Origin of the sequence: Planktothrix tepida PCC 9214 (assembly GCF_900009145.1) — a bacterium.
GTDB classification, from domain to species: domain Bacteria; phylum Cyanobacteriota; class Cyanobacteriia; order Cyanobacteriales; family Microcoleaceae; genus Planktothrix; species Planktothrix tepida.
On sequence record NZ_LN889782.1, the window covers coordinates 187,783 to 418,468 of the forward strand.

The following is a 230,686-nucleotide window of genomic DNA, read 5'->3' on the forward strand; positions in this document are numbered from 1 at the left end:
CAAATTTCTGAACAAATTTTGGAAGCCTTTTTTAGTCAGAAACAACAACCCTCTAAAGTCAGTTAATTTTTTCAAAAATCCCAATTTTTGAGATAGAAACCCTAGAAACCTGGTTTCTTGAACAATACCTTCGCCAAAATGTAGAGAGGGCTTTCTGTAGTAGAGTTGTTGTCAAGCAAAACCTCAACTTTATTCTACTCCTTCCTAAAATTGGCGAAGGTATTGAATGAATCAAGACACAATATAATTAATACAGAACAGTTGCAGGTTGACGAGATGGCAATTCTACATGGAAGTTGGTGCATTACGCCGAGTCGGTCTTTCTTCCTTTGGGGAGAAACCTGGCGACGAGTTACGTCGGAGTCCCTTGCTTCAGCACCCATTCTTCCTTATCCCTTTGCGTTAAACGATACAGAACTCTTAACTCAACCTATTTTACAAAATATTGGGTTATCAACGACTCTCCCTAATCTTCTATCCCCGAAAATTCTAGCACTCCCAACAGATATTTCTGAAACAGTTGGAGAACTCACTCCAATTTATTCTACTGCAACGAATAGTCCTCAATCTCATCTCTATCCTTGGCAAATTAATGGGATTTCTCTTAATCCTAAACAAGCCTTTCAATTTTTACAATCTCTGCCTTTAAGTACCGTAACAACATCAGAATCTAACTTAGGGGAAGATTTACGATTTTGGTCACATCTTGCTCGTTGGAGTTTGGATTTATTGGCTAGATCTAAATTTTTACCCCAATTAATTCAACAATCTGATAAAACGATTATTGCACAATGGCAACCGCTTTTCGATAGTGCCATTGATCAAGCTCGATTATTAAGATTTTCTAAACAAATGCCAACGGTTTGCCGAATGTATCAAGAGTTAATAGAAAGTAATTTTATAGCTATTGATTTACCCTTATCTGCTCAAAATATTATCATTGATTTTCTAGGAACAATCATTGATGCACAAGTGAGAACTGTTGCTGAAGAAGTCGAAACAAAAGCTAGTGCTAATACAGTTTTATTACCCTCAACTCTGCAAGCTTGGTTACAAGGATTAGGGAAAGAAGAAAATACGATTCAGGGAGAATTAACAGAAATAGAATCCTTAGAAATAGCCTTAAAAAATTGGACTTCTCCGCTACAATATTCTTTATCGGAACAAAATCTATTTTCAACAGCTTTTCAGTTACATCCTCCCACAGAAGATGATCCTAATTGGCAGTTAGAATATTGTCTACAAGCTATTGATGATCCTGAATTTATTATCAATACTCATATTATTTGGAGTCATTCAGTTGAGTCCTTTCCCTATCGAGGGAGAACAATTAAACATCCCCAGGAAACGTTGTTAAAAGGCTTGGGTTTGGCTTCTAAATTATATCCTGTTATTGAATCCAGTTTACAACAAGCTCGTCCCCAAAGCTGTAGTTTAAATCCCTTACAAGCTTATGAATTTTTGAAAAGTTATGCTTGGCGTTTTACCGATAGTGGATTAGGAGTAATTTTACCGCCTAGTTTAGCAAATCGAGACGGGTGGGCGAGTCGATTGGGATTAAGTATTAAAGCAGAAACGCCTAAATTAAAAACAAATGAACGGTTAGGATTAAAAAGTTTATTAAGCTTTAAATGGCAATTATCCATTGGTGGACAAACGATGACGAAGGCGGAATTTGATCGCTTAGTTTCTAAAGAAAGTCCGTTAGTAGAAATTAATGGAGAATGGGTTGAGTTACGACCTTCGGATATTAAAGCAGCCAAAACATTTTTTAGTCAGCGTAAAGATGAAATGACTCTTTCTTTAGAAGATGCGTTACGGTTATCAACGGGAGATACTCAAATGATTGAGAAATTACCTGTTGTTAACTTTGAAGCAGGAGGAAAATTACAGGAATTATTAAATACTTTAACCAATAATCGGAGTTTAGAACCCATTCCAAACCCCCAGAATTTTAAAGGGGAATTACGACCTTATCAAGCCAGGGGTGCAGGTTGGTTATCCTTCCTTGAACAATGGGGGTTAGGTGCGTGTTTAGCGGATGATATGGGATTAGGAAAAACAATAGAATTTATTGCATTTTTACTGCATTTAAAAGAACAAAATAGTTTAGAAAATCCCGTATTATTAGTTTGTCCAACATCGGTTTTAGGCAATTGGGAACGGGAAATTAAACGGTTTAGTCCGAATTTAAAAGTGATGGTACATCATGGCGATAAACGTGCAAAAGGCAAAAATTTTGCTAAAATAATTCAAGATAAAAATTTAGTGATTACCAGCTATCCTCTAACCTTTAGAGATGAAAAGGAATTGCAGGGGGTAACTTGGCAAGGACTGGTATTAGATGAAGCCCAAAATATTAAAAATTCTGATGCAAAACAATCTAAAACTGTTAGAAATATTAACGCATCCTTTAAAATTGCTTTAACGGGAACTCCGGTGGAAAATCGCTTATCAGAATTGTGGTCAATTATGGATTTTTTAAATCCAGGGTACTTAGGACAACGAACATTTTTTCAACGACGGTTTGCGATTCCGATTGAAAAATATGGAGATACGGACTCTTTAAAAATATTGCGATCGCTAGTTCAACCTTTTATTTTACGTCGGTTAAAAACCGATAAAGATATTATTCAAGATTTACCCGAGAAACAAGAAAATACTGTCTTTTGTCCCTTAACCACTGAACAAGCAACCGTATATCAAAAAATTGTTGATGAATCTTTAGAAAAAATTGATGATGCGGAAGGAATTCAACGCCGAGGAATGATTCTAGCATTATTAGTGAGGCTGAAACAGGTTTGTAATCATCCCGTTTTAATTGAAGCTAAAGTTAAAAATAGTAAAAAATCAGACAAACAAGATTTAATTAAAACCCAATATTCAGGAAAATTACAACGGTTGACAGAAATGCTAGAAGAGGTTTTAGAAGAAGGTGATCGCGCTTTAATTTTTACTCAATTTGCAGAATGGGGAAAATTATTACAACCCTATTTAGAACATCATTTTCACCGAGAAATATTATTTTTGTATGGGAGTACGTCAAAAAATAAACGGGAAGAAATGATTGATCGGTTTCAAAACGATCCACAAGCTCCACCGATTATGATATTATCTTTAAAAGCCGGAGGAGTGGGTTTAAATTTAACCCGTGCTAATCATGTTTTTCATTTTGACCGATGGTGGAACCCAGCCGTCGAAAATCAAGCTACGGATCGAGTTTTTAGAATTGGTCAAACTCGGAATGTACAAGTGCATAAATTTGTTTGTACCGGAACATTAGAAGAAAAAATTCATGATTTAATTGAAAGTAAAAAAGCCTTAGCCGAACAAGTCGTGAGTGCAGGAGAAGATTGGTTAACGGCTTTAGATACCGATCAACTCAGAAATTTATTAATATTAGATCGAAACTCAATTATTGAGGAGGAAGAGGAATAGTTTGAAAGCTCAAAAAATTGTTAATAAAAGGAGTAATTTTATGGTAGACTATACAATAGACGCAAACAAAGAATGGTGGTCACAACAATGGTTAGATTTATTAGATAAATATCGGTTTAAAAAACGGCTTGAACGAGCGAGAAATTATGCCAGACAAGGGAATGTTTTAAACATTGACTTTAAAGATCAAAAGGTTTTAGCCCAAGTTCAAGGAACTCAACCCGAACCTTATACGGTTTCCTTGTGGTTAGATATATTTAGTGATGAAGAATGGGATTATATTATTGAAACTTTATCGCAACGAGCTATTTTTAGTGCTAAATTATTAGCGGGAGAAATGCCACAGGATATTGAGGATGTATTTGCTGCTAATGGGTTAAGATTATTTCCCTTTTCCTTGGATAATGTTCATTCTGAATGTAGTTGTCCTGACAAAGCCAATCCCTGTAAACATATTGGTGCAGTTTATTATATGTTGGGTGATCGCTTTAGTGAAGATCCGTTTGTTTTATTTCAACTTCGGGGAAGAACCCAAGAACAAATTATTACAACGTTACGTCAACTGCGGGTTCAAAGTGAAGAAGATATTAACGTTTCTACCACAGAAACAACAACCATAAAATCTAACCCCCATTCTCCTAAACTCAATCAATTTTGGAATTATTCTGAACAACTAGACCCAGCTTTAGTTGTGATTACACCTCCTCCAGGGAGTGAAACCGTGCTAGATGTTTTAGGTACAATTCCATTAGCACCTATTGCTGTAAATTCTAATAATCGTTCTGCTTCATCGGCTACCGATATTGTGATGCAATATTTACAAACAGTCTATAAAAATGTTAGTCAACAAGCGGTTTTAGTTGCACTTAATCGCGAAGAAACCTAAGAAAACTGTTCATCATCTCAATGAGTTATTAACGTGAGTTCGACGAAACCAAAAATAGGTAAGCCTTTTTTAGTCCGTCAAACTCGCATTTTATCACTATTTCCAGCCGGCGCGATCCATAATTTGAATCGCCTCTGCATTAAATTTGCCATAGGCTGCAACATTCATCGGATCACTTTTAAATGTACCATAACTGGCTAAAACTGGAGAGACAGGAACACCCGCAACGGCTGGATATTCAAAAGCACTTTGAGCAAAAATCTTTTGAGCTTCTGGACTTGCTAAAAACTCTAAAAATTTAATCGCTCCCGCTTTATTAGGAGCCGTTTTAATCACCCCTGCACCACTAATATTGGTGTGGGTTCCCTGAGCTCGTTGGTTGGGAAAAAATAACCCAACTTTACTTGCAATTGCTTTATCTTCAGGTTTTTGAGACCCTGCTAAACGGGCTAAATAATAGGTATTTGCTAAAGTTAACTGTCCCACACCCGAAGCCACAGCCTTAATTTGAGAAACATCATTTCCTTCCGGGGGTCTGCCAAAATTAGCCACAAATCCTTTCACCCATTTTTCTGCATTGGTAGTTCCACTTTCTCCAACCATTGAAGCCACTAAAGATTGGTTATAAATATTATTAGAAGAACGAGCCAGTATTTTTCCTTTCCATTTAGGATTTGCTAAATCTTCATAGGTAGACAATTGAGCCGGATTGACTTTAGCTTTATTATAAACAATGACTCTCGCCCGTTTAGAAAACCCAAACCAATTCCCATTAGGTTCTCTTAAATTAGCTGGAATGGCTTGATTTAAAATCGCAGAAGAAATAGGTTGAAAAATTCCCTGTTGTTGCGCTCTCCAAAGGTTCCCAGCATCAACAGTAATTAAAATATCTGCTGGACTATTGGCTCCTTCACTTTTGATTCGTTCGACTAATTCCTCGGCTTTCCCTTCAACAATATTGACTTTAATCCCCGTTTTGTTTGTAAAACTTTGATAAAGCTGATTGTCACTATCGTAATGACGAGCCGAGTAAACATTAACAACTTGGGGGTTAGCTTGACTACGTTGCATCGGGGTAAGTCCTCCAACTGCAACTACAGCCAAGGCTGTTCCAAGGGTGAGGAACCCACGTCTAGTGATATTTTTCATGGATCTGGAAAGGGTCTGTTTTAATGCAATAGTTTTTCAAGAAGACAGTATAGCGTTAATGCTAGTTATTCTCAATAATTGTTTTTTGAAAACAACTATGGTAATATAAGCGTTTTTTTATCCAAGAAGGGAGAAACCATGAATTGAATGGCAAATCACGGCTTGCTGAAGGGCAGCAGTTACTGAAATCTTTGGGTAAAGCTCGTTAAAATAAATGATGGAAGTTCCTAATATTGAGGTTTCAGGAATAGAAAAGTATTGCAAATTATCATCAAATATGACAAAGCAAAAAATATCCCCAGTGTCCGAGGACGACCAGGGAGATGAAACCGGAAACCCAGTTTTTTAAGGGATTTTAGCCCAATCGGGTTTAATCACAATCGAGTGTATCGCGGGTATTGCGTCCTGTGACCGGGTTGGTTCCTGTCGCTACCTTGCAGAGGGTAAGTTGATCATCCCGGCTTAACATCACATCGGTAAAATCAGCCCCTTCAATGATTGCCCCTTCAAATTCAGCGTTATAGGCATAAGAGCCTTCAAGGATAGCGTTTTTGAGGTTTGTCCGCCTCAAACGAGCCATATCCAAGGTGGAATTTCTCAGATCCGCACCTTCGAGATTCACATCTTGGAGTTTAGCTCCAAATAAACTGACGCCATGTAAATCTGCATGGCTAAAGTTACTTCCGCGTAAATTTGCAAAGTCAAATTCTGAGTCTGTTAACACTTGACCCGAAAAGTCTGCATTTAATAAAGTGCGCTTTTCATAATTTTCAGCGAGGGCGGATGGCGTTTTCAACAGGGCCAGAAGCATCCAAACACTCAGTACAACTAAAGCCCCAAGGGTTTTTAGGGGTGAGGAAATCCTCAAATTCATATTTTCTCCCGATGCAAAAATTTACTTCATATAACTTAATATTTTACGGAGAAAGGGGATAGAATATTCACGAATAACCAGCAACCGACATCTATGTCTAAAACGATTGGTTCTTTAGGGGAACAATGGGTCGGCTTTTGGTTAGAAAGCCAAGGTTGGCAAATTTTGCATCATCAATGGTATTGTCGATTTGGAGAAATTGATTTAATTGCTTTGTATCGGGGACAGGGGACTGTTCCAATTTTGAGTTTTGTTGAAGTTAAAACCCGTAGTCAACGGAATTGGGATGAGGGGGGACTTTTAGCTATTACTCCGGGTAAACAAGCAAAATTGATTCAAGCAGCGGAATTATTTTTAAGTGATCGCCCGGATTTAATCGAATATCCTTGTCGGTTTGATGTGGCTTTAGTGCGTTGTGATCGCTATCCAACCCCTACCCCAATCTCTGCGGACAGCCCCCCTTTTCCTGATAGCATAAAAGTCGGTCAACCTTTTTTCCTCAAGGGCTACCGACTTCTATTACAAGATTATATTGAATCTGCTTTTAGCTAAATCTCGTTAACTGTCAACTCTTAACATTAAGCTAATGCTTCAGGACAATAACCTAACCCTCTAACAAATTGGGTTTTAAAAGATTCAACATCTTCACGGTTAGGAATACCATGAGACACCACAGCAACTTGGTAACGGCGCATAACACTGAGAGGGGATTGACCCGTTTCTAAGCCCCAAAGGGCCATTAAAATCCGCATATCGGGTTCGTAGGGAACACCCAACTCGTGCATAAAAGCTCTAAAGTCCCCGTGTTCTTGTGGTGTCAGATATTGACGCATTTTAATTTTCACAATCCAGCCATCTATTTGGTGAATCACCGTAATAAACTGAACGGGGAGGGAGTGATTTGAGCATAAAAAGTCTATCACTCTCAGCGTAAGGCTTGTATTGGCAAGGTAGTAGAGGTATTCCATCGGTCATCTCCTGCATGATTGTCCCGCCTGTTTGTTGCTTAACTCCAGCCCGGAACCCTGCAACAAAGAGTAATAGGGGCGGTGTTTTTGATTCTGCTGTAAGGCTCGTTGATCCCAATCTGAGGTCAAAACAAAGCCAAAAACAATGCGACCTTTCCGTTGGTAGGCAGCATAACCCTATATTTATATACTGCCAAGATTAACGATGATAAGATAGGGGAAAAGCACCCGATTTGGGATGGGGGATTCTACCCAAATTTAACCCCAGCAATTCCAGGGGATCACACGGTAGCCTATTAAGATCGATAGGGGGATCTCTAAAGATTAGTCAGCCGCTCATCGGATGGCCGAGTAAAGTAATTCATTGGTGAAGGACATTTCAAGAGAATGGATCAGTTAGATTATTGGTTAGAAAGCTACAATTATCAACTCCCAGAAGAACGCATTGCACAAAATCCTGTTGTACCCAGAGATCATTCCCGTTTGTTAGTCGTAGATTCTCCAAACTCTCATCGTCATTGTCTATTTAAAGATTTACCTGAATTTCTGCGACCGGGAGATTTATTAGTTCTGAATAATACCCGTGTTCTTCCCGCCCGTCTTTATGGACGCAAAAGTAGTGGGGCGGTGGTAGAAGTGTTATTACTCGAAGAAAAATCCCATCAGACTTGGTTAGCATTAGTTAAACCGGGTAAACGATTTAAATCGGGTTCTGTGATTGAATTTGAGTCTATTTCTGATTCTACAACAAATTTCAATCCTAAACTATTACGCGCAATTGTTTTAGAAACGGATGAGGAAACGGGAGGACGATTATTAAAATTTGAAATTCCCGAAGAACAGTCTTTAATTCCGCTTTTAGAACAGTTTGGAAATATTCCGTTTCCGCCCTATGTTACGGAGACAGAAGCATTACCGGAACAATATCAAACGATTTATGCCAAACACTCCGGGGCTGTCGCTGCGCCTACAGCCGGGTTACATTTTACAGAAGAATTATTTCAACGTTTAGAACAACAAGGCATTGACAAAACGTTTTTAACCTTACACGTTGGAGTAGGAACTTTTCGACCTGTGGAAGTAAATCAAATTACTGAACATCAAATGCACGGAGAATGGATTGAAGTTCCGGCGGAAACTATTGAGAAAATTGAGAAAACGAAAGCTTCAGGAGGTAGAATTATTGCAGTGGGAACAACGGTGGTACGAGCTTTAGAAGGAGCCGCGATCGCCCATTCTTCCAACTCGGGAACCTCAACAGAAAACTCGAAAGAATCTGCTCTTAAAAGTTATTGCGGAAAAACGAATATTTTTATTTATCCCGGATATCAATGGCGCGTCATTGATGGATTAATTACGAATTTTCACTTACCTAAATCCAGTTTATTAATGTTGGTTTCAGCCTTAATTGGGCGAGAACGGTTACTGAGTTTATATCAAGCGGTATTAGAAGAACCCGCCAATGATTTCGGACGACAATATCGATTTTATTCCTTTGGGGATGCGATGTTTATTTTACCAGAAGCAACATTAAAAAGGGAATAGGGAACAGGGAACAGGGAACAGAGGGGACAAGAAAATAGGGAATAGGGGATAGGAAAAAGTGATGAGCAACTGGATCAATTATTGATAGCAAACATTAACAAACATTAAAAGATGGAATATAACAATCCTAAATTGGCTGGAGACTGAAAACTCAGGACTCCTGACGGTCGGTGGGTGCGAGTCGCCGCCTGAACTTTACTCCCTCGTTGCCTGCGTTATAAAAATTAATGGGTTAAAAGTGCGATCGCCAAGCATCAAGGCATTTTGACAATTCAAAGAATATGTTATCGTTTTTGCAGGTTTATTAAGAAGTTATGGGGCATAGGTGATGAAACATCACGTTTGTATTGCTGTTGGCATTAATCAATATCAATATCTGCAACCCTTAAATTATGCCCAAAAGGATGCAGAAGCTATCTATGAATTTTTGGTAAATGGTGCTGGATTTCCTCAAGATCAGAGTTTATTGCTCACCGATAACTCACCCCAGGTATCGGGGATGTCCACCTACCCGAACCAAGAAAATATTTTAGATTGGGTGGAGTCCGTCTGCAACGAGCAATTGGGCCATGAGGATGTTCTGTGGTTGTTCTGGAGTGGCTATGGGTTTAGTAAAGAGGGAAAAGATTACTTGCTCCCCATTGATGGTAACCCAGCCCAGCTAGAAAAAACGGGGATTCCCATTGAAAAGTTGTATGACGCTCTCAAGGCGGCTCCAACGGATAAAATTTTAGTATTGTTGGATATTAACCGAAGTCAAGGAGCTCACGCTGGGGAAAGTGTGGGAACTCAAACGGTGGAACTCGCCCGCCAAAAGGAAATTCCTACAATTTTATCTTGTCGTCGGGAACAGTTATCACGGGAAACTTCGGCTTTGCGACAAGGGTTTTTTACCGCCGCGTTATTAGAAGGATTAAAAACGGGAGAATGTTCGACATTAGACCAGTTAATCCATTTCTTAGGGGAACGTTTACCCGAACTGACCGAACAACATTTAAGACCGAGACAAAAACCTGTCTTTGCCGTTTATCCAGCAATTAAACTCCAACAGGTACTTTTGCCTGAAAGCCGTCAGGTAGCGAGTGTTAGCCTTTCTAATGGTATGAGGGAAATGAATATGGCGACTGTAGAACCCTACCAAAATGGTACTGTTCCTTTATCCGAAGATCCTCTGAAATTGTCTACATCCTCTGATCCAGGGACTGGAGATCTGGGTTCTCAGACGAATGAACCTGCTGAACACCCTAAAACTTCAGCAGAGGATTTGTCCTCCAAGGCTTCAACTTCTGTACAGCAGACCTTACCCCAACCTCCTGCAAATTCAACAGAGGATACTATGTCAGATAGTTCATTTTTACAACGGTTAATTCTTTGGAGTGGAGCAACGGCACTGGTATTGTTACTGGGTGTTTTTCTCACGAATAAACCGATCTTTTTAGGTGAAAAAACGGCTAAGTCTTCTTCTGGAACTTCAACGGTTGTTAACAATTCAAAACCAACATCAGCAACGGTTGGAACCGGAACCCCGACTACACCGGAAACGCCTCCCACTCCTCAAGAGTTGTTGCAGGAATCAAAACTACTGTTGAAAGATACTTCTGCTTCTGGTTTTAGCAAAGCGATCGCATTAGCTGCACAAATTCCCCTCGGTGATCCTCAGTTTCAGCAAGCACAAGCTAATATTGAACAATGGAGTCAAACCATTCTCGATATTGCAGAAGGACGCGCTGAAAGTCAAAATTTAACTGGTGCTGTTGATGCGGTGAAATTAATTCCCGATGCTAATCCTACGGTTTATAAACAGGGACAAGAAAAGCTCAAAGAGTGGCAAGCTCAATTGGCGATCGCAGAAAAAAATCAAGCCATTTTGACTCAAGCCAAGGGTTCAATTAAGCCCGGTCAAGCGTCATCTTACAGTGATGCGATCAGCAAAGTTGAACAAATTTCGGCGGATCAACCGGGATATTCAGAAGCTCAAAAATTGATTGATCAATGGGGAAATAAAATTTGGGAAATTGCTCAATCTCGTGCTAAGAAAAAACAATATAGTAATGCGGTTGAAGCGGCTCAGTTAGTTCCTGAAAAATCATCAGCTTATGCCGATGCTCAAAAAGCGATCGCTGAATGGGAAACGAAAGTTAAGCAGAAGAAATAATCTACAGAGTTGACGGTTAACGGTTAACAGTTAGCCGTCAACTGATACCTGCTAACAACTCACGCTTGAACCTGGAAGTTTGACTTTTGTTCCGCCTAAACCACAATAACCATTAGGATTTTTGGCTAAATATTGTTGATGGTAACTTTCAGCGTAATAAAATTCGGGTGCATCCAGAATTTCTGTTGTGATCGTTCCATAACCCGCTTGTTTTAGGGACGGTTGATAAGCATCGCGTACAGTTTCAGCAAGTTGGCGTTGTTGGTCGGAATAAGTATAAATTCCTGAACGGTATTGGGTTCCCACGTCGTTACCCTGACGCATTCCCTGGGTTGGGTCATGGCTTTCCCAAAAGACTTTTAGTAATTGTTCATAACTAATGATTTTGGGGTCATAGACGACTAGCACGACTTCGTTATGTCCTGTTAACCCGCTACAAACTTCTTCATAGGTGGGGTTGGGGGTAATTCCGGCTGCGTAACCCACGGCGGTACTAAACACTCCCTCCTGCTGCCAAAATCGACGTTCTGCACCCCAAAAACAACCCATCCCAAACATTGCCATTTCTAAGCCTGGGGGAAAGGGAGGTTTGAGGGGATTACCATTGACATAATGTTTATCGGGTACAGGCATCGCTTCTGTCCGTCCGGGTAAGGCATCGGAGGGGGAGGGCATTTTCAGTTTTTTACCAAGTCCAAAGATATACATGATTGAGTAGATTTGTGAAGGATAGCTTTACGTTCCTTAATATTAGCGTTTTTATCACGGTTATTGCTGACCGAGAAACCCATTTTTTCAGGTTTGATGATTAATTTTTTGATGAATAGCATTAATAATTTGTTCTTCATTCGGGGTGATAACGTCTTCTAAATTAGCAATTTTCTGATATTTAGCTAAAAGTGCAACGGCAAAATCTGGATTAATTTGTTCAATTAAAAGGTTTAAATCCGGTGGGGAATTAAGGGTTTTAGAAATGACTTCTAAAGAATTCAGACTCAAAGGAGCATTTTGGATTTTAGGGAGAATTTTTTCAAAGGTTTGATCAGGATTTCGAGTTAAAATAATATGAATTAAAATTTGATCTATAATCGCTTCTTGAGCGATCGCAGTTTCTAAATATTTTTTACTTTCAAACTGGACTGTTTCTAAAGTTGTACCCTTTTTATCTTGATATAAATTGGATTCATAAAAGCGACAAGCTGCATATCCCAAGGCATAAAGTATTGCAGCATTGGTACTGACACTAATGATAGTCCCGGCTAAAGGCACATCTTCTAATAAACCTAATCCTAATTTTATGGCTTGATTACTTCCTAAAGCTAAACTAAAAATTGCTAAAGCTTCATCTTTTCTAATTGGGTCATAAAGATCGAGATCATAAGCAGAAGCAATTTGATAAATCATTTCAAATTCTAAGGTTGTGTTGTTAGAAAAATCGGCTCCCATTAGAGTCGCTAATCTTTCAGATACAAGCTTTGACGCGATTTCAGAACTCCCCAAAGTCAGAACTTTTTCCACCATAATTCGATGGCTAATTTGGCTAGAAGATTCATGAGGATATTGAGTTTTTAGCTGTTTAACTTCTGTTTCTACTTTCTCTAAATCTAATTTTTCAATAATCTCTAATATTTTATCTACATTTATAGTTTTGATTAAGGATTTAAGCAAAAGATTATTACTCATAAAATCCAAAACACCCGATGTAGGGGTGGTTTTCGAGGTTGGATTTTTTACTTCTTCTTTAAAATTAAAAATATTCTTAACATTAAAAATATTTTTAACTGCAACTTTCCCTCCCTGCATAACGGTATTGCTAATATTTTCAACGCTATCCTTAATATTAACCGCAGTTTCAATTACAGATTGTCCGGCTTGAGTTGTGGTATTGCTAACGGTTTCCGTTACAGTATTTTTAACTTGCTCAGTAGCGTCTGAAATAGAATTAAATAATAGCCCAAAATTCATGAATTTTGAGGTAATAGGTTCGGTTAAATTCTGAGATTTTGAAGAATCAGGGTCGTTTTCTAATAACTTATGGATGGAATTTAGAGCAATTTCTTCTTGCCAATCTGGAAAATCATGACCGATTCTTTTATTATAAATAATCACCTGTGTAATAGAATCTGAAATAATGTGAGTTAGAAGAGAAGCACACAACCATTCTACTAAAATTTTTTGGGGGATAATCTTTTCTGCTTCAAACATTAATTTGAGGCAATTTTTATTTAATGTAGCTTTTACTGTAATTCCTTTCGAGTCTAAATGACGATTGAGTAAAATAGCGATCGCTTTTGGATTTCCCTGTTTAGCGAATTCTAGCAAATTGGGTTTGCTGGTTTCTGTTTCAGTCATGGTGAGGAATAGAAAAAACGATTTTAAGTTTAAGTTAACAGGTGATGATTTTAAAATCCACCGTATATTTACGGATTTTTTAAAAGTTTGATACAATAAGTTAGAAGCATAAAGAATTAGTTTAAATATGATGTGGGATCAAATTGCAGAGGACATTAGTAAAGCAACAGGAGAACGTTTTCAAATCAGCGATCACCGTTCTGTGGGTGGCGGATGTATTAATCAAGGATATCAAATTAGTAATGGTTTTCAGTATTATTTTATTAAACTTAATCAAGCCTCTGAAGTTGCTATGTTTGAAGCAGAAGCGTTAGGCGTTCAACAAATTGGAAAAACCCAGACTATTCGAGTCCCACAACCGATTTGTTGGGGAACAGTGGGAAATTCTGCTTATTTAGTTTTAGAATGGCTGAACTTGGGAGGAAAGACTAATGCTTCAGCTTGGGAAGAAATGGGACAAAAGTTAGCTTTATTGCATCAATGGACACCTCCACAAAATTATCCCGGTTCTCAAAATTTTGGATGGGATATTAATAATACCATTGGTTCAACACCTCAAATTAATACTTGGGAAAAGAATTGGGTAGAATTTTGGCAAAAACATCGCATTGGCTATCAATTCAAACTCGCTAAACGACGGGGAGGTTATTTTGAACAAGCCGAAAAGTTACTAGAAACAATTCCCCAGCTTTTAAGCGATCATGATCCGAAACCTTCTCTAGTACATGGAGATTTGTGGGGAGGAAATGCTGCTGTGACGGCTGAGGGAGAACCTGTTATTTTTGATCCAGCGACCTATTTTGGAGATCGAGAAGTTGATCTGGCGATGACTGAATTATTCGGTGGTTTTCCAGCTATTTTTTACCAGGCTTATCATCAAGTCTTTCCCTTAAATCCGGGTTATGAACATCGCAAAAAGCTTTACAATCTCTACCATATCTTAAATCATTTTAACCTATTTGGAGGAGGCTATGCAGCCCAAGCGAATCAAATGATTCGGGATATTTTACGCTAAACTGTGGGTATACTAACTCTATAGGTTCAATTCGTTGTATTGTTCAGTTGACTCTATTAACCAGAAGGAATACCTGAGATGATAAGAGATGAATAAAATTAATCATTAATTCATCTTTCCAAGTAAACCTTGTTAAAGATAGCATTTTTAGGTAAGGTGTAAAAGTATTTACTCCTTTTTGGAGTCAGTTTCTTGTTGTTATTAAAAAAAATTACAACTTCAATAAAAATACTATTTCAAGAAAATCAGGGTCGATTATTTGCTCCTATCATTGATCAGATTTTTTGATTAGGGTTAAGACTCTTAGAAGTTAAAGCATCATTTGTTGAATCTTTGTTTCTGAACTTATACGGCTTGAGCAAAAATTGGGAATTTATATTATCATTGTAAACTATGTTAAACACATCTATTTCTTACCAAATTGTAGAAAAGATTTATGAAAGTAATAATTCCTTAATTTATCGAGGTTATCGTGTTGTTGATTATCAACCTGTAATTCTCAAAATGTTAAAGGATGCCTATCCCTCCCCTAAACGGGTGGCTTGGTTTAAACGAGAATATGAAGTTACTTATCAATTAAATTTACCAGGTGTTATTAAGGTTTATAGCTTTGAAACCATTAATAATAACCTAACGATTATCTTAGAAGATTTTGGTGGGGATTCTCTAACCTTATTAGGATTAGCAGGACAATTAGAGTTAGAAGATTTTTTAAGATTAGCGATTTCAATTACTGAAATTTTAGGACAAATTCATGCTCATCATATTATTCATAAAGATATTAATCCCAGTAATATTGTTTTCAATCGTCTCCTCGGAAAGGTTAAAATTATTGATTTTGGGATTTCAACAGTTCTTTCTCAAGAAAATATAACCTTTCAAAATCCAGAAATTTTAGAGGGAACACTCTTTTATATTTCCCCAGAACAAACTGGACGAATGAACCGTTTAATCGATTATCGAACGGATTATTATTCCCTAGGTATCACCTTTTATAAATTATTAACAGGACAGTTACCCTTTGAGGGAAACGATGCTTTAGAATTAGTCCATTGTCATATTGCGAAAGAACCCGCTTCTCCTCAGTCAATTAAACCCACAATTCCCACTGCATTATCGAATATTATTTTGAAGTTAATGCAAAAAAATGCAGAGGAACGTTATCAATCTGCCTGGGGATTAAAAGCTGATTTAGAAGAATGTTTATCTCAACTACAAACCCAAGGAAGAATTGCCATTTTTCCCCTGGGACAACAAGATTTTTCTCAGCGATTAAGCTTACCTCAAAAATTATATGGTCGAGAACGGGAAGTTGAAACTTTATTAACAACCTTTCAGGGAGTTATTGGTAAAAATCAAAACTTTTCTTTAGATTTAAAGGCAGAAATAATTCTGGTAACAGGTTATGTGGGAACCGGAAAATCAGCTTTAGTTCGAGAAATTTACAAACCGATTACAACTCAACGGGGATATTTTATTTCAGGAAAATTTGATCAATATCAATGTCATCTTCCTTACTTTGCTTTTTCCCAAGCTTTTAACGAATTTTGTCATCAGTTATTGAGTGAATCTGAACTGAGTTTATCTCAATGGCGAGAAACAATTTTAACGGCGGTGGGAAGAAATGGCAAGGTTTTAATTGATTTAATTCCGAATTTAGAATTAGTCATCGGTCAACAACCTCCTGTTGCCCAAGTTGGTTTTCAGGAAGCTGAACATAGATTGAAAATTCTATTTAGAAAATTTGTAGAAACTATTTGTAAGCCTCAACATCCGTTAGTCTTATTTTTAGATGATTTACAATGGTCTGACCGAGCTTCATTAAACTTTTTACAATTGCTCGTTTGTGAAGCCCATATTCAATATTTATTCATTATTGCAGCCTATCGAGAAAATGAAGTGGACGAAACTCATCCTTTCAATCTTACCTTAAGGAAAATTCAAGCTGAACGGGGAGAAATTGCGAAAATTCATCTCACAAATTTAAGTCAAGTTGATATTAATCTCTTGATTTCAGAAACTTTAAACTGTTCTTTAGATAAAATTCAAAGTTTGGGTAAATTAGTCTATGATAAAACCTATGGGAATGCTTTTTTTGTGCGAGAGTTCTTCAAAAAAATTTATCAAGAAAACTTATTAAAATTTGATCCGGTTCATCATCAATGGACGTTTGAGCTCGAAAGCATTCAAAAACAAACTAAAACTGATAATGTAGTTGAATTGATGGTCGATAAAATTTGCCATTTATCACCCTCAACCCAAACTTTATTAAAACTGGCATCTTGTATCGGTCATTCTTTTGATTTATGGACATTATCACGCCTTGCTCAACGTTCTCCCCATCAAACATTAGCAAGTTTATGGAATGCGCTACAGGAAGATTTAGTTTTTCCCGTTAATTTTCATTATAAATTATTTTTAAATGAAGTTATTAATTTACAAGATACGTTAGATGTAGAATCGGATTTAACATTAGATTTAGCCTGCAATTTACAAGATCAATTTGCTCAAGACGTTCAACTTCAGTTTCAACATGACCGCATTCAACAAGCTGCTTATTCTCTTCTCGATGAGTTTCAACGACAAGAAACCCATTTAAAAATCGGGCGATTATTACGGTTAACTATTCCGGCTGAACATTTAGAAGAGCATCTTTTTAATATTGTTAATCACAATAATCAAGGTGTAAATTTAATTTTGGATTCTGAAGAAAGAATTCAGCTTGCTGAATTGAACTGCAAAGCTGGCCAAAAAGCTCAAGCTTCTGCGGCTTATCCTCTCGCTATCAGCTATTTTAATATCGGGTTAAATTTTTTACCTGAAAATAGTTGGGAAACTTATTATGATTTAACGTTTAATATTTACCAATCTTTAGCTCAAGTTACCTATCTGAATACGGATTTTGAGATAGCACAACAATATTTAAACAAACTTTTAGACCAACCCAAAACAAGTTTAGACACCGCGAAAATTCTCAAAATTCAGATTTTAATGAATATTGCTCAACATCACATGGATAAAGCCATTGAAACCGGATTACAAACCTTAAATTGTTTAGGAATTGAATGGTTAAATAGCCCTCCAGTGTTATACCCCATTGCCACTTTAGAACAATTGCCATTGATGACCGATGAAAAGCATAAAATGGCTTTGGAAATTTTAATTACTTTATTTGCTCCTTGTATTGTTTCCAAACCGCAATTATTGCCACAACTTGCCTTTACAATGGTGCATCTTTGCCAACAATCGGGTCATTCTGACCGGGCTGCTTTTGCTTATAGTTTTTATGGAATGTTATTGTGTGGGTTTTTATCGAATCTTGACTCCGGTTATCAATTGGGTCAATTTGCTTTACGGCTTTTAAAACAATTTGAAGTTTCCGATGTTAATTGTAAAGTTCATGATTTATTTAATGTTTTTATTCGTCATTGGAAAGAACCAGCCCGCAATACCCTAGAAGCTCTCGGACAAAATATTCAAAGGGCTTTAGAAACGGGCAATATTGAATATGCTTGTTATTCCTCTCTTAACTATTGTGCTAATCTTTTTTTAGTCGGAGAACCCTTAGAATCTGTTCAACAAAAACAAATCCCGTATATTCAGTTAATTCAAAGATTTAAACAAGATTTTCCCCTTGATTTTGTAAAAATTTGGGGACAACTGGTTCAAAATTTATTAAATTTAAGTCCAAATCCACTGGTATTAACCGGAAATTTATTCCAGGAAATAGAATTAATTGCCCTTCAGGAAAAAAATAACTTAACAGCCCTTTATTGTTTTCATTTAGGGAAAATGATTCTTTATTATTTATTTAAGCACTATTCAGCAGCCGTAGAAGCATCTCAACAAGCTAAACGTTATTTACCTGCGGTTACGGGTGCTTTACCCAGTGGACAGTTCCCCTTTTATGCCGCTTTAGCTTTATTAGGGCTTTATCCCACGGTGAATTCCCTAGAAAAAAATCAAATTTTATTAGAGGTGAAACAGTATCAACATCAATTAAAACAATGGGCTAATGATTCCCCTCTAAATTATCAGCATAAATATGATTTTATTTCAGCAGAGAAAGCTCGTGTTTTAGGAAAAAAATGGACAGCAATTCAAGACTATGAAAACGCTCTTAACGGAGCAAAATCTCAAGGTTTTTTACAGGAAGAAGGGTTGATTTATGAACGAGCTAGTGAATTTTATAGGCAGCAAGGCATGGAAGAAATTGCTCAATTATATTTAACAAAAGCCCATTATGCTTATGTTCGTTGGCAAGCCGTCGCTAAAGTTAAGGATTTAGAGATAACATATCCAAATTTAATTATACAACGCGATCGCGTTATTAATGAATCGAGTAGTAGCTTATCTCAAACCACAGGACAAACCAGTTCCTTAAATTTAGATTTAACCAGCATCTTGAAAGCATCCCAAGCGCTTTCTGAGGAAATTGTTTTAGAGAAATTATTAGATAAGTTAATGAAAATTGTTTTAGAAAATGCCGGAGCCGAACTAGGCTATCTAATTTTACCGGATAATTTCTTATCGGGTAAAAATTATGAACAAAGTTCTGAAATCAAATGGGTCATTGAAGCAACGGGCAGTTTAAAAAACAATCAAGTTAGTATTTTTCAATCTATTCCTATTGAATCTAGTTCTAATTCATTCAATACAGAAATTTTGCCTAAAACCTTAATTAATTATGTTATTCATAAACAAGAAAGCTTGGTTTTAGATAATGCAGTTGAAGCAGAAAATTTTAGGTATGATTCCTATATTATTCTTAATCAACCTAAATCAATTCTCATTACTCCCCTCCTTTACCAAGGGAAACTGAAAGGAATACTCTATTTAGAAAATAACTTAATTATGGGGGCGTTTACTGCTGAAAGATTGCAGCTTTTAAATGGGTTATCAGCCCAAATCGCTATTTCTTTAGAAAATGCCAGTTTATACAATCATTTAGAACACAAAGTTCAGGAACGAACCCAAGAATTAGAACAGGAAATTCGAGAACGAAAAAAAGCCGAGGAAGCCGCCCAATCAGCGAACCAAGCCAAAAGCTTATTTTTGGCAAATATGAGTCATGAACTGAGAACTCCTCTTAATAGTATTTTAGGATTTACTCAATTAATGAATCGGAGTCCCCATTTATCACCCACAGATCGAGAAAATTTAGGGATTGTGAGCCGAAGCGGTGAACATTTATTAAGCTTAATTAACAATATCTTAGATTTATCTAAAATAGAAGCGAATCGTCTAACAATCAATTTAAATAATATTGATCTTTATCGTTTATTAGGCGATTTAGAAGAAATGTTTCAACTCAAAGCTGATGATAAAAAGCTACAACTGATTTTTGAGCGTTCTGCGGATGTTCCTCAATATATTCAAACCGATGCACTCAAATTAAGGCAAGTCTTGATTAATTTACTCAATAATGCTTTAAAATTTACTCAAGAGGGGGGTGTTTCCGTTAGGGTTGGACGGGGACAAAAAGTAAACCCAGAAAATCAGTCTTGCTGTTTTCTCCGGTGGGAGGTTGAGGATACAGGCTGCGGGATTGCAAGGTCAGAATTACAACATTTATTCAAAGCCTTTGTACAAACTCAAAGCGGTCAACAATCTCAAGAAGGAACTGGTTTAGGATTATCCATTAGTCATCAGTTTATTCAATTAATGGGAGGAGAACTTACCGTTAGTAGTAAATTAGGACAAGGTACACGTTTTCAGTTTGAAATTCCAGTGAATATTGTCAATGCTAATGATATTCTAACATCCTCTCCTAGTCGCAAAATTATTGCCCTAGAACCGGATCAACATTGTTATCGAATTTTGGTTGTGGATGATAAATGGAGTAATCGTCAATTGTTAATTCAACTCCTAAGTCCTTTGGGATTTGAACTACGAGAAGCCATTCAAGGTCAAGAAGCGATTGAAATTTGGGAGACTTGGGAACCTCACTTAATTTGGATGGATATGCGAATGCCTGTGATGGATGGTTATGAAGCTACAAAACAGATTAAATTGACTACAAAAGGTCAGGCTACCATCATTATTGCCTTAACCGCCAGTACCTTAGAAGAGGAACGAGCCGTTGCTTTATCAGCAGGCTGTGATGATTTTGTGCGAAAACCCTTTCGAGATCAAATCATTTTAGAAAAGCTGGCTCAACATCTGGGAGTACGCTATGTGTATGAACAAGATGTAGTATCAGCCCCGGATTTTACAGAAACCCCCCTAATGGAACTGAAGCCAACAACTTTAGCTTCCCTATCGTTAGAATGGTTAACTCAACTTCATCAAGCTGCGAAAGCTGTCAATGCCAAGCAAATCTTGAAGTTAATTGACCAACTCCCCCCGAATCAAACCTTAATTATCAATGCTCTGCGAACTAAAATCAATCAATTTGCATTTGAAGAGATTGTAGAACTAACCGCAAAAGCATTAACTAATCACTGATAACTGATAACTGATAACTGATAACTGATCACTGATGAATGACCCTCAACCCGATAACCCACTGGCTAATATTTTGATTGTGGATGATACCCCTGATAATTTATATCTGTTGTCAGCAATGTTAACAGAACAGGGGTATGATGTGCGCTGCGTAATTAATGGTTCCGCAGCTTTAATGGGGGCAATTGCTGACCCACCAGATTTAATTTTATTAGATATCCGTATGCCTCAAATGAGTGGGTATGATGTTTGTAAGCAATTAAAAGCCTCAGAACGTACCCGTGATATTCCGGTCATTTTTTTAAGCGCTTTAAACGAAGTTTTTGATAAAATCCAAGCTTTTGAAGTCGGTGGGGTAGACTATATTACAAAACCCTTTGAAATTCGAGAAGTGTTAGTTAGAATTAAAAATCAACTCAATTTACAAGCAGCAAAATCCCAAATTCAACAGTTAAATACAGAACTAGAACAACGGGTTAAAGAACGCACAAGGGAACTAGAACGAGCGAATTTACGATTGCTACACATGGCATCCCATGATGCCCTCACGGGTTTACCCAATCGAGTCTTTTTTATGGAACGGTTGATGGGTGTTTTAGCTTATACTCACACCCATCCTGATTCTCAATTTGCAGTGTTATTTCTTGATTGTGATGACTTCAAAATGGTGAATGATTCTTTAGGTCATTTAGCTGGAGATCAATTGTTAAAAGCTGTAGCAAGGCGATTATTGGCTTGTATCCATCCGAATTATACCTTAGCTCGATTTGAAGGCGATGAATTTACGGTTTTGTTAGAACAAATTCAATCTGTTGATGAAGCCACCTTCTTAGCCCAAGCTATTCAACACGCTTTAAGCCAGCCTTTTTTACTGTATCAACACGAAGTTTTTATTAATACCAGTATTGGCATTGTTTTAGGAACAGTAGATTATCAACAACCGGAACATTTACTCCGAGATGCAGATACAGCCATGTATCAAGCTAAAGCATTAGGAAAAGCCCGTTATGAAGTCTTTAATCGGGATATGCACACCCGCGCCTTAACTCGTTTACAGTTAGAAAATGACCTGAGACGAGCCATCGAACGTCAAGAATTTATGGTTTTTTATCAACCCATTATCTGCTTATCCACAGGTCTAATTAGTAGTTTAGAAGCTTTAGTTCGTTGGAAACATCCTCAACGGGGATTAGTTCGACCTGATCATTTTATTCCGATTGCAGAAACAACAGGTTTAATTATTCCTTTGGGATTATGGGTTTTAGAACAATCTTGTCTTCAATTAAAGTCTTGGCAAGAACAAGCCCTACAACGCCAAGAAGTTTTTGATATCAGCATCAGTGTTAATTTATCTGTCAAACAATTTTCTCAACCCGGTTTAATCGAATACATTGATCAAATTCTTGCTCGTGTCGATTTAGATAGTAAAATTTTAAAATTAGAAATTACTGAAAGTGCAATTATGGATAATCCAAAATTAGCATCGGAGCTATTTGAACAACTGAAATTGCGTAAAATTCAATTAAGTTTAGACGACTTTGGAACCGGATATTCTTCCTTAAGTTATTTACATCAATTTCCTTTAGATATTCTTAAAATAGATCGCTCTTTTATTAGCAATTTGGATTCCCTAGAAAAAAACTTAGAAGTTGTTCAAGCTATTCTAAATCTTGCCCATCATTTAGGCATGAGTGTTGTGGCTGAAGGCATTGAAACCCAGGAACAATTATCGTTACTTCGGCTTTTGGGTTGTGAATTGGGCCAAGGTTACTTATTCGCTCAACCCCTAGATGCAGAATCGATGGAAACCCTGCTTTTATCCCATCCCCAGTGGTAGTAAAACAGGGAAAGCGGGGTTGTAGGAGGAAGAGTGCGGAGTGCGAGTCAGGAGTGTATGATTTCCTCACCCTCTCTTCTTCTCCCCAAACCCTACACTTCTCTTCTTGCTACGGTAAACATTGCCAAGCTTGAGTGACGACTTCGCTTAACCACAGCCGTTGTTCCCAGTTGAGCAAACTATCATCCGCTAGAACCTCAGCTTTGAGATCCTCTAAAGATTGTTGACGAGAACGAGCAATTTTAACGACACCTGCGATCGCTGTTGCTACTAACTCATCAGTAACCGGTTGCTGTCGCAGAGCCATCATTTCTTGAGGACTTGTCGGAATTGGATAGTTCATGGTATGAGGGGGCGTTAAACATTAAACACAGGACATAGAGCACAGTTGAGGTCAGAAGTAGATTCTTCGGGTTTGGCAGTGGTAATTAAAACAAAAATAACAAATTTCTAAAAATTATAAACTTTTCGACAAAATTCTTAGCACAAATCTCAGATTAAGTTCTAGGGAACTGCGATTTACTGGGAACAGGGAACCGTAAGGAGTGAATGAGTTTGCTAGATTTAGAAGTGTCCTAGCCTTAATTGTAGGTCAAGCAGCCCTGGTTATTCGTCAGGAAACCTTAGATTGATATCCCCAGTTAAATTCTGTGCTACAACAGTTAGAAGGTAAAATTTCCGCGAAAGAAATGCGACAATTAGATTATAAGGTTGATGGAAAAAAACGATAAGATTAAGAGGTCATTTAATGTTTTTTAATCGCTAATCCTTGTGAATCTACGCTTGATTAATAATATTCCACCCTTAAATGTTGGCTACAAATAATTGCTAGGGTGGCTAATGCCTTTTTCCTATCCCTTATTCCCTATTTTCCCCTCTGTTCCCTGTTCCCTTACCATAAGGATTTGACCCTATTACTCATTACCCATTCCCTCCTTTATTTATTGAATTTGGCTCAACGATATGCCAATCTTAATCGCCCTGAGAGTTATTTTATTAAGAATTATTCGCCTTTTAGCCTCGATTATGATTGAAGCTTGGATTTTTAAGAAAAGCTTTAATTTATCCCCCAAAGTGAGTGTACAATATGCGATGGTTCTTAACCTATTAGCAAATGCCTGTGAGTGGGTTGTGTTTTTAAATGCAGAAACTCTGTTACCCCCAGAAGCTCGAAAAGAATTAATTTATTATTTGCTGATTGAAAAAATACAAGAAACTTCCCCTTCTATTTTTTTATTAACAACTTTTAATTTTACCTTAATCCTGTTTATTAAATGGATAGGATTTGAATCTTTAAAAGTTGCCTTGAGTGGAGATATATCTAAGATTACTAAAGCCTTTCAAGAAAATTCTGAAGGAAATATTAAAATGAGTGAAGAATATCGTGATTTTAGAATTATATTAATTGCTCATGCTTTAAGTTATTCTTTGTTTTTGGGATTAGCCTTTACATTATTAATTTTAGAATAATTAAATTAACACTATTTTCTGCTTTAAAACAAATTAAACACTCACCAAATAAGGTTGTTATATATGAATAAATTCCTGAAAGCTTTAAATGTTCTTAAACCGGATAAACCCTTAGAATGGAGAACTTTTCTCCTCATCAGTCTGACAATTTGGATTGCTTCTATTTTAGGGACAACTGATGAAGAGATTAGAAATCAATTAGCTGTTTTAAGTTGGTTAGCCCTCACAATAGCCATTGGGTTCAGAACCAGTCAACCTCCCTTTATAATTGGCGGAATTCCCTTAAGTCCTTGGGTCATGGCACTATCACTGTGTTTAATGATTTATCAAAAAACAGAAGCAACCCGACCTTATTTCGCCTTAAAATTATGGCCCTTAATCGCAGCTTGTTTGGTTTTTATTCTGGAATTTATTAGAGATAATTTTAAAATCCAGTCCCCTCCTCCTTTAGTTCGCTTTGGGTTTATTATTATTTTCCTGATTCACATTAATATTTATTGCTGGATCGAATTTTCCATTCGATTTCAGGACTGGTTAGAAAATGTTCCCGAAATTATTCCGAGGCAGGAGATTTTTAAACCGGATTCTGCTAAAATAAATCAGGAGTTTCGATCCTCTTCTTTTCGGAGAATTGATCAAGGATAAAAATATCCCTACTCCTCCATAAACTGCTTTCTATATCCTATTGGGGAAATCACAAATGAATTTAAAACGCATTCTAACCATTTCTAGTAACGTTTTTTTAGAAGTTGTGCGCGATCGCATTCTTTATATTATTGGTGTTTTTGCTTTACTGTTAATGGCTTCTGTGCGTTTACTTCCTGAAGTATCCGCCGGGTTAGAAAATAAAATTATTCTCGATTTTGGCATTGCCATGATTAGTTTTCTCAGCTTACTGATTACGGTTTTTGTCAGTGCAAACCTCATCAATAAAGAAATTGAAAAACGAACCGTTTATCTCTTAGTTTCTAAACCCGTTAGTCGGGCAGAATTGATCATCGGGAAACATTTAGGGATCTCAGCATTTATTGCTATTTTAGTTCTGGCGATGACCCTGCTATATTTTGGAATTCTCAGCTTTAATAAAATTTCCTATCCCTTTACCAGTTTGACCATTACTGTTGTCTTTCTGTGGCTTAAATTATCTTTAATTGCAGCCGTCGGGATTTTATTAGGAGTATTTACCAGTTCCCTATTGGCGAGTTTATTAACCTTTGGGGTTTATATCATGGGAAGTTTAAGCCGCGATTTATTGGCATTAGGGAAATTAAGTCAAAACCCAGCTTTAGAACAAATTATGAGCGGACTTTATATCATTTTACCTGATTTAGCCCGACTCGATTTAAAAAATGAGGCTGTTTATGGTTACTTACCCGCCTCCTCAGTATTAATTAGCAATACCGTTTATGCTATTCTTTATATGACGCTTTTGTTATCTCTGTCCATTGTTATTTTCTGGCGAAGAGAATTTTAATTGTGTTGAAAACCCCAATAAAATATACACCATGACAGTAACAGAAAAATTACAACAAATTCAAGCTTTATTTCAAGAGATGGAACAAGCATTAATTGCCTATTCAGGAGGGGTAGATAGTACCTTAGTGGCTAAAATTGCTTATGATGTCTTAGGCGATCGCGCCTTAGCTGTCACCGCCGTTTCTCCCTCCTTATTACCGGAAGATTTAGAAGAAGCTCGCCTTCAAGCTGCCGAAATTGGGATTCAACATCAGGAAATTGAAACCCAAGAAATGCAGAATCCAAATTACACCTCAAACCCAATTAATCGTTGCTATTTTTGTAAAAGTGAACTGCACGATACCTTAAAACCTTTAGCTCAAAAATGGGGATATTCCTATATTGTCGATGGGGTAAATGCTGATGATTTAAAAGATTATCGTCCGGGAATTCAAGCCGCCAAAGAACGGGGGGTGAGATCGCCCTTAGCGGAAGTCGGTTTAACGAAACTGGAAGTTCGAGAAATTTCTAAATTCTTAGGGCTAATCACCTGGGATAAACCCGCCCAACCCTGCTTAAGTTCCCGCTTTCCCTATACAGAAGAAATTACTATTGCTAAATTACAACGGGTGGGAAAAGCCGAAATTTATTTAAGGAAATTAGGCTGGAAAAATTTGCGCGTTCGTTCAGAAGTTGATACCGCCCGCATCGAATTACCCCCCGAACAAATCCAAGAATTTGTATTGAAAACCAACCTACCCCAACTTGTTCAAGCGTTTCAAAGCTTTGGGTTTGTTTATGTTACTTTAGATTTAGAGGGGTATCGAAGCGGAAAACTCAATCAAGTTCTACCTTCAGAATTATTAGTTCCGTCCTCAACCTAAAACATTGCTATTATTTACCCTCAAAAAAAATATCCCCACCATTAATGGTAGGGGGCGAGGACAGTCAAACGCTATTAAATTTTATTGTGCCAGCACTTTAGCAAACTGAGGCTTGGGATTGTGACGATTTTGAGAGTGTCCATCCCCCTATTCAGGTAGAACTATCTGCGATCGCTTAAAATCAAGTTAAACTTTAACTAAACCGAACCCTGAATTTCTCCTCATTACGTTTCTTGGGAGTCACCCCAAAGGGTTGGAATGTCAATGCAACTGAAGCCAAGATTACCCGCCCCCCCCTAAAACCCCGACCCATTCCCCTCACCACCGAAACGAAAACCCTACGTTTGGACTTAGCCAAAACCGCTCTAATTATTATTGATATGCAGAATGATTTCTGTTATTCCGATGGTTGGTTGGGTTATATTGGCGTGGATATCACCCCGGCTAGACAACCTATTGTCCCTTTAAATACCTTAATTCCGGTGTTACGTTCGGTACAGGTTCCTATCATTGGGTTGAACTGGGAAAACCGTCCTAACTTACTCAATATTAGTACAGGTTTGCATCACGTTTACAACTCTACTGGAGAAGAGACCGGAACCCATATTATTAAAAATACAGGTTCTACTTGCTTATAAGCTTTATGTATTATGGTAAAGTAAATTATATTTAAGGGTTTATTATGGAATAATTCCTATAAATTGGTTAGGTTTGGGAGATTGAGGACATGATAGATACGATTGATAAAAACTCCAGTACCCAAAAATATAGATTGAATCAATTTAAGCTCAGAGGTCAAATGCTGTTGGGTTATGCTGTTCCCGTATTTGTGTTTGCGGGTTCTACCTATGTTGTTTATACAAATGCGAATAAAGTATTTGAGGCATTTAACCAGGTTGAAAACGTCCAAAAAACGATTATTGAAGTGGATAGAATGGCATTAGCGGGCAGCAATATGGTTGCTAATAATCGAGCTTTTCTTATCGTTGAAAACGAACAATTTTTACAACTCTATCAAAAAAATTGGCAGACGTTTCAACAAGCGAGCGAAAATTTGAATCAAATGATTAACCTTGCTGATCAAAAGCAACGATTTGATCAAATGCAAGAAATTGGGAGACAGTTTAATCAATATCAACAACAGATGGAAGCTTTAATTAAACAGGGGAAAAGAAAAGAAGCTATTATTGTTTTTAATACAGGTATAGGTCAAAAGTTACTTTCAAATTTTTTGAAGCTTAATTATGAATTTAATGATGCCGAAACTAAAAGACTAGCTCAAGAAAATAATCAAGCTAGAAATATCCTTCAAAATGCAGTTAATTTATTAATTATAGGTTCAATATTTTCTGCTTTTACTGCTTTAATTATTGCTTGGTTAATTTCTTCTTTAGTCAGTCGTAAAATAGGGCAAGCGATTAACGCGATTGATAAATCATCCTTAGAAATTAATATTGCTGTTGAACAACAGGAAAAAATTACCAGGAGTCAAGCCGTTTCTGTTAATCAGACCACCCGGACAATGGATGAATTAGGATTATCAGCTAAACAAGCAAGTGACCAAGCAGAAACTTCAACTCTAGGGGCTAAACAAGTTTTAAACTTAGCAGAAAATGGCAATGAATTAGTCGAACAGACTTTAGCTGAAATGAGCCAAACGAAGGATAAAGTCAGAGCCATTGCTGAACAAATATTACGTCTGAGTGAACAAACGAATCAAATCGGAAGTATTTCTCAAGTCGTCGGGGATTTAGCCAATCAAACCAATATGTTAGCCCTCAATGCTGCGGTAGAAGCTGTTCGAGCCGGAGAATATGGAAAAGGGTTTTCTGTCGTCGCCTCTGAAATTCGTAAGTTAGCAGATGAAAGTCAAAAATCTGCTCACCAAATCAATGCTTTAGTAGCTGAAATTAAACAAACTAATAGTTTAACCAGTCGGGTGACAGATGCGGGAATTAAAAGTGTAGAAATGACCGTTGATTTAGCTCAAAAAACGGCTAATTCTTTTAGTAATATGTCAGGAGAAATCAATACTATTGTTCAGGGTTCTCAGCAAATTTCACTCAACGCAAAACAACAAGCTATGGCTATTCAACAAGTTGTAGAAGCCATGAATAACCTTAATAATAATGCCCAGAGTAGCAGTAATGGCATGACTCAAATTAAGTTAGGCATTCAAAAGCTCAATGATGCAGCATTTGATTTAAAAGATATTGTCCAGGAAACATCAGAAGCCGCTAAAAAGGAACGAAAAATGAGAAGCTATATCAATTAAATTTTCTAATTTTTGGTTCTCTATTCTCTATTTTACCTATGAATATACTTCAAGAAACAGCCTCTCTCATCACCCGTGATAACATTCGACTCGATGCAGATATTTACCGACCCCAAACCGAAGAAAAATTACCCGTTTTATTAATGCGACAACCCTACGGAAAAGCGATCGCATCGACCGTTGTTTATGCCCATCCTAAATGGTATGCTCAACAAGGGTATATTGTGGTGATTCAAGATGTTAGAGGGCGGGGAACTTCAGAAGGAGAATTTAAACTTTTTACCCATGAAATAGAAGATGGATTTGATACCGTTAATTGGGTTGCTCATCTTCCCTATAGTAATGGTCAGGTGGGAATGTATGGCTTTTCCTATCAAGGAATGACCCAAATTTATGCCGCTTCAACTCGTCCCCAAGCTTTAAAAACCGTATGTCCGGCGATGATGAGTCATGATTTATATGCAGATTGGGCCTATGAAGGGGGTGCTTTTTGTTTATATGCTAACTTAGGATGGGCGATACAAATTTCAGCCGAAACAGCCCGATTAAAAGGGAACGAAACCGCTTATAATATACTTTATCAAGCGTCTCGAAATTTACTATTTTTTGATGCCATTCCTAGCAGTCCAGAGGTGTTAAAAATTCATGATCCAGATTCATTTTATCACGATTGGTTAGCTCATGATCAACCCGATGAATATTGGCAAAACCTATCTCCAAAATTAGAGAATTTAGATTTACCCATGCTGCATATTGGGGGTTGGTTTGATACCTATTTAAGAGGAACCATTCATTTCTATCAAGCAATGGTAAATCGCAGTCAACACCCCCAACACTTAATTATCGGCCCTTGGGCTCATCTTCCCTGGGGGCGAAAAGTCGGGGGACTCAATTATGGCTTAACAGCATCAACCTTTATTGATACGCTACAAATTCAATGGTTTGATACCTTTTTAAAAGGCAAAGAAAATCCTATTTTTAATCAAAATCGGGTTTGTTTATTTGAAATGGGGAGTCAAGACTGGCGAGAATTCAAACATTTGCCGTCCTCTTCTTCCCTGGTATATTATTTATCAACAAATGGACTCGCTAATTTACGAGAAGATGCTGGAATATTAACTCCTAATTGTCCTAAAAACCCTCAAGAAGATGTCTTTGTTCATGACCCTTGGCGTCCGGTTCCAGCACTCGGAGGTCATGTTATGTATCCAACGGGTTCCTTTGACCGTTCTAATTTAGATTGTCGCAGCGATATTGTGACTTATACCTCTGAACCGTTGAGCCAAGATTTACATTTAACGGGAGATTTAACAGCAGAAATTTATTGTAGTGCAGATAAACCCAGTTTTGATTTATGTGCAGTTTTATCGGAAGTTAAACTGGATGGCAGCGTTTATAATTTTAGTCAAGGTTATCAACGAATTAACCTCGATAACTCTACCGAAAATTCTGTATTAAACCGAGAACAAAATATTAATTTATATCAAATAAAACTGCAACCTACTTGTATTAAAATTCCGCAAGGTCATTGTTTACGTTTAAGTGTCAGTGCGGCTTGTTTTCCAGCTTATCCAGTTAACCCAGGAACAGGAAAACCGGTTAATCAAACTCGTCTAATCGATTATCAAATCATCACATTAACAATTTACTCTGGAGATAGTTTCCCTTCAAATATTAGAGTATCAACTTCTGCCTAGGGGAAGGAACGAAATCAAAGCCCCTCGTCAAGTAGGAGAGGGGTTTGGGGAGAGGTCACTTTTGCAGAAGATGCTGTAAGCAGTGGTTCATACAGTGTTAAAGGGACTCTCTACAGTTTAAGAACTTAATACAAAATCACTTTGATTAATATTAGAAATTCCGGTTAATATGGCTAGCGTTTTACCTTGATTTTGAATCTGTAAAGCTCCATTATTAATCGTGAAATTCAATTGTTCAAAGGTTAATCCAGCCGTGAGAACTAAAACATCTTGACCTTGTGTAAAATCAGTAATCAGTTGTTGACCCTGAACCTCAATTAAAAACAGATCTTTTCCTTGACCTCCCGTTAAGGTATTATTGCCATTTCCTCCCCATAAAATATCATCTCCATTCTCGCCAAAAATCCGATCATTTCCTTCCCCACCGATTAATGTATCTCCATCCAAACCACCATGCAGGGTATCATTTCCCCCCTCTCCATGAATAATATCCTGTCCTTCATTTCCACTCAGAAGATCATCCCCATTTCCGCCACACAATTCATCATTATCTTCGCCATTAGTAACGGTGGTTTTCGTTGTAGTCCCCCCATAAAGGGTGTCGTTTCCCTCTCCCCCACACAGCGTATCTTTCCCTAAATCTCCATAAAGCTCATCTGCATCCTCATCCCCAAAAACTTGATCATCTCCTTTCCCAGCATTGAGTTTATCGCTTCCCAAACCGCCACTGAGGGTGTCATTATTTCCATTTCCAAACATGATATCAACTCCCTCTCCTCCGAATAGTAAATCTTGTCCGGGGGGGTTCTCAAATTTAGGTTCGTTAGTATCACCAATGACGGTATCATCTCCTAAGTCTCCCAACAGGGTATCATTTCCTAAATCTCCATAAATTAGATCGTTATTTTTCCCCGCAAAAATAGCATCGTCATCTTTACCGCCATAGAGTTTATCTGCACCTTCACTGGCGTTAACATAGTCTAATCCTTGATTTCCAAATAGTACATCTGTTTCATTCGGTTTCCCGGTGCTACTCTTAATTCCTTGACCACCATAAACATTATCATCCCCATTTTTTCCATAGACTTCATCACTTCCGACCCCCCCAAATAAAACATTTTTTTTGTCATCTCCTTGTAATTGATCATTGTTATCACTGCCATTAATAGTATCTTCCCCAGCATTGGGAATAATATTATTAATCGTTGGAGGAGTTAAGCTATCACAACCACAGTCAGGATTGAGATTTAAGTTAATATTAGGAATGGGTTCGGGTGTTGGTGTTGGTTGTGGTGTTGGTTGTGGTGTTGGTTGTGGGCTGGGTTCTGGGGTCGGTTCTGGTGTTGGGGAGGGAGAGGAATTCGGATTATTAATGAGTTGGGAAACAACCTGCTGAACCCCGAAGGATGTTGCATTATTGAGACTGGATAAATCTATAATAATGCTTTCATTTTCTTCGCGTAAATCATCATTAATGGTGGTTAAGGTTATGCTTCCACTGGTTGACCCCGCCGGAATTACAATCACATCCGATGAGGCGGTATAATCAACATCTTTTTTGGCAGTTCCCAGAAATCCTAAATGAATACTAACATCCTGATTTGTAACTGAAGATAAGACTGCTGATACCGTTAAAGTTTCGTTTTCTGTCAAAGACTGTGGACTAATACCGAGATTAACAAAAGGTAAAATAGTATTAGGTTGAACAATATCTAAAACAGCCGTAGATTGAGAACCTAATGCTATACCATTACTAGGATTTGCTAAGGCTAAATTAACGGTTTCTGTGAGTTCAATACTATCATCTAAATTAATGGGAATTTTGATATTGGCGGTGGTTTGATTGGCAGCAAAATTAACAGAAATTGGAGTATTATTATAGTCAATTCCTGTCGTTAGGGTTGTCCCTCCGGTGGCAGTTCCATCACTTAAAATCACATCAACGCTGGCGGGTTGGGTTGCATCTCCACTGCGGTTAATCGTAATTTCTGAACTGATTAAACTTCCATCTTCATTAATTTGATAGGTGGGTTGAGAGAAACTAACAGATGATGTTGTATCAGTGGGTAAAACGGTTCCTAATGCACCACTTTTGAGAAAAACAGCCGAATCTAATGAGCCATCAGAGACATCTTGAATCTGAATTTTTAAGGTATTTTTGCTATTGGGAATAACATCCCCGGAAAAGGTTAAAACCTTTGTATAACCATCTAATTTAGTTAGGGTATTAGGGCTACTAGGATTATTGATATAATCAGGATGAAAACTGCTAGAATCCTCTCCATTGGGAACTAAATTATTAATCGTAACTGTTTGACCATCACTCAGTTTCGCGAGATTATTTCCGTTTAATAACAGTTCAAAGGAATCATTAAAAATGTCTCCTCCATATTCTACAAATTCTTCAGAACCAAAGACATATTGAAAGAATAATTGTTTGGCTGTGTCATTCGCATCAAAGGTAATAGTTAAGGTGACTGCATCTCCCGCTACACCCAAGTCTCCCAAATCGGTACTTAAATCGCTGCCCAAACTAGAGGTGGTATTAACACCCGGAATTTCTACCGTATTTCCGGTACTTAAAATAATTCCCGACGTTAAACCAAAAGGATCATCTTGAAACAAACCAATGGCATTGGGATCTCCTGTAATTTCTAAGAAAAAATTACTTAATCCGCTTGTATTTCCCAGGAGAGTATTGAGTAAATCCTGGGAATTATTATTGGTAGTAACTGAAAATGCTAATTGGTGATCATAGGTGCTTAAAATTTGAGGTTTAAAGGCAAGTTCAGCCTTAATGATTCCAGTTTTAACGGTAAAATCCCAATAGCCTTGACCCAGTTTTTCCGTTGTCGCAGCAATGTGAGTTTGGGTAATTTGACTGAAAGCTTTAACAAAGGCTTTTCCTTGCCAACCTTCGGCTACTTCACAAGCGTAAATGAGTAAGTTGGCTTGGGGATTTAAGGCCTTTGACCACTGTTGCAACGATTGAATATAATTCGATAAATTCGATAAATTTAAACTACTATTTCCGAGATAAAGTTCTCCCGGACTGCCATGACAAACTAAATGAATGGCTTCTAAATTTTTAAACTGGCTCAAATGTTCAGTAATTTGAAGAATGCCATCCATTTCATCCTTCAACAACACTGGGTAAATTCCCGGTTTTATTCCTAATAGTAAATGTTGATAATCCGTAACGCCCGAATCAATGAATAAAATTTCAGTAACGACTTCAGAACTTGGGGAAAAGTCCGAGGAATTACGGGTAGTGATGAAATCTAACCCAAAATGAAGCAAGGAAGTAAAAACAGTCATGGTAGATCGGATTATATGATGAAAGCGATTCAAGGGGTGAATCAAATCTGGCTTAATCCTATTAAGTTCCCTGGGGTTAGTAATGCGGTAGAATAACTTAGTATAGCGTTTTTTTCCCCAATGTAAACGCTTTCTTAACGCTTTCATCAAGGGTGTTCATCTCGTTCAACGATTCATGCCTCTGTCTTTTCTTCAATTTTCTTTAAAAATCTATACAATAATTGAGTTGGAGTTGATATTAACTAAAGGGATGGGAACCTACGGAATTGTGAGTTAATCTCAATTTCTGGAAGCGCTTATGGCACAATTGATAGAGTATTAGAGACGCTCAGGTAATTTTTATGACTAAGTTTGTTTTTATAACGGGTGGAGTGGTATCCAGTATTGGCAAAGGAATTGTTGCTGCGAGTTTAGGACGCCTCCTCAAGTCCCGGAACTATTCCGTCTCTATTCTTAAGCTTGATCCTTATATTAATGTTGACCCTGGAACCATGAGTCCCTTCCAGCATGGTGAAGTTTTCGTCACTGAGGATGGGGCGGAAACCGATTTAGACCTGGGACACTATGAACGCTTCACCGATACCTCTATGTCCCGTCTCAATAGTGTCACGGCTGGCGGAATTTATCAAGCTGTGATTAATAAAGAACGTCGAGGAGACTATCAAGGAGGAACTGTTCAAGTCATTCCTCATATTACTAATGAATGTAAAGAACGCATTCATCGAGTGGCAAAAAATACGAATCCAGATGTTGTGATTACCGAGGTGGGAGGAACCGTTGGTGATATTGAATCCTTACCTTTTTTAGAAGCGATTCGTCAATTTCGTAAAGATGTAGGACGCAAAAATGTTATTTATTTACACGTTACCTTAATTCCTTGGATTGGTGCTTCCGGGGAAATGAAAACAAAACCCACCCAACATTCGGTTAAAGAATTACGATCCATTGGCATTCAACCGGATATTTTAGTGTGTCGTTGCGATCGCCAAATTCCCCTGGGAATTAAAGAAAAAATTGCCGGATTTTGTGATGTAGAAGCTGATTGTGTGATTACCTCCCGTGATGCCAATAGTATCTATGAAGTGCCTTTACTTTTAGAACAAGAAGGACTTGCAGAACAAAGCTTAAAGCTGTTACAATTAGAGCAACGAGAACCCAATTTAACCGCATGGCAAACTTTAGTTGATCGGCTTTATCATCGAGATCTCAATACAAAATGTCCACTCCCCCATCCCAACATTAAAATTGCCATTGTGGGGAAATATATCCAGTTAACGGATGCCTATTTATCCGTTGTTGAAGCCCTACGTCATGCAGCCGTTCAAGTGGGTGCAGAATTAAGTTTAGAATGGATTAACTCAGAAGATATTGAAGGCAATAGCCCTGAAACTTACCTCAAAAATGTGCAAGGGATTGTCGTTCCTGGAGGATTTGGGCAACGCGGAACCGATGGTAAAATTGCAGCCATTGAATATGCACGGGAACAAAAAATCCCCTTCTTGGGATTATGTTTAGGAATGCAATGTTCAGTGATAGAATGGGCGCGTCATCAAGCTAGACTTGAACGAGCCCATAGCTCTGAATTTGACCCGGAAACCCCTAATCCTGTCATTCATTTATTACCCGAACAGCAAGACGTTGTAGACTTAGGGGGAACCATGCGTTTAGGGTTATATCCCTGCCGTTTACAACCGGATACTTTAGCGTTTAAACTGTATCAGAAGGAAGTTGTTTATGAGCGCCATCGTCATCGTTATGAATTTAATAATGCCTACCGAACATTATTCTTAGAATCTGGCTATACGATTAGTGGGACTTCCCCCGATGGTCGTTTAGTAGAAATTATTGAATTTCCCAATCATCCTTTCTTTGTTGCGACCCAATTTCACCCCGAATTTCAGTCTCGACCTAATAGCCCTCACCCCCTATTTCAAGGATTTGTGGAAGCAACAACCCACTTATTAAAAAAAACCCAAACCTTAACAACTCAACCTAGCAACGGGCAATTAAACCCAACCGAATTACAGTCTCCTTCCGTGCTTAATTCTCCGGCGGAAGTATCCTAAAATTATCAATGTAGTTGTGAAAAAAGACTAGGGGCATCCATTTCTAATCTGAAGGAAAATTTTGCACTCACCCGATCATCCTGATTTTATAACCGGGGAAAAGGGGTGAGTGATGATTTTCCTAGAAGTCTGTTATCGAATTTATTGAGTAGGAAACGAGTTGAGTCCCGGCAAGGATTCACAAGTCTGAGGAGGTCTTGTGGCTTACTGGATCAAAATGAATTATGAGCGAGAAACATATCTAATTGATCTGGATAGTATTAGTGCGTTTGCATCTGGATTTAACAAACGAATTACATTTTGGTTGCCAGATAATGGCAAACCTATTATTATTAACAATAACAATAATCCTAAAACCTATGAAGATATTTTAGCTTATATTCAAAGGATTACTATTCATCCCATCGGTAACTATTGGGTTAAAATTGTTTATGATCGGCATGAATATATTATTGATTTGAATCGTCTGAGTACCTTTGTATTTGATTCCAGTCAACGCATTATGTTTTGGCTTCCTGATGGCAAAGAATCTATTATTATTAATCCTCAAACTAATTCCGAAGCTTATTCTAAAGTCCTAGATTTTATTAATCAAAAAACGGGATATTCTGTGCCGTAGAGGAGGGAGAAGGGGAGAAGGGGAGAAGGGGAGAAGGGGAGAAGGGAATGAGTTTCATGATTTAGGCTGTCCTAACTGTAATGGGTAGTGCTATATTTTCTATTCCCTATTTCATGTTCCCTGCTATAAAATAAACCCAGGCGGAACTTAACGTTAAATATCGTCAATCATTATCTAGGAATATGCAGGGAACCACACTGGGCGGACGGTATCGGATTGTGCAATCATTAGGGGGTGGAGGATTTGCCCATACCTATATTGCTGAAGATCTGCAACTGCCAGATGGTCATCAATGTGTGGTCAAACAACTCAAACCCCAAGTAACGAACCCAGCAACTCTACAAATTGCCCGACGTTTATTTGAAACCGAAGCTCAAGTTTTATATCGTTTAGGACATCACGAACAGATTCCCCGATTATTTGCTTTTTTTGAAGAAGATCAAGAATTTTATCTCGTTCAAGAATTTATTGAAGGGCATGATTTAAGTCAAGAATTAACCCCAAATTTTCCACTGATTCAAACTCAACCGCCTCACGCTCCTTCAATTCATTCTAGTACAACTCAAGTTTTACCCAATCTTCCCAAAGGACGATTCAACGAAGCCGAAACTATTATTCTATTGCAAGATATTTTAACAATATTAGATTTTGTTCATCAACAAAATGTTATTCATAGAGATATTAGTCCTAAAAATATCATCCGCCGTAAAATTGATAATCAATTAGTATTAATTGATTTTGGGGCTGTTAAACAAATTACAACCCAAATGTTAAACTCTCCTGATCAAAGTTTGGTGAGTGTTGGCATTGGTACCCCCGGTTATATGCCGAGTGAACAAGCGAGGGGAAATCCTAAACCCAGTAGTGATATTTATGCAGTAGGAATGATTGGCATTCAAGCCTTAACTGGAATTGCCCCCCATCAATTACCAACTCATCCTGATACAGAAGAAATTATTTGGCAAAATCAAGTCACCGTCACCCCAGAATTTGCTGAAGTTTTAAATAAAATGGTGCGCTATGATTTTCGAGAACGATATACTTCCGCAACAGAAGCTTTAAATGCGATTAAAAGCTTAAATCAAGCTCCAGTGGCTACAATTCCTGCCTTTCAATTTTGGCTTAAACCTTTAAAAATTCAACCTTCAAAGCCTAAATTTTATGCTATAATTTTAGCAATCTTAGGGGTAATGGGATTCGCAACTGTAACAGGGATTTATTTATGGTATTCTCTCAAATCTTATAATGCAACAGATCTCTATAATCAAGGAAACACTTTATATCAATTAAATCGGTATCCAGAAGCCTTAAAACGGTATGATCAAGCCCTGAATTTAAAACCCGATTATCGAGAAGCTTGGAAAGAAAAAGGTAAAATCCTATATCAATTAGAACAATATCCCCAAGCCCAAGAAGCTTATGATAAGGCGATTCAAGTTGACCCCAATTATCCAGAAGCTTGGATTGGTCGGGGAAAAGTTCTCAATGCATTACAAAACTATTCTGATGCTTTAACCAGTTTTGAACAAGCCCTTAAACAAAATCCAGACGCGATAGAAGCTTGGCTCGGAAAAGGAGACGTTTTACTGAATTTTAAACGGTATGAAGAAGCCATTCAATCTTATCAAGAAGTGATAGATCGAGTTCCTTCTTCCTTTGAAGCCTTCTATAAAACGGGAAGGGCTTATCATTATTTAGAAGATTATGAACAAGCGGTTAAGGCTTATAATCAAGCTGTTAAAATTAAACTTAATGATCCGAATGCCTGGTATCATTTGGGCAATGTTTTAATGCAATTGAAACGTTATGGCGACGCAACGGAATCCTATGATAAAGCCATTCGTTTTAATCCTAATTTTTATCAAGCTTGGTATAGTCGAGGGAATGGCTTAGGAAAGGAAGGGAAAGAAAAAGAAGCCGTTGAATCCTTTCGACAGGCGGTTAAAATTCAACCCACTTATTATCAAGCTTGGTATAGTTTGGGATGGTCATTGCATCAACTTAAACGTTATGAAGAAGCTTTAATGGCTTATGATAAAGCCTTGGAAATTCAAAAAAAGGATTATTTAGTGTGGTATAATCGAGGAAACGCTTTATATAATTTAGGTCGTTATCAAGATGCGATCGCTTCCTATGATGAAGCCATTTATCAACAAATGAATCATGCAGAATCTTGGTACAGTCGGGGGAATGCTTTCGTCAATTTAAAGCAATATCCAGAAGCGATTTCATCTTATGACAAAGCGTTACAATATCATCCTGATTATAAAGCAGCAATACAGGCGAAAGAGCAAGCTGAAAAACAAATTCAAGATGTTAATATTAATCTGAATTCAACTTTTGAGTAGCTTATCATAGTCAGAATGGGAACCAATCCAAAACCAGATGATTGTATCCGAATTTTTCATAACTCCTACGGCACACCAACCGACTCCCGCCCTGACTGAATATACAGGCTCTGTTGTATTTAGCTTTTTGAATTCTAATCATTCTCAATATCCTCAATTAGCTGTGCAGCTAGTTCATCTTGTAAATAATCGGGTAGACTTTGGGACTTTTTGAAGCCTTCTGTGAGTAAGTCAGTCATAAAGCTCATGATCATCAGCGTGATTCTTTATCATTATATTATATTCTAGTTTATCATTACCTCAAATTGATCAAATATGTCTCTTTCCTTAGAACAACAAATTAACTACTGGACTCAATATCGACCTTCCCATCCTGATGATGTTAGAGGATATATCCAACGGGGAATGGTTTATTTTAAATTAGCAAAAATTGCTGAATCAATTCAAGACTTTGATCACGCTGAACAATTAAATCCGACCGTTAAACCTTATCTTTGGCAACGGGGGTTATCCTATTATTATTCTCAACAATATCAACTCGGTGCAGAACAATTTGAAATTGATTTAACCGTTAATTCCCAAGACGTTGAGGAAACGGTTTGGCGTTATTTATGTATTGCCCAATTTCAAGGAGTTGAAGCCGCTAAAAATACCCTGCTTCCGGTTAAAAATGATCCCCGTCCTGTCCTCAGAAGCGTTTATGATCTTTTTGCGGGAAATTGTACCCCGGAAGATTTATTAAAAATTGGGCAAAACCAAGGAAAACGCGGAAATTTTTATAGCCATCTTTATTTAGGATTATATCATGAAGCGGAACAAAATATAGAACAAGCTAAAACCTATATTAATCAAGCTGCAACTGAATATAAAATTGATGATTATATGTGGAATTTAGCCGTTGTTCATCAAAATATAAAATTTGGTGTTGAGCTTTAGCTCCACCCGTTGTTGTGCTTTAGCACATCTTCTCCATATTAATTCAACACCATCTATCATTCGACTTCAATAATAAATGAATTGCACTGAAGCGCAACAACGGGATTATTTGAAGCGTTGTAAAGGAACCGTTTTCGGATCAAGAATTTTAGGACTTAGACTTCCAAATTTAATCGCTAAAGACAATTTATCTTTATTAGAGAAAACGTGCGTTACTTCTCCAATTCCAAAGGTACGATGAAACACTTTATCCCCCACTTTCCATTGTTTTACATCGGATTCTAAGTTAACATTTTTTGCAGGTTGTTTAACCTCAGTGGGTGATTTGGCTTCTTTTTTAGTTCCCTTACTTTTAGCTGCTTTGGGTTGAGAGGGAGGAATATACCCATGAATTAATCCTTCGGGTAATTCCTTCAAAAACATTGAGGGGATACAGGGTTCTAAATATCCCCATAACCGCCGTTGACAAGCATGGGTTAAGAATAATTGTTCTTGAGCGCGAGTAATACCAACATAACATAAACGTCGCTCTTCTTCAATGGATAAGGGATCATTTAAACTGCGATAATTCGGGAAAAGTCCCTGTTCTAAACCGACTAAAAACACAATGGGAAATTCTAATCCTTTAGCCGCATGAAGGGTTAATAAAGAAACAGCTTTTTGTCCTTCTTGTAAATTATCTAAATCGGAAGATAAGGACGCACTGGCTAAAAATCCACTTAAGGTATTATCTTCATATTCTTCTTGAAATTGAGACACCGCATTACTCAATTCTTTAATATTTTCTAAACGGTTTTCTGCCTCATCAGTTCCTTCTTTTTTCAAGTCTTGAATATAACCTGCATCTTCTAATATTCCTTCTAAAATTTGCAATGCAGAATGGTCTTCTAGGCGTTCTTGCCAAGTTTTAATAATTTGGGCAAATTGATTGACGGATTTTGCTGAACGTCCGGCTATGGTATTGACTGAATCTTCATCAGTAATCACTTCCCAGAGGGGAATTCCTAACTGTTGAGACGCATTAACTAACCCATCAATGGTGGTTTTCCCAATTCCTCGACGGGGGACATTAATAATTCTGAGTAAACTCACACTATCGGCGGGGTTCGCAACGACTCTTAAATAGGATAAGGAATCTTTAATTTCTTTGCGGTCATAAAATCTTAATCCTCCGACAACGGTATAGGGAATATTATGTCTTAATAACACATCTTCTAAGGCGCGAGATTGAGCGTTGGTTCGATATAAAATGGCAAATGCCCCATAATCTAATTCGGGATTTTGTTGACTAATTCCTTGAATTTGTGATAAAATAAAATTAGCTTCATCGATTTCATCATCTGCCTTATAACAATAAATCGGCTGTCCTTCTCCTCGCGTTGGACGCAGAATTTTATCAATACGTTCTGTATTTTGTTGAATTAAATGGTTAGCGACTTGGAGAATATTTTCCCGTGAGCGATAATTTTCCTCTAATTTAATCATAGTACGGGTATCGTCATCGGGTAAGCGATCGCCAAAATCCTGTTGAAATTCTAACAAGATTTTATAGTCTGCCATGCGAAAGGAATAAATCGATTGATCCACATCTCCCACGACAAAAATCGAGCGATTTTGCCAATTTTTGAACGCTCTGGGGTTTTCGCCATTGGTAACTAATAATCGAATTAAATTATATTGGGTACGGTTGGTATCTTGATATTCATCGACTAAAATATGACTAAATTTTTGATGCCAATAGGCTAAAACCTGTTCATTTTGACTGAGTAAATCAACGGTCACTCGAATTAAATCATCAAAATCTAAGGCATTATTGGCAGCTAACTGAGATTGATAGGCACTATAAACCTCTGATACCACTCTTCCATAATAATCCGGGTTTTCCTTGGCATATTGTTGAGGGGATAACCCTAAGTTTTTGGCATTACTAATAGAATATCTAATTTTTTTAGGCTCAAATTTTTTATCGTCTAAATTCATTTCTTTGAGAACGATAAATTTAACCAGTTTTTGAGCATCATCTTCATCAAAGATTGAAAAGTTTTTATCCCACTTTCGCCCACTTTCATCTTGATATTTATTAATATCATATCTCAATATTCGAGCGCATAAACTATGGAACGTTCCCATCCATAGATGCTTAGTAATACTGCGATAAACCTTTGATTTAAGGCGAGTTTGCTCATCAGGGGCTAAAGCCGACAAGGGTTTTTCAAATTCGATTTCTGCTTGTTGTTGAGCAAAAATGGACTCAACTCGTTCTTTAATTTCCCTAGCGGCTTTATTAGTAAATGTCACCGCTAAAATATTTTCAGGATGAACCCGATAACTGCGAATTAAATTAGCAATGCGATAGGTTAACGCCCGTGTTTTACCCGAACCCGCCCCCGCCACCACCAGCATTGGGCCACAAAAATGCTCAACCGCTTGACGTTGGGACGCATTGAGATGACTAAGGAAATCAACAGTTTGAGTCATGGCTAGAAAAACACGGGAATTCAACACTTTCTATTCTATTGTAGGATGTCCATCGGGGCGAGGTCTTCTCGCCCAAACCTCAAAATAATTTAAGAATTATTCTAACTTCCTGAGTCAATTCCTACACCATTCTGATTAAATTCTATCACTGTTTTTTCTGATAATTCATGGGTCGTCATGGCGGTTAAAATTTCCAAAGGTAATGTTAAATGATAAGCCCCAGCTTGCAAAGTTGCAGAGGCTTCTTCAGGAGATTTAATACTGGCTGCTAATATTTTGGTCGGACTTCCATCTAATATATTCGCCATGTCTTTAACTAATGCAATTCCATCTCCTAATAATCGCGTTGCACGATTAACATAAGCGATCGCATATTTTGCCCCTGCTTCCATTGCAACGGCGGCTTGAGCAGCACTATAAATCGCAGTAACAGAACAAGGAATTTCTGGAGATAAATTAGCAACAACTTGAAACCCAATGGTTGTGGCAGGAATCTTCAAAACCGTTTGTTCTCCTAATAATTCAAAGGCTCTTATTCCTTCTCTAACCATTTCTTGAAAATCCGAAGCGGTTAATTGATAATAAATTTCTCCCGAAATTAAATTTTTTAACTGAGTTAAGGTTTCTTCTGGAGATAATTCACTCTTTGCTAATAAAGTCGGGTTTGTGGTAATTCCCTTCACCCATCCCCACTCTTTCACAATTTGTGCTTCCGAAATGATTGCAGAATCTAAATATAAAGCCATAAATTTAATCGTGTTGACTGTTAACTATTAACCCTTATTAGTTACCTGTAATCCCTTATCAGCGTCAGAGTCAATTTACTATCCACTTCTTAACTGATAACTGATAACTGATAACTGATAACTGATTAAGACATTCCTTCAAACGGCCCTAAAAAAGTCGGTTTAGGACGAATAATATGGATTTCGAGAATCGCTTTAATGACGGCTAAAACTTCCCGTTGGGTGTAAAATCTCATGGAATCATCCTTGAATTTCCCCCAGTCCGGTGTTCCTAGACCCACTGCTTCTATCCCCAATTGATTACAGGTGTAAACAGCACGGGGAAGATGATATTTTTGGGTAATTAAAACCGCTCTTTCTACCCCAAAAATAACTTTAGCACGATAACAACTTTCATAGGTACTAAATCCTGCATAATCTAATTTAATATCTTTACTGGGAACCCCTAAACGTTCTGCATATTGCTGCATAGCCACCACTTCATTATATTCAGGAGTGCCATTATCTCCCGTCATTAATATTTTATGAACTCGCCCTAAACGATATAATTCTACCGCCCCTTCTACCCGATCAGCTAACATTGGTGTGGGGGTTCCATCAGCCCAAACTCCCGCCCCAAATACAATTGCAACAGGTTCATCAGGGACTTGTTCAACTTTGAAATATCGGCGATTATTCGTAACTGTTTTAATATAAACTGTCAAAAGAAATGGGGTTAATATTGTTCCCAAAGCAATTAATAAACATAGAAAACGCCAGTGCAACACAAACCATTTAGGCATAAAATTGAAGCTGACCGTAGCAGGGACAAAGTTTGACTCAAAAATAGGGTATCAGGTTTTTGACGATTCTGAGTTTAAAGGCGAACCCAATTCGGTCAGGTTCAAAACATAACCGCCTGTCACCAGATAAACACGGTTGGCGATCGCCCCTAAATGACGAACTAACGCCCCTAAGCGATCGCGAAAGGTTCGACCAACGGGATAAGCGGGAACAATTCCCCATCCCGTTTCTTCTGCTACTAAAATGACATTTCCTGGGATTTCATGCAAGGTTTGTAATAATTGTTTTTGAGTATTTTCCCAGGTTGTTTCATCTTGATCAAGAAGATTGGCTAACCACGTTCCCAATGAATCTACAAGAATACAATTATTTTGACAGGATATTTTTTGTAATGTTGCGGTTAATTCGATTGGAATTTCTAATAGTTTCCAGTTTTTCGGACGACGTTTTTGATGTTTTTGAATCCGCATTTTCCATTCCTCATCTGTTGGATCATGCTGAGAAGTTGCAATATAAATGACTTGTTTTTGAGACTGTATTGCTAAGGTTTCCGCCCATTCACTTTTTCCTGAACGGGATGGGCCAGTTACAACAATTAAGTTAGAGGAGGTCGATCCAGAATTCAGCATAAAATTAGGTTTTCCAAAATAATTTTAATCGAGTACATAAACTGACAAATAATGCTATAATTAAAGTATAAGATAATCCTCTTAAAAATCCCAGAATAGGGGTATTTGTTAAGGCTTCAATTTTAGGAGTCCAGCCTTGTAATTCTAAAATAGGCCATAACAAGTTGGCAAAGGCTAAATAACCAATCATTGGATTTTTACCCGTATCGATGAATAACTGAAACCAGAGAGTTTGGTGAAAGCTATCGATGAAAATGGTTAATATCATTAACAGGAAAATAGTGATCGCCAGTGTTATAAAAAAATAACTCATTGTTGTAGGGTCTTTTTTAATTCCTCCTTGATAAGGTTCAAAAGCTAATCCTAAAATTAATCCATACAGTCCCCATTGATACATTTGATTTAGTAACTGTTCTAGGGGATGGCTAGGATTTTTGAGCAAGAAATAACTAATAATTAATAAAATTACACTAATTCCGGTGGTTTGGGGGAGCAAACGAGATTGTAAACCAATGACTAAATTGAAAATCATTAGTAACATTAAAATCACAATTCCCCCTAAGCGAAATCGGTTCCAAGTTTTCGGCATATATCCATCTTCAATTTGGGTATAAATGACGATTTTATCGCCAATTATAGTTCCGGGGATAGCAATAAATAAATATTTTAAATATTCAAATCGATATAACCAAGGAATAGGAGAAATAGATAACAGATTGCTCATCCATCCTCCGGCTGATTTTGATAAAATCAAGGCGAATAAAACCCCCATTAACCCGACTCTAAATTGGGGATGATTGCGGGTAAATAACCAAATAAAAGAGGTAAAAACAACAATATTTGTTAATACCCATAAAATAATATCACTTCGATAGAGAGAAAATTCAGGGAATTTGGCATTATAGGGATATTGAATTTGAGTTAAAATAGCGATCGCAGCCCCCCAACCCATTAAATTCACCGCTAAATTAATCCATTTAGGAATAACCCTAGGTAACTGAACAAACATTAAAAATAAGATTCCAAATCCCATTAACGCGAGTTGCCATTTTTCAGAACTCGGTTCAGGATTAATAACGGTTGGGCGAAAATGTTGTAAAACAATAGCAAAAGTTCCTAATAAAAAGCCCCGTTTTATAATTCCTAAACTGATTTCAAGATTTGTCCATCCTTGAGATAAACGCCGAGATAAGGCGATGGGAATAGCAGTTCCTAATGAAAAAATAAAGATGGGAAAGACTAAATCTACCCAAGTCAGTCCCGCTATTTTTGGATTAAATTGATGAGTTGGTGGCGGAAATTGAGCGTGATACATCCAAGCAGGTAAGGTTCCATTAAAGGGAATTACACCGGATAATACCATTGCTAAAACTGCAAGTCCTCGCAACGCATCTAACGCATCAACTCGTTTAGTCTTTGTAGAAGGAGAGTTGGCTAATTGCATGGGTTTAAATCTGACGTTTTGCTAAATCTAAAAGACCAGAGTTAGCTCAGTAATTCGTGAGGTCAGACAATATCATTGAAAGGGGGTACGGATGAAATTTAAAGTTAAAATCAGCTAATATTATTCATTAATTAAATTAGCCAATGCCTCCAGAAACAGCCAAAATAATTGCTGCAATAAAACCGATTACGATAAAAATTAAGGCAATCATAAACAGCCAATATTGCAGCGTATAAAGTTTACGCAGTTGACCCAAAGCACCTATCAAGTTTTCAATATCATTGCCTTGAGTTTCTACAATTAATTTGAAAGCTTTTGAAGCATTAATTGTCCAAATTCCCGTTACCAATAAAACGACTCCCTGAACTATCCCACCAAATCCTCCTTGCATAATTGCGATGATGCCACTAATAGCCCCCAATATTCCACTGGCTATTAGGAAGTAACTCACAAACAGCATTTTTTTAGACAAATCCAAAATCAGTTGATTCTGGGATTCATTAAACTCATAGGTTTCGGTGTCCATAATTTACCCTGAAAAAATACGTTAATTACAGCTTAATTTTACTCCTATTTTTTGAAATGGCAATCATTTAGCCGAAAAATACTTGCCCCTCCTGGGGTTTGTGATAAAATTTGGGCAAATGCTTAACCCATTCCCAAGCCCTAGGCTTTGAACAGGTTGAGCAATAATACTAAAAAAATGGAGTGAGGATGATGAACCTTAAAGTCTTAGCATTGTCTGTTATTCTATCTACACTAGGATTTGCCCCCGTTGCTCAAGCAGAAAATGAATCCGATTTACAACGATTAAGAACGACAAATCGTTGTCCTGAATGTGATTTAAGAGGAGCTAATTTGCAACAGTTTGATTTGCGAGGGGCAGATTTATTTAAAGCGCAATTACAAGGTGCTAATTTAAGAGGAGTTGATTTACGCAGTGCGAATTTGAATCAAGCTAATTTATATAAAGCTGATTTAACTCAAGCTAATTTAGCAGCGGCTAATTTATTTGATGCGAATTTAAGGAATACTATCTTAGAACGGGCTGATTTAAGAGAAGCGGATTTATCCCAAGCGGATTTAGCTCAAGTCAATTTGATTAAAGCTAATTTAAGAGATGCCAGTTTAGTTAGTACAAATCTGAGTGAATCCTATCTTAACCAAGCCAATTTAGAAAATGCTGATTTGCGTCAAGCCTTTTTATTTAATAGTGATTTAGAAGCAGCAAATCTCACCCGTGCTAATCTTTTAGGAGCAGATTTACGCAGAGCAAATCTGGATCGGGCTGCTTTAGAAAGTGCTAACTTAACGGCTACAATTCTAGCAGATACTAACATTGATCGGGCAGAATTATCTCAAACTATATTAAAAGGAACGGTTTTACAAGGAACGGATTTAGCCCCTGTTGTTTGTGTGGTTAGTAATGTTGTTAATTGTGTGATTTCTCCCGCTTCAAAACAAGCTGAAGATTTATTCTTTCAACCGGAAATAGAAAACCCCCGTTAGGCATTTAAGATGAGCTACGCCCATCACTTACCTCTATTTAACTTACATGGGGTTATGATGGGCAGAACTCCTCCGACGGAGTTTTAAAGTTTTGTAAAAAGATGTAGTAATTATGGAAATTAATCCTGACAAATGATTAAATAAACATTCAGGATTTCAGGAAGGGTTAAAATTAAGAATGGATGATTTATCAATAGGATTGCAACAGATTATTGTAGAGACTTGCGCTCATTATCAAGGGTATTTTTATCCTTAATTTTGTAGTTTTCCAGAGTTTTAAATTATGGGATATGCCACTGGAGGAGATTCTATTATCTTACCAATTCCCCAAAGAAACCGACGCCTAGCTCAACGCTTTTCTCAACATCAACCTACCCTCGAAAAAGCCGAACAAGTCTTTAACAATACCCTTGCAGTTTTAGTGGTTTATGATTTTTTACAACTGTTAGGAATCGAAACAGATTTACTTAAGAGTGATAGTTGGAATTCCGTTGTGAGATTAGTGGCAAATAGTGCCGATTTATTGATTCCTCATTTAGGAAAATTAGAATGCCGTGCGGTTAAAATGGGATCTCAAACTTGTCCTATTCCGATGGAAGTTGGGTCAGATCGAATTGGCTATGTTGTTGTCGAATTAGATGAACAGTTTAAAGCAGGAAAACTCTTAGGATTTATTGAACAAGTTAAGGGAACAGAAATCCCCCTGTGTCAATTACAACCCCTGGATGCTTTACTCGATTTGATTAATTTAAGCCTGAGAAGATTCTAACTTGCTTTGAATTGCAACTTCAATTATAATCAAGCATTAACTCAATCCATTAGGAAACAATTTCTGATTAAAACCGCTATATGAAAAAAAATCTGTTTCGTGCAAAACTGGTGCAAACGATGATTGTGGGAATTATTCTTTTATTCCCAACCTTTGCCCGATCTCAAAATGAATTACCGACTGCTGAGGAGCTTCGAGGTAAACCCAATGAAGCAGAACAGCAACGTTTAGATAAAAAGCAAAGCCGACAAGCTGCACTTCGCCAAGGAATTCAACTTTATAAAACTGGAAATTATGCAGCTTCTGAAACTATTTTTCGTCAATTAGTAGAAGCTCAACCTGAAGAAGCCAAATATCATTTTTATTTCGGAAATGCTTTGTTTTATCAACGCAAAATTGAGGAAGCCACTCAAGCTTATCAAGAAGCGATTCGCCTTAATCCTAAATATGCTTTAGCTTATAATGCTTTAGGCTTTTTACAAGCCACTCAAGGTCAATGGGATGAAGCGATCATACAGTATCAAAAAGCCTTAGAAATTAATGCTGACTATGCAGAAGCCTTAAAAAATTTAGGGGAAGCGTTCTGGAAAAAAGGGAACATCGCCGAAGCTAAAAATGCTTGGAATAAAGCCTTAACTTTATATACACAACAGGGAAATAATAAAGCCGCACAACAAATTCAAGAAGTCTTAAATCGGACGGCTCAATAATTTTTAAATTCAAGAACCAACTCGATTAAAGGGAGAAAAATCTTAACATGACAACCCAGCAACCCACCCGCAAAGAATGCGATAGTATGGGAGAAATTGAAGTAGTGAGCGATCGCTATTGGGGAGCCCAAACCCAACGCTCTATTTATTATTTTAGCATTGGCAATGATTTAATGCCCCAGGAAGTAATCACTGCCTTTGGTATCCTTAAAAAAGCCGCTGCAATTACGAATCAAGAGTTAGGAAAACTCCCCGCAGACAAAGCAAAATTAATTATTCAAGCCGCCGATGAAGTCATTGCGGGTCAACTCAATGATCACTTTCCCTTGCGAGTTTGGATGACCGGAAGTGGAACCCAATCGAACATGAATATTAATGAAGTCATTGCGAATCGAGCTATTGAAATAGCCGGAGGAATTTTAGGCAGTAAAAATCCGATTCATCCCAATGATCATGTTAATATGTCTCAATCTTCTAACGATACATTTCCCACGGCAATGCACATTGCAGCAGCCATTGCTGTTACACAACGGTTAATTCCCAGTGTCAAAAAAATGCGGGATGAATTACACAAAAAAGCCGAAGAATTTGCCGATATTGTTAAAATTGGTAGAACCCATTTACAAGATGCAGTTCCCTTAACGTTAGGTCAAGAATTCTCCGGTTATGTGGCGCAATTGGATGGAAATTTAAAGCGGCTGGAGATGATTTTACCGGATTTATATGAATTAGCCATCGGGGGAACAGCCGTTGGAACTGGCTTAAATACGCCTCAAGGATTTGCTGAAAAGGTATCCGATCGCATTAGTCAATTAACCGGATTACCCTTTATTTCTGCCCCGAATAAATTTGCAGCTATGGCGGCTCATGATGGCTTAGTGATGGCAAGTGGAGCCTTAAAAACCTTAGCTTGTTCTTTAATGAAAATTGCTAATGATATTCGATTTTTAGGCAGTGGCCCCCGTTGTGGTTTAGGAGAATTAATATTACCTGAAAATGAACCCGGTTCGTCTATTATGCCGGGGAAAGTCAACCCCACCCAATGTGAAGCCATGACAATGGTAGCCGCACAAGTGATGGGTTATGATACCGCGATTAGTGTTGCGGGTTCCCAAGGACATTTTGAGTTAAATGTATTCAAACCCATGATTATATTTAACTTCTTGCAATCCGTGGCTATTTTATCAGATAGTTGCCATAACTTTACAGATTTCTTGTTAATGGGATTACAAGTTAATCGTAAAAAAATTAATAGTTATGTTGAACAATCTTTAATGTTAGTGACGGCTTTGGCTCCTAAAATTGGCTATGATAATGCAGCCCAAGTTGCCCATATTGCTTTAGAAAAAGATCTGACGTTAAAAGAAGTTTGTCTGGAATTAGGATATATTTCTAGTGAAGAATTTGATGCCATTGTAGATCCTTATAAAATGGCATATCCTAACCTTTAAAAAGCGGGAGTAGGGATGGGTCGTTCATCAATAATAGCCTTTACCCTATTTCCTTTTATCATCCTGTTATTTTTTTATTTCAGAGAAGATTAGCTTTAATTTATTTAAAGATGAGTCTGCTTTTTTCTATTCACCCCTTTTAAAAAAAGGTATTGAATTTACGAAAATAAGGATCTATAGTAAATGTAGACTATACTAAAATTTACTCGCTAATCACAATCACGTCGCCTAAATCAAACAAAAACCCTGAAAACCTAGGATGTGAGTCGAGTTTTGACACGTTATCAAGCCCAAAGGATAAAAATTTTAACTTTAAGACTTAAGCTCGCCATTAGAGTAAACCGATCAACCCAAACGATATTGTTGATCACCTCAGAACAATCTAAACTAGCGAGGAATCAAACTTGAATTTAAAACTCATCTATTTTTCAACTCATTATCAACAAAATTTCTTTTATTAATAATGTATTTATTATGTCTTTAAACCCAACTTTTGTCCCTAGAGATACAATTGAATTTCCTGATCGTCCACTTCCTTTAGATTCTAAATTTTATATTCAACGCCTTCCTTGCGAAAATTTAGGCTATGCAGAGATTCAAAAATCGGGGAGCTTACTCCGACTAAAAGCTGCTAGAAAAATGGGGAAGAGTTCTTTTATTTTGAGACTCCTAAACTATGCTGAAAGTTTGGGATATAAGACGGTTTCAATTGATTTTCTCCAAGCGGATAGTGCCATTTTTGAGAATCCTAATAAATTTTTGAAGTGGCTGTGTATTAATATCGCTCGACAATTGAAAATTGAACCTCAATTAAGCGATTATTGGGATGATGATATTGGGAGTAAAGTCAGTTCTACAGTTTATTTAGAAAGTCATATTTTTCCCCAAATCAATTCCTCTATCGTTTTGGCTTTTAATGAATTAAATCGAGTTTTTGAGTATCAAAATATTAGTCAAGATTTCCTCCCTCTGATTCGATTTTGGTATGAGCAAGGAAAACAAACTCAACTTTGGCAAAAGGTTCACTTTATTTTAGTTCAGTCCACAGAAGTTTATGTATCTTTAAATATTCATCAATCTCCCTTTAATATTGGTTTAGCGATTGAATTACCTGTATTTACCCTTGAACAAGTTAAGGACTTAGCACAACGTTATCAACTGAATTTAACAGATAATCATATTAAAAAACTATCCAATTTAGTCGGAGGACATCCCTATTTAGTCCATCTTGCGCTTTATCACTTAAGCTATGATCTCATTAGCATAGATGACTTATTAAATACCTCTCCAACCTTAACAGGAATTTATCGAGAGCATTTGCAATCTCTCTCGTTGAGCCTTCAACAAAAACCTGAACTTGCTATTGCCATGAAACGAGTAGCAACAACAACAGAAAGTATTCAAATTGAACCGCTCATTGCCTATCAATTGTATAGTTTAGGTTTAGTCAATTTACAAGGAAATTATTGCCTATGTTCTTGTGAACTTTATCGTCTTTATTTTCAGTGGCAATTGTTAAATGAAAAGCCAGAAAATACCAATAAATTACGAAAACTTCAACAAGAAAATAAATTTTTAAAAGCTTTAGTTTATGTTGATCCTTTAACAGAAGTCGCTAACCGTAGGCAATTTGATCACTGTATAGATATTGAATGGAAACGAATGATGCGGGAAATTGCTCCCTTATCTTTAATCTTATGTGATATTGATCATTTTAAAATTTATAATGATACTTATGGTCATCAAATGGGAGATGAATGTTTAAAAAAAGTAGCTCAATCTATTCGTAATGTTGTTCAACGTCCGGGGGATTTAGTGGCTCGTTATGGGGGTGAAGAATTTGTGATTATCCTTCCGAGAACAGACGCAACAGGAGCGCTATATATTGCGGAAGCAGTTCGTGAGAATCTCAAAACTTTAGCGCTTCCCTTTGACACAGAACAATTGCCCAATCGTCCAGCACCGATTGTTACAATTAGTATCGGCGTAGCCAGTACAATTCCCGGTGTTGATACTAATGATATTGGCTCGTTATTTTTAGCCTCCGATGAAGCCTTATATGAATCTAAAAGAAACGGCAGAGATCAAGTGCAATTGAGTTCATTTTTGCAATTTAGATATTGATTAAAAGAATGACAATCTATCGATATCGTGTCGGCGGTAGTCTCAGTAATGATGATTTATTTTATGTGGTTCGCCAAGCGGATACAGAATTATATGAAGCCTTAAAAGCGGGAGAATTTTGTTATGTTCTCAATGCTCGACAAATGGGAAAATCTTCTTTATTAGTCCGAACCTTTTATCGGATGAAACAGGAAGGTTATGTTTGTGCAACGTTGGATATGACCCAAATTGGGAGTGAATCTGTAACGCCGCTTCAATGGTATAAAGGAGCGATCACTAGCTTATTATTAGGATTTAATTTATTCAACACATTTAATTTTAAAGCCTGGTGGACAACTCAGGAAAACGTTTCATTTTCCCAACGATTTAGCAACTTTTTAGAGCGTTTATTATTTGAATTTTTTCCTCAAAAAAGAATTATTATTTTTATTGATGAAATTGATAATATTTTGAGTTTACCATTTTCCGTTGATGATTTTTTTGCTTTGATTCGATTTTGTTATAACAACCGAGCCATTTATTCTGAATATAATCGTCTAACCTTTGCAATTTTTGGAGTCGCCACTCCACCGGATTTAATTACCGATAAAACTCGGACTCCCTTTAATATTGGCAAATCAATTTTTTTACAAGGTTTTCAATTCCATGAAGCTCAACCTTTAGCCCAGGGATTAACGCCCTATTCTGAACGACCTCAAGCGGTCTTAAGCGAAATTTTAAATTGGACAAATGGACAACCCTTTTTAACTCAAAAATTCTGCCAATTAATCCAAACGATTAATCAAAGTAGTAGCTCTCAAAAAATCATTATTCCCGCCGGACTAGAATCCTTTTGGATTGAGTCTCTAGCCCGAACTAAAATTATTGAAAGTTGGGAATTTCAAGATGAACCCGAACACTTAAGAACCATTCGAGATCGCCTATTTTTCTATCAAAATCGCATCGGTAAATTACTGGGAATGTATCAAAAAATTCTACAAGGAGTTGCTATTCCCTGCGATGGAAGTCAAGAACAAATTGAACTACTTTTATCTGGTTTAGTCATTCCTGAAAATGGATTTTTAAAGGTTAAAAATTGCCTTTATAAACTGATCTTTAATTTAGAGTGGGTTAATCAACAATTAAGCAGCCTACGCCCCTATTCTCAATCCCTAGAAGCCTGGGTTGCCCAGCAAAAACAAGATAATTCTCGTTTGTTACGGGGACAAGCTTTGATTGAGGCTCAAAATTGGGCAAAAGATAAAAGTTTAAGTGATTTAGATTATCAATTTCTCAATCAAAGTGAAGCTTTAGATCGACAAGAAACACAAAAAAGTTTAGAAGCACAACGGGCAAAAGCTGTGGAAGCTAAAATAGCTGAGGAACGTAAAACTGCTCAACTACAACGGGTTTTACTCGGTGTGGTTACTGTAGGGTTAATAACCGTTCTCCTCTTAGGTTTTGAAGTGTTAAATAACTTTTATACTGCCAGAAGTAACGAAAAAATAGCGAGATTGAATGAAATTAAAGCTTTAATTTCTTCTTCAGAAGGAAAATTTGCTTCGGATCATCAATTAGATGCTTTAATCGATGGAATTAAAGCCAAAAAATATCTGCAAAAAATTCCAGAAGTTGATCCTCTATTTACTGCTAAAGTTGAACAATCTTTGAGACAAGTAGTGTATGGTACAAATGAATTTAACCGTTTAATTGGACATCGCGGAGGGGTATTAACCGTTGATATTAGTTTTGATGGTCAACTGATTGCCACAGGAAGTAACGATAAAACAGTCAAACTGTGGAAACGAGATGGAACTTTACTGAAAACCTTAAAAAATGACGCTACTGTACATCGGGTGGCTTTCAGTCCTGATAGCAATCAAGTTGTCGCCGCCACTTTAAACGGTCAGGTGAACCTTTGGCAAGTAGATGGAACCCTCGTTAGACAAATTAAAGCCCATTCAGCACCCGTTTGGGGGATTGCTTTCAGTCGTCAGGGGGATGTGATTGCTTCAGCCAGTGGCGATGGGACGGTTAAATTATGGTCGGTTGATTCCTTCCAACTCCTACACACCTTCAAGACCCAACAGCAAGCCGTGTGGAATGTCGCTTTTAATCAAGATGGTCAAACTCTGGTGAGTACGGGATGGGATGGAACCCTGCAACTGTGGAGTCGAACCGGAAAATTACTCCACACCCTCACCGGTCATCAAAAAACCGTTTGGGATGTGGCGTTTTGTCCCCAGACTAATCTGTTTGTCTCCGTGAGTTCCGATCACACCGCTAAACTGTGGAATGTTGATGGCACCTTAATTAAAACTCTCGTGGGAAATAATGTCATGTTGGGGGTGGATTGTAGCGAAAACGGTCAATATATTGTTACCAGTGGTAAGGATAATGTGGTTCAACTGTGGAAATCCGACGGGACTTTTATTCGTACCTTAAGAAAACATCAAGCGGTGATTCGAGATGTGGCACTCAGTGGCGATGGGTTGATGGCTGCTTCCGCCAGTGATGATGGCATCGTGAAACTCTGGCAACGCAATCTTTATTTATTAAAACCGCTCTATGGACATCAAGATACGGTTTGGACTGTGCAGGCTAGTCCCAATAATCGCTGGATGCTTTCAACCGGAGCTCAGACTCTGCGATTTTGGTATCGGGATGGAACCCTAATTCAGGTTTTGCGTGAAATGATGCGGGGTGCGTCCTTTAGTCCCGATAGTCGTAAGATTGCTGGCGGGGGAACACCAGAGGTTAAGTTGTATGAAATTCAGGACACTGACCCCCCGACCCTAAAACGATTGAGAACCTTCAAAGGCCATCAATCCCTTGTGATTTCAACGGTGTTTAGTCCCGATGGCAAAATGATTGTTTCTGGAGGGGATGATCACACCCTGAAATTTTGGGATCTTCAAGGGAAACTGCTGCATAGCGTGGATGCTCATACGGAAAGAATTTGGAAACTTGCGTTTAGTCCCGATGGTCAGATTCTCGCTTCTGCGAGTGAAGATGGAACCGTGAAGTTATGGACACCGGAGGGAAAAGCTGTTACCACCTTAAAAGGACATGAAGGGGCCGTTTGGGGTGTAGCGATTAGTCCCCTGGGAAATTTGATCGCATCGGTGAGTCTGGATGATACTCTGCGACTCTGGAAACGGGATGGAACCCCCATCACCACTATTCCGGGTCAAAGTCGAGGGTTAACACAAGTGGCGTTTAGTGGTGATGGACAATTTCTAGCCACCGGAGGTATTGATAATACGGTTAAGTTATGGAATTTAGTCGGGGAATTAATCATAACTTTACCCGGACATCAAGGGATTGTTGATAGTGTAGATTTTACGGCTGATCAAAATGCCGTGATTTCAGGAGGAGATGATAGCACTGTTATCCTCTGGGATTTAAAAAAAATTCGTAGCCTCAACGAATTACAATATGCTTGTAATTGGGTAAAAGATTATTTAAAAACTTCTCCTGAAGTTGAAGAAAGTGATCGAAGCTTATGCGACTAAAAAAGTGCTTGATTGCCAAAAGTATCATTGTTAATTATGAAAATAATTAATTTTTTTAAACCCGCTATTTCTGTAATTAATCAACTTAAATATCCTCAAAAATTTGTTTTGATTAGCTGCATTTTTATTATTCCTTTAAGTTTGATGATGTATTTGTTAATTTCTGAAGTCCAGACTCGGATTGATTTTGCGACTCAGGAGCAGTTAGGAACTCTCTATCTCCGTCCTCTACGGCAACTTTATCCTAAAATCTATCAAGCTCAATTATTAATGGCTAACCCGAATTTGAGCGGGAAAGATCAAGCTCAATTAGAACAACTGAAACGAGACATTACAGATCAGATTAAAACCTTAGAAAACCTAGATAATAAAATTGGGAATAAATTATTAACAACGAATTTATTTAAAGAGCTTCAAGACAGTTGGAGAACCTTAGAAGAAAATCAAAAACTGTGGAGTTTACAAACTCAAAAAGTCTATTCTTCTTTGATTTTAGAACAAATTAATCAACTTCGGTTTCAAGTGGGAGATCAATCTAATTTAATTCTTGATCCTGATTTAGATACCTATTATTTAATGGATACAACCTTATTAAAATTACCAGAAATTCATAAAATTTTAGTCGATATTCTCTTGATCAGTCAAGATATTAGCCAACGAGATCAACAACAGTTAACTCCAAAAGAATATTGGACGATTACCACCCTTTCAGGATTATTAACGAATTATAATGAAAAACTCAAGCGTTCCCTAGAGGTTTCTTTTAATCATAATCCGGCGGGAAATCTCCAACCTAAATTGGGAGAAAAATTAAATTTACTCACCGATAATATTCAAACCTTGAATAATGGGCTGAGTAATATAATTAGAACAGGGGATACGACCAACATACAACAATATGCCCAAAATGCTGAATTAAATATACAACAAAGTTTGAGATTGTGGGATCTGACCATTGATGAATTAGATTTCTTATTACAGCGTCGGGTTCAGGGTTTTATGGCTCGACAACTGTTTTTAGGGATCTTAGTTTTAATCCCATTATTAATCGTGATTTATTTATTTATTGGATTTTACCAATCCGTGATGCAAACGGTCAATAGTCTTAGTATTGCGTCTCAAAAAATGATTGCGGGGGAAATGAATGAAACCCTATATCTGGAGAATCAAGATGAATTAGCAGATGTCGCTCAATCCTTTAATAATCTGGCTGTGGCTTTAGTGAAAGCCAATCAAGAAATTACCTCCCTGAATCAACAGTTAACCTCAGAAAATCTTCGCATGAGTGCGGAGTTACAAGTAACTCGTCAACTGCAAAAAATGATTTTACCCAATGACCGAGAACTGTCAGAAATTGTCCATTTAGATATTGCAGGTTATATGGAACCAGCAGATGAGGTGGGGGGAGATTATTATGATGTTTTATATAATAATGGGATGGTTAAAATTGGCATTGGAGATGTTACCGGACATGGGTTAGAATCGGGGGTTTTAATGTTAATGGTACAAACAGCAGTCAGAACGTTAACTACTAACAATGAAACTGACCCCATCCAGTTTTTAAATACCTTGAATCGCGTGATTTATGATAATGTTCAACGCATGAAATCCGATAAGAATTTAACCTTTTCTTTAATTGATTATTATAATGGATTTCTCAGCATTTGTGGTCAACATGAGGAAATGATCGTTGTGCGATCGCAATTGCAACCGGATAGCAAATATCATCCGGTTATTGAAAGAATTGATACCATGGATTTAGGATTCCCCATTGGTTTAGAAGCCGATATTACTGATTTTATTGGTTCTATCAATATTAAATTAAACCCAGGGGATGGCGTTGTTCTCTATACCGATGGAATTACGGAAGCTGAAAATCATCAAGGTGAATTTTACTCCTTAGAAAAACTCTGTGAAATTGTCAAACAACATTGGCATTTAACCGCCTCAGAAATTCGTAAAGCGGTGATTAATGACGTGCGATCGCACATTGGTAAACATAAAGTTTATGATGATATTACCTTGGTGGTTATGAAGCAAAAATAGTAAGAGTTATAACGGATAATTCTGTTGTAAAAAGGCTTCCGCAGACGTGCGATCGCAGACTTCCCCATCTAATGTTGCTGTTAATAAATCATCTAACATTTGTTTAAATTGACGACCCGGTTTATATCCCATGGCTTTTAAATCATTCCCATTTAAAGCAGGTTTAATCTCCCGCAATTGGATTAAATAGTTCCAAATGTGTCGTCTAACTTTTCGATCTGAATGAATAGCGATTAAAATTAACATCGGTAAACTATAAAGTTTAAATAACCAGAAAAATTGACTATTTTTTTCAGCTTGAGAAAGGGTTTCCAAAATTTTATCTTGAGCAGGTTCTAAATTTTTTAACCGTTCAATACTTTCAATCTGTAATTGAAGAGTTTGAGCTACTTTTTCTCGATATTGGGGAGATAAATAGGCAATTAACACTTCTAAGCGAACTTCCCAATGGGTTAAGGTTCGTTGGGAATCAAACCGTTGTAAACAGCGATCTACAGAGCGAATTTGTTGCCATAACTGGGGACTTAATTCTAAGGTTGGATGAATACACCGTAAGGCTTTTAATTCTCCTAAAAGTTGTAAAGATCGCTTCCAATAGTGAGACTGTAAAATATATCTTAACTCACTTTTTAAACGGGTTTCTAACGCCGGAACTCGACGATTTTGATCAAAGGATTTATTACTTTCTTCCCGTTGTTTTTCATAAATTCCACTACTAATGGCATAACGAATATATTCTTTGGTTTGAGTTTCAATTTCAAATCCTAAACGCACCGCGAACCGCACCGCACGATAAATTCGAGTCGGATCTTCAATAAAACTATTAGAGTGTAAAACTCTAATTTTTCGTTGTTCTAAATCTAAAACTCCCCCAAAAAAGTCTAATAATTCTCCAACCAGGGGAGGCGTTAACCGCAAAGCTAAGGCGTTAATGGTGAAATCTCGTCGATATAAATCTTGACGAATTGAACTCGCTTCTACCTCTGGATTTGCCGCCGGATAGGGATAAAATTCGGTTCTCGCAGTAGCAATATCAATCCAAAGAGAATCTAAAATTGGATCATTATGCCATAATAAAGCAGCCGTTTGAAATTGTCCATGAACATCTAACCGCGCAGCCGGATAATGCTTTTGTAAATCCATGGCTAATTCTACGGCGGGAGAACTGAAAGATAGATTATCTCCATTATAATTCGTATTTCCATAACATCCATCCACCACAATATCAATATCACTTAATACCACCGTTGTTTCGGGTTCTGCTAATAGTAAATCCCGTACCGCACCGCCAACTAAATAAACCTGCCAGCCCCGTTTCTGTGCTAAAAAAGACAGATGATTTAATAAGGTTAATAACGGCGTTGCTAATCGTTCTTGTAATAATTCTTCTAAGGTGGAACAAGTTACCCCCGGAATACACCCTTTTAAGGGGGATTTTTGCGGACGTTGCTGTTGATGGAGTAACCTTAAAACATCAGTTCGGGTGACAATTCCAACTAAATTTCCTTGATCTAAAACTGGCAACCGTCCAATATCATACGTCACCATTAAATATTCGATTTCGGGTAAAGTTGTATCCGGGGTAATGGTTTTTAATTGCGGGGTCATATATCCCTTAACAGGTGCATGACTAAACCCATGATGTAAGGCAATATCTAAATCTCGCCGGGAAATAATTCCCACTAATTGATCTTGTTCATCAACGACTGATAGACCGGAATGACCATAGCGTAATAAAATTCGATGGGTTTCTTCTACAGAAGTATCAGGACGAATGGTTCTCACCGGAGAAGACATTAATTCTTTTGCTGTTGGTGGGTGAGGAATTTGTGCTTTTAATTGTTCTACTAATTGATTTAAAATTTCCGAAAAATTACCGTCTTTTAAGCTAACTGAAGCAGCACGGGTATGTCCTCCACCGCCATAGGGTTTAAACAATTCATTGAGATTTGTTTTCTCAATTCGAGACCGTCCAATAATACTGAATCGATCCCCTTCTCCTTTGCCATATTGATGTCCTAAGAGTAAGGCATCGCTTTCAGTTAAATCGATTAATTCAGACGCAACACTGGATAAACCGGGCACATATTCATCGGTTTTTAATAATACCCAAGCAACAGTATATCCTCGAATGGTTGATTTTTTTAGTTGGTCTAATGCCAGGGTTAATAAATCTTGTAATTTAGGCGGTAAACCCGGTTCTACATATTCTGAAATCACAGGTAAACTTGCCCCTTGCTGCATTAACCAAGCTAACGCCATGGCATCTCTCGCAGTGGAATGGGGGAAGGTTAAAGACCCTGTATCTAAATGAATTCCTAACGCCATTACCGTTGCTTCTGCTGTGTTTAAAACCACCGGTTGAGCAGAATTTTGAGCGAAGATTTGTAATTGTTCAACAATTAAAGTTGTGGTGGCACCCACGGCTTCAATATAGGTTTCTGTAGCGGGAATATCGGATTTGATATCGGGATGATGATCATAAATTCTAATGGTTGATAAATTGGCTAATTTAAACCATTCTGCACTTTTTCCTAAGCGATCGCAACTTTGGGTATCAACCACAGTAATTGAATGAATTTTATTGGGATTAACTGACCGACGTTCAATTAAAGGAAATTCATCTCGATAAAACGCTAAAAAATCTCTCACCGCCGGATGACTTCCCCCGGACAATACTATTCGACTTCCGGGATAAATTCGAGTCAGTCCCACCGCCGCACCCAAAGCATCAAAATCAACAGTTGTATGGCATAAAATTAAGTGCATAAAATTAGGAGTAGGGTGTGTGGAACAGGCATCTTGCCTGTTAAGTGGGGTGGCGGATGTATTTTAATTAAGTTGGCTCTTTCATTAATTTTACCATAAAAAATCCATCCATATTCTGTCTATGGGGCCAGATTTTAATCCAGCCTTCTGGTTCAGGAGAAAGGGTAAAATTCCCAGGAGGAGGTAAAATTTTCCAATTAGAATGTTGGCTTAAAAAGGTTTGAATTAAGGTTTCATTTTCTTGGGGATGGAGGGTACAGGTAGAATAAACTAAACAGCCTCCCGGTTTAACCCAAGTTTGGGTAATTTCTAATAACTCCGATTGAAGTTGAGACAACTCTTTAATATTTTTAGGATCATGTCTCCAGCGTCCATCCGCCCGCCGATGTAACGTTCCTAAACCCGAACAAGGTGCATCTAATAATAGCCGATCTGCAACCTCAAAATAACCTTTTAACTCCCGAATATCTCCCTGTTGAGGATGGATAGAATTGAGTTGTAATCGGGTTGAATTTTGCTGAACTTTTTTTAATCGAGATTTAATCGAATCAAAGGCTAAAATTTTACCTTGATCTTGCATTAATTCAGCAATATGGGTGGTTTTTCCTCCGGGGGCGGCACAAGCATCAATAATGACTTCTCCAGGTTTTGGATCTAATAAATAACTCACCCATTGAGCACTACTATCTTGAATTGACCACCACCCTTGATCATAACCGGGTAAATTTTGAATTGCACCGACACTTCCCGTTAATCTTAATCCTAAAGAAAGTCCAGAAATTCGATGAACTGCAATTCCCCTTTCTTTAAATTCAGATTCTACTGTTTCTAAGGTTGTTTTTAACAAATTAATTCTTAAATCAAGGGGGGGAGATTGATTAAACCAAGTACAAAGCTGTTTTGTTTCTTCTAATCCTAAACTATCTAACCAAAATTGAATCAACCAGTCAGGAAAACTATAGAGAATTCCTAATTTTTCGATGGGATTTTGGGGTAACTCAAAACAGGTAAAAATAGAATCAGGTGTTTCTAAAGGACAATTTCCTTGCTCTCGAATATAATGTCTTAATATCCCATTCACAAAACCACTAAAGTGCGTTAAGCCATTTTGTTTAACTAATTCCACACTGGTATCTACCGCAGCCGAATTGGGAATCTGATTGAGATAGCAAATTTGATAAAAACCAAGATGTAGTATAGTACGAATATCCGGGTGCTGTTGATGGGATTTTTTAGAAGCTAAGTAATCGATTAAGGTATCGAGCGATCGCCTTCTACGAACACAGCCATAGACTAATTCGGTGGTTAAGCGTCGGTTAATATCCGATAAATCAGATTGACGAAGCCATTGATCTAAAACCACATCAGCCAGCCCACCCCGTCGGTTAATGTCTCGGAGAGCTAAAAATGCAACTTGGCGCGGATTATTATTCACAGTTATTTTAACACTCAATTCAACTTAATTGGACAATAATTTATCCCAGATAGATTGTATTGAACTCATAGCTGAAACCCCAAATAAACCATGACTACAACTGACTCAAGACTATCAGAAATTGGTGCATTTATTCAAACCAACCTCAAGAAGTTTTCTTCAAATTTAGCTCCAACTAAAGCTCAAACTTATGACGATTGGCGAAAGCATTTTCTTTACCAACGTTTAAGTTTAGGTTTTACTTTAGCTCTGATTTCCTATTTTACCTTTACTCTTTCACAAATTAACAATTTTTTCTTTGATCCCGACCATTTCCAGCCGTCCTGGTTAGCCACACAAGTCGTCGCTGAGTTAGGTTTAATTATTGGTTTAGTCCTGCTGCGAACTCCCTTGGGGATGAAATATCCGGGGTTAATGTTTCTGTTATTATCTTGGGTCGTCACAATTACCCCGCAAATTCGAGAAAACCTAAACGGAATTGCTACTGCTTCCATTATTGAATGGCCGTTAATGTTTTTTTCTCAAGCTACATTAATTCCGGTTTATTGGCCTTTACATTTAATTTCTCAATTAGGGGTTTTGATCTATTATCACGGAAGCCAAATTTTATTTAATTTAAAACTGGTTCTTCCAGCCCCTTGGATGACAGCAGAGTTCTTATCTCTGTATTTATTTTGGATTTGTTTAATTTGCAATCTTTCAGTGTATTTATATGATCGGTTAGCGCGTTCGGAATTTAAGTCTCGTCAAGCCTTAGAAAAAGCTTATGATCTAGTTAAAGAAGAACAGGAACGCTCCGAAAGTTTACTCTTAAATATTTTACCCCATTCCATTGCCCAACGGCTAAAACTACAACCTAGTACCATTGCCGATAGTTTTACCGATGCAGGCGTTTTATTTGCCGATATTGTGGGTTTTACGGAACTTTCAGGACAGTTTAATCCGGCTGAATTAGTTAATTTACTCAATCAAATCTTTTCGGAATTTGATCATTTAGCCGAATTACATGGGCTAGAAAAAATTAAAACCATCGGGGATTCTTATATGGTGGTTTCCGGTTTACCCATTCCCCATGATGATTATGCAGAAGCGATCGCAGATATGGCTTTAGATATGCAACGAACCCTGAAAGAATTTAATGTCAAAACTCAACAAAATTTTCATATTAGAATTGGAATTGCAACCGGGCCAGTGGTGGCGGGAGTCATTGGAATTAAGAAATTTATTTATGATTTATGGGGAGATACGGTTAATCTAGCAAGTCGGATGGAATCTCATGGACTTACCGATGAAATTCAAGTCACAGAAACTACTTATTTAGCCTTGAAAAAACAATACCAATTTGAAAAACGAGGGACAATTTTAGTTAAAGGGAAGGGAGAAATGACCACCTATTTATTAAAAGGGAAAACAGACTCAAGGGGTTCGGGTTAGCATTCATTAACCCTTGAATACATAAACCTATCCAGATCAGACACTCAGGATTAGGATTAGAATTTCCGAAAAACAGGTCTTGACGGTTGTGGTTATTCTTAGAGACAATCAGAATTAAGACTATTAATCTGGTTAGAACAGAATGGACTCAAACCTATGAAAGCAACGCTATTAGCCTTAACTCTAATCCTGTCCTTGAGTATGGGTCAGATTGTTCAAGCTAAAACCCTAACAGAAAATGAAATTTCGGGTTTACAAGACTCACCAACGGTAACTGAAATAGCCCAAAATACTGCATCAATTACCATTGGACAAGCCGCCGATCTAGTCACACAATGGTTAAATGCTAAATCCAGAATTTTTGCTTCTCCCTTTGACCGTGAGATTGTTCTAAATTTAACCACAGGTAAGTTATGTGCTGACACTTTAAAAGCGATTGATTTTTTAATTCAAAATAATTCTCACTATGAATATGGAGTGCAGAAAGTTGAATCCATCGAACAATTTGCAGCATCGGGAAATAAAGCTACCATCCAAGTTAAAGTGACAGAAGATACGACTTTATACAGTAATGGTAAAGTTTCCGAAAGTAGCTTTAATACCAAAACAGTTCGTTATAATTTAGAGAATTGGGATGGGATTTGGAAAATTGCTAACTCTCAAGTTCTGAATTAAATCCTTAAAAAATAGCGATCACCAGTCATTAATTATGGTACAAGAACTCAGTGATTTAAGGACTTGCATCGAAGAACAACGCTATGAGGAAGCGTTAATCATTATTGATGAACTTGAGGGAATGAGTCGCAAATCCATTTTAAGAACGATTAAATCCTTTTTAATTCGGTTAATCATTCATTTAATTAAAAACCAAATTGAACAACGATTAACTAATTCTTGGATTGCGTCTATTTCTGATTCTATTATCCAAATTCAAGATCTGAATCTACAAGACAATAAAAAATCCCACTATCTAAAAATAGAGGAATGGGATGATTTATTAGATGAAGCCTTTGCTGCATCCATTCGTCCTGCGAGTGTTGAAGTGTTAAATGGAACCCTCAAACCTCATCAATTAATCGAACAAATTGATAAAACTCAAATTCTGGAAATTGCAAAACAGTTAATTCTATTAACCTATAACTCTTCTTCGCGTAATTTACCGGATAGTATTGATAATAATTTAGCTCAATTACCCGGAGCAGAAAATTGGTTTTCCGATTAATTATTAAAATCAAGGAATCCCTTGGAAAGAAGGACATTAAATCTCCTGTTAAGAAACCGGGTTTCTCATTGTTATCTCAGTAAAAACAACAAAATTTCTATTAAAAAACCCGGTTTCTGTGTTCTGTGATTTACCGTTTATTCATCTTCTGCATAAACATAACGGTAAAGATCTTTTGGATCAGGTTCAGGACTACTTTGGGCAAATTCAACCGCATCATCAATAGTCGCTTGAACTTGTTGATCAATTGCTTTTAATTCCTCCTGGGTTGCTAAATTATGTTCCGTTAAATACGCTGCAAATTTTTTAATCGGATCACGAGCAAACCAAAATTCTTTCTCCTCTTTATCCCTTAATTCATCAGGATCTGCCAAAGAATGTCCTCGAAAACGATAGGTTAACGCTTCGACTAAGGTTGGGCCTTCCCCAGCGCGAGCACGAGCAACGGCTTTTTTAGCCACTTCTCGAACCGCTAAAACATCCATCCCATCGACTTCATAACCCGGCATTCCAAAAGCAGGGCCTTTTTTGTAGATTTCGGGGTCAGAAGTTGCCCGCTCATGGGCCATCCCGATCGCCCATTTATTATTTTCGACCACATAAATAATCGGCAATTTCCATAATGTTGCCATGTTCAAACATTCAAAGAATTGACCGTTATTACAAGCTCCATCGCCAAAGAAACACATGGTTACTTGATCTGCATTGGGATCATTCATGGCTTCCCGACGGTATTTACTTTGAAAAGCCGCACCTGTAGCAACTGGAATTCCTTCAGCAACAAAGGCAAACCCCCCTAATAAATTATGTTCAGAGGAGAATAAGTGCATCGAGCCACCCCGACCCTTAGAACAGCCTGTAGCCTTGCCAAATAATTCCGCCATGACTTGACGAGGGGGAACTCCCGCGCTCAACGCATGAACGTGATCCCGATAGGTACTACAAACATAATCTTCATTTCGGCGACCGGCGCGGATCATCCCCGTCGCAACGGCTTCTTGACCGTTGTACAGGTGGACAAAACCGAACATTTTGCCCCGATAATACATCTCAGCGCATTTATCTTCAAACAACCGCCCCAAAACCATATCCTCATACAGCATTAACCCTTCATCACGGGTTACAGCCGTTGCATCCGCCTTAAATGTCGGTAACGTGCGTTCCTGTACCATTGTTTCCAATCACCTTTACCAATTTGAATTTATATTTTACCAGGGCTGTTTCATCTTCAAGTTAAAAAGACTAAAAAAAGAGGGCTGGGACTAGCCGTGCTTTTTGGCGCATCACTATTTAATAAAATCGAAAGCCAGGGCGATACCACTACCTATCAGTATAGCAATTTTTTTATCAAAAAACAATACCCAATTCCTGAATTGTATATTTGTAAAAAGTTAATCAATTTAGAGTATTTAAAGTCTGATTCCCCGAAAAAAAGAAGATGATAAAACAAAACCTATAGCGCTACTTGAAGAGGGGACAGGGAACAGTAAGAAGTGAAAGGGTTTGAGAATTCAGAAATGTCAAACACCGTAATGCGTAGTGCTATATAAAAAAGTGTTTTTTATAAAAATCAATAATTTCCAAAATAGCTTTCGGGCTTTCTAATTAATCGTCCCCTTTTCTGCTATACTTTTAAAACATGAAACCCCTCTGGGGAGAAGGCGTAGTGTTACGTTTTCTCTTTTTTGCCGACAGTCAATCGCTAACAGCCAACCATTCATGACATTTATATCTGTTCTCTACGCACTATTTTTATTAATTCTATTAATATTTTATTGGATTCTTCCGTGGAAGTTTTGGCGACTTTTTATCCTATTAATAGCGAGTCTAATTTTTTATAGTACATTACAAATTCAATATATTCCTTTACTGTTGCTATGGACAGTATTTAACTTTGGTTTAGCCTTAACCATTGTAGAACCCCAAGAATGGGAAATTCCTCACATTTCTTGGAATCGTCGTCGCTCTTTCTTGTTAACCCTAGGTATTATCATTAATGTTTTAATTTTAGTTGGGTTTAAATATTTACCCTTTATTTTCAATATTGTAGGAACCGCGTGGAATCTTCCTGTGATTATTAATACAGGGAATTGGATTGATCAATATGTCATGGCGCCTTTAGGGTTAAGTTTTTTCTGCTTTGAACTCATCGCTTATTTAGTTGATGTTTATCGAGGTGCACCCGCATCTACTTCTCTCCTCGAATTTGCCGCTTATAAAATATTTTTTGCTAAACTAATTTCAGGGCCAATCACTCGTTATCATCATCTGAATAATCAATTTAGAACCCTAAAATTTCCGGTTCCTGAACAAATTGCTGATGGGTTATGGTTACTCGCTAGAGGTGCAATGAAGAAAGGACTGTTAGCTGATAATTTAGGGATTTTAGTAGATCTCAGTTTCAGTAATTTACAACGAGCCGGAAGTGGGGATTTGTGGTTAGCAACCTTTGCTTATGGATTACAATTATATCTTGATTTTAGCGGTTATGTTGATTTAGCCAGAGGCACAGCATTACTCTTGGGATTGAGTTTACCTATTAACTTTGATGCACCTTATTTTACCACCAGTATTGCCGATTTTTGGCGACGTTGGCATATAACATTAGGCGATTGGTTACGGAATTATTTATATTTTCCTTTAGGTGGTTCTAGGGTGGGATTATTTCGCACTTGTCTGAATTTAATCATCGTCATGTTAATCGCTGGAATTTGGCATGGTGCGGCTTGGGGATTTGTCGTTTGGGGAGGATTACATGGTTTAGCATTAGTAATTCATCGCCTCACAGACGCAATATTTACGAAATTATCTATAACCTGGATTTGGAAAAGTTTACCTGGTGTTTTTATCGCTTGGTTAATCACTCAATTAATGGTATTTACCGCTTGGATTTTCTTTAGAATTCCCAATTTACAAGATTCTGGGTGGGTTATTCATCATTTATGGGGTCATACGGCTGATGTACAGTTTGCTCATAAAGTTTATGTTGAAGCTTTAGGTTTAGAACGACACAATCTTGTCATTGTATTAGCTTCTATTTTTGGATTAATGGCTTTGACAACGTTCTTAAACCGAGGGTTAAAATTAGAGTTAAATTGGACAGTCAAATTAGCCTTAGTCCCCCTTAGCTTTTTTGCGGTTTGGCTATTAGCACCTGAAGGCGGTTTACCCTATATTTATTTTGATTTTTAATTGTTATAAAAGGCAATAGGGAAGATTTTAATCCATTTATACTCCTTCAAGCAAAGTCAAAAATTGCTGAATATCAATTAAAATATCTTCAGAAAAATTTCGAGGATAGGTGAAACGATGCAGATAGTATCCAGGAAGAGTTTCGCCAATATAATAATAGTAATCTAATTCTACTAAATTACTAATCCACCAATAGCAATGATAAACATAATTCGGCGAAAATAATTCAATCACTTTCGTTCCCGGTTGACAAAATACTAAATTCGTTAAACCACTCCCATGAGGCGCAATAATCAGTTCAGCTTGGGAAAATAAAGCGGCTTGTTCAACAACGGACATTGATTCTAATTGAACAAATTCAACTCCGAAGAGTTTTAAAATAGTTAATAACTCATCCTCATTCAAAATTCGACGGCTTTTAGCCGAATTCCGACTAATATAAATTCGCTTAAAATTAGGTGAATTTGAAATCAAATCTGGAATCAAAAATTGTTGTTTTAAGAAATCGCACGTCCATTTTGGCATCCAAGCGACACAACCGGGAAAAGAAGGGACAATTAACTCTGTGGCTTGAACATGATGAAGGTTATGAATATTGATTTGTTGATTTTCAGTAATTCCTAATAACTCTAAAGTTTCCTGCTGAAAATGACAACGATTATCTACAATAAAATAATCAATATTATCCCAATTAATATTGCTTTTTCTCAATAATTCAATTCGCGGTAACACATCTAACATCCAGTGAAAATAAACAGAATTTGAAAGTCCTGCTAAAACCGAAACAGTTCCTTGAATCTGATGAATAGGAGGTAATTTCTGAACAGATAAAATGGAGTGATGTCTAGGATGTTTTTCAGGATGACCTGGACTCAATAAAGGAAATTCAGGGGAAAGATCGCCTAAAAAATGCTGTTCACTGGTCAAAATTGCCGATTGGGTTTGATCAGAACTTAACCAAAACCTTCCTTGTGATAATTGAACCACAAAAGCAGACGGAAGTTGAACGCTTTGACCAAATCTAAAACTAAAATGAATAGAATCATCCAGGGATTTAGGCGGTTTTAAATCGACAACCGTTTCAGAATAAATTTGTTGATAATTAAGTTGATTTAAAGCATGAAGCTTTACCCAATCTTTGGTTAATTCATCAAACTGAGTTGGTGGGTTAATAGCTTGAACTTCGGAAAAATTAAGATTAGGGTTCAGTTTTCCAGCTTGAAATAAATGGTTCAGTAAACTATCAACTAAAACTGCCATTGAGGATTCTTTTTCTAAAGCTTTTTTTAAATAAAACAACCCGTGTTCTGTTTGATAATTATAAACCAATAAAAACCCAAAATATCCTAAATATAAAGCAGATTCTGAATCTTCTTTTAAACTCTGTTTTAAATAGTAAATTGCTTCTTGAATTTCTCCGGTATTAAATAAAGCTTGAGCTAAACCATAATAAGCTTCAGCTAGATTAGGATGATAATGAATTGCTTCTTTAAAATGGGTGATGGCTTTTGAAAAGTGTTCTAATTTTAACCAACATTGTCCGACTTTTAAGTGATACCTGGCTTTTCTATCCTCCAAAGAAAGTCTACTCCCCGGTTTTGCAATTGTATTGATACCGGATAGAGAACCTGATAAATTTGCAGCCAAATAACACTGAACAGCTTCTAAATAGTCTTGTTTATGCTCATAAAATATATCTCCAAAGGTTAAATAAATTTCAAAATGATGAGGATCAATTTCTTGTGCTTTTTGCAGTACCGTTAAGGCTGAATCAGGATCAAAATTTGATAAAATTTTTCCTAAATAAAGATATAAATCTATCGGTATTTCTGAGGGAAAAGATAATAAATTTAAAAATTGAATCGCCCGTGAATTAATATTAGGGGTGAATAGAGTTTGATTTTGAATCTGTTGAATTAAAGCTTGATAAAATTGAGGCTGTTTTTGTATCCCTTGCTTGAGGGCATCAATTCCTGATTCTAATAATCCTTCGATAATTAAATTAATTCCTAAATCACTATAAGCAGGTGCATAATTGGGTTGAAGTTGAATTGAATTTTGAAACGCATCAATAGCGAATTCCCAGCGTTTAATTTGAGTAAAACACAGTCCTAATTGATAATAGCTTAAATAATCTGGGGAACGCTGAATCACTTCTTGATAACATTGAATCGCCTGCTCAAATTGTTCTAATTTTTGATAAAGAATGGCTTGATTAAGATAAGCAGAACAGTGATTGGGTTGCAATTCAATTCCCCGTTGCCAAACCTCAATTGCTGTTTCTAAATCTCCTTGAAGCGCAATGGCTTGACCTAAATTATCATAAATTTCAATATCTGTCTCACACCAGTCTAAAATAGCCTCATAAATCTGTTGTGCAAATTGAGGATATTGAGACGATAAATAACCCTTTGCTTGATGTTTTAAAAAATTAATAAATTCACTAATTTCAGGTGCTTCTAAATCTAAATTAAATTGAGTAAAAGCCGAAAACCAAATCGTTTGTGCTTGAAATGAATCTCCGTATAATAACCAAGATAATCCTAAATACCAATAGTTAGAAATAATATCAGGAAACTCTAAAATACACTGTTCATAAATTGAGACGGCTTCTAAAAACTGTTGTTTGTCCAAAGAACGATTTCCTTGTTCTTGGAAGGACGCCATAGAATTTAATAACTCATCTTCCCCTCCCAAAATGTGGGAAGAAAGGAAGGTTTCATTTGAGTCTGGATTTTCTGACATTGAACAACTTTTTTCTCCGTGATCTTAATTTGATTGTACTTCAGCCTCTAATATTTTTTGAATCCGATCATGAGTTTGTTCTAAATGCGCTAAGGTATAAGCATTCATCTTATCCTTTTGTCGCTTTAATGTTGTTTCTAACTGTTGATTTAACTGTTGAAGTTCATACCAAGCTAAGGTTTCTGCATCTTCAGGAACGGTAATTTTTCGTAACACCATCTCGCTCAAAATTTCCAGATGCTCCCGTTGTAAAGAACGCCGAATACTGGAAATCTCAATAGTGCCATTATTCACTGAAATTTCTGACCAAATTCCATTTTGAACCGTTTCAAATAATTCGGGTAAAGTTAACGCATTATTGGCTGTTGTTTTTAATTCTAAATCCCGGAGCCGAAATAACCGAGTTGAAGCAAACAATTCGTGTAAAATATAACGCTGAAACCAACTAATTCGGCGAGTAATGGGATAATCCAAATAACTATTTTGATCAGGATTTGCCCAATCTGACCAACGAGCAGGTGCTAACTGATTTAAGAGATTGGGAGAAAACTTAAAGATTTTATCGGTAAAAACATAGGTTTGCAAAAGTTTTAAAGCATCCCGTTGTTTTTTAATTGAAATAGGTTCAAAAGGTAAACGATGATCTCCTTCTCCTGCTCTGGTTCGATTAAAGGATTGTCCGCCAATATAAAGGGTTAAATTAATCGCTTGACTAGAATAATAATCAAAAATTGTATCGAACATTTTCCGCATTTTATCATAGCCTTCTCCATCACGAGGGGTATAGCTTTCTAACCGTTTCCACATCTCAACAGAATTATCTAATTGCCATTGAGAATACTTCAACATATCATTACTTAAATCTCTGGTATTTGTAGCGGGGTCAAGAAAAACTCCCCAGAAATCTTCATCGGTTGCATAAGCTAATTCTGGTTGAGTTGCTCGTTTAGCAATGTCTTGTAATGCTTGCCATTCTCCTTCAGGGGTTGTACTAGCAATAGGCTTATAACCATATTCAATTGCCCATTGATCATAAGGCCCTATTTGGGTGGGAAAATAATCTCCCTGTGGTGTTCCTTGGGGAGCTAAATTCACCGGAAGATAATCCATAACGGAACTAACTAATCCTTTCGTTTGAGTAATTTCAGGATTATTTAATTCCTCTGGAGATAGAAGGGTACTGCCTTGAAAATTATGTCTTAATCCCAACGTATGCCCGATTTCATGGGAGATTAAAAGACGTAAATATTGCTGAATATAGGCTTCCATTTTGGGGCTATTGGGCATAATATTTTCTAATAGCGATAAAGCTGTTGTACCAATCATTAATTGTTCATTGAAAGCACTGCGAAAACAAAATTCTTCGGCAATATTACTCTTTTCAGCTTGGGATTTTTTCATCTGGGAATAGGCATATAATCCTATTGGGCAAGGTTGATTAACGGTAGTTAATGATGAATTATTATTGTCGTCTCCTTCAGAACTCATTGCAGAATTTGAATCTAAAAAGACTCCAGCCCCCTCTTGTAAACTTCTTAGAGCACTGCTTTCGATAATAATATCTGCATCTAAAATCTCCCCGGTAAACGGGTTAGTATGGGAGGGGCCATAACCATTAAAGGAAGATTTAAAGGAGGTAGACCAACGAATTGTATTATAACGTACATCTGCGGGATTCCAGGGAGCATTGTCGGGCATTTGTTCCACTTGAATCGCATTCAAAAATCCAGCTTGTTCAAAGGCTTTATTCCAGAATAAAATTCCCTCTCGAATTCCTTCTCGATATTCTAAAGGAACGGTGTTTTCTATCCAAAATTTAATCGGTTTAATCGGAGGAGAAAGAGCAGCATTGGGGTCTTGTTTTTGTAAATTCCAGCGATTAATATAACGAACAATCGACGATCTATCTGTGCGTCCCGATAAATCTTTATAGGTTGTGGTAAAATATCCGACTCGTTCATCGGCTAACCGAGGACGATAATCATTATTAACAGGAACAGCTAACAAACTATAGCGAACTTTTAAGTTAAAGGTGCGATTATCGGGTAAGGACGGAATTGATCTAGCCTCCCCATATTGTCCTAAAGAAAATCCAAACACAGATTCAATTTCAACATTTTCAGGAAAGGTTTGAATTTGAGAAATATAAGACTTACTGGGATCAATTGCATACTTATTGTTTAAAAATTCCGAAAATTCAATCATCAATCCGGGTAAATCACTTTGACTATTCAATAAATCACTAATTTCTATTAATATTGTTTTCCGTTCAGGATGAATACCTAAAATAGGTAGAGTTTGTAAAACAGATTCACTAAAGGAACGATTAATTGAACGAGTTTGGGGATCATTTTCTTCAGTGCGAAAATTAATATTAGGAACAACCACTTGAATTTTATTCTCTACAGACCGGAATTGAAATAGGAGATCCCTAAGATTCGTTCCACTTACAATTCCTTCTTCTCCAATACCCGATTCTAAGGTAGCAAACGATAGAAAATTTTGATTCAACTGTTCAGGTTTTAATTCCAGATAAACTTTACCCGATTCTTTATTATGATAAATTGTAAATAACCCTTCTAATTTTTCACTTCCTTGAATCACTTGCTCAAAGGGTTGTTGAGTCACTTGTTGAGCTACTAAATAGTCTTTGAAATCCGAGAGAGAAACCTCTTGAGCATTAACTTGAGATAATCCTACTGTTATGATTAAAAATGACATCAAGCTCAACAAAACAAAGCGTTTTGCCTTTCTAAATTTTGTCATTATCCGCGCTATCCCTTTTGGCAATCTGGTTTTCATCAGTTATCAGTTATCAGTTATCAGTTATCAGTTATCAAGTATCCGCATCGTAGAGACGTGCCATGGCGCGTCTGTACTCAAGTATCCGCATCATCAGTTATTGGTCTTGAGTTTTTAGTTTTTAGTTTTGAGTCAACAACTGCTTACGACTCAATCCTAAATCCTCAATTTCAACGATTAACTCCTAACTCTTTCACTGATAACTGTTGACTGATAACTGATAACTGATTACTTTTTACTTTTTACTGGTTTCGGCCAAGAAATTTGATCAAGTTCAACTAATTTTTGAGAAACAGCAACTGCACCATATTGATTTAAGTGACTGGGATCAGAAAAATAGTGATAATTTTGCAACCATTCTCTGGATAAATCAATAAACATTAGTCCTGTTTCTGCACTGATGGATTTCATCAGATTTTGAAATTTTTCTTCATAGGCTGTGCGAATCGGATCAAGATAATCTTGTGTTAGTGGCATATTGACAAACACGATATCAGAATTTTTAGATTGCACATATTCAATCAGATTTTTTAAGGCAGTGGTTTGTTTTCCCTCTAATTCAAACCCTTGATAATCTCCATCATAATAACCTGAAACTTGAGAATGAGTCTGATAATAAGCTTCAGGACTAAATTGAATGGATAGGGGTAAAAATCCATTGGCTTGAAACTCTGAGGTTTCTAAGTCTTGAGCATTTGAAGGTTCCGCTTCATCAACCGGGGATTTAACCTGCGGTTGAAAGGCTTGTCCCTTAATCACAGACTGTAACAAAAATTTCAAGCGATCGCGTTGTTCATAACTTTTTGAACCTCCAACAAACTGTTGATTTAAACTGGTTTGAAACTGGTCAAAACTTAATTCTCCTTGACGAACTTTTTGAGCAAAATCCCCTAAATTATATTGCCAATTCCGGCTAAAAGGTTTTTCCTCCTCGATTTGAGACTGGATCTGAAACGTTCCTTGAGCAATTTGTTCATAACCTTCCGAGGTTGAGATCGTTTCATACGTCCGATCCACTCGACCACTATTGAGAGCACGAACCCCATCGGCTAGGATAATCAACCTCGGCAATTGTTCAGGAGGCAAAATCTGACGAACAATCAAATCAACGACCTGCAAGGTGGCACCATTCACCCCAAAGTTATAAACTTTTAACTCTCCATAACCTTGTGATCGTAACTCTTGTTCTAAAACCCCCGGATCAATGCCCCGTAATGCTCTGGAACTTCCAATTACTAGAATATCAGGCGGTCGTTTTTCCGTCAAAATAAAATGTTGATATCGTGCTAATTGCTCATCTAATTGGGGGCTTTTAAATGTTGGATAAAGAAATTGAGCTAACTTACACGCTTCTAACCCTAATTTTTGATTAGATAAACTACATTTTTTTGTTTTTAGGGTCGATGAAATAAAATCACTGGCATTAAATACACCATTTTCCTTGGAATTATTCTGATTTCGAGGAAGATTGGAGGCAATAACAACCTCTGATGTTTTTTCCGCTAAATTACTTTCATTAGAAACGGTTATTGCACTGTCGCTCACCCCATCCATCGGAATTTGTGCTAATCCTTCCCCTAATATTCCATCCAGTTGTACGACCAACAACCCTCCCAAAGTCCCCCACACCAAAGCTAAGGCGATTTTTTGATATCGGCGGGTTCTGAGATCTTGCACAGAAACCATCATCGCTTCCCGCGACGCAAACACACGGGTCGCCACCAACCCTTGAGCCATAACCTCAACACTGCGGTCTAAAACCTCTCGCCAATTGGGATAAATCAGGTTTCGAGGTTTGGGAGCATCTGTCTCAAGAGTATCGAGGTTTAAATCAGGACGGAGAACTAAACTCCCCGGTTGTTGTACCAGGGTTTCAGCTTCCTCCGTCGGAGTGACAAAATCTGGTAAAGCCGAAGGAGTTGTATCCGGTTGAGTGGTTTTCAACCTATAGCCATAGCGCCATAAGGGCAGTTTCTGTCCCGAACGACGGCCATAAATTCGGACTCCCGCAATGCCACTAATGCGATGGGTGCGTAAAAATTGAGCAATAACCGGAGCAATCTGCGACTGAGACGGACAGGTTGCCGCTTCCGTCATAACGTGGAGTAATTCTCCTTTCTGTAATAACAGGACACGAATTCCTCCGGTCGCCAGTTTTAACTCTAAATCGGGATTAATTAAACGAGTAAGAATAAACCGTAAGGCGGACAGATTGCCCTGTTCCGCTAAGGTTAAGGCGGTAGGTTGTAAGTCCGAATGGTGGGCACCGGGTAAATTGAGCCAATCAATCCAGATGGGAGTCCCCGGTTTAGCGTGGGTTGCAGTGGTTTCTAAACCATAAACCGTTGCCGCACAAATTCCTTGCGGCGTCAGCAGATCTAATAGGGGGGCCACGATATCCATGACCGTTTGTTTATCAGGAACTTGACGTTTTCGAGTTTTCGTTGTGCAGTGACAGAATAAATGCAGCGTTGATTCTTTTAAAGTGGTTCGGACTTCCACCTCAAATTGACTGAATTTATCATTGAGCAAACGGGTGATTGCTTGTTCATCCCCCCAACGTCCCCACTCTTTGAGAATTTTGTCCGGTGGGGTTAAATCAATCCGTAACATCCAGTCAGGAGTTGATTCCCCCTGGACTTGCAACAAAATACAAGCATCCCGAAATCCTTCCAGATGCAACTGTCGTAACCGTTGAGCAATGGGTTGAGCCAGTAAGGACGGATCAGGACTATAAGCCGATTCACACAACACCCACAGCCGCCTCCCGGATAGCTGTGTTTCCTCTAGGGATTGTTGTTTATCGGTTTTTTTGACTTTAGCGGCTTTTTCCCGAATCGTAACTTTGACCCCAACTCCCAAGCTGCCTAAAATTTCGCTGAGATAACTAGCGATCGCATCAGGATAACCCTGTCGTGCCAAACTTTCCGTCGAGACTTCAATCCCGCTTGATTGCTGATTGTTGACGGTTGGCGGTTTGTTATTAACCGAGGACTCAGAAGTTAATAAAATTCCCCCCCTCTCCTCTCCTTCCCCTGCTCCCCCAACTCCCCCTGTCCCCTTGTCCCCTTGTCCCCTTGTCTCCCCTGCTCCCCCAACTCCCCCTGTCCCCTTGTCCCCTTGTCCCCTTGTCTCCCCAACTCCCCCTACGGTCACTGAGCTTGTCGAAGTGTCAGATATTGCACTAAAAGCAAGACCATCATCTGCAAGTAAGGAAAAAGGTAAAGTGTCTGGTTCAGTCGGATATTGCTCACGGGGTTGGATTTCTAAATCGGGTTCCGGTATTTGTTCTGGTTCGGGTTCCGGCTCCGGTTGGGGAAACGGTTGAATCGTTGAAGGGGGCGTTATTTCCTCTAGTTTAGGGCGTCTGAAAAATCTGGTAATTTTTTCTAAAGGGTTGTGTCCCGGCTCAGGAACAGGCTGTGGATGCTCTTCTACTGGGGGACTTTCACGAAGATGGGCAGACGCCTGAAATTGTAATTCTGTGTATTCGAGTTTAACTGTCCAATCCGGTCGTTTGGCTGCAATACTCCGCCCCGATAAAAAGATTTTATAGATCGGTTGATTGGGGGGAAGTAAAGTTGTTAAGTTGGTGTGGGTTAAGGCTTGTGAAAGGTGAGATGTTGCAATTTTTTCATCAGGACTGACAACAGATTCACACAAAATGTGTAAATGATTGCCCCGCAAACGGATTTGAACCTGCACATCCGCAAGTCCAATCGCTTGTTCTGCCCATTGGGTTAAAGCTAAACCCTCGACCGTTGAAACTGTTTTATTGCCCTTCAACACCACTCCCTGCCCGTATGTACAGACGTGCCATGGCACGTCTCTACTTGTTTCGACTATAATTTTGGCATGATTCGCCAAAAATTTGGATCAAGATACACCGAGAAGTAGAGACTTATCAACCCTGAATTTCGACCTCCTTAACGCTAACAATATTAACTATGCAATCCCCCCAAACCGATCAATCCCTGCCTAAAAGTGCGTCCAGCGTTGCTATTCCTCAAAACTGGTTATTAAGTTTAGCGACAACTCCGCTATTAATCACGGTATTAGGAACAAAAGCTCTCCATGAGATGCTTCTCAATCTCAGTTCCAACAGTGAAGAAATTTTCCGAGGCGATCGCCTTCCCGTTCTCCATTTTCCCCCATCAGAGGAATAAGCTAAACAACAGGAGAGGGAGGAAAAATCCTGAACTTCTAGCACCGTACTCTACGATTAGCCCTTCTGTGTCAACCCTCAACCCCCTGTTTATGTCATGAAAGGATTAAATTTACCTTAAAGAGTCGTGGATTTGACTGTAACGTTCCGTGTTTTGGGAGAAATTAAGCCATACAATAAATTGGATATTCTTGCCACACACCGAACAGACCATTATGAGTTCACTGCTCCAATCCTCCGAACAGGTTCCAAACACGGTCGTTTCATCAAACCCACCCACTACCACGTCGGATTTGTTTTTGCGGAATCGTCTCAAAATTATAGAGGATGTCTGGGAGTCCGTCCTCCGCCAAGAATGCGGTCAACAACTGGTGGACTTACTCCATCAGTTAGCGTCTATGACTTCACCCGAAGGACAAGCCGCAGAGTTTCAAGGATCAGACGTTCTAAAATTAATTGAACAGCTTGATATTAACCAAGCCATTCGCGCAGCGCGAGGGTTTGCATTATATTTTCAACTGATCAATATTGTTGAGCAGCATTATGAACAACGGGAGCAACAACTGGCTTATTCCCAGGGAAAAGGGAAAGGAAAGTTGCCGATTTCCCCTGTTAAATCAATGTCTACTTTTGAATCTCGGAATCAACGGTTTTCCGATGAAGAAGAAAGTCCAATTCCGGGCGCGAATGTCACGAATTACACCGAACAAGATCGGGAGTTAGCAACATTCCATTCTCTGTTTCCCATGCTGCGACAGTTGAATGTTCCGGCTCAAAAGATCCAACGGTTATTAGATCAACTTGATGTTCGCATGGTGTTTACGGCGCACCCGACGGAAATTGTTCGCCATACCATCCGCACCAAACAGCGTCGGATTGCCACGATCTTAGAACAATTAGATCAAGTGGATGAAAGCTATGGTGGCTTAAGAAATGAAGATTTAGGAGAGTCTTCCATTTTCTCGGAATGGACAGAAGAACTCCATGAAAAATTGACGGAAGAAATTCGGTTGTGGTGGCGGACGGATGAACTTCATCAATTTAAACCAACGGTTCTCGATGAAGTAGACTATTCCTTACACTATTTCCAGGAAGTTATATTTGATATCATTCCTCAACTCTATAAGCGTTTAAAACACGCTCTGCACGTTTCTTTCCCTTATCTGAAATTACCTAAATATGATTTCTGTAAATTTGGATCGTGGGTGGGTGCAGACCGAGATGGAAACCCATCGGTGACACCAGAAGTGACCTGGAAAACGGCTTGTTATCAGCGTCATGTTGTCCTAGAAAAATATATTGAAGCCGTTAAACGCCTCAGTCGGGTACTCAGTTTATCGTTGCATTGGAGTGATGTTCTTCCTGAATTATTGGAGTCTTTAGATCGAGATCAAGGTCAATTACCGGACATCTATGATCAAACGGCGATTCGCTATCGTCAAGAACCCTATCGTTTAAAACTATCTTATGTTCAAAAACGATTAGAAAATACTCGCGATCGCAATTGGCAAATGTACAATAATGCTGAGTTGTCTCGCATTCGAGAGCGTTTAGTTCCTGACCATGAAGCGAGTAAATTGTACCGTTCCGATGAGGATTTCTTAGGGGAATTAAAACTAATTCAACGCAACCTGGAAGAAACGGGTATGACCTGTCAAGAACTGGAAAATCTCATCTGTCAGGTGGAGGTTTTTGGATTTAGTTTAGCTCGGCTGGATATGCGTCAGGAGTCTTCTGTTCATTCGGGTGCCCTCAACGAAATTATTAGTTATCTGCAACTTTTACCCCAATCCTACAACGATCTTTCAGAAGCGGAACGATGTCTTTGGTTAGCAACGGAACTCCAAACTCGGCGCCCTTTAATTCCGGCAGAATTGCCCTTTTCTGAAAAAACCTGCGAAACTATTAATACTTTTAGAGTCATGCGGGAGTTACAGCAGGAGTTTGGGCCTCAAATTTGCCAAACCTATATTATTAGTATGAGCAATGAAGCCAGTGATTTACTGGAAGTGTTGCTATTGGCAAAAGAAGCGGGACTGTATGACCCGGCGACGGGGATAGGAAACGTGATGGTGGTTCCTTTGTTTGAAACAGTAGAAGACCTCAAACGCGCTCCCCGTGTGATGACAACTTTGTTTGAGTTACCGTTATATCGGGCGATGTTAGCCGGAGGTTATGAAAAATATCAACTGGTGCAGAATGATCCTGACCAATCTTTGCAAGAGATTATGTTAGGGTACTCCGATAGTAATAAGGATTCGGGTTTTTTAAGTAGTAACTGGGAAATTCACAAAGCCCAAAAAGCTTTACAAAAGGTTTCTGAATCTTATAAAGTCGGTCTTCGCATTTTTCACGGACGGGGAGGGTCTGTCGGTCGAGGCGGTGGCCCAGCTTATAAAGCGGTTTTAGCTCAACCGGGTAAGAGTATTAACGGGCGGATTAAAATTACTGAACAGGGGGAAGTTCTCGCGTCCAAATATTCCCTCTCTCAGTTGGCTTTATTTAATTTGGAAAGTGTGACAACGGCGGCAATTCAAGCTAGTCTGCTCCATAACGGGTTTGATGAGATTGATCCCTGGAATCAAATTATGGAAGAGTTGGCAACCCGCTCTCGCAGCCACTATCGGGCATTAATTTATGAACAACCTGATTTAGTGGAATTTTTTCATCAAGTCACCCCCATTCAAGAAATTAGCCAACTGCAAATTAGTTCCCGTCCCGCTCGTCGCAGTGGCGATAAAAAGAAAGATATTTCGGGTTTACGGGCGATTCCTTGGGTGTTTAGTTGGACACAAAGCCGCTTTTTATTACCGTCTTGGTATGGGGTGGGAACGGCTTTACAGGAATTTATTAATGAGGAACCCCAAGAAAATCTAAAACTGTTGCGGTATTTCTATGTGAAATGGCCGTTTTTTAAAGTGATGATTTCTAAAGTGGAAATGACCTTAGCCAAAGTAGACATCGAAATTGCTCATCACTATGTTCGGGAGTTAAGTCATGCTGATGATAAAGAACGGTTTGAGGTATTATTCCAACAAATTGCAGAGGAATACTATCTGACGATGCAATTAGTTCAACAAATTACAGGACACCAACGACTTTTAGATGATGATCCAGTTTTACAACGTTCCGTTCAGTTACGCAATGCCACCATTATTCCGTTAGGTTTATTGCAAGTTGCCTTGTTAAAACGGTTACGTCAACATGGAAAATCCGTTGCTTCTGGTGTCGTTCATTCCCGTTATAGCAAAGGAGAATTACTCCGAGGTGCGCTATTAACAATTAATGGAATTGCTGCGGGAATGCGAAATACAGGCTGATATTTTCAGTTATCAGTTATCAGTTATCAGTCTATCTTTAATCAAAAAAGAAGAAGAGTAAAAAAATCCCCCAGCATCAATTCCGGGGGATCAATAAAAAAAGGCTTAATATTATAAGGAACTGGAATCCAAACTTTTTGCTTCTTCTTCGGTTTGGGGTAAATGTAAACCACATTCTTGTTTCAAACCTCGGAAACGAGTATCCCGTTCATTTTCATCCGTTGCCATTAAAGGACGACTGGAATGCCAATCTCCGACGGTGGTATATCCGAGATCAAAATAGGGATGGTAAGGTAAATTGTAGGTTGTTAAATATTGATAAATATCCCTAGAATTCCAAGACAGAATCGGATGGACTTTGTAATACCCTGATTGTTGAGCTACTCGATTTAAGGTTCTCCGATGACTGGTTTGATCTGCCCGTAATCCGGCTAACCAAGCCATTGCTTTTAATTCTTTTAAAGCTTGTTGCATCGGTTCAACTTTACGAATTTTATCGTAATAATTTAAGGCTTCAACATCATTTTTTTCCCATAATCTGCCATGTAAAGCTTCCATTCGCGCTGGACTGATGGGAGATTGATAAACTTTTAAATTCAGGTTGAGGCGTTGTGTTAACTCTTCAGCAAAAATATAAGTTTCTGTCGGTAAATAACCGGTATCAACCCAAATAATCGGAATATTAGGAACAATACGAGTCACCAGATGCAGCATCACAGCCGCTTGAATTCCAAAGCTGGTACTCATGACCAAACCATCCCCAAAGACTTCCGCCGCCCACTTGACAATAGTAAGGGCATCCGCATCAGCCAATTGCTGATTTACGGCATCTAAATCGAGTTCGAGTGGTTGAATGACTTGAACTGCCTTATGGTCTGAGGATTGATCCCGATGATCACGCTGCTGTTGGGAAGGGGTGTGACCGTTGGCAACGGAAGAAGAAATAGAGCTAAGATTCCCGTTACCATTGGGATCGATCAGATTCAATTGCGGCATAGTTTTCCTGGTTTCCCTTGTTATCGATATTGAGTGTAAACCATGAAGGGCTTTGGAGGTTGGCTTAACACCGGACGAAGTGGGTTAGTCGCTTTCTAACCCTTTGCAACACAACTTAAGCTAACCAGACCCTTATATTTCAGATTTTGGGGGTTCTCTACTAGATTTTACCACAACAACTCGATCTAAAATTTTGCCATCGGGGAGCAACATCTCCCCAATAATACCCCGCCGTTAAAAATTTAAAGGTTTGAAAAACCAGAAAAAGAATAATTATTGTTAACTAAAATCAGTTTTTTGTTGGGCTTTAGTCCCCAGATTTAGAGAATTAAAGCCCAGTAATAAACTGATTTTTTGATCGGGATTATTAAACAACAGCACTAATCGCTTCTACCGGATAACCAACAGCTTGCCATGCTGCTAAACCTCCGATGATCTCAGCGACTTTTTTAAATCCAACTTCACGCAGTTTCGTAGCTGCTTCAGCCGTTTGTTCATCGCTTTCACCGTAAATGTAAATATCACGATTTAGTTCTAAATGTGATAAAATCTGTTCAGCAAGATTCTCAAAGGGCGTATGAATTGCACCTTGAATATGGCAATGATTGAAGCTATTTAAGTCGCGGACATCAATAATCGTTAAAGCGGGTTCGCCCCAATCCAGACGGGTTTTGAGGTCATAAACCCGAGATTTTGCTGTTAAGGGAGGAGGTGTAGGAATGAATCGAGAAAACATAATTAAATATCCGTTAAATTTGCTTACAAGAAACATCGAATGTAACAGATTATTGCTTATTTCATTAAGTTTTGTTACCATCCTCTTGACAGATTTATTAAGATAAATTCCTATTCCTTCTGATTCTAGGATCACTGATCACTGATTACAGTCAACAGCCAACACCCTAAGTGATCAGAAAAATGGGTTTTAAACCCCGTCCCATTCGACAAGTTCAGGGCAAGCCTTCTAGGACGGGTTTATTGAGGTTGTCATTAACATTTGATCGTGCTACGATTTTCGGTAGCAGGAAAGGTAAATAACCTGTCTAAAAACCTAGTTGCCTAACGGCAAAATACGCTCACCTTGGCAATTGAATCTATAGGGTTCTACTGCATAGTTCTAGTTTCCCCAGCAGTGGGTAAATGATTCGTGGGTACTAGACAACCAGTTTTTTGAAACAAAAAAGAACTCGCAGGAATGCGAATAGGGTAGGGCATACCCGAATTTACGCTTGGGGAGAATCCCACCTCTGGTTAAAGCACGGCAAGGTACTTTGATTAAGTGGTTTCGTTGAACCAAGAATCCACACGCCTTCAGGCTGAGGAGTGTCAAGCTGGTGTTACCCCTATATGCTCATCGTTGATGTATGACTAGCACCCTAACTTCTGTTCCCTTTGTGGATTTGAGTTTTATTCACGATCCCCTGAAACCTGAAATTCAAGCTGCAATCCAGGCTGTAATAGACAAGGGGGACTTTGTTTTAGGTCAAGCTTTAACCGAATTGGAAATTGCTTTTGCTCAGGCTTGTGGGGTTCAGTATGGAGTAGGAGTCGCCTGTGGAACGGATGCGATCGCTCTAGGTTTACAAGCCTGTGGAATTCAACCGGGGGATGAAGTTCTAATTCCTGCTAATACTTTTATTGCCACATTGATAGGAGTTTTACACGCAGGAGCCACTCCAATATTAGTGGATTGTGAACCCCATACCGCCTTAATTGATCTCAATCAAGCCGACAAACTTGTTACCTCAAAAACCAAAGCAATTATTCCAGTTCATCTCTATGGTCAGATGGTTTCTCCCCATCAACTCTTTGCCTTTGCCGCATCCCATAATTTAATTATTTTTGAAGATGCAGCCCAAGCGCATTTAGCAGATCGGGAAAGTTATTGTGCGGGAAGTATTGGGTTAGCGGCTGCCTTTAGTTTTTATCCGGGTAAAAATTTAGGAGCTTTTGGCGATGGCGGAATGGTGGTGACACAAAATGAAACCGTTGCTCGAAATCTGCGAAGTTTACGGAATTATGGTGCTCCGCAAAAATATTTCCATACCGAACGAGGAACCAATAGCCGTCTTGATACGTTACAAGCTGCCATTTTAAAAGTCAAGTTACCCCATTTAAACGGTTGGAACCGCGACCGCAATTTTGCCGCCGAAAAATATGATGCGTCTCTTTTGTTACTACGAGAAAAAGGGATTATTCCAATTGAAAATCAGAGTGCAGATGGTCATGTTTATCATCTTTATGTCATTCGTGTAACAGAAGACTGTGCGATTAGCCGCGATACCCTGCAAAACAAACTGACTGAACAAGGAATACAAGTTGGAATTCACTATCCTATTCCTTGCCATCTCCAACCGGCTTATCAAAATTTAGGCTACAAAGAAGGAGACTTTCCCCAAACCGAAAAACTCAGTCAACAAATTTTATCTTTACCCATGTATCCAGGGTTAACGACAAACCAAATTAATCACGTTCTAACAGCCATTCAGTCTGCTATTACGGCTTAGAAAAATAGGATTTTCAGTCAGGGGCTTCTCGCTTAACAGTTAACCGTCAATCGTCAACAATAATTATGCAGTTCAACCGTAAAATTCCGTTCGCCATTGAACAAGATCTATTAAATTGGGTGATTGTTGTTTTAATGGTGTTGTTGTATGCACCGATTTTAATTCATTGGTATGATGGCTGGCTCAATAAGAATATTGGGATTGAGCATGAATATTTTAGTCATGGTTTAATCGGTTTGCCTTTTGCGGCTTATATTGTGTGGACAAAACAGCATCAGTGGAAAAAGTTACCGAATACTAGCCATCCTTTAGGAATAGTGCTCATCCTACTGGCGAGTCTTTTTTATGGGAGCGGTTTAGCAGATTTAGTTAATTTTTCTTTTCCCATAATGTTAGCGGGACTTTGCCTACAATTTAAAGGAATACCCGGTTTAAAATTACAGGGAATTGCATTAGTCTTTGTCTTGTTAGCAACCCCCAATCATTTACCCTTTTTAATCGAACCTTTAGCCTTACCCTTACAGACGTTTATTGCTCACGTTGCTGGATTTATTCTCACCCAATTTAATTTAGATGTCACGGTGGAACAAATTTACCTGTTTGTCAATGGTCAAATTGTAGAAGTTGCTCCTCATTGTGCCGGGTTAAAAATGCTATTTACCAGCCTTTATGTGGGATTAATGTTACTGTATTGGACAGGACTTTTAGCCTCAAGAACCCTCAGTATTTTTTTCTTACTGAGTGCAGCTTTAATCAGCATTATTGCTAATATTATTCGGAATACGCTGTTAACGCTGTTTCATGGAACTGGTCAAAATGGGTTATTCGCGTGGCTCCATGAAGGGTGGGGTGGAGATTTATATTCAGCGTGTATGCTGGGTTTATTGGTGGTATTAATTAATCAGTTATCAGTGATAACTGATAACTGATGACTGATAACTGATGACTGATAACTGATAACTGATGCGACAGCAACAATCTAAAATTCTGATTGTCATTGTAATGACAGCATTGTTAATTGGCGCGGCACTTCCAGGCTATATCAACCAGAAATGGTCATGGATTGATATGCCTCAACTCAAAACTTTGCCCCAACTGCAAACCATTAGAAAAGAAGGTTTAACTCTTTCAGGATGGCAAACCGTTAAAATTGAACCGATCCAAATTGGAAATCAACAGTGGTTAAAACAGGAGGTAAAACGTGACAAACAAACAGCAATAGTGTTGTTATTAACCCAAAATTACTATAAAGATCAGCCTCAAGTTGAATGGATGGATGTGACTGGATTTCTAGGATGGAAAACTGATGAGGAGCAACGCGATCGCTTTTCGGTAAAGTCCACCTCTGAAGACTTAGATCCTGTTGAAGTTGAAGTCAAATTTTTTAAAGCTTGGACTGCGACTCAAACCTATGCAGTGGCTCAGTGGTACGCTTGGCCAAATGGTGGACATCCGGCTCCGAGTCATTGGTTTTGGGTAGATCGTTGGGCACAACTGAGTCGAAATCGAGCCCCCTGGGTGGCGGTTTGTCTTTTGATTCCGATTAAACCTTTGGGTAATATCCAAGACGCTTGGCCGGTGGCGACCGCTTTGGGTGAAAGTGTACAAGCGTCCTTAATGGCAGAAGCATTAGTCACAACTAAACCTTAATAGCACTTAATAGCAAGAGTTGGCTCGCAATTGGTAATTCGTAATTCGTACATGAATCAGCGTTACAACAAAACCTGGGCTTCCCTGTTTCTCTCTAGTTTGTACTCCACAAGTTGGATTATTTCTTTTGTGGCATTGTTGTGGGGATTTCCAGCCCAACAACGGGTTTTAGCCCAAACCGTTACCCTTCCAGAAAAATGCGTACTTCCCCAGGAAATACCCAGCCAACCCTATCCAGGAGCGCAACTACGACCGCCAGCTTTTCCCCAACCAACTTGGCCCCAACTCATCCAACTCTTTGAACAAGCTGGGAATCCAATTTTAGATCGCTCAGGAGCCATTCCACCGCCGATTGATAATACGTTTTTCAAACGTTTGAGCGAAAATCGAGGCGCCAATTATCGTCTGGGGCCAGGGGATCAACTGTATATTGATGTCTTTATTAATGGCCAACGTTCTAATGATTTAAGCGTTCCCACCACAACCGTTACCCCCGATGGTGCGATTCTACTGCCTTTAATTGGGGCAATTCGAGTTCAGGATGCAACCCTAGAACAGGTACAGTCGAGTATTGTAAATCGTTTAAATCCCTATGTGAAAAATCCGCAAGTCAATCTTTCATTATTAACTCAGCGTCCTGTACGAGTCACGATTACTGGGGAGGTGGCTAGACCGGGGTTTTATCCGTTAACCAGTCCAGAACTCCCAGTTGCGTTAACAACAGCCCAGGGAACGACAACGGCGGCAGATTTGCGGATGGTTAAAATTCGTCGCACCTTAGCGAATGGTCAGGTTGTGGAAACTGAAGTGGATTTGCTAACTCCGTTGTTGCTGGGGGTGAGTCCGGCGGATGTGTTACTCGAAGACGGTGATGTAATTGTCGTTCCCTCCCAGCAGGTTCGGGCCTATCAAGGGCCAACCCGAAATATTTTAGAAACCTATAGTTTAGCCGCAGCCCCAACGGCGGTGAATGTCACCATTGTTGGAGATGTGACTCGACCGGGATTTTATCAACTCCCCCCTGGAGGTGGACAACTAGCAACGGCACTTCAAGCTTCAGGGGGAGCGAGAATTACATCGGATTTACGGTCAGTGCTGATTTGTCGAATTACTGTTGATGGTCGTTTAGTCGAAGATATTGTGGATTTGTATACTCCAATTAAGGAAGCAACGGCTTTACCGAATGTGTCCTTACAGAATGGAGATGCGATTATTATCCCGAAACTTCAGCCTGATGAGAAGGAAGGTTATGATCAACGTTTGATTGCCACCTCAACTTTAGCCAGCCCTCAAATTACGATCAGGATTTTGAGTTATCCTATTAATGCGGTGGGTGCGGTGGTGTTACCCAATGGTAGCAGTTTTATTGATGCCTTGAATTCCGTTCCTTTGAATTTAGCAGATTTACAGGAAATTGCTTTAATTCGTTATGATCCTGAAACTGGGAAACCTACAAGACAGATTTTAAATGGTAAAAATGTATTAGCCGGTGATGCAACTGATAATGTTTTGTTACAAGATAATGATGTGATTGTTGTAAATCGTAATTTAGTTGCTCAGGTGAGTTATGTTTTAAATAATTTTACTCAACCTTTCCGCGATATTCTCGGATTTATTCTATTTTTCCAACAGTTACAAGCAGGGGTAGAAAATTTGTTTAGTCCGTCTGGTTCTAGCAGCAGTGGCAGTAAAAATAGTAGCGGTAGCAGCACCAAGAAATAATCAATTAAGTTATCAGTTATCTGTAAATCGCAGTTCACTATTCCCTTTAATCCTGTTCTTACCTGTTCCCTGTTCCCTGTTCCCTATTCCCTATTCTTATGACTTTACCCATTATTAAACGATATTTAATCGCTTTTGAAAACTATAAATTAGCGGGTTTTGCAACCTTTATTGTGGCGTTAGGGGCATCAGGAGCCGCTGCAATGTTGATGGAAACCCCTCCAACTCCTCCCTATAAAGCTACGGGTTTGATGACAGGTCAAAGTAGTCCTGTTATTTTTTCTAAAACCGGTGAAATTATTCAACAACAAGGACAACAATTATCTTCGGAAATGTTGCTTCCTAGGAGTGTGATAGAACCGCTTCTTAAAGAATTTAATCTTGTCCCGGATGACTTGAAAAAAAAATTAGCGATTAAACTAGAGCCAGGCGTTCCAGGAGGGAAAGATGCTCCCGGAACTCCGATGAAAATTACGATTTCTTATCAAGATCCTAAACGAGAACGAGCCGTAATGTTTGTCAATACCCTGATGAAAAAAATGCAGGAACAAAGCCGGATTATTAATACTCAACAATTGAATAGTATTATTACAGCAATTCAAGAACGATTAAAACCATCCGAAGCAGAACTGAGAAAGGCAGAAAAAGAGTTGGAAAATTATGATAAGCGCGAAGGGGCAACAATTTTAACATTAGAAAGTGGCTCTTTACCTGCCGCTATTTTAGCAAATGAACAGCAGCAAAAGGATATTAAATTACAGCTAGAAGCTCTGAATGCTCAACTTGCTAGTTTAGAATCTCAATTGGGTTTAAATGTTGATCAAGCTTTTGTTTCCCAAGCCTTAGCATCTGATCCAATTATTGCTCAATTACGGGTTCAATTGTATGAAATTGAATCCCAATTAGCCGTTTTACGCAAAGATTATCGAGATCAACATCCCCTAGTAGCGGACTTAGTAAAACGTCAACAAGCTGCTGAACAACAGTTACAAGAGCGCGCCGCCGAAGTGTTAGGAGGAGATGGAATTGCAGCCCCTTTACGACAAGTTGATCAAATTCGAGTCGATTCCTCTCTCGATCCCACCCGTCAACAATTAGCTCAAAATTTGATAGCCCTTAAAACTCAAAAAGAAACCTTAGAACAACAATTAAAAGCCTCGATCAAAACCGGAGAAGATTTAAAGCAAAATTATGCCACAATTCCCAACAAACAAATGGAAAAACAACGCCTAGAACAGCAGGTTGCTTATAAAAAAGCATTGTATGATCAAATGCAAGCCAAGTTAGTGGATGCTCAAGCTGCTGAAGCCGAAACAACCAGTAGTTTAGCGATCGCTAAAGAAGCAGAAGCCCCCGATGTGGAAACCCCCAAAGCGATGAGTATGGCTTTAATTTTGGCAATGGGAGGACTTGGTGGTGTTCTAGGGGGTGCGGTGATTATTTTTGTCTTAGGAATGCTAAGTGGAAAATTCTATACTTGGGAAGAAATTCAGGGGGCATTTAAAGAACGTGAAGTTCCCCTTTTGGGTGTGGTTCCAACGGTGTTTTTATTCTCAGAGGAAGATCATCTCCCTTTATTATTGAAACCCCATTCTGCTTATCTGGAATTTTATGAAAAAGTCCGTAGTAATTTGCAACGGGCAGGAAATAAATCTCCAAAAATAATTTTAATTACCAGTGTCGGAACTTCTGAAGGAAAAACGTTAAGTGCTTATAATTTAGCGATCGCTTCGGCTCGTAGTGGTAAACGCACGTTATTAATTGAAGCCGATTTTCGCTCGCCTTCTGAAGTCAATTCCTTGGGATTAGCTCTTGATCCTCAAAGTTTCATTGAACCCTTGCAATATTATGGGGATTTATATGGTTGTATTCGTTTAGTTCCTAATGTCAGTAACTTGTCTGTGATTCCTAGTCCAGGGCCAGTGCGTCAACCCTCAACCCTTCTCGAATCAAGTGAATTTCGACGTCTTTTGGAAGAGGTGCGTTATCGATTTGATTTTGTGGTGATTGATAGTCCTTGTTTCAATGGTAATAATGATGTCTTAACGTTAGAACCCTATACCGATGGCATGGTGATGGTCGCTCGTCCCATTTATACCCCATCGGGGTTATTAGGAGAAATCACAGACAAATTAATGGATACCGAGGATGAAGATCCTAAAAAATATCGTCCGCGACTCTTGGGAGCCATTGTGAATGGGGCTGATATTTACGTTGATGACCATACCGAAGAAAACACCTATGAAACCGAACAAATGATCAAAGATAAACCTCCTGTGCAACCTGCACTGAAGTCGAAAACACCTTCTCCTCAGAAACGATTACCGGCTAAGGTACGGAATTGAATAGGGAATAGGGAATTACGAATTACGCTTATGGAATAGAGTGTGCTGGATTTAGTAGAGACGTGCTTGGGCCGAGCAGGTTCATGCCGTCAGGCTATTGGCACGTCTCTGAGGAAGCCTTAGCGACGTTGTGTTGGTAATTGCGGTGGGGTTTGAAGGTTGAGATCGGTATAGGAGGGTTGGGTGAGAATTGAAGTGTTATAGGGATTGATCATATCGGGAGTCCGAATAATCGGATCATTGCTGACTTGGCGCAACATGGCTTCCCGATATAATTGATTCACAAGTCTGGCATCATTGGTCATGACCGTTTCAGGAAAACCATTGATACCATTAGGCCAAGGGAAACTAATCCCTAAATAAGTAGACATTTGACCCGCTAAGGATTTGTTTTTAAACACATCTCCAGAAGTTCTGGAGGCGGCGCGCATAAAATCTTCCGCAAAGGGTTGATAGGTGGTGGGATAATCATTAAACATCGGTTCTGCTTTCACTGTCGAGGCAAACACCGTTGATGCGATCGCCCCAAAAACAGCATAGCTCAAGGATTTCAATTGTTTAGTCATAATCTTAGTTGCTTGATAACTCGCTTAAATCTTAACTTGTTTTCACAGTGAGACACCCAAGGCCGGAAGTGATCCCCCCCAGATGTGAACTTTTTTGAAGCTTATGCTCATTTCTGTAACGAGATTGCCTATCCCTGCGTAAAATATGAGCTTAATAACTGCTACAAGTTCTTCAATTATTACAGGAGAAAGAAACCCCATGGCAGAATTGATTAAACCCTATAACGGTGATCCGTTTGTCGGCAACTTGTCCACTCCGATTAGCGATTCTGATTTTACCCGTGCATTTATCGGGAACTTACCCGCTTACCGTAAAGGCTTATCTCCTTTACTGCGTGGCTTAGAAGTCGGTATGGCACATGGTTACTTTTTAGTCGGGCCTTGGATCAAACTTGGGCCATTACGGGATCATCCCAGCGCGGCTAATTTAGGGGGATTAATCTCAGGCATTGCGTTAATTCTAATTGCCACGATTTGTTTATCTGCCTACGGATTAGTTTCTTTCCAAAAAAGCAGTTCAGACTCCGGCGATTCTTTGCAAACCTCTGAAGGTTGGAGTCAGTTTGCTGGCGGTTTCTTCGTCGGTGCAATGGGTGGGGCTGTTGTCGCCTTTTTCCTGCTGGAAAACTTTGGCATCGTTGATGCGATTTTCCGGGGCTTGGTCAATAGCTAAGTTTCCTTTGAATTCGGGGATAACATAAAATCCCATCACCCAACGTAACGATTTTCTAACATCCAATAGGAGAATTTGATATGACCGGAGCATACGCAGCTTCTTTTTTACCTTGGATTTTAATTCCTGTGGTTTGCTGGTTATTGCCAATTGTGGCAATGGGTTTATTATTCATCCACATTGAAAGCGACGCCTAGATTTTACCGTTGAGTCGCTCCAATTCTCCACCCCAGGGTGGGGATTTTTTTTGTTAATTTAAAAAAACCGGATTTTTTAGGTTACATTCATGTCTCCCGCCGACACCCCTAAACCTCAACCTGCTCCAGCAAAACCCCCTGAAGATAAAAAACCTTCTCCACCACAATCTCCAGACTGGGGAACATTAGGGGCTTTAATTCTGGCCTTGTTTATCTTAATTATCGTGGTGGGAAATGCAACTGGATTTGGAGATAGTCAAAATCGACCCTTGACGGATTCTAGTTTTGAGCAAACGGATTAACAATTTTTGTCTATAGCACTACTTGAAGAGGGAACAGCTTAACTGGGAACACCGAACAGTAAGAAGTGAAAGGGTTTCAGGATTGAAAAATGTCCTAACCGTCAGGCGTAGTGCTATAGGGTGAGGGATGCCAAGCTGATGCAGGAACCTACTCACCCTAACTTAGGAATTCTTAACCAATGGTTAAGGCTAAATCTGTAGGAGATGTAATCACAATTCCCGTTTGTACAACGCTCGGTTGAACATTTTTAACAACGCCTAAAATACCCGAATTAGCCACACGAATTACTGTGTCATTTCCTGATGCAGTAAAACTCAAGTTAGCCAAAGGAATTGTATCAAGGATATGAATTTTATCTCCTTCTGCAACTTTAAAGTCTGTGATGATATCGGCTAAATTGACATCAAAAACTTTTGTTGCTTCATCCCCCCGCAACATAAAAATATCAGCCCCCCCTTCTCCGGTTAAAGTATCTGTTCCTAAATCTCCGATTAGAAAATCATTGCCCTCATTTCCATTTAAGCTATCATTATCCTGTCCACCTCGAAGAAAATCTGAACCAGCCCCTCCAAAAATCGTATCATTTCCTCGATTTCCATTCAAAATATCATCCCCTTTTCCTCCTGTCAGACTATCATTATCTTTTCCTCCCAGAATATAATCATTTCCATCATTTCCATTGAGAGAATCATTGCCTTGATTGCCATTAATAACATCTTGTGCTGTGGAACCTGTCACCAGATCATTCCCCCCTCCAGTTAATAATCCACGAGGATTATTTTGGGTAATTTCTGGGGTCATTGTTATGACATTATCCGCATCCAAATTACGAGGATAGGCATAACTTAAAGGCAGACTTGCACGATTGATGGTATTAATAAATGCGTTGAGAATATTGACATCGTTAATCACTCCAGAAACACGACTCGGTATAATTCCATCAACCACTTCTGCGTCTAAAAGTCTATTTCCTTGTCGAATTTGTGTGACGATATCAAAGCCTTGAACAACATTTCCAAATACGGCATACTTCCCATCTAAATTGGTGGAATTATCCGCTAAATTAATATAGAATTGTGATGAAGCCGTATCGGTTCCTTGCGCTCGCGCCATGGCAATAGAACCTTGTACATTACTTAATACTGGAGGAACGGTAATTCCTGCTTCTTGAAAGGTTTTACTATACAGAGGTTCTGTAGCCCCTTGAGGTTTAATTTCTAAGGGAATATTTCGGACTTGACCTGTGGTGGGATCAACAAAACCTCCCGTTCCTAAAACACTGGGATCAACATTCGGATTTTTACTTTGGGGGTCGCCACCTTGAACAACAAAAGGTTGGGGTTCTAAAACAACACGATGAAAGATGGTGTTATCATAGACATCTCGTTCAACTAAATCTACAAAATTTCCAGCCGTTATGGGTGCATTAGCACCATCAACTTGAATGGTAATAGGTAAACCTTCAACTACCATAATCACGGTCGCCGAACTGGTTAATTTGGGTTGATCAGCCATAATAAAATAATGAGTTAAAGTCTCTAAACTGCTGGGAAAAATAAGGCAAAATTAACCTGATTTTCTCTTGATATTTTACAAGGAAAATTGCTCTTTGAGTTAAAGATTGCCAAGATTGAGACTTCTCAATGCAAAATTAAGTTCCTGATTGTCCTGAGATTGTGTAAACTTATGTAAAGAGTTGTGATGATCTCGAACTATGATATCTCGTCGTTTATTTTTCAGTTTCCTTTTATCTGTCGGTTTAGCGGTTTTTAGTTTGAACTCTACTTCGCCGGCTTGGGCGTTAGGAGGGAAACTTCCCAACTTAAATCAACCGGCTCCTAATTTTACCTTACCCACCAATAGTGGAGAAGGAAAAATTTCTTTATCAGATTATCACGGACAATGGGTTGTTCTCTATTTTTATCCGAAAGATTTTACCTCTGGCTGTACTTTAGAAGCCCGTCGTTTTCAACAGGACTTACCTAAATATTTCGCTAAAAATACACAAATTTTAGGGGTGAGTGCTGATGATATTCAATCCCATGCTGAGTTTTGTGACTCGGAGGGGTTAAAATTTCCTCTACTGGCAGATGTTGATGGAACTGTCAGTAAAGCCTATGGTTCTTGGCTCAATTTTATCTCAATGCGTCATACTTTTATTATCGATCCTGATGGGATTTTAAGAGAAAGATTTCTAGGCGTTAATCCTGCTATTCATAGTCAAGAAGTTTTAGCTCGGTTGGATGAATTACAACAAACAATTTAGTTAAACTTAAAAAGGGAGGGAAAAAAGAATAACCCGCCCTTTTTGTTTAAAAATTATTCTATTTGTTTTTTAAACCGGGTTTAAGCCTAACATTGCGCGTAAGGTAAAAAAGGTAAAAGCAAAAACACTAAATAGTAAACTAACGAGTGCAATTGCTGTTACCGGACGATTTAAAAGGGGTTTTAGGCGTTCAAACAGGAAAAAGAAAATTCCCAGGGTGAAGGTAATAAAATAACGGGGATAGCGCGAAATGTTTTGAAAAAAGTCTTGCATTGTCGGGGTTGGAATTAACTTCAGATTAAAGGTTTTTCTAGTTTAACAGATTCAGTCCTGTACTGGGTTTTGGGGTTAGGGAAGGGTTGACAGCCCTTGAGGGAAGTGATATTAATTAGGGAGCCTAATATTTAGGAGTCCTAATAAAAAAAGGAAGAACTGACATGACATTAAATGTTGATGCCTATGCTGTGATTACAAGCCTGATGCTAGAAGGTGCTAATTATCCAGCCGAAATCCTTAAACTAGCCCAGATCTAACACTCAGGTTCTATCTATTTTCCAGCATGATGCAGACTGGTTTTCTAGTAGTTTTATGGCAACGCTGCAAGCATCAGTTATCCCTACTTTCCGTCTCCAAAAGTGATCAAGAACTGATTCAGGGAAAGCCATCAATCCGTCTTCAAAAGGGCGTTTCTAAGTTTTTAGGTAATACTAGGAGACATCGACGGTTGAGAGTTTATGTCAGGCGATCGCATAAATTGGGTTGTGCCTATCAACCTCGGTTTTCCTATATTCAAGTGTTACTCTCTTGGCTCGGCAGTTTTGTGGGAATCGCAGCCCTGGCTTATCTTTCCACCTATAGCCATTATCCATTGATTGCAGCCCCGATGGGCGCGACGGCGGTTTTGGTGTTTGGAGTGCCGGATAGTCCCTTGGCTCAACCGCGAAACGTGATTGGGGGTAATTTTTGGGGGGCATTGGTTTCGATTTTATCGGTGCAATTTTTCGGTACGGCTCCTTGGGTAATGGCTTTAGCCGTTGCAACGACGATTAAGCTGATGAAACTAACGCGAACCATTCATCCGCCGTCGGGTGCGGTGGCGTTGATTGGTGTGATGAGTGGTGTATCGTGGAAGTTCTTATTCACTCCTGTATTAGCGGGATCGGTTATTATTGTTCTCTGGACTTTTGTGTTTAATAACGTTGCACCAGGTAGAAGTTATCCTAAACACTGGCTCTAAGCCTTAAATTATTTTTAAACACTAGACATCAATAGAGGGGTCTGGACATGATGAATCATTCTGATCAGGGCTCAACAGAACAACGTATTCTTGTCGGGCTTTCTAAGATTAGTCTAGCCCTCAAAAGTCAATCCTGGCAGGATGCTGGACAACATGGAGTTTCACCCACCCAAGCCCAAATTTTATCGTTGTTACAAGCCAAAGGCGATGAGGGAATGCGTTTGGCTGCTGTAGCAGAGGGTTTAGCCGTTACCCCAGCGACTGCTAGTGATGCGGTGCGGGTATTGGATGAGAAAGGTTTGGTGCAAAAAATGCGATCGCCCCAGGATGGACGAGCCATCACGATTACCCTCACTCCAAAAGGCCAAAAGCTGGCTGCACAAACGTCTTGCTGGTCTGATTTATTGTTGGATGCGGTAGGAGAACTATCGGAACTCGAGCAGACCGTTTTCTTACGCGGATTAATTAAAATGATTCGTAAGTTGCAAGAAGCAGGTCAAATTCCGATCTCCAAAATGTGTGTAACTTGTCGATTTTTCCAACCGAATCGTTATCCGGGAAGTGATCAACCCCACCATTGTGATTTGGTCGATGCACCCTTTGGCGATCGCAACCTGCACCTGGAATGTTCTGAGCAGATTGAGGCTGCTGTAGATCGGACAACATTAGATAAATCAGTTAAAAAGAAATGATTGATTTTGTAATTTCTTTGATTTTTCTTTAATTTATGGATATTTTAATTGTTGAGGATGAACCCGAAATTGCCCGATTAATTCAGCACACCTTAGAAGCTGAAGGATTTTCTTGTCAAATTGCGAATAATGGATTAGCCGCTTTACAAAAATTTCAAGAATTGCAACCGGATTTAATTATCTTAGATTTAATGATTCCGGGGTTAGATGGATTAGAAGTTTGTGCTAGAATTCGCCAAAAACCCGGACAAAAAGATCCGTATATTTTAATGTTAACGGCTAAAGGAGAAGAACTGGATCGAATTATTGGTTTATCGACCGGGGCGGATGATTATTTTGTAAAACCCTTTAGTCCGAGGGAATTAGTGGCTAGAGTCAGAGCTTTATTAAGACGAAGTTTGCGCCAAGGGGGTCAACAAAATCAAATGTATCAAACCCCCCATTTTTTAGTCGATTTAGATCAAAGAAGCGCCAGCCGTCAATTAGAATCAGGGGATACGGAAAATTTAGATTTAACCACGTTAGAGTTTAATTTATTATCTACATTCCTAAGTTATCCGGGTCGGGTTTGGAGTCGTACCCAACTGATTGATAAACTTTGGGGGGATGATTTTTTTGGCGATGAACGGGTTGTCGATACCCATGTCGCCAGACTGCGTAAAAAAATTGAACCTGACCCCTCCCACCCCAGTTTTATTAAAACTGTCACGGGGGTAGGATATAAATTTGAAGATGCCAATTAAGCGCAAATTCAGCTAAAATAACTCAACCTTCTCTCGGAAGATGGAGTGATTTTAGGCAAAGTTAAGTTATAATGTTATTAGGATTAAACGTGTTAACAATGAGTCAAGCAAAACCCCTCACCGACCTAGAATTAATTGATTGTGCAAAAGCTAATGCTAAACAAGGCGTTGCTAATGCGGCTAAACTCTCTGGTTATGGCGATGATGTGGATCAGTTTATGGATGCACTTCAAAGTGCCTGTCAACGAATTGGAGTTAATATTGATTCTTTATCCGATTTAATTACAGAACAACAACAAATGAGACAAATACCAGGATTAGAAATTGCTCCTGACTCAGAATCAAGTTTATAACAGCAATACTTCGGTTAGTTTTTGAAGATGGACATGAGAAAACAAATTCATATTATTTATTAAGATTCCGTATAAAATCTTAATAAAGTTATTCATGGCAACAGAGTCAAGACTTACGCACAAGACCTAAGAAACCAGGTTTCTAACCTGATGCTTTAAGCTGTTGAATAATATCCTGAAAATTTCTTCCATAAACCGCTTGGTTATATTCCAATAATTGTGTTTCTGACCATTCCAATCGTTCTAAGGTTGCTTGTTGAATTTTAGCCATAAAAGGACGGCGAAATTCTTCGTAGGTTTGAAAACATTGTGTGATTTTATCAGAATGATTCCAATGATTATTTTTAGCTAATTGCTCAAGTAAAGTAACAATTACTAAAGCATCTTCAAATCCCTGATTAACGCCTTGAGCCGCAAAAGGCGGCATTCCATGAATCGCATCCCCAACTAATACGACTCGTCCTTGACTCCAAAAAGGTTGTATTTCTACATCAGAATCAGGAACATAAAGATGAGCAGATGAGGGAAATTTGGGTTGATTAGAAATTGTAACTCGATGAATATAATAGGGACGTTTGTATAGGGTTTTCAGGGAAGATAAACTCACTAACTTTTGAAGACTATCGGGGAAATTGGCTTTTTTTAAATCGGTTATGGCTAAATTAATTAATGAATTTCCTGAACTTTTTTCCAGAGTATCTAAAGGTAAAGCAGCATGGAGAAGATAGCCGATTTCACCCGTTGGTCTATTGAGCAAAATCATTCTAGGTTTGTCTAAACTCTGACAATTTGGAGTAATTTTATCCTGAATTACGGTAACAATTCGACAATCAGAAAAAAAGGTTTCTTCTAGTTCTGTTCTTAAGGATGGGGGAATGTCAGTGATGTGTGTACATCCAATCGCCGAAAACCCAGAATATTCAGGTTTAGCGACAGGTTGGTAGGGTGTATTCTCATATAAAACTTGACGAATCCTAGAGTTAATTCCATCCGCAGCTATCACAATTTTTGCTCGAAATGATTGGAGTTGACAGGATGGGTTTAACGGTTCTAAATCTTCAGAACTAAGATGATTTTGAGGCTGTTCTTTTTCCCAATGAGCATAGGGATTGGCTTCGATTTTTCGATCACAAATACTATTTATTCTAACACAGCCTAATTCTGGCTCATCTACTACATTAACACAACGATGATTGACTTTAACTAGATTTTCAGGAAGCAAGTTTCTTAAACAGGTTTGTAACTCATACCAAGCCATAGAAACTCGACCTTCTCCATAGAGATTAAACCAATGTTCAAAACTTAAGGGAATTGCTGAAATCCGTTCTCCGTTGGTATTTTTTTGTACCCATTCTGGCGAAATTTTAGGCTGATTATTGGGACTAAAATTCGCAGGCGAAAACCTTATTCCGGCTGCTGCTATGGCTTCATAAGCTTGAGCTTGAATACAATTTAAGGCTTTTAAACCATTAGGAAGAATATCTAAAACTTGACCCACCGGACGAAAATTATGAGTTTGATCAATGACTAAAATATTGTGAATTCCTCGTTGACGCAAACCCAGTGCTGTTGCTAATCCAACTGGCCCAGCGCCGACAATTAAAACATCATAAATTTTAGTAAAATTTACCATTTTTTCCCTCTAATTAATGTAATTCAACAAGAATAATTTTAAACCTTAGAAGCGCGTAATTGTCCACAAGCTGCATCCGCCTCTAATCCTCTGGAATAACGCACACTCACCGCTATATTACGCTGTTTAAGGATATCCATAAACTCATGAATGCGTTGGGTATCCGGTCGTTTATAGTCAACTTCTTGAATCGGGTTATAGGGAATTAAATTAACATGACTTTGAAACCCTCTTAATTGACTCGCTAATTCAATAGCGTGTTCGGGTAAATCATTTAATCCCGCTAACAAAATATATTCAAAACTGATTCTTCTTCCGGTTAATTTTACATAGTCTCGACATTCAACAAATAATTGAGATAGAGGATAGGTTTTGGCGCTGGGGATTAATTGTTCTCGAATATTTTGATAGGAAGCGTGTAAACTAACGGCTAATGTGACTTGTAAATCATATTCTGCTAATTCTCGAATTTTTCCTCGTAAACCCACCGTAGAAACCGTCATCATTCGTTGTCCAATTCCCACATCTTGATTGAGGGATTTAATCGCCGCAACGACATTATTAATATTTAATAACGGTTCTCCCATTCCCATAAACACAATATGACTGACTCGCCGTTGAAAATCTTCCTGGACGGTTAACACTTGATCAATAATTTCATAAGCTTCTAAATTGCGAGTAAAACCGCCTTTTCCCGTCGCACAAAAATCGCACGCCATCGGACAACCGACTTGGGAAGACACACAAACTGTTAAGCGTTTTTCGGTGGGAATTCCTACAGTTTCAATAATTTGACCATCGGCTAATTTTAATAAATATTTAATGGTTTTATCGGGAGCGATCGCTTTATAATGAATATTAGATCGACCAATCTCAACATTACCAACGGTCTCGCGCCATTGTTTCGGAAATACGGTAATTTCCCCTAAAGATTTCGCCCCTTTCTGATAAATCCAATCATATAATTGCTTACCCCGATAGGCGGGTTGTCCCTGTTGTTGTACCCAGTCGGTGAGTTGTTCTAAAGATGACCCTAATAGGGGAGTTAATGTCGAGTTTACAGTAATCATAACCGTTAATAATAAAAGGTAGGGGAGAAAATTAATCAACCCAAAAAGAAAGGGTTGGTTAAGCGATTAACCTCTATTCTATATTATATCTAATTTGTTAATAATTTTTCTGTTAATTTAGACTTTACAGTTACCACAAGAGATTGTAGTATAGATAGGGATTTTATAATGATGACAGATTTTGAGAATGAGCGATCAACACACTCTTAAAGAAAACTCCGATCCCCTAGCTCAATTAGATTATATTCCGTTATTGGATTTAATTCTCCAAGAACTCAAGAATAATTTTCCCATTTTTCAACTTTCTCCCGATCAAAATCGTCTTCTAATTGATGCGTATCGTCTAGCATATAAATTAGCGACTCAAAACCAAAACCTCAATCCTTTAACTCAAACCCCAGGAATTCGGGCGGCTACAGTTAATTTTAAATCAGATAGTCATTTTTATGCTAAAATCAAAGAAATTCACACTTTATTAAAACAACGGTTAAACCAAGTCTGTAAAAATCAAGCTCCTCAAGAAATTATCCGAAATATTTGTCAAAATATTACTGAATTTGATAGCGATAAAGCTTCCCTTCCTTTTCAATATCCTTTGAAAAGAAACTACTCTTTTAATTCCCAACGGTTAATCATAGAAAATAGTTTTACAGCGAATCGTAGTCCCGGTGGTGATTCAATTATTAAAGCGCATCATTTGAATGTGCGGTTTACAGGTTTAGGAAATTTTGAGCAACATTTATCAGAAAATATTAAACGTTATATTGAAACGATTACTGAGGATAACTCCAGGGACAGACAGGAACTCAATGCGTTACTAAATGAATTATCAACTCGACCCAACTCCAGTTTATTTAAACTCAAAAGTATTATTGATACCGAAGCATTACCTCGTCTGCTGCGAGATCTAAAAATCGATTATTTAGAATACTTAAAGCAAGGATGGAAAAGCACTCATTCAGGTTCAGAGTCTCCTGAATTAAATTTTTTACAAGCTTTGATTAACCGTTTAAAAATTGTCATTGAATATATTAATAATCCTGATTTAGATAATGCTCATTATGAAGTCACTTATTTGGGAGAAACTGTTAATTTAAGAACAGCTTTTTCCCAAGCGGATGCTTTTGATATTTTACCGATTATTCCTAATTACGAAGGAGTCATCGGTGAAAGTTATAATCGCAACAATGATAATTTTAAAGAATTTAATTTAGGCGTGCGTTTAAAACTGAATGGTGCGGTTAATGCTTATCAGGAACAATCTTCCTTAGATTATCATATCACAGAAATTGATCCCACCAGTCCTCGACATCAAGAAACCTTACAAAATACGGGAAAAGCAAAAAGTTTTAAAAGCAGAGTCTTAAGAACTGCTTGTCTTTATTATCTGATTTTTGCTGTTGATGAAACCGGAGAAATACCCGATGAGGATTATAACCCGATTTCTGCATTTGAACAGAACGTTTTAAGAATTTTTCAATCTCATACTTCAACAAAGGAAGATATCAACGATCTTTTGTTAACAATTAAAACTAAAATCGCTAATTCGTCTTGGAACGTCAGCCAAAAATTGAATCGATTAAAAATATTTTTACAGAGTTTACTGAAACAAAAAAGCGTTCTTACCTATTCCCCTAAAACTGTTAAGTTGCGTCTACATCGAGACTTATTACAATCTAAAGCCACGGATATTATTAATGATCAAAACTTTTTTGTAATTAATTTAGAAAATACTGATCCTATTCGTTCAAAAGCATCTGCTAGAGAAGCATTAGCCTATTTAGAAGTTCAAGAGAATCAACTTAGTGAAAACTCCTTAGCTTCCCTAGAAGTAACGTTCAATTTTAATGATATTCGTTATTTTACCTTGGCGGAAAAACAACAATTCGCCCTTAGATATAATATAGATGAAATTCAAGCGTTACCTGTGGTATTTTATCCTATTCGACCTTTTAAAGCTCAAGAAAATCCCCAAGCTGGAGAAAAGTTTAAAGCTCATCATATCTATGAAAACCATTTCAAAAATCAAAAAATTATTGCTGTTTATTACAACATTAAAGAACTGAAAGAAACTATCTTTAACAATATTCAATCTCCCGCAGCCAGAATCTACCGTCAAGTATTTAGTTTATTAACTTACTTGTGTATTAATATTTGTCAAAATACCCTCAAAGATGAAAATTTATTTATTCCCATTTTCCGATTTCACCTAAAATCCCTAGAAGATAATAGCGAAGATGAAAAATACTTAAATAGTCTAACTCGATCTTTAACTCATATTTTACGACGAGATTGTTTAGCTAATGATCAAGGATTAAATGTTGCTGATACTGAAGGTTTTGACTTTCGAGTCAAAAATGCCTTATCTTCCCTTTATTCTCTGCTTCCCAAACGGTTTAAATTTAAAAGTGATTTCAAACCTCAATTGGATAAATTAGCAATTATTATTGTTTCCAGTTGGTTGAGTGATTCAATTTGGAATGAACCCGATCAAACCCATCGGATTTCTAATATTTATGGTGAGATTGTTTTAATTGAAAAAGATCCGAATACCGACGATGTGATTCAAATTAATAACTTTAGAACCTTTTCTGATAATCAAAAGCATGAAGAATTGTATCAAAAACCCAGCGTGATTCGGGATGCGATCACAACATTGTATGAACAACAAGGATATCGACACTTTTTATATATTGCGAAAGCACCCTATAGTAGACGTTTAGGCTTAATTCAATCAGAAACTGATCCCGATTCTTTATTTTTTATGTCGGAAACCGTGATTCAATATCTCAAAAAAGATAAACCAGAAATTAAACTGTATCCTGTGTTTATGGATACCTACCCCGCCTTAAATTTGAAAGACAAAAATGTAGACTCTTTCTATATTCCTGATGTTGAAGAATTGAAGAAATTGTCAAATGATCCTAGTCAAAGAACAAAAGTATTTTTAAATTTATTTACAGGAGTAACAATTGATCCCAAAAAATCGTTTTTTAATAGTGTTGTTTGTTATAGCACTTTGTTAAATATTTATGATGATGCTCATACAAAAGATATTATCTCAGGGTTATTAGACTCAGAATCTCCTCTACAACAAACAATTTTAAACTATATTCTGTTGTTTCATTTTTCCCGCTATGAAAAAAGTTATGAACTCCAAAAGAATAATATTATTTTAAAACTAAACCCTTATGATCAACTCATTGGAGATCAAGGAATTGGAACAATTTCGACGTTTGCTTACTCAGAGAAAAATATTAAATTTAATGCTTTAGCATTTTTAACCCATGTCAGGAGTGCAATTTATGAGTCCTAAATTAGGAATAGAATTAGGTCGAGTCTTTGAAATTGGGTTTAATCTGGGAATTTTAACTTATTTTAAGCAAACTCAATTCAAACAATCCTACAGGGATATTTATCGAACTCCCCTCAGCCAATTATATTTATATCAAATCAGTCAAAAACTTGCAAATGAAAATTGTATTTTGGATCAAGCGGATCGAAATACAATTGCGATTTGGGTGAAACTGTTTTTACAAAAAGGTTGGACATCAGGAGTCAGTTTTATTCGAGAATATCGAGAAGCAACGGGATGGAGATATTCGCAAGAAATCGAGATTCTCTATTTTCAATGTGATTTTTATAATAATAACTGCTTTAATCTGATTGAAAAAAGTGAAGCCGATGCTTATCGAGAAATTTTAGAAACTCAAGGGTTTAAAAATGTTGATATTTCTCGATATAAACAGACCGGGGAATTTTTAAAAGCCGATACCTTATTATTAACACGTTGTTTTGATGAATATCGAATTTTAGTGGTAGATTTGTCCACGTTTACGACTTCCGCTATTTATTCCATTCAAAATATTAAAAATATTGAGACCCTCAAAGATCTCTTAAAACAAGAGTTAAACTATATTCGATCTAAATCTCGGTTTTGTGGATTAGAAATTGATACGGGATCGCCCAAAAATTACAAGGTTTATTCTCAAAAACTAGAACGCTATTTTTCTGCTTTTGCGACGAAGGATAAAGAAGCTGTGAAAGTCATTCAAGCTTGTAGTTATGCTTGGAGTTTTTATCAGTTTCTCTTAGACGAACAGTATTTAAAATCGGATGATCCGGTCAAATTTAACTGTTTTGGATATAGCGATCGCCTGATTAATGGAATTTCTTTAAATACGGATGAAAAACCAGGTAAAGAATCCTTAAATATTTTAAAAATCTGTCATAAAATTTATCAAAATAAAGGAAATTCAGAAATCAAAGAAAACCGCAAAAAGGTGTTAAAGGTGATTCAGAGTAACGCCGCCAGAAGCTTTAAAAATGGAGGTGAATTTGTTGATAAAATCCTTCAAGCAAAACCTAATGTGATTACAGCCATTCATCATCAAGAAGTGTTAAATGTGGCGGAATCAGATTTTTTTAATACCGCCGATCAGATTTCTAATTTGTTACAACGATCGCTTAATTTAACTCAATCTAACTTATCGTTAAGAGATGCTCATGCGGCGTTAATTCAGCGATCGCTTTCTGACCCGACAATCTCTTATCTATTCCTCACAGGAAATCCCGGAATTGGTAAAACTACTGCTGTTGCTAATTATATTTTAAACCATTTAGAAGACGGAACTCTATTATTTTATGTCAGTCCTCGGATTCAAGTAAATCGGGATATTGTGGAAAAATTTTGCGATCCTATCACCCATCAATTAAAGGATAACATTATTTGTTTAAATACCAATGCGATGATTTTAAAGGAACAAAAAGGCGGTTGTGCGGTTGAATATGATTATAATCAATTATCGGAAGATTTCAAACGCGGAAAAGTTGAATTTTTAAATGCTCATTTAGAACGAGACTATCGTTTAAATTATTCTCAGAGAATTGATCAAATTTCTGAACAGCTATTAGAAATAACACCGCGAAATCAAGCAGGCGTTTTAGCGAGTTTATCTGAAGCCATTCATACTTGTTTAATTCATCCCGATCAATTTCCAAATAATATCATTGCGACCGCATCAATTCAAGCGTTAAAAGAAACCCGGTCAGGAAATACCTTAAAACATTTAAAACGAATTTTTAGCAGTGTTTATAATTCTTCTACCCGTCGTGTCATTCCTGAAAAAGTTAAACTGCTATCACAACGGTTAAAAAATATTTTTATTATGATTGATGAAATTACCGGATCATCGGAAGGGGTGGCTTTTTTACATGGAATTATAAATTTTATTAAGGAATATGACTTATTAAATCCTGACTATGGGTTTAATATCAAAGTGATTACTGCGGATGCTTCTTTAACCTTAAAGGATGTGGTTGAAAGTCATTTATCCGATCAAAATGTCCAAGGAGATAAAATTTTTGTCCGACAGGTTTCCCCTACCAAAGAACAGTGTTTATGGATCGATAACTTTAATTTTTTAAATCAATATTCAGCAACTTTAATTAATGCAAATTCCTATCCCGCTTCTCAACTAACAATAGATTATCAGGTTTTGATTCACTCAGTCAGTGACCTAGAAAATAACGAAGATGATTCAACGTTAATTAACCCAATGATCGATATCATTAAAAGTGATATTTTGCAACGATTAAATCAAAATAAAGGTCAAATTATTGTTTATATTCAAAATAAGGAAAAACTTAAAAAACTCATTGATATAATTATAAAAGAAATTGCTCAATTTGAAGTCGAAAAAGATTACTTAGAAATCCATGCGAGTCTTTCTGAGGAGGAAATCGCCAAGATTCAACAATTCAAGGATAGCGTTAAGGTTATTTTTATGACTGCTTCCGCATCTCGCGGTTTATCCTTCCCGAATACACGATTTATTTTAGTGGAAATTCCAGGGTTTCAAATTGAACAAAATTTAATGGAAATTATTCAAGTGATCTATAGAGGTCGTGGGGGAAGTTTAGATCAAGGGGAAAAATTCATTAAGTTTTATCTATCGGATAAAGCCATCTATTTTACCCCTAAAGTTGATCAAGATGATCACCCTTTATCTCCAGCAGAATCTCAGGAATTAGCTAAAATTTCTTTACAAGAATCCTGTTTAAGTGCGTTGAATATTCTGATTATTTTAAAAGCATCAATTATGACTAGAATTGTGGGATCGGGTCAAATTGGATTTCAACATTATGTGATGATTCCCATTGGAGGAAAGTGGGTTAAACAAGGAGGGGATAGTTTTTTGGGTTCAATGGTAACTTTATATCAGGAAGTTGTAAAAGAATCTAAAAAGCATCGTCAAGATCAACGCTTAAAGGAGATTTCCCAAGGGTTATTAAATTTATTATCCGCCCAAAAAATAGAAATTTATCGTTCTCCTGTCACCTCTAAAACTCAACAGGAAGTATCTTATTTATCTTTGGGATCGGAAATTTTATCTAAATTGGAAAAAAGTTTAGATCAATTTTTGGATCTTCCCCCCTTAGAAAAAACTTATGTGCGAGGAAGTTTATTGATTATTCCGTTATCGGAAAAAACGGTTAGGGAAATTAATTATATTGATTTATCTCGGATTTTTGCTTTAGGAAATAGCAATTTTATTCAACAATTGTGGGGTTTAATAAAGGGAAATTCCCCGAAACAAATCAAGACACTTGTTCCTTTTGCTTTGGAATTAGCTTATAATTTAATAGAGGTTAAAGGGCGATCACAACAAGTTATGCAAACTTCTAAAAGTTGCGATCGCTATTATGCGTTTCCCATTCAAACTTTTTTAACCTTTCCTGAATTAGAGGAATATTTTTTAAGTCATCACAAGTTGTTACCTCCCACCTTTCAGGAAATTCTAAGACACTGGGTTTATTCTCTCGCTTCTGCGGATAATATCTTACCCATTGATGCTAATTATCAAAATATTCCTTATGTTGTGTTTAATACAAACTCAATGGATAAACTCGGTAAAAATTTGTTTAACGAAAATCAACTGTTTCACTCTAAGGAAATGAATATTTTAAACTTAATTCTGTCTCAAAGTGATTAACAATCTTCAAAAGTTATGATATAATGATTAAAAACTAAACTTTCTCTAAAGGATGCTAACAATTAATTCTCTACAAACTCTTTAAATCTGAGATTGGAAGATTGTCATGATCCAAGAAATTACTATCAAAAATTTTAAATCCATTGAACAGTTAAAACTTCAACTGGGAAGGGTAACGCTTTTGATTGGTGAAAATGGTTGTGGAAAAACGAATATTTTGGAAGCGATCGCGTTAAGTTCAGCAGCAGCAAGTGATAAACTCGATCATGAGTTTTTAGCATCCAGAGGAATTAGAATAACGGAACCTCAATTCATGCGATCCGCTTTTAATTCTGATGATCTTAACCCAGAAATTGAAACATCTTTCCAGTTTCAAAACGATAAGATTATTACCTATAATTTACAACATGATGGGAAACCCTACTCTAGTTGGGTTAGTAAGATTTCGGAAATTTCAGAGGAAATCCCTAAACTTGAGATGATCAGCACGTTATTTTATCAATTTCTTGAAAAGGACGGTATTTCTCCACCAAGTCTATCAAAATCAGATTATGTTAAACAACAGGTAAAAGAGCATATCATGAAAAATCCTGATAATTTAACTTTAAAAAAATTTTTGATTTTTTCTCCAGAGAACTCGAGTTTACAAATTTTTAAAGAAGAAGGTCAAATTCAACCTTTGGGAATTCATGGAGAAGGACTATTTAAACTACTAACAGTTTTAAGTTCGGATAAAAATCAAGATAAAATTAAAGAAATAAAACAAAAAATGCAGCTTATAGATTGGTTTAAAGATTTCGAGATCCCTGATGAATTATTGCTGAATCAAAAAAATATTAAAATAACTGATCGATACTTTTTAGGAAAACAAAAATACTTTGATCAAAATAGTTCTAATGAAGGATTTTTATTTTTACTCTTCTATTTTTCTCTATTTATCAGTGATAATACCCCTAAATTTTTTGCAGTTGATAATATAGATGTTTCCCTAAACCCCAGATTGGGACGTAGATTGGTTCAAGAATTAGTACAGTTAGCAAAAAAATCTGATCGACAAGTTATTTTTACCACTCATAATCCTGGTATTTTAGATGGATTAAATTTGGATGATGATGAACAAAGACTTTTTGTAATTTACCGTAATCGATTAGGTTATACTAAAGCAACAAGGATTTCACCTCCAAAACCTCTGGAGGGACAGGAACCTGTGAGATTATCAGAAGCATTTTTACGCGGTTATATTGGGGGACTACCTAAAAATTTTTAGTTATGACTACTTTTGGATTAGTTACTGAAGGAATTACAGATCAGATTGTGATTGAAAATATTTTAAGTGGGTATTTTGACACAAATGATTTAATTGTTAATCCTCTCCAACCTGAAAGAGATAAGGATAATGATAATAAATCAGATCATGGAGGTTGGACACTGGTTATTAAATATTGTCAGTCCGAAGATTTAAAAAAAGCTTTTCAATATTTGGACTATGTGATTATTCAAATTGATACTGATGTTTTAGACGGATATGAGGGTATTTCTTATCGTGATAAAAATGGAGAATTGAGTCCAGAACAATTAATAGAAAAAGTCAAAGAAAAATTCAAGAGTTTAATAGGGGAAGATTTTTATAGGGAATATTATGATAGAATTATTTTTGCTATAGCTGTTCATTCTACTGAATGTTGGTTACTTCCTCTTTACTATAGGGATAATCGGAAGCAGAAAATAACAGGTTGTTTAGATACGTTAAATAGAGCTATTAATAAGACAGAAAAATTTACAATTGATAAGAATGATAAAAATCTTGAATATTATAAAACCATTTCTAAAAAATACAGAGAACATAAAATTTTGGTTAATAATTATCCCAATAATCCAAGTTTAAAGATTTTTATCCAAGACATTGAAACTAGAAATATCGTGATAGAATTTGATGAATGATTACTGGGATTCTGATTATATCAAATAATTTTGATAAAATGGAGAATTTACTCACTTTCTTTCCTTTATCCATTCTAATTTTAGTCTTTTTCTTGACCGGAATTATTAGTGTAGTCACAGGTTGTACGTCTTTAATTACTGTCCCTGTAATGCTACAAATGGGAATAGAACCCGACATTGCGATCGCTACTAATATGTTAGCATTAACCTTTCTAAGTTTAGGGGGAACTATCCCCTTTATCAAAGAGAAAAAACTGAATACTCAGCGTTTACCGAGTTTGATTCTTTTAACGATATTAGGTTCAATTTTAGGAGCTTTTCTAGTTTTTACGATTTCTAAAAATACCCTATCGTTGATCATTTCTTTGTTGATGGTGGCGATCGCAATTTTTGTATTTTTAAATCCCGAAACCGGAATTAAACCTCATCCAGAACCTGCTTCAAAGTTATCAGAAAACTTAGGATATTTAGGGACATTTTTATTAGGAATTTATGGAGGCTTTTTTAGTGGGGGTTATGTCACCCTACTAACGGCGAGTTATGTCATGCTATTTCATCAAACCTTTATTGAAGCAGTGGCGACGACAAAAGTAATTAATATCTTTTCATCCTTAGTGGCTACTTTAATTTTTACCGCCCACGGAATTGTTAATTATCCCTTGGGAATTGTCCTCAGTTTAACAATGTTTATGGGAGGAATATTAGGGGCAAAAATTGCCCTTAATATGAGTAATCTTTGGATTAAACGACTGTTTATGGTAACCGTTTTAGGGTTGGCCCTTAAAACCTTTTTTTCGGCTCTTTCCTAAACACCGTTAACGGTTAGTTTTTATGGGTTAAAAATTCCCGTAACCGCATTAAATTCATCGTTTGACCTAAATTTAAGGGTAATAGAGAAATTCCTTCTAAACGAGATTGTACCCAACCTTCCCCCCAATACCATTCATGAAACCCATCAATTCCTCGACTCAATAATAGCCTTAAACAATTGGGTTGGGCGACATCAACATAATGTTGAATCGTAACCGGGCCGAGGGAACTGGTAAAGGTTAATCCCGGTTGAAATTGTTCAGGAAGTCCAGAATTAAATTGTTGAGGCCATAACCATTTTTGCAACTGACTCGGACGCATTAAACTGTCTCGAATATCAGTTTCTTTGGCATTGACTTCAATACGGAGACTACTGTGTTGAAACGTACCGAGCATAACAATTTCACCAGTTTAAATAACGGTATGATTCATTTTACCAAAATCATCCTCCACTGACATCCGACATCCAATCCCCACCCTGACCCCAGAAAAAATTAAAATGGGAGCAGGTACAAATTGTTAAAAACTGTAAACATGGCAGATCAACTAATTCGGGCAACAGCCGCAGATGGGGGAATTCGGGCAGTCGGCATCATTACCACCCGTTTGACGGAAGAAGCAAGACAACGGCATAACCTGTCTTATGTCGCAACAGCAGCGTTAGGGCGAACCATGGCTGCTGGATTACTGTTAGCATCGAATATGAAACGGGCAGAATCCAGAGTCAACATCCGCATCAAAGGCGATGGCCCCTTGGGGGGAATCTTGGTAGATGCGGGGTTAAATGGAACAGTACGGGGGTATGTGGATAATCCAGAGGTGGAGCTTCCTCCTAATTCCATTGGAAAATTAGATGTCGGTGGCGCGGTGGGTCATCAGGGCTATGTGCGAGTGGTGCGAGATGTGGGTTACGGCTATCCTTACACTAGCACCGTTGAATTAATTTCGGGTGAAATTGGCGATGATATTACCCATTATTTAGCAACCTCTGAACAAACTCCGTCGGCTTTAGTCTTAGGGGTATTTGTTGATAAAGAAGGAGTGCAAGCTGCGGGAGGATTATTATTACAAATCTTACCGAAAGCGGCTATCGATGAAGAATTGGTGGCTAAATTAGAATCCCGTGTACAAAGCTTATCGGGGTTTACTCCTTTGTTAAGAGCCCATAAAACCTTACCCGATATTTTCCAAGAACTATTAGGAGATATGGGATTAGTTATTTTACCGGAATCTCAACTGGTTCGATTTGATTGTAATTGTTCCTTTGAACGGGCATTAGGAGCCTTAAAAATGTTTGGAACTGAAGAACTCCAAGATATGATTGAAAAAGACAATGGTGCAGAAGCAAAATGTGAATTTTGTGGGGAAATGTACCAAGCAACATCTGACCATCTCGCCCAACTGATTGAAGATTTACAAATGAAACCTGAGCCTCAAGAAGTGCGAAAAAATTCAATTTTATTTTAAGTTATCAGTTATCAGTTATCAGTTATCAGTTACCAGTTTCAGGGGTTAGATGTACTTGGAGCCTACGGTCTGAAATTAACCAGCCACGTCTTTACAAAAGCTAACCCTCTCCCCTGTCTCCCCCTCTCCCCNCCTTGTCCCCTCATCCCCTCATCCCCCTGCCCATCTCCCCTTGCTGTTTAAGCATCGACAATGGTATAACACCGAAGAACCCCCTTGTGTCCCCCCTGCCATTGAATGGGGTTAGAACCTTAGTCTGCTTCAAGCTGTTTGGGTTAATTGTGATGAGTGAAAATCAAGAACAACAAAGTCAAAGTCAATCCCCTAAAACGACTGATACCGGGAATTCTCCCCAAATTCCCATTCGTTCGTTGGTTCGGAAAAGTCGTGCAGAATGGCTCAAGGAACTTTGCACGAACTTGGAGGTGACGAAGACCCAACCCCCAACTTCCACTGAAGTCCCGAATTCTGCTCCACTACCCAGAACAGCCAACCAGATTGTTCTTTATCAACCCCCACCAACCTCATCTTCCCAGGAACCGGAAAAACGAAAACGTTTTGTTTTCCCCAGAACCATTCCGGTTAACTTAGTTCCTCTAATCTTAGCGTTGTTGATTTTAGTTCCCGGTGGAATTGGGGTTTTAGCTGTAGGTCTATTGTTCCGTTTACCCGCTTTACCCAATTGTCCTAAAATTTTCTGGCCTGTAGCCTCCGCTTCCCTGCGGTTATATTGTGCAGAATCTGCTGCTAATAAACAAACCGTTGCCGATTTATTAGTTGCAATTGATTTAGTCAATAGTTTACCGGAAGATCATCCTCTGCGTCCCGAAATTAATCGCCAAATTGAAAAATGGTCAATGGATATTTTGGATTTGGCTGAGGAGATGTTCCAAGCGGGTCAACTCTCAGAAGCCATTGCAGCCGCAGAAAAAACCCCTGAACATACCCCGGCAGCTGCTCAAGTGTCTAAACGAATTGACCAATGGAATTCGATTTGGGACGAAGCGGAAAAAGTTTATGAGGAAACTGAGGATTTAATGCGCCAAGAAAAGTTGAATTTGGCGTTTAAAGAAGCAACATTATTATTGAATTTGGGGAATAATTATTGGGGGACAAATAAATATCAAGAACTCACAGATCGGATTGCAATTACCCGCGAAGATAGCCAAAAATTAGCGAAAGCTAGAAGTTTAATTGCACAGGGCAGTGTTGACAATTTACTGGCAGCCGCCAAGTTAATTGATCAGCTTTCCCCAGAGAGTTATTTAAAAGATGCTGGACAAAAAGAAATTACCACTATCAGCAATAAAATTATGGCGTTGGCGGAAGAAACCCTAAAAAATGGCAATTGGCAAGAAGCAATTAATATTGCCAATAAAATTCCCAGTAGTGCCAATTTACAAGAAAATGTTAAAGATTTTGTTGTTTTAGCTAAAGCTAATGTTCCCGCTTTATTAGATACCGTTGCTGGTTTAAAAGATGCGATCGCCCAAGCCCAAAAAATCGGTCGAGATCGCCCCCTTTATCAAAAAGCCCAGGAGTATATTAGCAATTGGCAAGGATCAATTGCAGATGTTGCCACCTTAGAACGGGCCAGACAATTAGCTCAACCTGGAGGCGTGAACGATCTCAGAGCGGCCATTGCCCAAGTTCAAACCATTCCCGCTTCTAACCCCCGTGGACAGGAAGCTAAAACTGAAATGGTGAGTTGGACACGTCGCATTGAGGAAATTGAAGATAAACCATTATTAGACATGGCCGAACAATTAGCCAGTTTTGGGGATACGGATTCTCTCAAACAAGCCATCGTCCAAGCTCAAAAAATCGGTCGAGGACGCGCTTTATATGATAATGCCCAAAATCATATTGCGGAATGGAGAGATCGCAGTCAACGATTAGAATATCAACCCATTTTAGACCGAGCAGAACAGTTAGCCGCCGAAGGCAATTATGCAGAGGCCATTGCCCAAGCCCAACAAATCTCCTCTGGTATTGTGTTATACAGCACTGCTAATAACAAAATTCGCCAATGGAAAACCCAACTCCGAGATCTCGAAAATCTTCAAAATTCAGAAACCCTAGCAGCACCGGGAACCCCGGATTCCTATGTAGCCGCTATTAATATGGCGAATAAAGTCTCGAATTCCAGTCGATTACGCTCACAGGTCAATCAACTCATTAATCAATGGAGCCAAAGTTTATTACAACTCGGCTTAGATCAATCCACTTATGATGTCCCTGGAGCCATAGGGATTTTAAAGAAAATTCCCCCTGGAACTAGCACTTATTCCCAAGCTCAAGCTCAAATTCAAGATTGGCAACAATGGTTAAATCCTCCGACTCCTCAACCAGAATATCAACCCCCCGTTGAAGAAGTACAGCCCCCCGTTGAAGAAGTACCCCCCCCCATTGAAGAGGTACAACCGTCCCCCGAACCGAACCTACCTCCCCAAGACGCACCCAATGAACCTCCTCCCATTGAGTTAAATAAACCGCTCACAACCCCAGCAACAGGGATTTAAGTTATAGAGCTAGGGAATAGGGAATAGGGTTTCAGTTAGCCGTCAATCTTCAAGAGTTAACATTCAATATTCTATTGAATTGAACCGACCTACTGAGAACAGGAAACCCCTTTCAGAAAGAGGAGTGAATAAGCGGATCAAAGGAAAAAAACACCTCCAAGTTAATCGTATTATCCGATCTTCCCGAAAACTTCACAATTATGATTTAGACTGTTTTACTAATATCACAGATCAGGGTCATTGAGCTTTTTCTACAAAGCGAATTAGGAGTTTAAATGTTGCAGGGTGCAATAGATCTCAGAAAAATTTTAGGCTGAAAATCAGGAACAATAATGCGGAATTCCTCGTTAAGAATATGAAGTAGAACATTAAGGAATCAAGGCAACTTTGACCTCCAAGGTACTCAGTATATCTTGTATCCTAAACTACATTATAGAAGGGGATTTTGGGGATGCGGTTCCATTTAGGATCAGTCTCAATACTGCATAAGTAAAACAGGTGTAGACATACATGAAATTGAGGAGTTACTCACTCCAACATTAAAACTGATCAAGACAGAACGTGGAATCTGAATTGAGAACGAGCTTTATTTGCGTTGATGTCAAATGTGTTTCTGGCTTCAAACTGTAAAATTGTCTCTTAATTTTTACCCAATTTATTCCTAAAGGAGGATTTTAATTCCATGAAAACTATTCAACAGGATGAGCCAGTATTCGGTTGCCGAAATGCCATGGAAGAATTAGTCCTTGAAGAAATTGAACGCCAATTTCGCAATTTACCACCAGAACTGGTTCAATCCATTAATCATATAGACGTGTTAACCTATGCACTCAATCGTCTACCACCTCTATACGCTTCTACAGAAGAGGGATATGAATGGCAACAGCAACAAGCTCGAAAATCAATGAAAGGGTTTATTTATCGGATGGTTAAATTAAGTGTCAAAGTTTCTCAGCGAAAAGCTAAAGTGTTTTCTGAACCCTTAAGAATTTATCCCCAATCAGCTTGGCAAAACTTGCAATTGTTGTCAGAAAATAGTTAAGTTAATGGAAAACTAATCGGTTCTATAAGGATTGAGAATTAGATGAGAAGGGTGCTTGATAGGGATTCCTACTGTCATGTTTTGAGTTGGATGATGGGGAAACTCTTCCAAAATTTGGTTGACTTTCAAACCTATATTGAATGCTGAAGTTTACCCCTATGAATGTCTTTTACCCTGAATCTTCTGCGTTAGCGTATCAAGCTTTAGAGGAATTAACACTTGAAGAAATAGAACAACAATTAGAGAGTTTACCGGATGAAATTGTTGTATCAATCAATAAAACAAAGGCAAGTGCTTATGTACTTAATATTTTAGCTCCCTTGCATCGTTGGGTTGGAAAAGAACACCAGGGACATCCCTATTCCACCCCTAACGTCCTGAAAGAAATGATCTCCGAAGCAGTGACACTTTCGTTGTTGCGACTTCTATGTATTCCCTCGGACAATAGATCAGAGCTTTATTTCTGAAAAAACCCAGAAAAAATGATCTTTTGCTCTCTAAATTTATCAAGAATATCATAGATATTCCATTGGATAGATTTAAGAGAAGAATTCCTGAGTTTTTCTATTTTTTGAGTAGATCTACACCAGGATTGCACGGATTTTATTTGGTCTCCAATTTATCACTATGTTATTTTTCACCTTGGCATTTCAATACTATCTAGTAGTGGCGTTTCTCGTTTTCGTTGTGTTTCTACGAATTTTTTTAAAAGATGAATCTACACCCAAGACTCATATTGAGTCTTGGGTCGTGATCGGATTTTCTGTTATTTTTTGGCCGATTGTTCTTCCCCTTGCTCATTTAGAACGTCAAGCCAAGAAAAATCGAAAAAACCTTGATCTTTGCTGGAATTCTAACTTAGATCAGCCTAATCCTACTTTCAGAAACAATAACACAATTCCTTTTCCTTACTGGCGCTTAAAAGTAGATTCACGGAATCAACGCTGCGTCCATCTATCTCATACCCTGCACGAGATTTCCTCCCATCGAATTCAACGAAAAATCCGATTTTAGGATAGTAGAGTGGGCCTAGCCCACCAAAGCTATTTTATTTTAATTTTTTTCCTGTACTTTTAGCATTTGTAAGTTGTATAAACTGGCATATAAACCATTATGCTGAATTAATTCATCATGACTACCTGACTCAACTAATTGACCTCGTTTTAACACTAAAATTCGATCTGCATTTCTAATCGTTGAAAGACGGTGAGCAATAATAATCGCAGTTCGCCCCATTAACAAACGTTCTAATGCCTCTTGAATTAACGCTTCGGTTCCCACATCTAAATTAGCCGTAGCTTCATCTAACACTAAAATATGGGGGTTACGAATAGCTGCGCGGGCAAAAGCTAATAGTTGTTTTTGACCACTCGATAAATTTGTTCCTCGTTCTCGTAATTCCGTATTATAGCCTTGGGGTAATTGTTCAATAAATTGAGCAACATTTGTTTTTTCTGCTGCTTGTTGAATTTTTTCCAAGCTGTAGGATTCTCCCAGGGTAATATTACTTTTAACATCTCCAGCAAATAAAAATCCATCTTGTAAAATCACTCCAATATGGCGTCGAAGTTCCGTTTGACGTAACTCTCGAATATCAATGCCATCGACTAAAATTCGTCCTTGACTCGGTTCATATAATCGACACAATAACCGAATAATTGAACTTTTTCCGGCTCCTGTTGGCCCCACTAAGGCAACTTTTTCCCCAGGACGAATCGTTAAATTGAGATTTTTGATTACATAATCATCATTTTTATAGGCAAACCAAACATTTTCAAAGCGAATTTCCCCGGTTTGTACAGAATTTTGCTCGTCAGGATTAAAGGCGGAAAGATTGGCAGTAATTTGATCGAGATCTCGAATTTCAATCGGTTCATTGAGAATATTATTAATCCGTTCAATTGCTGTAAATCCTGATTGAATAGCCGTAAATTTTTCGGCAAATTGTCGCAGAGGATCAAACAATCGTTGAGCGTATAAAATAAAGGCGGATAAGGTTCCAAAACTCAATTGATTATCCACAACTTGCTTACCGCCAAACCATAGCACAACAGCAATGGCAATTAAGGCAATCCATTCTAAAGTTGCCGATACCGCAGAATCATAAAAAATAGTTTGATCAACGGCTTTAATATACTGATGATTTGTAACATTAAATAATTCAGAATTATACCGTTCTCGCCGGAAGAGTTGGACAACGCTAATCCCCACCATATTTTCTTGCAGTTGGGAATTGAGATTAGATAACTCATCTCTGGATTTATAATTAGCTTGGCGATATTGTTTTTGAAAGTAAATGATTAGTGCCGTTACCGGAACCATCATTAAAACTAAAATTAAAGCCAATTTCCATTCCAGCGTAAACATTAAAATTGCAATCACGACAATGGAAAATAAATCACTGATAATCCCAATTGCACCTGTCGAAAATACATCCCCTAAAGCATCAACATCACTGGTTAAACGAGTAATTAATCGTCCTACAGGAGTGCGATCAAAAAATCTAACCGCTAAAGAGGTAACGTGTTCAAATAAATCATTGCGAATATCAGTGGTCATTTGTTGACCCACTTTCTGCACCCAATATCCTTGAATTGCTTGGAGCAAAAATCGGACGATAATTGTTAGTAACAGAACAACCGCCAGAAAATTCAATCCATCGGATAAGGGCATTGCCTTGAGGAATGGATAAGTTGTTGGTTCTTGACGAATTAAAGAAATCGCTTGTCCAATTAAAATCGGTTGAACTGCGCCACAAACCGATAAAGGAATGAGTAAAACTAAACACAGAATTAATAAACGCTGATTCCGTTTTGCATACTCAGCAACTCGCATCAGTAACCGCCAGTCTGTTTCGCGCGAATTCTGTTCTTGAGGCGTATTTTTGGGGGAAAATAGGGTAGTCATTCCAACTTGAATTAGGACATTATTTCACTCCCTAAAAGTTTAACACGCTCAAGAACTTTAGACGGTATGGCCCACAGAAAAGCAATCTGGATCGCTATCCAGGGGTCATCAAACTTACTAGCGTCTCCCGTCTCACCTGATTACTGACCCATTAATGATCTGTAGTCAAGATTTAAGCATTTTCTCTTTTAATCAATTCTCCGATACCTCATCCCCGGTAATTGTTCTACTAATCCTAATAATTCTAATTGTAATAAGGCTGCGGATAGGCTTCCGGCTTCTAAATTTAGATTAACAATAATTTGATCAAAAGCAGTGGGTTCTGAAGAAAAAGCTTGCAAAACTTGAGTTAATTCTGGGTCTAAATCGGGTAAGGGTTTTGCAGGTTCAGGTTGCAGGCTAAACAAAGATAATTGTTGAGGTTCATCTAAAGGTGGCATGGCTCCTAATTGCTCTAATAATTCCTCTAAATTAACAGGAATCATACTGGCTCCCCCATTAATTAATTTTAAACATCCTTGAGAATTTTCATCATCTAAACGTCCGGGTAAAACATACACATCTCGACAAAATTCATTAGCAACATGAGCCGTAATTAAAGCCCCCGATTTTTGAGGAGCTTCCATCACAAAGGTTGCTCGACTTAACCCCGCAATAATTCGATTTCGTTGGGGAAAATGGCGGGGATTAGGTTTGGTTCCAGAGGGATATTCACTGATTAATAATCCTTGATTCATCACCCGTTCACAGAGTTGGCGATTTTCTTTGGGATAGACAATATCAACTCCAGTTCCTAACGCAGCAATTGTTCGTCCTCCCACTTCCAAACAACTGCGATGAGCTTCGGTATCAATTCCCGCCGCCATCCCTGAAACAATAGTAAACCCCCGACGGGCTAAAGTCATACTAATTTGACGAGTCCAGCGTCGCCCGTATTCTGTGGGGGTGCGGGTTCCAACAATAGCAATCATTGGGATAATGCCTTGATTTTCCTGGGGTTCAACGATTCCTCTATAATATAAAACCGGGGGAAATGTCGGGATTTCTAATAATAATCGAGGATAGTCAGAATCAGCCGGAGTCCAAAAATTAGGGTTTTTAGCAATATGTTGTTCTAAGAATTCTTTGGGGTTAAATTGCGATCGCTGTTGAATAATTTTATCAACGGTTTGTTTCCCAAAACCATCAACTTCTATTAACTCCTTCTCCGTTGCTTTCCAAGCCATTTCTAAGGTTTTAAAATGGTGTTGTAGACGTTGAATTAAAATTGAACCAATGCCATTAATTTGTGACCACGCTAACCAATATCCTCGCTCTTCCACAATATTTAAACTCCTAGATTATTTTAAACTATCAATAGAATACATCGCTTTAATCGGTTTTGTAAAAATATCAATCGTTCTCTCACCTATAGCAATCCTATTTGAGTTGTATCCAAAATTTCGGTTCAAAAGGGAACAGCTTAACTGGGATAATACTTCTGGCTGTTTCAGATCAGTTTTAAATTATTACAATCTATTTGGGATTGCTATATAAAAATAATACCGCAGGAAAAATTGTATGCTAAACTAATCTAATATTCTATTTTCTTTTCCCCTCTGTTCCTTGTTATTATAGCGAGTCCAAAATAATGTTATTAAATAGAAACCCTTTAAACCCTAAAAAAATTCTTAAAATAACGGCTGTTGTATTGGGGTTGAGTAGTTTTAGTGGTGTCCTGCTGGCTACAACTCAAGCTCAGTCTATATCAACAATTTCCCCGGTCAAAACCAAGCTTTCTAGTTCTGAAAATATTACTCAAAAAGATAATTTAGAATTAAAGTTTGAGCGTCATTTTAAAGAATTAGGGATTGAGGGTTCAATTATTATTTATGACTCTAATCGCAATCACTCCTATCAATATAACCCAACCCGCAATCAAACACCGTTTTTGCCTGCTTCTACGTTTAAAATTCTTAATTCCTTGATTGCGCTAGAAACTAAAGTCATTGCAGATGAAAAAACAGTGCTAACTTGGGATGGAATACAACGCTCTATTCCGGGGTGGAATCAAGACCTAAATATGAGAGAAGCCTTCAAAGTTTCTGCGGTTTGGTTTTATCAAATCTTAGCGCGACGTGTAGGTTATGAACAAATGAAATACTGGGTAACTCAAGCAGACTACGGTAACAAAACCATCGGAAAAGCCGAAAATATTGATCACTTTTGGTTGGATGGAGAGTTGCGAATTACCCCTCAAGAGCAAATCCAATTCTTGCGACGTCTCTACAGCAATGAATTACCGTTTTCTACGCGATCGCTATCCCTTGTAAAAGATATCATGGTTGCAGAAAAAACTCAAGATTATACCATCCGAGCAAAGACAGGTTGGGAGAGCAAAGGAACCCCAAATATTGGGTGGTATGTAGGTTATTTAGAACAGAATCAGAATGTTTATTTTTTTGCGACTAATATTGATATTCACAAGCCAGAAGATGCGGATGCTCGTAAGGTGCTAACCCGTCGTTGTCTTCAAGATCTTTCACTGGCACTACAATAATTTTACTACCTTAACTCGGTTTGACTAAAATTAGATTTCCTTCTACTTTAGCAATATAAGGTTTTAATCCTTGATGAGCAGGGCCTTTCATCAGTTGACCGTTTGCTGTAAATTGAGAACCGTGACAAGGACATAGAAATTCTTCTTTATTTCCTTTCCATTTCACAACACAACCTGCATGGGGACAAGTGGGATTAACGGCAAAAATATCTTGTGAGTTTTTCTGATTATGAATGATTAAAGCGGGAATTTTAGAATTAAAAATAGAGCCTTTTTCATTTAGTTCTTGCAGGGTTCCTACCGGGATAAAACCATCAGGACGAGTGGAGGGATTAGCAGCAGTTGTTGGCTTAGAACAGATAGCTAAAACCAAAGGAAAAAAACTGGCTAAACTTCCGACACCAACCCAAGCTAAAAAAGTTCTACGGTTCATATAGTTTCAACGAACTAGCCTGACGATTATTTATTATAACAAAATTTTTATTTATGTAAAAATTTGATTTCAATTTCTTGAGCAGATAAAGGTTGAGCGAATAAATAACCTTGACCAAATTTGCAACCTAATTCTCGTAACCATCGCATTTGTTGTCCTGTCTCAATCCCTTCAGCGACAATAGCTAAACCGAGATGATGACCTAAATCAATAATGGTACTTACAACTTGATAATTACGGTTTTCTTCCTGCATCTGACTGACAAAAGAAGAATCAATTTTTAAATAATCTACAGGAAAACGATGAAGATAATTAAGAGACGAATATCCTGTGCCAAAATCATCAATACTAATTTCAAGATTTCGCAACTTAATTTCTGTTAATAAATCAATAGTTTTATTGATATTTTCAATGAGCATACTTTCTGTAATCTCTAAAGTGAGTTCCTGACCCTCTAAACCCGTTTCCATTAAAATATGATCAATTTCTTCGATTAAATTAATTTTGCGAAAATCCTGAGCAGAAAGGTTAATACTCATTTTCAGGGGTAGGTAATGAGGAAATTTTATCTTCCAGGTTGCTAGTTGTTGACAAGCTGTAAATAATACCCAACTATCAATCATGATAATTAAACCAGTTTCTTCAGCTAAGGGTATAAATTCTATGGGTGAAATAAAACCGCGAGTTGGATGTTGCCAGCGTACTAATGCTTCAAATCCAATTAAACGATGATTAGAAAGATTAATAATTGGCTGATAATAGACTAAAAATTGTTGTTGTTCAATCGCTCTACGAAGGTCATTTTCTAAATGGAGTCGTTTGATGGCAACCGCGTGCATTTCTCGATCAAAAATTTCATATCGGGCTTTCCCTTGATTTTTAGCACGATACATGGCAATATCGGCATCGCGTAGCAGATCTGAATCTCGAATATAGTCTTTTGTACCCAACACAATCCCAATACTTGTGCTAACATAAATTTCTCTCTCTTCGATGATTAAGGGTGAAGTTAATGTTTTAAAAATACGCTCCGTTACTCGAATTGCTTCTTGAATATCTTTGATTTCATCTAACAGAATTACAAACTCATCACCGCCGATTCTAGCTACAAGATCGATTGATCGCACAATTGACTGAAGCTTATGGGCTGTAGCAATCAATAACTGATCCCCTACTAAATGTCCCAAACTATCATTAATTACTTTAAATCGGTCGAGATCAAGAAATAAAACCGCAAAACGATAACCTTCAAAATTGCGGATGCGGTTAATGCCTAATTTGAGTCGTTCCATCAATAGATTACGATTGGGTAAACCTGTTAGGGCATCGTGTAGTGCTTCATATTTGAAACGCTCTTGAACTAAAATTCGTTCTGTGACATCCCTAGAAGTGGTTTGGATTTGAACGACCTTACCCGCTTCATTTAAAATCGGTTTCGTTAACGTTTCTAACCAAATATAATTACCCGATTTCTGACGAATACGATAGGTTATAGAAATATCATTTTTACCTAAAATTACAGCGCGAAATTCTTCAACAATGCGATCGCGGTCATCAGGATGGAATAAAATATAGGGATCTTTTCCGATTAATTCATTATAACCATAGCCTAGTAAAGATTCGCAAGAAGGACTCAGGTAGAGATAACGACGATCCTGATCATGAAGACAGACTAAATCGTTAATATTTTCTGCTAATAAGCGATAGCGTTGCTCACTTTCTCGAAGGGCTTGTTCGGCGCGTAAGGCGACAATTCCAAAACTCAGGCTATCAGTCAATTGTGTTAATAATTCTACTTCTTTGGGGTTAAAAGCATAAGCTTCGGCTGAGTAAATATTTAAAGTACCAAATACTTCACCATTATTATTAAATAGAGGAAGCACTAAAGATGACTGATAGCCTCGTTGTTGTGCGGCTTCGCGCCAGGGGGCAAAATTGGGGTCATTCAGCATATTTTGACAAGCTACCGGATGTCCAGAACGAATCACCCGTCCTGTGGGGCCCCTACCTCTCTCGGTATCCGCCCAGGTAATATTAACATTTTCTAAGTAATCGGCTTCATAGCCCGCCCAAGCCATCGCTTTGACACTTTTAGCCTCATCATGGCAAACGTAAGCCACCCAAGCCATGCGATAGGCTGCTTCTTGGGTAATTAACTGACAAAGGGTTTGTAGGAGAGTGATTTCATCAGTAGCGCGAATGACGGCTTGAGTACAAGCACTTAATACCGCCAACGCTCGGTTAACAACCTGAAAATCTAACTTCTGTTGTTGCACTTCTGCTTCTGTTTCGTTTTTCAATCCGATACCCTCCTATATTTTCCTTAATAGGTTGTAATCATTTAAAATCGATATGAAACAGCTAGAAGTATTACCCCTGTTACCAGTTAACCAGTTTCCTTTGGAGCAGAAATTGGGGATACAAATCAAATAGGATTGCTACAGAGGGGAAATTGATTAGTTTTTCTCTTTGGCTAATATTTCTTGAATTGTACTTGTGAGTTGACTCAGTTTAACAGGTTTAGCCAGATAGTCATTAGCACCTGCTTCTAAGCATTTTTCTTGATCTTTTGTCGTTGCTAAGGCAGTGAGAGCAATAATGGGAAGGGTTGCTAATCGGTGATCGCTATCCTCACGAATCTGTTTAATTGCTTCTAAACCATTCATAATTGGCATCTGAATATCCATTAAAATTAAATCTGGACTCTGAGATTTAACTAGATTAATCGCTTCTTGACCATTTTTTGCTAAGATAACTTGGTATCCTTTTGCCTTCAGATAACGAGAAATCGTAATAACATTAGCTTCATGATCTTCTGCCAAGAGAATCACAGGTGATGTTTCTAAGACTTGAGTTGTGGGATTTTGGCCCCCATCTAAATTTGATGATTGGGGACTAGAAGATTTAGGAATTGGGGACGGCAACTGTTTATAAGGTAAACGGAAGCTAAAACAACTACCGACACCAACTGTACTCTTAACTTCTAGTTGACCACCGTGCATTTCCACAATTCGTTTCACCAGCACAAGTCCTAAACCTGTACCCGCATATTGACGATTTAAAGCACTATCAATTTGCACAAAAGGTTTAAAAAGTTTATCCTGATTTTCAGGAGTAATCCCAATCCCATTATCGCGCACAGCAAAACAAATAGAGGGACGACCGAAAGCAGTTTCCGTTGAAGATTCAACTTGAACTGTTAAGGATACTCTACCCCCTTTGGGAGTGAATTTAACGGCATTATTGAGGAGGTTAATTAAGACTTGGCGAATGCGTCTTTCATCTACAAACAAATCGGGGAGATCAGGGGGAATTTCCGTTTGAATCTGAAGGCGTTTTTGTATTGCCTGTTGTTGAATGAATACCAAACTTGATTGGCATAACTCGTTAATGGATGTTGGGGCAGATTCTAGTTCAATTTTTCCTGATTCAATTTTAGCGACATCAAGAATATCATTAATTAATGAGAGCAGATGAGTGCCACTGCTGGCAATGGTTTCTATTGCCTGTTGTTGTTTCTCGTTGAGGGAGCCAAAAATTTCTTCTGTTAAGGCTTCGGACATCCCTAAAATAGCATTCAGGGGAGTACGCAATTCATGGCTCATATTAGCTAGAAATTCATCTTTGAGGCGGGTGGCACGGGCAAGTTGTTCATTAGATATTGCCAATTCTTGATTACTTTCAATCAGTTTTTGCTGGCTTATTTTTCTTTCATTGAGTTCTTGTTGCAACTGATCAAATAAACTGACTTGTTGAATAGCGATCGCTAATTGGTTAGCAATTTGTTGCAGAAGTTGGGCTTCAGACTTTTGCCATACTCGTTTTTCTTGGCAAGCATAAACCACTAAAATCCCCCAGAGTTTGCTAATATTTTTAGCATCAATCCAACGATGCTTGTCGTTGTTAATTACTTCTTGCAAAATAGGCGCGACAATTTTGGACTGGATTTGACCTATGATGTTATATTCTATCAGGCAATCTGTCCAGATATCATTCATTACATCGGGGACAATCCGAGGCAGTCCTTGCCAATAGTAATCAAGGATTTCTTGAGACCATACTTCATTTTGCAATTGGAAATTTTTAAGGGTAACGAATTGATCAGATACCAATTCTTCAACAATTTGACTGCTACCGTCGGCAAAAAGCTGAAACACGATGACACGATCACAATCCAGGATGTTTTTGACCTGCTCAGTCACTTTTTCCAAGATCTGATTAATATCCAGAGATTCTCGAATTTGTTGGTTAATGTTGGCTAATACTTGTTGTCGCCGGAGTTGCTGGGCAATCAGCCTTTCAACTTCCTGTCTCACCAATAGTTCACACTGGAGTTGCTGATATAAACTGGCTTGTTGAATGGCGATCGCTAATTGGTTAGCAATTTGCTGGATATATTCAATCTCAGACTGCTGCCAGTGGCGAATTGTTGCACATTGATGAATGCAAAGCAAGCCCCACAAATCATTACCACAGAGCAAAGGGATAATTAGGTTGGCACGAATCTGAAATTGAGCTAAGACCTCAATGTGACAGAGTGACATCCCACTATTATAAATATCACCCACAGCCTGATATTTTCCATTGGCATAAAGGTGGGAATACTTTTCGCCAAAGCAGTGATCATGGATGGGAATTGCCATGACCGAAGGAAATGCTGCTACAACTGATTCAGCGACCATTTCGCCATCATCAAAGTTAGATTCGGGATAAAACTTAAAAATACTGACTCGATCTGCCTCAATCAGTGAGCGGATTTCCTGACAAGCGGTTTGGAAAATGCTTTGAAGGTCTAGAGATTGACGAATTCGTTGGGTAATTTTTCGTAGCAGTTTTTCTCGTTGTACTTGTTGATTTAGGACTTGTTCAGATGCTTTGCGCTTGCTAATATCCGATAAAATTCCCTGAGTACCAACGATTTTCCCTTGTTTATTTTTAATCGCTGTAGCATTGACTTTTACCCACAGATAATGACCATCTCGGTGCAGATGTCGGAACTCAAGATGGTTCCTTTTTTGGGGATAATCTTTATCCATTATTTCCCGATCATCAGGATGTACGAGATCCAGAAACGATTTACCAATCCATTCACTAGCTTCCCAGCCAAAAAATGTCTCAAATTGGGGTGAAAGATAGATAAATTTACCATCAAGATCACAAGACCAAATTAAATCGCTTGATCCTTCGACTAACCCTCGAAATAGAGCTTCACTCTTGGCTAATTCAGTCTCAATTTCCGGGTGATCGCTAAGATCATGGCAAACACAAATCCATAGCCCCTCATCGGTGATGGTGAGAGATAATTCTTGATCAAAGGTAGAGCCATCTTGACGATTGGCAATCATTTCTCCTTGCCAAAAGCGATCGGATCTTAATCGGGGAAAGATCTCTTTCTCAAATCTTTCTATCTGTTGTTGAGAATACAAAAGCCTCCAAGATTTACCAATTAGGTCTTCAGTTTTTTCGTAACCAAATAGGTTGAGATGAGACGGGTTTACATAGATATAGTTATCTGCTTTGATAATAGCAATACCATCAATCGCAGCATCAAATACTTGTAGTTGTTGTTCAAGAGTTTTTTCTGCTAATTTTAGGGCAGTAATATTAAAGCGAACTCCTAGATAATTCATTGATTGGGTTATTCTCTCTGGTTAATCTGGTTAAAATTGTGTTAATTATAGCAACCGCCAAGGCAGTTAAGATATAGACTGATACCTAGACGGTTAACTTTTTTCCTCCCTGTTCCCTGTTCCCTGTTCCCTATTACCTATTTAATGTAATTTCAAAAATTGATCCTTGAGGTTGATTATTATCAACAGTAATTGTGCCACCATGAGCTTCAACAATCATTTTACAAAAAGCTAATCCTAATCCGATTTGAGAAATCCCCGGTATCAGCGTCCCAATTTCATATTTCTCGAAAATACGTTGTTTTAAATCATCAGTTACACCTTTTCCCTCATCAGCAATCTTAATTTTTACTCCGCCATCGAGGAGATATTCGGCACTTACTATAATCTTACTTTCTTCTGGAGAGAACTTAAGGGCATTAGATAGTAAATTATCTAAAACTCGCTGAAACATCGCTTTATCTATGTTGATAGTAATATCAACATCCGGTAACTGGGTGATGATAGCAATATTTTTTTTAGATGCGTTCAATTCAAAATCTTTAACTAATGTCCCAAGCATATATCCTAGATCAACTTGGGTTATATTGAGCGCAATTTTACCCGATTCTATTCTCGCCATCAGCAATAAATCATTAATTAAGTCTACTAACTTTTCTACTGATGATCTGATATTAACTATTTTATTTTTTCGTTCTTCTTGTTGTGAAAACTTGGGATGAATCAACATCTCCAATCCTAATAAGATACCGCTTAGGGGATTTCTGAGATCATGAACTAACATATTAACCATATCTTCTCGCAATTTAAGTAATATTTGCAGATTGTCGTATTGTTGCTTAATCCGTAGCATTGAATGAACTCTAGCACGAAGTTCCAGACTATTAATGGGTTTGCTGAGGAAGTCATCAGCACCTGTATTCAGACATCGAGCTAGGTCTTCTTTTGCCGTTAATGCTGTCACCATAATAATCGGAATTGACTGCCATTGAGGATTGGCTTTAATCCGAGAACAAACTTCAATTCCATCCATTTCTGGCATCATTACATCTAATAAAATTAGATCGAGTGGTATTATTTCTAGGGATTCGAGAGCTTCTTGTCCACTGGAAGCATAGTGTAACTCATAATTCTGACTGATTAAAAGCGATTCAATCACATCAAAATTACGAGGCTCATCATCAACAACTAAAATAGCAGGCTGATTCATTTGTGATTACTTTATTATAAAATCAAATAATTGATGGGCTAATTGCAACTTACTACAAGCCGCAATTTCTAATTTACGTCCCTGACGACTTAAAAATATAGCTTGATTGGTTTCTTTTCCAAATCCAGCATCGGGTAAATCAATCGGATTTGCAACAATAGCATCTAAATTTTTTTGGTGTAATTTATCTTGAGCAGGCTTCAAAATTTCCCCGGTTTGTGCTGCAAACCCGACTAATTGTTGGTGGGGTTGTTTCATTTTGCCTAATTCTGCTACAATATCAACAATAGGCTTTAATGGCAGTTCTGTGGGTAAAAGATGCTTCGGTAATTTATCCTCACTGTAAATAGCCGGTTTCACATCTCCGACCGCCGCCGCCATCACCGTTAGATCGGCTTGAGGAAATCGTTGTATCATTTCCTCGTACATTTCCTCGCTACTGATCACGGAAACTAACTCCACTTCTGGCAAAGCCGCCAATAATTCCGTACTCATGGGGCCATGAACTAACGTTACCGACGCACCCCGATGAATGGCAGCTTGCGCTAAGGCTAACCCCATTTTACCCGTTGACGGATTCCCAATAAATCTGACCGGATCAAGATGTTCCCTCGTGCCTCCGGCACTAATTAATACTCGTTTTCCGTCTAAATCCCGTTTGCCTTGGGTATGCAATAACGAATCGAGATGAGCTAAAATCTGTTTAGGTTCAGCCATCCGTCCGGCACCTTCAATCAAAGAATAGCCTGTTTTTGTAGCGGGAAGATCACAGGCGAGAATTCCAACCGTCGGGGTAATTCCCTGAAACCGAGGATCAAGTAATAAAGTTTGCCAATTGCGTTGTACGGACACTTGCTTCCACATTTGTCGATTCATCGCCGGGGCGAGTAACACAGGACAGCTAGACGCTAAAACTGTATTGGTCAGTAAATTATCTGCACATCCGGTGGCTAATTTCGCTAAGGTATTTGCCGTCAGTGGTGCAATCAAAAAAACATCCGCCCATTCCCCTAACTGAATATGTAATGGACGTCCGTGAGTCGATTGCCAAAAGTCTTGATCCGTATAAGCCGATTGACGAGAGAGGGTTGCAAAGGTTAAGGGAGTAATAAATTTTTGGGCTGAGTCGGTCAAAATCACCCGAACATCAGCCCCAGCTTTGGCTAAGGTTGAAACAATTTCACAGACTTTATAAGCTGCAATACCTCCACTGATTCCAATTAGAATCCGTTTTTCCAAGGTGGAAGGCGAAATTATTCTCATCTATTAATCCAATTGAAACCTAGAGATTGATTGAATCGTTACGCTTCATCATAGGCTTCAAGATCGAGCAAGTAAACATAAGGTTCCACTAGCTCTGGACGTTGAAACGCAATTGCTCGTAACAAATGCCAATCATTGAGTCCTTCAAAGGGATTATTATAATCATCTCGTTCCAGACGTGCGGCTAATTGTGCCACATCATCAGCCGTGAGAAGCGAAATTTGTTGAGGTGAGGATCGAGTCAAGGTTTCCATGAGTTACACCTCCCGTGAATTGCATTTGTTTTGAGCCTGATAAGCAGGGTAGTCATCAATTGATTTCCCCATTTCTATACTAAGGGCATTTGGGGAATTATGGCATACAATTCATTACAAAACTTCTTATTAACCCTAAAACCTCTGGCCGAATTTCGTGACCCATATTAAATTCTTGATATTCAACCTGAGCACCTAACTGTTGAAAGACATTCCGCGCTTGCTGGGCGGCTTCTACTGGAACAACCGGATCTTGTTTTCCATGAACGATCAACACCGGAGATAAAGGATGATCTAACGGTTCGGGGGAAAAATGTAAATAACCACTTAAACTAATTAAACCCGCTAAGGGAAAATAACGCCCCATATCCAAAGCCATTGCTCCCCCTTGGGAAAATCCGCCTAATATTGTTTTGGATAGGGGAACCCCGGTACTTGCTTCTAAGGATTCTAGCCATTCCTTGACTTGGTTTTGAGTTTCGGTCAATCCCTTATATTCAGGAGTTTCCAAAGCATACCACGCTCGTCCTAGGGGAGCTTGGGGATGGGGAAAGGGGGCTTGGGGAAAAATAAATTGATATTCAGGCAAACGCAGCATTGGAGCTAGAGAAGTCAGATCTTCGGCATTAGCACCCCAACCGTGCAGGATCACGATTAACCCATGAGGCGGTTTTCTGGTTTCCGGTGGAATGGAGATAAACTTTAAAGCCATAATTGCAAGGGATTTTTAACATTCATGGTTTATAAAATAACATGAGAGACTGAAAACTCAGTCTAAGATCAAATTAAACAGAAATTGGACAAATCAGAGGATAAACGGTCAATTCTAGGAATTTCTTGAATTGCTCGTAATGTTGGTTTAGCGTTATTTATTGCTATTTTCAATCATGTACAACAGCAGGTGATTCCAACCTTAATGGCCAATGTAATTTTGGGAGCTATTCTAGGTGTTCCCTACTCGATTTGGAATAAGCGCAAATTAGCCTCAGTACACCCATCATTAAATGGCTTACATTTGATGAGATCTGTGTATTGGTGAAATATATTAAGATTGCAAATTTCTTATAACATGATTTCTCAAATCCTACGATAATCATACAATCCCTGGAAAAATTAGGTATTTATCTCTTTTTTTACTTTTAGGAGACATTAAAAATGACGGATAAAAAACCGAACATTGTCGTTATTTGGGGGGATGATATTGGTCAATCTAACCTCAGTTGTTATAGTCACGGTTTGATGGGCTATAAAACCCCGAATATCGATCGCATTGCCAAAGAGGGGATGCTATTTACTGACTCCTACGCCGAGCAGAGTTGTACCGCAGGACGCTCGGCATTCATTACAGGTCAATGTGTTTTTCGTACAGGTTTAAGCAAAGTCGGGATGCCGGGAGCCGACCTGGGGATGCGTTCTGAAGATCCGACTATTGCCGAACTCCTGAAACCCTTGGGTTACGCCACCGGACAATTTGGCAAAAACCACCTGGGGGACAAAGACGAAATGCTACCCACCAACCACGGCTTCGATGAGTTTTTCGGGAATCTGTATCACCTCAACGCAGAAGAAGAACCCGAACTACGAGACTATCCTTCCGCCGCAGACTTTCCCAACTTCAAGAAAAATTTTGGCCCACGAGGGGTACTTGACTGTAAAGCCAACCCCGATGGAACCCAAACCATTGTCGATACTGGCGCTCTGACGAAAAAGCGGATGGAAACCATTGATGATGAAGTCCTGGCCAAAGCCAAGGATTTTATTGACCGTCAGGTAAAGGCAGGTATTCCCTTCTTCCTCTGGTTTAATACGACCCATATGCACTTCCGTACCCATGCCAAGCCTGAGAGTTTAGGTCAGTCTGGACGCTGGCAGTCAGAATACCACGACGTTATGATTGACCACGACAAGTGCGTTGGGGAATTGCTCAATTACCTGGATGCCCTTGGGATTACCGATAATACATTTGTGATGTATAGCACCGATAATGGCCCCCACATGAACTCCTGGCCTGATGCGGGAATGACACCGTTTCGGAGTGAAAAAAATACGAACTGGGAAGGAGCCTTCCGTGTCCCTAAGTTGGTACGCTGGCCCGGTGTGATTAAGCCCGGTAGTGTCTCGAATGAAATTGTGAGTCATCTGGACTGGTTGCCAACTTTTTTGGCGATCGCAGGTGATCCAAATATTAAAGAAAAACTGCTCACAGGCTATCAGGTGGGTGATAAAACCTTCAAGGTGCATCTGGATGGCTATAACCTAGTGCCTTATCTCAAAGGCGAGGTGGAAAAAAGCCCACGAGTCGAATACTTTTACTTTAGTGATGATGGCGACCTGATGGCATTGCGCTTTGACCACTGGAAGACGGTTTTCATGGAACAACGGGTAAAAGGCACTTGCCAAATCTGGGCCGAACCCTTTGTCGTGTTGCGAGTTCCGAAACTGTTCAATCTCCGCACCGATCCCTATGAGCGTGCCGATATTACTTCAAATACCTATTGGGATTGGATGTTTGATCACATTCCTTTAGTATTGGCAGCCCAGCCAGTCGTTGCCAAATTTATCGCCACCTTCCAAGAGTTTCCCCCACGTCAAAAAGCAGCCAGTTTTACTGTTGATCAGGTGATGGAGAAAATTACCTCTGGTATTGCGAGTCGTTAATTAACTTGAAGGGAAGGTGATTTATTATTTTTAATAAGTACCTTTCCCTGCTCTAAAAAACTTACCCCAATCTAACTAAACTTGTTAATTCAACGTGAGTTCGATGGTTGTGTTGATAGTGTACCGTTAACCCAACGGATGGCTGAGTTAGAACGGCAAATAAAGGAACTGAGAGATTTAGTTAAGAAATAACTTTATTAATAAAAAAAATGAGCGATCGCCAACGGTTACAAGATTTAGAAAGAAACCTGGAAATTCTCTATGAAAAATTGGGAGAGTTTGAGCAGGAGTTAATTATCACTGCACACGCTCCTACAAAATTTGAACTCAGACAGCGAATTAAGCGTGAGATTTCGCCCAGTATCCGACGTTATGAAGCTGAATATTGGGAGCTTTACCCCCAAGAAGCCATTCTGATTTCTGATGAAGAAGCGACAACCCAGTTAGTAAGAGTAGAGCAGGCTGTTGAAGCCATTGAACGTATCCCGCAGGCTGAGTATCCTCCAGAACTCATGAGCCTATTACAAGACATCCGCACTAAGTTAGACGAAGGAGATAAAGCAGCATCTGCCAAGTTAAAAGTCGCACTGCCTTTAATTCCACTCCTTGCATCTTATGAATTAGAGATGGATACCGAGGCAATGATGTACAAAGTTTGGAAGTCAATTAAAGCTAAAGTACGGAGATAGGAAATGTCTGAGGAGAGGTTAAAGCAAGCGCTTAGAAATTGGCAAGATAAGCTGGCTCATTTTGAGTATGAATTGTCCTATACTGCTAGTGCAGAAAAGAAGTTTGAGTTAAGGAAATGTATTGAAGAATGCGATACAGCGATTCAAAGATTAAAAACTACAATCTCTGATTTAGAGCAGGAGCAACAAAAGCAACAGTTAAACTCACCAAATATTCCCCAAATCGTAAAAATTGAACTTAAAAGTGAAAAGGGTGTTGACTACTCTCAACTGCGTGACCTTTTAGCATCAGGAAAGTGGAGAGAAGCAGACGAGGAAACGGCACGAGTAATGTATCTCGCTGCGGGAAGGCAGAAAGAAGGATGGCTGCGAGTAGAAGATATTGATAACTTTCCCTGTGAGGATTTACGCACCATTAACCAACTTTGGCTGCATTACAGTAACGGTAAGTTTGGTTTCAGTGTTCAGAAGGAAATTTACCAAAGTCTGGGAGGTACAAGAGAGTATAATGAGGAGGTCTGGAAAAAGTTTTGCGATCGCGTGGGTTGGCGCGAGAAAGGAGAGTGGTTGAGTTATAAAGACCTAACTTTTGATCCAGTGGAAGCCCGGAGTGGCTACCTCCCGTTTTGCCCGGTAGAGGGGGGGTTTTTGGATTTTGGTAATCTCTTCTCTCGCGCAGAGACTTGTAACCTGTAGGATATAAGAACTCCAGGCTTTTTGTCAAGCTTATTTTTGAGTCTTTTTTTACACAAACATCGGCTTTTTCCTAACTCAATACCTAGCACGGGGCATATCGAGAAAGCAAGGGTTTCCAGTGATGAACTAGCAGCCAGGTTAACCCATTGCTTTGTTCAATCTTCAAGAGTCATTAAAAAATTGCATAGCCACTTTCGGGTCATAGCAATTGGCTAAGACAAACTTTTCAGCAACATCTCGAATTTCATTCTTCGTAGGTTCCCAATCATCCGACAATTGTTGCTAAAATTTGGGGAATATTCACAGAAACAAAAATCATTTTTTTAGACAACAAAAATTGTCTAATAGTCCCCTGTAGAGACGTGCCATGGCGCGTCTCTACAAGGGTTTAGGGTAATAATCTCTAGCACCGATTTAAGGATGGAATATTAGTTGCTTACGGATATAAACCCCGATCCATTAACGCTTGAGCAACACGACCCACGCCTAAAGTATAGGCTGCTAATCGCATGGAAACGCCCCGTAATTTGGCTCGTTCACTCACACGAGAATAAGCTTGAACCATTAGATTTTCCATTTCATGATTCACCCGTTCTTCATCCCAGAAGACAAAGGATTGACCTTGCACCCATTCCAAATAACTCACAACCACGCCACCAGCGTTCGCTAAAATATCGGGTAAAACGATAATTCCTCGTGCTTCTAACATTTGATCGGCTAATAATGTAATCGGTGCGTTAGCCGCTTCAGCAATCATTTTCGCTTGAATTTGATTAGCATTGTCTTCGGTAATTTGATCTTCCATTGCCGCTGGAACCAACACATCACAAGCTAATGTTAATAATTCAGCATTTGTAATGGGTTCACTATCGGGAAATCCCGCTATACTATGATTGTTGTGGGCAGCGTAGGCTTGCAGGGCTGGAATATCTAAGCCATTTTCCGAATAGATCCCGCCAGATACATTGGAAACTGCTAAGACCGTCGCGCCTGCTTCATAAAAGAGTTGAGCCGCCGCCGCGCCAACTTTCCCGAAGCCTTGAATCACAATTGCTACGCCTTCAAGGGTTTTGCCCATTTCTGCTAAGGCTTCCCGCACGGTAATCATCACACCCCGTCCGGTTGCCATATCTCGTCCTTTTGAACCCCCCACAGATAACGGTTTCCCGGTCACAACCCCTAGCACCGCCCGCCCCATATTCATCGAATAAGTATCCATGATCCAGGCCATTTCACGCGAAGAGGTTCCCACGTCGGGTGCTGGAATATCGGTTTCTGGCCCAATATCTTTGATCAGTTCACTGGCATAACGACGAGTGATCCGTTCCAACTCACTTAAACTATATTGATGCGGATCAAAACCAATGCCACCTTTAGCACCCCCATAGGGAATGCCCATTAAGGCACATTTCCACGTCATTAACATGGCTAAGGCGGAGAGTTCTCCCAAGTTCACGGAGGGATGATAGCGTAAACCGCCTTTATAGGGGCCAAGGACATCACAGTGTTGGACTCGATGTCCTGCTAACACCTCGACTTTGCCATTATCGAGTTTGACGGGAATGGAAACAGTCACAACTTTGCGGGGTTGTTGTAACACCACCAGGATATTGTCATCAAGATTTAATTCAACCGCCGCTTGTCCCAAATAGCTACAAGTCCGATCATAGGGGCAAATATAAGCCGGAGTCGGTGCCGGATTCATTCTGACAGGAGAGGATACCATTTGCAGACCTCCATCAGTAATCGCTGAATTTGTCTTCTATCTGTAGCCTAACCTGTGATCCCGAAGAAAAGGTTAAATTTGTAATAATTGTTACAGAATTTTACGTTTATGAGTGATATTGGAGGGAATGGGGAATTACGAATTACGAATTACGAATTACGAACAGGGAATAGCTGATGACGGTTGACTGACAACTGATAACTGATGACTGGTAGAGACGCGCCATGGCACGTCTCTACTGATGACTGATAACTGTTAACTGATGACTGTTAAGGGTTGCACCCAGGAAACCCATTGATCTCGTCCTTGTTTTTTGGCACTGTAGAGAGCTTGATCGGCTTCGGTGATTAAGTCTTGGGGAAGTTGATGGGAGTTGGGAATTTGACTGGCGATGCCTAAACTGATAGTAACAATAGATTTCCCGTTAAGAGTATTGGCATGGGGAATCATTAAGTTTCTAACTGTAGATTGAATTTTGTCGGCGACACGATTAGCTTGTTCAGGATTCGTATTCGGTAAAATAATCGCAAATTCTTCTCCGCCATACCGGGCTAAAAGATCCGTCGAGCGTAGGATTTTTTGAACCGATCGGGCAATATTAATTAAGCATTGATCTCCGATGGGATGCCCATAGAAATCGTTAAAAAGTTTAAAATAATCAACATCAAATAAAATTAACGTTAAATAGTGATTCTTCTCTTGAGCAGCTTTCCAATTTCGATGAAAAATGATATCAAAATAACGACGATTAGCAATCCCAGTTAATCCATCTCTACGAGCCAGTTTTTCTAATTTTAAATTGGCGGTTTTCAGATCTTGCAGGGTTTGGCTTAATTTCTCGGCTTGGGAACGAGTTTGGGCTAATAAATCCGAGTGGCTAAGGGCAATACTAAACTGGGCTGCTAATTGTTCTACAAATTGAAGTTCATTGTTTGTCCATTCACGGTAGCGATCGCATTCATGAATACACAGTAACCCCCAAAGGATTTGACCATTCATTAAGGGGGCGACAATTTGAGCTTTAATTTGAAATTGTTCTAATAATTGAAGATGGCAATCTTTCAGATTTGCTTCATAAATATTATTTAAAACTTGCATTCGACCTTTTTGATAATCCATCGCATATTTTTCTCCAAAACATCGATCATAAATTGGATGGGCTAATGCAGAATCATAGACCGGTAAAACGCTTTCAGAAACAAATTGACCTAAGCAATAATTGGATTCAGGATTAAAGCGGAAGACTCCTACCCGGTCAGCATTCAGGGCTTTGAGAACTTCTCTAGCAGTGGTTTTAAATAAAATATCTAAATCTAAAGATTCCCGAATGGTTGAAATGACGCTTAATAGAATTTGTTGTTGTTCACTGGTTTTTTCTAAATCTTTGGCTTTTTGTTGCGTCTGAGCTAATAATTCAGCTTGCTGAACTGCAAATCCTAAGTGAGTTGCAACTTGAGCTAAAAATTCCACTTCTGAATCGTGCCATTCACGAGGTTTAGAATGTTGATACGCAGCCAAAACCCCCCAAAGTTTGTGTTGGGTAAAAATCGGAGCCGTTGCATAGGCTCGAATTCCAAACTGGAGTAAAACATCAACATGACATTGAGATAATCCAGCTTCAAGAACATCAGCAACCACTAAAGTTTGATTTTCCCGATATCGCCCCCCCTGGTTCTCCTGAAGATAACTATCAATCCAAACGGTATTTTTGCCTAACTTTTCTTCATCAATCCAACCGGATTCAGCAAATTCAAAGTCACTGACAAATTCTCCGCCCCAATCTTCATGGAAACGATAAACAGCAACTCGTTCTGCTCCTAAGAGTTTACAAGTTTCTTTAGTTGTAGTGCGAAAAACATAATCGATATCTAAAGAAGCTCGAATTTTACTAAGCACTCGATAAAGAGCATTCTGCTGTTGCTTCATCTGCTCATTCTTAATGGTTTCTACTTGGAGTTTAGCTTCTAACTCATCCAGGCTTGGTAATCCCAATAACCGATAACTCCAATTCAGGAAGGGACGCAGGATTGTCGCCAAGCCAAATAATTTTTTTTTATACAACATTAGCAAAGCATTCTGTTCAAGAATTTCGATTCTTTTAAGTCTTCAATATACCGCAGAAGCTTACACCCTATCTGATGATTTTTTGATCACATTTCCATTGTAAAACTCAAGGAATTCTATTGAGAGTATACAGACCGGGGAAAGTTTAGTCCTTATGGGGTCAGTTGTCCTGAAGTCAAAAAACCGAAACCCGCATCCTGTCTAGGATTTCAAGCCTGATCTAATATCAACAATCCTCTAAAAAGGGCGTTCGATGTTAGTTCTCAAATCCATTTCAGCGCGGGTTATGCACAGGAATTGGGACTCTGTGAATCAGGGTTTATTTCCCCTAAACTCTCTTTAGAGCGTAAGTTCCAATGGACAAACACAATGACTGTCTTTTAACCATTGTTCTCCGACTTGCTTTAAAGCTACTAAAACAGGTTGAAGTTCTAATCCCTTCTCCGTCAGAGAATATTCTACACGGGGGGGAATTTCAGCATAAACGGTGCGGTGGATTAACCCATGTTTTTCCAACTCCCGCAACCGAACCGTTAGGGTTTTGGTACTAATACCGGGTAACGCCTCTAACAGTTCATGGGTGCGTTGGTTTCCGCGAAACAACTCTCGTAGGATAGAGATTGACCATTTTGTTCCGATTAATTCCAGAATAAACTCAATCGGACACATCATGTCTAGGCATTGGTTACTATTCCACACTTCTGGGGTTTTGTAACATTCCTTAACTTTCATTCGCGCCTCCTAAAAAAACTTAATGTTTTTTAAAATATCTCTCAGAAGCCGATCTGTCGCCATTCTTTCCATTAGGTAACTAAGACTATTTTACCAAGAGGGATGTCGATTTCCAACAGACGCAATAAGATAAAAGTAGGATTAATTAAACGTCGAGTATTCACTCAGCCACCTAAACTCAATCCAATTTAAACTAAATTGAACTCGACGCTTAAACATTAGGGATCAACCATTTACGATTTTAGAGAAAACACTAAATCTGTCTGAAGGTAGATAGAAATAGCCTTTTCTCTCAACAGACTTATTTTGCAATAAAAGTACATAATCACTATCTAAGGATTAGGTAGTTAGTTTGATTTGGAGTTATTTAAACCATGTTAAAAACCTTACCCTTTAAACCCTTATCTCAATATAAAGAACAAGCCTTAATTCTCTGGTTTGATCAAGTCGGAATTGAGGATGTTGGTTTAGTTGGCGGAAAAAATGCCTCCCTAGGAGAGATGATTCAACAGTTACAACCTAAAGGAATTAACGTTCCTCAAGGGTTTGCTATTACTGCTTATGCTTATTGGTATTTCATTACCTATGCCAATTTAGAACAACAACTCAAACAATTATTTGCGGGTTTAGATGTAGAAGATATTAAAAATCTTCGTCTTCGCGGTCAACAAGCGCGATCGCTGATTTTAAATACTCTATTTCCACCCAAATTAGAAGGCGAAATTGTAGCCGCTTATCAAAAACTTTGCGATCGCTATGGTCAAAATACCGATGTCGCCGTGCGTTCCTCCGCCACGGCTGAAGACTTACCCGATGCCAGTTTTGCAGGTCAACAAGAAACCTACTTAAATATTAAAGGAGCCAAAGCCGTCTTAGATGCAACTCGCTATTGTTTTGCCTCTATTTTTACCGATCGCGCTATTTCCTATCGTACCTTAAAAGGGTTTGATCATTTTAATATTGCCCTCTCCGTTGGTATTCAAAAAATGGTACGTTCCGACTTAGCGACATCCGGGGTAATGTTCTCCATTGATACCGAAACTGGATTTAAAAATGCTGCCTTAATTACAGCAGCTTACGGGTTAGGAGAAAACGTTGTTCAAGGTGCAGTAAACCCCGATGAATATCTGGTGTTTAAACCCACATTACGGGAAGGATTTAAACCGATTTTAGAAAAACGCTTAGGCACAAAAGCGGTTAAAATGGTGTATGAACTGGGACAAAAAACTAAAAATATAGAAGTCCCGATTTCTGAACAGAAAAAATTTGCTCTTTCTGACGAAGAAATTCTAAAATTAGCCCAATGGACAGTGATGATAGAAGATCACTATTCCCAAGTCCGACAATGCTATTCACCGATGGATATTGAATGGGCAAAAGATGGCTTAAATGGAGAGTTATTTATTGTCCAAGCTCGTCCAGAAACGGTACAATCTCAAAAAACCGGACGGGTTTTACAACATTATAAATTACAAGGCAAAGGTCGAGTATTAGTCACGGGTCGGGCTGTAGGCGATAAAATTGGGTCAGGAAAAGCTCGTGTCATGACCAGTGTTAAACAGATGGAACAGTTTCAAGCGGGAGATGTATTAGTCACCCATAAAACTGACCCCGACTGGGAACCCATTATGAAGAAAGCCAGTGCCATTATTACCAACTCTGGAGGCAGAACTTGTCATGCGGCGATTATTGCACGGGAGTTAGGAATTCCCGCCATTGTGGGTTGTGTAAATGCAACGGAAGTGTTAAATACTGGAGATAAAATTACAGTTTCCTGTGCCGAAGGAGAAGCCGGAAAAGTTTATCAAGGGTTAGTTCCATTTATTGTTCAAGAAACCGTATTAGACCATCTTCCTAAAACCCAAACTAAAATGATGATGAATGTGGGAAACCCGGAAGAAGCGTTTAAATTGTCTGCTATTCCCAATGATGGTGTCGGGTTAGCTCGATTAGAATTTATTATTGCGAATCACATCCAAACTCACCCCTTAGCGTTAATTTATTTTGATCAATTACAAGATGAAACGGTTAAACAACAAATCGCCCAATTAACGGAACATTATGGTCATAAACCGGATTTCTTTGTTGATAAACTAGCTCATGGAATCAGTATGATTGCAGCGGCATTTTATCCGAATCCTGTGATCGTGCGGATGAGTGATTTTAAAAGTAATGAATACGCGAATTTGTTGGGGGGTCAACAATTTGAACCGCAGGAAGAAAATCCGATGATCGGTTGGCGGGGTGCATCCCGATATTATGATCCGAAATATCGAGAAGCATTTGCGTTAGAATGTCAAGCTTTAAAACGGGTGAGAACTGAAATGGGATTAGCCAATGTTATCCCGATGATTCCCTTTTGTCGGACACCGGAAGAAGGACAAAAAGTGTTAGCAGAAATGGCAAAACATGGGTTAGTTCGCGGGGAAAATGGTTTACAAGTCTATGTGATGTGTGAATTACCCAGTAATGTTTTAATGGCGGATGAGTTTTGTCAAGTGTTTGATGGCTTCTCCATTGGATCAAATGATTTAACTCAATTAATGTTAGGATTAGACCGAGATTCCGCGTTAGTGGCTCCTATTTTTGACGAACGAGATGAAGCGGTAAAACGGATGATTGAAATGGCGATCGCAACGGTTAAAGCTTACAATCGTAAGATTGGAATTTGTGGTCAAGCTCCGAGTGATTATCCTGAATTTGCACGTTTCTTAGTGGAATTAGGAATAGATTCCATTAGTTTAAATCCAGATTCGGTGTTGAGGACAACTTTGGATATTGCTGAGATGGAAGAATCCCGCTAGGGAATGAAAAAATTGAAAAGTGGTGTAAGTTAACGACTGCTTTAGTGAATTCATCCTAAAGCAGTCTTCTCTCAGGGTTTGTCATTACCTCCCAGAAACCGGGTTTTTCTACAAAGATTAAGGTAAAAAAACCCAATTCACTCAAAAACCCGGTTTCTATTTTTTTAGTTAAATTATAGAAAGGGTCAATCCTTAATCTTAAATTTGTATTAAATATCAACAGCGTCAACCCTTGTAACTCAGAACCCTTTATGGAAACTCAACCTCTTCGTTGTGTGTTAATTTGTCAACATCAGTCTTGTCAGCGACAGGGTTCGGTTGCAGTTCTGGAGGCTTTTCAAAATCTTAAGATTTCGGGAGTAACTATAGAAGCGAGTGGTTGTCAAGGTCAATGTAATATTGGCCCGACGGTGCGAGTCACTCCCGATGAAATTTGGTATTATCGCGTTAAACCGGAAGAAGTTCCCCTTATTGTTGAACAACACCTCAAACACGGTGAACCTGTCCAAGATAAACTTAACCCCCGCATTCATCCGCGATATCTATATTCTTAACCTGTTGTTGCGATTTATTAATCATAAAAAATGGATACAAATCCCAGTGTAGGCGTGAGGTAACCTCGCCCCGAAGATTAATTTGGTTTTAATATTAATCTACTGTTCTAATCGTAAATTTTAATAGAATATCATTAGGGGTCGATGAGAGCTTTACAACCCTCACCTCCCATTCAAAACCGTGCTTGCGACTTTTACCGCACACGGCTCCTAGTTTAGTTGACTGTTATCATCAGAGCATCCGGTTTCTTTTGAGTCGTGTGACCCATCAGTTGCCGTTTTAATATCATGACAATGGCGATGTAATAGTTGCAGGTTCTTATATTCGTTTTTCCCGCCTAAAATTGTGGGAAGAATATGGTCGATTTCTGCAATGTCTTCTGTAGTGAAGTATTGTCCACAGAAGTTACATTTACCTTTTTGCTTTTTGAGCAAAGTTGATACTCGTTTAGGTACATCGAAAGATGTTCCTTTTCTTGTACTCCAGTAGGTCCAGTTTCCGTCATAAGGTGATGCTTCAGGTCTTACAGTTACATGACGGGTAATAGGTGTTTCTGCATGGGTTAATAATTTAAAACCATCTTTGGTTTCAAAACTCCATGCTTTATTACCGTTTCTTTTGTAATATTTCCTAAGTTTTTCGTAACTTGCTTTACCACATCTCCTGACTGTCCATGCTCTTAATCTTTGCCATATAATAAAGTCTAAAGAGGAGAATGTTTCTTTGGAAACAACTTTGGAATGGTAGTTACACCATCCTCTTACGACCGGGTTTAGGTTTTTGATTAATGCGTATTGGGGCGCAGTTTTGTGGGTTTTAATCACTTCCTTTACCTTATTCGCATGAGCTTTAATTGCTTTCTTACTAGGTTTTATTAGGGTTTTGAATCCTAATAATTTGGAATTACTTCCTCCGGTTTTTCCAGAATGGTGTTTACCAGCTGGATGTTGTCGGAAGTTCCAGCCTAGAAAGTCGAATCCTGGTTTAACCACTTCTCCATTTACTTCAGTTTCTCTTAGTGTGTGGCAGATTCGGGTTTTTGAGGGTTTAAGCTCTAATCCTATAGGTTTTAACCATTTTTCTATGGCAATTTGGCACTGTTGTATGATTTCTAATTGTGGACTGATGACCACGAAATCATCGGCATATCTGATGACTGTTGCTTGAGAGCGTCCATTCTTTTTAGGGAATATATGTTCTACAAGTTTAATCATTCCATCCAGTGCGATGTTAGCAAGTAAAGGACTAATGACTCCTCCTTGTGGTGTGCCAGCCTCTGTTGCTTCAAATATGCCGTTGTCCATAACTCCAGCTTTCAACCATTGTCTGATTTGGGCTTTTATTGTTGATGGACAATCAATTTTGGACAGTAGGTAATCATGATTAATCTGGTCAAAACACTTTGAGATGTCAGCATCTAGGATGTAATATTCACCTTTGCTGATGCTTTGGAAGATTCGTGACATCGCGTCATGGGCAGAGCGTCCGGGTCTAAACCCGTAACTTTCACCCTCGAATCTGGCTTCCCATTGAGGTTCTAATGCCAATTTAACCAAGGCTTGCCTGACTCTATCTTGTAGAGTTGGGATTCCTAAAGGACGTTTTTCTCCGTTAGGTTTGGGTATCCATTTTCTTCGGAGTGGTTTCGCCTTTTGGTATTTACTCAGGTTTTGAGCAAGTTCTAGTCGTTGCTTGGGTGTGATGGATTTAATGCCATCAACCCCGGCTGTTTTCTTGCCCTGATTATCTTGAGTAACCCTTCTGATTGCTAAGAGTTTGGCGTAATATGACTTAACTAGAAGTTTTTGGAGCTTTCGAGCTTTCGCATTTTGTCCCGATAATGATGCTTGGTAAATTCTCTTTTGCAGCTTAAATACTACCCGTTGGACTTTCGCCCAATTGATAGAATTCCATGCTTCCGTAGTCTTGGTTATACTCGTTTTCACCGTTTTTACTGCTAATTGAAACCTTACCTAACAACTAAACCGGAATCTATCAGCGTATCCTAAATATTACATCTAGGCTTTAGCTTCTGACTCCATCTCTGGCCCTCATAACATACGCTTTAGATTTGTAGCTACCTAACAGTATTCGACCACTGTAGGAGTATATGAGGGGTTTTAACGTTCCTTGAAAATGGGTTTATTGCCTTTAGAATCATCCTGTCTGCCGGGGTACTTTTGGGAGTCTTAGTAAGTGTCATAAGAAAGACCTTACCTTTGTAGATGAAATGAGAAATCTCTACCTTTCCCCTTGTTCTTTTGAACGCAGCGTAATCAAGTCAATTTCGCTACTTACTATTTGCGACAGTTCAAGCCAGATGTTCACTTTCGTTATTCTTGGGCAATTGGCTAGAGAATTACCTTAGATATTGACTTATATCCGATTTCCCGTTATTCCCAGCTTCAGTGTTTTGATAATCAGTCTGACACTGTGGGAATTGCCTTACCCCTTTGGCATGGGTTACTCTACCTGTTTAGGGTTCGGTAATCCGTACCGTTGACTCCGGGGTTGACCTTCCTTTAAGGTCACATTTTCAAAGTTAAGACAGGCTTGATTGGATTTATTGTTGGGTTTGATGTCCATTTACCAATTATCTACACCTATCTCCCTGCTTACGTTTCTGGGTTTATTCCTAGACTTTGACAGGAACGTCTCGCAAACTCATCTATAGTATAGCGCTACGCATTACGGTGTTTGACATTTTTAAACCCTGAAACCCTTTCAATTCTTACTGTTCCCTGTTCCCTGTTCCCTGTTCCCTTGCGCGTAGCGCTATATCTGTTTGGATGGAAGATTGAGGAATTAAATAAATTAAACCTGAAATTAAAGTTAATCCCACAGAAACCCAGAATAAAATTAAAGTGGGAAGTTGCCAAATATGCGGTAATGGTGCAATGAGAAAAGCGATCGCTAAAATTTGACTGACTGTTTTTAATTTACCCCAAATATTTGCCCCAGAAATTTGAGCTTGATTTACCCGCCATCCAGCAATTGTCAGTTCCCGTGCTAACATTAAAAAGACTCCCCAAGCTGGGATTTTTCCTAATTCAATAAAGGCTAATAAAGGCGCAAAAACCAATAATTTATCCACTAAAGGATCAAGAAATTTTCCTAAATCTGTCACTTGATTCAGTTTTCGAGCTAAATATCCATCCAACCAATCTGTACTCGCAACAATCATAAAAATTCCCAAACAAATCCAACGGTTTGTAACGGTTGGATCATGTAAACCATATAATAAAAAGGGGACTCCCAATAAACGGGAAACAGTAATCCAAGTGGGTAAATTCATAAATCAGTTATCAGTTATCAGTTGTAGGGGCGGGGTAACCCCGGCCGTACTCAGTTATAGTTATCAGTAAAAAAGTTTAAAGTTGATTGACTCTTAACTTCTAGCCCTTACACTGATCTGTAATTAATGATAACTGATAATTGATTGAGGTTCTTCCCAAGTTTGATGAGAATTTTGGCTTAACTGGCTTAAATATTGCCGAGTAATATCAGCGCGATCTAAACTTACAAAATAATGGTGATCCACATCTTGATAAAATAATGCTCCTTCCAGTAGTCCTTGATAATCGGGGTTAGTTTGAGATTCCAGAGTTAACCAAAAAGCCTCAGAGGTTGAAGGGATTAAACCTGGGGGTAATGTTCCATTTAAAATTGCTACAATCCGATCTTGACAGGAACGAGTATTGATTCCTCGGTTTTCTAAGAGTTGATTGACTTCTGACAAAGATAACGGTTGTTCTTGAAATACTCGTAAAAGTTCAGCTAAAATAAAATAATCACTGTATTGATGTCGGGATACATCCAAAACTTTAAAATAAAGGGGTAAAACCGCTAAACCCCAAGCTAATCGACTACAATGGGAATAATTATTATCAGAATTCTCTGGGTTCCGGGGGCTATCTTGAGTAATCAACGCATTCGGTAATTTTTGGCGTAACCAACGGCTAAAGGTCGGCCAAGTGCTATTTCCCCCCGTACAAATTGCTTGATTAATGCCAACAGGAGAGATCCCTTTTTGACTAAACAGATGATTGAGTTCTCGATTTAACTGTTGTACAAAAGGCATAAAAATCTTTTGTTCTAAATCCTGTTGAGAAACCTCCAAAGAATAGTTATTTAATTTCAAGGTATAATGATCGGTTTGCTGAAGCTTAAATTTTAGAAGTTCGGCAACTTCTAATAATTTTAATCCCGCTTCAGAACTCTGTAAAATCTGTTGTAAACGATAACGTTTGGTCAAATCAGGATGTCCCGGTTGGGGGGAAACGAAATCAGGAATATCAAAAGTTTGGAACGGTGAACCTTTTGGATGCAGTAAAAGTTGAGTGATAATATCCTGATTAAACGCATCTCCACCATAGGTAATCTGATGACAAACGACCTGGGAAGCTGAAAACTCGGTTAAATCTTGAGGTAGGGTTGCCACCGCCATTTCAGTAGTTGTAGCTCCAATATTCAGCATTAAAATTGTGCTGTTTGGATCAGGAGAATTGAGATGAAATTGATATAATAAGGTGGCGATCGCATCTTCAATAATAAAAATTTGTTCAGGACGTTTTACCAGTCCTGCGGCTAATACTGCTTCTCGAAGATTAAACCGATAAGCTTCTGTGGCTGCAACTGGGCAACCTAAAATTATCCCCCCTAAAGCCATTAACGCTTGTTGAAATTCCTCGCCATCAAGTCCCACAGCACCAAGGCGATAAATATTCGGTAACGCGATAGTGGGACAATTTACCCGGTTTCGTTCTATTAATCGCGAAGTTCCCCGACCCTGTAAAACCCGACTAGGATTTAATGTAGACAATAATGCCGTCCACGCTTCCTGAAATCCTCCCAAAAAAATAGACTGTTGTTGTGACCATTGAATCATGGGAAATGCCCTTAATCCAGAGGAATCATCACCTCGATAATAGGGAATTCCCAAATTTAATAAGGGTTTAAAATGTTGCAAGTGGCTAGGTGTCGCTTCCTCCTGGGAATTTACATAATAGACTTGACATGGAAGCCGAAACGTGAAAGGAAGATCCTCAACCTCCGAGAGTTCCGTCTGTTCCGCTTGCCAATAAATGGGATAAACTTTACGGGTGTCCCGATGAAACAAAGCCGCAGATAATCCGGTTGTTCCCAAATCAATCCCTAAATACCATTGAGTCTGTTGTCTCAACAATTCTAAAGCAGAAATATCCGTCTCAATACCTGAATCCTGAACCATCATCATTAATCATTAATCATTAATCAGTTATCATTAATCAGTTATCAGTTATCAGTTATTAGTTAACTTTAATTAGTGAATTAACTTTTAACTCTTAAAGACAAGCCATAGCCCATCTCTACACTGATTACTGATAAAATTCTTGACTCAACGCTTCCAAACTGAGTGAATTTTCTTCTTCTTGTTCATTATCCAACCGGAGGGGAGTTTCCTCGGCTAGATTCAAACTATTGAAGACATCATCTAATGTTAAATCCGAAAAACTTTGTAGAGATACCAAATTTTCAGCCTCTTCCGATGGGACATTTAAAGGTTTAACACTGAGAGCAGGAACTGATTGCGCTGAACGGGGTTCCATCCCAATATCTCTAAATAAATCTTCAAAGGTAATGACTTCTTCAGGTGAGGATGATTTTGGCACTACTTCTAGGGTTGGTTTTTGAATTAGGGTTTGAGATTTAAGTTTAGGATTCAGGGATTTTTCAGAGGAATTTTTGGTCGGAAAACTGATTTCTGATTTTGATTCTACTTGCTCTAAATTAAACAAATCAGCTTCTAAAAATTCCAAAGTATTGCGACCAATTAATAACCGAGAATCAACTTGATCGCTGGTTTCTTCTAAGGAGATTGGAAGCAAATTTTCATCTGGAGAAGCTTGAATATACTCATCCGTTTCCAAGCTGGCGGTCTGCTTTTCAAGATTACGGGAAGGAGATTTCTGCACAGTTGGAATACCTGTCAGCATTTCTTGAGTTCGGGCAGACACCACACCTAAATTAACAGGGGATTCATCCTCAAAGGTGGGTTCTTCAAAAATATCGCTTAAATCTGCTAAGGTTTCCTCAAAGGGATTAGATACCACAGGAATCGAGAACTCAGCAACAATAGCCTCAGACTCCAAATCCTTAGATTCTTGGGAAACATCTAGGTTCGATTCATTGAACAAATCCAAAGAATTCAGACTGAGAACAGATTCATTTTGTATTGATTCTGTTGTTTTTGAATCCTCTAATACTTCTTCTGTGTCTCTATTAAAATCTGATTCATTCACCCCTGGAAGTCCTTCAGCCTCCGTTGGTGTTTCCTCATCTAATAATAGAGTCTCTATATCTTCGGAAAGATCCTCCTCATCTTCATCAAATTCCTCAAGGATTTCCACATCTTCCCCAAATAAATCGATTTCTTCTGGTTCGGTAATATTAACAATCGGATATTCTTTCTCTGCTTCTAGGGAAACAGCATCTTCCCCAAATAAATCGATTTCCTCTGGTTCGGTAATATTAACAATCGGAGATTCTTTCTCTGCTTCTAGGGAAACAACATCTTCCCCAAATAAATCGATTTCCTCTGGTTCGGTAATATTAACAATCGCGGATTCTTTCTCTTCTGCCCCATTAAATAACGCTTCTAAGTCTAAATCAGCATCAGAACTTTCTGACTCTAACACCGACTCATCCCAAGCCAAGGAAAAGCCTGGTTCCTCCGGTCTTAACTCTAACTCCTCTTCAATAGTTCGAGGAGATTGAACCTCAACGGACGATAAAGGTTGAATCGTGTCCGGTTGTTTCTCTTCTTCCTCTTGTGCTTGCGCCATCTCCTGAGACACGGTAAAACCTACCCCAGGTTGTCTGGGAACTTCTGCCCCCGCATAGGGTAAAAATTCCTCAACTGTGAAAGATAACTCCTCATCAGAGGAAACCGGAGGAGTAATCACAGACTGTACAATTTCCGGTTCTCTGTTCTTTGTTTCCTCTAACCCAATGACTGGGGATTCAGATTCCGTTAATTGTAACGAAGACTGTAAATAGGAAGACGTTTCTTGACCCACCTGTTGAGCCAGTTGGTTAACCAACGTTGTAAACATCACTTCCCCTTGTTTCCCCAAACTGTGCATCCGTTCCAAACTTTGGGAAAGGGAATCAGAATAGGTTTGTAGATTCCGTTGTAACGCTTCAAAGATCACGCTCAGACTTGAATCTAGCGTCATCAACAAATGATCCGATTGAGCTTGCAACTGTCGCATCTGTTCTAAGCGTTGGGCAGGCGTCAGACTCGAAACAGAAGTTTGTGACCCGTCCGAAGGGTTGGAGGGAAGGGCTGGAAGGGAATTAGATTCAGTCAATAAAACCGAATCTAAAAAGCGGTTTTCAATATGGTTAAGCGTTTCAGTAACATTATGAATCAAACTATCCTGTAATCGAGTCATGAACTCCTGCAAAAATTCACGACTGAGTTGTTGTTGATAGGATGGGGGCTGGATTTGTGCCAGAGTTTGGGCTTTTCGGGCTTCTAATTGTTGAATTTCTTGGACTAAACTCCGTTGTTCAGCGCGTAAGTAATCGACCTCCTCTTGAAGAGGTTGAGTCAGATGGGTACGCAGATAAATCATTTCCCGGCGGATAGCTTGCCATAACGGTTCTCGCATTCCCGGTGATTCAGATTGCTGGGTCTCCATCGGCGACAGGAGAGCCCCCTCGTCTACCTGTTGCTGAAGAAAGACCAAATATTTTCGCACACGCTCTAGGACTTGACGGGAGCGTGTGACGGTTTCCCCAAAAACAACCCAAGGTAAACGTAAGTTGGGTTGGCTTAGAACCTCGTCAATTTCGGCGATGAGTGCCTGGATCTGCTCTTTCTGAACGTTCAAGGCTGAACCCTCTCAATAATCATAAAATGGGACTGGTTGATGCGTTCTGTACGTTCCTAACTCCACAATCGCTTGATCTTCAGGATTCCCCAGATTAAAGCAGTTGTTATCTACATAATATGTTAGGCTTCAGAAGCACTCAAGTAGCCAAGTTAAGATTTGGGGTGGATTGGAACATCGCGACCGAGGGGCAAGATTGTTAAAAACTAAACCAGTTTAACTTTTTTGTGTCCTAATCGTTCTAAAATAGAAAGTTGCTCAGTCATTTGTTATTCCTGTTGGAATCAACAGAGGCGGAATCTTAGTTAATATGATAGGGGTAATTTTGGAAGGATTGACACTCTTGAGCAGTAATTCTCCTTACAGGCAATCCACTAAAAACCCACTTTCTTGATTAGCTACTGAAGATCGCGAATTTATAAGTAGTATCACAGCCTCATGGAAGATCGGTATTTCTCCCGTGACAATCAATCTGATATCCACAAGATGATCCTCTCAACGCCTTTCTTTCAAGGGTTGCCCCCAGACGCGGCTGAGAAAGCGACATCTCATATTGTGGGTCGAAACCATCCGGCAAACCAAGTTATTTTGTTAGAAAATGACTGGGGGAGTTCCGTTTATTTTATTTTGGATGGTTGGGTCAAAATTCGTACCTATAATTTGGATGGTAAAGAAGTAACGCTAAATATTTTAGGTAAAGGTGAACTCTTCGGAGAAATGGCAGCCTTAGATGAGGTTCCCCGGTCTACGGATGTGATCACATTAGCTCCTACCTTAATTGGGAATATGCCGGCTCAGGATTTCGTGGAGTTAATTACAACAGAGCCTCGCGCCGGAATGCGACTGGCTCAGTTAATGGGAAGGCGTTTGCGTCAGGTGAATCGACGTCTACGATTGCGTGAATCCGATAGTACCTCACGGGTTGCTGATATTTTACTCTTTCTGGCTGAAGGTCAGGGAAAAACCTCTAACGAAGGAACCCAAATTCCCAACCTTCCCCATCGAGAGTTAAGTGGTTTAAGTGGATTGGCACGAGAAACGGTAACTCGCGTTTTGAGTAAACTAGAAAAGAAAGGGTTAATTCATCGGGAACGAGATATTTTAAGCATTCCTGATGTCCATGCCCTAGAACGGATGCTGGTCTAATACAACTCTATTCGCGATTGCATGAGTGATTCCTCCCCATCAAGATCCCCGGCTTGCTCCTCTGAACCTGAGCATCAGAGTGTTGCATCCGTTGATTGTGATCCCTTCTCTGCTTCAACTTCAAGCTCTGTGCGTTCGGTATCCCCTTCCCATAAAAACGCTCTCATCCTAGTTGAAACCGCTTTTTTGGCGAGTGCTGCGAGCTTAATTTGGTTTGTTAATTATTATTTTCCGATGGGGCCAGTGCTGCGGTTATTTTTCTCTTTACCGATGGCACTGTTATATTTACGCTGGGGAAAACGAGCTTCTGTGATGGGGGCTGTAGCTTCATTTTTATTATTATCAGTATTGATGGGGCCGACTCGCAGTATTGTGTTTTTGATTCCCTATGGGTGGTTAGGGGTGGTCTTGGGAGGAATGTGGAAACGGGGTGCAGCTTGGTGGATGTCTATTTCCATCGGGTCTGTGATTGTGGCGATTGGTTTTTTCTTTAAGTATTGGTTACTGTCAATCCTTCTAGGACGAGATTTGTGGGCCTATGGCACTGTCCAAATCGCTTCCCTGGCGGAATGGATTTTTATTAAGTTAGGGATTTTGGCTCAACCGAGTTTAATGTTAGTTCAAGCGATCGCTGTTTTGATGATTTTTATTAATAGTATTGTCTATTTATTTGTGGTTCATCTGGTATCTTTGCTTTTATTAGATCGTCTCAATAGCCCGATTCCTCGCCCTCCGAAATGGGTACAAGTTTTATTAGATTATGAATGACCTGTTGGAAAATATTTAAAGCATAACCTTCGGTAACTTGATAATAAAACTTGTCCCCTGACCTTCTCCGCTTTCAACCTCAAGGGTTCCTTGATGGGCTTCTGTAATACTCTTGGCTAAAAATAATCCTAATCCCCAGCCTGTTTGATCCTCAGCACTAATAGTTCGACGGAATTGTTGAAATAGGATTGATTGAGCGTCTAGGGAAATCGGCTTGCCTTGATTATGGATAGTAAGGTTAATCTGTGTTTCAGTTTGCTGGAGGGTAAGGGTAATCGGCGTACTCGGATCACCATATTTCACCGCATTAATGGCTAAGTTTTCAATCACTCGTCGTATTTCTTTGCGACTGCAATAAGTCCTGATATCAGCATCAGAAACGACAACAAACCGCTCACCATAAGCGAAGCTTAAATCCTCTGCTACGTCCTCAAGTAATCCCTCTAAATTGCATTCTTCAAATTTCATTTTTAAGCTCTGTCCTGCCCGCAACCGACTCGCATCAAGCAGATCTTGAATCATTAAATCTAACCGATTAACTGCACCGAGCATCCTCGCAGCCACATCAATGTGGGAGTCTCCTCGTTCAAGCCGTCGCAGAGTCAGTTGAGTTCCCAGTTTGACCACATTCAGCGGCCCTCTGAGGTCGTGGGTGAGCGTCACCATAAAGAGCTCTTGAATATCTCGCAACGTTTCGGAGAATTGAGTCGCAGCGTCATTAACGGCTTGCTCAATAGAACCGATAATAATGTCTCGATCTTCTACTCCTAAAGGGGCTTCTTCTTCTAAAACTTGAAAGATGACTTGACGGAGGATGTGATACTCCAAAATGAGGTGACTCATAGAATAGTCAGCATACCCTGCCCGTTCATGCCCATGTTGCTTGCCAATCCGAGTGCTTTCTACCTGGTTGTCTGTGATTTGGGTAAATGTCCTGACCATTCTGTCTGAGAGTGCCTCTATTAGTTGGTTTAAGTACAGAGGTAGGGAATCTTGCAAGACAAGAGAATCTTGATGTGTTGATGCACTGACTTCATCACGAACCCGCTTCTCCCACAGTTGCATAATTCTTTCAGCATTTTGTTTAAGACGCTCAGACGCTTGGTTGGACATCGTTTTGGTTGTGGATAAGTGACTGTTGAGAGAACACACTCTCTCTTCCTTTTATACGGTGTATTGTGGTAGTACAGCAATGGTTATCAGGAACGTACTTCACTCCCAATTCCTCTAATGATCATCTCAACTGATACCATACTGCATCGTTAAATAGCTTCTGCCAAAAGTGATTTTTTACCGAAAATTTGGGTTTAAAGCCCCGCCCTTTAGCGTAGCGGAGGGCGGCTTTAAAATATGTATTGCCAATTTAATATTTAGTGTGCTAGGATAGGTTTATCCGTTGGGCTAGAGCGTAAATGTTTGTTTTAGAATTTAAAGTTGAGGCTAAGACAAAACAATATCAAGCCATAGATGAGGCTATTCGCACCGCTCAATTCATCCGCAATAAATGCTTAAGGTATTGGATGGAAAACAGAGGTGTAAATAAGTATGATCTGTCGGCTTATTGTCGGGTTTTAGCCCACGACTTTAAATTGGCTGGTGAATTAAATTCCCAAGCCAGGCAAGCATCAGCTGAAAGGGCGTGGTCTTCTATCTCCCGTTTCTTTGATAACTGCAAAAAGAAGGTAATCGGAAAGAAAGGCTATCCTCAGTTTAAAAAATTTTCCCGCTCTGTTGAGTATAAAACAACGGGATGGAAACTTATTGATCCAAAAACTATTCATTTTAGCGATAAAAAGGAGATTGGAACACTTAAACTAAAAGGGACTTGGGATTTAGGATACTTTAAACAGTCTGACATTAAACGGGTTAGATTAGTTCGTAGAGCCGACGGTTATTATTGTCAGTTTGTGCTTTCTTGTGACGTTAAAGAAGATGTTAAACCATCAGGTAAATGTATTGGTTTAGATATAGGTTTAACGTCCTTCTATACAGACCATGAGGGTCACCAAGTTGAAAATCCTAAATTCTTGAGAAAATCGGAGAAACGATTAAAACGACTTCAAAGACGATTATCTAAAAAGAAAAAAGGTAGTAAAAATCGTCAAAGGGCACGGGCAAGATTAGCTAAGGCTCATCTTAAAGTAAGTAGGCAACGTAAAGACTTTGCTGTAAAGTTAGCAAGGTGCGTAGCTCACTCTAACGATGTGATAGCTTACGAAGATTTAAGAGTTAAGAACTTAGTCAAGAATCATTGTCTAGCTAAATCGATAAATGATGCGGCATGGTATCAGTTTCGAGAATGGATAGAGTATTTTGGGGTTAAATTCGGCAAGATCACGATTGCTGTCCCACCGAACTATACAAGTCAACACTGTTCAAACTGTGGTGAAACTGTCCAAAAATCTCTATCAACTAGAACCCATCAATGCAAGTGTGGATGTGTTTTAGATCGCGATGAAAACGCCGCTATCAATATCCTTAAGAAAGGGTTAGGTACTGTAGGGCATACAGGAACTTTTGGGCTAGACCCAATAAACGCTTGGGGAGAGAATACCTCTACTTTCTCAGAAGTAATTCTGTCTAAGCAAGTAATCTCCTTGAACCAAGAATCCCCACGCCTTTAGGCTGGGGAGTGTCAACCTCCCACCCTATTTTTATGACCGTTCGCGTTTATACTGAGTTTGACCTAGGAAATCATTGGTTAGACCGCTATCAAGGTTGTTCCCCTGTATTTGCTTGTGTATTGGGATTTACCGCCACCGCTTTAATTCCAGGCATTTCTGCTGCTGGAGCCACCCCAGAGACTCGACAATATACAGCCGTGGCGGATGCGGAGTTTCTCTACAATGGCCCCCAACCCCAAGCTCATTATCCCTTACCTCCCTTAGAGAAGGGAGCCTCTCCGGTCTTAATCTCTCGTGCTGTTCTGGAAGCGTTGGACTGTCCTTTATATGTGTTTAATGGGGGATTATCGGTTTCCCCTTCGGTTCCCACTGTGAATTTAGGGGGCGTTCGGGCCCAGTGTTTAACATCGGGTGCTGCGATGACCTTAGAAACGGTCAAACATCTGTTAGAGCAAGGATTAATCTGGGGAGAACGATTAGCAAAACAAGCTGAAAATAGTTATGTGATTTTATCGGAGTGTGTTGTGGGGGGAACCACAACCGCTTTAGCGATATTGCTAGGGTTGGGCTTTCCGGCTATGGGAAAAGTCAATAGTAGCCATCCCCAATGTAATCATCAGCAAAAATTAGCGATCGCCACAACAGGTTTAGAGCAAGCGGGGTTTTGGCCCTTATCACAGACGGGATTTCAGGGTATTGATCCCTTAAAGTTGGTAGCGGCGGTGGGTGATCCGATGCAAATTGTGGTGGCGGGAATGGCGATTTCTGCCAGTCGTAGGGTTGGGGTATTACTGGCGGGGGGAACCCAAATGTTAGCTGTATATGGTTTAGTGGAGGCGATCGCCATGGCTTTAGACCTGGGATGGGAGCGATCGCAAATTGTGGTGGGAACAACTCGTTGGGTGGCGGAGGATGAAACGGGAGATACGGTTGGGTTAGCGGAAGCGGTGGGAAGGGTTCCCCTGTTAGCCACCCAACTGAATTTTTGGGGTTCCCGTTATCCTCAACTCCAAGCCTACGAACAAGGGTATGTGAAGGAAGGGGTCGGAGCCGGGGGGGCTGCTATTGCGGCTCATTTGGCTCTCGGTTGGGATAACTCCCAATTGCTACAAGCCGTTGAGGGTATTTGCGATCGCATGATTTCTCTGTCTTAATGTCAAATTCGATAATTTTCTGCTATAATACCAATTGGCACAAAAAACGCGGACATGGCGGAATTGGTAGACGCGCTAGATTTAGGTTCTAGTACCGTAATGGTGTGAAGGTTCAAGTCCTTTTGTCCGCATTTCTTGATTGGTTCGTAGGGTGAGCAAGGACTCACCCTCTGATGAATTTAACCTCTCATTTTTTTCGACCAAACGCGAGTCGTTAAACCCCAAACATAAATGAAACCTTCGGCTGCTTTGTGATCAAAAACATCCTCAGAACTACAGGAAGCGGGATTATTTGATTGTCAATTTAAACAATATGGTTGGGAAGATTTAGAACTAGGGGTTAGGTTAAAAAAATTAGGCTTANGGCGCGATTTAGATGTGAAGTCATTGGCGGTCAATATACCGTCATGTATTATCCGGTGAGTCAACCCAATCAAGGCTATGCTTGGGCCGTTCCCAGTAATATGGGAGGAGGATGGACACCCGAACGCCGTTGCTCCGAAATTAGTCGCCGTTTAGAGTCCTATCGTCCCGATGGGTTATCTGAACTGAGTACAGCGATTGAAAACGGTTATAATACATTGTGCGCCACAACCGAAGATGTTCCTCAATGTCGGATTGTGTTAACGGTTCCTCCTGGGGAAGATCCCTTATTTGTGCGCGATCGCATTTTCCAAAACTTGGTTATTGCGGATAGTGGTCAAAACACCCAAGGCATTTATACCCTCGTCGATGAAAAAAGCACCGGAGACATCATTCGAGGAGTCTTAGGCGGTTCTCGAAATCGTCAAGGAATCCCCCTGCGTCAATTCCTCGACCCCAACGATGGTGGCACTGGAACACGGTTAAATCCCCGTTATTTTCCAAAGTAGGCAATAAAACCCAAAACCCATTCGTAATTCGTAATTCGTAATTCGTAATTACCTCCCAAACACCCAATTCTGAATTCTTTATCGTTATGTGTCCCTGACATGGTTAAATTTTCTTTATGCTTTGTAGAGATATTCCAGAGAATGTCTCTACAAATAATTCCCTAGAAGTTTATTGAGTCATGCAACCGCAAAATCTACTGCACCGAACCAAAATAGTCGCTACAATTGGCCCTGCTACACAGAAGCCTGAAGTTCTGCGCGCGTTGATTGAAGCGGGTGCAACGACTCTACGGTTGAATTTTTCCCATAATACCCATGAGGATCATCAACGCAGTATTCGCATGATCCGGCAAACGGCCTTTGAACTCAATCAACCCGTCGGAATTTTACAAGACCTGCAAGGGCCTAAAATTCGATTGGGTAAATTTGAGAAGGGTTCAATTGTTCTCAACCGAGATGATTTGTTTATTCTCACCAGCGAGGATGTCGTCGGAACTCAGGAAATCTCCTCCGTAACTTATCAACCTTTAGCCGATGAAGTTCCAGAAGGGGCAATTATTCTCCTCGATGACGGTAAAGTTGAGATGTTCGTGGAGAAAGTTGAACCAGCAAAGGGACGCTTATATTGTCGTGTGGTCGTTGGTGGAACCCTTTCTAATAGTAAAGGGGTGAATTTTCCAGGGGTTTATCTGTCGATTAAAGCGTTGACAGAAAAAGACCGAAAAGACTTAATGTTTGGTTTAGATCAAGGAGTTGATTGGGTCGCTTTAAGTTTCGTTAGAAATCCCCAGGATGTTTTAGAAATTAAAGAATTAATCGCCAGCGCCGGAAAAGATGTTCCGGTGATTGCCAAAATTGAAAAACATGAAGCCATTGAACAAATGGAAGAAATTCTGGCTTTGTGTAATGGCGTCATGGTAGCACGAGGAGATTTAGGAGTAGAACTTCCGGCTGAAGATGTGCCGATATTACAAAAACGGTTAATTCTCACCGCTAACCGCATGGGAATTCCGGTGATTACTGCTACTCAGATGTTAGATAGCATGGTGAATAATCCTCGACCCACCCGTGCGGAAATTTCCGATGTGGCGAATGCGATTTTGGATGGTACTGATGCGGTGATGCTTTCTAATGAAACAGCTGTTGGCAAATATCCTGTAGAAGCAGTGGCGACCATGGCACGAATTGCGGCGCGAATTGAACAAGATGGCGTGACTCGCAATATTTCTAAAGTCGAAGATACCGGACGTTCTATTCCTAATGCTATTAGTCAGGCGGTGGGGCAAATTTCCCATCAGTTAAATGCCGCAGCTATTATGACCTTAACTAAAACCGGGTCTACAGCGCGTAACGTCTCTAAATTTCGACCCCAAACCCAGATTTTAGCGATTACCCCTCATGTGGAAGTCGCCCGACAGTTAAGTTTAGTCTGGGGGGTGAAACCGCTATTAGTTTTAGATTTACCTTCGGCTGACCAAACCTTCCAAGCGGCAGTGACGGTGGCTAGAGAAAAAAACCTGCTTGCGGATGGGGATTTAGTCGTGACAACGGCTGGAACCTTACAAGGGGTAGCGGGATCTACGGATTTAATTAAGGTGGAAGTGGTCACGGCTGCTTTAGGGAAAGGAACCGCCGTTGGTCAAGGTTGTGTAACCGGACGAGCGCGGGTTGCCCGCAGTGCCGGAGAATTGGGCGATTTTAATGTGGGAGACATTTTAGTCACACCCCAAACCAGTGCTGATTTTGTGGATGCGATGCGAAAGGCGGTGGGTGTGGTTACAGAAGCGGATAGTTTAACCAGCCATGCGGCGATCATTGGTTTACGGTTAGGGGTTCCTGTGATTGTGGGGGTGAAGAATGCTACTCGCATGATTCGAGATGGGGTTATTTTGACCTTAGATATGGAGCGCGGTATCGTGTATTCGGGTGCTACCAGTGGTTCCCTTCCCGATAACCTGTAATTTCGGCTTTGGAGAGAGAGTGGCTGCCATTGTCTTTCCAGTTGTCCTGAAAAAAGTTGACATTTGAGATGAACTTTTGCTAAGATTCAATATTGTGCTGATATCAATTCAGTGCTGCTTTAGCTCAGTTGGTAGAGCGGTTCACTCGTAATGAACAGGTCGTCGGTTCAAGTCCGATAAGCAGCTTTCAAATTTATTAAGGAGCAAAGCGTTAGCTGATCGTGCTTTTACCAACTCCCTGTTCATTAAAAGTGAATCGCTCTACTAACTGAGTTACTCAACTTTCACTCAATCTAACTCTACCCTCCGAATAAAATGAGCCAATCACCCTACTCCCCATTATAGAAATTACAGCGCTCGCTATCCCCCTGAACAAGATTTTAAGATCCAACCGATCACAATTCCTAACCCCCCAAAACGAACGGCTTGCCAAAAAGGTTCCTTGAAACTTCCCCAAGTGACCAAACGACTTTCTAAATTAAATTCTAAAGTTTCTAACTGGGTTTTTAACTGTTTTAATTCGTCTTTCAATTGTTGCGACTTGGTTTGACGAATTTGAGGAATCACTTCATCAATGCGGTTCTTCAATTCAAGTTGACGTTGTTGATCTTGTTGAATTTGGGTTAATCGTGCTTTAAGATCTATCAGAGATTGTTCAACCTCTGCTAAGCCCTGTTCAATGTCTTGATTCCCATCCTCAGTCAAATTATTCGGTGAGGGTGGTTGAGATGATGATTGACTTGGCATAATAATACAAGACCGAATTCACCCCGCCATTAAAATTATCCTTATGACTAACCTCCACTCCAAAACTCCCGACCTTTCAGACCATCAGATGAGTCCCCGCACAGCTAGTCTCAGCGAGTATAGCACATTAGAACTCGCTCAAGCTTTGGCAGAACGATTAGCCATCCCCGAACGAGACTGGCACCGCCTCAAGTCAAATTGCAATGCTCGCGCTGGGGAACATTTAGCCGCCGCCTTAGTCTTTTTACTCAAAAATCAGCCACAAGAAGTGATCCCTCGGTTAAATCAAGCGGTTGGCTGGCTAGAACGAAGGATTACAGCCCCTCCTTGTCCCACCCATGGAACAACTTCCAAAAAACGGTCGTAAGCCTCACCAACTTCCTCTAAGATTCGGCATAAAAACACAAAGACAATTAAAATCAAGGTGAGATCTAAACTTGCTATGAACAAGGTTTTTGTGACTGATTTTAAGGTCTAAAAACGATTACCAATCCTGTTGTTCATAAGGTAAGGTGTTACCATTTTCTTGCATAACGTGAGTTCGGTTCCCGTTCGATTCCATTGCACACGATCAAAAATTTGATAAAGAATATACAACCCTCGTCCACATTCGTGTTCGTCATGGGGTAAATCAGAATCTTGGATTTCGGGTTTATAATCAACCTCGTCCTGTAATTGACATTTACAAGGCGGTTTAAAACCACAACCCTGATCTGATATAATCCACCAGCAATGATCTTGAATTAGACTAAAGCGGACGACGACTGTTTTACTGGGGTCTAGCTTGTTGCCATGCTTGGCAGCATTCACAAGTGCTTCTTGTAGTCCCAGGCGAATTTCGGCTTGCAACAGGTCTGGAATGTCAGCCAGAAGCAAGTCCAAGATTGGACAGAGATACAAGGTAGAAGCAAAGCTAATAGTGACCCAGTTTCGTTTAACCGGACGCGATGTTAAAGCAATCACACGGAAAACTCCCTGGCAACGTGGTGGATAAACCTCACACCCTGCATAGTTGTAAATTCTCTCCTGCTATGGAATTTAATCTGAGTGGGTGAGCGTGAGTACCCGTTCATTCATTAGATTACCAAAAGAATAAGAAAAAACACAATTAATTTTGAAAAATAGTGTATATTTTTGTATTATAAATGAATTACAAACAAGCTCAACCCTAGAGAAATCAAAGGATTTTGAAGAAAACAAGCCAAGAGAGGACTTAGATTGCAGTGTTGATGAGAATGACAAAATAACTCTTCTGTGTTTATCTAAGGAATAAAAATTAGTAGCTATTGATACAGAAGACTAAAGAGTCAATTCTGCTTCTCTGGTTTTTGTTAATATTATTAATGTAACTTAATATTTCTTGATAAAGCAACATGATCACAACCCCAACACTCCCCTCTGACGTGATCCCCGGACAATATTGGCAATGGCGGGATCAATTGATTTACTATGTGCGTGTGGGTGAACGCCACCCCCAATGTCCCTCCCTGCTTCTGGTTCATGGGTTTGGGGCATCTACGGATCACTGGCGTAAAAATATACAAGGGTTACAATCGGATTTTGAAGTCTGGGCCATTGATTTATTAGGGTTTGGTCGGTCTGGAAAACCCCAGGTCGAATATAGTGGTCAACTGTGGCGAGATCAGCTTCAGGACTTTATTACAGAGGTGATCGGTCAGCCTGTAATTTTAGCCGGAAATTCCCTAGGGGGGTATGCGTCCCTTTGTGTTGCCTCCCAATGTCCATCAACGGCCAAAGGTGTTATTTTACTCAACAGTGCGGGGCCTTTTACGGAAACTGATCCCCGTCCTGAACCCCCTCTATGGAAAAAAGTGGTTTCTCAAACGATGCGATCGCTATTTCGTCAAGATTGGGTGAGTTTTTTAATTTTCCAATGGACAAGACGCCGTTCTATAATTCGCAAAACCCTATTGAAAGTTTATCTTGATCCCAATGCGGTTACCGATCAATTAGTAGAAGAAATTTATCGTCCCTCCTGTGATCCCGGTGCGGCGCAGGTGTTTGCATCGGTGTTCAAAAGTCCTCAAGGGGAAAAAGTGGATGTATTGTTACATCAGTTAAGCTGTCCTCTATTGTTAATTTGGGGAGAAGGTGATCCCTGGATGAACTGTCGAGAACGTAGCCACAAGTTTCATCAATATTATCCCCAATTACAGGAATATTTTCTCCAGGCGGGTCATTGTCCCCATGATGAAGTTCCTGAACAAGTGAATGATTTGATTCGGTCTTGGGTGTTAAGTAGGCAGGTATAATTAAATGTCTGATCAGAGGCATAGCCTCTGATTTTAGGTGGCTCTGCCACCCGAATATTATTTCTAGGTAGAACTTAGAAACCAGAAAATACTAATCCCAGAGAGATCGCACTTCTTCAAAAACCTCTACCCTACTTCATGGGATGAAAAGCAGACTTACACCCATCTAAGTATTAATGTCAATCACAATTTCAACCAGACGAATCGCACAACGCTGCCGATATATACCTATAACCTCACTGTTATTCATTAGCCCAGCTTATAGCATTCATCACTAAATACTAAGTGAAAAGACTTTACAAACCGTTACAAAAGCCCTAAAGTAAAGTACATACATACAAAACGTACCTCGAAAACTTAATCGCAATCATACTTAACATGACAACCACGATTCAACAGCGCGAAAGTGCCTCAATCTGGGATCGGTTCTGTAACTGGGTCACATCCACCAACAACCGGATTTATGTCGGTTGGTTCGGTGTTCTGATGATCCCGACGTTATTAACCGCCACCATCTGCTACATCATCGCCTTCATCGCTGCTCCTCCAGTGGACATCGATGGTATCCGTGAACCCGTCGCTGGTTCACTGTTATACGGAAACAACATCATCTCTGGTGCAGTTGTTCCTTCCTCTAACGCCATCGGCTTACACTTCTATCCCATCTGGGAAGCAGCTTCATTAGATGAATGGCTGTACAACGGTGGCCCTTACCAGTTAGTGATTTTCCACTTCTTCATCGGCATCTTATGCTACATGGGTCGGGAGTGGGAATTATCCTACCGTTTAGGGATGCGTCCTTGGATCTGCGTCGCCTACTCTGCACCTGTTGCAGCAGCAGCCGCCGTATTCCTGATCTATCCCATCGGTCAAGGTTCATTCTCTGACGGGATGCCTTTAGGTATCTCTGGAACCTTCAACTTCATGTTAGTGTTCCAAGCCGAGCATAACATCCTGATGCACCCCTTCCATATGTTAGGAGTTGCCGGGGTGTTCGGTGGAAGCTTATTCTCCGCCATGCACGGTTCTCTGGTTACTTCTTCTCTGGTGCGTGAAACCACCGAAACCGAATCCCAAAACTACGGTTACAAATTCGGTCAAGAAGAAGAAACCTACAACATCGTTGCAGCCCATGGTTACTTTGGACGTTTAATCTTCCAATATGCCAGCTTCAACAACAGCCGTAGCTTACACTTCTTCTTAGGCGCTTGGCCTGTGGTCGGCATTTGGTTCACCGCATTAGGTGTATCCACAATGGCTTTCAACCTGAACGGATTCAACTTCAACCAGTCCATCATCGACTCTACGGGTCGCGTGATCAATACTTGGGCTGATGTGTTAAACCGCGCTAACTTAGGTATGGAAGTGATGCACGAGCGTAACGCTCACAACTTCCCCTTAGACTTAGCTTCGGGTGAATCTGCTCCCGTTGCTCTGGTTGCTCCTTCTATCAATGGTTAATTTTTAACCGAAATCATACAAAAAACGCTCTCCGAAAGGGGGGCGTTTTTTGTTGTTCACGATTACCTTAACAAGTCACACCCTGACACCTGAGAGATTTTGATTAATAGATTTAATCAACTGTCCGCCACAGTTTAATAGTTCCATCGGTACTACCACTAACAATCAAACGTTCAGAAGGGCTGTAAGCAACCGTCTCAACAGAACCTTCATGACCTGTGAGGGTGTGAATGGAGCTTAACAAAGTTCCCACCTGTAAATCTGGGCTAATTTGCCATAGCCTCAACGTTTTATCCTGACTTCCGCTCACTAAAGTTTTGCCTTCTGGAGAAAAAGCGAGGGATTTCACCGCACCGGAATGACCGATCAGAGTTGCTAATTCCTGACCAATTTCCAGCCACCAGAGTTTAATCGTGTGATCTTCACTACCAGTAGCAAGAGTCAAACCATCTGGACTAAAAACCACTGACCAAACGGGAAAGGAATGACCCACCAAAAGAGCATTAGAATGCTGGCCATTTAAACTCCATAATCCCACTGTTCCATCTCCACTTCCACTAGCCAAAAACAAACTATCAGGACTAAAGGCCAATGACCAAATCGGAAAAGAATGAGCTTTGAACGCCGGAAGGATTTGATCACGGGTTAAATCCCAAAACCCAATGATGCCATCAAAACTTCCAGCAGCCAGAAGTTTACCATTAGGACTAAACGCTAAAGAACAGATCGGAACCGATAACCCCAAGTCTAAAACCCGATGTTGACCGGTGATCACATCCCAAAGTTGAATATTTTTGTCACATTCAACGGCCAGTATGGGAGAATTTGGACTGAATACTAACCCATAGCCGGGATATTCTCGTTCTAAGTGATCAGCCAGGATCTTAGGGGTGGAAGAGGTTTCCAGATTGTAAAGTTGCAATGTGGTATCATCACTTCGACTGGCAAGAAATTTGCCATCGCAACTTATGGCAACGACTCTGACGGAATCAGTATGGATGGATCGAGTATCACGACATTCCCAATTCAAAAGTTGAGGCTGTAGCATATTGACTATCATCTGCATTTCTCACTTTTGATCTTAAACCTCAGCCGTTCTATGAAAGCCATCTTGATTTTCAAGTTGTGGATATTAGGCTAAACCTGTGTAAATAGGGATTTTAACAAGCGTCAAATAGGAGTTAATGTCTTGAAACTGACAGATTGGATCGGGTTCCTTTGTTTAATCATTGCCCTTATTATTCTGTGGCAGTTTCGACAAATTTTGCTGCTTCTGTTTACTTCTGTTGTCTTCTCGATTGCCATTAATAGTTTAGTGCGTCGGATACAACGGTTTGGCCTGAAACGGGGGGTGGCGGTTCTCTTATCCCTCGCCTTAATTGTGTTCATGGGTGTTGTGTTAATTAGTCTGGTTTTGCCGCCGTTTTTAGACCAGTTTCAAGAATTAATCAAATTGGTTCCTATCGGCTATGATAAGTTGCGAATTTGGGTGAACCAACTAATTGAAAATCCCCCCACTTGGTTGCCTAAACTGGATATTGAACTTCCCAATGTTACCCAACTGGCGCAACAATTTGGGCCTTTAGCTCAAAAATTATTGGGTAATTTCTTTGCGTTTTTTTCTAACTCCATTGCAAATTTTTTACAGTTTTTATTGGTCTTAATCTTTGCTTTGATGCTATTAGCAGATCCCCAGTCTTATCGTCAGGGATTCGTGCGTTTATTTCCTTCTTTTTATCGCCATCGGGCAGATTTCATTTTATCAAAATGTGAAACGACTCTATTACAATGGATGGGGGGTATTGTGATTACCTCTGCTTTTGTTGCGTTTTTGAGTGGTGTCGGTCTGCTGATTTTAGGAATTCCCTTTGTTTTTGCCCATGCTTTGTTAGCCGGAATGTTTAATTTTGTTCCCAATATTGGGCCAACAGCGAGTGTGATTTTTCCGGTTGCTGTTGCTTTATTAGATGCGCCTTGGAAAGCTCTGGTAGTGATTATATTATATGTGATTATTCAAAACTTAGAAAGCTATTGGTTTAGTCCCCTTGTTATGCAAAAACAAGTTGATTTGTTACCTGCAATTACCTTAACGGCTCAAATCTTTTTCGCAACATTTTTCGGGGTTCTCGGCTTAGTTCTGGCGTTACCTTTAACGGTTGTTAGTAAAACTTGGATTGAAGAACTTTTACTCAACGATTTATTTGATAAATGGGGAGCAGAAGAGTAAGCTACAGGGCTGTTAGATCAGGAAACAACCCTGATAGCTAGGGTGGATTTAATTAAGGTTTCAAAACCACCTTAATACAGTTTTCTTGCTTATCCCGGAAAATTTTATAAGCCTTGGGAGCATCTTCTAAAGGCAGTTTATGAGTGATCACAAAGGAAGGATCAATTTCTCCGTTTTGAATGCGTTCTAAGAGGGGATGTAAATATTTATGAACATGGGTTTGACCCGATCGCAATGTTAATCCTTTATTAACAATTGCCCCCATTGGCATCTTATCAATAAATCCCCCATAAACCCCCGGAACGGACACCGTACCCCCCTTCCGACAGGCTACAATTGCTTGTCGCAGCACAAAGGGTCGATCGGTTTCCAAGCGGACGGCCTGTTTCACCGTATCATACAGGGCCATAGCATCGGTTCCGTGGGCTTCCATCCCCACCGCATCAATACAGGCATCTGGCCCCCGTCCTCCCGTCATCTCTTTCAGCGCTTCCCCCGGATCAACTTCTTCATAATTTATAATCTCTGCACCTGCATCTTTCGCCATCTGCAAGCGTTCAGGAAAACGGTCAATGGCGATGACCCGTTCTGCACCCAACATAAAGGCGCTGCGGATGGTAAATTGACCCACCGGGCCACATCCCCAAATAGCGATGATATCCCCCGGTTGAATATTGCAGTTTTCCGCCGCCATGTAACCCGTTGGGAAAATATCAGTTAAAAATAGCACTTGCTCATCAGTTAAACCATCGGGAACTTTCATTGGCCCGACATCCGCAAAGGGAACCCGAACATATTCTGCTTGTCCTCCGGCGTATCCCCCCATCAAATGAGAATAGCCAAATAACCCAGAGGGAGAATGACCATAAAATTTTTCAGCCATCCATTTATTGGGGTTGGAATTATCGCACAGTGACCATAAATCTCGATTACAAAAGAAACAATGACCACAAGAAATCGTAAAGGGAACGACGACGCGATCGCCAATTTTTAAATTTTTGACTTCGGAGCCGAGTTCCACCACTTCCCCCATAAATTCATGGCCGAGAATATCCCCCGATTTCATCGTTGGAATATAGCCATCATAAAGATGTAAATCGGAACCACAAATGGCAGTCGATGTAATTTTCAGAATGGCATCGCGGGGATTTAAAATTTTCGGGTCAGGAACATTGTCAACCCGAACATCATTTGAACTATGCCAACAAACTGCTTTCATCTTAAATTCTCCATGATTTAATTGTTAATGTCAAGTGTTTATTGATCAGTATTTCTTGCAATTTCTCCAGCTTCCATTAACTGTTTAAATCGGTTAAGATCATCCCCAATTTGTTGTTCTGGTTCTTCTCCAAACAGTTTAGCTAAAGTAGTTGTAACCCCACCACCGGGAGGATTATATTCAATCACAACTTTAACTTCTGTTCCTCGGTGTGCGGGTGCAGGTTGAAACCGAACAAACCCTGAATTTCCAATCTCTGCATTTTCTACAGAAGACCAAGCAATTAAATGATTGGGTTCATCTTTAATAATTTCTGCATCCCATTCAACGGTTGTTCCTAACGGCGCTGTTGCCACCCAATGGGAACGATGCTCATCATAAACAATGATAGATTTGATATGTTTCATAAATCTTGGCAAATTGTAAAAATTACGCCAAAATTCATAAAGTTCGTCCACAGAACGATTAATCGTAACCGTTTTTTCTACTCGAATATTTTGGCTTTTATTTAAGCCTAACGCTTCTTGAGCTTGATGAAGGGTGCTTTTATTTTGAGTAGCCTGATACATTAAACCACCCCCTGCAATCGCCATGAGAACGCCTTTTAAGGAGTGTTGTTGAAGCCCCATTAATACTAACGCACCTCCCCCAATTAAAGATCCCCATCGTTCTAAATCACTGGGATTTTCTTCTGAGGGAGGATGATCATATTTTGGAGTTGAAGTTATTTCTTCCATAAAATTTTCCTAGCCCACCTTTTGATTCAGCATAGGAAGAATTCACTTTAATTTACGTCAATCAAAAGGCATAAACAATATTAAATTAAATTAATGATTAATTTATATCTTTTGGTAGAGAGTATATTTCCATTAATTGTATAACCGTTCCAAAGTTAGTGAGGGACGAACAGAAAATGATGACTAACAATGATAACAAACTCTACTCTCGATAAATATTCCTCCGATGTTTACAGTGAAGAACTAACACAGTTAGTATTTTATCATTAACCTCATAACGAACTCGATAGTCACCAACTCTAACCCGGTATTCATTATCAAAGCCTTTGAGCTTTTTAACTCCTATTGGACGAGGTTCTATTGTAAGAGACAAAATTTTTGCAGTAATTCGTTGACGGATATCTTCGGGTAAATTATCTAACTGTTTCTGAACAAGTTTAGGAATGATAACCGTATAACTCATGTTGTTTTTTCAGGGTGAGTTGCAATGTAATCTTGAATGGTTTGATAGTCTCGTCTTTGATAAGCTTGACGCGCCTCTTCAATTTCAGCAATAATTTTGGGGTCTTCTTCTAGTTCTTCTTCTGCTTCAAAAATTTGATCTTCTAAAATTTCTAAAAGCTGACGTTTTTGGGATAAATCTAAGGATTTAATTGCTGTAATTAATGAATCAAAGGAAATATCAACTTGAATCGTTGTTGTCATAATTTTTATCCTACCTATTTCTTGGGTACAAATTAAAACATAAATCCCAGTATAACCGATTCGGTTTTGAGTTTGGTCAAGAGCGATCGCTATTTTTTCTTTAGATGAAGTTAAGCAAATATTGAATTTATCTTAGCTGAAATCAAAAACCGAGAAACCGGGTTTCTGCCATAACTTTTGTGACTCAACCGAGAGATAGGTTAAGAAACCCGGTTTCTGAACCCCCACCGAGTATCGAGAAACCGGGTTTCTGCCATAACTTTTGTGACTCAACAATTCCTCGTTGAGTGGCGATTCCCAACTTGATCATTTAATCCAATCTTTGGGAATAGAGTTACATCCCCATAGTCACTCTCAATCTGCTGATTCTCAAAACTTTTTACAACACCCTGATTCTATCAGTCAGGGATTACACACTGATCCTAATCAGAGTTTACACCATTCGGGTATTGAAAATCAACATCATTTTTCTGATCATTCTAATCCTTTTAATTCAGGATTTCATCACACAGGAATTGAACAACATCCTTTAACTCATTCTGGAGAGAATCATCATTTAACAGATCCCTCAATTCATCCGCTTTCCGATCCGTTCCATCATTCCCATAATACAATAACAGATCCCTTTCATCAAACTAATCAAAATTTGGAGTTAACCGCTTTATCTCATCCAACAGAACATTATTCTCAAGAACATTTATCATTTGCCTATCACCCAGAAAATGCCTCGGCTTATTCCTTAGAACATCAGCCCCAAACGTTAAATTATACCGATTCTGGAGCGATTACACCTAGTGATAATAAATCCATTGATTTTAGTGGAAATACGGTTTGGTGGCATTGTTCAGGATGGGGAAAAGCGGGAACGGTTGATGGACATAAATTTTATCGTAGCGGTGAATATATTGGACGTTTGGGGGCGGATTTGAATGTATATGATGCTGATGGAAATAAAATTGGTTATGTCACCCCTTCAGGAAGTGCTTATACTCCTTCAGGAAAGCTATTTGCTACCGGAGATACAGCGCGTTGGGCGGCAGCTACATTAGTTTTTAATACCTGTACCAAAAGTTAACATAATAGAAACTGAGTTTCTGCGATCGCTTTTCTGATTTCTAGTTTCAAGGTTCTACCTTGAAATCAGATCACGGAGGCTCTGCCTCCTATTCTAACAGGAGGCGGAGCCTCAAAACAGCATTCCAATGCAGAGCATTGGAACGAGGACAAACTAAAAGTTAACTAAAAACCCAAGAAACCGGGTTTCTGGAAGAAACCCGGTTTCTGAAAACCCCAGGAGGAATTAAAATGGTTTGGGATTTTGCACAAGGAATGATAACAGCAAGTCAAGGTTTTTTTGTACAAACAATGATTGCGAGGACGCAAAGACAAAATGTAATTGATCAAATTAACAGTCAAATTTATTTAGAAGAAAATCGCCAAGAATTTCAAAAAAATATAGAAATCTTCAGAAGTGCTTCTCAATTGAACTTACAAGAACGTCAACAAGAATTTCAAGCGTCTTTAGAAGCAGTAAGAATCGATGCTCAAATTGCGATGCAAACGAGGGGGCAAGAATTTCAAGCGGCTTTAGAAGGAGTGCGACAAAAATTTAATCGAGAACTTGAAGACTATCGGCAGTTTTGCGAAAATGCGCGATTGCAAAAACGACAAGATTTTGAAGCCGAACAGTTAGCAAGACGCTTACAACATGAACAACGTTTAGAAGAATACCGTCGGGAAACTCAACTGATTTTATCTCGTGTTCAATTGTTAAATGCAATAGAACTTGCTGATGATAAAGAAATTCGAGACACTTTCCCGCTAAAAACCCCCGCTAGTGTGATCTTAAAAGCTTATAAAAGCTATCAAGATAATTATCGAAATATTCCTTTATTAGTCATTATATCACCCCCTGCATTAGAGTTTGAAAAATTCCCCAATGCTGCCCAAGGTTTTAGTCGGATTGAATCCCGCTTAACCGATGAAGTGCAAGAATTTTGCAAACATTATCCTCTCACCAGTCAGGACAGACCGATCAGATATCAAGGGGCAGATTGGGAAAGCAAATCATCTCATGGCAAAAGTGCAGTGGATGTTCTGCATCATGTTCTCAAATCCATTCCGACTCTCGTTTTAGAATCTAAAATTGATGGGGATTTGCTGCGAATTTATTTAGCAGGTTGGGATATGTTAGAAACCGTCCCCCATTATGAAAAAGTTCTAACGATTCCTTGGAAAGAAGTGTTATATCCCATCGCCCGTCAATATGCTGAAAAATGGCGAGAATACCGAATGATTTTGTTAGATAAAGGCAGAAGTTTAGATGAGATTCAGCGACGGGGTGGGGATGATGAACTGAATTTATTAATTTTAGAAGAGGAGGAGGAAGATCGGGAGTTTGGCTTCACGGGAGATCGAGATTACAAATATAACGTTAAGGAAGAAAAGTATATTCAAGAACTGGCGCAGTTTTTAGGAATTTGCCATTGTATTTTAGTGGGTTTGCTGGCGGATCGCTATCATTTCTCCCATGCTGATGTGCGTCCGAAATTGCCCGAACTGTTGCCGAGTTTATTGGAAAAGGTGCCGAGTGAAAGTTTGAAGCAAATGTTGGTGGGTGAGATTGTTTCTAGTTATCAAAGTCTTTATCAGTTAGCGGGATGCGATCGCCCGCATCTGATTCCCGATTTATATTTAGATTTAGCGCTGAGTTTGAGTCATTTACCCGATCAATCTTGGGCAAGAAAACAGATTGAGTATTCGATACAAGTTTGGCTGATGTTGAGAAATCAGGTTTCTTCTGTTGAAAAACAAAAACTGAGTTTTTTAGACTTATTAGAAGCTGTTACATCAGCTTTGACTGTGTGGGATAAAGAATATGTGGAAAAGCTGAATGGGTGTTTGGCTGCTATTGGGGAAAGTCAACACCAAAAAATGATTTCGGAGGAGATGCAGCGCAAAGAAGCGGAATATAAACGTCAACAAGAAGCCGAACATCAGCGACAACTGGAAGCCGAAGGTCAGCAACAACTGGAAATTGAACGCAAACGCCAACAAGAAGTCGAACGTCAGCGACAACGAGAAGCGGAACGCAAACGTCAGGAAACCGAACGTCAACGTCAACTAGAAATTGAGCGCAAACGCAAGCTAGAAAATGCCTCAGTTGCTTGCACCCTTGGGCATTCTGGCTGGGTTAAGTCCCTCGCCATTAGCCCGGATGGGCAAATTCTTGTCAGTGGTAGTGATGACAACACGATTAAGATTTGGCAGTTGAGTACGGGCGAAGAACTTCGCACCCTGACTGGGCATTCTGACTCGGTTAATTCCGTCGCCATTAGCCCGGATGGGCAGACTGTTGTGAGTGGCAGTAGTGACAACACGATTAAGATTTGGCAGTTGAGTACGGGGCAGGAACTTCGCACCCTGGAAGGGGATGGCTTGATTAATTCTCTAGCCATCAGCCCGGATGGGCAAATTCTTGTCAGTAGCAGTCATACTGTTGTGAGGAGCGGTTATTTCAATTGGGAGTCTTATACTGTTGTGATGGGCAATGATTACAATACAATCAATAAAATTAAGATTTGGCAGTTGAGTACGGGGCAGGAACTCCACACCATGGAAGGGGATCGCTTGATTAATTCCCTCGCCATCAGCCCAGATGGGCAGACTGTTGTGAGTGGCAGTGATGACAACACGATTACGGTTTGGCAGTTAAGTACGGGCGAAAAACTTCGTACCCTGGAAGGGGATGGCTCGGTTCTGTCCCTCGCCATCAGCCCGGATGGGCAAATTCTTGCGAGTAGTCATACTGTTGTGAGTTTTATGGGTGGTGGTAATGACAACACGATTAAGATTTGGCAGTTGAGTACGGGCGTAGAACTTCGTACCCTCACTGTGGATTTGATGTGGGTTCTGTCCCTCGCCATCAGCCCGGATGGGCAGACCCTTGTGAGTGGTGGTGATGACGAGATTATGATTTGGGATTTGAGTACGGGGCAGGAACTTGGCACCCTGACTGGGCATTCTGAGTATTCTGATGAGGTTAAGTCCCTCACCATCAGCCCGGATGGGCAGACTCTTGTGTGTTGTGGTGATTACAACACGATTAAGATTTGGCGGGTAGTGTGACCTCTGACTCTGAGAAACCGGGTTTCTGCAATAACTTTTGTTCCTCAACCGAGAGATTGATTGAGAAACCCGGTTTCTGAGTCCCCACCGAGAGTTCGAGAAACCGGGTTTCTGTCATAATCTTTGTTGCTCAACCGAGAGATAGGTTAAGAAACCCGGTTTCTGAGCCCCCACAAGAGTATCGACAGAACACCGAGAAACCGGATTTCTGTCATAACTTCGTTTCTCAACCGAAAGATAACTTAAGAAACCCGGTTTCTGAGCCCCCAGAGTTTTAACTTCCGCCAACCCGCGCCACATCACGGGAATTGGCTTCAAACGCTGCTGTTAACGCTTCATCCCCTGTTAAACCGGATTGTTCAGCTTCTTTTAAGGCTTCTAAAACCCGCTTATAATCTCGTGGAATCACTTTAACAAACGTCGGAATCATTTCCGTCCAATGAGCCAAAATTTTCAGCGCTTTTTGACTCTTGGTATACTCGGCGTGTTTAGCAATTAATTGGTAAACCTGATTAATTTCTTCTGGGTCTTCCAACTTTTCTAAATCCGCCATTGACGGATTACAACGAGTGGCAAAATCCCCCGTTTCATCCAAGATATAAGCAATTCCGCCACTCATTCCCGCCGCAAAGTTACGTCCAGTAGTACCGAGAACAACGACCTTACCTCCGGTCATATATTCACAACCGTGATCACCCACGCCTTCCACAACCGCACTCACGCCAGAGTTACGCACGCCGAAACGTTCACCCGCTAACCCTCGGATATAGACTTCTCCCCCCGTCGCCCCATATAAGGCTACATTCCCGATAATAATATTTTCTTCGGGGATAAATGTGGATTGAGAAGGGGGATAAATAATAATTTTACCTCCGCTTAACCCCTTGCCGACATAATCGTTAGCATCCCCTTCTAATTCTAACGTTACCCCCTTGGGAACAAACGCCCCGAAGCTTTGACCTGCACTGCCTTGGAAATGGAGATGCACCGTATCTTCCGGTAAACCCTGCCAATGGTTTTTGGTAATTTCATTGCCTAAAATCGTTCCTACCGCCCGGTTAATATTTTTAATCGGTAAGGTAGCACTGACTTTCTCCCCTTTCTCAATGGCAGGTTTACACAAATCCAGTAACACCGTAATATCCAACGATTTATCTAACCCGTGATCTTGAGGAATTTGACAATAACGGCCGATATCTTCCCCAACTTCCGGTTGATACAGGATTTTTGAGAGGTCAATGCCTTTGGCTTTCCAATGGTCAACGGCTTTTTTGGGTTCTAATACATCCGTGCGTCCCACCATTTCAGTTAAGCTGCGGAAACCTAACTCCGCCATCAGTTCCCGCACTTCCTGGGCGATGAACTTCATAAAGTTAACGGTGTGTTCCGGTTCTCCGGTGAAGCTTTCCCGCAGTTTGGGGTTTTGGGTGGCAATTCCGGCTGGACAGGTATTCAAGTGGCACACCCGCATCATAATACAACCCAAGGTGACTAACGGTGCGGTTGAGAAGCCAAACTCTTCAGCCCCTAACAACGCAGCAATTACCACATCCCGTCCGGTCTTCATCTGACCATCGGTTTCGACGGCAATGCGCGATCGCAAATTATTCAACACCAGGGTTTGATGGGTTTCCGCTAACCCCAACTCCCAAGGCAGTCCGGCGTGTTTAATTGAGGTTTGGGGAGATGCACCCGTCCCGCCATCAAACCCGGAAATCAGAACCACGTCTGCATGGGCTTTAGCAACCCCAGCGGCAATGGTTCCCACTCCGACTTCTGAGACTAATTTCACACTAATCCGAGCTTTACGGTTGGAGTTTTTCAGGTCGTGGATTAATTCGGCTAAGTCCTCAATCGAATAGATATCGTGGTGAGGCGGAGGCGAAATTAAACCCACCCCCGGCGTTGAGTGACGAACTTTAGCAATAGACGGATAAACCTTACGTCCGGGGAGTTGTCCCCCTTCTCCGGGTTTAGCCCCCTGTGCCATTTTGATTTGGATTTCCTTAGCTTGGGACAGGTACAAACTCGTGACCCCAAACCGACCGGAGGCGACTTGCTTAATGGCGCTATTTTTCGAGTCCCCTTGTTCGTTTGTCCAGGTATAGCGTTCTGGGTCTTCGCCGCCTTCTCCTGTGTTAGACTTACCACCAATGCGGTTCATCGCGATCGCTAAGGTTTCATGAGCTTCTTTAGAAATTGAACCATAACTCATCGCCCCAGTTTTAAAGCGTTTCATAATGGCTTCAATGGGTTCAACTTCTTCGATAGGAATGGGTTGACGATCTTTGAATTGTAATAAACCCCGCAAAGTGAAATATTTCTGGTTTTGTTCATTCACCAACTGAGCATATTTTTTGAACAATTCATAATCCCCCACCTTCACCGCTTTTTGTAGAGAATGAATCGCTTCTGGACTGAGTAAATGGGCTTCTCCGTCTTTACGCCATTGATATTCTCCCCCCACATCCAGGGTTGGAGTTTGATCACCCGGACGGTCAGGAAAGGCATTGGTATGACGTAAAATAGCTTCTTTTGCTATTACTTCTAAATCAGCGCCTTGAATGCGAGAAGCCGTCCAACTAAAGTATCGATCAATCACCGATTGATTTAACCCAATGGCTTCAAAAATTTGGGCTCCCCGATAACTTTGTAGGGTGGAAATTCCAATTTTTGAAGCGACTTTAATGACGCCTTTTGTTGCTGCTTTAACGTAATTCTTACAGGCGGTTTTATAGTCTACCCCGACTAATAATCCTTGAGAGATCATATCGTGGATACTTTCAAACGCCATATAAGGATTAATGGCACAGCAACCATACCCGATTAAAACGGCAAAATGATGGACTTCTCGTGGTTCACCGGATTCTAAAATAATACCAACGCGGGTGCGAGTTCCTTGACGAATCAGATGATGATGTAAACCAGATACCGCCAATAAAGCGGGAATGGGAGCATGATTGGCATCAACACCGCGATCGCTCAAAATCAAGAGGTTCACCCCGTCCTCAATTGCCTTATCAGCCTGCTCAAAAATCTCCTTCATGGCTGCTTCTAAACCATTTACCCCATCTTTGGGGTTAAACAGAATTGGCAGGGTAATCCCGTGAAATCCATCTTCGTTAACCGCTTTCAGTTTTGCTAATTCGGCATTACTGAGAATGGGGGTTTTGAGTTTGATCAGATGACAGCTTTGGGGTTCGGGTTTTAATAAGTTGCGTTCCGCCCCGATGGTAGTTTCCGCCGAGGTAATAATTTCTTCCCGAATGGAGTCAATGGGGGGGTTTGTAACCTGAGCAAACAGTTGTTGGAAATACTCATACAACAGTTTCGGGCGGTCGGATAACACTGCTAAGGGGGTATCGGTTCCCATCGAACCCACCGCCTCAACCCCATCCCGCGCCATTGGGGTTAACAACAGCCGCAAGTCTTCAAAGGTATAGCCAAAGGCGGTTTGTAGCTGCACCAAAGTCTCCTGTAGAGACGCGCCATGGCGCGTCTCTACGGGGTCTGCGAGGCTCGTCTCTACGGGGTCTTGTAAATTCTCCAGGGTGACTAAATGCTGGTTCAACCATTCCCGATAAGGTTGTTCTGTGGCAATTTTAGACTTAATTTCCTCATCGGCAATGATCCGCCCTTGTTCCATATCCACCAGGAACATCCGCCCCGGTTGCAAACGACCTTTATAGGCGACTCGTTCCGGTTCGATGGGGAGAACTCCGGCTTCCGATGCCATAATTACCAGATCATCCTTTGTTACATAATAGCGGGAAGGTCGTAACCCGTTGCGGTCGAGGACAGCCCCCATCATTGTCCCATCGGTAAACGCAATAGAAGCGGGGCCATCCCAAGGTTCCATTAAGCAGGAATGGTATTCATAAAAGGCTTTTTTCTCCTCACTCATGGACTCGTGGGCTGTCCAAGGTTCGGGGATCATCATCATCACCGCATGGGGAAGCGATCGCCCTGCTAAGACTAACAATTCTAAAGCATTATCAAAAATTGTCGAGTCACTTCCGTTAACGTTAATGACGGGTTGAATTTTCTTGAGATCATCGCCAAACAGTTCGGACTCAAACATCGACTGGCGGGCGGTCATCCAGTTAATATTGCCTCGGAGGGTATTAATTTCGCCGTTATGGGCAATATAACGATAGGGGTGAGAACGTTCCCAACTGGGGAAGGTATTGGTACTGAAGCGAGAGTGAACCAACGCCAACGCACTCTCCATATCAGGATCATGCAGTTCCGGGTAATATTGTCCCACCTGCACAGGCATCAACATCCCTTTATACACCATTGTCCGACAGGACAGACTGGAAATATACCAATAAGGATCAGCACCAGGAACGCGAATTTCGGTATGAGATAATTTACGAATCACATAGAGTTTGCGTTCAAACACCAGATCATCGCTAATATTAGGGTTACGACCAATAAACACCTGCTGCATAAAGGGTTCACTGGACTGGGCGGTATTTCCTAAACTGGAATGATCTGTAGGGACATCCCGCCAACCGAGAACAGTTTGACCTTCTTCGGTAACAATTTTTTCTAAAATCTCCCGACCTTTTTGGCGCTGTTGGGGGTCAGGGGAACTATAAATCATCCCCACCCCATATTGTCCGGGTTCGGGTAAATTAATATTCTCCGCCGCCGCCACTTTTTTAAGGAATTTATGGGGAACTTGCATTAAAATTCCAGCGCCATCCCCCGTATTGACTTCACAGCCACAGGCGCCGCGATGGTCGAGGTTGAGTAATATGGTTAAGGCATTTTCAACAATATCATGGGATTTTTGCCCCTTCTGATGGACGATGAACCCGACCCCACAGGCGTCGTGCTCAAATTGAGGATCGTAGAGACCTTGTTTTTCGGGGAATGCTTGAGTATTCATTGCAATTAATTTAACGTTATCTATGACCAGAGGGATAGGAATGAACCGTTTGTCAGGGTGACGAATGCGTTGTTCAAGGAGGGAATGACCTAAATTATGCTCTATTCTCCAATTAGACAGAGTTCTAATGGTATATCTTAAGGAAAACTTTAAGGAAGTGGAACGGGGATGATTGGGAAAATCATTAAGCGCGATCGCGTCTATCTCCTTTATTGTCGGGGTTGGAGTGAATTATTAATAATCCCTAACAAAACTAAAAATAATTGCGATCGCTTAAACTATCGTTACTTTTGTTTCTAAGTTATTGCTCAAGCCGTGAGTCTTTTCTTCCCTTGAGGTAAATCGGATTCAGAAACCGGGGATTTACAGGAGAGAACTGTAAGTTATTATGAAATGATATTGAGGTAAAACTCGGTAGATTACTAATCCGTTAAAAACCTATGGATAACAATAATAAACAAGTTTACAATTATACCGTTATTCTGCAAAAAGAACCCGAGGTCGGTTATCATGCTTTTTGTCCTATTCTCAAAGGTTGTCATTCTCAAGGAGATTCCTTTGAAGAAGCCATTGATAATATTACAGAAGCAATTGAATTATATATTGAAAGTTTAAATGCTATTTGATTTTCCCTATAGATTTGTTTGACCTCTTGAGCGGAGTTACTATATATATAGCAGTCCTAAATCATTAATAAATGGGGATAAAGAACCTGATGATTTTTTAATTACTTGTATTTTATTTGCTCCTAATGCTCCGCAACAAAATCCGGTTGAAGATATTTGGTTACAAGCGAAAAACTTTTTGAGGAAGTATTGGTATTTATGCAAGTCGTTTAAGATTATCAAATTTTTGTTTGAGTTCTTTACCAAAGAACATAAATTTGATTTTCCCAAAATTCATCAGTATACTTATACATAGAAAATCATTTAGGATTGCTATAGTTATCTTGTGGTTAGGAAATAAACTATTACAGAAACCCGATTTCTATAGCCCTGAAGGGCTTACTACGGGTTTACCAAATTAAGGTTAAATCTAATAAGAATCCGGGTAAAATATCTTCTCCTGATAAGGTCGTGGGATTTTCTAATATTTCGACTTCTTGTTGAGGACGATAAATTTCAACTCGTTTATGTTTCGGATCAATTAACCATCCTAATTTTGCACCATTCTCTCGATATTCATTCATTTTATCTTGTAGGGATTTAAGAGAATCGCTAGATGGACGTAATTCTACCACAAAATCAGGGCATAAAGGCACAAATTTTTCCCGTTGTTGCGGTGTTAAACTGAACCAGCGATCGCTTCTAATCCATGATACATCAGGAGAACGATCTGCACCATTGGGAAGTTTAAACCCTCCAGAAGAATCAAAAGCGATACCGAGTTTAGTTTGTTTGTTCCAGATGCCTAGTTCCACCGCAATATTAAAGTTACGATGGCTGGTTTCTCCCCCCGTTGGTGACATAATCTTTAGCACTCCTGAGCGGTTTCGTTCAAATTTTAAGTCTTGATTTTTCTGGCATAATTCATAAAATTGATCTTCTGTTAAATCTAATGTTAATTCTAAAGGAATGGGTAAATTAATTGTTCTAATATCCATAAAATTATACCCGGATTTTCCTATTCTATTTTAACTTATCAAATCTCTAATTACGAATAGATTTAGGGAAAATACTATCGCTGAGTCATCCCCATCACAGCGTTAACTGTAAGTTCAGGAAGCTCACCCAAAGTTGGCAAAATATCTAAACCTGAACAAACTAAGGGTAATTCATCACCCCACCACACCCAAACTTGTTGACGAGAAATATCAATTAACCAAGCTAATTGTGTTTCGTTACTCAAACAATGCAGAATCTTCTTTTGTAAGTCTAAAGTATTTTGATCTGGTGAGCGAATTTCAATTAACCAATCTGGAGATCCGTTAAATGGCCCATCTTCATCAGCAAGGCGATCGCAATTAATAATAGCAATATCGGGTACAGGTGAGTAGGGAGGAACTAGACAACGTAATTCTTGCACCGCCTCAAACTGATTGGTATGCTGATTAATATAATTAACGAGATTGCGTTGTAACCGTGAATGAAACAGCGTTGGCATTGGTTTTTGACTCGGTTGGTCATTAATTAATTCCCATGCGGGAGAAGCCTCAATATTGGGTTGAGAAAGAAACTCTGCGAGTGAGATTTTTGTGACTGACTTCATAATGCCGCTTCCCAAAATTTCACTTTCTGGCTTAGACAAAACTTTTCTATCCTCTACGATCATACCGCCCAAAGTAGATTAAGGATTTTTAACCGTTGACCACTAAAACGTAGTAAGCCCTGAAGGGCTTTCTGAGAGTCCTAAAGGACTCACTACGAACTAATGACAGCGTTAACCGTAAGTTCAGGGAGATTACCCAAAGTCGGTAAACAGAAACGGGGTTTCTATAGTTATCTTTTGGTTAGGAAATAAACTATTTAAGAAACCAGGTTTATATAGCCCTGAAGGGCTTACTACGGGTTGACAAAATTAAGGTTAAATCTAATAAGAATCCGGGTAAAACATCTTCTCCTGATAAAATTGACAACGGCAATCCCCCAGTTAAGGTATAATAACTTTCATCACGACCCAAAACTGACAGGGTTGGGGTGAATGAGGATAAAAAATTATTCTTTAATGTGTATTGAGATTGAAATGAGGGTGATTGATATGAGTAAAAAGATTTTAGCTTCAATTCAAGGGATGACCAGTTCCCCTACTGTTGCACCAACTCGCGCCAGCCAAACCGTTAATCAACCCTATCCGAATTATAAGGTTATTGTGTTAAATGATGATTTTAATACGTTTCAGCACGTTGCTAATTGTTTGATGAAATATATTCCGGGGATGACCAGTGATCTCGCTTGGGAATTAACGAATCAAGTTCATTATGACGGTCAAGCAACGGTATGGGTCGGCCCCCAAGAACAAGCTGAACTCTATCATCAACAATTAAGTCGAGAAGGGTTAACAATGGCACCTTTAGAAAAAGCTTAATTCGGGAACCTAGACCGATATTTTCTATTCCAAAAACAGATAGAAAGGCTCAAGGTTTAACACCCTGAATTACTTGTAAACTTCCTCCCGCATAAAGTTGAGGGGGATTGACAGTAAAGCCAATTTGTGATAGTAATTGAGGTACATCTGTTTTTAACAGTTGCCAAGCCGTTTCCGTTTCAAATAACCAGAGAAATAACGCTACCCCCGGCCAGAACAGGGGATTTGTCGGAGGATGGAAGTCAACGAGGGTAAAAGTCCCCCCCGGTTTGAGAACGCGATAAACTTCATTGAGAATTTGTTGCAATTGTTCAGGGTTCATCTCATGTAACGCAGCGCTGGTGTGAACGACATCAAAGCTGTTATCTGCAAAGGGCATATTTTCTGCAAACGCTTCTACATATTGCGCTTGAGGAACATTATTTTGGGCACGTTTGAGAGAGAGGGGAGACGCATCCAACCCCGTCACATTCTGAGAATACTTGACTAACACCGATGTTGCTTGTCCACTTCCACAACATAAGTCCAAAACCTGGGTTTGGGGGTTGAGCGTCAACCCCGTTAGTGCTAACTCCCGAAACCGACTCTCCCCTCCAACACTCAAGGCAGCGAGTCGGGAAATTGTATCATACAGCCATTGATAACGGTAACTTAAGCTTCTGAGGATGGTTGCCATATTGAGAAAAATTTTTATAAGTGAAAAGATCGACTTAACCCACAAGGACAATATATTATTAAAATAGTTAATAAATCTTAGGATAGGAAACCTGTGACCGCTATGGGACGAGTCGGAGTCTTACTGCTAAATCTGGGCGGGCCAGAGCAACTGCAAGATGTTCGCCCCTTTTTGTATAATCTATTTTCAGACCCAGAAATTATCCGTTTGCCCTTTGCTTGGATGCAGAAACCTCTGGCTTGGATGATTTCCACCATACGCTATAAGAAATCCCAAGAAAATTATAAAGCCATTGGGGGCGGTTCTCCCCTGCGACGGATTACCGAAGAACAAGCTCTGGCGTTACAAGGGTCTTTACAAGAGAAAGGTCAGGATATTCGGGTGTATGTGGGGATGCGCTATTGGAACCCCTTTACCGAAGAAGCGGTAGCTAAAATTAAACGTGATCAAATCGAACAATTAGTTATTTTACCTTTATATCCGCAATTTTCAATTAGTACCAGTGGTTCCAGTTTTCGAGTTTTAGAAAAACTTTGGCAACAAGATCCCAGTTTACAAAAAATTGATTATACAGTGATTCCGTCCTGGTATAACCGCCCCGGTTATTTACAAGCAATGGTGGAATTAATTGCTCAAGAAATTGCCCATTGCGAAAATCCTGAACAAGTTCCGATTTTCTTTAGTGCTCATGGTGTTCCCGTGAGTTATGTTGAAGAAGCTGGAGACCCCTACCGAGATGAAATTGAAGGGTGTACGGCGGCAATTATGCAGACGTTAAATCGTCCTAACCCCCATGTTTTAGCTTATCAAAGTCGTGTTGGCCCGGTGGAATGGTTGAAACCTTATACCGAAGAAGCTATTCCTGAATTAGCAGAACAAGGGGTTAAAGAATTAGTGGTAGTTCCCATTAGTTTTGTCTCTGAGCATATCGAAACATTAGAAGAAATTGATATGGAATATCGAGAACTGGCGGAAGAATCTGGAATTGAAAAATTCCATCGAGTTCCTGCCTTAAATACCCATCCTGTATTTATTAATGATTTAGCAGAAATGGTAATAGAAGCGTTAGATGCTCCTAATATTAAGTTCTCTGATGTGGCACATCCTGGAAAACAAACGAAGATGTATCCTCAAGAACGTTGGGAATGGGGGCTGACAACAACGGCTGAAGTTTGGAATGGTCGGTTAGCCATGTTAGGAATGATGGCAATTTTATTAGAAATCATTACCGGACAAGGCCCGTTACATTTCGTAGGGTTGCTGTAGGAGTGCGGAGTGCGGAGTGTGGAGTGCGGAGTGCGGAGTGCGGGTCAAACATCAGCCATAAGCAGTTAATGATTTCTCCTCCGTCCCCCCGTTCCCCTTCTCCCCTTCTCAGTCCGGTTCCCGTTTATAACGTCGGGGGTTACGTTCTCCGAGTTGACCTTGTTTTTTATACCAGCGATACCATTCTTTAGAAATCCGAATGGCAAGCCACAATAATAATAAGGCAATTAACCCTCCCTGTTGAGGCGCATCAAAGGCAAAAATCACCAGGAAAACACAAAGAATATCTTGCCCTAAAATCACCCAGACGGGTAAACCTCGTAAACGATAAAATAATCCAGTTTGAACTAATTGTAAAACCAGAGCCAGTAGACCGCTAACAATTGCAATAATCCACAATAAGCGAGGTTCAACATGAGTGGCTTCTGCGATCGCTAAACCCATGATAGCACCCACAAAGGGGCTAAATAGTAATTGTATTATTTGTAAAATACGCTGTCCCAGTAGTTTTTTAGATGCAAAAATTTCAAATAATGACCAACTGACGAGAACCCCGATAACAACCTGTGGTGAAAATCGAGACAGAAAGGGTACACGCGACCATAAATCATTTTGCAGTAAGCCAATGACCAGCAAGGGTAAAGCGATTCTTAATCCTGCCGCCGCCGATGCCGATAGCACCGCAAGGAGTTCAATCATAATTAGGGTGAGGAACAGAGCATTTAACGCGGAAAATACACGGGGATTTTAGCCCAGTTCAGAGTGCTATTTTCTATTGTATCGATCTGAATTGCAATTCTGTTAAAAATAAAAATTTTATCTTCTCAAGGTTAGACGCACCCGGTCTCTATCAAAGTTTATAATTTTTGAAATAAGCTCTAACAACCCAGTTCATTTAATGCTGAAAACCTTAAGGTTTATTGAATATCTATAAAAAATAGATTACATATAACTCCCATGCCTCACAAATTTATCATTACTTTAATCATTAGTTTAATTTCGTTTTATCCCCGTTTATCTTTCGCATTAACAACCCCTCCTCGCCTTGATCAAAAAGTAGAATGTGATTTGTTAATTGTTGGGGGAGGACTGGCGGGAAGTGCTGCTGCTTATGAAGGATTACTCGCCGGAAAAACCGTTTGTTTAACGGAAATTACCGACTGGGTAGGGGGTCAAATTTCCGCCCAAGGAACCTCTGCATTAGATGAACGACCAACCCAACGATCTCTTTTATTATATCCTAGAGGGTATTTAGAATTACGAGAGGGAATTAAAAATAAATATGGAATATTGAACCCCGGCGCTTGTTGGGTCAGTGAAGCCTGTTTTATGCCGGAAGCGGGGAATGAAATATTACTAAAAATGCTGAAAAAAGCTGAAAAAAAAGGAAAAGGAAGATTACATTGGTTTCCTTCCACAGTGATTAAAGATCTGACTATTATTAATAACAAAATTACCGAAGCGATCGCTATTCAACATCAACCTTTACCCGGAACACCGCCCTTAAATACAGAACCCTTATCTCAAATAATTGATGATGCTTATAATTATAAAAATTCTCAACGCTTTAATAAAACTATTATTCGATTTATCCCTAAAATAAAAGCTGATCAAGGAGCAGATTGGTATATTATTGAAGCGACAGAAACCGGGGAAATTATTGGTTTAACGAATATTCCTCATCAACTCGGAATTGATCCCCGTTCTCCTCAAGAACCCACTGCATCAAGTTTAACCGCAGATCCCTATTGTACCCAAGGGTTTACCTATACCTTTGCAATGGAAGCAACCGCCGACCCCCAAATTCATGAAAAACCGTCATTCTATGAGCAATATGCTCCTTATTATAGTTATGAATTGCCCCGATTAGCCAATTTTAATTTAGTCTATACTTATCGGCGAATTCATAGTATGAAACCGAATAAAAAACGCTCTACGAATCCCCGTGAATGGCCGATTTATCCAGGGGATATTTCAATGCAAAATTGGACATGGGGCAATGATTATCGACCGGGAACATCGGTGGATAATTTAATCTTAACACAATCCCAATTAGAAGCAACAGGTCAACTCGAACCCGGAGGATGGAAGGGGGGGTTAAGAACAGAAACCTTACGCAAAGGTGAAGAAAATGCTTTAGGGTTTTTCTATTGGTTAGTTGAAGGAACCACAGACTCGCAACTCGGTGAAGGCGTTAAAGAAAAACATCCCAATTATCGATATTTATTCGGCTTAAATTCTCCGATGGGAACCGTTCATGGCTTATCCAAATATCCCTATATGCGAGAAGGGAGACGAATTATCGGTCGTCCTTCCTACGGTTATAAAAATGGATTTATGGTATCAGAAATTGATATTTCTCGAAATAATTTTCGTCAAGATTGGTATAGTGATAATTTAACCCCGGAAGAATATCGTTTACTGTGGTTAAACTTAGGGGGGTTAGATAGTTTACCTGTACTTTCAGGACAAGAAACCATTGCTGATATTCAACCCCGTTCTAGGGCTACAATTTATGCGGATACCGTTGGAATTGGTCATTATGCAATAGATTTTCATCCCTGTTTAACCCAAAGTCCCCCGGAAACTCCAGGGAATACAGAACGAGAGGGAGAACGTCGAGGACAAGGACAAGCTTATCCGTTTCAAATTCCGTTAAGAGCCATGATTCCTCAAAAAATTGATAATCTATTAGTAGCAGGAAAAAGTATCGCCACCAGTCATATTGCGGCGGCGGCTTATCGGGTTCATTCCTTTGAATGGTCAGTAGGTGCGGCGGCGGGAACTACCGCCGCATTTAGCTTAGAAAAACAAGTTTTTCCCTATCAATTAGTGGATAATTTACCTTATCGGGAACCTTTATTAGAGGAGTTACAACGATTATTAGAAAGCAATAATAATCCGATTTTATTCCCCGGAATGTCAATTTTTAATCAATCTTGGGAAGATTGGAAATAAATCATAGCTAGATTTCTAGCTATTGAAACTATCAATAAAGGAACAAGAGATAGTATCCTAGTAATTGGAACTTGAGAAGATCACAATCATGAGACTAGAAGAAGCCGTTGAATTTGCAGAAAATCCAGAACCTCGCTGTCCTTGTGTGCTGTTGTTGGATACCTCCGCATCGATGCAAGGGGTTCCCATTGACGCCTTAAACGATGGGCTGATGACCTTTAGAAATGATTTAATTAGAGATGAACTCGCTAAAAAACGAGTGGAAGTGGCAATTATTTCCTTTGATAATCAAGTTAAAATTGTACAGGATTTCGTCACGGCTGATCAGTTTGAACCTCCGGTCTTAACTGCCCAAGGTCAAACCTTTATGGGGACTGCTATTAGTCAAGCGTTAGATTTAATTGCAGCTAGAAAATCAGAATATCGCAATAATGGGATTACCTATTATCGTCCTTGGGTGTTTATGATTACCGATGGTGAACCTCAAGGAGAAACTGACCGGGTGACAGAACAAGCCGCCAGACGCATTCAAGAGGAAGAATTGAAAAAACAGGTGGCATTTTTTGCCGTTGGCGTAGAAGGGGCAAATTTAGATCGGTTGGCTCAAATTGTTCAGAGAACTCCGTTAAAATTGAAGGGGTTAGACTTTCGAGAAATGTTTATTTGGTTATCAACAAGTATGCAAACGGTTTCTCATTCTAAAGTTGATGAACAAGTCGCTTTACCCCCGCCGGGATGGGGAACAGTTTAATAATAGAAAATGTGAGTGTTTAAATACGTTAATCAGTGATAATGAATCAGGTTTGTAATTGGCAAATTATATCGGCATCAGTGACAGGAACCAGTCATGAAAAACAGGATCTCCCTTGTCAAGATGCTCACGGTTTTAAACAGTTATCCCCAGATTTGATAATTCTGGCGGTTGCAGATGGGGCGGGTTCGGCAAAATTAGCAGATTTGGGGGCAAATATTGCTGTAAAAACAGCATTAGAAACCCTAGAAAAACAGATTAATTCTGAGGATAATAATACTAAGGATATCCCTTGGCAAGATTATTTAAAAAATGCCTTAACTGTTGCTAAAACTGCGCTAGAAGCTGAATCTATTAGCCAAGAAATCGAAGTTAGAGAGTTAGCTACTACTTTAATTATAGGTATAGCAACACCGAAATTAGTCGCCGTTGCTCAAGTAGGAGATGGAGCGATTGTTGTGGAAGATAAAGCCGGAAATATTCAGGAATTAACGATTCCCACCAGTGGAGAGTATTTGAATGAAACAGTATTTTTAATTGCTCCCAATGCTATTGAAACAGCACAAATTAACCTCTGGGGAGGACAACCTAAATATTTAGCAACTTTTTCCGATGGGTTACAAATGTTAGCGTTAAAAATGCCTGAAGGAAAACCTCATCATCCTTTCTTTTCTCCTTTGTTTAAATTTGTCGAAAGTATCACAGATGAAATCGATGCCAAAGAACAATTAATTAAATTTTTGCGATCGCCTCGCGTAACCGAACGAACCGATGATGATTTAACCTTAATTTTAGCTAGTTTTAACTCTTAATTGCATTAATCTAATTCATTCGGGTTAATTCCCAAAAGTTAAAAATTAAGCTACTGATGACCCTAAAGCTTAAATTAATTAAGCTGTTAAGCACCTAAATGGGTGATTGGAAAATCGTAAAACCCTTGTGGTGCAGGCGTCCTCTCTCGCTCGGTTATTCAGTTTAAATGCGTAACAGCTTAAGTTATATTTTCTAGTGATTGAGGTTTTTCAATCACTTTAGCAGGTATTCCCATAGCAGTAGCACCAGGGGGAATATCACAAACAACGACTGCATTAGCTCCTATTCTGGCATGATCCCCAATAGTAACAGGCCGTATAATTTTCGCACCAGCTCCAATCTCAACATGACCTCCCATTTTTACGTTGCCCACAATAGTTACTTCTTGCAAAATCGAACAATTAGGCCCAATTGTTGCACTAGCATCAACCACAATTCCATTGGGATGAAACATAAGTAAGCCCCCCTGAATTTGGCAGTTTAAAGGAATATCCGCTCCAGTTACGCAACTCCAAAATCGGTAATTAAGCACATTCCACCCACAGAATAAGTCACCTAGTAACCCACCATAGGATTTCCACTTTTGATATTGACGTATTGATTTCAGGAGTTGACGACTAGGAGACCACCATTGTTGTAATTTTTCCCGTTCCCAATCGGGTTCTGTACTAGAAATTTGATTAACCATATAAAATCGATTGCAAGCCAATTGCCAATATCATACTACAATAACTCCCCACTTGCCGAGGAAATTAATTGAGATGGTCACAAAGTTTCAAACTACAATTGCACGGCTAAAAATATACATGATGTAATCCTTAATGATTTTTAATCTTTTAATGAATTTAACAAACTTTGTTCTTCAGTATTGAGATTTTTCAATCACTTTAGCAGGTATTCCCACAGCAGTAGCACCAGGGGGAATATCACAAACAACGACTGCATTGGCTCCTATTTTAGCATGATCTCCAATAGTAACAGACCGTATAATTTTCGCACCGGCTCCAATATCAACATGACCTCCAATTTTTACGTTTCTCACAATAGTTACTTGTTGCAAAATCAAACAATTAGGCCCAATTGTTGCACTAGGATCAATCACAATTCCATTGGGGTGAATCATAAGTAACCCCCCCTGAATTTGGCAGTTTAAAGGAATATCCGCTCCAGTTACACAACTCCAAAATCGGTGATTAAGCACATTCCACGCACAGAATAAGTCACCCAATAACCCCCCATAGGATTTCCACTTTTGATATTGACGTATTGATTTTAGTAGTTGACGACTAGGAGACCACCATTGTTTTAATTGTTCCCGTTCCCAATCTGGTTCTGTACTAGAAATTTTATGAGCCATATAAAATCGATTGAAAGCCAATTGCCAATATAATACTAAAAATAGCTCCCTACTCGCTAGGGAAATTAATTGATTAGAAGCCCAAGCTTAGAACCAGGGAGCAATAAAAATCTTTAATGCCTTTGTCGTTACTCTTAACCCTTAATCTAATTCATCGGGGTTAATTCCCTTGTTCCATAATCAGGATAGTCTAACGGTAACATAATTCCTGAACCGCCAACCACTAAAAAACTTACAAAACCCCTTTAGAACTAGGAATGGTATTCACACGACGGGGATCAATTTCAACCGCCATTCTTAACGCTCTAGCAAAGGCTTTAAAACCCGCTTCAATAATATGATGGGAATTAATTCCGTCTAATTGACGTAAATGTAAGGTCATTTGACTATTATTAACAATAGCTACAAAAAATTCTCGGACTAATTGAGTATCATACGTTCCGACTCGTTGGGTAGGAATTTCTAACCCATAAGTCAGATGAGGACGACCTGAAAAATCTAAAGCAACTTGAACTAAGGCTTCATCTAAAGGGGCGATAAAATGACCAAACCGAACAATCCCTTTACGATCGCCTAATGCTTTAGCAAATGCTAAACCGAGAGTAATTCCGACATCTTCATTCGTATGATGATCATCAATTTCAATATCTCCAGTCGCTTGAATGTCTAAATCAATTAACCCATGAGACGAAATTTGATGTAACATATGATCTAAAAACGGAACCCCTGTAGACACATTACAGACTCCAGTTCCATCTAAATTAACCGTAACATTAACATCTGTTTCCCCCGTTTTTCGGTGTACTGTTGCGATTCTAGGGAGAACATCTAAATTAGAATTAGAAGTATTAATAGAAGGACGATCACTAATTTGCATAATCAGTTATCAGTTATCAGTTATCAGTTATCAGTTATCAGTTATTAGTTATCAGTTATCAGTTATTAGTTATCAGTTATCAGTTATCAAGAGTTAGTAGTCAATAGCTACTTGTTAATCGGTAGTCCATCAGTAGACAGTTGATGAAGTTTTAACGCTTAACTCTTAAACTGACTACTATAACAGATGCGCCATTGCGGGTCTCTACACTGATAACTGATGACTGATCACTGATAACTGATTACATTCCCATGATGCAATAACCCGAATCGACATACAGAATTTGGCCTGTAATGCCACTGGATAAATCACTACAGAGGAAAGCCGCAGCGTTACCGACTTCGGTTTGGGTAACAGTCCGTTTTAGGGGAGCAATTTCTTCAACATGGTGAATCATCTCTAAAATGCCACCCACGGCTGAAGACGCTAAAGTCCGAATTGGGCCTGCGGAAATGCCATTTACCCGAATGCCCGATGGCCCTAACTCCGCCGCCAAATAACGGACATTCATTTCCAAGGCTGCTTTAGCAATACCCATGACGTTGTAATTGGGAATCACCCGCACACCGCCCAGATATGTTAGGGTGACAATACTACCGCCCTGTGTCATTAAAGGTTTAGCAGCAGCACTCAGTTGTACTAATGAGTAAGCACTAATATCTAACGCGCGGGTAAATCCAGCACGGGATACATTGCTAAAGTCCCCTGAGAGTTCCTCTTTTCCTGCAAAGGCCAGACAATGAATGAGGATATCGATCCGCCCCCACTGGTCGCGGATAGTCGTAAAAAGCTCCTCAATTTGAGCATCGTTCTGGACATCACAGGGCAAAAACAAACTAGGGTTGAGGGGTTCAACCAACTCTTTGACCTTCTTTTCAAAACGACCTTTATCGTCAGGAAGGTAGGTCACTCCGAGATTAGCTCCAGCTTCATGAAGCTGTTGGGCAATGCCCCACGCAATTGAGCGATTGTTGGCAATGCCAGTAACAAGTGCGTTTTTTCCGTTCAAATTCAGCATAATAGACTATTCTATATGCAATTGGTATCCTTCTCAAAGGGATTGATTTGCCTATCCCCCCTAGGGGTGAAGCACACCAGAGGACAATCATTGGTCTGTTTAATTGACCGATGATGCAATTAGCGTAAACTGAAATACGGAATAAATTAGGGCATTGTTAGTGCAAGGGATCGGGTCGTGACGTATGATAGACCGTTAGCAGAAGTGTTCCGCAGCATCGGCGGAGGGGCATTCCCTCCTGTCGTGGAAAGCTTTGAACGGGGTAAGACGATCTTCTTTCCCGGCGATCCGGCGGAGCGCGTCTATGTTCTGATCAAAGGTGCGGTAAAACTGTCCAGAGTCTATGAAGCTGGAGAAGAGATTACTGTTGCTTTGCTTCGAGAAAATAGTGTATTTGGTGTTTTATCTTTAATTACAGGTCATCGGTCAGATCGGTTTTACCATGCCGTCGCCTTTACCTCTGTCGAACTGCTCTCGGTTCCCATTGAACAAGTTGAGAAAGCACTCAAAAGTGATCCCGAACTTTCAATGGTGATGTTGCGAGGGTTATCATCTCGGATTTTACAGACAGAGATGATGATTGAAACCTTAGCCCATCGAGATATGGGATCAAGATTAGTCAGCTTTCTTCTGATTCTTTGTCGAGATTTTGGTGTCCCTGGTAAAGATGGGATTCGGATTGACCTAAAGTTATCCCATCAAGCGATCGCAGAAGCCATTGGTTCAACGCGAGTAACTGTTACCCGTTTATTAGGAGATTTGCGACAAAAAAACATGATCTCGATTCATAAGAAAAAGATCACCGTTCATAATCCCGTTACCTTGAGTCAGCAGTTCACCTAGTTAATGGGGCGTCTATTTCCACACCCAACGAAAGAAAATTCAGTTTAATTGTTAAAGGAAAAACTTACCCTTAAAAGAGGTCGAATCCGTTTAAACTACCGTGTTAAATTTTTGGTATGACCGCAGGAATTATCCTGGTTATATCTATCTTAGTTTTGGGAGGCGTGATTGCCACTGTCAGTGATCGCCTTGGAACGAAAGTTGGAAAGGCCAGGCTGAGTTTATTCAATCTACGCCCCCGCAACACTGCTATGGTCGTGACCATTGTAACGGGCAGTGTCCTTTCCGCATTGACATTAGGGATTTTATTTGCTTCGAGTAAACCTTTGCGTCGGGGTGTTTTTCAAATTGATAAAATCCAAACTCGACTCAATGACGCTCGTAAAGATTTAACTCGTGCTGAAGATGAAAGAAAACGAGTAGAAACGGATTTAGCCAAAGCCAGAGTTGAACTCAAAACCGCAATGGATCAGTTAAATGCGATTAATCAATCGCTACAAACAGCGCAATCACAAGCATTGCAAACAGCAAAAGAATTACAAAAAACTCAAAGTCGGTTGGGAGAACTTCAAAAACAATTGCAAGGAATTCAATCGGAAAAAACGGCAATGGAAGACGAATTGGCGCGAACCGAAAATCGCCTTCAGCAGGTCTTTCAACAAAAACAAAGTTTACAAGCAGAAATTTCCAAACTGAGAACGGAACGTCAAAATCTGATTCAACAACGAGAACAAGTTAAAGCTCAGATTCAAACTCGTGATCGAGAAATTGCTAAACGCGCTCAAGAAATGAAACAGCAAGATCAAGAAATTGAGCAACAGGAAAAACGGATTACAGAACAGGATAAAATTATTGCTAAACGGGAATCTCGACTTCAAGAACTAGAGATAGAACAGGAAAAATTAGAAAAGCAAAAACAAGTTTTAGCTCATCAAGTTGAACTGGTTGAACGAGATTTTCAACTCTTACGAGAAGGTAGTGTTGTCTTAGAAAGAGGAGAAGTTTTAGCCAGTGGATTAGTACATATTGATGATCCTAAAACGGCTCTACAAGCGATTAATACCCTTTTACAAAAAGCCAATGGTAAGGCCATTGAGGCGGTGCAATTAGGGAATACCAACGCCAATCAAGCCCAAGTCATTCAAATTACCAAAGCCGAAGTTGAAGAGTTAATGGATCAAATTGATGATGGTCGGGATTATGTGGTACAAATCATTTCCGCCGCAAATTTTTTAGTGGGTGAAACAAAAGTAGCTGTTTTTACAAAAGCTGAACCTAATCGCTTATTATTTACAACAGGAGAAATTATTGCGGGTACAACCTTTAATCCCTCAACTTTATCTAATGAACAATTACGAAAACAACTGCAACAACTGTTAGATGCTTCTAGTTTTCGGGCGCGTTTTGTTGGGGTTGTTGATGGAACAGTGCAAATTGGGAATGATAGAATGGATACATTAATTCGTTTTTTTCAACAATTGCAAGAGCATAATCAACCCTTAGAAATTCAAGCGGTTGCCGCCGAAAATGCCTATACAATTGGGCCGTTACGACTGGATTTATTAGCCCGTCGTAATGGAGAAGTAATCTTTAGTACCCGACAACAGGAACCCCTTAATAATACGAATGAATTGCTAAATCCATCAATTCCAGAACAGAAGAATTTAGAAAATTCTCCCTCTCAACAAAATTCTATTCAACAGGACAAAAAATAAGATGATTTTAGGTTTTGATCCCGGTCGAGAAAAATGTGGAATTGCTGTGATGGGTCAAGATTCCCAGTTATATTATCATGAGGTAATTTTAGCATCGGATGTTCTTACAACAATTCAATCTCTTTGTCAACAATTTACGATTGATACGGTAGTTATGGGAGATCAAACGACTTCAAAACTATGGAAACAAAAACTAACTGAAATTTTGCCGAAATCTCTATCTATTATTCAAGTTAATGAACGATATTCTACCTTAGAAGCGCGCGATCGCTATTGGCAACTGTATCCACCTAAAGGCTTAACTCGTTTAATTCCTAAAGGAATGCGAACTCCTCCCCGTCCGATTGATGATATTGTTGCGATTGTGTTAATCGAACGATATTTAAACCAGTAAAGGGTGAGTCAAACCTAGAAAACCCACCCCTACTGTTCAACTTAAAGCATCAATTAACGCTTGAACTCGGACTTTAATTTCATCTCTAACTCGATGAAAGGTTTCTAACGGTTGTCCGTCGGGATCATCTAATTGCCAATCTTCAAAAACTTCTTGAATTACCCAATCTTCCGGTAAATTTACACCACAACCACACAGAGAAATCACCGCATCATAATCTTCCGCTTGGAAATTACTTAAAGGATCAGAGGTTTGATTGCTAATATCAATTCCAATTTCATCCATCACTTGAATTGCTGTTGGATGAACCCGACTGGCTTCTAAACCGGAACTGGTAACAACTATCTTTCCTTCCCCTAATGTTCTGGCAAATCCTTCCGCCATTTGAGAACGACAAGAATTTCTTTTACAAACAAACATTACTTTTTTCATGTTCAATCTCCTAATTGATAAATGTTAAAAACTCGAAAAGCTGAATCATTTACATTCGATGAAGATGGACTCCATTAACCGTTTTGCTAATATCACTTAGGGTTTCTTGAATCCCTTTTTCTTTGCGTTCACTGTAACGGTCTGTGAGATAATCCACCTGATCTCGTAGTAATACCGTAAATTTGTAAAGCTCCTCCATAACATCAACAACCCGATCTCGATAAGGGGAATCTTTCATCGTCCCGTCTTCGTTAAATTCTTGGTAAGCTTTAGCCACTGAAGATTGATTGGGAATGGTGAACATTCGCATCCAACAACCTAAAATTCTCAGGGTATTAACAGCATTAAAAGACTGGGAACCCCCACTCACTTGCATCACCGCTAATGTTCTCCCCTGAGTGGGTCTAACAGCCCCAATATTGAGCGGAATCCAATCAATTTGATTTTTCATAATCCCACTGATTTGACCATGCAATTCTGGACTTGACCAGACCTGTCCCTCAGACCACAAACTCAGTTCACATAACTCCTGAACTTTAGGGTGAGTATCCGGTACACTTCCATAAATCGGTAATTCTCGCGGGTTAAAAAACCTGACTTCTGCACCCAATTCTTGAATAATTCGGGCAGCTTCTTCTGCTAATAAACGACTATAGGAACGCTCTCGCAAAGAACCGTATAAGAACAGAATTCGGGGTGGATGATCAAATTGACTCATTGATTTAGACCTTTAAGCAACGAGGATCAAATAAGCTGGCTTTTTCCGGTTCTCTGGGAAACCAAAAGGCTGTTTTTTTACAAATTTCGACCAACATTAACATCATAGGAACCTCAATTAATACCCCCACAACCGTTGCTAAAGCCGCGCCAGAATTTAAACCAAATAAGGTTACGGCTGTGGCGATCGCAACTTCAAAATGATTACTCGCCCCAATTAATGCAGCAGGTGCGGCATCTTCATAGGACAGTTTCAATTTTAAAGCAGCCACATAGCTAATCAGAAAGATAAAATTGGTTTGGATGAATAACGGAACTGCAATCAACACAATATGCAAAGGATTATTAACAATTAATTCTCCTTTAAAAGCAAACAGTAAAACCAAAGTCATCAAGAGTGCAGAGATAGCAATGGGGCTTAAATAGTGCAGAAACTTTTGTTCAAACCATTGCTTACCCTTATTTTTTAAAATCCAATATCGGCTATACATTCCCGCAGCTAAAGGTAAGCCAACATAAATTAAAACCGATAGAAAAATTGTAGCCCAAGGAACCGTTAAGGAATGAAAAAGTAATAACTTGATGGGCTTCAGGTATAATGAAGTATAGGCACTGATGGCAGATTTTACAAAAATTGAGAGNATAGATAAATAAGGGGCGAGCTAGGGGTCGATATTTTTCAGCGTCCGTTGGATTTTGAGAAGGCATAATCGGCCCTGAACCCTTTTGGTTATCAATGGCTAATGCTTTTAACGCCTCTGATTTTTTCTGATAATAAGCATAACCAAAATAGCCTAATCCATTGGGATCATTAATGATAGCTTGTTCAATAATTTCATCATCCTCACTGGCTTGATAATCCGTGCGACTAGCTCCTTCTGTTCCCACAATTGCGGCGGTAAAATAATCATAAGTTCCTGAATCTTTACCGGGGCCATAGAGATTAATCGGTTGGTTTGGCCAAGAAGCTCGAATTTGATTCCAAGTTTTAATTTTTCCTTCTGCTTGGGGTTCCCAAAGTTTCTTTAATTCCGCAACGGTGATATCCTGAGCCCAGGTATTTTTAGGATTAACTACAACGGTCAACGCATCAAAAGCAACAGGTAATTCTAGATAAGAAATATTATTTTTTTTACACACTTCAATCTCTTCTTTTAAAATGGGTCGAGAAGCATTATTAATGTCCGTTTCTCCAGCACAAAATTTTCTAAAGCCACCTCCTGTTCCTGAAAAATTAACTGTTATATCTATATCAGACGGACTCTGAGCATTGTAATCTTTAACAATTGTTTCAGTAATGGGATAAACGGTACTAGAACCATCAATATGAATGGGTTTTGTCTGTTGGGTCTGACCTGGACTGCACGCCAAAAGCAGGGTAGAAGTCCCAACGGCTAAAGCTAAGGTTTTGAGAGAACTGGGCAATTTTGATAGTCTAGGAGTCATAAAGTATCCCCTGTGACAGTTAGGGTTAGGCATATTAAAATCATATCAATTTTTTTTGATATGTCAAGTTAAAAAAAGGTTAAAAATCTTTTATAACCCCTAAAGATGCTGAATAAGCCTGAGTCAGATGAGGAAAATTGTTATTGCTAATTTACCTTAATCATCTAATCTTTAAATGATTGATTAAAACTTAGGTAACTGCCATAATTCCGGTTGAAATTCACTCAGAGAATTGAGAATTTGATCCGCTTCTTTATAAAGAGATTGATCCATATCTGATGCGGGAACAGCAACTACTGACATTCCTGCCACTTTCGCTGCGGAAACCCCTGCTAAAGCATCTTCAAAGACTAAACAGTTTTCAGGTTTTGCCCCTAAACGTTGGGCAACTAATAGGAAAATATCGGGAGCAGGTTTACCATTTTTGAGTTCAGGATCATCCCCCCGAACAATTTCTTGAAATACAGAAAACCAGCCTTGATGACTTTGGGTTTTAGCCGTAAACGGACGAGTTCCTGAACTGGTCGCAACCGCTTGCGGAATGTTATGAAAAGCGAGATGTTGAGTCAGATGAACGGCTCCGTCCAAGGGCAAAACATGGGGGTATAATTCATAAATAATCGCGTCTTTTTGTTTTAGAAATTCTTCAACGCTGAGAGATAAATCTAACTCTTGAATCAGAAGTTTTGCTGAATCATGGGATTTTCTGCCCCTAACTTTGCAACTCAAACTATGTTCAATCGTTTTACCATAACGGTGAGCAACGATTTGATTTACTCTAGCATGAAGGGGTTCTGTGTCTAACAGTAGACCATCTAGGTCGTAAATAACATGAGTAATTTTTTTAAAGTTAGGCATTGGTGCATGGATAAAGCGTTAAAGTTATTATGAAGGAAATTGATCCATAAATCAAGTCTCAGGATAGGCGGAAATCTTAGAGATAGATTAAGGATAAAAATCAAGAAAAGTTGAACTTAACACTTTTCCCTTATGCTTTTAACAGCCAAGATTGATGACAAGTCCAGGACTGCTCAAGATGTCTTTGATAAAATCTTAATTCCCAATCTACTTGAGCTTGGGGATTAATTCTAATTTGAGCTAGATGTTTTAATTGTTCAGCGTGTTCGGGTTGAAATTCATACGCTAAACTCAAATGCAGCCAAGTTTTTAATCGTAAGGCTTCAAGACGAGTGGGTGAATTTGCTAATTGAGCAAAATGAATCATTAGAGAGGGAATTCCTTCAGTTTTTAATTCTAAACCATACCAATGAGTTTGAAAGGTCATTTTTATGACATCAAGTTTAAGCGGTGTTGCCGTTGATTTTGCAGTATTGTAAGCCGTTTCTAATGCTTGAATATACACATTAATGGATGATATTTCATCGTTAAAAAATCCGGTTAAGGTACAATGGGGCATATAATTATGGGCTGCATTAAAGCCACATAAATCTAAACTTTCTTGATAAAATGCTTGAATTTGTCCAGCTAATTCACCTTGAGGACAAGCATAAACAATAAATTGACTTGATGACATCATATTTTTGATTAAGAAACGTGTTGAGATTGATCGCCATCTAACTCGATAAAAACCGATTCAAATTCTATTTGCTTTTCTAATAATAGAAGCCAAACTCGCTGGGTATTGATTGAAAAGGGAGTATGGTATAACTTTAACATGATGAATGTGTCCTAAAACAAATCATAGAACTATTATAAACCCCTTGATGAAATTATTCTCATGAGTACCGGATTGTTATTAAAGTCTAGGGATCGGTAAAAAATTAGATAATTTGATGACAAGACGCTAACAGATGCTAAGATTATTAAAGATATCTTGATCGGTCTAACCCCCGACTCTTTATTTAATTGCTGATTTGGAATGAGCCTTAATCCTGTCCCGATGCACCTTCAAGTTGCTGAACGAATTCGACACAATATTAAACAAGGAATTTATCGAGTTGGAGAGCAATTACCTCAAGAAAGTTTATTAAGTCAATGTTTTAATGTAAATCGTCATATTATCAGACGAGCGATCGCTTGTTTAAAAAGTGAAGGCGTGTTAAATACCGAACCAGGGCGAGGGATTTTTGTGACTAAGAAACCGATTATTTATCCTCTAGGGAAACGAGTCCGTTATAATGAAATTCTGATTAATCAAGGCTTAGAACCTAGTTTCCAATTGTTAAAATGTATAGAAATTAAAGCGGATCTTTTAGTGGCTAATCATTTAGAAATTCTCGTGGGAGAATCCGTTGCTTGGATTGAACGTTTAATGTTTGCCAATAATGTACCGATTTCTATTACAAGTAGCTATTTTCCCCTAGACTATTTTCCGAATTTGTTAGCCTATGAAGCCCAAATGTGGTCAATTTCCCGACTCCTGAGAGAAATCTATGGCTGTGATCATTTACGGCGAAATACGTGGATTTCTTCTCGCCTTGTTGATGCTGACGATGCTCAATTATTGCACATATCAACAACCAGTTCTATTTTACGAGTTGAATCAATTAATGTCGATCAACATAATCATATTATTGAGTATGGAATTACCCGCTTTCGAGGGGATCAAATCGAACTAGGTTTAGGATCTCAATGTCTTTCCCTATAATATTATTATATTATTATTAAGTTTATTTACAATAATTTTCAAGCCTAAATTGGGGTACATCATAAAGGTTTTAAGTTAAATTTAAGTTAAAATAGTTTAATTTTGGGTAAAAATTAAAACTTGATAAACAAAAGATGATTTTTATTGAGAAAAAATAAAATTTGTAAAATTAATTTAAAATTAAGCTTTGAATTTTACACAAAACCCCCTTGACTTTGAGCCAGTTTTTATCTATGATTAAAACTTAATTGTTAAACAAACAAAACAATTAAAATTAGCAGTGTTTGGATACAAAGATGAGACTAACTCCAGATTTTTCTGATCGAACTCAGGTTGATCATTGGGAGACTCAGATGCCTTGTGTATCGGATCAAGCTCAATTGGAAGCGTTTGCTACGGATATCACTCAAATCTTTAGCTTAGAAACCGATGGAAGACTGTCTCCAAAGCAAGCCTATAGCCAAATTAAAACCTTGATGACTAAATTAAAAACTCAGGTGATAGGAGACTAAACTGAATTTTAGAAACCTGATTACAGATGAAGAGTTATAAATTTTGATCACGAAGATCAGTTCTACTTTTTCGTGCGATAGATTGCAGAATAAGACCAGTACAATAAAGATTAGAACCCGTATATTTTTAAAATGGAAATCAATACTCATCCTCAAACCCAAACTTTAGGATATTGGGCTGTAAAAGCGATTCAAAAACATCTGGAAAAAGTCATAAGTCATGAATCTGATGTTTTAAAAGATGATGATCCTGAAGAACTCCATCAAATGCGCGTGGGAATGCGACGGTTACGTTCAGCGATTGTTGGCTTTGCTCCAGTTTTAGACTTACCCGAATCGGCTGAAGATGAAAAAATAGGTAAGATTGCACGGCGTTTGGGGAAGTTACGAGATTTAGACGTATTATTAGAAACCTTACAAAACCATTATTATCCCCATTTACCCTCATCAGAACAAGAAATCCTAGATAAAATATTAATGAGTTGGGTGAAACAACGTCACAAAGCCTTTCGACTTGTGGAGTGGGTTTTAGACCATAAAACCTATAAAAACTTGAAAGAAGATTTACAAAATTGGATCAAAGAACCTTGTTTTACTCCACTGGAAAAGCTACCCATTAATGAAGTTCTTCCCGATTTATTACTCCCCCAAATCAGTGAGTTATTCTTACATTCCGGTTGGCAAGTGGGTGAAGATCAAGTTAACCCTATTTCTTTGGAAACTTTAGAAGAAATTTTAGATAAACAGGGAAAATCTTTGCATAGCTTAAGAAAGCAAGTTAAACGAGTGCGTTATCAAATGAATTTATTTACGGATTTCTATTCTTCTACCTATTCCAACTATTTAGAAGATATAAAAGCGATTCAGGAGTGTTTAGGTGATATTCAAGATAGCATGGTTTTAGGAGAAAAAATAGCCGAAGAGATACCCTCCAAAATCAACTCCAAACTCCCAACTTTTATGAGCGTATTAGCCCAAAATCGTTATGAATCTTGGCAAAAATGGGAACAATTACAACGTCAGTATTTAAAGCCGGAAACTCGTTATCAATTTCGATCAGAATTGCTGCATCCTGTTACAGAAACAGGAAACCGTAAAGATGAGAAGGAGGAAGAATAACCTTCTTCCCATCTCTAAAAATAAATTTAAGGTTGAGTTTTAGGTGCAGTATTCGGCTGGGTTGTTGGGGTTTTAACTTTAACAAAAATATCATAACGACTGGTGCGATCATTTAGAATAGCTGTTGTTAATCCAATTGATTGAATCGCATCAATCCAGATTTTTTGCTGAGGGGGAAGTTGAGGTAATGATAAGGTTCTGACATTCGGATCAAACACTCGTTCAACATTCATAAAAAAGTTACCATTGTTGGGGTTAAGTCCCATCGGAATACTTTGTTGAAATACTGGGTTAGAGGTAATAGGAACCGAAGGTAAAGGAACAATTTGATCCGCAACTGATCCCCCCAAAGTGATATAAGCCACATTTCCGTCTAACCAACCCCGAGTTACCACAAATCCTCCAAAGGGAGAAACCCATTGCATTGCGGGTTGATCTTTAATTTTAACTTCACTCACCTTAAATTGTTTATTCTTCATCACCTCATCTAACTGGGTAAACGTTTTATCGGTTGCATTGCGATCAGAAACTTTTACCATTAATACTAATCCCGCCACAAATCGTTCTAAAGCTCTGGGATTTGGAGTTGATGGAATTAAAGATAAAGCAAATTCTCCATTCATCCCCTTGAGAACATCCTTTTCTAATTCCATCCCCGTTGCAGATTTAAAACTAGAACTCAAAACTTGAGGATTAAATGGTGCGATGGGATTAGCATTTGCACCTTGGGTATAATCTTCCCAAACTTGTTTTAAATTACTTCCAGAAACCATGATTAATGTATTTTCTGGAATTTGTTTGAGGATGTCTTGCGCTCTATTCTCAACGGTAAATTTTTTCTGACTATTGGGTCTTAACCAAGACACGGCTTTAAACCCAACACCTTGAGATTCTAAATTAATATTAGTTGCTAATCCTTGATGTTGTTGAACTTGTTCTAAATTTTTCTCAGGAATGGGATTTCGAGAACGGTAAGATGCCACTGTGGTAGCGACGGGAATATTGAGATAAACTTGAGCAAAGGGATTTCCGGTTTTAATCGTATCCAAAGCCGCCGCATATCCTGGAGTTCTCGCTAAAGAACCTGAACCCCGATAGGTATCAATGGCGCGTTCTGTTGCATTGGGATCAGTTGTCACCACTAAGAAATCCTGTCCCAAAACCGCAATAGAATAATTTTGTTTGGGATTTCCTTTGGTTTCAATAATATCAATTCCTCGATAAGATCGTTGAGTAGTTTGACCTTGAGGTAAGGTTTTCGGTTGTGATAATAATTCTTTAGCTTTGGCGGGGTTAGCAATCGGAAATACTATCACTGTCGCTTGTTGATTTAAGGTTGTGGATGCTTCCGTACTGGGAGGAGTTCCTGATAGTAAACTAGAATTTGGTAAAAAGGCAATCATCACTTCTTTTCCGACCCAAGGCTGAATATCTTTCTGATAATCATAGCCATTCTCGGTTAATACCCGATTTTGCCAATCGTTCAAGACTTGTTTTAACGCGGCTTGAGATTGGGGTGTACCATATTGCTTTAATTTGTCCCATTGTTGGGTATCTGTGGACAGAGATACAGCCACCATTGCTTCGGAGGGAACAACATTTGCACCGAGGGGAACACCTTCTAAAAATTTACGCGAAACTAAGGTATAGTAAGCGGCAATTCCACCCCCAACAAGCAGTACCGCAACTCCCACCGTTAAAATTAAATTAGGTTTTATTTTTTGCATGATAATAGCAACGATGGCTGTAGGCAACCAGTAAACAATAATGATTGAGTATCGAGGGAGATTTTAACCCAGGGGGTTGCACTTTGCAAATTCATCACCGGGTAGACGCTTTTTCATCTTCAGGATGGGAAACACTATTAAACCAACCTCGTCGCCAGAAGAAAAAGAATAAGGCTAAAGCAATTATAAACATCAAGGTCAAACAGACCGGATAACCCCAATACCAATTGAGTTCAGGCATATTTAAAGGGGAAGTATCCGGGTTAAAATTCATTCCATATACCCCAGCCACAAAGGTTAGAGGAATAAAAATCGTTGAAATTACGGTGAGTAACTTCATAATTTCATTCATTTTATTGCTCATAGAAGACATATAAATTCCCATTAAATCGGACGATAACTCTCGATAAGTTTCGACCATATCTCGAACTAAAATTGTATGATCATAACAATCTCGTAAGTAAACCCGAACCTCTGGGCTAATTAAATCACTTCCATCTCGAATTAACACATTAATGGCTTCTCGTTGCGCCCAAATTGCCCGTCTAAGGGTAAATAAATCTCGACGAATACTATAAATTTTAGCTAGATTTTTAGGAACTGGATTAAAGACAACCTCGTCTTCTAATTCTTCTAAAATATCTCCATATTCTTCTAATACAGGGAAAAATCCATCAATAATGGCATCTAAAATCGCATAAGCTAAATAATCGACTCCTTGTTTGCGAATAATCCCTTGATTATAACGAATGCGATCGCGCACAGGTTGTAAACAATCATATTCTGCTTCTTCCTGTACCGTTAGCAAATAATTTTTGCCTAAAATAATACTAACTTGTTCTTTATGTAGTGGATCTTCACCTGGCTTAAGAGTTACCATCCAGGCAACAATCACCAGTTGATCATCATATTCTACCACTTTAGGACGTTGGGGAACATTCACCACATCTTCTAAAGCAATGGGATGTAAATTAAACACCTTTGCCATTCGTTCCCAAGTGTCTTGATTTCCTAATCCTAAAATATCTAACCAAGAAACAGAATGAGTATCTAAATAAGGCGCACATTCTTCCGGTGTCGTTAATTTTAAACGAGTCGCCATCCCATCGTTATAATCAATTAAAACCATCTCCGGTGGCGGATCATCCGCTTCCACATCTAATGTTCCGGGGGGTGTACCCGGATCATCATAAAAATAATCTAAATTTGATTCTTCTTCTTCCTCATCCTCATCTTTTACAGAATCAATCGCGGCTGTTGAAAGTTTCATACTATGGGTCATAACCAGTTCCCCAGAAGGTGAATTGAATGGGTTTACAAGTCAAAAAACTAATGCTAGTTTATCGATTTTTCTTGAGAATATAGTACAACAGAACTAAAATTATTTACATTTTAACTCAAAATCATAAAAAGTTTTTTATGATTATTTATAAAATTTTAAATTCTCTTAAAGCAGGTAAAAAGTTTTTATTTTCATGGCTAGGACGGCTCAACTTTAGTAAAGCAAATCGTTGTAATTGCGTTAAATTCTGCCAGTGTTTTAACGTGATCTCAACCCCCATTTCCTCTGCTTTTTGCTGCACAATATCCGGTAATTCAGTAGAATCTAACCAAAGTGGATGATCATCAATCGGTAAATCCTTTAATGGGATATTAGTATATTGTTCTGCTAATTGATACAATAAACTCCGATATCCTGCCATTTCTTCTGGTGTACTCATCGGATTTTCTACTAATTGTTGACGAACCTCATGGGGAAATTTATTCCAATGTTCTAACTTCAATTTAACCCCGCAGCTATCCAGTTTATACCGCACAACCATCGGAATACAATTCAAAGCTTTAACAAAATCCTGTTCAAATTCAAACAAATTGTTCATATTACGAATTACGAATTACGAATGGGGAATGGGCAATGAATAGGCAATAGGCAATAGGCAATAGGAAACAGAAATTTCTCCCCTCGCTTCCCCTGCTCCCCTTGTCCCCTTGTCCCCTTGTCCCCTTGTCCCCTTGTCCCTACTTCTGCTCTGGATGCGCCGCTTCTGGGGAAGTCGCTCCCATCTTATTAATCCTATAAATCATTTGATATAATCGTCCAACACGACGTTGATTAAAATGGAACATTAGACGCGGTAAGCCTTCGGTTTCGCCCCCTATCTCTTCAGGGAAAGCTTCCGTTTTCTCAATTCTTCCTTTAGATAAGATATCGTGAAACTCGGTATTGAGTTGTTCCACTTGCTCATTTGATAATTCCGATTTTAAGCGCATTACAAACTTATCTTTAACGTGGCGACTTGAATGATAAACTCGATAGAAATTAGCGATCGCTTCACAAGCCACAGACAAATCATCCGTAATCGTATAAAAACTTGGATCATCCGGTGAAATCAATCCCCGATTGAGCATTTGTTTTTCAATAAATTGATGTAAATCGTACCAATAATCCCCCCCCGGACGATCCACTAAAATCAATGGAGCAGGGCCAAATTTTCCCGTTTGAATTAAGGTTAAACATTCAAAGGTTTCATCTAACGTCCCAAACCCCCCTGGAAACATCGCTAAAGCATCACTTTCACGCAAAAAAAACAGCTTGCGCGTGAAAAAATATTTAAACATAATTGCTTTTTTATTCCCTTCAATATACGGATTTGAAGATTGTTCAAAGGGAAGTTGAATATTTAATCCAAACGATAAATCCAGACCTGCACCCTCATTTCCCGCCTGCATAATCCCACCCCCACCCCCAGTTAAGACCATAAATCCTTGCTGGGTGACACATTGGGCAAAATCTGCTGCCATACGATACTCTTGAGTATTAGCCGAAATGCGAGCCGAACCAAAAATACAAATTTTGCGAACATGGCGATAGGGATAAAAAATTTGAAACCCTCGTTCTAAGTCCAGCAAAGAGGCGGAAATAATTTTCCAATCCAGAGTCTCAAATTCCTCCCCAGCCATGTGAACTAGGCTTGAAAGTGCTCGTGAAATCCACTTCTTATGCTTTAAATTCGGCAGTTGATCAACTAACTGAATAATATCTGCTTGTAGAGAATCTACCGCTTGGCTAATGTCAGAGGAGTTCATACGATTTTATCACTTACAACAAAGCACCTCAGACCCAAAGTTCCAAGGCGCAACACCCGTGAATAATGAGCTTGAGGTTTGAGTATCATTTTGGAGGACTCAAGAACTCCGTCTAGCAACTGACTCAAATGGATTGTTTTTGAAGTCAGTTGTTTAGATGAGTTGTCAACCCCTGCAACAATGATTAAATAGTGTTCGCTAACGACTTCAGGTATTTGGCTTCAGATACTTTTCTAAAGTAGACGCTAATGTCGTTTTAGGAACAGCACCCACAACCATATCCACTCTTTGACCTCCTTTGAAAATCATCAGAGTTGGAATACTGCGAATACCATACTGACTAGCAGTAGTAGCATTTTCATCTGTATTGAGCTTGACTACTTTTACTTGCCCGGCATATTGCTCTGCAATTTCCTCGACAACAGGTGCAACCATGCGACAAGGCCCGCACCAAGGAGCCCAAAAATCCACTAATACTGGGATTTCGCTGTCAAGCACATCTTCCTTAAAACTAGCATCAGTAACTGTTAAGGCGTTGGACATCCCTAGAAATCCTTATATATAAGACCCTATCAAATTTGACAGTCTCATCGTAGACACAAGAGTATCTAACGAGAGCTTCTTGCTTAACCAATTGAATAGGCAAAGCGTTAATTTTAGATTTAACAGCTTTCCTACCCTCTTGTCCACAAGAAATTAGATTATACGTCCACTGACTGTCGAACAGTAGACGAAGCCAGAGAGGAGATTAAGGCTCTCCAGTTTTTGCTTTCTTTTTGTCTATCCTACTCGGATGTTGAGCAAGCTGTTAACTCGGCAATAACTCCTCATTATATTTCAATACGGGCTTGAATTAACCATTAGGAGAACTTAGCTCAAATGCAATAATTTGAGTTAGATCATCCATCCCTGGAGGGATAACGTTACAGGGGGACACGGGAAACTCTGGCTCTATTAGAGCTTAAATCTTTTCAAAATTAAATTCAACCTTATTATGGGGACAAGGCTTAATTCATTTCGTTTCGATTTAAGTGGATTCTTCAAGGCAGACCCTTAAGCCAATCTTACCGCAAAAGGATATTCAGTTGAACAATTACTCACCTGATACCCCATTATCAAAATTTTTGTCTAACGACTTGCACAAATGAGCAGTTATCCTTATCCTAGGAGCAAGCGAATCTAAGCGGGTCGGTTCTAATTTCTAAAATTAAGAAACCGCCCGAACAAAAGTTCAGGCGGAGTGTGGTGTGAGGAGTGAACGGAAACATACGTCTCCGCTTCTTCTATTGTGACATTTTATTTCCCAGAATTCCAGGTTGAGTTGTAATTTTTACGACTCTTTAACAAGTGTTGTCAAGAATCCTTGAACTCCTCCTCCGTAAATTTACTTACCCATTCCTAACTGTTGAGCTTTTTGGTAGACTTTCCCTTCTGTTAACAGTGAAGGCGCAATCACCACTTCCACTTGCTGCATTTCTGGAATTGTCTGCGCCCCCAGGGTTCCCATACTGGTTTTTAACGCCCCCAATAAATTATGAGTTCCGTCATCGAGTTGAGCGGGGCCACGCAGAATTTGTTCTAAGGTTCCCGTTGTTCCCACCCGAATTCGAGTTCCACGGGGTAACACCGGACTCGGCGTTGCCATTCCCCAGTGATAACCCCGTCCCGGAGCTTCTTTAGCACGGGCAAAGGGAGAACCAATCATCACCCCATCAGCACCACAAGCAATACATTTACAGATATCTCCTCCGGTAATTAATCCGCCATCGGCAATAATTGGTACATAACGTCCGGTTTCTTGATAGAAATCATTCCGAGCAGCAGCACAGTCGGCTACGGCCGTTGCTTGGGGAACTCCAACCCCTAAAACCCCCCGTGAGGTACAAGCTGCACCAGGGCCAATCCCAACTAAAATTCCCGCCGCACCGGCTTTCAGCAAATCTAAGGTGATGTCGTAGGTGACACAGTTGCCCAAAATCACCGGAATGGGCATTTCTTGACAAAATTTGACTAAATCCAGAGGGGTCACAGACTCTGGTGAGAGGAAGGTGGTTGACACCACTGTTGCTTGGACAAAAAATAAATCAGCCCCAGCTTCAGCCACAACAGCGCCGTATTTACTCGCTCCGGCCGGGGTGGCACTCACCGCCGCAATACCCCCTCCGTTTTTAATTTGCTGAATGCGTTGAGTAATCAGTTCCGGTTTGATGGGTTCTGCATACAATTCTTGCATCAGGGTGACAAACTCATCTTTCCCCACTGAAGCGATGCGATCCAAAATCGGTTCTGGATCTTCGTAACGGGTTTGAATCCCTTCTAGGTTTAATACCCCCAATGCTCCTAGTTTCGATAATTCCACCGCCATGCGAACATCGACCACCCCATCCATTGCACTAGCAATAATGGGAATTTCTCGTTCAATGCCACCAATTGTCCAGGTTGTATCTGCTAAAACTGGATCAAGGGTGCGCTGTCCAGGGACTAACGCAATTTCGTCAATGCCATACGCTCTGCGGGCAACCTTGCCCCGACCAATTACAATATCCACTCTTGTATTTGTTCCCAAGACTCTATTTCTATTTAGACTATCAAAAATGAGGGGACATGGGGAAAACAGGGGACATGAGGATAGGGGCAAAAGGGAGGGGAAATGATTAATTTCTGTACAAATAAGCCAAGCGCGAAGCCATACCATAGACTCCAAACCCGTGATTAGGTAATCACAGTCAAGGGTCAACCGTTAACAACCCTCGCTAAATTTTTTAAAATTGCTAAAAACCGATAGGGAAACTGGGATATGATGAAAAAGCAAGATTGAATTGAAATTACAGGACATTAACTATGACACTGCGACTTGGGGATACCGTACCCAACTTTACTCAAGCATCCTCCGAAGGTGACATTAACTTTTATGACTGGGCTGGAGATAGTTGGGTGGTGTTATTCTCTCACCCAGCCGACTATACACCCGTTTGCACAACGGAACTGGGAACCGTTGCTAAATTAAAACCCGAATTTGACAAACGCAACGTTAAAGTGATTGCGTTGAGTGTGGATGATGCGGACTCCCACCAAGGTTGGATTCAAGATATTAACGAAACTCAAAATACCACCGTTAATTATCCAGTTTTAGCAGACCCAGACCGCAAAGTGTCAGAGTTGTACGACATGATTCATCCGAATGCAAATGCTGCGGTTACAGTGCGGACTGTTTTTATTATTGACCCTAATAAAAAACTACGTTTAAGCTTAACTTATCCTCCCAGCACCGGACGTAACTTTGATGAAATTCTGCGGGTGATTGATTCGCTGCAACTCACTGATCACTACAGCGTCGCCACCCCGGCGGACTGGAAAGATGGGGATGATTGTGTGATTGTTCCTTCCCTCAAAGACCCCGAAGTTTTGAAAGAGAAGTTCCCGAAAGGCTATCAAGAAGTCAAACCTTATTTACGTCTGACACCTCAACCCAATAAATAAACGAGTCTTCAAGAAAAAACCCAGTTTCTTAATGCAAAAAGGAGAAGCTGGGTTTTGCATTAGTCCTGTTAATCCCTAAAGGAGCTTAGACACAGGAGAGTGATCGGTTATTGTGCTAATAGATGTCGGCTATGGAAATAACACAAGTTCTTATTCAATACCTTTGCCGGGTCTTGCATAAGAACTCTGAAGAATAAGATTGTGAAGAGTTGCCGCTCCCAAGCGACTATCAAACTTTTCGATAACAGTTTGACGGCCAGCTTTAGCAAGTTGCTTACGAAATAGATCATCGGTAAGCAACTGCACAATAGCATCTGCCAACTTCTGTACATCAAAAGGAGGTACCAACAATCCGTTCACATGATCTGTGATAATCTCCACAACTCCGCCAGCCGCAGTTCCAATCGTTGCTACCTCAGCAGCCATTGCTTCTAAATAGACGACTCCCAAAGGTTCCTTGTGGGAAGCTAGTATAAATAAATCGGCAGATTGCGCTTCTGAAAGACATTCTTCTTCCCCTATAGAACCTAACAGAAGAACATCTTCATTTAGACCTAACTCATAGATTAAAGCTTGCAGTCTTGGCTGTTCTGGACCTGAACCAGCAATTCTTAACTGAAAAGGTACACCCTTTTCCTTTACGATTGCTACCGCTTTTATCAAAATATCAAAGCCCTTGCTAAAAACTAAGCGTCCAATACTCAAAATTCGCTTTGGACAAGCAACATCTAATTTCTTGTTAGAATCAGGCATCCATTTTTGGGTATCTACTCCATGCCTGGTGATGTAATGATAATGTTGTGGAGCAAGTGATGAGAAATCTTTCTGCATCTCTTCCACCATCCACTCTGCTACTAAAGTAACAAAAGCAGCATCCTCAAATTTTTCTTTTAATGCACCTCCCCAATCCTCAAATGCTGCTACTACAGTTAGTGAAAATGGTAAATCTACTAACCGTTTGACCATCATACACAAAATAGCACTGTTTCCAGGTATGGGGGTATGCAAGTGCTTGATTTGCCTGTATTTCACTTCTTGTGCTAATTGACAAGCCGGAATTATCAATGGTAGAACCGATTTCCAAGATGGTTGTTTGTCTACAGGTAAGGTAAAAGCCAACTGAATACAAGATAGAAACCCTTTCAGATGACGTACTATCGCCCAAGTCAAACTCAGGATGATTTTACTAATGCTAAGTGGCCATAGATAGCAAGTTTCAGCCTGAGCAGCTAAGGCAAAGCTATGCTTTCCCAATTCTTTAGGCTGACGAGTTGAGAAAATAGTGATATCCAGCCCCAACTCTCTAAGATGAGAGATTTCACGCCAGGCCCATACATGGGATTGTCCGGGCCATTCTGGAATTAAATAACCAATTTTCATATAAGTGCTGGTGCAAAATAAATTACCGAGTTGACAAAGGGAAGACCGGATCTGGGAATCATCAAATGTGTAAATAATTATGTTTGCGTACTTATAAGTACCTACACAAAATTATTTGCATATCCGATTTCTGGTTTTCCCTTTGTTTTAAGAGCTTCAGGTTAACCTAGTGTGTAATTAATTTTGTTTACCTACTTAGCAATCCTAAATAAATTGCCCTTTTCATTTTACTCTAATCTTAGCAGACCCAGACCGTAAAAGGTGATCAAGAAGTCAAACCCTATTTACGTCTGACACCTCAACCCAATAACAACACTTCAGACAGTTTGCGATAGCCTTCGGCTGGGCGGAGCATCATCTAGTCCAGTTAATCCCTAAAATAAAAGAAACGCAGTGCAAAATTTTAACTAGGACGTTGTTCATGGACATTAAAAACGGTTTTGTTGGCACAATTGGGAATACCCCTTTAATTCGATTAAACAGTTTCAGTGATGAAACTGGGTGTGAAATTTTAGGGAAAGCAGAATTTTTAAATCCCGGCGGTTCTGTGAAAGATCGGGCGGCTTTATATATTATTAAAGATGCAGAAGAAAAAGGATTACTAAAACCCGGTGGAACCGTTGTAGAAGGAACTGCTGGAAATACGGGAATCGGATTAGCCCATATTTGTAATGCCAAAGGCTACAAATGTTTAATTATTATTCCTGACACTCAATCTCCTGAAAAAATGGAAGCCTTAAGAACTTTAGGAGCCGAAGTTCGACCAGTTCCTGCTGTTCCGTATAAAGATCCAAATAATTATGTTAGATTATCAGGACGGTTAGCGTCAGAAATGGAAAATGCAGTTTGGGCAAATCAATTTGATAATTTAGCCAATCGTTTAGCCCATTATGAAACAACCGGGCCAGAAATTTGGGAACAAACCGATGGTAAAGTCGATGCTTGGGTCGCTGCAACAGGAACCGGAGGAACGTTTGCCGGAGTTTCGCTCTTTTTAAAAGAGAAAAATCCTCAGATTAAAACCGTTGTTGCTGATCCGATGGGGAGTGGGTTATATAGTTATGTAAAAACGGGAGAAATTAATCCTCAAGGAAATTCAATTACGGAAGGGATTGGGAATAGTCGAATCACCGCAAATATGGAAAATGTTCCCATTGATGATGCCATTTTAGTAGATGATAATGAAGCTTTACGGGTCATTTATCAACTGTTAAGAAAAGATGGATTATTTATGGGAGGTTCTGTAGGAATTAATGTAGGGGCGGCGGTAGCTTTAGCGAAAGAAATGGGGCCGGGTCATACCATTGTTACGGTCTTATGTGATGGGGGTGCTCGTTATCAATCTAAATTATTTAATAAACAATGGTTACAGGAACGCAATCTCTGGCCTGATAATTTAGATTAATTGCAGGTATGTTTTAGGGCGAGAAAACCTCGCCCCTACAGAGGGTGATATTCTATTTTTTATCTTACCAAGGACTTCCGACTAATGTAAATGCTGCCCAATAATAGGGATAGTTTAACTCGTTATTATTAAGATTTTGTAGATCGGAAGGAAGGGTAATTTCTTGGTTGTGATTGACTAAAATTAAACGACCTTCTTCAATTCAGTTATTTGTAGCAAACATTTAAGGATTTCATATTAGCTGTTGTCGTAGAAAAAGTGATCGCTCGGATACTTTTTCTGGACTTCTCAGAATCCAAGATCTCCTAGTGATCGCTTGAAATGACTCAGATGACCAAAGCCAACTATTGTCAGGTTGGAGATGCTGTCGCAGGGGCAACGTTCAAGTTAGCAACCAATCCATAAGTTGAGATGTAATCTTCTAACTCTTGTAAATCGATTGTGCCATTTTTATCGGCATCAAGAATGTTAAATAGATAATCAGTGATATATTTTCTAACTTCTTCTGAACTGCGGGTTCCTGATGTCATATCTTCAATCAGCCCTAACAATTCCATAATTTCAGCGCGATCCAGTGTTTTACTGCCATCCGTATCTAATTTAAGGAATAGCTTCTTAACATTTTCAGTTGCCATTCTCGATGAGCGTAATGTTTCTCTCAAAATGTCATTTCCGAAGGCATTCATGAACAAGATTTGCTCAATTAAAGGGATACAGAAAAATCCCAATGAAGTCCAGAAAATTGCATATCGGACAGCTTCTGGATTGGCGGTTGTGCTAATCCCCAGGAAAAGCACCGCCCAAAGGTAAAAGTTAGGATTCACCAGCAGAATATAAGCATCCTGAGCTTCTGCTTTATTGAGTTTACCCTTGGAAAACACTGCGGTTAATACAGCTAAACCCCGCATTGAGACAAAGATTAATACGGCTAAAGCAAGCTGTTGTAAACAAGCAAACGATCGCATCGGATCTGTTGCCGTAAATAAATCGGAAATAAACGTTGCGGGAGTAAACTGAAACCCTGTTACTAAAGCCATTAATGCAACAGCTAAAACACCGATAAATTTCCAGTTTTTACTGTGATGATTGGATTCAACGGGAGATTTGTCGCGCCAAAATTGGGCGAGCGCTCCCGGTATTGCTAAACCCACAATTAGAATAATGAAGAAAAAGCTCAGACTCGAAGAGTTAATCGGTAATTGTTTAGCGATCGTAAATGTTCCAATCAGTGCCAAAGGTGCGATAATTGATAAGTTTTTAGATAACACCGCCGAAGGATAAAGATTACCTCCCCAAAGCACCGATAAAATGGGGGAAGTCAAGGCAGGTGGTACCATCCAAAATAGCACCCACATGACTTTATATAAATCCTCTGGGCTTTGATACAACCCTCCAGAAAAGATTAAAAATAGCCCAACTACCCATCGTGCTATTGTCCAGCCATAAACGATATACTGCACCGTTGAAGTAACTTTTCGTTTACTTGCGGCAAAGTCAATATCCAAATAGGTGTAAAACGTTGAAGCGGCAAGACACGCAACAATAATGGCTCGAAAAATATCGGACTGAATTGCAGCAGGAGAGGCACTAATGGCTCGAACTAAAGTTCCCAATAAGAAGGCAACTGCATAAATCAAAATTGCCCACATAATGGAAAGATCATTGATTTCTTTTCGTAAAGCCGCAGCACCACCGGATTCTTTATCTCGAAATTTGACGAGATCTTCCCCACTGAGAGCTTTACCATTGGGAAGTTTCAGGTGTTTATAAGCTGTTGGAGGTAAACCGCTTAAATAAAGCGCTAAAGGCTCTAATACATATTGGTGACAAACGACTAATACCGTTTCCCCTTGTTCGAGATGAGGGACAACCTTTTCCTCATAGAAACGTGCAGCGCGATCATAAACTTGTGCAATTTTTTCTCCGGCGGGCGGTGCTTCGTTGTGGGAATGTAACATTTCCTCGAAGCCTTCATAACCCAACGCAAGGCGCAGCAAATTTAAGTTCCGCCCTGCAAAAATACCAAAGGATTTTTCACTAATCCGGTGGTCAATTTCAACGGGAATATCCGGGGATTTCAGGGCTTGACTTTCTGCCAAGGCAATTTCACAGGTTTGGCGCGCCCGTTTCATGTGAGAGACGTATACCGCATCAAACTTGACTCCTTGTTTCTTAATATCAACCCCAGCACGGCGAGCTTGTAGTTTTCCAAAGGAGGTGAGTTCCACATCTAGAACCCCTGCAAAAATATTGCGTTCGTTGCTCGTACTTTCTCCATGTCGAACAAAATAGACATTACCGAGTAAACTCTCTCGTTTTCCGATGTTGTCTTCTCTGACTTGATTGGATGTTGAAGGCGGAGATTGAGAGTTAGAGATTTTTTCCACCATAGATGGCTCCTGCTCAAAATTCACAGTATTAAATAATCGGTCAAGATCATAGCAGGGTAATAACTGATGATCTAATAAGAAAAAAGCTAATTGTAAATTTTTGTTGATGTTAATTAAAATTGTGATACAATAAAGAATATTAGTTTTTTAGAAATTTACTTAATTTGATTGAGGGAAATTCCAAAGAAATTTTTACCCTCTGCTGATTTGATTCAATATCAATCTACTGGGTTTTGGCTAGAGCGATCGCTAATAACTAGCAACTTGCATGATTTCTACTAAGCAAAAAAACTTATTTATTAATTTTTAACTCGTGAAATTCCGCATTTTTAATAGTTTCTAAAGATGGGCATTTTAAGATGTAAAATAGTAAATAAACTGCAAAATCTTAAGTTTTACGCCAACCGAATTAAAATGCCAAGTAGAAAAATTATCCTTTGGCTTGCCACAGCGTTGTTAGTGGTCATGGCGATTATCGGGATTGATACCTTTAATAAGCGCAATCAAGAAACTATCACAATTGCGATCGCTGCTCCTTTAAGCCAAGTTGGAAAAGCAACGGAGACAGTGGGTGAGTCAATGGTCAGAGGGGTACAACTCTATGTTGACCAAATTAACAAAGCAGGTGGCATTCAAGGCAAGCGACTTAGGCACGCAGATTTAACAAGGGATAATCTCATTACGGGATCAGGATTAGAATACTCTCAGTTCAATGCTGTTATTGACATTAAGCGGGACTTACTCAGTTTTAGTATCAAAAACTTACTCCCGCTTTGGTTTTTTGTGGCTGTGGCTTACTTGTTATTATTTCTGCCCTTTGAACAACTTTCTGTTGAGGCATTAAGCGGTCTGTTACTAGCCGTTGTATTTTACCACCTCAGCTTGTTACAGGCTTTACCGGATGGAGTTGGTTATGTTGTTGCTCTTGACTATGCGTTTTATTTAGAAAGGCTGCCCAAAAAATTGTTGACCTTCTGAGCGTTTTAGGGGCTGAGAAGGTCAACAATTCTCAAATATTAGGAAAACGTCAAGCAACTTGATCGGACTCAATTATTTTGTCAGTGAGATTTTATCTTGCGTGACTTGAGCAGCCTCAAGAATTTTACTGTCATCCTCCCCAGATATTTCTATAGATGCGGGGATAGCAGCAAGTTTGATCCCTTCTTGATCAAAGCATTTCCGAATCATCCGAATCAGATCTGAGTGAGCAACCCAAAAATTGTCTTTTGTCGTCCATGCAGCAGCCTTGACACTAATATAGTAGTCTTCAATACTCCAGACAAAGGTACTGGGAGCCGGATCGGGTAAAACTTGAGGATGGGATTGAAGAATGTCTATAAGCAAGAGTTCTACTTTAGCCAAGTCTTCATCAAAACCAACTCGGAACCAAAAGTTCAATTGACGAGTTGAACCATGACTCAAGTTTTCGACAATTTCGCTCCAAAGCGTGTTATTCGGAATAGAGATGATCTGAGAGTCAAAACCTTGGATTTTTGTGTTCGCTAATGTGATGGAATCTACATATCCCCAAATTTCACCGAATTTGATTTCATCTCCCACATCAAACGGCTTGTAAATCATAATCATCAAGCCACTGGCTAAGTTACCCAGGTTACTTTGCAGGGCGAAGGCTAAAACAAAACTCACCCCCCCAAGCAACGCTAAAACCGGGCCTAAGCTCACTTCCAGGGCCGTTAGAGCCAGGAGAAATCCGATCACAACGCCGCCCCGCTTGATCGTCATTACCGTAAACCGACGCATCATGGCTGATGTGCCAGTGAACAGAGAAAGCAGTCGGTTGGTCACCATGCCGAGAATCTGAGAAACAATAATGCAGGCTACTAAAACACCGACAAACTTAGCGATATTCGTACCCCAGCGAAGACCCCCTTCACTAGATTTCGCCCAACTCAGAAGTCGCAAACCTACACCTTCAGTATCTTTAGTATCAATTTCAACTGCGGTAATTGCTTGAATGTATTGGCGGTAGGCTTTGCTATCACCACCTTTTTTATCGAGTTCATCCAAAATCACGTTAAAGCGATCCACAATTGCCGTTAACTGGGATTGCAGTTCGGTAACGGTTACGATCAATTGGTTTTTAGCATCTGACTCTGCTTCCGTACTCTTTTCTAGTTGTTGCGTCGTTTTTTCCAAATGCTCCTGTTGTTTTTGCAGGTTCTGGGGGTTGTCAACAGCACCGGGTAAACTCGCAACTTTCTCCTCGGCGTTATGTTGAATTTCTGTGTTTTGCAGGGTGGCAGTAGCGTTGTCGAAATGCTGAGAGGATTGGTCGGTTGTACTAGCACCAAGCTCTTCAAGGAGTTGCTTAAGACTTTGGTAAGCTTGTTCGACTTTCTCAGTGGCAACCTGATATTCTGGTGAATGGGGATTGATACCTTTTTGAGCTTCTTGGGCATCCTCGAACCCTTTAATCCCAGCTTCTAGCTTTTCGATCTTTTGAGTCGCTTCTTCATAAGCAAAATCTCCAGCGATCATCTGATCTCGATCTGCCTTTGTTTGATCCAGAATTTGTTTGACTGTTTCCAGGGTATCGGTTTTCTCCGCCTGTTCCAACGCTTGCTGTGAAGTCTCGTCTTGCTTTAATTCTTCTTTGGTTGTTTTCGCGTCTTCAACAGATTCCTGGGCTTTTTTCAGATGTTCTTTCGCTTCTTCTACTTTTTTAGTCGCTTCTTGATATTCCGGTGAACCCGCAACGGCACCCTTTTGAAGTTTCTCCGCTTCTTCCAGGGATTGTTTCGCTGTTTCTAAGGCGTCAGTCGCTTCTTGCTGTTGACCAATCGCTTCATTTTTGCGTTTAATTGTCACTTCAGCAACGCTAATTTCCTTGGCTTTATTGTGCAGAACGAGCATCCATCCGGCGGCTTCAGTTTGAAGTTCTTCTAGGGTAAGGGGTTTGACGAGAAGTTTGAGTTCATCAACGGGAATGTCAAGTTCTGTTGTTGTCGTCGCGGCTTGCGGATCGGGAGGTGGACTGGGTTGAACGGCTTCAACCTGTTCAGCATTGGCTTCGGGAACGGAGTCTTGCTCCTGCGATCGCACCGGAGTAGTCCAAACTACAAAAACACAAACAATTCCGGTCAAGGCAATTGCTCGAATTTTATAATGCCACATTTGCGGCATTCTCCTGAATTTACAATCGAACACGTTCATGATATAAATTACTCCTGCTTAAACAGAATTCAGAGCGTTGAGTGTTCACGGGATATCATGGTTGGATAATAGCTTAAGAGCCGAGGAAAAAGTACAAGTGTAAACTTATATATAGCAAGTCTCAATTAGTTGTACAAAAGCCTCATATTTATGTTGCTTACATTCAACTACGAGTAATTGATTATTATTGGGAATGATTTGAGTTCCTGTTCCATCATTAGCTGGAATAATCGGTTGTGCATGAACGAGAGGCGGAACAATAACAGAACTCAGAATAAATCCCAATAAAGATAAAGAATGTTTAATTTTCATAGTTAATGTTAAATTCCAAAGAGTGATTTCATTCGTTTTCTAACCCTAGTTAATCTATTTATTAATTTTTCATTCCTTAGTAATACTTCTAACATAGTTTATGCAAGTGTGTAAAGGTGTCATAGGGGAAAGCAATCAGTGAGAAACTTTTGTGGAGATTAAAGTTTCAACCCTCGTCGAATTCATGTAAATTGAGTTAGGGTTCGATCGCTGCCTCTACAAGCTCTTCCGATGGGATTGAACTAGCCGAGTCATTCTGATTGGCACTAGCAGAACCTTCGCCCGTTTTCGCTAAATAAATGCCGATAGAAATCAACAGGAACCCCAGAAAGTTAAGGGGTTGAAGAAATTCACCAAAAAAGATCCAAGCAACAGCCGCAGTTGGTGCAGGTTCCAGTAGCAAAACGATGGTGACAAAGGCAGAGGAGAAATGTTTCAGACTATAGACAATTAAGCCATGTCCTGTGACTTCACTGATCAGTGCTAACCCGAATACCGCTATCCAGCCTATGGTACTCATGGGAAATATGACATCATCAATGATCCAAACGAGAGGGGCTGCAATCACTAAACCAAGCGCACAGCGCCATACTAAAATATCTGAGGTAGAGAGTCGTTGGCGCAACTTCTCGACCAGTAGAAAGCTGCCTGCATAAAACACTGAGGACAACAGTGCTGCTCCATCCCCAATAATTGCTGTGGGGCCAAAAAGTTCTTCGGTGGGGTGTAGCCAGTCACCCAGAACCAATACTACTGCCCCAACGATAGCGATCGTCAATCCTGTCAGGAATCGCCGATCAAAGCGCTGTCCAAAAAACAACCACCCCCCTAAAGCCGTGAAGATCGGTGGCATATTCGCTAACATCGCTCCGTTAGCAGCAGTCGTTTGGGTTAGCGACCATGTCCATAAAAAGCGTCCTCCCAGGTGAACCAGTGCTAAAGAAACCAGGAGCAAAATGGTCAGCTTTGGAAATGAACGCAGGCGATCGCCCCAGGAGGGCTCTGTCGTCGAACTTTCGGCTTCTGAGGTTATACCTGAATTGATTAACTCGGATGTGTTGTTGGACTCTGGCGATCGCCCCCAGCCTAAAGCATTCCAGCCTGCAAAGGCAATCGTGGCAATCCACAGCCGATTAAATACCGTCGCTTCAGCACTAATCTCACGAACTGACAGCTTGATAAATATAGCTGTAGAAGCTAGAGCGACTAATCCTACCCCTAGCAATATCAACGCTGAAGCCGAGGATTCCTTTACCTCTGATTGACTCGAATTTGGCTGCGTTTGTGTCATGGCTCTATAAGGGTAGCATGGCAAGCTTGGGAACTCGCTTACCTGGGTCAGTATTTCCCCTTAAATCTTACACCCTTCTCAACTGCTGTTTGTAGTAGCAGCTAAAGCGGAAGCACGAATTTTTCCCCACTTTCAGTTCAATAGCACTTCTTTCTACCAAGGACTGCCAACTAACGTAAATGCTGCCCAATAATAGGGATAGTTTAACTCGTCATTATTGAGATTTTTTAGATCAGGCGGAAGGGTAATTTCTTGGTTTTGATTGACTAAAATTAAACGACCTTCCTCAATGCGAACTTGACCCCGAATCATGGCAATTTGTGCGGCTTGTAAAGCTTTTGCTTTAATACCCATTGTGTCTAAATGGTGATAAAATTCGCTCATTAACCCTAATGTTCCTTCATCACTCACATACCACAAACTTGCTAATACTGACTTTGCACCGGAAGCAACAGCTAACCCCGCAAATCCTAATTCTGCATTTTTATCACCCACCGCAGTTCGACAAGCAGAAAGAACGAGTAAATCAACCGTTGGATCACTTAATCCTAATTGAGAAAGTTGATTTAAGGGAAGTTTTTGATCCCACAAGTGAATATAAGAATTACTCGCGTCTCCTGGTTTAAAATCAGCATGGGTAGCGAGGTGAATAATTGGGGTTGGATTGGTTTTGTATTGATTTTTTAGATTAATTAAGGTAAAATCTTGATTGAGAAAATATTGATTAGTATTGAGTTCAGATGTCACCGTTGATAGTTCCACCGGAACCGCAGGTAAGGGGTTTTGATCCTGAAATTGGGAGGCTCCCATCGCTAATACAGTGGCTTGTGCAGTAGAACGATATTGAGTATTGACTAAATTAAAACTGGGAATCAAACTTAAGGCATATTTTTCCACTAAAAATTGTTTGCCATCATGCAGTGCCGCTAAAGGAATTCCCCGGAGAATAGCATCCATTGTAAACATTAAAATCTCAATATTCTCTTGTTTTAATTCTGCTTCAATAGGTGCAATAATCCATTGATATAATTGTTGTGCTTTTTCTAAGTATGCACCTTGTTTATTTTTTCGAGAACTACTAATTTCTAATCGAAATTCTTTAATTAAATCGACTAATATTTTTTGATTGACACCGGGAACATTTCGATGCAAAATCGAACCATTAGAACGCACTAATACGATTTCTAATTCATTTTCTCTGGAATAAACATAAATCAATGCAGACTTGGTATTTGTTTGTTGGTCTAAACTTGATAAGACTTGTGAAATTTGAGATGAAGGAGTTTCAGGACTATTAAAATTGGTTCCAAAATAATTAGAATATTCAAAACCGATTAAATTTTCTAATCCTGATACGGCTTGTTCAAAATTTCCGCTTTCAAAACTATTATTAATTTCTGTTTCTAATCCTTCTATTCCAGCATCCACAGCCGCAATATTTGTTGTCTCATTAAGGGGAAGATCTGCTTCGGGTGCTTCCATCTGGTTCGCGTCTTCTCCCTCTATTTTTTTGTCATCTATAGGGGAATTTTCCCCTTCATTCATCGGGCTATCATCCAGCACGATTGCATTATCTTGTTCTAATATCTGGGGACTATCTTCTTCTAAATTAAGGGGAGAATTTTCATCCATTATTCCCCCTAAAGCTTCTCCATTATCTCCCGGTTGTTCATTCGGTTCAAGGGTGATATCATCTACAATATCGGGTGGTTCTGGTTGATTAGAATCCGTTTGATTATCAAGAGGATTTTCATTTTGATTATCAAGAGGATTTTTATTGTCTTCCTGATCCGGTAAAATATTGTCTGTGTTATCAGATGGATTATTGATGGGAATAGCCTTATTTATAATGGTAATATTTCCTTGAGAAAAGGTATTAGAATTAGGTATTATCTGGGGAGGTTGAATCGTTTCTGAACCCGTTGTAATGGCTCCTGCGGTTCCATTTAACGTTGAATCCCCAATGACAAAGGGTACAGTTTCTCCGCCTTGATATTGAATGGTAATTGCACCCCCATTACTACCATTTTCCGAGGAAATACTAACTGGAATTCCATTTTGATCAAGCAGAATTCCTTGAACTTGCAAGACCCCTCCAGTGGTTAAATTAATACTCCCTCCTTGAGAATTCAAGGTGTTTGTAACCAAAATATTATTAACAGCGTTAAGGTTAATATTTCCCCCTTGAGTTGCAATAGAATCTACAAAAATTTCACTGGCAGATTCTAAGAGCACTGGCCCCCCTGCGGTGATCACTTCACCAACAGAAATTAAGTTATTTCCTGAAAATAAATTACTCTGACTAGAAATAATTTGATCCTCGGCAGTTGTGAATTCAGAATCTGGAGCTAAATTAACCGGATTTGCTAAAATTTGTACCCCGGATTTTAAAATCAAAGCCGGACTATTTCTGAGAATTTCTGCATCAGGATCTATTATATTGGTCAGGCTAGTATCAGGAGTTGTAATATTAATATTTCCGCCAGAAATTGCACCTTTGGATTCAATTTTTAAAGAAGATCCGGTATAGTCTCCAAAAATAACATCTGCTTCTGAGCTAATAATAGGATCATATAAACTGACAAAGTTTCCTCCGGTTCCTCTAAGGTTTAAAATGCTAAAATTTCCCCCAGAGGAAAAGTGAGCATCTCCTGAAATAATTCCATCACTAATTAAGGTCATATTCCCTTGACTTTGTAAGGGGGTAATGGGGTGATTGAGAGCTAATATATCAATATTTTGATTGCCTTGAATTGTTAAGTTGCCTCCAGCATTGGCTTGAAAGGGGGTTTGTCCATCTCGAATTGTAACGGTATTTGTAGCGATTAAATTTAAGTCACCTGTTGTTAAAAGTTGATTTTCAGCTAATGTTAAATTATTGGAGGCTTGTAGATTAGCAGTTTGAGCATTAACTCTTGCACCAGAAGCCATGATCACATCCCCTGAATTCACGGATAATCCATTGCTTAAAACAATCTCTCCAGCTTGATTAAGGGTTGTTTGAGTTGCAGAATTTAATCCAGAACCTGTTAATAATTCGGGTAATAAAAGCGGATTGATAGATACAGAATTAGCGATTAAATTAGGCGTAATTTCTAAACTTAAAGCATGACCTATTTGACTGATTTTAACTAAACTTTGACCGGGAACTGTTTGTACATAAATTTCTCCTGATGGTGCATTTAAGCTGCCTTCATTAATAACGGTTCCTCCCACTAACCTTAAGGATTGTCCCGAATTAATATTCAATTCTCCTAAGTTAATAATTGCACCCGGTTGAGGGGAATTAAATTGAAATTCACTCGGCGTTCCCACTAACGTTGACCAATTATTATTCCCAATACTATTAAACCAATTTCCCTGTCCAAAACCAATGGCATCAGCCGTAGTCACGGTAAAGGCAGCCGGAATATTTAAACTCGCATTAGAGCCAAAAACAATTCCCGCAGGATTGATTAAAAATAAGTTGGAATTCCCGCCAAGAACTTGAATTAAGCCATCAATAATTGAAGCTTGACCCCCCGTTACTCGTCCGAGAATATTTTGAATATTGGGTTCAGAAATAAAATTAACAATTTGACCTGTATTAACATTAAAATTTTGAAAACTATGGAATAAATTTGACCCATCAGAAGATCGTTGACCTCCTTGAATATTCCATTGATTATTATGGGGAATGATTTGAGTTCCAGTTCCATCATTAGCGGGAATAATTGGTTGTGCATGAACGAGAGGAGAAACAATAACAGAAGCAGAAATTAATCCAAATAAAGATAAAGAATGTTGAATTTTCATGGTTAATCTTAAATTAAATTCCAAAGAGCGATTTCATCCGTTTTCTAACCCAAACCAATGGGTTATTATCTAAATCTTCCTCCTCCCCTAAAATTCCCATTTCTCTTAACAGTTGTTGACGTTCAAGTAGTTCTTGTTTCCGTTCAACTAATTTTTCAGCCATTTGATCTGCTAATTGAGGATAACTGGATAAAAAATAATGAAATACATTTCGATCCACAACAAATAAAATGGTTGTTTCTAAGGTTCGGACAGCAGCCGTGCGAGGAATTCCCATAATTAAGGAAAGTTCTCCAAAAAAGTCCCCTGGGTTTAAATTGCGAATATGTTTGTTGACTTTTTCCGAGATAATTTCTACTGAACCAGAAAGAATAATATGAAAGGCATCCCCTGGATCTCCTTCATGAAAAATAAATTCTCCTGATGGGATAGTTTCTCGATACCCTTGTTCAATTAATCCTAATAATTCTAAATCGGTAAACTGCTCAAAATAAACGACTTTTCTTAATAAATCTCGTAGGGATAGAGGGTTTACCGATTCTAGCTCTAAACCTTCAGACTCTTCAACCGTTTGAATGGCAGAAAGTTGACCTTGGGGAGAAGCAGGAACAGCAACGGGATGAGGGTTAAAAATTGTTCTCAATTCTTCAGGGTTTTTGATCCATAAATCTCTTTGAGGAAGGGGGATAATAATATTGTTTTTTTTAAGTTCAGTTTCTATAATATAGTTTAATGAACTTTGGATCGGAAGTCTAGCTTTGGGTTGATCAATCCAAACTAAAAGCTCAAAATTAATCGCACTATCTCCAAAACTTCTTAACCAAACTTGAGGTGCGGGATAAGATAAAACTCTCGATTCTCGGCGTGCTATCGCTAATAAAACTTCCGTTACTAACACTGGATCACTTCCGTAAGCAACGGGAACTTGAATATGAATTCTACTATTAACATTTCCATAACTCCAATTAATAATTTTTCCACTGACTAAAGTTTGATTAGGGACAATAATCGAAATTCCATCATTGGTTAAAATCGTAGCAGCACGAATTGATATTTTGCGAATCGTTCCTTCTAAATCATCAATTTCAATATAATCTCCCACTTTAACGGGACGTTCAATCAGGAGAATTAATCCGCTTACAAAATTTTGAACTAATCCCTGGAAACCTAAACCGATCCCAATCCCTAAACCTCCAGCTAAAAAGCTTAAAGATCGAATATCTAAACCACACGCTTGAGGAACAATAATAAACCCTAAAGCAATGACAAAATAATAACAAATTGTAGCGATCGCGTCTCGGCTGCCTTCATCAAATCCCCATTTAACCAATAATTTATCGCGTAACCAATTAGTAAAAAACCGGGCTATTAAAATAACAGCCAATAATGAAATAATGACGGTAATAATTAAACTAACTGAAATTGTAATTTCACCTAATCTAATGGGTTGCGTAAATAATTTATTTATAAATTGTATTATTCCTGAAATAATTGTCATGGGTTTTGCCCTCTCTTTTCTGGTAAATCTACAACAATTTAGAGCTTTAATTAAAATTAAATATTCTAATTACATAAATTTAAAAAAAATGACTGAATCTGTGAAAACGCTTTAATCGGTTTAAATTCATGTTTTAATTAAGATCAACCGACGTTTCAATCCTATGAATCATCATACACTCAAAGCGACTTGTACAACGGTTCATTTAGGGGGGTTCTCCTGCAATTTACCTCCAGCTTTAGTGATCAACTCTGGAGATTCCATTGAAGTCGAAACTTATACAGGGTTCAAAATTTATCAGGAATCACCAGAAGCCTTTCTCACACCCGAATTAGTAGAAATTTGCCAGCATTTACCCCCAGAACGCATTGTAGGGCCAGGTTCCCATCTGTTAACGGGGCCAATTTATATCCGAGAAGCACAACCGGGAGATGTCTTAGAAATTCAATTAGAAGAAATTTCTCCTCGTTTAGCCATGGGATTTAATGCAATTCGCACGGGTTGGGGAGCTTTACCGCAACAGTTTTCTGAATCGCGATTACGGTTTATTCCATTAGATTTAGAGAAAAACATTGCTGAATTTCCTCTTAATTCTGGGATTAAAATTCCCTTAAAACCCTTTTTTGGAATTCTAGGGGTTGCGACTCCAGAAACCCAACGATCGTCAATTCCACCCGGAATTTATGGCGGCAATTTAGATAACCCAGAATTGCAAGCGGGTTCTCGTTTATTCTTACCTATTTTTGTTCCCGGTGCGTTATTTTCCATTGGAGATGGACATTCTGCACAAGGAGAAGGAGAAGTGAATGTTACCGCAATTGAAACCTCAATGAATGGTAAAATTAAACTGATTTTACATAAAAATATATTGTTAACGTCTCCCCTTGCAGAAACGCCATCGGATATCATTACTATGGGATTTGCAGAAACCTTAGATTTAGCGTTTGAATCGGCTTTAAAACAAATGATTGATGTTCTAGAACAATTCTTTGGATTAGAAGCAGAGGAGGCTTATGTTTTATGTTCTCTAGCCGCTAATTTTAGAATTACTCAAGTGGTTAATCATCCACAAAAAGGAGTTCATGGAATGATTTCTAAATCCATTTTAGGTTTTCCCTTAAAATCTCTGCTCGATCATAAGGTTGTTACGGGTTTATAAGGGCGAACGATGGGACTCGAACCCACGAGTGGAGGAACCACAATCCTCTGCCTTAACCACTTGGCTACGCTCGCCATACGATTTTTTAATATAGCACAGGATCAGGAACATGACTAGAGGTTTTCCAAAAAAAATTTATTCACTGATCCCAAGCTATGGAAAAGCCTATTAAGCGTTTTCCTGAGCGGATAAAATCTCCGATAGGGCATAACGAGCAATGACTAAACAAGTTCTAGCTTGTTCAATCTCCGATAACTCAGACCAACACACTGATCCTACACCCTCGGAACCTACTTCTATGCCTTCGAGTTCTCCACCTCGCATTGCATAAGCAAAGGGACGAGCTAAAACCTGTAAATCTTCCTCTGACCATTGAGGTAGTAGTTCTTGAACACAGTAGACCAATTGATCCGCCAATGACAGACTTTGCGAAGAAACTTGTTGAGTGATACGAGTGGTTACCTGTACCAACCGATGTAACAACTCATGGGGTATTTGTTCAGCAAAACGTTGTAATAAGGAGGTTTGTAAACTTGTGGCTAACCAAAGCTGATTTATTTTGCCGATAAACCGTTGAGAGCTTTCAGCGAGTTCAGCGTCGGTAAACGCCTCTACCAGAAAATCGGGAGCTTCTTGCTTTAATAAATAAGCTTCCGCCTCCATCGTATAAGGATTCCAAGGGTACGGTGATTCATTGGGAAATAGGCAATTGAGTAAATCCCATTCCGCTTGAATTTCTAGGTTTTGAGCATCGTTAATCATAATAGGGGCCTTTAGGAGAATTTTAGGAAGTATTGGATTTTAGATCACCCGCTAAACCCCACTGAATCATTTTCAGAGCTTCTATACTATATCTATAGTCAGTTCACATCGAAAATCCTCAGAGGAGTCTGGCAGGTTAGGCACTAGGAATATCAAAATTTGTAATAAAAACAAAATGATTGCTGAAAATATCCGTTAGTTTTGCCTCCGTTGGACGATTGAGAAACAGTCAGTCTGCATTAAACCCCAATCCTATAGAAGTTCTATTGATGACCTTCTGATCTCAAAAAGCTTTAACCTCAACTACTGAAGCAGAATGCTATACCCGCCTCCCTAGCTACAGCAACACCTAGAAAGATTCCGTAAGCCATCAAAAACCTGTGGAGTAGGCTAATTCAACATTTCAGATCGATTGAGATTAGATATTTCCCCTTCCGCCACCGTACCCAATCTACCCCTCTGCGTACTAACCATTCCTAGGAAGAAAGGGATCTCAAAAATGGGTTGAATCTCCAAAATATCTCACACCCTTTCCACTCAAGGGCTGCAAGATAATCAAAAAAAATTTTTCAAAAGGGGTTGACACAGCCAAGAAAGGCTGCTAGATTAATAAGAGTGTCGAAAAACAAAAGACGGCACGCCGAACCTGGACAACTTAAGAGTTTGAAAGCCAAGTTAGCACATTCTATTATCTCGTCTTTAAGAATTTCTTCTTAATCGGGAAGTTTAACACAAACTTTCTGAAAAAGCAAAAAATTCTAAAACTTTGAGAAACAAGTTTTAGAGCCAAAAAAAACAGATTCTTCAAAATGGAGAGTTTGATCCTGGCTCAGGATGAACGCTGGCGGTCTGCTTAACACATGCAAGTCGAACGGGAATCTTAGGATTCTAGTGGCGGACGGGTGAGTAACACGTAAGAACCTGCCTGTTGGACGGGGACAACAGTTGGAAACGACTGCTAATCCCGGATGAGCCGAGAGGTAAAAGATTTATCGCCAACAGAGGGGCTTGCGTCTGATTAGCTAGTTGGTAGTGTAAGGGACTACCAAGGCGACGATCAGTAGCTGGTCTGAGAGGATGATCAGCCACACTGGGACTGAGACACGGCCCAGACTCCTACGGGAGGCAGCAGTGGGGAATTTTCCGCAATGGGCGAAAGCCTGACGGAGCAAGACCGCGTGGGGGAGGAAGGTTCTTGGATTGTCAACCCCTTTTCTCAGGGAAGAAGAAAGTGACGGTACCTGAGGAAGAAGCATCGGCTAACTCCGTGCCAGCAGCCGCGGTAATACGGAGGATGCAAGCGTTATCCGGAATGATTGGGCGTAAAGAGTCCGTAGGTAGCCCCTCAAGTCTGCTGTTAAAGAGCGAGGCTTAACTTCGTAAAGGCAGTGGAAACTGGGGAGCTAGAGTGTAGTAGGGGCAGAGGGAATTCCTGGTGTAGCGGTGAAATGCGTAGAGATCAGGAAGAACACCGGTGGCGAAAGCGCTCTGCTGGGCTACAACTGACACTGAGGGACGAAAGCTAGGGGAGCGAATGGGATTAGATACCCCAGTAGTCCTAGCGGTAAACGATGGAAACTAGGTGTGGCCTGTATCGACCCGGGCCGTGCCGGAGCAAACGCGTTAAGTTTCCCGCCTGGGGAGTACGCACGCAAGTGTGAAACTCAAAGGAATTGACGGGGGCCCGCACAAGCGGTGGAGTATGTGGTTTAATTCGATGCAACGCGAAGAACCTTACCAGGACTTGACATCTCTGGAATCTCTCTGAAAGGAGAGAGTGCCTTAGGGAACCAGAAGACAGGTGCTGCATGGCTGTCGTCAGCTCGTGTCGTGAGATGTTGGGTTAAGTCCCGCAACGAGCGCAACCCTCGTCGTTAGTTGCCATCATTAAGTTGGGAACTCTAGCGAGACTGCCGGTGACAAACCGGAGGAAGGTGAGGATGACGTCAAGTCAGCATGGCCCTTACGTCCTGGGCGACACACGTACTACAATGCTAAGGACAGAGAGCAGCCAACCCGCGAGGGAGAGCGAATCTCAGAAACCTTGGCACAGTTCAGATTGCAGGCTGCAACTCGCCTGCATGAAGGAGGAATCGCTAGTAATCGCAGGTCAGCATACTGCGGTGAATCCGTTCCCGGGCCTTGTACACACCGCCCGTCACACCATGGAAGTTCGCCACGCCCGAAGTCATTACTCTAACCCGCAAGGGGGGAGGGTGCCGAAGGCAGGGCTGATGACTGGGGTGAAGTCGTAACAAGGTAGCCGTACCGGAAGGTGTGGCTGGATCACCTCCTTTTTAGGGAGACCTACTTCTGGAGAAGTGCCAAATCCCAACAAAAAAAGCACTCACAGAAGTCATCCCAGGTCGGTCGAGAAGAATGAGTCAAACAAAAGCTTTCAAACTCCCAAGTCCGGTTCAAAAAGCAGGATAATTCAGCACCTTAGCTGTTAGAAAACAGCAAGACTGCTGGAGAGGATTCCAGCCAGAACCTTGAAAATTGCAGAGAAAGAAAAAACTGGTAGTAGTTCGTAGTTAGAACTCAAGCTCAGGGAAAGGAAACAGACCCAAAAGCAAAAGAACTAACCACAAACAAAAAAAGAGAATTGGTCAAGATAGAAAGGGCTGACGGTGGAAACCTTGGCACACAGAGGCGAAGAAGGACGTGGCGACCGACGAAAAGCTCCGGGGAGCGGGAAGCAAGCAATGAGCCGGAGGTATCCGAATAGGGCAACCTAGAAACACTACATTGAATCCATAGATGTAGATGAGCGAACCGGGCGAACTGAAACATCTTAGTAGCCCGAGGAAAAGAAAGCAAAAGCGATTTCCCCAGTAGTGGTGAGCGAAAGGGAAACAGCCTAAACCAACTGGGTATCCAGTTGGGGTAGTGGGACAGCAAGACTGGACTTAGAGAATTAGACGAAGCAGATGAAACCTGCACCAGAGAAGGTGAAAGTCCTGTAGTCGAAAGTTTGAAGAGCCAAGCTGAATCCCGAGTAGCACGGAGCCCGTGAAAGTCCGTGTGAATCCGCCTCGACCACGAGGTAAGGCTAAATACTCCTGTGTGACCGATAGAGAAACAGTACCGTGAGGGAAAGGTGAAAAGAACCCCGGGAGGGGAGTGAAATAGAACCTGAAACCGTCAGCTTACAAGCAGTGGGAGTCCGATTAAACGGATGACCGCGTGCCTGTTGAAGCATGAGCCGGCGAGTTAAAGGCGATGGCAGGTTAAGACCGAAGAGGTCGAAGCCCAAGCGAAAGCGAGTCTGAACAGGGCGAAGTCGTCATCGTTTTTAGACCCGAACCCGGGTGATCTAACCATGTCCAGGATGAAGCTTGGGTAAAACCAAGTGAAGGTCCGAACCGACCGATGTTGAAAAATCGGCGGATGAGGTGTGGTTAGGGGTGAAATGCCAATCGAACCCGGAGCTAGCTGGTTCTCCCCGAAATGTGTTGAGGCACAGCGGTTGCAGAAAAATCTGGGGGGTAAAGCACTGATTCGGTGCGGGCTGCGAGAGCGGTACCAAATCGAGTCAAACTCTGAATACCCAGAGGAAAGCAACCAGTCAGACGGTGGGGGATAAGCTCCATCGTCAAGAGGGAAACAGCCCAGACCACCAGCTAAGGTCCCGAAATCATCACTAAGTGAGAAAGGAGGTGGGAATGCTCAGACAACCAGGAGGTTTGCCTAGAAGCAGCCAACCTTAAAAGAGTGCGTAATAGCTCACTGGTCAAGCGTTGCTGCGCCGAAAATGAAAGGGGCTAAGTGATGTACCGAAGCTGTGGAATATGATTGTATTGTATTGGTAGGGGAGCGTTCTGGCGTAGGGAGAAGCATTAGCGAAAGCAGATGTGGACGAACCAGAAGTGAGAATGTCGGCTTGAGTAGCGAAAATGTAGGTGAGAATCCTACACCCCGAAATCCTAAGGGTTCCTCCGCACGGCTCGTCCACGGAGGGTAAGTCAGGGCCTAAGGCGAGGCTGAAGAGCGTAGTCGATGGACAACGGGTGAAGATTCCCGTACCATTGGTAGATTGGTCAGGGGGACGGAGAAGGTGTGTGCTAGCCGGACGATGGTTACCGGTGCAACCGTTCAAGGTGTTGAGGTCTGGAGAAAACAGACTGAGCTAAGGCGGGAGTCCGACCCTCTAAGGAGGGGAAGTAGAGAGCATCAAGCTTCCTAGAAAAGCCCTAAAACCGTTAATTTATCAATGCCTGTACCCGAAACTGACACAGGTAGGAAGGTTGAGAAAACCCAGGGGCGCGAGATAACTCTCTCTAAGGAACTCGGCAAAATGGCTCCGTAACTTCGGGAGAAGGAGTGCTTATGAAAGTAAGTCGCAGTGAAGAGGCCCAGGCGACTGTTTACCAAAAACACAGGTCTCCGCCAACTCGAAAGAGGAAGTATGGGGGCTGACGCCTGCCCAGTGCCGGAAGGTTAAGGAAGTCGGTCAGGGGAAACCTAAAGCTGATGACCGAAGCCCCGGTGAACGGCGGCCGTAACTATAACGGTCCTAAGGTAGCGAAATTCCTTGTCGGGTAAGTTCCGACCCGCACGAAAGGCGTAACGATCTGGGCGCTGTCTCGGAGAGAGACTCGGCGAAATAGAATTGTCTGTGAAGATACGGACTACCTGCACCTGGACAGAAAGACCCTATGAAGCTTTACTGTAGCCTGGAATTGGGTTCGGGCTTCTCTTGCGCAGTATAGGTGGGAGGCGTTGAAGTCATCCTTGTGGGGATGATGGAGCCATCGGTGAGATACCACTCTAGAGAGGCTAGAATTCTAACTGGTTCCCGTGAATCCGGGAACAAGACAGTTTCAGGGGGGCAGTTTGACTGGGGCGGTCGCCTCCTAAAATGTAACGGAGGCGCGCAAAGGTTCCCTCAGAATGGTTGGAAATCATTCGCAGAGTGTAAAGGCATAAGGGAGCTTGACTGTGAGACTTACAAGTCGAACAGAGTGGAAACACGGCCTTAGTGATCCGACGGTACTGTGTGGAAAGGCCGTCGCTCAACGGATAAAAGTTACTCTAGGGATAACAGGCTGATCTCCCCCAAGAGTTCACATCGACGGGGAGGTTTGGCACCTCGATGTCGGCTCATCGCAACCTGGGGCGGAAGTACGTCCCAAGGGTTGGGCTGTTCGCCCATTAAAGCGGTACGTGAGCTGGGTTCAGAACGTCGTGAGACAGTTCGGTCCATATCCGGTGCAGGCGTAAGAGTATTGAGAGGAGTCCTCCCTAGTACGAGAGGACCGGGAGGAACGCACCTCTGGTGTACCTGTTATCGTGCCAACGGTAGACGCAGGGTAGCCATGTGCGGAGTGGATAACCGCTGAAAGCATCTAAGTGGGAAGCCCACCTCAAGATGATTACTCTCATTGGCTTAACCAAGTAAGGTCACGGGCAGAACACCCGTTTATAGGTGTTAGGTCGAAGTCCAGCGATGGATGCAGCCGAGACACACTAACAGACCGAGGGCTTGACCTCATCTCTCCAGTTTTCTCTGCAATCTTCAGTGCTCCTGATTTTTAAAGTTTAATTAACATCTTTTACTTTTTTCAGGGCTAGTAATGCGCTACCATAAGCAGCTTCTGTATGAATAGGTTGCACCATGGGAACGTTTAAATAGCCCTGACGAATAGCTGTCCAAGTTGAATTTTGGGCTCCACCTCCGGCGGTATAAACTTGAGTTAACGGAGTTGCACCAAACTGTTGTAAAAGTTGATAACCTTGAGCTTCAATTTTAGCCATACTTTCTAATAACCCTTGGAGAAACTCAACACGATTATCAGAACGAGGTTCAAGACAGGGAAGTAATTCAGGATTGTTTATCGGAAAACGCTCGCCTTTTTTAATTAAGGGATAATAATCTAAATGACTATTATTATTAGGGTTAATCTGACGACTGAAAGTTTCCAATTCAAAATCGCTAAAAAATTGACGTAATACTGCACCTCCCGTATTAGATGCACCACCTGTTAACCATAAATCCCCTAAACGATGGCTATAAATACCATATTTAATATTATTTACGGGAGTTTTACTGAGGAGTTTTAAAACTAACGTTGAGCCTAAAGAGGTAACGGCTTCCCCTGGAACATTTGCCCCACTTGCTAAAAATGCAGCGATACTATCGGTGGTTCCTGCACAAACTTTACAGGTTTTGGGTAACTGTAATTGTTCTGCTATTTCTGGGGTAATTGTAGCGATGGGAGTTCCCGGAGCAACGACATCAGGAAGTTTCAATCGCTCTAAATTGATCAGCGATTTTAAACTGTTCATTAACCAATGTGGATAGGAAAAATTCTCTACATCATAACCTAATTTTAAACTATTATGATAATCACTAATTCCTAATTTTCCATGCAGCAAAAATCCTAACCAATCAGCTTGATGGAGAAAGTATAAGCAACCCAATTGTTGTTGTTTAATATCAATTGTTTTAACCGTTAGCCACCAGATCAGTTTGGCTAAACTAGAAGTGGCACTTATGACACAATGATCAGGAGGACTAATTTTCTTTAACAATTCTAGAACGGTAGCACCTCGACTATCATTGTATAAAATAGGGGAATCTACGGAGATACCTTGAGGATCACAAAGTAGCACAGTGGCAGAGGTTCCATTAATTGCAATTCTTTGAATTTGACGGCGAACATTCACCGGAATTTCTTGAATCACTGTGAATAAAGCCGTTTTCCAAAGAGCAACCCATTCCGAAGAGTCTGTTAAGGTGGGAAACGGAAATTGCGTTTCAGCTACCACTGTTCCTTCAGGATTAATTGTAATAGAACGAGCACCGGACGTACCAAAATCAATCCCGATATAAAAATTAACCATTCTTTCTCCGCCAGTCGGATTCGTATTTTTGGATTTATAGTAAACTATAAAGTTTGTGCCTCCAAAAAATGCCAATAAATTTGTTAAGTTTTAATAAAAGTTTCGGAAAAAATAAAATTACTCTGGACGTTAATTGATCACAAAGCTATAAATTAAGAATTGGTAGC

General features: G+C 39.5%; 171 protein-coding genes, 3 tRNA genes, 2 rRNA genes and 5 pseudogenes (1 of these 181 cut by a window edge). 95 read left to right on the forward strand and 86 right to left on the reverse strand.

Annotated features, from left to right (window positions below; genetic code table 11):
- The 3 genes from dxs to PL9214_RS03885 form a co-directional block, all read left to right on the forward strand.
- Positions 1 to 66, forward strand: the end of a protein-coding gene (gene dxs, locus PL9214_RS03875) for a 1-deoxy-D-xylulose-5-phosphate synthase (RefSeq protein WP_072717542.1). The gene continues 1,848 nt to the left of window position 1, outside the view; 66 of the gene's 1,914 nt are visible here — the last part of the coding sequence; the start codon falls outside the window, past its left edge; the stop codon is at positions 64 to 66.
- A gap of 210 nt (positions 67 to 276) precedes the next feature.
- A complete protein-coding gene (locus tag PL9214_RS03880; RefSeq protein WP_072717544.1) occupies positions 277 to 3,438 on the forward strand; it encodes a sll1366 family intein-prone helicase in 3,162 nt (1,053 codons plus the stop codon).
- A 40-nt stretch (positions 3,439 to 3,478) separates the two neighbouring features.
- On the forward strand, positions 3,479 to 4,324 hold the full coding sequence (locus PL9214_RS03885; RefSeq protein WP_072718640.1) for an SWIM zinc finger family protein: 846 nt from the start codon (positions 3,479 to 3,481) through the stop codon (positions 4,322 to 4,324).
- Between the two features lie 96 nt (positions 4,325 to 4,420).
- On the opposite strand, the gene PL9214_RS03890 is transcribed toward PL9214_RS03885, so the two are convergent.
- Entirely contained in the window at positions 4,421 to 5,473 is a 1,053-nt protein-coding gene (locus PL9214_RS03890) for a Fe(3+) ABC transporter substrate-binding protein (protein ID WP_072717545.1), read from the reverse strand.
- A 370-nt stretch (positions 5,474 to 5,843) separates the two neighbouring features.
- Positions 5,844 to 6,284 (reverse strand): pentapeptide repeat-containing protein, encoded by a 441-nt coding sequence (locus PL9214_RS03895; protein ID WP_072718641.1) that lies wholly within the window; start codon positions 6,282 to 6,284, stop codon positions 5,844 to 5,846.
- A gap of 156 nt (positions 6,285 to 6,440) precedes the next feature.
- Here PL9214_RS03895 and PL9214_RS03900 point away from each other — a divergent pair, with 156 nt between their 5' ends.
- A complete protein-coding gene (locus PL9214_RS03900) occupies positions 6,441 to 6,899 on the forward strand; it encodes a YraN family protein (protein ID WP_083579872.1) in 459 nt (152 codons plus the stop codon).
- 26 nt (positions 6,900 to 6,925) lie between these two features.
- Here the strand turns inward: PL9214_RS03900 and PL9214_RS03905 are convergent, their stop codons facing one another.
- Complete coding sequence (locus PL9214_RS03905) at positions 6,926 to 7,315, reverse strand: hypothetical protein (RefSeq protein ID WP_072717547.1); 390 nt, start codon at positions 7,313 to 7,315, stop codon at positions 6,926 to 6,928.
- A gap of 387 nt (positions 7,316 to 7,702) precedes the next feature.
- On the opposite strand from PL9214_RS03905, the gene queA reads away from it, so the two are divergent.
- Both queA and PL9214_RS03915 read left to right on the forward strand, forming a co-directional pair.
- Entirely contained in the window at positions 7,703 to 8,860 is a 1,158-nt protein-coding gene (queA, locus tag PL9214_RS03910) for a tRNA preQ1(34) S-adenosylmethionine ribosyltransferase-isomerase QueA (protein ID WP_072717548.1), read from the forward strand.
- A 328-nt stretch (positions 8,861 to 9,188) separates the two neighbouring features.
- Positions 9,189 to 11,015: a caspase family protein gene (locus PL9214_RS03915; protein ID WP_072717549.1), complete on the forward strand. Its 1,827-nt coding sequence runs from the start codon at positions 9,189 to 9,191 to the stop codon at positions 11,013 to 11,015.
- A gap of 51 nt (positions 11,016 to 11,066) precedes the next feature.
- On the opposite strand, the gene msrA is transcribed toward PL9214_RS03915, so the two are convergent.
- Both msrA and PL9214_RS03925 read right to left on the reverse strand, forming a co-directional pair.
- Positions 11,067 to 11,723: a peptide-methionine (S)-S-oxide reductase MsrA gene (msrA, locus tag PL9214_RS03920; protein ID WP_072717550.1), complete on the reverse strand. Its 657-nt coding sequence runs from the start codon at positions 11,721 to 11,723 to the stop codon at positions 11,067 to 11,069.
- A gap of 87 nt (positions 11,724 to 11,810) precedes the next feature.
- On the reverse strand, positions 11,811 to 13,367 hold the full coding sequence (locus tag PL9214_RS03925) for a hypothetical protein (protein ID WP_072717551.1): 1,557 nt from the start codon (positions 13,365 to 13,367) through the stop codon (positions 11,811 to 11,813).
- Between the two features lie 130 nt (positions 13,368 to 13,497).
- Here PL9214_RS03925 and PL9214_RS03930 point away from each other — a divergent pair, with 130 nt between their 5' ends.
- The 3 genes from PL9214_RS03930 to PL9214_RS03940 all read left to right on the forward strand — a co-directional run bounded on the left by PL9214_RS03930 (position 13,498) and on the right by PL9214_RS03940 (position 22,666).
- Entirely contained in the window at positions 13,498 to 14,382 is an 885-nt protein-coding gene (locus PL9214_RS03930; protein WP_072718642.1) for a fructosamine kinase family protein, read from the forward strand.
- A 393-nt stretch (positions 14,383 to 14,775) separates the two neighbouring features.
- Positions 14,776 to 20,829 carry a hybrid sensor histidine kinase/response regulator gene (locus PL9214_RS03935; protein WP_072717552.1) on the forward strand — a complete coding sequence of 2,018 codons (6,054 nt, stop codon included), beginning with the start codon at positions 14,776 to 14,778 and terminating at the stop codon, positions 20,827 to 20,829.
- 34 nt (positions 20,830 to 20,863) lie between these two features.
- The gene (locus PL9214_RS03940; protein WP_072717553.1) at positions 20,864 to 22,666 is read left to right on the forward strand and encodes a two-component system response regulator; all 1,803 of its coding nucleotides are present in this window, start codon (positions 20,864 to 20,866) and stop codon (positions 22,664 to 22,666) included.
- A 109-nt stretch (positions 22,667 to 22,775) separates the two neighbouring features.
- Here PL9214_RS03940 and PL9214_RS03945 read toward each other — a convergent pair whose 3' ends face one another.
- On the reverse strand, positions 22,776 to 23,009 hold the full coding sequence (locus tag PL9214_RS03945) for a hypothetical protein (protein WP_072717554.1): 234 nt from the start codon (positions 23,007 to 23,009) through the stop codon (positions 22,776 to 22,778).
- A gap of 620 nt (positions 23,010 to 23,629) precedes the next feature.
- On the opposite strand from PL9214_RS03945, the gene fraC reads away from it, so the two are divergent.
- From fraC to PL9214_RS03980, 7 genes are all read left to right on the forward strand, one after another.
- A complete protein-coding gene (gene fraC, locus PL9214_RS03950) occupies positions 23,630 to 24,136 on the forward strand; it encodes a filament integrity protein FraC (RefSeq protein WP_072717555.1) in 507 nt (168 codons plus the stop codon).
- 63 nt (positions 24,137 to 24,199) lie between these two features.
- Positions 24,200 to 24,781, forward strand: a complete 582-nt coding sequence (locus tag PL9214_RS03955; protein ID WP_072717556.1) for a DUF5357 family protein — start codon at positions 24,200 to 24,202, stop codon at positions 24,779 to 24,781.
- A gap of 55 nt (positions 24,782 to 24,836) precedes the next feature.
- On the forward strand, positions 24,837 to 25,610 hold the full coding sequence (locus PL9214_RS03960; RefSeq protein WP_072717557.1) for an ABC transporter permease: 774 nt from the start codon (positions 24,837 to 24,839) through the stop codon (positions 25,608 to 25,610).
- 31 nt (positions 25,611 to 25,641) lie between these two features.
- Entirely contained in the window at positions 25,642 to 26,475 is an 834-nt protein-coding gene (gene larE, locus PL9214_RS03965; protein ID WP_072717558.1) for an ATP-dependent sacrificial sulfur transferase LarE, read from the forward strand.
- Positions 26,476 to 26,708: 233 nt separating this feature from the next.
- Positions 26,709 to 27,113: a cysteine hydrolase family protein gene (locus tag PL9214_RS03970; RefSeq protein ID WP_245824169.1), complete on the forward strand. Its 405-nt coding sequence runs from the start codon at positions 26,709 to 26,711 to the stop codon at positions 27,111 to 27,113.
- Between the two features lie 89 nt (positions 27,114 to 27,202).
- Entirely contained in the window at positions 27,203 to 28,750 is a 1,548-nt protein-coding gene (locus PL9214_RS03975; RefSeq protein WP_083579873.1) for a methyl-accepting chemotaxis protein, read from the forward strand.
- A 38-nt stretch (positions 28,751 to 28,788) separates the two neighbouring features.
- A complete protein-coding gene (locus PL9214_RS03980) occupies positions 28,789 to 30,447 on the forward strand; it encodes a CocE/NonD family hydrolase (RefSeq protein WP_072717559.1) in 1,659 nt (552 codons plus the stop codon).
- Between the two features lie 117 nt (positions 30,448 to 30,564).
- Here PL9214_RS03980 and PL9214_RS33190 read toward each other — a convergent pair whose 3' ends face one another.
- From PL9214_RS33190 to PL9214_RS33205, 4 genes and pseudogenes are all read right to left on the reverse strand, one after another.
- Entirely contained in the window at positions 30,565 to 32,100 is a 1,536-nt protein-coding gene (locus PL9214_RS33190) for a hypothetical protein (protein ID WP_437126742.1), read from the reverse strand.
- Between the two features lie 81 nt (positions 32,101 to 32,181).
- Positions 32,182 to 32,493, reverse strand: a pseudogene (locus PL9214_RS33195) (Calx-beta domain-containing protein); the annotation flags it as partial.
- 18 nt (positions 32,494 to 32,511) lie between these two features.
- A pseudogene (locus tag PL9214_RS33200) lies at positions 32,512 to 33,192 on the reverse strand (choice-of-anchor L domain-containing protein); the annotation flags it as partial.
- Positions 33,193 to 33,201: 9 nt separating this feature from the next.
- A pseudogene (locus tag PL9214_RS33205) lies at positions 33,202 to 33,912 on the reverse strand (DUF4347 domain-containing protein); the annotation flags it as partial.
- Positions 33,913 to 34,106: 194 nt separating this feature from the next.
- Here PL9214_RS33205 and pyrG point away from each other — a divergent pair.
- The 4 genes from pyrG (at position 34,107) to PL9214_RS04010 (ending at position 39,734) form a co-directional block, all read left to right on the forward strand.
- Positions 34,107 to 35,831 carry a CTP synthase gene (pyrG, locus tag PL9214_RS03990; protein ID WP_072717561.1) on the forward strand — a complete coding sequence of 575 codons (1,725 nt, stop codon included), beginning with the start codon at positions 34,107 to 34,109 and terminating at the stop codon, positions 35,829 to 35,831.
- Positions 35,832 to 36,030: 199 nt separating this feature from the next.
- Positions 36,031 to 36,450 (forward strand): hypothetical protein, encoded by a 420-nt coding sequence (locus tag PL9214_RS03995; protein WP_072717562.1) that lies wholly within the window; start codon positions 36,031 to 36,033, stop codon positions 36,448 to 36,450.
- A 182-nt stretch (positions 36,451 to 36,632) separates the two neighbouring features.
- Positions 36,633 to 38,798: a serine/threonine-protein kinase gene (locus PL9214_RS04000; RefSeq protein WP_072717563.1), complete on the forward strand. Its 2,166-nt coding sequence runs from the start codon at positions 36,633 to 36,635 to the stop codon at positions 38,796 to 38,798.
- Between the two features lie 315 nt (positions 38,799 to 39,113).
- Positions 39,114 to 39,734: a tetratricopeptide repeat protein gene (locus PL9214_RS04010; protein ID WP_072717564.1), complete on the forward strand. Its 621-nt coding sequence runs from the start codon at positions 39,114 to 39,116 to the stop codon at positions 39,732 to 39,734.
- A gap of 105 nt (positions 39,735 to 39,839) precedes the next feature.
- On the opposite strand, the gene pcrA is transcribed toward PL9214_RS04010, so the two are convergent.
- The 6 genes from pcrA to PL9214_RS04040 all read right to left on the reverse strand — a co-directional run bounded on the left by pcrA (position 39,840) and on the right by PL9214_RS04040 (position 46,340).
- Positions 39,840 to 42,212 carry a DNA helicase PcrA gene (gene pcrA / locus PL9214_RS04015; protein WP_072717565.1) on the reverse strand — a complete coding sequence of 791 codons (2,373 nt, stop codon included), beginning with the start codon at positions 42,210 to 42,212 and terminating at the stop codon, positions 39,840 to 39,842.
- 101 nt (positions 42,213 to 42,313) lie between these two features.
- Positions 42,314 to 42,958, reverse strand: a complete 645-nt coding sequence (locus PL9214_RS04020; RefSeq protein ID WP_072717566.1) for a transaldolase family protein — start codon at positions 42,956 to 42,958, stop codon at positions 42,314 to 42,316.
- 125 nt (positions 42,959 to 43,083) lie between these two features.
- Positions 43,084 to 43,740 (reverse strand): SanA/YdcF family protein, encoded by a 657-nt coding sequence (locus PL9214_RS04025; protein WP_072717567.1) that lies wholly within the window; start codon positions 43,738 to 43,740, stop codon positions 43,084 to 43,086.
- A 51-nt stretch (positions 43,741 to 43,791) separates the two neighbouring features.
- Entirely contained in the window at positions 43,792 to 44,370 is a 579-nt protein-coding gene (gene cobU / locus PL9214_RS04030; protein ID WP_072717568.1) for a bifunctional adenosylcobinamide kinase/adenosylcobinamide-phosphate guanylyltransferase, read from the reverse strand.
- 4 nt (positions 44,371 to 44,374) lie between these two features.
- Positions 44,375 to 45,814, reverse strand: a complete 1,440-nt coding sequence (locus tag PL9214_RS04035) for a DUF5009 domain-containing protein (RefSeq protein ID WP_072717569.1) — start codon at positions 45,812 to 45,814, stop codon at positions 44,375 to 44,377.
- A gap of 136 nt (positions 45,815 to 45,950) precedes the next feature.
- Entirely contained in the window at positions 45,951 to 46,340 is a 390-nt protein-coding gene (locus PL9214_RS04040; RefSeq protein ID WP_072717570.1) for a hypothetical protein, read from the reverse strand.
- A gap of 188 nt (positions 46,341 to 46,528) precedes the next feature.
- Between PL9214_RS04040 and PL9214_RS04045 the strand changes: the two genes are divergently transcribed.
- The 7 genes from PL9214_RS04045 to PL9214_RS04075 all read left to right on the forward strand — a co-directional run bounded on the left by PL9214_RS04045 (position 46,529) and on the right by PL9214_RS04075 (position 57,917).
- Positions 46,529 to 47,323, forward strand: a complete 795-nt coding sequence (locus PL9214_RS04045; protein WP_245824170.1) for a pentapeptide repeat-containing protein — start codon at positions 46,529 to 46,531, stop codon at positions 47,321 to 47,323.
- A 283-nt stretch (positions 47,324 to 47,606) separates the two neighbouring features.
- Positions 47,607 to 48,092 (forward strand): DUF1822 family protein, encoded by a 486-nt coding sequence (locus tag PL9214_RS04050; RefSeq protein ID WP_072717572.1) that lies wholly within the window; start codon positions 47,607 to 47,609, stop codon positions 48,090 to 48,092.
- Positions 48,093 to 48,172: 80 nt separating this feature from the next.
- Complete coding sequence (locus tag PL9214_RS04055) at positions 48,173 to 48,802, forward strand: tetratricopeptide repeat protein (protein WP_072717573.1); 630 nt, start codon at positions 48,173 to 48,175, stop codon at positions 48,800 to 48,802.
- Positions 48,803 to 48,849: 47 nt separating this feature from the next.
- On the forward strand, positions 48,850 to 50,253 hold the full coding sequence (gene fumC / locus PL9214_RS04060; protein ID WP_072717574.1) for a class II fumarate hydratase: 1,404 nt from the start codon (positions 48,850 to 48,852) through the stop codon (positions 50,251 to 50,253).
- Positions 50,254 to 50,727: 474 nt separating this feature from the next.
- Positions 50,728 to 52,377: an AAA-like domain-containing protein gene (locus PL9214_RS04065; RefSeq protein ID WP_072717575.1), complete on the forward strand. Its 1,650-nt coding sequence runs from the start codon at positions 50,728 to 50,730 to the stop codon at positions 52,375 to 52,377.
- An 8-nt stretch (positions 52,378 to 52,385) separates the two neighbouring features.
- Positions 52,386 to 55,871 (forward strand): AAA-like domain-containing protein, encoded by a 3,486-nt coding sequence (locus PL9214_RS04070; protein WP_072717576.1) that lies wholly within the window; start codon positions 52,386 to 52,388, stop codon positions 55,869 to 55,871.
- Between the two features lie 36 nt (positions 55,872 to 55,907).
- On the forward strand, positions 55,908 to 57,917 hold the full coding sequence (locus PL9214_RS04075; protein ID WP_072717577.1) for a PP2C family protein-serine/threonine phosphatase: 2,010 nt from the start codon (positions 55,908 to 55,910) through the stop codon (positions 57,915 to 57,917).
- Between the two features lie 6 nt (positions 57,918 to 57,923).
- Here the strand turns inward: PL9214_RS04075 and PL9214_RS04080 are convergent, their stop codons facing one another.
- Both PL9214_RS04080 and PL9214_RS04085 read right to left on the reverse strand, forming a co-directional pair.
- Complete coding sequence (locus PL9214_RS04080) at positions 57,924 to 60,686, reverse strand: CBS domain-containing protein (RefSeq protein WP_072717578.1); 2,763 nt, start codon at positions 60,684 to 60,686, stop codon at positions 57,924 to 57,926.
- A gap of 67 nt (positions 60,687 to 60,753) precedes the next feature.
- Positions 60,754 to 62,121 (reverse strand): 16S rRNA (cytosine(967)-C(5))-methyltransferase, encoded by a 1,368-nt coding sequence (locus PL9214_RS04085; protein ID WP_072717579.1) that lies wholly within the window; start codon positions 62,119 to 62,121, stop codon positions 60,754 to 60,756.
- 90 nt (positions 62,122 to 62,211) lie between these two features.
- On the opposite strand from PL9214_RS04085, the gene PL9214_RS04090 reads away from it, so the two are divergent.
- The 3 genes from PL9214_RS04090 (at position 62,212) to PL9214_RS04100 (ending at position 64,777) form a co-directional block, all read left to right on the forward strand.
- The gene (locus PL9214_RS04090; RefSeq protein WP_072717580.1) at positions 62,212 to 63,555 is read left to right on the forward strand and encodes an adenylate/guanylate cyclase domain-containing protein; all 1,344 of its coding nucleotides are present in this window, start codon (positions 62,212 to 62,214) and stop codon (positions 63,553 to 63,555) included.
- A 156-nt stretch (positions 63,556 to 63,711) separates the two neighbouring features.
- The gene (locus PL9214_RS04095) at positions 63,712 to 64,230 is read left to right on the forward strand and encodes an ARC6/PARC6 family protein (protein ID WP_072717581.1); all 519 of its coding nucleotides are present in this window, start codon (positions 63,712 to 63,714) and stop codon (positions 64,228 to 64,230) included.
- Between the two features lie 34 nt (positions 64,231 to 64,264).
- Complete coding sequence (locus PL9214_RS04100; protein WP_072717582.1) at positions 64,265 to 64,777, forward strand: DUF29 family protein; 513 nt, start codon at positions 64,265 to 64,267, stop codon at positions 64,775 to 64,777.
- 137 nt (positions 64,778 to 64,914) lie between these two features.
- On the opposite strand, the gene pdhA is transcribed toward PL9214_RS04100, so the two are convergent.
- The gene (gene pdhA, locus PL9214_RS04105) at positions 64,915 to 65,949 is read right to left on the reverse strand and encodes a pyruvate dehydrogenase (acetyl-transferring) E1 component subunit alpha (protein ID WP_072717583.1); all 1,035 of its coding nucleotides are present in this window, start codon (positions 65,947 to 65,949) and stop codon (positions 64,915 to 64,917) included.
- 547 nt (positions 65,950 to 66,496) lie between these two features.
- Between pdhA and PL9214_RS04110 the strand changes: the two genes are divergently transcribed.
- Positions 66,497 to 67,969 (forward strand): MBOAT family O-acyltransferase, encoded by a 1,473-nt coding sequence (locus PL9214_RS04110; protein ID WP_072717584.1) that lies wholly within the window; start codon positions 66,497 to 66,499, stop codon positions 67,967 to 67,969.
- A gap of 36 nt (positions 67,970 to 68,005) precedes the next feature.
- Here PL9214_RS04110 and PL9214_RS04115 read toward each other — a convergent pair whose 3' ends face one another.
- The 3 genes from PL9214_RS04115 to PL9214_RS04125 all read right to left on the reverse strand — a co-directional run bounded on the left by PL9214_RS04115 (position 68,006) and on the right by PL9214_RS04125 (position 77,341).
- Complete coding sequence (locus PL9214_RS04115) at positions 68,006 to 70,714, reverse strand: glycosyltransferase 61 family protein (protein ID WP_072717585.1); 2,709 nt, start codon at positions 70,712 to 70,714, stop codon at positions 68,006 to 68,008.
- 24 nt (positions 70,715 to 70,738) lie between these two features.
- A complete protein-coding gene (locus PL9214_RS04120) occupies positions 70,739 to 73,480 on the reverse strand; it encodes a zinc-dependent metalloprotease (protein ID WP_072717586.1) in 2,742 nt (913 codons plus the stop codon).
- Positions 73,481 to 73,744: 264 nt separating this feature from the next.
- On the reverse strand, positions 73,745 to 77,341 hold the full coding sequence (locus PL9214_RS04125; RefSeq protein ID WP_139294963.1) for an SGNH/GDSL hydrolase family protein: 3,597 nt from the start codon (positions 77,339 to 77,341) through the stop codon (positions 73,745 to 73,747).
- 122 nt (positions 77,342 to 77,463) lie between these two features.
- Here PL9214_RS04125 and PL9214_RS04130 point away from each other — a divergent pair, with 122 nt between their 5' ends.
- The gene (locus PL9214_RS04130; protein ID WP_072717588.1) at positions 77,464 to 77,682 is read left to right on the forward strand and encodes a hypothetical protein; all 219 of its coding nucleotides are present in this window, start codon (positions 77,464 to 77,466) and stop codon (positions 77,680 to 77,682) included.
- Between the two features lie 214 nt (positions 77,683 to 77,896).
- A complete protein-coding gene (gene ppc, locus PL9214_RS04135) occupies positions 77,897 to 81,001 on the forward strand; it encodes a phosphoenolpyruvate carboxylase (protein ID WP_072717589.1) in 3,105 nt (1,034 codons plus the stop codon).
- Between the two features lie 111 nt (positions 81,002 to 81,112).
- On the opposite strand, the gene cysH is transcribed toward ppc, so the two are convergent.
- Positions 81,113 to 81,997, reverse strand: coding sequence for a phosphoadenosine phosphosulfate reductase (cysH, locus tag PL9214_RS04140; RefSeq protein WP_072717590.1), 885 nt, complete (start codon positions 81,995 to 81,997; stop codon positions 81,113 to 81,115).
- 367 nt (positions 81,998 to 82,364) lie between these two features.
- Positions 82,365 to 82,733, reverse strand: a complete 369-nt coding sequence (locus PL9214_RS04145) for a rhodanese-like domain-containing protein (RefSeq protein ID WP_072717591.1) — start codon at positions 82,731 to 82,733, stop codon at positions 82,365 to 82,367.
- Between the two features lie 628 nt (positions 82,734 to 83,361).
- Here PL9214_RS04145 and PL9214_RS04150 point away from each other — a divergent pair.
- The 5 genes from PL9214_RS04150 to PL9214_RS04170 all read left to right on the forward strand — a co-directional run bounded on the left by PL9214_RS04150 (position 83,362) and on the right by PL9214_RS04170 (position 90,221).
- On the forward strand, positions 83,362 to 84,504 hold the full coding sequence (locus PL9214_RS04150; RefSeq protein ID WP_072717592.1) for a DegT/DnrJ/EryC1/StrS family aminotransferase: 1,143 nt from the start codon (positions 83,362 to 83,364) through the stop codon (positions 84,502 to 84,504).
- Positions 84,505 to 84,569: 65 nt separating this feature from the next.
- Positions 84,570 to 85,433: a cyanoexosortase B gene (crtB, locus tag PL9214_RS04155; protein WP_072717593.1), complete on the forward strand. Its 864-nt coding sequence runs from the start codon at positions 84,570 to 84,572 to the stop codon at positions 85,431 to 85,433.
- Between the two features lie 34 nt (positions 85,434 to 85,467).
- On the forward strand, positions 85,468 to 86,154 hold the full coding sequence (locus tag PL9214_RS04160; RefSeq protein WP_072717594.1) for a cyanoexosortase B system-associated protein: 687 nt from the start codon (positions 85,468 to 85,470) through the stop codon (positions 86,152 to 86,154).
- Positions 86,155 to 86,205: 51 nt separating this feature from the next.
- Positions 86,206 to 87,876 carry a polysaccharide biosynthesis/export family protein gene (locus PL9214_RS04165; protein WP_072717595.1) on the forward strand — a complete coding sequence of 557 codons (1,671 nt, stop codon included), beginning with the start codon at positions 86,206 to 86,208 and terminating at the stop codon, positions 87,874 to 87,876.
- A gap of 98 nt (positions 87,877 to 87,974) precedes the next feature.
- The gene (locus PL9214_RS04170) at positions 87,975 to 90,221 is read left to right on the forward strand and encodes a GumC family protein (RefSeq protein WP_072717596.1); all 2,247 of its coding nucleotides are present in this window, start codon (positions 87,975 to 87,977) and stop codon (positions 90,219 to 90,221) included.
- A 119-nt stretch (positions 90,222 to 90,340) separates the two neighbouring features.
- Here PL9214_RS04170 and PL9214_RS04175 read toward each other — a convergent pair whose 3' ends face one another.
- Positions 90,341 to 90,787 (reverse strand): hypothetical protein, encoded by a 447-nt coding sequence (locus PL9214_RS04175; protein WP_072717597.1) that lies wholly within the window; start codon positions 90,785 to 90,787, stop codon positions 90,341 to 90,343.
- A 199-nt stretch (positions 90,788 to 90,986) separates the two neighbouring features.
- Between PL9214_RS04175 and PL9214_RS04180 the strand changes: the two genes are divergently transcribed.
- The 3 genes from PL9214_RS04180 (at position 90,987) to PL9214_RS04190 (ending at position 91,959) form a co-directional block, all read left to right on the forward strand.
- Positions 90,987 to 91,460, forward strand: coding sequence for a photosystem I reaction center protein subunit XI (locus PL9214_RS04180; protein ID WP_072717598.1), 474 nt, complete (start codon positions 90,987 to 90,989; stop codon positions 91,458 to 91,460).
- An 80-nt stretch (positions 91,461 to 91,540) separates the two neighbouring features.
- Entirely contained in the window at positions 91,541 to 91,657 is a 117-nt protein-coding gene (locus PL9214_RS04185; RefSeq protein WP_072717599.1) for a photosystem I reaction center subunit VIII, read from the forward strand.
- A gap of 89 nt (positions 91,658 to 91,746) precedes the next feature.
- Positions 91,747 to 91,959: a hypothetical protein gene (locus PL9214_RS04190; protein ID WP_072717600.1), complete on the forward strand. Its 213-nt coding sequence runs from the start codon at positions 91,747 to 91,749 to the stop codon at positions 91,957 to 91,959.
- 172 nt (positions 91,960 to 92,131) lie between these two features.
- Here the strand turns inward: PL9214_RS04190 and PL9214_RS04195 are convergent, their stop codons facing one another.
- Positions 92,132 to 93,475 (reverse strand): peptidylprolyl isomerase, encoded by a 1,344-nt coding sequence (locus PL9214_RS04195; protein WP_072717601.1) that lies wholly within the window; start codon positions 93,473 to 93,475, stop codon positions 92,132 to 92,134.
- A 199-nt stretch (positions 93,476 to 93,674) separates the two neighbouring features.
- Here PL9214_RS04195 and PL9214_RS04200 point away from each other — a divergent pair, with 199 nt between their 5' ends.
- Positions 93,675 to 94,226 carry a peroxiredoxin gene (locus PL9214_RS04200; protein ID WP_072717602.1) on the forward strand — a complete coding sequence of 184 codons (552 nt, stop codon included), beginning with the start codon at positions 93,675 to 93,677 and terminating at the stop codon, positions 94,224 to 94,226.
- Positions 94,227 to 94,295: 69 nt separating this feature from the next.
- On the opposite strand, the gene PL9214_RS04205 is transcribed toward PL9214_RS04200, so the two are convergent.
- Positions 94,296 to 94,499 carry a DUF751 family protein gene (locus PL9214_RS04205; RefSeq protein WP_072717603.1) on the reverse strand — a complete coding sequence of 68 codons (204 nt, stop codon included), beginning with the start codon at positions 94,497 to 94,499 and terminating at the stop codon, positions 94,296 to 94,298.
- 286 nt (positions 94,500 to 94,785) lie between these two features.
- Here PL9214_RS04205 and PL9214_RS29985 point away from each other — a divergent pair, with 286 nt between their 5' ends.
- From PL9214_RS29985 to PL9214_RS04225, 4 genes are all read left to right on the forward strand, one after another.
- On the forward strand, positions 94,786 to 95,463 hold the full coding sequence (locus PL9214_RS29985; protein ID WP_245824171.1) for an HPP family protein: 678 nt from the start codon (positions 94,786 to 94,788) through the stop codon (positions 95,461 to 95,463).
- Positions 95,464 to 95,510: 47 nt separating this feature from the next.
- Entirely contained in the window at positions 95,511 to 96,155 is a 645-nt protein-coding gene (locus PL9214_RS04215; protein WP_222425204.1) for a MarR family winged helix-turn-helix transcriptional regulator, read from the forward strand.
- A gap of 35 nt (positions 96,156 to 96,190) precedes the next feature.
- Entirely contained in the window at positions 96,191 to 96,898 is a 708-nt protein-coding gene (locus PL9214_RS04220; RefSeq protein ID WP_072717605.1) for a response regulator transcription factor, read from the forward strand.
- A 98-nt stretch (positions 96,899 to 96,996) separates the two neighbouring features.
- Positions 96,997 to 97,251 carry a hypothetical protein gene (locus PL9214_RS04225; RefSeq protein WP_072718645.1) on the forward strand — a complete coding sequence of 85 codons (255 nt, stop codon included), beginning with the start codon at positions 96,997 to 96,999 and terminating at the stop codon, positions 97,249 to 97,251.
- 142 nt (positions 97,252 to 97,393) lie between these two features.
- Here PL9214_RS04225 and PL9214_RS04230 read toward each other — a convergent pair whose 3' ends face one another.
- Positions 97,394 to 98,884 carry an FAD-dependent oxidoreductase gene (locus tag PL9214_RS04230; protein WP_072717606.1) on the reverse strand — a complete coding sequence of 497 codons (1,491 nt, stop codon included), beginning with the start codon at positions 98,882 to 98,884 and terminating at the stop codon, positions 97,394 to 97,396.
- A gap of 38 nt (positions 98,885 to 98,922) precedes the next feature.
- On the reverse strand, positions 98,923 to 99,954 hold the full coding sequence (rlmN, locus tag PL9214_RS04235; protein WP_072718646.1) for a dual-specificity RNA methyltransferase RlmN: 1,032 nt from the start codon (positions 99,952 to 99,954) through the stop codon (positions 98,923 to 98,925).
- Positions 99,955 to 100,141: 187 nt separating this feature from the next.
- Here rlmN and PL9214_RS04240 point away from each other — a divergent pair, with 187 nt between their 5' ends.
- The 5 genes from PL9214_RS04240 (at position 100,142) to PL9214_RS04260 (ending at position 109,699) form a co-directional block, all read left to right on the forward strand.
- Complete coding sequence (locus tag PL9214_RS04240; RefSeq protein WP_072717607.1) at positions 100,142 to 103,270, forward strand: hypothetical protein; 3,129 nt, start codon at positions 100,142 to 100,144, stop codon at positions 103,268 to 103,270.
- Complete coding sequence (locus PL9214_RS04245; protein ID WP_072717608.1) at positions 103,260 to 106,949, forward strand: helicase-related protein; 3,690 nt, start codon at positions 103,260 to 103,262, stop codon at positions 106,947 to 106,949. The genes PL9214_RS04240 and PL9214_RS04245 overlap by 11 nt, the downstream gene beginning before the upstream one ends.
- A 106-nt stretch (positions 106,950 to 107,055) precedes the next feature.
- Positions 107,056 to 108,216 carry an AAA family ATPase gene (locus PL9214_RS04250; RefSeq protein ID WP_072717609.1) on the forward strand — a complete coding sequence of 387 codons (1,161 nt, stop codon included), beginning with the start codon at positions 107,056 to 107,058 and terminating at the stop codon, positions 108,214 to 108,216.
- 2 nt (positions 108,217 to 108,218) lie between these two features.
- Positions 108,219 to 108,890 carry a phage tail protein gene (locus PL9214_RS04255; RefSeq protein WP_072717610.1) on the forward strand — a complete coding sequence of 224 codons (672 nt, stop codon included), beginning with the start codon at positions 108,219 to 108,221 and terminating at the stop codon, positions 108,888 to 108,890.
- Between the two features lie 38 nt (positions 108,891 to 108,928).
- Positions 108,929 to 109,699 carry a sulfite exporter TauE/SafE family protein gene (locus tag PL9214_RS04260; RefSeq protein WP_072718647.1) on the forward strand — a complete coding sequence of 257 codons (771 nt, stop codon included), beginning with the start codon at positions 108,929 to 108,931 and terminating at the stop codon, positions 109,697 to 109,699.
- 13 nt (positions 109,700 to 109,712) lie between these two features.
- On the opposite strand, the gene PL9214_RS04265 is transcribed toward PL9214_RS04260, so the two are convergent.
- Positions 109,713 to 110,096, reverse strand: coding sequence for a hypothetical protein (locus PL9214_RS04265; protein ID WP_072717611.1), 384 nt, complete (start codon positions 110,094 to 110,096; stop codon positions 109,713 to 109,715).
- Between the two features lie 138 nt (positions 110,097 to 110,234).
- Between PL9214_RS04265 and hslO the strand changes: the two genes are divergently transcribed.
- The 5 genes from hslO (at position 110,235) to PL9214_RS04290 (ending at position 115,745) form a co-directional block, all read left to right on the forward strand.
- On the forward strand, positions 110,235 to 111,167 hold the full coding sequence (hslO, locus tag PL9214_RS04270) for an Hsp33 family molecular chaperone HslO (RefSeq protein ID WP_072717612.1): 933 nt from the start codon (positions 110,235 to 110,237) through the stop codon (positions 111,165 to 111,167).
- Positions 111,168 to 111,451: 284 nt separating this feature from the next.
- The gene (locus PL9214_RS04275; RefSeq protein ID WP_072717613.1) at positions 111,452 to 113,689 is read left to right on the forward strand and encodes an AAA family ATPase; all 2,238 of its coding nucleotides are present in this window, start codon (positions 111,452 to 111,454) and stop codon (positions 113,687 to 113,689) included.
- Between the two features lie 682 nt (positions 113,690 to 114,371).
- Positions 114,372 to 114,731, forward strand: coding sequence for a late competence development ComFB family protein (locus PL9214_RS04280; protein WP_072717614.1), 360 nt, complete (start codon positions 114,372 to 114,374; stop codon positions 114,729 to 114,731).
- 158 nt (positions 114,732 to 114,889) lie between these two features.
- Positions 114,890 to 115,198, forward strand: coding sequence for a hypothetical protein (locus PL9214_RS04285; RefSeq protein WP_072717615.1), 309 nt, complete (start codon positions 114,890 to 114,892; stop codon positions 115,196 to 115,198).
- Between the two features lie 160 nt (positions 115,199 to 115,358).
- Entirely contained in the window at positions 115,359 to 115,745 is a 387-nt protein-coding gene (locus PL9214_RS04290) for a hypothetical protein (RefSeq protein WP_072717616.1), read from the forward strand.
- A 39-nt stretch (positions 115,746 to 115,784) separates the two neighbouring features.
- Here PL9214_RS04290 and PL9214_RS04295 read toward each other — a convergent pair whose 3' ends face one another.
- Both PL9214_RS04295 and dprA read right to left on the reverse strand, forming a co-directional pair.
- The gene (locus tag PL9214_RS04295; protein ID WP_072717617.1) at positions 115,785 to 117,638 is read right to left on the reverse strand and encodes an ABC transporter ATP-binding protein; all 1,854 of its coding nucleotides are present in this window, start codon (positions 117,636 to 117,638) and stop codon (positions 115,785 to 115,787) included.
- A 188-nt stretch (positions 117,639 to 117,826) separates the two neighbouring features.
- Entirely contained in the window at positions 117,827 to 118,963 is a 1,137-nt protein-coding gene (dprA, locus tag PL9214_RS04300; protein ID WP_072717618.1) for a DNA-processing protein DprA, read from the reverse strand.
- Between the two features lie 305 nt (positions 118,964 to 119,268).
- Between dprA and blaOXA the strand changes: the two genes are divergently transcribed.
- Positions 119,269 to 120,177, forward strand: coding sequence for a class D beta-lactamase (blaOXA, locus tag PL9214_RS04305; protein WP_083579877.1), 909 nt, complete (start codon positions 119,269 to 119,271; stop codon positions 120,175 to 120,177).
- A 10-nt stretch (positions 120,178 to 120,187) separates the two neighbouring features.
- Here blaOXA and PL9214_RS04310 read toward each other — a convergent pair whose 3' ends face one another.
- The 7 genes from PL9214_RS04310 to PL9214_RS04340 all read right to left on the reverse strand — a co-directional run bounded on the left by PL9214_RS04310 (position 120,188) and on the right by PL9214_RS04340 (position 129,679).
- Positions 120,188 to 120,610 (reverse strand): QcrA and Rieske domain-containing protein, encoded by a 423-nt coding sequence (locus tag PL9214_RS04310; protein ID WP_072717619.1) that lies wholly within the window; start codon positions 120,608 to 120,610, stop codon positions 120,188 to 120,190.
- Between the two features lie 47 nt (positions 120,611 to 120,657).
- Positions 120,658 to 122,910, reverse strand: a complete 2,253-nt coding sequence (locus tag PL9214_RS04315) for a bifunctional diguanylate cyclase/phosphodiesterase (protein ID WP_072717620.1) — start codon at positions 122,908 to 122,910, stop codon at positions 120,658 to 120,660.
- Between the two features lie 156 nt (positions 122,911 to 123,066).
- A complete protein-coding gene (locus PL9214_RS04320; RefSeq protein WP_072717621.1) occupies positions 123,067 to 126,240 on the reverse strand; it encodes a GAF domain-containing protein in 3,174 nt (1,057 codons plus the stop codon).
- A gap of 133 nt (positions 126,241 to 126,373) precedes the next feature.
- Positions 126,374 to 127,450: a hybrid sensor histidine kinase/response regulator gene (locus tag PL9214_RS04325; RefSeq protein ID WP_072717622.1), complete on the reverse strand. Its 1,077-nt coding sequence runs from the start codon at positions 127,448 to 127,450 to the stop codon at positions 126,374 to 126,376.
- Between the two features lie 6 nt (positions 127,451 to 127,456).
- The gene (gene coaBC / locus PL9214_RS04330; RefSeq protein ID WP_072717623.1) at positions 127,457 to 128,713 is read right to left on the reverse strand and encodes a bifunctional phosphopantothenoylcysteine decarboxylase/phosphopantothenate--cysteine ligase CoaBC; all 1,257 of its coding nucleotides are present in this window, start codon (positions 128,711 to 128,713) and stop codon (positions 127,457 to 127,459) included.
- A gap of 38 nt (positions 128,714 to 128,751) precedes the next feature.
- Positions 128,752 to 128,967: a protein IsiD gene (gene isiD / locus PL9214_RS04335; protein ID WP_072717624.1), complete on the reverse strand. Its 216-nt coding sequence runs from the start codon at positions 128,965 to 128,967 to the stop codon at positions 128,752 to 128,754.
- Positions 128,968 to 129,064: 97 nt separating this feature from the next.
- Complete coding sequence (locus PL9214_RS04340; protein ID WP_072717625.1) at positions 129,065 to 129,679, reverse strand: alpha/beta hydrolase; 615 nt, start codon at positions 129,677 to 129,679, stop codon at positions 129,065 to 129,067.
- Positions 129,680 to 130,122: 443 nt separating this feature from the next.
- Here PL9214_RS04340 and PL9214_RS04350 point away from each other — a divergent pair, with 443 nt between their 5' ends.
- The 3 genes from PL9214_RS04350 to PL9214_RS04360 all read left to right on the forward strand — a co-directional run bounded on the left by PL9214_RS04350 (position 130,123) and on the right by PL9214_RS04360 (position 133,010).
- The gene (locus tag PL9214_RS04350; protein WP_072717626.1) at positions 130,123 to 131,625 is read left to right on the forward strand and encodes an arylsulfatase; all 1,503 of its coding nucleotides are present in this window, start codon (positions 130,123 to 130,125) and stop codon (positions 131,623 to 131,625) included.
- A 209-nt stretch (positions 131,626 to 131,834) separates the two neighbouring features.
- Positions 131,835 to 132,314, forward strand: a complete 480-nt coding sequence (locus tag PL9214_RS04355; RefSeq protein ID WP_072717627.1) for a hypothetical protein — start codon at positions 131,835 to 131,837, stop codon at positions 132,312 to 132,314.
- Between the two features lie 3 nt (positions 132,315 to 132,317).
- Positions 132,318 to 133,010, forward strand: coding sequence for a GUN4 domain-containing protein (locus tag PL9214_RS04360; RefSeq protein ID WP_083579878.1), 693 nt, complete (start codon positions 132,318 to 132,320; stop codon positions 133,008 to 133,010).
- 436 nt (positions 133,011 to 133,446) lie between these two features.
- On the opposite strand, the gene PL9214_RS04365 is transcribed toward PL9214_RS04360, so the two are convergent.
- The 3 genes from PL9214_RS04365 to PL9214_RS04375 all read right to left on the reverse strand — a co-directional run bounded on the left by PL9214_RS04365 (position 133,447) and on the right by PL9214_RS04375 (position 137,532).
- Positions 133,447 to 134,736 (reverse strand): Glu/Leu/Phe/Val family dehydrogenase, encoded by a 1,290-nt coding sequence (locus PL9214_RS04365; RefSeq protein WP_072717628.1) that lies wholly within the window; start codon positions 134,734 to 134,736, stop codon positions 133,447 to 133,449.
- A 255-nt stretch (positions 134,737 to 134,991) separates the two neighbouring features.
- Positions 134,992 to 136,800, reverse strand: a complete 1,809-nt coding sequence (locus PL9214_RS04370; protein ID WP_222425205.1) for a sensor domain-containing diguanylate cyclase — start codon at positions 136,798 to 136,800, stop codon at positions 134,992 to 134,994.
- 339 nt (positions 136,801 to 137,139) lie between these two features.
- Entirely contained in the window at positions 137,140 to 137,532 is a 393-nt protein-coding gene (locus PL9214_RS04375; RefSeq protein WP_072717629.1) for a winged helix-turn-helix transcriptional regulator, read from the reverse strand.
- Positions 137,533 to 137,906: 374 nt separating this feature from the next.
- Here PL9214_RS04375 and ppsA point away from each other — a divergent pair, with 374 nt between their 5' ends.
- Positions 137,907 to 140,336, forward strand: coding sequence for a phosphoenolpyruvate synthase (ppsA, locus tag PL9214_RS04380; RefSeq protein WP_072717630.1), 2,430 nt, complete (start codon positions 137,907 to 137,909; stop codon positions 140,334 to 140,336).
- A gap of 251 nt (positions 140,337 to 140,587) precedes the next feature.
- Positions 140,588 to 140,890: a (2Fe-2S) ferredoxin domain-containing protein gene (locus tag PL9214_RS04385; protein ID WP_072717631.1), complete on the forward strand. Its 303-nt coding sequence runs from the start codon at positions 140,588 to 140,590 to the stop codon at positions 140,888 to 140,890.
- Between the two features lie 210 nt (positions 140,891 to 141,100).
- On the opposite strand, the gene ltrA is transcribed toward PL9214_RS04385, so the two are convergent.
- The 4 genes from ltrA to PL9214_RS04405 form a co-directional block, all read right to left on the reverse strand.
- Positions 141,101 to 142,837, reverse strand: coding sequence for a group II intron reverse transcriptase/maturase (gene ltrA / locus PL9214_RS04390; RefSeq protein ID WP_072717632.1), 1,737 nt, complete (start codon positions 142,835 to 142,837; stop codon positions 141,101 to 141,103).
- A gap of 785 nt (positions 142,838 to 143,622) precedes the next feature.
- Positions 143,623 to 144,186, reverse strand: coding sequence for a CDP-diacylglycerol--glycerol-3-phosphate 3-phosphatidyltransferase (gene pgsA, locus PL9214_RS04395; RefSeq protein ID WP_072717633.1), 564 nt, complete (start codon positions 144,184 to 144,186; stop codon positions 143,623 to 143,625).
- A 123-nt stretch (positions 144,187 to 144,309) separates the two neighbouring features.
- Positions 144,310 to 146,127, reverse strand: coding sequence for an acetate and sugar kinases/Hsc70/actin family protein (locus tag PL9214_RS04400; RefSeq protein ID WP_083579879.1), 1,818 nt, complete (start codon positions 146,125 to 146,127; stop codon positions 144,310 to 144,312).
- A gap of 121 nt (positions 146,128 to 146,248) precedes the next feature.
- On the reverse strand, positions 146,249 to 148,768 hold the full coding sequence (locus PL9214_RS04405; RefSeq protein WP_072717634.1) for a hypothetical protein: 2,520 nt from the start codon (positions 148,766 to 148,768) through the stop codon (positions 146,249 to 146,251).
- 438 nt (positions 148,769 to 149,206) lie between these two features.
- Here PL9214_RS04405 and PL9214_RS04410 point away from each other — a divergent pair, with 438 nt between their 5' ends.
- Complete coding sequence (locus tag PL9214_RS04410) at positions 149,207 to 149,914, forward strand: Crp/Fnr family transcriptional regulator (RefSeq protein WP_072717635.1); 708 nt, start codon at positions 149,207 to 149,209, stop codon at positions 149,912 to 149,914.
- Between the two features lie 21 nt (positions 149,915 to 149,935).
- Positions 149,936 to 150,682, forward strand: coding sequence for a DUF2232 domain-containing protein (locus PL9214_RS04415; RefSeq protein ID WP_072717636.1), 747 nt, complete (start codon positions 149,936 to 149,938; stop codon positions 150,680 to 150,682).
- A 15-nt stretch (positions 150,683 to 150,697) separates the two neighbouring features.
- Here the strand turns inward: PL9214_RS04415 and PL9214_RS30450 are convergent, their stop codons facing one another.
- Positions 150,698 to 151,795 carry a sensor histidine kinase gene (locus tag PL9214_RS30450; RefSeq protein WP_139294965.1) on the reverse strand — a complete coding sequence of 366 codons (1,098 nt, stop codon included), beginning with the start codon at positions 151,793 to 151,795 and terminating at the stop codon, positions 150,698 to 150,700.
- Positions 151,796 to 152,094: 299 nt separating this feature from the next.
- Here PL9214_RS30450 and PL9214_RS04430 point away from each other — a divergent pair, with 299 nt between their 5' ends.
- From PL9214_RS04430 to PL9214_RS04455, 7 genes and pseudogenes are all read left to right on the forward strand, one after another.
- On the forward strand, positions 152,095 to 153,306 hold the full coding sequence (locus PL9214_RS04430) for an RNA-guided endonuclease InsQ/TnpB family protein (RefSeq protein ID WP_072717637.1): 1,212 nt from the start codon (positions 152,095 to 152,097) through the stop codon (positions 153,304 to 153,306).
- 32 nt (positions 153,307 to 153,338) lie between these two features.
- Complete coding sequence (cobT, locus tag PL9214_RS04435; protein WP_072717638.1) at positions 153,339 to 154,460, forward strand: nicotinate mononucleotide-dependent phosphoribosyltransferase CobT; 1,122 nt, start codon at positions 153,339 to 153,341, stop codon at positions 154,458 to 154,460.
- A 48-nt stretch (positions 154,461 to 154,508) separates the two neighbouring features.
- A tRNA-Leu gene (locus PL9214_RS04440) sits at positions 154,509 to 154,591 on the forward strand.
- A 142-nt stretch (positions 154,592 to 154,733) separates the two neighbouring features.
- Positions 154,734 to 154,823 (forward strand): annotated as a pseudogene (locus PL9214_RS32165) (glycosyltransferase family 2 protein); the annotation flags it as partial.
- 44 nt (positions 154,824 to 154,867) lie between these two features.
- Positions 154,868 to 155,332 carry a COP23 domain-containing protein gene (locus PL9214_RS04445; RefSeq protein WP_072717639.1) on the forward strand — a complete coding sequence of 155 codons (465 nt, stop codon included), beginning with the start codon at positions 154,868 to 154,870 and terminating at the stop codon, positions 155,330 to 155,332.
- Between the two features lie 179 nt (positions 155,333 to 155,511).
- Entirely contained in the window at positions 155,512 to 157,293 is a 1,782-nt protein-coding gene (gene pyk / locus PL9214_RS04450) for a pyruvate kinase (protein ID WP_072717640.1), read from the forward strand.
- Between the two features lie 113 nt (positions 157,294 to 157,406).
- Positions 157,407 to 157,479: transfer RNA gene (locus PL9214_RS04455), tRNA-Thr, on the forward strand.
- A gap of 174 nt (positions 157,480 to 157,653) precedes the next feature.
- Here PL9214_RS04455 and PL9214_RS04460 read toward each other — a convergent pair.
- Positions 157,654 to 158,040, reverse strand: a complete 387-nt coding sequence (locus tag PL9214_RS04460) for a sll0565 family protein (protein WP_072717641.1) — start codon at positions 158,038 to 158,040, stop codon at positions 157,654 to 157,656.
- A gap of 88 nt (positions 158,041 to 158,128) precedes the next feature.
- On the opposite strand from PL9214_RS04460, the gene PL9214_RS04465 reads away from it, so the two are divergent.
- Entirely contained in the window at positions 158,129 to 158,407 is a 279-nt protein-coding gene (locus tag PL9214_RS04465; RefSeq protein WP_072717642.1) for a DUF6439 family protein, read from the forward strand.
- Between the two features lie 107 nt (positions 158,408 to 158,514).
- Here PL9214_RS04465 and PL9214_RS04470 read toward each other — a convergent pair whose 3' ends face one another.
- Positions 158,515 to 159,003, reverse strand: a complete 489-nt coding sequence (locus tag PL9214_RS04470; protein WP_072717643.1) for an ATP-binding protein — start codon at positions 159,001 to 159,003, stop codon at positions 158,515 to 158,517.
- 410 nt (positions 159,004 to 159,413) lie between these two features.
- Here PL9214_RS04470 and PL9214_RS04475 point away from each other — a divergent pair, with 410 nt between their 5' ends.
- Both PL9214_RS04475 and psbA read left to right on the forward strand, forming a co-directional pair.
- Complete coding sequence (locus PL9214_RS04475; protein ID WP_072717644.1) at positions 159,414 to 160,313, forward strand: alpha/beta fold hydrolase; 900 nt, start codon at positions 159,414 to 159,416, stop codon at positions 160,311 to 160,313.
- 378 nt (positions 160,314 to 160,691) lie between these two features.
- Positions 160,692 to 161,774 (forward strand): photosystem II q(b) protein, encoded by a 1,083-nt coding sequence (gene psbA / locus PL9214_RS04480; protein ID WP_072717645.1) that lies wholly within the window; start codon positions 160,692 to 160,694, stop codon positions 161,772 to 161,774.
- Positions 161,775 to 161,886: 112 nt separating this feature from the next.
- Here psbA and PL9214_RS04485 read toward each other — a convergent pair whose 3' ends face one another.
- Positions 161,887 to 162,834, reverse strand: coding sequence for a WD40 repeat domain-containing protein (locus PL9214_RS04485; protein ID WP_245824172.1), 948 nt, complete (start codon positions 162,832 to 162,834; stop codon positions 161,887 to 161,889).
- Between the two features lie 129 nt (positions 162,835 to 162,963).
- Here PL9214_RS04485 and PL9214_RS04490 point away from each other — a divergent pair, with 129 nt between their 5' ends.
- Positions 162,964 to 164,001: an AI-2E family transporter gene (locus tag PL9214_RS04490; RefSeq protein WP_072717647.1), complete on the forward strand. Its 1,038-nt coding sequence runs from the start codon at positions 162,964 to 162,966 to the stop codon at positions 163,999 to 164,001.
- A 52-nt stretch (positions 164,002 to 164,053) separates the two neighbouring features.
- On the opposite strand, the gene PL9214_RS04495 is transcribed toward PL9214_RS04490, so the two are convergent.
- The 4 genes from PL9214_RS04495 to PL9214_RS04510 all read right to left on the reverse strand — a co-directional run bounded on the left by PL9214_RS04495 (position 164,054) and on the right by PL9214_RS04510 (position 166,662).
- Complete coding sequence (locus PL9214_RS04495; RefSeq protein ID WP_072717648.1) at positions 164,054 to 165,220, reverse strand: zinc-dependent alcohol dehydrogenase; 1,167 nt, start codon at positions 165,218 to 165,220, stop codon at positions 164,054 to 164,056.
- A gap of 38 nt (positions 165,221 to 165,258) precedes the next feature.
- Positions 165,259 to 165,957, reverse strand: a complete 699-nt coding sequence (locus tag PL9214_RS04500; protein ID WP_072717649.1) for an SRPBCC family protein — start codon at positions 165,955 to 165,957, stop codon at positions 165,259 to 165,261.
- 202 nt (positions 165,958 to 166,159) lie between these two features.
- A complete protein-coding gene (locus PL9214_RS04505; protein ID WP_072717650.1) occupies positions 166,160 to 166,420 on the reverse strand; it encodes a type II toxin-antitoxin system RelE family toxin in 261 nt (86 codons plus the stop codon).
- The gene (locus PL9214_RS04510; protein WP_072717651.1) at positions 166,417 to 166,662 is read right to left on the reverse strand and encodes a hypothetical protein; all 246 of its coding nucleotides are present in this window, start codon (positions 166,660 to 166,662) and stop codon (positions 166,417 to 166,419) included. Before PL9214_RS04510 ends, PL9214_RS04505 begins: the two co-directional genes overlap by 4 nt.
- Before the next feature lie 283 nt (positions 166,663 to 166,945).
- Between PL9214_RS04510 and PL9214_RS04515 the strand changes: the two genes are divergently transcribed.
- Entirely contained in the window at positions 166,946 to 167,737 is a 792-nt protein-coding gene (locus PL9214_RS04515; protein WP_072717652.1) for a hypothetical protein, read from the forward strand.
- 230 nt (positions 167,738 to 167,967) lie between these two features.
- Positions 167,968 to 170,790: a WD40 repeat domain-containing protein gene (locus PL9214_RS32170; RefSeq protein ID WP_072717653.1), complete on the forward strand. Its 2,823-nt coding sequence runs from the start codon at positions 167,968 to 167,970 to the stop codon at positions 170,788 to 170,790.
- A gap of 274 nt (positions 170,791 to 171,064) precedes the next feature.
- Here the strand turns inward: PL9214_RS32170 and gltB are convergent, their stop codons facing one another.
- Positions 171,065 to 175,687, reverse strand: coding sequence for a glutamate synthase large subunit (gltB, locus tag PL9214_RS04525; RefSeq protein ID WP_072717654.1), 4,623 nt, complete (start codon positions 175,685 to 175,687; stop codon positions 171,065 to 171,067).
- Between the two features lie 440 nt (positions 175,688 to 176,127).
- Between gltB and PL9214_RS04530 the strand changes: the two genes are divergently transcribed.
- Complete coding sequence (locus tag PL9214_RS04530; RefSeq protein ID WP_072717655.1) at positions 176,128 to 176,313, forward strand: type II toxin-antitoxin system HicB family antitoxin; 186 nt, start codon at positions 176,128 to 176,130, stop codon at positions 176,311 to 176,313.
- Between the two features lie 389 nt (positions 176,314 to 176,702).
- On the opposite strand, the gene PL9214_RS04540 is transcribed toward PL9214_RS04530, so the two are convergent.
- Both PL9214_RS04540 and PL9214_RS04545 read right to left on the reverse strand, forming a co-directional pair.
- Positions 176,703 to 177,290: a Uma2 family endonuclease gene (locus PL9214_RS04540; protein ID WP_072717657.1), complete on the reverse strand. Its 588-nt coding sequence runs from the start codon at positions 177,288 to 177,290 to the stop codon at positions 176,703 to 176,705.
- A 74-nt stretch (positions 177,291 to 177,364) separates the two neighbouring features.
- On the reverse strand, positions 177,365 to 177,895 hold the full coding sequence (locus PL9214_RS04545; protein WP_072717658.1) for a Uma2 family endonuclease: 531 nt from the start codon (positions 177,893 to 177,895) through the stop codon (positions 177,365 to 177,367).
- A gap of 522 nt (positions 177,896 to 178,417) precedes the next feature.
- Between PL9214_RS04545 and clpS the strand changes: the two genes are divergently transcribed.
- Positions 178,418 to 178,711, forward strand: coding sequence for an ATP-dependent Clp protease adapter ClpS (clpS, locus tag PL9214_RS04550; RefSeq protein ID WP_139295007.1), 294 nt, complete (start codon positions 178,418 to 178,420; stop codon positions 178,709 to 178,711).
- Between the two features lie 49 nt (positions 178,712 to 178,760).
- Here the strand turns inward: clpS and PL9214_RS04555 are convergent, their stop codons facing one another.
- On the reverse strand, positions 178,761 to 179,387 hold the full coding sequence (locus PL9214_RS04555; RefSeq protein WP_072717659.1) for a class I SAM-dependent methyltransferase: 627 nt from the start codon (positions 179,385 to 179,387) through the stop codon (positions 178,761 to 178,763).
- Positions 179,388 to 179,489: 102 nt separating this feature from the next.
- On the opposite strand from PL9214_RS04555, the gene hemH reads away from it, so the two are divergent.
- Positions 179,490 to 180,653, forward strand: coding sequence for a ferrochelatase (gene hemH, locus PL9214_RS04560; protein ID WP_072717660.1), 1,164 nt, complete (start codon positions 179,490 to 179,492; stop codon positions 180,651 to 180,653).
- 108 nt (positions 180,654 to 180,761) lie between these two features.
- Here hemH and PL9214_RS04565 read toward each other — a convergent pair whose 3' ends face one another.
- On the reverse strand, positions 180,762 to 181,352 hold the full coding sequence (locus PL9214_RS04565) for a DUF4126 domain-containing protein (protein WP_072717661.1): 591 nt from the start codon (positions 181,350 to 181,352) through the stop codon (positions 180,762 to 180,764).
- Between the two features lie 258 nt (positions 181,353 to 181,610).
- Between PL9214_RS04565 and PL9214_RS04570 the strand changes: the two genes are divergently transcribed.
- From PL9214_RS04570 to PL9214_RS04580, 3 genes are all read left to right on the forward strand, one after another.
- Positions 181,611 to 183,611, forward strand: a complete 2,001-nt coding sequence (locus PL9214_RS04570) for an FAD-dependent oxidoreductase (RefSeq protein WP_072717662.1) — start codon at positions 181,611 to 181,613, stop codon at positions 183,609 to 183,611.
- 88 nt (positions 183,612 to 183,699) lie between these two features.
- On the forward strand, positions 183,700 to 184,362 hold the full coding sequence (locus tag PL9214_RS04575; RefSeq protein ID WP_072717663.1) for a vWA domain-containing protein: 663 nt from the start codon (positions 183,700 to 183,702) through the stop codon (positions 184,360 to 184,362).
- Between the two features lie 41 nt (positions 184,363 to 184,403).
- Positions 184,404 to 185,174: a PP2C family serine/threonine-protein phosphatase gene (locus tag PL9214_RS04580; protein WP_072717664.1), complete on the forward strand. Its 771-nt coding sequence runs from the start codon at positions 184,404 to 184,406 to the stop codon at positions 185,172 to 185,174.
- Between the two features lie 179 nt (positions 185,175 to 185,353).
- Here the strand turns inward: PL9214_RS04580 and PL9214_RS04585 are convergent, their stop codons facing one another.
- From PL9214_RS04585 to fabI, 4 genes are all read right to left on the reverse strand, one after another.
- Entirely contained in the window at positions 185,354 to 185,863 is a 510-nt protein-coding gene (locus tag PL9214_RS04585; protein WP_072717665.1) for a serine O-acetyltransferase, read from the reverse strand.
- Positions 185,864 to 186,037: 174 nt separating this feature from the next.
- The gene (locus PL9214_RS04590) at positions 186,038 to 186,532 is read right to left on the reverse strand and encodes a serine O-acetyltransferase (protein ID WP_072717666.1); all 495 of its coding nucleotides are present in this window, start codon (positions 186,530 to 186,532) and stop codon (positions 186,038 to 186,040) included.
- Positions 186,533 to 186,764: 232 nt separating this feature from the next.
- Positions 186,765 to 187,409 carry an imidazoleglycerol-phosphate dehydratase HisB gene (gene hisB / locus PL9214_RS04595; RefSeq protein WP_072717667.1) on the reverse strand — a complete coding sequence of 215 codons (645 nt, stop codon included), beginning with the start codon at positions 187,407 to 187,409 and terminating at the stop codon, positions 186,765 to 186,767.
- Positions 187,410 to 187,650: 241 nt separating this feature from the next.
- Complete coding sequence (gene fabI / locus PL9214_RS04600) at positions 187,651 to 188,427, reverse strand: enoyl-ACP reductase FabI (RefSeq protein WP_072717668.1); 777 nt, start codon at positions 188,425 to 188,427, stop codon at positions 187,651 to 187,653.
- Between the two features lie 177 nt (positions 188,428 to 188,604).
- On the opposite strand from fabI, the gene ntcA reads away from it, so the two are divergent.
- From ntcA to PL9214_RS04615, 3 genes are all read left to right on the forward strand, one after another.
- The gene (ntcA, locus tag PL9214_RS04605) at positions 188,605 to 189,270 is read left to right on the forward strand and encodes a global nitrogen regulator NtcA (RefSeq protein ID WP_072717669.1); all 666 of its coding nucleotides are present in this window, start codon (positions 188,605 to 188,607) and stop codon (positions 189,268 to 189,270) included.
- Positions 189,271 to 189,386: 116 nt separating this feature from the next.
- Positions 189,387 to 190,985, forward strand: coding sequence for a DUF3084 family protein (locus tag PL9214_RS04610; protein ID WP_072717670.1), 1,599 nt, complete (start codon positions 189,387 to 189,389; stop codon positions 190,983 to 190,985).
- A gap of 1 nt (position 190,986) precedes the next feature.
- Entirely contained in the window at positions 190,987 to 191,379 is a 393-nt protein-coding gene (locus PL9214_RS04615; protein ID WP_072717671.1) for a pre-16S rRNA-processing nuclease YqgF, read from the forward strand.
- A gap of 36 nt (positions 191,380 to 191,415) precedes the next feature.
- On the opposite strand, the gene arsC is transcribed toward PL9214_RS04615, so the two are convergent.
- From arsC to PL9214_RS04650, 7 genes and pseudogenes are all read right to left on the reverse strand, one after another.
- Complete coding sequence (gene arsC / locus PL9214_RS04620; RefSeq protein WP_072717672.1) at positions 191,416 to 191,811, reverse strand: arsenate reductase, glutathione/glutaredoxin type; 396 nt, start codon at positions 191,809 to 191,811, stop codon at positions 191,416 to 191,418.
- Between the two features lie 49 nt (positions 191,812 to 191,860).
- The gene (gene arsH / locus PL9214_RS04625; protein WP_072717673.1) at positions 191,861 to 192,529 is read right to left on the reverse strand and encodes an arsenical resistance protein ArsH; all 669 of its coding nucleotides are present in this window, start codon (positions 192,527 to 192,529) and stop codon (positions 191,861 to 191,863) included.
- A gap of 4 nt (positions 192,530 to 192,533) precedes the next feature.
- Positions 192,534 to 193,106, reverse strand: a pseudogene (locus PL9214_RS04630) (arsenic resistance protein); the annotation flags it as partial.
- The gene (locus tag PL9214_RS04635) at positions 193,012 to 194,007 is read right to left on the reverse strand and encodes a PstS family phosphate ABC transporter substrate-binding protein (RefSeq protein WP_439331525.1); all 996 of its coding nucleotides are present in this window, start codon (positions 194,005 to 194,007) and stop codon (positions 193,012 to 193,014) included. The pseudogene PL9214_RS04630 and the gene PL9214_RS04635, both read right to left, overlap by 95 nt.
- 150 nt (positions 194,008 to 194,157) lie before the next feature.
- Entirely contained in the window at positions 194,158 to 194,832 is a 675-nt protein-coding gene (locus PL9214_RS04640; RefSeq protein WP_072717675.1) for an HAD-IA family hydrolase, read from the reverse strand.
- A gap of 130 nt (positions 194,833 to 194,962) precedes the next feature.
- Positions 194,963 to 195,511 carry a hypothetical protein gene (locus PL9214_RS04645; protein ID WP_245824173.1) on the reverse strand — a complete coding sequence of 183 codons (549 nt, stop codon included), beginning with the start codon at positions 195,509 to 195,511 and terminating at the stop codon, positions 194,963 to 194,965.
- Positions 195,512 to 195,519: 8 nt separating this feature from the next.
- The gene (locus PL9214_RS04650) at positions 195,520 to 195,651 is read right to left on the reverse strand and encodes a glutathione S-transferase N-terminal domain-containing protein (RefSeq protein WP_083579881.1); all 132 of its coding nucleotides are present in this window, start codon (positions 195,649 to 195,651) and stop codon (positions 195,520 to 195,522) included.
- A gap of 202 nt (positions 195,652 to 195,853) precedes the next feature.
- Here PL9214_RS04650 and phnF point away from each other — a divergent pair, with 202 nt between their 5' ends.
- The 3 genes from phnF to PL9214_RS04665 all read left to right on the forward strand — a co-directional run bounded on the left by phnF (position 195,854) and on the right by PL9214_RS04665 (position 198,213).
- Positions 195,854 to 196,582, forward strand: a complete 729-nt coding sequence (gene phnF / locus PL9214_RS04655; RefSeq protein WP_072717677.1) for a phosphonate metabolism transcriptional regulator PhnF — start codon at positions 195,854 to 195,856, stop codon at positions 196,580 to 196,582.
- Positions 196,583 to 196,878: 296 nt separating this feature from the next.
- Complete coding sequence (locus PL9214_RS04660; protein WP_072717678.1) at positions 196,879 to 197,094, forward strand: DUF7219 family protein; 216 nt, start codon at positions 196,879 to 196,881, stop codon at positions 197,092 to 197,094.
- A 132-nt stretch (positions 197,095 to 197,226) separates the two neighbouring features.
- On the forward strand, positions 197,227 to 198,213 hold the full coding sequence (locus PL9214_RS04665; protein ID WP_072717679.1) for a CHAD domain-containing protein: 987 nt from the start codon (positions 197,227 to 197,229) through the stop codon (positions 198,211 to 198,213).
- Positions 198,214 to 198,239: 26 nt separating this feature from the next.
- On the opposite strand, the gene PL9214_RS04670 is transcribed toward PL9214_RS04665, so the two are convergent.
- The 6 genes from PL9214_RS04670 to PL9214_RS04695 form a co-directional block, all read right to left on the reverse strand.
- Complete coding sequence (locus PL9214_RS04670; RefSeq protein WP_245824174.1) at positions 198,240 to 199,940, reverse strand: DUF3352 domain-containing protein; 1,701 nt, start codon at positions 199,938 to 199,940, stop codon at positions 198,240 to 198,242.
- A gap of 94 nt (positions 199,941 to 200,034) precedes the next feature.
- Positions 200,035 to 201,222, reverse strand: a complete 1,188-nt coding sequence (corA, locus tag PL9214_RS04675) for a magnesium/cobalt transporter CorA (protein WP_072717680.1) — start codon at positions 201,220 to 201,222, stop codon at positions 200,035 to 200,037.
- 145 nt (positions 201,223 to 201,367) lie between these two features.
- Positions 201,368 to 201,820, reverse strand: a complete 453-nt coding sequence (locus PL9214_RS04680; RefSeq protein WP_072717681.1) for a nitrate reductase associated protein — start codon at positions 201,818 to 201,820, stop codon at positions 201,368 to 201,370.
- A 139-nt stretch (positions 201,821 to 201,959) separates the two neighbouring features.
- Positions 201,960 to 203,027, reverse strand: a complete 1,068-nt coding sequence (locus PL9214_RS04685; RefSeq protein ID WP_072717682.1) for an LOG family protein — start codon at positions 203,025 to 203,027, stop codon at positions 201,960 to 201,962.
- Positions 203,028 to 203,234: 207 nt separating this feature from the next.
- Positions 203,235 to 203,570, reverse strand: coding sequence for a thioredoxin (gene trxA, locus PL9214_RS04690; RefSeq protein ID WP_072717683.1), 336 nt, complete (start codon positions 203,568 to 203,570; stop codon positions 203,235 to 203,237).
- Between the two features lie 841 nt (positions 203,571 to 204,411).
- On the reverse strand, positions 204,412 to 205,575 hold the full coding sequence (locus PL9214_RS04695; RefSeq protein ID WP_072717684.1) for a GuaB3 family IMP dehydrogenase-related protein: 1,164 nt from the start codon (positions 205,573 to 205,575) through the stop codon (positions 204,412 to 204,414).
- A 293-nt stretch (positions 205,576 to 205,868) separates the two neighbouring features.
- Here PL9214_RS04695 and PL9214_RS04700 point away from each other — a divergent pair, with 293 nt between their 5' ends.
- On the forward strand, positions 205,869 to 206,507 hold the full coding sequence (locus tag PL9214_RS04700) for a peroxiredoxin (protein WP_072717685.1): 639 nt from the start codon (positions 205,869 to 205,871) through the stop codon (positions 206,505 to 206,507).
- Between the two features lie 150 nt (positions 206,508 to 206,657).
- Here PL9214_RS04700 and PL9214_RS04705 read toward each other — a convergent pair whose 3' ends face one another.
- A complete protein-coding gene (locus tag PL9214_RS04705) occupies positions 206,658 to 207,887 on the reverse strand; it encodes a glycosyltransferase family 4 protein (protein WP_072717686.1) in 1,230 nt (409 codons plus the stop codon).
- Between the two features lie 421 nt (positions 207,888 to 208,308).
- On the opposite strand from PL9214_RS04705, the gene PL9214_RS04710 reads away from it, so the two are divergent.
- A complete protein-coding gene (locus PL9214_RS04710; protein ID WP_072717687.1) occupies positions 208,309 to 209,292 on the forward strand; it encodes a cysteine synthase A in 984 nt (327 codons plus the stop codon).
- Positions 209,293 to 209,642: 350 nt separating this feature from the next.
- Here the strand turns inward: PL9214_RS04710 and PL9214_RS04715 are convergent, their stop codons facing one another.
- Positions 209,643 to 211,682 carry a histidine phosphatase family protein gene (locus PL9214_RS04715; protein ID WP_083579882.1) on the reverse strand — a complete coding sequence of 680 codons (2,040 nt, stop codon included), beginning with the start codon at positions 211,680 to 211,682 and terminating at the stop codon, positions 209,643 to 209,645.
- A 414-nt stretch (positions 211,683 to 212,096) separates the two neighbouring features.
- On the opposite strand from PL9214_RS04715, the gene PL9214_RS32180 reads away from it, so the two are divergent.
- On the forward strand, positions 212,097 to 212,660 hold the full coding sequence (locus PL9214_RS32180; RefSeq protein ID WP_245824175.1) for a hypothetical protein: 564 nt from the start codon (positions 212,097 to 212,099) through the stop codon (positions 212,658 to 212,660).
- Between the two features lie 72 nt (positions 212,661 to 212,732).
- On the opposite strand, the gene PL9214_RS04725 is transcribed toward PL9214_RS32180, so the two are convergent.
- The 5 genes from PL9214_RS04725 to PL9214_RS04745 all read right to left on the reverse strand — a co-directional run bounded on the left by PL9214_RS04725 (position 212,733) and on the right by PL9214_RS04745 (position 221,752).
- Positions 212,733 to 214,817: a mechanosensitive ion channel family protein gene (locus PL9214_RS04725; RefSeq protein WP_072717689.1), complete on the reverse strand. Its 2,085-nt coding sequence runs from the start codon at positions 214,815 to 214,817 to the stop codon at positions 212,733 to 212,735.
- A 144-nt stretch (positions 214,818 to 214,961) separates the two neighbouring features.
- Positions 214,962 to 215,168: a hypothetical protein gene (locus PL9214_RS04730; RefSeq protein WP_072717690.1), complete on the reverse strand. Its 207-nt coding sequence runs from the start codon at positions 215,166 to 215,168 to the stop codon at positions 214,962 to 214,964.
- Positions 215,169 to 215,364: 196 nt separating this feature from the next.
- Entirely contained in the window at positions 215,365 to 216,459 is a 1,095-nt protein-coding gene (locus PL9214_RS04735) for a DMT family transporter (protein WP_072717691.1), read from the reverse strand.
- A 153-nt stretch (positions 216,460 to 216,612) separates the two neighbouring features.
- Positions 216,613 to 220,254, reverse strand: a complete 3,642-nt coding sequence (locus PL9214_RS04740) for a CHAT domain-containing protein (protein WP_072718656.1) — start codon at positions 220,252 to 220,254, stop codon at positions 216,613 to 216,615.
- Between the two features lie 13 nt (positions 220,255 to 220,267).
- A complete protein-coding gene (locus PL9214_RS04745) occupies positions 220,268 to 221,752 on the reverse strand; it encodes a mechanosensitive ion channel domain-containing protein (RefSeq protein ID WP_072717692.1) in 1,485 nt (494 codons plus the stop codon).
- Between the two features lie 163 nt (positions 221,753 to 221,915).
- Between PL9214_RS04745 and PL9214_RS04750 the strand changes: the two genes are divergently transcribed.
- On the forward strand, positions 221,916 to 222,911 hold the full coding sequence (locus PL9214_RS04750; protein WP_072717693.1) for an acetamidase/formamidase family protein: 996 nt from the start codon (positions 221,916 to 221,918) through the stop codon (positions 222,909 to 222,911).
- Between the two features lies 1 nt (position 222,912).
- Here PL9214_RS04750 and PL9214_RS04755 read toward each other — a convergent pair.
- A tRNA-His gene (locus PL9214_RS04755) sits at positions 222,913 to 222,985 on the reverse strand.
- Positions 222,986 to 223,079: 94 nt separating this feature from the next.
- The gene (locus PL9214_RS04760) at positions 223,080 to 223,673 is read right to left on the reverse strand and encodes a hypothetical protein (protein WP_072717694.1); all 594 of its coding nucleotides are present in this window, start codon (positions 223,671 to 223,673) and stop codon (positions 223,080 to 223,082) included.
- 806 nt (positions 223,674 to 224,479) lie between these two features.
- On the opposite strand from PL9214_RS04760, the gene PL9214_RS04765 reads away from it, so the two are divergent.
- Together PL9214_RS04765 and PL9214_RS04770 are read left to right on the forward strand one after the other, a co-directional pair.
- Positions 224,480 to 225,970: ribosomal RNA gene (locus PL9214_RS04765) — 16S ribosomal RNA — on the forward strand.
- A 310-nt stretch (positions 225,971 to 226,280) separates the two neighbouring features.
- A 23S ribosomal RNA gene (locus tag PL9214_RS04770) occupies positions 226,281 to 229,166 on the forward strand.
- Together the 16S and 23S rRNA genes form the textbook arrangement of a ribosomal RNA operon.
- 48 nt (positions 229,167 to 229,214) lie before the next feature.
- On the opposite strand, the gene PL9214_RS04775 is transcribed toward PL9214_RS04770, so the two are convergent.
- Positions 229,215 to 230,519: an FGGY-family carbohydrate kinase gene (locus tag PL9214_RS04775; protein ID WP_072717695.1), complete on the reverse strand. Its 1,305-nt coding sequence runs from the start codon at positions 230,517 to 230,519 to the stop codon at positions 229,215 to 229,217.
- Between the last annotated feature and the right edge of the window lie 167 nt (positions 230,520 to 230,686).

What these genes read in the sequence shown, in the direction of transcription:
- PL9214_RS04010 (WP_072717564.1), top strand. Translation starts at nt 39,114, where the DNA reads ATGTCTCTTTCCTTAGAACAACAAATTAACTACTGGACTCAATATCGA.
- msrA (WP_072717550.1), bottom strand. Translation starts at nt 11,723, where the DNA reads ATGTATATCTTTGGACTTGGTAAAAAACTGAAAATGCCCTCCCCCTCC.
- PL9214_RS03945 (WP_072717554.1), bottom strand. Translation starts at nt 23,009, where the DNA reads ATGAACTATCCAATTCCGACAAGTCCTCAAGAAATGATGGCTCTGCGA.
- PL9214_RS04075 (WP_072717577.1), top strand. Translation starts at nt 55,908, where the DNA reads ATGAAAATAATTAATTTTTTTAAACCCGCTATTTCTGTAATTAATCAA.
- cobU (WP_072717568.1), bottom strand. Translation starts at nt 44,370, where the DNA reads ATGCTGAATTCTGGATCGACCTCCTCTAACTTAATTGTTGTAACTGGC.
- pyk (WP_072717640.1), top strand. Translation starts at nt 155,512, where the DNA reads ATGCAACCGCAAAATCTACTGCACCGAACCAAAATAGTCGCTACAATT.
- PL9214_RS04530 (WP_072717655.1), top strand. Translation starts at nt 176,128, where the DNA reads ATGGATAACAATAATAAACAAGTTTACAATTATACCGTTATTCTGCAA.
- PL9214_RS04220 (WP_072717605.1), top strand. Translation starts at nt 96,191, where the DNA reads ATGGATATTTTAATTGTTGAGGATGAACCCGAAATTGCCCGATTAATT.
- PL9214_RS03935 (WP_072717552.1), top strand. Translation starts at nt 14,776, where the DNA reads ATGTTAAACACATCTATTTCTTACCAAATTGTAGAAAAGATTTATGAA.
- PL9214_RS04685 (WP_072717682.1), bottom strand. Translation starts at nt 203,027, where the DNA reads ATGAACTCCTCTGACATTAGCCAAGCGGTAGATTCTCTACAAGCAGAT.
- PL9214_RS04225 (WP_072718645.1), top strand. Translation starts at nt 96,997, where the DNA reads ATGAGTCAAGCAAAACCCCTCACCGACCTAGAATTAATTGATTGTGCA.
- PL9214_RS04025 (WP_072717567.1), bottom strand. Translation starts at nt 43,740, where the DNA reads ATGCCTAAATGGTTTGTGTTGCACTGGCGTTTTCTATGTTTATTAATT.
- PL9214_RS04730 (WP_072717690.1), bottom strand. Translation starts at nt 215,168, where the DNA reads ATGAAAATTAAACATTCTTTATCTTTATTGGGATTTATTCTGAGTTCT.
- PL9214_RS03885 (WP_072718640.1), top strand. Translation starts at nt 3,479, where the DNA reads ATGGTAGACTATACAATAGACGCAAACAAAGAATGGTGGTCACAACAA.
- PL9214_RS04170 (WP_072717596.1), top strand. Translation starts at nt 87,975, where the DNA reads ATGACTTTACCCATTATTAAACGATATTTAATCGCTTTTGAAAACTAT.
- PL9214_RS04065 (WP_072717575.1), top strand. Translation starts at nt 50,728, where the DNA reads ATGTCTTTAAACCCAACTTTTGTCCCTAGAGATACAATTGAATTTCCT.
- PL9214_RS04775 (WP_072717695.1), bottom strand. Translation starts at nt 230,519, where the DNA reads ATGGTTAATTTTTATATCGGGATTGATTTTGGTACGTCCGGTGCTCGT.
- ppc (WP_072717589.1), top strand. Translation starts at nt 77,897, where the DNA reads ATGAGTTCACTGCTCCAATCCTCCGAACAGGTTCCAAACACGGTCGTT.
- PL9214_RS04460 (WP_072717641.1), bottom strand. Translation starts at nt 158,040, where the DNA reads ATGCCAAGTCAATCATCATCTCAACCACCCTCACCGAATAATTTGACT.
- trxA (WP_072717683.1), bottom strand. Translation starts at nt 203,570, where the DNA reads ATGTCCAACGCCTTAACAGTTACTGATGCTAGTTTTAAGGAAGATGTG.
- hisB (WP_072717667.1), bottom strand. Translation starts at nt 187,409, where the DNA reads ATGCAAATTAGTGATCGTCCTTCTATTAATACTTCTAATTCTAATTTA.
- PL9214_RS04545 (WP_072717658.1), bottom strand. Translation starts at nt 177,895, where the DNA reads ATGAAGTCAGTCACAAAAATCTCACTCGCAGAGTTTCTTTCTCAACCC.
- PL9214_RS04310 (WP_072717619.1), bottom strand. Translation starts at nt 120,610, where the DNA reads ATGAACCGTAGAACTTTTTTAGCTTGGGTTGGTGTCGGAAGTTTAGCC.
- arsC (WP_072717672.1), bottom strand. Translation starts at nt 191,811, where the DNA reads ATGAAAAAAGTAATGTTTGTTTGTAAAAGAAATTCTTGTCGTTCTCAA.
- PL9214_RS04540 (WP_072717657.1), bottom strand. Translation starts at nt 177,290, where the DNA reads ATGGATATTAGAACAATTAATTTACCCATTCCTTTAGAATTAACATTA.
- PL9214_RS04245 (WP_072717608.1), top strand. Translation starts at nt 103,260, where the DNA reads ATGAGTCCTAAATTAGGAATAGAATTAGGTCGAGTCTTTGAAATTGGG.
- PL9214_RS04510 (WP_072717651.1), bottom strand. Translation starts at nt 166,662, where the DNA reads ATGACAACAACGATTCAAGTTGATATTTCCTTTGATTCATTAATTACA.
- PL9214_RS04215 (WP_222425204.1), top strand. Translation starts at nt 95,511, where the DNA reads ATGATGAATCATTCTGATCAGGGCTCAACAGAACAACGTATTCTTGTC.
- pgsA (WP_072717633.1), bottom strand. Translation starts at nt 144,186, where the DNA reads ATGAATTTACCCACTTGGATTACTGTTTCCCGTTTATTGGGAGTCCCC.
- PL9214_RS03955 (WP_072717556.1), top strand. Translation starts at nt 24,200, where the DNA reads ATGAATAAATTCCTGAAAGCTTTAAATGTTCTTAAACCGGATAAACCC.
- PL9214_RS04580 (WP_072717664.1), top strand. Translation starts at nt 184,404, where the DNA reads ATGAATCAGGTTTGTAATTGGCAAATTATATCGGCATCAGTGACAGGA.
- PL9214_RS04295 (WP_072717617.1), bottom strand. Translation starts at nt 117,638, where the DNA reads ATGACTACCCTATTTTCCCCCAAAAATACGCCTCAAGAACAGAATTCG.
- PL9214_RS04150 (WP_072717592.1), top strand. Translation starts at nt 83,362, where the DNA reads ATGACTAGCACCCTAACTTCTGTTCCCTTTGTGGATTTGAGTTTTATT.
- PL9214_RS04100 (WP_072717582.1), top strand. Translation starts at nt 64,265, where the DNA reads ATGGTACAAGAACTCAGTGATTTAAGGACTTGCATCGAAGAACAACGC.
- PL9214_RS04255 (WP_072717610.1), top strand. Translation starts at nt 108,219, where the DNA reads ATGACTACTTTTGGATTAGTTACTGAAGGAATTACAGATCAGATTGTG.
- hslO (WP_072717612.1), top strand. Translation starts at nt 110,235, where the DNA reads ATGGCAGATCAACTAATTCGGGCAACAGCCGCAGATGGGGGAATTCGG.
- PL9214_RS04320 (WP_072717621.1), bottom strand. Translation starts at nt 126,240, where the DNA reads ATGAATTATCTAGGAGTTCGCTTTAATATTACTGCCCTAAAATTAGCA.
- PL9214_RS04400 (WP_083579879.1), bottom strand. Translation starts at nt 146,127, where the DNA reads ATGATGATGGTTCAGGATTCAGGTATTGAGACGGATATTTCTGCTTTA.
- psbA (WP_072717645.1), top strand. Translation starts at nt 160,692, where the DNA reads ATGACAACCACGATTCAACAGCGCGAAAGTGCCTCAATCTGGGATCGG.
- PL9214_RS04735 (WP_072717691.1), bottom strand. Translation starts at nt 216,459, where the DNA reads ATGACACAAACGCAGCCAAATTCGAGTCAATCAGAGGTAAAGGAATCC.
- PL9214_RS04500 (WP_072717649.1), bottom strand. Translation starts at nt 165,957, where the DNA reads ATGGAAGAAATAACTTCAACTCCAAAATATGATCATCCTCCCTCAGAA.
- PL9214_RS04485 (WP_245824172.1), bottom strand. Translation starts at nt 162,834, where the DNA reads ATGATAGTCAATATGCTACAGCCTCAACTTTTGAATTGGGAATGTCGT.
- fumC (WP_072717574.1), top strand. Translation starts at nt 48,850, where the DNA reads ATGACAACCCAGCAACCCACCCGCAAAGAATGCGATAGTATGGGAGAA.
- PL9214_RS04615 (WP_072717671.1), top strand. Translation starts at nt 190,987, where the DNA reads ATGATTTTAGGTTTTGATCCCGGTCGAGAAAAATGTGGAATTGCTGTG.
- PL9214_RS03915 (WP_072717549.1), top strand. Translation starts at nt 9,189, where the DNA reads ATGAAACATCACGTTTGTATTGCTGTTGGCATTAATCAATATCAATAT.
- PL9214_RS04375 (WP_072717629.1), bottom strand. Translation starts at nt 137,532, where the DNA reads ATGAAAGTTAAGGAATGTTACAAAACCCCAGAAGTGTGGAATAGTAAC.
- PL9214_RS04240 (WP_072717607.1), top strand. Translation starts at nt 100,142, where the DNA reads ATGAGCGATCAACACACTCTTAAAGAAAACTCCGATCCCCTAGCTCAA.
- PL9214_RS04280 (WP_072717614.1), top strand. Translation starts at nt 114,372, where the DNA reads ATGAAAACTATTCAACAGGATGAGCCAGTATTCGGTTGCCGAAATGCC.
- cysH (WP_072717590.1), bottom strand. Translation starts at nt 81,997, where the DNA reads ATGCCGCAATTGAATCTGATCGATCCCAATGGTAACGGGAATCTTAGC.
- PL9214_RS04035 (WP_072717569.1), bottom strand. Translation starts at nt 45,814, where the DNA reads ATGCAATTAGCCAACTCTCCTTCTACAAAGACTAAACGAGTTGATGCG.
- isiD (WP_072717624.1), bottom strand. Translation starts at nt 128,967, where the DNA reads ATGGAAACCTTGACTCGATCCTCACCTCAACAAATTTCGCTTCTCACG.
- PL9214_RS04495 (WP_072717648.1), bottom strand. Translation starts at nt 165,220, where the DNA reads ATGAAAGCAGTTTGTTGGCATAGTTCAAATGATGTTCGGGTTGACAAT.
- PL9214_RS04475 (WP_072717644.1), top strand. Translation starts at nt 159,414, where the DNA reads ATGATCACAACCCCAACACTCCCCTCTGACGTGATCCCCGGACAATAT.
- PL9214_RS04430 (WP_072717637.1), top strand. Translation starts at nt 152,095, where the DNA reads ATGTTTGTTTTAGAATTTAAAGTTGAGGCTAAGACAAAACAATATCAA.
- corA (WP_072717680.1), bottom strand. Translation starts at nt 201,222, where the DNA reads ATGACCCATAGTATGAAACTTTCAACAGCCGCGATTGATTCTGTAAAA.
- PL9214_RS04760 (WP_072717694.1), bottom strand. Translation starts at nt 223,673, where the DNA reads ATGATTAACGATGCTCAAAACCTAGAAATTCAAGCGGAATGGGATTTA.
- PL9214_RS04340 (WP_072717625.1), bottom strand. Translation starts at nt 129,679, where the DNA reads ATGGCTTTAAAGTTTATCTCCATTCCACCGGAAACCAGAAAACCGCCT.
- PL9214_RS04080 (WP_072717578.1), bottom strand. Translation starts at nt 60,686, where the DNA reads ATGCACTTAATTTTATGCCATACAACTGTTGATTTTGATGCTTTGGGT.
- PL9214_RS04385 (WP_072717631.1), top strand. Translation starts at nt 140,588, where the DNA reads ATGGAAACTCAACCTCTTCGTTGTGTGTTAATTTGTCAACATCAGTCT.
- PL9214_RS04725 (WP_072717689.1), bottom strand. Translation starts at nt 214,817, where the DNA reads ATGTGGCATTATAAAATTCGAGCAATTGCCTTGACCGGAATTGTTTGT.
- PL9214_RS04195 (WP_072717601.1), bottom strand. Translation starts at nt 93,475, where the DNA reads ATGGCTGATCAACCCAAATTAACCAGTTCGGCGACCGTGATTATGGTA.
- PL9214_RS04120 (WP_072717586.1), bottom strand. Translation starts at nt 73,480, where the DNA reads ATGACAAAATTTAGAAAGGCAAAACGCTTTGTTTTGTTGAGCTTGATG.
- PL9214_RS32180 (WP_245824175.1), top strand. Translation starts at nt 212,097, where the DNA reads ATGCCAAGTAGAAAAATTATCCTTTGGCTTGCCACAGCGTTGTTAGTG.
- pyrG (WP_072717561.1), top strand. Translation starts at nt 34,107, where the DNA reads ATGACTAAGTTTGTTTTTATAACGGGTGGAGTGGTATCCAGTATTGGC.
- PL9214_RS03940 (WP_072717553.1), top strand. Translation starts at nt 20,864, where the DNA reads ATGAATGACCCTCAACCCGATAACCCACTGGCTAATATTTTGATTGTG.
- PL9214_RS04465 (WP_072717642.1), top strand. Translation starts at nt 158,129, where the DNA reads ATGAGTCCCCGCACAGCTAGTCTCAGCGAGTATAGCACATTAGAACTC.
- PL9214_RS04090 (WP_072717580.1), top strand. Translation starts at nt 62,212, where the DNA reads ATGACTACAACTGACTCAAGACTATCAGAAATTGGTGCATTTATTCAA.
- PL9214_RS04365 (WP_072717628.1), bottom strand. Translation starts at nt 134,736, where the DNA reads ATGGTATCCTCTCCTGTCAGAATGAATCCGGCACCGACTCCGGCTTAT.
- PL9214_RS03880 (WP_072717544.1), top strand. Translation starts at nt 277, where the DNA reads ATGGCAATTCTACATGGAAGTTGGTGCATTACGCCGAGTCGGTCTTTC.
- PL9214_RS04750 (WP_072717693.1), top strand. Translation starts at nt 221,916, where the DNA reads ATGAATCATCATACACTCAAAGCGACTTGTACAACGGTTCATTTAGGG.
- PL9214_RS04275 (WP_072717613.1), top strand. Translation starts at nt 111,452, where the DNA reads ATGAGTGAAAATCAAGAACAACAAAGTCAAAGTCAATCCCCTAAAACG.
- PL9214_RS04230 (WP_072717606.1), bottom strand. Translation starts at nt 98,884, where the DNA reads ATGGTAAATTTTACTAAAATTTATGATGTTTTAATTGTCGGCGCTGGG.
- PL9214_RS04360 (WP_083579878.1), top strand. Translation starts at nt 132,318, where the DNA reads ATGTCTGAGGAGAGGTTAAAGCAAGCGCTTAGAAATTGGCAAGATAAG.
- PL9214_RS04095 (WP_072717581.1), top strand. Translation starts at nt 63,712, where the DNA reads ATGAAAGCAACGCTATTAGCCTTAACTCTAATCCTGTCCTTGAGTATG.
- pcrA (WP_072717565.1), bottom strand. Translation starts at nt 42,212, where the DNA reads ATGACTCAAACTGTTGATTTCCTTAGTCATCTCAATGCGTCCCAACGT.
- PL9214_RS04055 (WP_072717573.1), top strand. Translation starts at nt 48,173, where the DNA reads ATGAAAAAAAATCTGTTTCGTGCAAAACTGGTGCAAACGATGATTGTG.
- coaBC (WP_072717623.1), bottom strand. Translation starts at nt 128,713, where the DNA reads ATGAGAATAATTTCGCCTTCCACCTTGGAAAAACGGATTCTAATTGGA.
- PL9214_RS04505 (WP_072717650.1), bottom strand. Translation starts at nt 166,420, where the DNA reads ATGAGTTATACGGTTATCATTCCTAAACTTGTTCAGAAACAGTTAGAT.
- PL9214_RS04370 (WP_222425205.1), bottom strand. Translation starts at nt 136,800, where the DNA reads ATGTTGTATAAAAAAAAATTATTTGGCTTGGCGACAATCCTGCGTCCC.
- PL9214_RS04110 (WP_072717584.1), top strand. Translation starts at nt 66,497, where the DNA reads ATGACATTTATATCTGTTCTCTACGCACTATTTTTATTAATTCTATTA.
- PL9214_RS04410 (WP_072717635.1), top strand. Translation starts at nt 149,207, where the DNA reads ATGGAAGATCGGTATTTCTCCCGTGACAATCAATCTGATATCCACAAG.
- PL9214_RS03975 (WP_083579873.1), top strand. Translation starts at nt 27,203, where the DNA reads ATGATAGATACGATTGATAAAAACTCCAGTACCCAAAAATATAGATTG.
- PL9214_RS04585 (WP_072717665.1), bottom strand. Translation starts at nt 185,863, where the DNA reads ATGGTTAATCAAATTTCTAGTACAGAACCCGATTGGGAACGGGAAAAA.
- PL9214_RS04660 (WP_072717678.1), top strand. Translation starts at nt 196,879, where the DNA reads ATGAGACTAACTCCAGATTTTTCTGATCGAACTCAGGTTGATCATTGG.
- PL9214_RS03905 (WP_072717547.1), bottom strand. Translation starts at nt 7,315, where the DNA reads ATGGAATACCTCTACTACCTTGCCAATACAAGCCTTACGCTGAGAGTG.
- PL9214_RS04680 (WP_072717681.1), bottom strand. Translation starts at nt 201,820, where the DNA reads ATGAACAATTTGTTTGAATTTGAACAGGATTTTGTTAAAGCTTTGAAT.
- PL9214_RS04260 (WP_072718647.1), top strand. Translation starts at nt 108,929, where the DNA reads ATGGAGAATTTACTCACTTTCTTTCCTTTATCCATTCTAATTTTAGTC.
- crtB (WP_072717593.1), top strand. Translation starts at nt 84,570, where the DNA reads ATGCAGTTCAACCGTAAAATTCCGTTCGCCATTGAACAAGATCTATTA.
- PL9214_RS04190 (WP_072717600.1), top strand. Translation starts at nt 91,747, where the DNA reads ATGTCTCCCGCCGACACCCCTAAACCTCAACCTGCTCCAGCAAAACCC.
- PL9214_RS04200 (WP_072717602.1), top strand. Translation starts at nt 93,675, where the DNA reads ATGATATCTCGTCGTTTATTTTTCAGTTTCCTTTTATCTGTCGGTTTA.
- PL9214_RS04565 (WP_072717661.1), bottom strand. Translation starts at nt 181,352, where the DNA reads ATGATTGAACTCCTTGCGGTGCTATCGGCATCGGCGGCGGCAGGATTA.
- PL9214_RS04020 (WP_072717566.1), bottom strand. Translation starts at nt 42,958, where the DNA reads ATGGCTTTATATTTAGATTCTGCAATCATTTCGGAAGCACAAATTGTG.
- queA (WP_072717548.1), top strand. Translation starts at nt 7,703, where the DNA reads ATGGATCAGTTAGATTATTGGTTAGAAAGCTACAATTATCAACTCCCA.
- PL9214_RS04285 (WP_072717615.1), top strand. Translation starts at nt 114,890, where the DNA reads ATGAATGTCTTTTACCCTGAATCTTCTGCGTTAGCGTATCAAGCTTTA.
- PL9214_RS04175 (WP_072717597.1), bottom strand. Translation starts at nt 90,787, where the DNA reads ATGACTAAACAATTGAAATCCTTGAGCTATGCTGTTTTTGGGGCGATC.
- cobT (WP_072717638.1), top strand. Translation starts at nt 153,339, where the DNA reads ATGACCGTTCGCGTTTATACTGAGTTTGACCTAGGAAATCATTGGTTA.
- PL9214_RS04160 (WP_072717594.1), top strand. Translation starts at nt 85,468, where the DNA reads ATGCGACAGCAACAATCTAAAATTCTGATTGTCATTGTAATGACAGCA.
- PL9214_RS04645 (WP_245824173.1), bottom strand. Translation starts at nt 195,511, where the DNA reads ATGATGTCATCAAGTCAATTTATTGTTTATGCTTGTCCTCAAGGTGAA.
- PL9214_RS04040 (WP_072717570.1), bottom strand. Translation starts at nt 46,340, where the DNA reads ATGGACACCGAAACCTATGAGTTTAATGAATCCCAGAATCAACTGATT.
- fraC (WP_072717555.1), top strand. Translation starts at nt 23,630, where the DNA reads ATGCCAATCTTAATCGCCCTGAGAGTTATTTTATTAAGAATTATTCGC.
- PL9214_RS04590 (WP_072717666.1), bottom strand. Translation starts at nt 186,532, where the DNA reads ATGGCTCATAAAATTTCTAGTACAGAACCAGATTGGGAACGGGAACAA.
- PL9214_RS04745 (WP_072717692.1), bottom strand. Translation starts at nt 221,752, where the DNA reads ATGACAATTATTTCAGGAATAATACAATTTATAAATAAATTATTTACG.
- PL9214_RS04265 (WP_072717611.1), bottom strand. Translation starts at nt 110,096, where the DNA reads ATGCTCGGTACGTTTCAACACAGTAGTCTCCGTATTGAAGTCAATGCC.
- rlmN (WP_072718646.1), bottom strand. Translation starts at nt 99,954, where the DNA reads ATGATTACTGTAAACTCGACATTAACTCCCCTATTAGGGTCATCTTTA.
- PL9214_RS04415 (WP_072717636.1), top strand. Translation starts at nt 149,936, where the DNA reads ATGAGTGATTCCTCCCCATCAAGATCCCCGGCTTGCTCCTCTGAACCT.
- PL9214_RS04145 (WP_072717591.1), bottom strand. Translation starts at nt 82,733, where the DNA reads ATGTTTTCTCGATTCATTCCTACACCTCCTCCCTTAACAGCAAAATCT.
- PL9214_RS04325 (WP_072717622.1), bottom strand. Translation starts at nt 127,450, where the DNA reads ATGAATCAGCCTGCTATTTTAGTTGTTGATGATGAGCCTCGTAATTTT.
- PL9214_RS04575 (WP_072717663.1), top strand. Translation starts at nt 183,700, where the DNA reads ATGAGACTAGAAGAAGCCGTTGAATTTGCAGAAAATCCAGAACCTCGC.
- PL9214_RS04250 (WP_072717609.1), top strand. Translation starts at nt 107,056, where the DNA reads ATGATCCAAGAAATTACTATCAAAAATTTTAAATCCATTGAACAGTTA.
- PL9214_RS03960 (WP_072717557.1), top strand. Translation starts at nt 24,837, where the DNA reads ATGAATTTAAAACGCATTCTAACCATTTCTAGTAACGTTTTTTTAGAA.
- PL9214_RS04130 (WP_072717588.1), top strand. Translation starts at nt 77,464, where the DNA reads ATGCAATCCCCCCAAACCGATCAATCCCTGCCTAAAAGTGCGTCCAGC.
- PL9214_RS04350 (WP_072717626.1), top strand. Translation starts at nt 130,123, where the DNA reads ATGACGGATAAAAAACCGAACATTGTCGTTATTTGGGGGGATGATATT.
- PL9214_RS04650 (WP_083579881.1), bottom strand. Translation starts at nt 195,651, where the DNA reads ATGTTAAAGTTATACCATACTCCCTTTTCAATCAATACCCAGCGAGTT.
- PL9214_RS04705 (WP_072717686.1), bottom strand. Translation starts at nt 207,887, where the DNA reads ATGAAAATTGGTTATTTAATTCCAGAATGGCCCGGACAATCCCATGTA.
- hemH (WP_072717660.1), top strand. Translation starts at nt 179,490, where the DNA reads ATGGGACGAGTCGGAGTCTTACTGCTAAATCTGGGCGGGCCAGAGCAA.
- PL9214_RS03980 (WP_072717559.1), top strand. Translation starts at nt 28,789, where the DNA reads ATGAATATACTTCAAGAAACAGCCTCTCTCATCACCCGTGATAACATT.
- ppsA (WP_072717630.1), top strand. Translation starts at nt 137,907, where the DNA reads ATGTTAAAAACCTTACCCTTTAAACCCTTATCTCAATATAAAGAACAA.
- fabI (WP_072717668.1), bottom strand. Translation starts at nt 188,427, where the DNA reads ATGCTGAATTTGAACGGAAAAAACGCACTTGTTACTGGCATTGCCAAC.
- PL9214_RS04640 (WP_072717675.1), bottom strand. Translation starts at nt 194,832, where the DNA reads ATGCCTAACTTTAAAAAAATTACTCATGTTATTTACGACCTAGATGGT.
- PL9214_RS32170 (WP_072717653.1), top strand. Translation starts at nt 167,968, where the DNA reads ATGGTTTGGGATTTTGCACAAGGAATGATAACAGCAAGTCAAGGTTTT.
- PL9214_RS04555 (WP_072717659.1), bottom strand. Translation starts at nt 179,387, where the DNA reads ATGGCAACCATCCTCAGAAGCTTAAGTTACCGTTATCAATGGCTGTAT.
- PL9214_RS03925 (WP_072717551.1), bottom strand. Translation starts at nt 13,367, where the DNA reads ATGACTGAAACAGAAACCAGCAAACCCAATTTGCTAGAATTCGCTAAA.
- pdhA (WP_072717583.1), bottom strand. Translation starts at nt 65,949, where the DNA reads ATGGTACAGGAACGCACGTTACCGACATTTAAGGCGGATGCAACGGCT.
- PL9214_RS04710 (WP_072717687.1), top strand. Translation starts at nt 208,309, where the DNA reads ATGGACATTAAAAACGGTTTTGTTGGCACAATTGGGAATACCCCTTTA.
- PL9214_RS04355 (WP_072717627.1), top strand. Translation starts at nt 131,835, where the DNA reads ATGAGCGATCGCCAACGGTTACAAGATTTAGAAAGAAACCTGGAAATT.
- PL9214_RS04570 (WP_072717662.1), top strand. Translation starts at nt 181,611, where the DNA reads ATGCCTCACAAATTTATCATTACTTTAATCATTAGTTTAATTTCGTTT.
- PL9214_RS04700 (WP_072717685.1), top strand. Translation starts at nt 205,869, where the DNA reads ATGACACTGCGACTTGGGGATACCGTACCCAACTTTACTCAAGCATCC.
- PL9214_RS04000 (WP_072717563.1), top strand. Translation starts at nt 36,633, where the DNA reads ATGCAGGGAACCACACTGGGCGGACGGTATCGGATTGTGCAATCATTA.
- PL9214_RS04045 (WP_245824170.1), top strand. Translation starts at nt 46,529, where the DNA reads ATGATGAACCTTAAAGTCTTAGCATTGTCTGTTATTCTATCTACACTA.
- PL9214_RS04290 (WP_072717616.1), top strand. Translation starts at nt 115,359, where the DNA reads ATGTTATTTTTCACCTTGGCATTTCAATACTATCTAGTAGTGGCGTTT.
- PL9214_RS03890 (WP_072717545.1), bottom strand. Translation starts at nt 5,473, where the DNA reads ATGAAAAATATCACTAGACGTGGGTTCCTCACCCTTGGAACAGCCTTG.
- PL9214_RS03895 (WP_072718641.1), bottom strand. Translation starts at nt 6,284, where the DNA reads ATGCTTCTGGCCCTGTTGAAAACGCCATCCGCCCTCGCTGAAAATTAT.
- clpS (WP_139295007.1), top strand. Translation starts at nt 178,418, where the DNA reads ATGACCAGTTCCCCTACTGTTGCACCAACTCGCGCCAGCCAAACCGTT.
- arsH (WP_072717673.1), bottom strand. Translation starts at nt 192,529, where the DNA reads ATGAGTCAATTTGATCATCCACCCCGAATTCTGTTCTTATACGGTTCT.
- PL9214_RS04665 (WP_072717679.1), top strand. Translation starts at nt 197,227, where the DNA reads ATGGAAATCAATACTCATCCTCAAACCCAAACTTTAGGATATTGGGCT.
- PL9214_RS04070 (WP_072717576.1), top strand. Translation starts at nt 52,386, where the DNA reads ATGACAATCTATCGATATCGTGTCGGCGGTAGTCTCAGTAATGATGAT.
- PL9214_RS03930 (WP_072718642.1), top strand. Translation starts at nt 13,498, where the DNA reads ATGTGGGATCAAATTGCAGAGGACATTAGTAAAGCAACAGGAGAACGT.
- PL9214_RS04180 (WP_072717598.1), top strand. Translation starts at nt 90,987, where the DNA reads ATGGCAGAATTGATTAAACCCTATAACGGTGATCCGTTTGTCGGCAAC.
- PL9214_RS04050 (WP_072717572.1), top strand. Translation starts at nt 47,607, where the DNA reads ATGGGATATGCCACTGGAGGAGATTCTATTATCTTACCAATTCCCCAA.
- PL9214_RS04670 (WP_245824174.1), bottom strand. Translation starts at nt 199,940, where the DNA reads ATGCAAAAAATAAAACCTAATTTAATTTTAACGGTGGGAGTTGCGGTA.
- gltB (WP_072717654.1), bottom strand. Translation starts at nt 175,687, where the DNA reads ATGAATACTCAAGCATTCCCCGAAAAACAAGGTCTCTACGATCCTCAA.
- PL9214_RS04610 (WP_072717670.1), top strand. Translation starts at nt 189,387, where the DNA reads ATGACCGCAGGAATTATCCTGGTTATATCTATCTTAGTTTTGGGAGGC.
- PL9214_RS30450 (WP_139294965.1), bottom strand. Translation starts at nt 151,795, where the DNA reads ATGTCCAACCAAGCGTCTGAGCGTCTTAAACAAAATGCTGAAAGAATT.
- PL9214_RS04165 (WP_072717595.1), top strand. Translation starts at nt 86,206, where the DNA reads ATGAATCAGCGTTACAACAAAACCTGGGCTTCCCTGTTTCTCTCTAGT.
- larE (WP_072717558.1), top strand. Translation starts at nt 25,642, where the DNA reads ATGACAGTAACAGAAAAATTACAACAAATTCAAGCTTTATTTCAAGAG.
- PL9214_RS04445 (WP_072717639.1), top strand. Translation starts at nt 154,868, where the DNA reads ATGTATTATCCGGTGAGTCAACCCAATCAAGGCTATGCTTGGGCCGTT.
- PL9214_RS04115 (WP_072717585.1), bottom strand. Translation starts at nt 70,714, where the DNA reads ATGTCAGAAAATCCAGACTCAAATGAAACCTTCCTTTCTTCCCACATT.
- PL9214_RS04740 (WP_072718656.1), bottom strand. Translation starts at nt 220,254, where the DNA reads ATGAAAATTCAACATTCTTTATCTTTATTTGGATTAATTTCTGCTTCT.
- blaOXA (WP_083579877.1), top strand. Translation starts at nt 119,269, where the DNA reads ATGTTATTAAATAGAAACCCTTTAAACCCTAAAAAAATTCTTAAAATA.
- PL9214_RS04185 (WP_072717599.1), top strand. Translation starts at nt 91,541, where the DNA reads ATGACCGGAGCATACGCAGCTTCTTTTTTACCTTGGATTTTAATTCCT.
- PL9214_RS03900 (WP_083579872.1), top strand. Translation starts at nt 6,441, where the DNA reads ATGTCTAAAACGATTGGTTCTTTAGGGGAACAATGGGTCGGCTTTTGG.
- PL9214_RS04715 (WP_083579882.1), bottom strand. Translation starts at nt 211,682, where the DNA reads ATGGTGGAAAAAATCTCTAACTCTCAATCTCCGCCTTCAACATCCAAT.
- PL9214_RS29985 (WP_245824171.1), top strand. Translation starts at nt 94,786, where the DNA reads ATGATGCAGACTGGTTTTCTAGTAGTTTTATGGCAACGCTGCAAGCAT.
- phnF (WP_072717677.1), top strand. Translation starts at nt 195,854, where the DNA reads ATGAGCCTTAATCCTGTCCCGATGCACCTTCAAGTTGCTGAACGAATT.
- PL9214_RS04205 (WP_072717603.1), bottom strand. Translation starts at nt 94,499, where the DNA reads ATGCAAGACTTTTTTCAAAACATTTCGCGCTATCCCCGTTATTTTATT.